The following is a 228,477-nucleotide window of genomic DNA, read 5'->3' on the forward strand; positions in this document are numbered from 1 at the left end:
AGTCGCGCGCCGCCTCCAGAAGATCATCTTCGCTCTTGGCCTGCAGCGCCACCACCTCGGCCCCGGCGGCCTCGAGGATGGCGCGCTCGATATCGACATTGCCGTAGTCGTAGTCGGTAATGACGACCTTGGGCTTTTTGCTCATGTTGTGATCTCTTTCCAGCCGCGTTCAGACATAGGCGCCGGCCGAATAGGTCAACTCGTAGGAGTGGCTGTAGAGTTCAAAGACATTGCCGAAGGGATCTTCGACATAGACCATGCGGTATGGTTTTTGGCCGGGATAATAATGGCGGACCTGCTGCATCCGCTGCTTGCCGCCCATGGATTCGATCAGCTTCACGCGCTCTTCCAGCTTCTCGTCCTGCAGGCAGAAATGGAACAGCCCTGGGCGCCAGTACTCGAAGGGTCGGGTTTCAGCCTTGGTCTGGGGAAATTCGAACAGCTCGATCCCGATGCCATCGCCGGTGGCAAGGTGGGCGATGCGGAAACTGCCCCAGCCCTCGCCGAACACGTCGTCGCACATCTGCCCGATGGCGCTCTGGTCGTGGTGGATCGTGGTGGGCGGCATGATCAGATAAAGCTCGAAGCACTTGGAGTAAAACTCCACGGCCCGGTCGAGGTCTGGCACGGTGATGCCAATGTGAGAAAAGGTGAGGGCTGCCATTGGGGGTCCTTTCAAGTCAAATAGAGGTTAAACTGGCTCGTGCTTGGCCGATCAGCGGACTGGGGTTCCTCCGCCGCGAGACAGGATGCGTACAATTTCGGCGCGCCACATATCGACACCCACGGCCAGAAGGATGATGAGGCCGAGGATGACGTTCTGGACGGCGGAGGGGGCGGCGTTCAGGTTCAGCCCGTTCTGCACGATGACGATGGTGAGCGATCCCACCAGCGTGGACAGGATGTTTCCCCTGCCCCCGGTAAGGCTGGCCCCGCCCACAACGGCGGCGGCAATGGCCTGAAGTTCCAGCGTCTGACCGTAGTTCGGCGAACCGGAGTTTAGCCGTGCCGCCATCAGGATCGCGCCAAGCGCCGTCATCACGCCGGCAATGGTGAACGTCAGGGTCTGCACCAATTGCACGTTGATGCCTGACAGACGCGCCGCCGCCGGATTGCCTCCGACGGCCATGATCTCGCGCCCGAGACGGGTGTGCACCATCATCACCGTGGCCCCGCCATAAAGTGCCACCAGATAAAAGAAGGGCAGCGGGATGCCGGCGAGCCGACCGTAAAACACAGCCTCGAAGTTTGGATCCAGCGAGAAGATCGGAGAACCCGCGTTGAACATCAGTGCAAGGCCGCGATAGGCGATCAACCCCGCCAGGGTAACGATGAAGGAAGGGATACGCCCCCACGCAGTCAGAACACCGTTTAACGCCCCCAGCACCACGCCTAGAACCAGGATGCCGAGCAGAGCCGGCCACAGGGGCAGACCAAAAGTCTTGACCAGAGTGGCCAGAACCATGGTCATCAGCGCGACCATCGAGCCCGAACTAAGATCGATCCCGCCCGCGAAGATGACGATCGTCGCTCCAATCGCGATTATGGCAACGATCGAAACCTGCATGGCCAGGTTGGCAAGGTTGCCCGAGTCGAGAAACCGGTCAGTGGTCAGCGCCACGACGAGCGCCACCACCACCATTGCGGCCAGGGGCCCGAAAAGCTGTGCGTCGAAGATACGTTTCATGAGGCTGTCCTTGTGCCGCTGGGCGCTTCGGCCGTGGCGGCGCGAACCAGATCGGCATGGTTCAAATCCTGTGGCGCGCAGATTGCGGTTATCGTGCCGTTGCGGACCACGGCAACGCGGTCGCTCATGGCCAGAAGTTCGTCGTGGTCGGAACTGATCAGGAGGATCGCGCAGCCTTGCGCGGTCAGGGCATTCATCAGCCGGTAGACAGCCAGCTTCGCCCCGATGTCGATGCCCTGCGTCGGTTCATCCAGGATCAGCACCCGCGCATGCGACATCAGCCAGCGGCCTATCACCGCCTTCTGCTGGTTTCCCCCCGAGAGGAAGCGGACCGATTTTCCCCCGGCGCCTTTCGACAGTTCCAGTTCCTTGGCAAACCGCGTGGTCTCGCGCGTTTCATGGCCAAGGTCGAGGAAGATGAACCGCGCCAGTTTCTTCAGGCTCGCGCTCGACATGTTCATGTGAGCGTCGAAATTGAAGAACAGGCCATCGGTCTTGCGGTTCTCGCTGACGAGCGCGAGACCCGCCGCAATCGCGTCGGCGGTCCCTCGTATTGGCAAGCGGGCGCCGTCCAGCCGCAGTTCCCCCGCACTGATCGGGTCCAGCCCGAACAGCGCGCGGGCGATCTCTGTCCGGCCGGAGCCGAGCACGCCGCCAAGGCCCAGCACCTCGCCCCGGTGCAAGGTAAAGGTTACGTCGCGGCTGCCATTCGGGCTAGTCAGGCCCCGTACATCCAGTAGCGGTTCGGCGGTGGCGTTGCGGGTCTTGGGGTAGTGGTCCTTCACACTGGCGCCAATCATCGCGGTGACGATTGCATCCACCCGTATGTCGGTCTGACCGGCCGCGCTCACCACGCGGCCGCCGCGCAGGATCGTCACTTCGTCCACGAGGGCCGTCACTTCGTCGAGGCGGTGCGAGACGTAAAGGATCGCGTGGCCCGCGTCGCGCATCCGGCGAAGAAGCCTATGCAGTTGAGCGATTTCGTCGAGGCCAAGAGCGGTGGTCGGTTCATCGAGGATGATCAGGCTGGCCTCGACTGCAACGGCCTTGGCGATCTCCACAAGCTGCTGCTGAGCCACCGAGAGCGTGCCGGTCACAGCCTCCGGGTCGATGGAGATACGAAGGCGCGCGAGAACGTCCTGCGCGCCGTCGCGCATGGCCTGCCAGTCGACGAAACCGCCCCGCCGCCGGGGCCAGCGCCCCAAATAGACGTTTTCAGCCACCGTCAGGCTGGATATGAGAGAGAATTCCTGGAACACGGTCGCTACGCCCAGGGCGCGGGCGTCAGTCGGACTGGCGATGGTGACGGGGCGGCCCTCGACGCGGATTACGCCCGAATCCGAGCGCTCCACCCCGGAGAGCATGCGGATCAGCGTGGACTTGCCGCAGCCGTTTTCTCCCAGAAGACCGTGGATGCGGCCACGCATCAGGCGAAGCGACACCTGGTCGTTCGCCAGCACGCCGGGATACGCTTTCGACACGCTGTCGATGTCCCATAGAGGCTGGTTGACGGGTTCCAATTGTTCAATCCACCGGAGAAAGGTTCGGCCGCCGCAGGTATCGCGGCGGCCGTTTGGCCGAGAGCTTGGGAGGTGCGACGCGGCCGTTGTGTCTTAATATTTCTTGGACGGTTGCGGATAGAGCTTCTCGGGCGCCTGCAACACCGGAACGACCGTATCCTTGTCGACGATCTCGGTCGGGATTTCGACCCAGCCGCCCGGGAATTTGTGGTCGAGCGCATCCAGGGTGACGTTCAATGCCACCTGTCCCATCACGAAGGGCACCGTGTTCACAGTGGCGGAAACGGTGTTCTCCGCGATCGCTTCAAGCCCGGCGGTGTCGCCGTCGTTGCCGAGGATGAGCAGATCGGTGCGGCCCAGCGCCTTGGCGGCATAGGAGGCCCCGATCGCCATGTTGTCATTGGCCGCGAATATCAAGCCGATCTCGGGATGAGCCTGCAGCATATCCATCGCGGCGGTATTGCCGCCTTCAACGTTCCACTTGCCGTCGATTGAAGAGACAATTTCCAGGTTGGCCTTGCCGTCGATGCCGTCTTTGAAGCCGCCGACACGCTCGGTCGAGTGATAGCCGGGTTGGCCTTCGATGATGCCGACCTTGACCTGCGCGTCGCCCACTTTCGAGGTCGCCCAGTCCGCAATCTTGTGGGTGCCCTTACGTTGGGCATAGCCGATCACGCCATCGATCGGCGTGGGGAAGTTCGGGATGTCGGAGTTGATCATCACAACGGCGATGCCCTTATCGATTGCCTGCTTCAGCAGCGGCGCGGCGGCGCCTTCGTCATGGGTGCCGAAGATGATGGCATCGACGTCCTGCGTCAGCACGTCCTGTATCATGCCCATCTGGCCGTTGATGTCGGCGCCCGACTGCGGGGCCAGCATGAATACCTCAACGCCCTTCTTCGCGGCGACCGATTTGATGCCCTCGCCAATGGCGATGTAGTAGGCGAATTCGGTGGCGGGCGGCATATAGGCGATGCGCAGCGGCCCTTCGGCTTTGACGATCGATTCTATCTTGGCCTGCGCGCCGTCGGCCAGCGGGACCGGCGCCGGATAGTCTTGCGCTGTCGCGGTCTGGCCGAAAAGAGCTGCCAAAGCCAGCGCCGCGGCGCCCTGAATGATGCTTCTCATGTTTTCCTCCCTGTGGTTGCTAAGGTTCAGCCGGCAAAGGGGGCGTCAGCGACCCCTTTGAAACCCGGACGGCTTGCGAAGAGCGCCCCGGAAAGCGGCGCATTGGCCACTTCCTCGGGCGACGACATAAGCCGCGATGTCGTGATAAACAGCGTTGAAAGATCAGCGCCGCCGAAGGCGCAGCAGGTAGCCTTGGGCACGGGCAGCGCTATGCGTTGAGTGATGCGCCCGGCCGGCGAGATGCGCACGACCTGGCCACCTTCCCATTCGGCATTCCAGACTCCGCCTTCGGCATCGACACAAGACCCGTCCGGCAGGCCTGGCTCGGCTGCCATGTCGGCGTGGACGCGAGCGGGACCAAGCCCGCTGTCGCCATAGGCATAGAGGCGGATCGTCTTCTCGGTCGTGTCAGTGAAGAACATCTCCGTCCCCTCGGGCGAAAAGCAGATCGAGTTGGCGCAGGCGACGCCCTCGATCAGTTGCTCCACACCGCTGCCCGCATCGATGCGGATGACGCTGCTGTCAGCCGAACCCGTGCCTTCGTTCATGCCGCCCACGATGAACCGGCCCTGCCGGTCGGTCCGGCCGTCGTTCAGGCGGGTATGTGGGTTTTCGGGTTCGAATTCGTGCAATACGGTTTCGCGCTCCATTGCGGCGGACCAGAGCTCGACGCGATTGGCAAAGGCCATGATCCACCCGCCCTTTGCCCGGGGCGCGAAGGCGCAAAGGCGCGCCGGAAGGGCATGGCTGCCGCTCTGGCCGGTGGCGGGGTCGTGCCACCACATCGCCTGCCCGTGGATATCGGTCCACCACACGCGCCGGTCGGCCGGGTTCCACAAAATCCCTTCGCCATGGATGTTGCCACAATCGACGACGAGTTCGGCCTGCACTCCCTTCTCCTCCCAAGCGAATCATCGGAAGCTATCTGCCATCTGGTATGCCAGTCAAGAGCGATTGTGAAATAGGCAGGCTCTTTGACAACTGGTGCACCAAATCCCATACTGACGGGAAGGATCGAGGACACCGCATGCCCGTATTGAAACGCCCGCCTTCGCTAACCGCATTGGCCACGCAGCACATCCGCACCATGATCATCAAGGGTGACATTCCGTTGGGCGCTGCCATCTCGGAGCGCGGGATTTCCGCCGAACTGAAGATCTCAAAAACCCCGGTGCGCGAAGCCCTCGCCCAACTGCGCCAGGAGGGGCTGGTCACCATCGTTCCGCAATCCGGCGTGCGGGTTTTTACGCTTTCCGCCCGCGAGGTGCGCGCCATCTGCACATTTCGCAAGGCACTGGAGTCAGCGGCACTGCAGATCGCTTTGGCCGACAACCCCAAAAATCTGCTGCGCGACCTCGAGGCCATCGAGGCGCGAATGCAGAAGTCGCTGGGCAAGGGCGACGTGCGGGCTTATCTCGACCTGGATACCGAGTTCCATCTGGCCTTCTTTGCCAATTGCGGAAACTCCTACCTGCAGAACGCTTACGGACTCTACTCGGGCAAGATCGCCGCCTTGCGCACCCATCTGGCCGCGATGCCGCAGCACACGTCGCTGTCACTGCAGGAACATGGCGAAATCGTCCGCTCCGTTGGCAAGGGCGATGTACCAGCGCTGGTTGACGTGCTGGAACGCCACATTGGCCGTACGCAGGAAACCTATGAGATCGGCGTGGAAGACATCTCGTGGCCTGATGGCCGCCGGGTGCCTCAGGCCAACCCGATCCGGCGGGATACGGCCGCCTCCGGCCCGGTCAGCAAAAGCGTGTCTAGATCCAGGCGGCCCATGCCGTCGGGCGTGCGGTGACCGTAAAGTTCAACCTCGCCATAAGCGCCGAACCGGCCTTCGTCATAAAACAGTGACGCGAACTGCCCGGTCGCCTCTGCATCCTGCGGCAGGGATTCCGGATAGTCCGCGATCCGAGCCGTGACTGGGATGTAGAGGACGGCGACGGCCGAAGGTCCCGGCCCAAGGAAGCCAATCCGCCCGCCACCCACCGCCGCTCGGTGATGCGCCGTCTTGAAGAAGCCCGGACCCTGAAACGGCACGCGCCACCACCCACCCTTGGCCAACAGCGCCGCGCCCGGCGGGCTGCCGAAGACAGCCTGAGCGCGCGCGCCTTCGACGGCCTCAAGAAACGCTGTTCCGACAGGCTGCACCTGCCGCACAAGCCATGGCACCAGCGGAAGCGGCGGCCCTGAAATCTGGCGCAGCTCAATGTGCTGCCGGTAACCGACGATAGTCACGCCTTCCTCGGTCCGCTCGGGCAATGGCTGGATGTCGCGCGATACATCCACGACCACCGACCCTCGGCCGTTTGTCAGGGGGACTTCCGCGGCCAGCGCCAGACGAACTCCCTTGCCCGCCGCGTGCAGGCGCCAGCGGCCGGGGTCGAAGGCTGCATCGACGCGGTAGGTTTCCAGCAGACGCGCGGGATCGGCGTAGTTGAACAGGCCCTCGGGCGCCAGCCAGATCCGCTCGCCGCCGATATTCCAGGCTCTCTCGGCCAGCGCCGCCTCAAGGTCCGCAGCGTTGGGCGCCCAACCCAGCGCGTCCTCGCCGTCAATGAAAGGGCCGTAGACGCGCCCGCCCCGTTCACTGACGAGAATTTCGGCCCGCTGCCCCAGCGCCATGCGGCGCGCGGGATGGCCATGGGCCGCCAGTTGCACATCCAGTGCCTCCAGTTGCAGGGCGCTCACCACCCAGACCCCGTCAACTTGGCCACCAGCCGGGGCACACCCACCTGCGCAAGCCAGGCGCCGAATTCCTTGAACCCCACCCGAAGCGGCAGCTGCGCTGGCGCGCCGTCCTGCGGCGTGAACCCAAGCACCGCTCGCGTCTCGTCCAGCGACCAACGCATGCCGGGGTTGTTCGACATCAGGTTCACCACGGCGAACCCTTTGACCACTGCGGTCGCTGCCGCGGTCATACCATCAAGGAAATCGCGATCCGACAGCCACATCAGCTGTCCCCACCGTCCCATCGCCATGTGGGGGCCGGGCTTGTTGTCATGCGTCCACTGCGTCCAGCCGATGCGGACGCAGACCACGCTCATGCCATGCGCGGCGGCGTAGTGCGCCCCGATCCGTTCACCCATCAGTTTCGACATGCCATAGGGGTTGACCGGCATCGGCACGGTATCCGCGCCGAGACGTTCCTTGCGGAAGCGGTATCCGCCCACCACCCAGTTCGAGCTTGCAAAAACCATACGCGGCACGCCCGCACGGCGGGCCGCTTCGAACAGGTTGAGTACGGCATCCATGTTGTGCGGAATGACCGTTTTCCACTGTGCATCCGGGGATCTGTCGGCAGCCAGATGGATGATGGCGTCCTGGCCTCGCAACAGGCTCTCCAAGCGATCGTCCAGCCGCGACAGGTCGACGGCAACGATCGGCACCGGGCGGTCGGTCGCTGCCAGATCCAGCCCGGTCACCTCATGCCCCAGCGACTGAAGATGTGCCGAGAGCTTCGATCCCAGATGCCCGGCAGCCCCGGTCACGACGATCTTCATCGCCCTTCCCTTCCATAGCAAAAGGCCGCCGATCCGCTGCCGGACTGGCGACCAGTTGTGGTGTCAGATCATCAGGCGGGCATAAAGGCGGCAACGTTGTCCTTCGTCACCTTCATCACACCAGTCGAGACGATTTCCGGCAAGGGGCTGATCCCGGCTGCAGCCGGATCGGCAACGATCTTGATCTTCGACAGACGCTGCCAATGCAGAAGGTGTACGGCGAGGTAGCTTTCAAGCCAGCTCTTCTGGGCGATCGCGCCATAGATTGTGCCATCGACGATATAGGGCAGCATGTCGGTATTGCGGTCCATGGCCACGATCTTGACCTGTCCCACCTTGCCCTGTTCGACAACAGCCAGGGCAGCGCCCTTGCCGCTGTCGCCGTCGGTGCCGCCGATACCCACCACGTCGGGGTGCGCCAGAAGCGCCTGGGCGTAGGCGGTGGGGCATAGGCCGGATCGGCCTTGTCGTTCACCACGTCGACCACTTCGATGTCGGGGTATTTCTCGGCGAAGACGGCCTTATAGCCTTCGACACGCTCCATCACCGACGGCGCCGGGAAGGTGCCCAGCAGCACCTTGCCTTTGCCGCCGATGGCTTCCGCCAGCATTTCACCGCCGAAACGGCCCGCCTGGAAGTTGGCGATGCCCAGGAATGTCGAGCGCTTGCTGTCCGGCACGTCGCCGGTCAGGCAGGCCACCGGGATGCCCGCTTCGACGGCGCGGTCGATCCCAGGCTTCAGCGCGGCAGCGTCGCCCGGGAAGATCATGATGCCGGCCGGGCGGCGCGCAATCAGCTCGTCAAGCTGCCGGGCCTGGCCGGCGGTGTCGAAGTCCAGCGGGCCGGTGAAGCTTGTCTTGACGCCAAGGTCGGCCGCAGCAGCATCGAGGCCTGCGCGGTGGTCGGCCCAGAACGGCACCTGCGTGACCACTGACAGGAAGACGTATTCAGCATCGCTTTCCTGGGCTTCAGCCTTCATGGCAGCCAGCGACATGCTGCCCCCTGCCCCGGCGGCGGCCAGTGCGGCCAGCATGTTGCGTCGGTTCATTTCGATGGTTTTCATGGGATTCTTCCTCCGGGGTTTCAGTTGCTTCAGGAATTGCGCCGCGTCAGCATGTCGATGGCAACGGCGATCACGAGGACAAGACCCGTCACGATCATCTGCCAGTAGATTGAGATCGCGAGCATCGTCATCGCATTGGAAATCAGCGCCACGAAGATCACACCCAGCGCGGCGCCGAAGATGGTGCCTTCGCCGCCACGCAGGGACGCTCCGCCGATCACTGCTGCGGCCAGAACCTGCAGTTCCATGGCGTTGCCGGCCGTGGGCGTGCCGCTCATCAGGCGGGACGCGAGCAGAACGCCCGCCACAGCGGAGAGCACGCCCGATATGACGAAGCACGCCACCCGCACGCGGTTTACCGCGATGCCCGACAAAGCCGCCGCCTTTTCATTGCCGCCGATAAAGTAGGCCTGACGCAGGAATCGCGTCCGTCTGAGCGCGATATCGCCCAAGACGATGATGGCCAGCGTGATCCACACCATCAGCGGTAGACCCAGCAATTCGAGTTTGCCGAAGACGCTGAAGCCTGCGGGCAGGTTCGTCATCGAAAACCCCTCCGTCAGCACCAGTGCCACGCCGCGTGCGACCGACATGGTGCCAAGCGTCGCGATCAGCGGGTTTACGCGCAGCAGCGTTACGATCAGCCCGTTGCACAGCCCAACGAGCACGCCCACCAGCAGTGCGCCAAGGATCGCAACCGGTATTGGGTAGCCCGTTAGAAGCAGGATTGCGACGATCGTGCTGGACAGCGCCAGCGTCGATCCCACCGACAGGTCGAACGACCCCGATACGAGCAGGATGGTCATGCCGACGACGATGATCGCAGTTGGCACGAGACCCACGATCATCGCCTCGAAGTTGGCGACCGACAGGAAATAGGGCGAGGCAAAGCTCATCGCGGCGATCAGCACGGCGATCATGGCCAGAAGCGCCAGTTCGCGCATCGCGCCAAGGTTGCGCCCCTTGCCCGCTGCTGGCGTTTCTGTCGCATCGGCCTGCTGTGAAAGGGATGTCACGGTCTTTGGTCCTGTCATGTGGTCATGCGGCAGCGATTGCCGATCCCGAGGCGAGCGCCATCACCTGCTCCTCGGTGGCGCTGCGGCCCTCCAAGACGCCCGCCAGCCGCCCGCGGTACAAGACCAGGATCCTGTCGGCGAGTTCGAGGATTTCGGGCAAGTCGGAAGAGGCCACCAGCACTGCCGCGCCTGCGCGGGCGTGGTCGACAATTTGGTCGTGGATTTCACGCTTGGCGCCGATGTCGACACCCTTTGTCGGTTCTTCGACGATAAGCACCTGCGGGTTGCGGCGAAGCCACTTGCCGAACAGCACCTTCTGTTGGTTGCCGCCCGAGAGCGCGCCGACCTGCTGCATCGGTCCGGCGGCCTTGATGCGATGACGGCGGATGACCTCGGCCCCCTCGGATATCAACGCGCCGCCACTCACGAAGCCCAGCCGCGAGATGCTCGCGAGATCGGCGGCAAGGGCGTTTGTCGCAATCGACATTTCAGTGAACAGGCCAAGCGCCTTTCGGTCATCGGGCACATAGCCCACGCCGCGGGCCATCGCCGCCCGCAGGCTGCCGGGATGGAGTTCGCCGCCAAGCATGATCCGGCCGGCGTCAGGCCGTTCGATCCCGGCCAGCAGCCGCGCCACCGTCTCGCGCCCCGAACCATCAAGCCCAGCCACAGCCAGGACCTCGCCCCGGCACAGCGAGAACGTAACGCCGGACAGGCGGCCCTTTCGAGATACGTCGTGGAAAGTCGCCGCCGCATCAGCGCTGGTGATGCGGGTCCGTCCGGCGCGCTGCACATCGCGCCCGACCATGGCGCGCACCAACATGTCGGCATCGACCTCGACCGCGGGTTTGGTCCAGACCGTCGCGCCGTCCCGCAGGACCGTGATGCGGTCGGCCAGCGCGATCGCCTCGTCAAGGTGGTGGCTGATATAGATGATGCCGATGCCTGCCGCCCGCAGGGCGCGGACGGTCGCGAACAGCGCCAGTTTCTCTTCGGCGTTCAGCGCCGAAGTGGGCTCGTCCAGGATCAGAACCTGGACGCTATGCCCTCGGGCGTGCCCGGCATGGAACAGCTGATCCAGCGCCTTGGCGATTTCGACGCTCTGCCGCTGGCTTGCCAAAAGCTTGCCAACCTGCGCGCCCGGATGCAACCGCATGCCGAGTCGGGCCAGGGCCTGTTCGGCGCGTCGCCGCATCTCAGCCCGATCCACCAGCCCGAAGCGGACCGGCGGCCATCCTGCGCAGATGTTCTCCTCGACGCTCAGCCCGTCCACGAGGCTGAGTTCCTGAAAGACGGTGGCGACGCCGGCAGCCTTGGCCTCGTGTGTGGTACGGAACTGGACTGCGGTGCCATCGAGTGTGACACTTCCGCTGTCAGCGCGCAGCACGCCGGCGAGGATGTTCATGAGCGTGGACTTGCCGGCGCCATTTTCACCGACCAGAGCGTGAACCTCTCCGGCGCGAACGTCGAAGGAGACGCCGCTCAGCGCACGGGTGGCTCCGAACGATTTGCGGACGCCCTCAAGCGAGATAACCGTGCGCAACCCGCTCCTCCCGAAAGCATGCGACCTCTCTAGCCATTGGTATCTGGAATACCAGTTGATGTCAATTGACCTGTGGCTGGCTGGGCTGTGAACGCGCATCACCGCCATGGGGCACTCACTGTGACGAAAACACCTCCCCGGGCTTCGATTATCGCGAGGGTTGCGGCCAGTCGATCAGACCATAAAGGCTGGCCAGTTCCGGTAGATCACATAGGCGGCGACGATTAGTACCAGGGCGCCGAAGACGCGGTTCAGCGCATTCCGTCCGCCGGACAGTTTTGTCGCGAGCAGCATTCCCAGCATGCCGCCAACGATGCCGCCCGCAACGAACTCTGCGGCAAGCGGCCAGTCGACCAGCCCCGAACGGGCATAGTTCAGCGCCGTCGCTATCCCGAACGTGCCTACGGCAAGCAGCGAGGAGCCAACGGCGTTGATCGTCGGCATGCCAGTAGCTAGGATCAGCGCCGGCACGATGAGGAAGCCACCACCTATTCCGAAGAAGCCGGAGGCCGCGCCGGCAACCATCGCCGCCGCGCCCGTAATCAGGCACATGCGCATGTCGACAGGCGAGGCCGCGCCCGTAGCGACAGGGCGGGAACGCAACATCAGCACGCCCACGACCAGCATCAACAGGCCGAAGAGAAAAAGCAGGCGCTGCCCGTCGACCAGCATCCCGAGGCTAGAGCCAGACAGGGCTCCAAGCGTGCCGACGACCGTGAAGACGATCGCGCAACGCCACCAGACATGTCCTTTGCGGGCATGGGCTACCAGATTGGCATAGGCGTTGACTGAAACGGCCACCGCGCCTGTGCCGATGGCCACATGCGGACTGACGACGCCGACCGCATAGAGCAGAAGCGGAGTGGCGAGGATCGAGCCCCCACCACCGACGAGGCCGAGCGTGAAGCCGACCAGGCTGCCCGAGCCTACGGCCGCGATCAAGGATTGGACCGTCATGATGGTCTCGCCAAGGCAAGCCGGTCGTGCACGACCATTCCCGCGCCCATGGCCGCGACGAAGACAACGGTCAGCGCAATCCCACTAGACAGTCCCGCGACAGCAGGTCCGGGGCAAAGACCGGCAAGGCCCCATCCCGCACCGAAGATCAGGGAGCCCAGGACGAGGCTTCGGTCGACCCGGCATTCCTGTGAGAGGTGGAAGCGATCATCAAGCACGGGCTCGGCGAGCCTGCGCTGCAAGTAGACGCCCGGCACGGCCATCGCGACTGCGCCGCTGAGCACGAAGATGAGGCTCGGGTCCCAATTGCCGCTTGCCACATCGAGAAAGCCGGTGACGCGGGCCGGGTCGACCATGCCGGACAGCGACAGGCCGAAGCCGAAGAGAACGCCCGCAAGCAGCGCGACAACGACGCGAGGCAGTATCCGGCCTTTCATCGGAAGGCTCCCATGACGGTGGCAGTGAGAATGCCTGCCGCCAGGAACGCGGCCGTGGCGGCTATGGAGCGCGGCGAAACCCGGGCGAGCCCGAGGATGCCGTGGCCGGACGTGCAGCCCGACCCCATCCGCGTGCCGAAGCCGACGAGCAGGCCGGCCATGACAGTGACTGGCCAGGAGGCGACGATCGTCACCGATGGCAAGGTGCCGAAGACCAGGGCATAAAATACGGGCCCGAGCACGAGGCCAATGAGAAAAGCCGCGTTCTCGAAAAGCCGCTGGCCCTGCAGCAGGCGCCCGACGATGCCGCTGATGCCGGCGATGCGGCCATTGGCAAGGAGCAGCAGCACGGCGGAAGTGCCTAGAACCATGCCGCCCAGTAGAGGATGCCAGTAGGCGCTCATGTGCGACCCTCCTCGACGCAGAAGATCGTGTATAGCGCTTCGACGAGTTGTGCCGCCTTGGCTTCCGTCAGCCGGTAGAAGATCTGCTTGGCCTCGCGCCGCGTCTCGACAATCCCCGCATCGCGCAGGACCCCAAGTTGCTGGGACAGGGTGGGTTGACCAATGCCGATCTGCTCTTCCAAGGCGCCGACGGAGTATTCCCCCTCCACCAGCGTGCAGACGAGCATCAGCCGCACTGGATGCGACAGCGTCTTCAAGAGGCCCGCCACCTCGCCGGCGCGTTTCTCCATGTCCTCGCGCGCCATGCGGAGCGGCAGCTTGATCTCCTCCCCGCTCACCATGCCGCTCCCTCCAGCGCATTGAGCGGGAATTTGAGGTAGCGTCTGCCATTCGCCTCTGGCTCGGGCAGGCGGCCGCCGCGCACGTTCACCTGAAGCGCGTGCAGGATGAGCTTGGGCATCGCCAGCGTGCGGTCGCGGGCCTCGCGCAGGCTCACGAAGCCAGCTTCATCGATGCCGGCGAGATGTGAATTGGCGCGCTTCTGCTCGCCTACTGTACTTTCCCAGCGAGGATGACGGCCGCCCGGCTGGTAGTCGTGGCCGGTAAATAGCCGCGTCTCGTCGGGAAGCGACAGGATCGTCTGGATCGAGTTCCACAAGGCCTTTGCACTGCCGCCCGGGAAATCCGCCCGTGCGGTTCCGGAATCGGGCATGAAGATCGTGTCGTGGACGAAGGCAGCGTCGCCAATCACGTAGCTGATGGAGGCAAGCGTGTGGCCGGGAGAAAACATCACGCCGCCCTCGATCAAACCGATCCTGAACGTGTCGCCATCGGCGAACAGACTGTCCCACTGCGAACCGTCAGTCGCCAGCGCCGGCCAGTCGTAGATGCCCTTCCAGAGCTTCTGCACATCGGTGACATGGGCGCCGATTGCCTTTGGCGCGCCGGTCTTTTGCTTGAGATAGTGCGCGGCGGAGAAATGGTCGGCATGCGGGTGCGTGTCGAGGATCGCCTCGACCGTTAGCCCCTCCTTCTCGACATAGGCGAGGATGGCGTCGGCGTTCATCGTGCCGGTCGCACCCGACTTTTCGTCGAAGTCGAAAACAGGATCGATGATGGCGCAACGCTTCGTCGCCGGATCGGTGACGACATATTGCACGCTCCACGTGCGCGGATCGAAGAAGCCTTTGACTTGAGGTATGCGCGCCGCCTCCCGCTCCAGCCATCGGACGGCGCCGGAAAGATCGAAGCCGTGGCTCCTGCCGAATGCCACGATATCCTCGCGCTTCATGCGGCCATCGAGCGCCTCTCCCAGCACATACAGCGTCAGCGCACGCGTGCCGCTCTTGCAGTGGGCAAGAACCGGCCCGTCCGCCTCACCCATGGCCTTCCGAAAGGCCTGGATATCAGCTTCCGTGATCGCCGGTCCGGTTACCGGTATGAAGCTGTAGGACAGACCCGCGGCGTTGGCCGCGGCGTTCTCTGCGGCACTCCCCGGTTGGCCCGGCTCCTCGCCGTCCGGGCGGGCATTGATGACGGCGGCGTAGCCCTCCGTCGCGAAAGCGGAAAAGGACTCCGCATCGGGCTGGACGGCGACCGACAGCCGGTCATTGATCCTAACGGGTTTCATGGGACTCTCTCAATTCGCGCCTATCAATATACAATTACATATAACGTATATTGATAGGTATCAAGGGGGGCATCCTGTGCGGAGGGCTCAGAGAGAATAGGAGGCTTCCGGCGCTTGCTCGGCAGCGATATTCGCAGGATCGTCGGCATACCTATGGCAACGAATGTGGAGAGGCAGGCTGTCGTATCTCCTCATCCGTTGCCGACGCCTCGCTGGCTGACCCCTTTTGGGCCTGTGTTCGAGGCAATGTGGGAGGCATTCCTCAAGTGGATCAGGCGATGTAGCGGTCCAGCGACTCGAACCCCCGACATTGAGCCAAGCGACGCCACTCGCGACACAGTCGCTTCGCAGGTCGAAGCCCCTCCATTCCTCGTTCCCGGTCAGGCGCCACTTCCACTCTTTGTTAACCTCACCGTGCTCTAGAAAAATTGTAAGCTTCGTGCTACATATTCGCTCAATCTGTAGCGCGAAGGTGCCAAATGCCTACCCCACACAACCCTCCTGCCGCCGTTCGGCGGGCCCTGCACAAGCTCGGCGCAGACATCCACGATGCCCGTCGAAGGCGGCGGCTGCCGATGGCGGTCGTGGCCGAGCGAGCATTCACGTCACGCTCAACCCTGCAAAAAGTCGAAGCTGGCGACACCAACGTCAGCATCGGCATCTATGCCGGCGTTCTTCAGGCGCTCGGCCTGCTCGACGGCCTGAGCCACGTCGCCGACATCAGCAGCGATAGGGTCGGCCAGACGCTGGCCAGCGCCGAACTGCCCAAGCATGTCCATCTCAGGCGGCCAGCTGGTTCGTCCCGCGATGGCTGACTTCGAGGTCCATATCGACCTCAACGGTCGCACGCGCCCGATCGGACTGGCGAGAAGCAATCGCGTTCGAGGCATGGAAACCATCCTCTTCGAGTACGACAGCGCATGGCTCGAGGACCCGGACCGTTTCTCGCTGGAGCCAGCCCTTGCCCTGACCCGCGGCGCGTTCGCTCCTCCTGCCCGACTGGCGACCTTCGGGTCCATTGGCGATTCGGCGCCGGACACCTGGGGTCGTCGCCTCATGCAGCGCGCCGAGCGCCGCCTCGCCGAACGCGAACGCCGCGCCGTTCGCACTCTCGTGGAAAGCGACTACCTGCTCGGCGTCGCCGACCAGACCCGGCTTGGCGCGCTCCGCTTCCGCTGGGTCGGGGACGAGGTTTTCCAGGCGCCGATCCGCGCCGGCGTACCCACCCAGATCGAACTCGGCCGGCTGCTCCAGATCACCGAGCGCATTCTGCGGGATGAAGAAACGGACGAAGACCTCCAACTCATCTTCGCACCCGGCTCCTCCCTCGGCGGCGCCCGACCGAAGGCATCGGTCATCGACCAGCACGGCAACCTCTCGATCGCCAAGTTTCCGAAGGAAACCGATGACTACAGCATGGAGACCTGGGAAGCGATCGCGCTGCGGCTGGCCGGCCAGGCCGGCATCGCCACCCCGCAGCACGAGTTGATCGAAGTGGCTGGCAAGGCGGTCATGCTGTCACGACGCTTCGATCGCGATGGCGTGGTCCGCATCCCGTTCCTGTCCGCGATGGCCATGATTGGTGCGAGGGACGGTGAGCGCGGCAGCTACCCGGACATCGTCGACGCCCTTGCGCAATATGGCGCCCGGGGAAAGACGGATGCCCACGCTCTTTATCGGCGTGTCGTCTTCAACGTGCTGATCTCCAATGTTGATGACCACCTGCGCAACCACGGCTTCCTCTGGCTGGGAAAGGCGGGATGGTCGCTCTCTCCGGCTTACGACCTCAATCCCGTTCCAACCGACCTCAAGGCGCGGGTGCTGACGACGAACATCAACCTCGACGAAGGCACCTGTTCGCTCGATCTGCTGGAGGCCGCGTCGGCGTTCTTCGCACTCACTCTGGTACAGGCTCGCGCGATCATCAAAGAGGTAGCGACAGTGACCGCGACTTGGCGCGAAACTGCCAAGGCGGTCGGCGCCCGTTCGGCCGAGATCAACCGCATGGCCAGCGCCTTCGAGCATGACGATCTCAAGCGAGCGCTGGCGCTATGACGAGGACCTTCCTTCACAGTTTCGATCACCAGCGGCCGGCCCCTTTACCTGCGCGACCGTCGATCTCGACGTCTCAGACATCGAAGATGCCAGAATTCGTGAGGTGTTGCAGACCCCGGGTGCTGCGTATGGCGCGTGGTCAATTCTCGATGCGCTGCTGTCAACCGGCACGGGAACGCCCTTCATTCAGGGGAGCCGCTCGGACAGGCGCGCGAAGTGAGGGTCGCGCTTTCCAGCCTGTTCGGACGATTCGTCGCGCGTGCCTACCTCGAGCGCAATTTCAATCTCTCGAACTTCGCCCATCTCGGTAGTCGCATTATCGATCTCAATCGGGCCGGCAGGTCAAAATCACGCGTCTGTACCGAGGCGACTTACCCACTGGATCAGCAGGCATCGTCCAGACCCGTGAGGCGGACATTAGCAGCTGGCGGCGCGCAAACCCACCGATTTGCACGCCATTATACGCTATCGCCCTACGCGATACCGATGGTCCTTTACATCCAGAGCTCGACGAGTTTCTGTTAGGTCAACCTGCGTGGAAACGAGTACGAAAGGGCCAGAGGCGACTAGAGCGTCGACGTGGGGCGGAAGAGAAAAACTGCCGAAACTACGCTATTGCCGCCGATTGCCCTCTACTCCCACTCGATTATTTCAATCCATCATAACACATTGATTTCACTAGATAAATTGTTTTTCGGTAGCCATATTTGCCGTCAAATATACCGTCAAAATTTTCGACTGTTGAATTCATTGAGGAATTTCGGATTTTCGCGAAATCTGCGATTTCGGTATCTATCGACCACAATCGGTCGAATCTTTCAGCCGCCAGTTCCAGCCACTCCCTGCGCGCCGGCCGAAAATACCGTCAGAGCGTTATCACCCGACAGCGCTCCACTGGCAATAGCTTGAGCATTCCAACGTCTTCCTTGTGCATCCATGGCGGTCGACCAACATTCACACCGCAGCATGAGTCTGTATGCTCGTGCAGACGGCTGGGGGCCCTCCATGTTCAGTGCGCATTTCGGATGGCTCCAGCGACGGCGCGACATCAGGCGCCGTTGGCAGGCCGATGCCCCGAAGGCTGATCGAGGAAGACGAGCCTCGTGCTTACTATTCCGCGCAACGCCTCGCCGCCCGCAGCCGGAAGCAGGGCGACCTTGCAGGCTACAGGCATTGGGCCAAGGTCGCCTCGGAGGTCGCAAGGCAATCCGGCGTTGCCGAGATGGACCGGGCTGTTCTTCAGCGCATCGTCGATGAGGAGTCAGCGACCGATCGAAGTCGCGCCGGCTAGGAGGAGCACAACCTCTCGGAGCCACTCGCCAGGCGGTTGGCAGACCGGGAAACCACAAACCTTTGCAACGGCGCACAGCTCGACTTAATAAGGTCTTTGAGGCACCTTGGTAGCGGGAGGGCGCACAATGCCTATTGCCGAGAAAGTAATTCGCGACGCAGTCGCCCGTTACGATCGTGAGCGCGATCGTTACTTAAAGCTCGCTGCACGCGTATCGGATATTTGCCGATCGAGCATTGTGGAAGACAATGCGATCCGTGCGCAGGTGACGTTCAGGACTAAGACCGTTCGAAGTTTCGAGGGCAAGCTCAAGCGTTTTGCCCGTCGGCCAGATAAGAATTACGTGAGCGTGGATGAAGTGTTCACCGGAGTCGGCGACTTCGCGGGTGTCCGCATCGCTACCTATAGGCCCGAGGATGAGCGCAGGGTTACCGACGAAATCAAAAGGCTTTTCGAGGGCGAAAGTAGCACAGAGGTGTTGGTCGACAAGAAGGACAAACTCGCCGTCAACAGCTACCAGTTCTATCGTGCTACTCATTGTCAGGTATTCCTTCGGGAAGATGACCTCGTTGGCAATTATGAGAATTTGCGGGGGACCAGCTGCGAGATTCAGGTGTGCTCGATGATGGCGCACGTATGGAATGAGATCGAGCATGATATTGGCTACAAGCCGGAGGGTGGCGGCCCCGGCGAAGCCGAAAAAGGCCTGCTTGAAGCACTCGGCCATCTTACCCGTTCCGGCGATGCTGCGATCTCGCGGTTGCTGGCTGCCAACGCAGCGCGGATGCAGGAGAATGTGGGCGACTTCGTTGACGTTCATGATTTCGTGGCGCGGCTACGCCCCTATTTTCCGGAAGCCGATCTCTCGGTCAACGCCGGCCAGGCGTTCGATGAGGTAGTGCAACAGGGACTGAATTCAGTCGTGAAGCTCAAAGCCTCGCTCGGAGAAGAGGCGCTGAACCCGGCAGTTTCCGCCAAGCGGATCGAGGCGTTCAATCGCTATCTGGGAACGGTCGAGAGCGGGGAATACGCCCTCAATCCGGCTTCCGCCGACGTCCTGACCGTCGCCATACTCGACAAATTTTCCGAGGCGATCTTCGAACGGAATCCTTCCGATCGGGTCAAGGGGCGGCCCGCCCGGATACTCTATATCGCCCGCCTCTATGACCGCTTCTTGGAGAGCTTGAGGACCAGCGAGCTCGACGCCGCATGAATCTGCAGTCCGCGCTATGAGCAGCGCTTTGCCTCACGCATGGTTCGCCAAGATCGGCGCGGCGTTCAAGCCTGCCGAGCCTATTCCGGCGACCGCCCAATCCCCGGTCGTGCATGCATCCGGCTCTGGCTCGCTCGATCTGGTAGCTCTTGTCCTCGCCAATGATACCTCCGTGCGGCTACACAATTCCATCGTTGCCGCGGCCGACGCCGGCACCCTGCCGTTCGCATCGGTTCGTGACTATCTGGCGGCGGGCGCGAGGGCGGTGCCAACCATGATGCGCGACGTTCGGCAATTCGGCGCCAAGTCCGCCCACGAGCTCGATCTGCTCGTCAAGGCGACCGGAGATATCACGGCCGCTGCCACAGAAGATATCGCGCCGGCGCAGGATGGTCCGAGCCCGCAGGAAATTCTCGAAAGGATCGAGCACCTTTCGCTCGCCCAGGCGATCGAAGGAGAGCTTCTGTCGGTCCGACTCGAAAATGGCTTGACCGCGCCTGACCTCCGGACGATGCGCTTCAGTACCGTCGCCCTTGCACTGGACGATTTCCTTGCAGCCCTACGGGCGCGACCGAATATTGGCAGGACGTCGGTCAAAGAAATGGCCGGTCTTGTGCGACGCCTCACGCCACGATTGCTGGCTGAATACGGCGCCGCGCCGGCGCAGATCGCGCGAACCTGCGATGCCCTGTTCGGCGAGAATCACGCAGCGGATTCGGATAAGGTGGCCGACGACGTCCCACAGTTCGAAACGCTCGCGGCCTGTTTCGACTGGCTGCTCACCCAATGCGAAGCGCGCGATCGCCTCATCATTGAGCGCAGATTTGGCCTTGGACAGACGCAGCCAGAGACACTTGAGGACATCGGATCCGACTATGGCGTGACACGCGAGCGCATCCGCCAGATCGAAAAGCGAGCTCTAAAACGAATGCGGGTGCGTATGCGGCGCGTTCCGCTCACTGATCATATCGCATCAGCAGCGCCGGCCGGCTGGTTGCAGATCAGCGAGGGTCGCGGATGGATTTCTGACAGACAGGCCGATGGCGCATTGCGCAAACTGGATGGTGTCCTTCAACTAGGACTGGAGTTGGTCGAAACGTCGCCTCGCACCTGGCTGTCGGCCATAGCGACGCGCGCCACCCATGGCTGGATCGGCGCACCGATAGATCCAGACCTGACCCGGACCGCCGCCATCGACCTCGGTGCGTTGCTCAAGCTACCCTTGCCGCGCTCCCTATCTGAAGCTAGCGAATATGACAGACCGCATGTCGAAGCAGCGCTCCGAATTGAGCTCGGCCTCGAACTTGAACAGGGCTATGTCGTCCAGTCGAGGCCGGGGCCGCGCATGCGCCGTGCGCTCGGTCTGCACCGGCTGTTGGCCTCGGCGTCGGCCCCCATTGCCGTCCAGCATCTGATCCCACGCTATCACCAGCTTTGTCCGACCGATCCATGCTCTGCGCGCGACGCGAATATTGTGATGCAGGCAGCGCCGCATCTCTTCATAGAGACGTTTGATCAGGTCTGGTTTGGCATCGGGGCCTGCGGCGACCCTCCTATGCTGGATGATCCTGAAGCGTATGTCCGCAATGACGCGACCCCATATGAGGAACAGAATGCGGAGGACGATGGCGAGACGTGCGCAGAAGCGCTCATCGCGGCACTAGAACGCCGCGGACCCGAGCGGCTCCTGACGCTCTACCAGAATGCGCAGGACGTCCTCCCGCCCGGCCGCTCGTCGAACAGCGTCGGGCCGACTTTGCTCAGCAATCCCCATATCTTCGTGCGGCTCCTGCCAGGCGTCTATGGCCTGCATCATCAGATCCCATCGCCCGACGAGCTGCTTGTCACACCTCCTCCCTATCTCCTCGACAATAATCAGCTGCGTCTGCTGGCGCTTGCGCGCCGCGCCGGCGAGCGTCGCGATGTATTCCCGCTCTGGTCGCTCGAAGGTGAATTTGCGCTCGCACGGTGGGGTCGCCATCACGGCGCACCAGAGAATTTTCGCTCGCTGCTCGCCGTCGCGGACATCGCTGCTTGGCCGATCTCCCCGTCGGAGCGAACGCATTGGCAGGAAATGGCACGGCGCGAAGGCCGATTTGAACTTGCCGATGCCCCGCGTCAGGACAGCTATGTCCGCCCCGAGCTGGATCGCCTTCTCGCGGCCTGCATCGACGCCGTGAACGCTGGTGTGCTCAACTGGATGGCCGTGAACCGCATGGCGGGACGGCGGATCGACAGTCATGCAGCTGCGTCGGTCATGGCGATATTGTTGGCTCTCGGGGCATTGCACTGCGACAGCGCCGATCCTTCGGCCTGGCAGAGGCCGCATCGGGCAACCGATCGAGCCGCGGACTTGTTCGCGCAAATGATATACGAGCTTTCCTCAACCGGAACCCTCTCTTGGGACCACGGCACCGGATTGAAGCTGCAAGATGATATACGCGCCGCCGCTGCCGATAATCAGGGCTGGCCCGAGCCAGGCCGGCTTGCCGAGATGTTCGAAGGCCGCGGCAGCGCCCCGACCGCCTCGGCGAGCATGGTGATCGATCCGCTCGACGCCATTATGGCCGAGAGCCGCCAATCTGCCGAGAGGCAGAAGCGCGAGGACCTGCTACGTTGGTTGCTCGAGGAATGATGCGGCATCGGGGCTTGAATGACTAAGGGGGCTGAGCACACCGGCTTTCATCCAAAAAGCCACTACCGGAGCGGCCGCGACAGCCTTGCCGACGATTTTTTTGCGCCATGCATTCGGGAGGCCAGCCTCTATCGCCGTGCCGCTGGATATTTCTCCAGCAGTGCCCTGCTCGCCTGGATCGATGGGCTTCCTCGGGCCGCGCTCAAGATGCTGTCCATCCGTCTTATTTCGTCGCCGATGATCTCCGAGGCGGACCGGCGCACGCTGATGGCACTCGACGATGAGCACGCCCGTGCCGCCTACCGGGCGATCGTCGTCGATCGCATCCTGGAAGAAATTGCCGACCTTGCGCTCTCACCCAACGACATGGCGATCCGTGCGCGCGTCTTCGCCTGGCTTATTGCCAATGACCGGCTCGAGCTGAAGTTCGCTTTTCCGGAGCATCTCGACGAGCCCGGCATCTTCCATGAGAAGTTCGGCATCTTTGACCTGGAGGGCGGAGGCAGGATCGCCTTCACCGGCTCGGCGAACGAGACGACCGGCGGCCATAGCCGCAACTATGAGAGCATAGATGTCTATTGCGACTGGCTGCTTGGCGAACAGGACCGCGTCGCTACCAAGGCCGAGCAGTTCGATGAAACCTGGGCGGGCGAAGCCGCCGGTCTCGCCGTCGTTACGCCGTCGGCGAAGATCTTGGATAGGCTGCGGCAGAATGCCGATTGGCCGTTCGTCGAACCGACGCCTCAGGAGAAGTCCGACGAACCTGCAGAAGTCGATCCGCGCTGGCGTCACCAGGACGAGGCGGTGGCGGCGTTCCTGGAAAATCCCGCGGGCATTCTCGAAATGGCGACGGGCACCGGCAAGACACGGACGGCGATCAAAATACTGGCACACCTCGTTTCCGAGGGCGCGATCAACTGCGCCATCGTCACGATGGAAGGGACCGACCTGCTCGAGCAATGGGCGGGGGAGCTCGACGCCTGGAATCTGGATGGCGGTCCGAAATGGCTAATCTATCGCCATTTCAGCCGATATCACGAGATGGGCGACTTCCTCGTTGACCCGGGAAATACGCTCATTGTCGTCTCGCGCGGGCAACTCGCCCGATTGCTCCCGCGCTTGCCCGACCGGATCAAGGCGAAGGCGCTAATCATCCATGACGAAGTTCATGGGCTCGGCACGCCGAGCTTGGTGGCAAGCCTCGCAGGCCAGCATGCCGCGTTTGGCTGGCGCGTCGGTCTAAGCGCCACGCCCGACCGCGCCTATGACGCCGAGGGCAATGACTTCATCAACAGCGAACTAGGACCGACCCTGTACCGCTTCCCGCTCGAAAGGGCGATCTCACGCGGGGTGCTCAGCGAATTCGACTATCAGCCGCTTGCCTATGACCTGACCGATGGCGACCGTGAGCGGCTTCGCCTCGTTTATGCCAAGAAGGCCGCGCGCTTGCGCGAAGGCCGGCCAATGGGGAATGAGGAACTCTGGACCGAGATCGCCAAGGTCTACAAGACTGCCGAAGCCAAGCCCGAGATCTTCGAGGAGCATCTGCGGGTCGCCCCGGAGATTTTGAACCGCAGCATCGTGTTCGTGGAGACGATCGAATATGGCGAGCGCATCCTCGCTTCGATTCATCGCCGCACCCACCGCTACCGCACCTATTATGCCGATGATGATCGCGACCATTTGATCGCCTTTGCGCGCGGCGACATCGATTGCCTCATCACCTGCCATCGCATCTCGCAAGGCATCGACATCCACTCGCTCAACGCGGTAATCCTGTTCGCCTCCGCACGCGCCAAACTCGAGACAATCCAGCGGATCGGGCGCTGCTTGCGGATCGACCCGACTAATCCCGGCAAGCGCGCACTTGTGGTGGACTTCGTGCGACCGGGAGGTGAAGCTGACGCCATCCCGAACGCGGATCAGGAACGCAACGCTTGGCTCATGGAGCTCGCAACGGTACGGAAAGGAGATCATCATGGCGCTTGATTCTGCATTGGCGGCCGCATTGCGCGAAGCGGTCGAGGAATGCGGTCAACCGCGGGCGCTGTCGCTCCGGCTCGAAGCATGGCTCCAGGCTATGACCGAGGGCGACGACACGCGGGAAGACCTGGCCCAACGCTACGAGGATGTCCGCGAAGCGGTTCAACTGGGGGGACCGCCGAGTGCGAATTGATATTGCCGGATGGTCGACCTCGGGGCTGCGTTGTCCCGACGTCGCCATCGATCTGATCGGACCAGCGCCCGCGACTCCCAAGGTCACCTTGCTTCAGATGCCCAACGGCACGGGCAAGACCACCACGCTCGAGATGCTGATTGCGACGCTGAGTGGGGCGGCGGCTTCGTGGGACCAGAAGATCGTGCGCAGCTATCGCCGCAAGGGCGATGACCGCGACCTCGGCACCTTCGTCGTGTCGCTGCTCGTCGATGGCCGGCCCTTGTCGATCGAGCTGGTCCTCGACTTCGAGATGGGCACCGCGCGCTATCGGACAACCAATCCGGGCAGCGGCGGCGTCGTCCAGTCCTGGGCGCCGCCACCACTCGTGCGCCGCTTCCTCGCCAAGGAATTTCTCGGCCTGTTCGTCTTCAACGGCGAGTTTGCCGCCCGTCTCCTCGACGAGCGGCAGACGGCGGCGGATGACGCGATCGACGCGCTGTGCCAGCTCTATCTCCTCGATGAGGTGGAAGATTTCGTCGAGCAGGAATGGGCGCGGCGGACCAAGCAGGCGGGCGCGAAGAGCGACGGCGCCCTTGCCCGCCTCCGTACCCAGCTTGCCAATATGACCACCCGGCGAGGGATCATCGTCCAGGCCCGGGCGAAGGCCGATGGACAGGTGCGCGACACTGCCGCCGAGATGGCGGACCTTAGCGCTAAGATCGAGGAGCGGTTGGGGACCGGTCGATCGACCCGCGAACAGTTCAACGAAGCCAAAATCGAAATGACACGGACGGAAGGCGCGCTCGTCGTCGCAGCAGGCAATGCGATGCAGGCGCTCCGCCAACCGCTGGCCATCCACCCGTCTTTCGCCACATCGCTGATCGCCCTCAAGGACAATCTCGACAATCTGCGCCTGCCCGAGAACACCTCGGCCCAGTTCTTCAACGAGCTTCTCGAGGAGGACGAGTGCATCTGCGGCCGCGAAATGACGCCTGGTGCTAAGCATGAGATCGGGATCCGGTCGCTTCGCTATCTCGACGCATCGGAATCCGGCGTCATCAACGCGATCAAGCAGGACATTGGCGATTTCACCGCCTCGTCCGAAACCCAGTCACCCGCCGAAAGCTTGGCGACCGCAATGGCGGAGCTAGGCACTGCTCGGCGAGACCAGAAAATGGCCCGGCAGACTGTGCTCGCGCTTCAGCAGAAGCTGATCGACGAAGGCGACGAAGAGCTTCGGGCGTGGCAGCTGCAGCTCAACAAGCAGACCAAGCTCAATGCAGAGTGCGCGCGGCTCGTTGCGGAGATTGACGCCGACGACGAGAAAGACGGTGCATCCGACCCTTGCTCGCTCAAGCTGATCGACAAGAAGATCAAGGATTTCGGCAGCAAGATTTCCGAGATCACCGAGACGGTGACGCTCCGCAAGCAGACCGATGTCGTCAAGGGCATCATGGCGCGCACCAAGGAGCTCGCCAGGCTGAAGATCAAGGCCGAACTCATTGCGCTCAGCAACACCCGCCTTGAGAAAGTGCTCGCTAATGATCCGCTGACCATCGCCCGGATCGATCGCTCCATCCGCTTGGAGGGTCAGGGAACGGGCAGCACCGCACAGGTGCTGGCGGCAGGCTATGTCTTCCTGATGAGCGCGCTTCGCCGCGGCAATAACGACTTCCCGCTAGTCGTCGACAGTCCCGCCAACCCAATGGACATGGGTAGGCGGCGCCGCGTCGGCGCCCTGATCCCCGAGCTTTGCAGTCAGTTTGTCGCGTTCACCATCAACACCGAACTGCCCGGATTCGTGCCTGCGCTGGCGGCCGCGACTGACGAGATTCGCTATCTAACGATGTTCCGGAAGACTCCAGGGACGGCACGGCTGCTTCCCGCGCTCCCGACGACCGGCGTCACCCAGAACGACCATTCGGTGGTCGTCGAAGGCAGCGACTATTTCATGAGCTTTGATGTCACCGACGAGGAGGAAGACTAGCATGGCCTATTTTCGCCTCCGCACCGACGCGCAAAGCTGGTTCTCCGAGATCGCGGACGCGCCGCCGTTCCGCACCAAATTCGACGTCTTTTACCTGTGCCTGCTCGCGGGCCTCGCCAGTGGGCGCGCGACCGAACTGGCCGGAGCGACGCATCCCGCGACCGATCTGGTCGAGAAGTTCGTCGAGGATTATCGTCCGGCGAGCCGCCTAATTATCGGGCTGCTGGTGACCGCTGAGCTCCGCAAGAGCGGCATCGACGTCAGCGAAAAGGCGCAGGTCCGCGCGCTCTTCAAGCGGCTGGTCGATTCCGAGAGTCCGAACAGCCTGACCGAGCCGGGAATGCGGCGGCTCAACGCCTATGCAAGTGGTGGCTATGAATATCTCGCCGAACAGCGTGACATGAAGCCCTATACGGCGGAAGAATTCATCCAGAGCTATACGGCGTTGATCGGGGACGCCATTGCGAAGGCGGCGCTGGGCTAAGCTGTTGCGCGTGCCGGCATTGGCCCGGCTCGCCTCAGTCGCGTGCACTCCTCAATGATAAGCGAGGCGGCAGCACCCATTTGCGCCTCGGTCGTGAACCGCCCGGGCGCGATCCGGAACGCCCCCCGCGCTCGCTCGGTGTCGCCGAACATCGCGAGCAGAACGTGCGAGGTCTCGATCTTGTCGGTCGCGCATGCGCTCGACGCGGAAAAGCTCAGCTGGTCGCGAAGGCAGCGCATCAACGCCAGGGGTTCCAGTCCCGGAATCGAGAAGGACAGATTGTTCGGCAGACGCTTGGTCGGGTGACCGTTGAGCACAGCGCCAGGCACACGTTCCAGCACGGCGTCGCGGAAGGTGGTGCACAGGCTGGACAATCGCACTGCCTCGGATTTCGCTGTCCGCTTCGCGATCGCCATCGCGGTCCCCATGCCGACGATCCCGGCCGGGTTGAGAGTGCCGGGCCGCAGTCCACGCTCCTGGCCGCCACCAAAGAGCAAGGGCGTGAGCTTCACCCGTGGTCGCCGCGCCCGCACGTAAAGTGCGCCAATCCCCTTTGGGCCATAGGCTTTGTGTGCGGACAGGCTTGCGAGATGGATATTGTCACGCTCCACATCGATATCGCCATAGGCGGCGATTTGCGCCAGATCGGTGTGGAAGATCACGCCGCGCGCCGCGCACAGAGCGCCGATCTCCTGGATCGGCTGGAGCGATCCCACTTCGTTGTTCGCCGCCATGACCGACACCAAGGCAGTATCGTCGCAAAGGCTGTCTGCAATGGCCGTCACGGAGACTCGGCCATCTTCACCCACCGGTACATAGGTAACGCGCCAGCCCTCGCGTTCCAGGGCGCGCGCCGGCTCGAGTATGGCGGGATGCTCGATCGCCGTCGTTACCAAATGCTTCTTGTCCGGATTGGCGCGCGCGACGCCGAAGATCGCGAGATTGTCGGCCTCGGTGCAACTGCCGGTGAAGACGATCTCATTCTCGTGCGCGCCGATCGCATCGGCAACAAGCGCGCGAGACATGGCGACCGCGCGCGCCGCCACGTGACCATCCTCATGCGCTACGCTCGACGGATTGCCGAAGATCTCGCGGAGATAGGGATCCATCGCTTCGATCACACCGGGATCGATTGGCGTCGTCGCATTATGGTCGAGATAGATCCTGTCCATGGCAGCGGTCAGGCGGCCAGCGGCACGAGCCGGAGCAGGTCCGTCGGCGATTTCGCGCGCACGGCCAGCGTGCCGACACCGCGATGGATGTGACCGCGCAAACGGTCGATCAGCGCCCCGTCACCCAGCTCGCTGTCTCCCGATTGGCCTTCCTCGACCCAGCGCAGCAACGCGGCGATCAGGGCGCCATATTCACCCGTCAGCGTATAGGAGTTGAACTCGGACCCGTCTTCGTCGGGTGTCGCTGCGCCGCCTAGTGGTCCTTCTTCCAGCGATATCATGATCGCCATGCGGCAGAGCAGATTGGGCGTGATCCCGGTGCGCTGTCGCAGCGAGCGCAGCTTGCTCGTCGCGTCGCTGGAGATCTTAAGCTTGCTGTAGTGCATGAATCCTCCCCGCGAGCTCGGTCGCGAAATAGCCGTTCGAAACCACCGTCCGTCCGGCCTCATGGTCATAGTCGAGCCTAAACGCGTGAGACACGCTCGGGGCCAGATCGCGCATCAAGGCCTCGTCGATCTCGGTGTCGGTCGACAGCAGGATCACCTGGTGCGAGGCGGCGGGGAAATAGCGGCCAGTGAGCTTCGCGCGATGCTCCGAATCCAGCCGGGCGAGCGGCGTATCGATGATCATCGGCAGCGGCCGGCCGCTCGTCCGCGCCAGCGCCCAGAGCATCGCGATGGCGTAGATCTGCTTTTCGCCGGCGGACAAGGCGGATTTCGGTATCTCCCTGTGCCCCCGGTCGATCAGGGTCGTCGCAAATGTGTCAGGATCGATGCGCACATCGACAATGAGATCGGCCTTGCGTGCGAGCCGGTTGAAGCAGTTCACAAATTCGGTGCGGAGCTGACCCAGCTTATGCTCGAGCAAGCGCTTCTCATAGTCGGCCAGCGCTTGCGCGGTTCGCGCGGCAAGCTCCGCGCGCTCCATCGCCTTGGCCGAACTGGCCTGCTCGTCTTCGAGACGGCGCCGGTCGCGATCAAGAGTGACCATCTGGCCACGCAGCAATTTGAGCTCTTCCTGCCGCGCGTTGAGCGTTGCCTCGGTCGCACCGACCTTTTGTTCCGCCAAACGCAGCTCATCGAGCAACACCCCGGCCGCCGCATTGTCGGCGCGGGCAAGCGCGGTATCGAGCGCCCGCACCTTAGCAGTCAGCGCGTTTAGATCCTTGAGCAAGGCGCGTGCGCGCGGACGAACGTCCAACTCCACCTCGGCCAGCCGGCTCAGTGTCGCAGCGCCATCGCCGACTTCCCGAAAGGCGGCATGGCTCTCTGCCTGCGTGTCCGGCAGCGACTGCGCATCGAAGAAATGCTGGAGATCGGACCAGTGCTTTGCGTCCCACTTGCCTTGCCGCTGTGCAGATTTGTCGGCGCGCCAGGCGACCAGTAGGCTCTGCACATGCATCATCGAGCTTTGCTGCCGTTCGGGCCCATTGGCCTGTGCCAATGCTGCACGGAAGCTGCCGACCAGCTTGGGCGCCAGGGCGAACGGCAGCAGCTTGTTCGATAGGTCTCGCAACTCGTGCTCGCAACGGGCGATGCCCCGCTTGGCCTCGTCGCGTTCCGCCTCGGTCCGCGCCCGGTGCAGCGCAACGTCGCCGCCCTCCGCAACGAACTGGCGCCGCACCCGCTCGGCCTGGCGGGCCTGCGAGTCGCGCGCCGACACCAGCTCGGCCACCGCATCGCCAGTCTCCTCGGCGCGCCGGGCGGCGGCTGCGATCGCGCGGTTGACCGCTTCCAGCTTCGCGGTCGACGCCCCATCGCCTTCACGCAGATGCCGCGCCAGATAGAGGCCGAGATCAGCGCGGAGGCGACCCACCAGGTCAATCCCAAGCAATCCCCGCATCGCTTCGGCGAGGTGCTCGTTCTCGGCTTCACCGTCGGCGATCTCGCTGATCTTCTCGCCATCAAAAAAGAAGAGCTGCGAAACTCCAGGCGGGATCAACTCCTGCAGAAAATGGTGCCATTCCTCGCGCGGGACGGAGGTGACGGTCGTACCATCCTTTTCCAGCAGCAGGCTTTCCGCGAGGGTCTTCCCGCGCACCGACCATTCGCGGCGCACCCGATAGCGATGCACGACGCCGGCTTCGGCATAGTCGAACTCCAGGCCGACCGCCGCGGTCATCGTCCCAGCGTCGCGATTGATCCGGCCGCGCAGATAGGCTTCGTAATCCGACTGGGCTACGCGCGCGCCCAGCGAGCGCCGGCCATAAAGGGCAAGGCGGACGGCCTCCAGGAGGGTGGTCTTGCCCGCTCCATTCTTGCCGCCAACGAGCACAATCGGGCACGCACCGCCCCGCCGGCTGCGCGGCACGAGGTCGATTTCCGTCGTTCCGGCATAGAGGCCAAAATTCTCGAGGGCTACGTTCCGCAAAATCATTCGGCACCTTCGCGTGTCGCGAACGAAGCGAGCATCCCGTCTCCTTCCTCTTCGAACTCGGCGCCTTCCAGTTCGACCGCGAGGCGGCCCGACAGCCGCTCGGCAAGCACGATGTCCAGGCCCCGCCATTCCTGCTGGAACAGATCCTCAATGCGGGTATGGACCGCGTGACGGCGCTTCAATCCGTGCGCGGCGCGCTCGACGTCGAGCAGCTTGATGACAAGCTCGGTCGGTACCTCGTGATCGGCGCAGATCGCATCGAGCAGTTGGCTGTCATCGGCGGTGAAGGTGACGGCATCCTCGGCAATCCAGTTGAGATCGCGGCCAAGCACCTCGCGTACAATCTGTGGCACGGAGTCCGCCCAGTCGCCGCGCTCGGCGCGCCAGATCCGCCGGATTTCATGCAGCTCTGCATCGTGGACAAGCAGGGTCTCGTCGCCCGGAGGCGCCTCGCGTTGGACGCGGATCTGAGTTTCCAGCAGCCGGCGCAGCAGGCTCTTGCAGAAGTCCAGCGTATAGGGGCCCGGCACCGGTGTATCAGTCCCCTTGATGAAGGCGACTTGGCCGCTGCGCCGCCTGAAATCGCGGTAGAGCCTTTTCTTGTCGGGCGCCTGCGTCTCGGCCAGCAAGTCTCGGAATTCGAGCAGCGGCTCGAGCCAGTCTTCGCCAGAATCGATCATCGCTTCCATCGATCGATCGCGTTCCACCACGGTGCAAACCCAGCATCCGAAACGCGAATTCCCGCAGCTCGGGGTCGTGGTATCGACCACCAGCGGGCATTCGCCTGCCTGCGCGTTGCGGTACATCGCGACAAGATCGCGATTGTCATTACCCCAAGGCGACGGGTTCTGAAGCAGATAAGTCCAGACGTCATCGGTCGTGAGCGCCTCGATCGGCCCGTAGACAAAGGCGTTCGAGAGCGAGGAATGCCGCGAAAGCGGCGATCCCTTGATCCGGTGGAACGACATGACCTGCGCGCGAGTCGCACTTTCCGACGACCGAACGCCCAGGATCATCACGACCTCGCCGAAATCGGCGACCTTGGATTTGATGAAATCATTGGCCGGCTCGATCTTGAGGCGCTCGGTACACCAGCGGAAGCGCCGCGACGGCGCTGGATATCCCCGGCCGATCATATTAACCCAGAAGCTGCGATCGACCGTCGGCATGACCTTTTCGGTCTTGATAGGCAGGCCCTGTTCGGCCGCGGCCTTCTCGATCCGCTCCAGCGTCACGTCGATGTAGCGCACGATGACTGGCGTCTCGACCAAGGTATCGGAACTGATCACGTAGATCGGCTTTTGGCGCTGCTCGAGCGGCAGGGCCAACAGCGCCTTCCAGACCATTTGCAACGCGCAGGTCGAGTCCTTGCCGCCTGAATATCCGACTACCCAAGGCCGGCTATCCGACAAATAGACCTGCTGGATTTCGCGGTAGCGAGCATCCAACCCATCCCCATCGAGCACAGAAGTCCTCGCCATCAGCTAGCCGCCTTCAACTGAGCATTTCCCGTCGGTGCGTAGAGATCTTCAACGCGTTGACCTTCCTGACTGAGCGGCAGACCCAAGGCGCGCACGATCACGTTGGTCACTAGGGTCACATTGTTCTTCGATTTGTTGACCTTGCCGGCCACAAGCGCGCGGTTGTCCCACAGCGTGCGATTGGCCCGGGCCCAGTCGATTGTACGCAGCTTGGCCAAGCGCTTTGCCCAGTCTCGCGGATGCGCCTTGATCAGCTGCGACCCGGCCTTCGCGATCGCCAGCACTGCGACACCATGCGCATGGATATAGTCGCGGCGCAGCTCGAATGAAGAAACTTCGCGCGACCCGACACGCTGCCAGTCAGGCATTTGCGCGATGACCGCGTTCCAGAATGCGATAGATAGCGCCTTGTCGTCTGCGTTGATTGTCCCCGACTTCGACTTGCCAATCAGCTCGCCGGTCGCCTGATGCAGGCTGCTCAGCGTGAAGAACTTAATCGAGCGGTTGGAAATGCTTGTACCGTCGTAACAAGTGAAATCCCGTAGCAGCGGGATGGATCTGACGACCTCGCGCGACAGACCGGACAGGGCGTCACGGTGATTGTACAGGATCTTGATCGAGCGCGTCGGACGGACCGCGTGGATGTTAAGATCGGCGAACATCTGCTGCGAGCGGGTCAAACCCTTGTCGACGAACACGACGACCGAGATGGTCTCGTCGCCGAGCGTCGGGCGTTCGCGGACCGCTTCCTCGATGGCTGCGCGTCGGTGCTGACCGTCATTGATTAGGATCGTCGCACCCATGTCGATTCGAAGCTGGCCTACCTTGCGCAAAGGACCTTCGGTTGCGGCTGGCTCAAACTCGATCTCTCCATCGATCGATGCACAGAGCGAGGAGAGGATATACTCGCTCGAATTCCCCGTGATGTAGTTGGCGATCGCCGGGACACGAGCCTTGTTCAGGACGCGTTGCGCGCGCAACTCGGCCGGCATCGCCTCATCATCGAACTTGAAGAGGCGCGGAACCACCTTGAGTGGCACCATGATCACGTAGTAGGAGCTGCCTGCCTGCACGCCCCGAATGGCAGTAAATTCTAGGCTGTTGCCGTCCATCGAAAAAGTCCAGAATGATGAGCGTAACCCTACGCCGCAACGTCCATGGAAGTCAATTATTTATTGATGGAAGTGTGTTTGTAGGGCCGACTTCACTTCCATCGTGACCGCCCTTGGAAGACCCTATATCACGGCTGGCCCTCACGCGAGCGCGTCTGCCACATATTACGCGCGCGTGTGTACTGCGGATTCGGGCGCATCGGTTAAAGCGAGAAAAACAATGGTAACCAGCGCGATGAACGATGAGCAATCAAATGCGCTGCTGCTGGCCGCCTATAATCAGAATTGGGAGACTTTCCGCTCCCTCAATAATCTGATGTGGCAAATTCCGCTGATTGCAATGACCCTGACAGGAGGACTCTGGTTCGGTGTCTCCACTGTCAAAGACATGCCCTTCTTTGCGGCCGGCCTATTGTTCCTCGCAGGTTGCGGGAACGTCGGCCTCATGCTGACGCTACGCCGCCTTCGTTACATCATGGCCCAGTACCTCCAATGGTCGAAGACAACGTTTGCAGCAGGCCATGTCTCTGCACCTGGTGGACCCTGGTTTACCGGGAACGAGACGGTTCGCCACATATTCCAAACGCTCCTCGGATTGGCGGCGACCACCAGCTTCGTGCTACTCGTTGTAACAATGACAGAGAACACCCTCCCCCATGGCGCGCCGGCCGGCGACCAGGCGATCGCCTATTATGACCGTCATGCGGAAGAACTCGCCGACAGCTATGAGGGCATCTCGTTCGAGAATACCCACCCAGCCCTGGCGAGTATGCTGGCAGGCAAGCCGCCAATGCGGATTTTGGATGTCGGTGCCGGCACCGGCCGCGATGCGGCGGCGCTCGCGCAGCTTGGCCATCACGTGGTTGCGGTTGATCCCTCCGCCAATATGCTGAAGTTGGCGCAAACCCTCCATCGAGATACACGTATAGAGTGGCTGTCGGACGCCCTCCCCGGCCTCAACAAGGTTCGGGGTGAGCCATTCGATATCGTGCTGTTGAGTGCGGTTTGGATGCACATCCCGCCCTCAGAACGGGCTCAAGCTCTTAGGCGGATTTCGGCACTGATCACGCCGTCGGGCAAGATCTATATCAGCCTCCGCATGGGGCCTGGTGATCCCGCCCGGGGTATCTGGCCGGTCAGTTCTGACGAAGTCGACAGGTTGGCCGCGACCCAGGGCCTCACGATGACTAATCTAGGAGCACAACCCGACCTGCTCGGTCGCGCCGAGGTCTACTGGGAGACACTACTCGTCGGCAGGTAATTGCCATTGCCGGCCCACGCAAGTGGCCCTGGAAGCTTGATCTTTGTGTCGCTCGGCACTCCACAAACTTTTCGCGACTTTGAAGAGCAAGACTTCGCCGTTCTCGCGCCAAAGCTGGAGGACAAGGAGTGCTCTATCGACACCCGCGTTCGAGACTGTAGTCTGCGGTAATGACTTTTAACGGCGATCCAGCAAAGCCGCTACCGCGAGGAAAAGCACGAGGTGAGCGCGGAGGGAGCACCGGCTATCTGCGGCTGCGCTCGTTCCTCAACGATTCCATGTCGATGAGCCATGTATATCAGCCTCTGATGATCAGGACGATCCTGGCCGGCGGCGGCGCGGCCACGCGCCGTCAGATTGCCGCCAACTTCCTCGCGGCGGACCTCAGCCAGCTCGAATACTATGAGCAGATTACCAGAGGCTATCCGACTCATACGCTCAAGCGTCATGGCATCATCGAGCACAGCCGGGGCGTCTATCGCTTCTCCCAAGATATCCCCGTGCTCAACGAGTGGGAGCGTGCATCGCTGATGGCGTTGTGTGATGCCAAGGTCGCTGAATATGTCGCCCAGCGTCAGGACGCCATCTGGCATCATCGCTCGCAGAATTTCGACCCCATTCCCGGTACCCTCCGTTACGAAGTCCTCAAGCGAGCGCATGGGCGATGCGAGGCGTGCGGTATCAGCAATCAGGAGCGAGCGCTCCAAGTTGACCATATCATCCCCCGCACTAGAGGTGGGTCGAATGATCTGTTCAATCTGCAGGCTTTGTGTAGCGTCTGTAATGCGCAGAAGCTCGATCGAGATACTACGGACTTCCATTCCGCGCGCATCGCTTACGCGCTGCGCGACGACAGCTGTCCGTTCTGTACCTTGCCCGGCGAGCGGATAGTAGCCAAGAACGAACTCATCCTTGCGATCCGTGATGCCAATCCAGTTACTGCAGGCCACACACTGCTAATCCCGCATCGTCATGTTGAAGATCAGACGGGCCTATCGCAGCCTGAGATCAATGCTCTGCATGCGCTCCAGACGCAAATTATCGGTCAGCTTAGGGAGGAGGACACTACAATCAGCGGATTCAACTTCGGCAGCAACGCCGGCGCACCAGCCGGTCAGACGATTTTCCACTGCCACATTCATCTCATCCCGAGGCGAATTGGGGACATGGAGAACCCGAGGGGTGGCGTTCGTGGGGTAATCCCTAACCGTCAGGTATACTAGCCGGGGTACAATAGCCGGATTGTGCTCATGCTATCTTGGCCGGCAGCCGCACTCTCGTTCCGGCGACCTCCTTGTAGTCGGCCAGCAACTTCGAGTCGCTGCCGAGACCGGCCATGTGGAACATTAGCCGCCGCAAGAGCGGCTTGCCACGGGGAACTATCACGCCACGCGCTGGATCCCAGATTACCCCACGGTATGGCGGGGCTGAAATGTCCACTGGCATTGCTCTTAGCTTCGCGACTGCCTGCGGGATAGTGAGTTCACGCTCATCGGCAAAGGCGACAACAGTCCGGGTGAAGTTCTCGAGCCCGATGGAGCGGAAAAGGATATGCCCTCCGCTCGCACTACGGTGCTTCCTCGTGACCGCTCTGGGGTCTTCGGCCGTCCTCACATCTGCCACCGCTTTGAATGCCGTGGCCAGCGCGGAAAAGTAGTCGGTCGCCAGCTCGTGGAAATGATCCAGCCGGGCATCGGGCGGGCGATTGAAGCGTAATGTCCTATCAGACCGCTTTCCGATCTCATGAAGGAACAAAATCTTGAGGACGTCGTAGAGCGTGGCGATCGTCATCAAGGCGGTTTTGTTCGCGACGGGCATGCTCAGGCTTGAAATCACTGCCGTGCGCGGATCCCGGAAGGCGGAATCATTCTCAACTAGACGCCGGGCTACGATCGCCATCGCGTCATCCTCGTCGAGTGCAATGATGTCGAGCTTCTGCACCGGTACAGCAGTCTTGTTGAGCGTAGTGAACAACCGACGCGTTCTTCGCCTGCCGGCGGCATCGTTGCGATGTGCCACTAGGACCACAGGGAGGGTGTCGTCGCCGAAGTCCAGGTCCTCACTAGTTGCTTGGCGAATTCCGGCGAGGCGATGCTGTCCGTCCAGGGCGAAAATGCGTTCCTTTCCCGAGAGCATCAGGAATCCAATTCCCTCCTGGGCTTGCTCCGATAGCAACCGCAGGCGCGACGGGTCGCTTGGCGCCCGGAAATTACCGATTTCCAGCCATTCCGGGGATCCGCCATATGTGGCGAGGACCAGTGAGTTGAAGAACCGGTCAGGCGTATTCGACAAGTATTCGGCGATATGCTTTGCCCGCTTGCCGGTCAGGCGGCGTTGGATGAGCGCTGACAGAGCTTTGTCGGGATGAATCTCCTCGGCGTAGCGCACGCGGGCACCAATTTCTGCGACAGGGACGATGCAGACATAGTAAACCCAGGTTCCGAAGGAACCCCTGAGCGCCGCGAGGGTGAGCGAGCCCGGCATCAGCTTAGAAGGCCGCTATGATAGTGGGAGCAAGGTCGGCGTCGAAGTCCGTTCGGTTGACGGGAGGAATGACGGCGCTGATGAAGGCTGTCTCCATCATCTCTAGATCCACGTTCGCCTGCGGCAAGGGTACGAAATTAAAAAACAGATCATTCCGCCAGTTCTCCAACAAGAACCTGATTCTTGCCCTTCCTGTGTCGTTCCGCTGGTGGCCTAGATACTGCCCGAACCTCTTTCTGAGATTTGCATTCTTTGATTCGTGCCCGGTGATTCCGACGTACATCATGTATCCGTGGATCGGTAGCTTGCTGGGATCGAGTTCGACAGTAAATACGTAAATTCCTCGCTCCGTGGGCACGAGAGCCTGGCTCCCTTTTTGGAAACGCACCTTTTGCCATTGTAGCTTGTGGCGACTCTTGAACCGACGCCAACGGCCTATGTCCATGTGGAACGCCGCAAATTCGCCCTTCAGCTTCTTTGTCGACCTGACCAGATCAAGCTTGCCTGCCACTCGTCTTAACCCCCCGCGATTCTATCGATCCAATGCAATATATTCGCCCGCTATCAACAAAATTTGGATTAACTTGCGACGGGACGTGCTGTCACCTGCCCTGAGTTTGAGCAAGCCGTGAGACATGATCAACACCTTCGGCCTGCGTGAAGGGTGCTGAACGGCGCGAGTATCGAGAGCGCAGCACTGCAAAAGCTCAAGACGTTACCCAGATTCGCAATAGCGTCGGCGTTCGCTTGAAAGCTCGGTCTTTCGAGCCCCTGTTGAGGACAACCCAGTCGCCAGTGTCGAAGTCCCTGCCCAAACCCGCTACAGCGACGCGACGGCGGCATGGCCGCAGCGCAGATCGGCGTGGGCGCGGTGATCGAGGGCATGTCCGATCGCACCCGGAACTTTCTGCCCTCAAAGTTGGCAGCGGCTACGACACGCGCGCTGCCGAGCCACCGACCGCCACCGGCTTGCCGCGCAGATCCGGGTCGTCGCGCTGTTCGACCGAGGCAAAGAAGGCATCCATGTCGATGATCTTCCGAAGGATGGCCGTGCCCTGCCTCCTCCGCTTATCTTCCTGACCGTTGTCAATTCGCCCACAGCGCCGTCCCTGCGTCAGCGGTCGGCATAGCAAAATATACCACAACTCGATGGAGTGCAGTCTGGGATCAACTTCGATGCGCCGCGACGAGTCCGATTGACTCCTGCACTCCAAGAGAACAAATAAGGAACATATCAGCCCCGAAATCCATTGGGAAGACTGTTTGAGAGTAATTGATTCATGGGTCAGCCCGCCGCCAGCCCTGCTATCGCTGCGCTTCGTGAGCGAATCGCACGCCTCGAAGGCGGGCCGGCGCGCAACCGCGCGACGCTTCCGTTCGGCGTTCCCTCGATCGACAAGGCCCTGCCGGGAGGCGGGCTGGCGCTCGGTGCATTGCATGAGGTCGCGGGCGGCCGCAACGGGGCGATCGATGGCGCAGCGGCAGCGCTGTTTGCCGCCGGCGTCGCCGCGCGCACGAAACGCAAAGTGCTCTGGTGTGTCACCCGGCAGGATCTCTTCGCCCCTGCCCTCGCCCAGGCCGGACTGCTGCCCGGCCGCGTCGTCTATTTCGAGGCCGGTGACGAAGCCTCGGTGCTCACCTGCTTCGAGGAAGGTCTTCGCCATGGCGGCTTAGGAGCCGTCGTCGCCGAGCTGGCGCGCTTGTCCATGGCGGCGTCCCGCCGGCTGCAACTGGCCGCCGAGACGTCCGGCGCTATCGGTATCGCCATCCGCCGCTGGCGTCGACAGATCGAGGCGACCGATTTTGGACAACCGACCGCCGCGGTCAGCCGCTGGCGCGTGACCGCCCTTCCCTCCCGCCCCTTGCCAGTCCCCGGCGTTGGCCGCGCACGCTGGCAGCTTGAACTGATCCGGGTGCGGGCTGGAGAGAGCGCCGATTTTGAAGTGGAGGCCTGCGATGACAAGGGTCGTCTCGCTCTATTTTCCGACCTGGCCGACCGATCGTCAGCGGCGCGCAATGGGCCAGTCCGCGCCATCGGCTGAAACGCCGATCGTCATGCTCGGCCGGCAGGGAAACCGGCGGATCGTGCTGGCGGCCGATGTGGCGGCGCGCGCGGCGGGGCTGCGAGTCGGCATACCGGCGAGCAAGGCGCAGGTTCTTGTGCCTGGCCTCCTGAGTTTTGACCTGGATCCGGCAGGCGATGCCGAGGCGCTCGACAGAACGGCGCTCTGGTCGCTGCGCTATGCGCCGATCGTCGCCGCCGATCCGCCCGATGGCCTGATCATCGACACCACCGGCGCCGAGCATTTGCATGGTGGCGAGGAGACGATGCTCGAGGGGTTGGTGTCGCGCATGGCAGCGTCCGGCATAGCGGCCCGGGCGGCGGTGGCCGGCACGTGGGGCGCCGCCCACGCCTGTGCGCGTTTCCTGGCCAGACCCACCTTCGTCGCACCCGCGCGACAGGATGCGGCGATGATGCGCGATCTGCCGATCGGCGCCCTGCGTCTTCCTCCTGACATTGTCGAAGGCCTTCATGCGCTCGGCTTCGAGCGCGTGGCCGACGTCGAGGCGGCTCCGCGCGCCTCTCTCACCCTGCGCTTCGGGCCCGAGCTCGGCCGCCGTCTCGACCAGGCGACAGGCCGGCGCAGCGAACCCTTCGATCCCATCCGGTCTCCCGAACTCGTCGAGGTGCGCCGAGCCTTCGGCGAGCCCATCGGCGCCGCCGAGACCATCGCCCGCTATACCGGCAAGCTCGTCACAGCCCTCTGCGAAGCGCTTGAGGCCGAGGGGCTCGGCGCCCGCCGGCTCGACCTGCTGCTTCACCGCGTCGACAACCGCATCGAGGCCATTCGCGTCGGCACCGCCGTCCCGGTGCGCGACGTCAAGCGGCTGAGCCGGCTCCTCACCGACCGCATCGAAACAGTCGATCCCGGCTTCGGCATCGAGTTGATGACGCTGACCGCGACGCTCGCCGAGCCCTTCGGAGCCAGGCAGATCATCTCTTCGCTGGTCGAGGAACCGGAGCCCGACATCGCCGATCTCATCGACACGCTCGCCAATCGCATCGGCGAACAGCGGCTCTATCGGTTTTCCCCAGTCGAGAGCGACGTGCCCGAACGCTCGTTTCGCCGCGTAGCGGCGACCGCGCCCGATGACGGGACAAGCTGGCCGGGCGAATGGCCCCGCCCGCCGCGCCTGCTTGCGCATCCCGAACCCATCGAGACCATGGCCCTGCTGCCCGACCACCCGCCGGTCTGGTTCAGCTGGCGCGGTATCCGGCGTCGTGTCGCGCACGCCGACGGTCCCGAACGCGTGTTTGGCGAATGGTGGCGGCGCGATGCCGAACTGATCGCCGTCCGCGACTATTTTAAGGTCGAGGACGAGTCAGGCGATCGTTTCTGGATCTACCGCGCCGGCGATGGCGAAGATCCGGATACGGGCTCCCACAAGTGGTTCCTGCATGGGGTCTTCGCATGACCGCCCCGCGCTATGCCGAGTTGCAGGTCACCAGCCACTTTTCGTTTTTGCGCGGCGCCAGCTCTTGCGATGACCTCTTCGCGCAGGCTGCCAGGCTCGGCATCGAGGCTTTGGCGGTCGTCGACCGCAATTCGCTCGCCGGCATCGTCCGAGCCCATCAGGCCGCCAAGGACACTGGCATCAGGCTCATCGTCGGCTGCCGCCTCGATCTGGTTGATGGCATGTCCGTGCTGGTCTATCCGACCGACCGGGCCGCCTATTCCCGGCTCTGCCGGCTGCTGACCCTGGGCAAGAAACGCGGCGGCAAGGCAAAGTGCCTGCTCAAATGGAGCGACCTCGCCGACTACGCCGAAGGCCTGATCGCGATCCTCGTTCCCGATCCCGCCGACGACACTTGCGCGCTGCAACTGCGCCGACTGCGGGAGACCTTCAGCGACCGCGCCCATCTGGCACTCACATTGCGCCGCCGCCCCAACGACCAGCTTCGCCTGCATGAACTCGCCAACCTGGCCACCAGGATGCGGGTTCCGACGGTGGTGACGAACGACGTTCTGTTCCACGAGCCCGGCCGGCGCATCCTGCAGGACGTAGTGACGGCCATTCGCCACAACATCACCATCGACGAGTTGGGGTTCCGGCGCGAGCGCCATGCCGACCGCTATCTCAAGCCGCCCGAGGAAATGGCACGGCTGTTCTCGCGCTACCCGGAAGCGCTCGCGCGCACGCTCGAGATCGCTCGGCAATGCCGCTTCTCGCTTGACGAACTCGCGTATCAATATCCCGAAGAGAAGATGCTGCCCGGCCTGACGGCGCAGCAGGCTTTGGAACAGCTCACTTGGCAAGGCGCGGAGCGGCGCTATCCCGAGGGCGTACCCGACAAGGTGGTGGCGCTCATCAAGCACGAACTGCGCCTGATCGAGACCCTGCGATACGCCCCCTACTTTCTGACCGTGAACGCCATCGTGCAGTTCGCGCGCAGTAGGGACATCCTGTGCCAGGGCCGAGGATCGGCCGCCAATTCCGCCGTCTGCTACGTGCTCGGCATCACCAGCATCGATCCCGAGCGCAACAATCTGCTGTTCGAGCGCTTCGTCTCGCAGGAGCGCAACGAACCCCCGGATATCGATGTCGACTTCGAGCATGAGCGGCGCGAGATCGTCATGCAGTGGGTCTACGAGACCTATGGTCGCGACCACAGTGCGCTGTGCTCGACGGTGGTGCGCTATCACACCAAAGGTGCGGTCCGCGATATCGGCAAGGCCCTCGGCCTGCCCGAGGACGTCACCAAGATGCTCTCGTCCCAGGTCTGGGGCCACGGCGAAGGCATCGACGAAACCCGCGCCCGGGAGCTCAATCTCAACCTGGCTGATCGCCGGCTGCGGTTGACGCTCGAACTCGCGCAGCAACTCGAGGGTACACCACGCCACCTGTCGCAACATCCGGGCGGCTTCGTTCTGACCAACGACCGGCTCGACGACCTGGCGCCGATCGAGCCGGCCCGCATGGTCGATCGTCAGGTCATCGAGTGGGACAAGGACGACATCGACATTCTGAAGTTCATGAAGGTCGACGTCCTGGCCCTCGGCATGCTCACCTGCATGAAGCGCAGCTTCGATCTGCTGGCCGAACACAAGGGGATGACCCTCGACCTGGCCACCATCCCGGCCGAAGACCCGGCGATCTACGCCATGATCCGCAAGGCGGACACGATCGGCGTCTTCCAGATCGAGAGCCGCGCCCAGATGTCGATGCTGCCCCGCATCAAACCGCGCACCTTCTACGACCTGGTCGTCGAGGTCGCCATCGTGCGGCCCGGCCCCATCCAGGGCGACATGGTCCACCCTTATCTCCGCCGCCGCGAAGGTAAGGAACCGGTCGAGTTTCCAACGCCCGAGCTCGAGCGCGTGCTCGGCAAGACCTTGGGTGTTCCGCTGTTCCAGGAGCAGGCCATGCAGGTCGCCATGGTCTGCGCCGGCTTTTCCGCCGGCGAGGCCGATCAGTTGCGCCGCGCCATGGCCACGTTCAAGCACACCGGCGGCGTCAGCAAGTTCGGCGACAAGCTGATCGGGGGAATGATCGCCAACGGCTACACGCCGGAATTCGCGGCCACCACCTTCAAGCAACTGGAGGGCTTCGGCAGCTATGGCTTCCCCGAGAGCCACGCCGCCAGCTTTGCGCTCATCGCCTACGCCTCGAGCTGGATGAAATGCCATCATCCCGATGTCTTTTGCTGCGCGCTGCTCAACTCCCAGCCGATGGGTTTCTACCTGCCGGCCCAGATCGTGCGCGATGCCCGCGACCATGACGTTGAGATCCGCCCCGTCTGCATCAATGCCAGCCGGTGGGACTGCACGCTGGAGCCGATTGGCGAGGATGGAGCCTTTGCCGTCCGCCTCGGCCTGCGCCTGGTCAAGGGCCTGGCCAATGCCGACGCAGCCGCGATCGCCGCGGCCCGAGCCGACGAGCCCTTCGCCTCCATCGACGATCTTTGGCACCGCGCCGGCGTGCCGGCGGCATCGCTCGTCCAGCTCGCCGAGGCCGATGCCTTCCGTCCCAGCCTGGGCCTGGCGCGCCGCGAGGCTTTATGGGCGCTCAAGGGCCTGCGTGACGAACCCTTGCCGCTCTTTGCGGCCGCCTCGGCCCGCGAGCGGCAGACAGTGTCGGAAATTCACGAGCCTGCCGTGGCGCTGCGGTCGATGACGGCCGGCCGGGAGGTGGTCGAGGACTATGGCCATGTTGGTCTCACCCTGCGCAACCATCCGCTCTCGTTCCTGCGGGCCGACCTTGCCCGGCGTCGTATTGTCACCTGCGCCGAGGCGATGCAGGCGCGCGATGGCCGCTGGCTGGAATCGGCGGGCCTCGTCCTGGTCCGCCAACGCCCCGGCTCGGCCAAGGGCGTGATGTTCCTGACCATGGAAGACGAGACCGGCGCTGCCAATGTCGTGGTCTGGGTCAAGGTGTTCGAGAAATTTCGTCGCGTGCTGCTCTCCTCCTCGATGCTGAGCGTCAGGGGCAAGATTCAGCGTGAGGGCGAGGTGGTCCACCTCGTCGCGCATCACCTCACCGACCTCTCGGGGGAACTCGCCAGCGTCGGCAATCGCGATGTGGCGTTTCCGCTTCCGCATGGGCGGGGCGATGAAGCCCATCATGGCGGCCCAGGCATCGATCCGCGCAGCCTGCCCAAGGGCTTCAGACCACGTGACCTTGTCGACCCCACATTGCAGGTCGATCCTATCAAAGTGAAGACGCGGGACTTCCGGTAGATTCCTGATCGCCGGTGACGCCAATCTCTTGTGAGGACCAACTGTCGATTCAGACCGTCCTCGGGGTGGCGGCAATTTAGCCGCCCCCACCGTCTATTTGCCGTTACACAATTGCGATAGTCTTCCACTCAGATGTGTTCACAGTGAACCAGGTTCCGGTGGAGGAATATCTTGAAGGTTTTTCAGATCATCGGGGTGGGCCTGCTTGTCGGACTTGTTGTCTGGATCGTGGCTGTTTTCGCGTTCGGCATCGGCCGTCAGGCCGTCCCCGACGTGCTCGGCCTTGGCAGCGGATTCGAGGGCAACCTTCAACTCCCGGCCCAAGAGATCATCGCCACCTTGAACGCCGCTCGTGAGAAGATGCTCGGCATCAACGCTTTTGGCGGGCTGCTCCGGCTGTCAGGCGATATCGCCGGCTGGCTGAGCTTCGCGGCCACGGCGGCGATCACTCTCATCGTTGGCTCCTATGGCCGAGCTCCCGCTGCGGGTGGCGCGCCTGCGGATACGACGGGCCTTCCGGCGCGTAGCCTCCGGCTGATCGGTTTTCTCGCTGCCCTCGCCGCCATGTTGACGGCCTTCGGCAGCCTCGCCGTGGCGAACTCTCAAGACTACATCAAGCGGGCTGAAACGCTGCACACTGCACTTGTCTCGGCGCGCGCGGATGTGACCGCCGCGAAGACGCCGGACGAGGCCCAGGCGGTTCTCGACCGGATCACGCTCCTGGCCAACCAGTGAGTGCAACGCGGCTCGCGGGGGCGCTGCTCCTCTGCCTGCTGCTGGCAGGCTGCGAGGACACGGCCGAGCGGCAATATGGTGGGCTAGAACGATTTGGGCTCCTAGAGTGGCCACCCGATCATCCGGTGCTGCTGGCGGCCATCGATCTCGTCAACGATATTCTTCCCGCGGATGCGCAGAAGTTCTCGGCAGGCTGGGTGCCGGGGCAGAACAGCGGTGTTCCGGTATACGCAGTCAGGTCGCAGCTGGGGCCCACGGAGATCATGTCGACGTTCAGCGAATGCGGTTGCGTTGTGGTCCAGGCAAGTGCTCTCGACGCGTGGTTTGCGGACAAGGTCGGCACCGGAACCGCTTTGCTCACCATCGAGCCTGCTCAAATCCTCGCCTATATGCTGCTGCATGAGGCGGGGCACATTGCACGTGATGCCGCCGTCGCCGACGCTACCGAAGCGGGGTCCACGCAAGGCGGGTACAACCTTGATGAGACCGTGCAAAAACAGCGCGAGGAGGACGCGGATGAATTCGCAGCCTCCGCGATCAAGTTGGGATTGGAGGCCGGCGGCGATCGCGGCTACGCTGCGGCACAGATTTCATTGGCACTCACGAACCTGTCCTGGAATCTCACCGCGCACCGCCTTTTGGATGATTTCGGCGGCACGGTTCTGCGCAAACCATCGCTGTTCTGGGATCGCGGCCTGTCGCACCCGAATCTCGAGTGGCGCGTCCTCGTCGTCAACGACCTCATCGCGGGCACAGACACGACGCATAAGCTGCTGACGGAATTCGAGGCGGCGCGATCCCAAGGGACGGACGGGATATTATGGCAGGCGCCGCAATCCAACTGACCAGGCTGCTTGCGGTTTTTGGTCTGGCCGGCATGCTCGCGTCCTGTGACGACCCGTACGGCCCGGCAGCGTTTCTCAAACGGTACGATCTCGAGCCGACCTCGGCCGAACAGGCTCTCGTCGAGGCTGCCGCGACCGCAGCTAATTCCGTGCTGGTGTCTATTGACGGCGGCTGGGCGTTCGAGTTCGGCGGTGTGACCTCGACTGTCCCTTCACCCGTCCCAATCCTTCTCTTATCGAACCGCAACCTCGCGCCGAACGTGGATGTGATCGACGTGCCCGAGGGGTGCCGCTGCGTGCTCATCCAGGCCTCGGCGATCCGTAAATGGCTGGATGTCGCTCGCGATGCAAACGGATATGGCGATCCGTTCGACGAAACTTTTGCCCTCGCGTTCATGCTGCTGCACGAGATGGGCCACATCGCCGAAGAGGACTATGTTGATCGCGAGGGAAAGCCCGACCCGGATGGCAAGCTTGCCAAGCAGCGCGAAGAACGCGCCGACGCCTTCGCCGAGAAAGCCTTGCGAGCGGCGCTTGGTGGTTCAGGTGAGGCGGTCCAGGTCGCGCAATCGATCGTCGCCAACCTCAATGTGCTGGCCTTCAACGTCTACTACGCGAACGCGCTCTCGCAGGGCCTGTCGGAGTTAATGTGCCTCACGTCTACGCTTTACTGGGACATGGGATATTCACACCCCAACCTGGTATTTCGGATGATGACGATGGCTGGGAAATTCGTCCCCAGCCCGCAGACCGCGCAGATCGTTGCAGAGTTTGTCGACTGTCGCGGCAAGCCGGAAAGCTATTTCGAGATTCTGAAGTAAGAGCCTCAGGGTGAAGGTCGCTGACGTCAAACGAAAATGGGGCGCGACAAATTGATAGCCCTACGGCTCGTGTCGCTGCTTCATTTCAGAGATCAACCGCCTCCCGCGCTCCCAGCCACGGGCCTCATTCGGTGCCCTTGCGAATGGTCTCAGCGGCGAGCGAACCCTCCGGAAGCGGCCGCAGCAATTCCGCCTCCGGCTTGGTCAGATAGACCCAGGCCGCCCAGTCGTCCGGCTTGAGCACCACCACCTGCCGATCATGGTATGGCTTGATGTCCGGCCCGGGTTCCGTGGTCAGCATGGCGAACGACGCCGCGTGATTGCCCTGGGCCTCACGCCAGATCCCGGCAATGGCCAGGAACGGGGCACCATTGAGCGTGAAGCGGTGCTTTGTCTTTGGGTATTTCGTGCCGGTGAACTCGAAAAAGCCCGAGGCCGGAATGAGACAGCGTTTGCTGTTGGAAAAGTTGCGACCATCGGAACGGAAGTTGAAGACCGGGCCGCGCTTGGGCTGATCCGATGGCAGCCCGAAACTCATGGGCTCCAATGCAATCTCATTGTCATTTGCGGTCGCCCGCATCACTGGTGCCATATCGCTGATGCGAATCTCGTCGGCCTCGCGCAGGTCGAGGTCGGTCTGCTGCGTTGGAATGTTCAATTCCAGCGCCTGCATCATCTTGACGTATTCGACCCACTTCACGTGCTGTTCGTATGCATTGCACATGGTGATCACTCTATCGCGGGACGCGGCCGAATTCGAGACCGAGCCGCGCCGAAAAGCGGCAAGCACCGGGCCTGCAAGGCGCACAATCGGAAACCCTGCGCTCCGACTTTGCGGTTTTGCGACTTTACGGGGGAAAGCCTTCCCCCTGGTCGGCACTCTCGTTGCCGACGCACCCCCTTCTGCGGGGAGACCCCGCAACGCCCCCTTAGAGTGAGAGTGCGGACCGGGTTTGCCGTGACGGGTTGAGGGCTGGAGGAGAGGCCTCCGGCGCCCGTCGCGGAGAACCGCGATGTCCAGACATCACCGAAATGCGCGCGCCGGAGCCGACCGGACGAGCCTTTATGATGACATCACCGACAAGATCATCGCCGAGTTGGAAGCCGGCCGCGTTCCCTGGGTGCAGCCATGGGGCACGGCAGCGGCGAAGGCGCCGCTCGCCATGCCCAGGAACGTCGCAACAGCTCGGCACTACACCGGCATCAACGTGCTCCTCCTGTGGGGCGCCGTGATCGAGCACGGCTTTCCCAGCCAGGGCTGGCTTACCTTCCGCCAGGCCCTGTCCCTCGGCGGCAACGTCATGAAGGGCGAACACGGCACCACCATCGTCTATGCCGACCGCTTCGTCCCCGACGACGAAAAGCAGCGCGCCGAAGAGACCGGCGAGGAAGCGGCGGCCATTCCGTTCCTCAAGCGCTACACCGTCTTCAACGCCGCCCAATGCGAGGGTCTGCCCGGGGACGTGGCGATCGCCGCGCCGCCGCCGCCGCCCGGCCAGATCGAGCCCCAGGTGGAAGCCCTCATCAAGGCGACCGGCATCGCCTTCCGCATCGGTGGTGACCGGGCCTTCTATGTGCCGGCTGAGGACTATGTGCGGGTGCCGCCGCCGGCCGCCTATTTCGAACCGATCAACTGGCACCGCACGGCGCTGCACGAATTGGGCCACGCCACCGGCCACGCGTCGCGGCTCGGCCGGGATCTCGGCGGTTCGTTCGGCACCAGGAAATACGCCTTCGAGGAACTGGTCGCCGAGATGAACGCGGCGTTCTGCTGCGCCTCGCTCGGCATCGTGCCGACCGTGCGCCACGCCGACTATCTCGGCTCCTGGCTCGACGTGCTGCGCGAGGACAACCGCGCCATCGTCTGGGCCGCCAGCCAGGCCAGCAAGGCCGCCGACTGGCTGCTCGCCTTCCTTCCGGAAACCGACGCCATGGTCGAGACGGACCAGCCCGAGATCGACAGGAGGGCGGCATGATCCTCCTGACCGATGAACTGCGCCAGCGGCTCGTCGCCAATGGGCGCGATTCCGAAGCCGATCACGTTCCCGCGGTGAAATTCTTCAACCCGTTGGGCGAAGGGGTCTGGCTCGCCACCGAATTGGCTGCGGACGGCGACACCCTATTCGGCCTCGCCGACCTCGGCTATCCGGAGCTCGGCAGCTTCTCGCTCCTCGAGATGACCGCGGTCCGCCTGCCCTTCGGCATGGGCATCGAGCGCGACATCCTGTTTGCCACCGACCTGCCGCTTTCGGTCTGGGCCGAGGCCGCCCGCCAGGCGGGAAGCATCCGCGCAGCCGAGCGCATCCTCTTTTCCGTTGCCGGACCTCACCGGGACAGCGCCTGACGTGCCTCCCCCTGAAATCCGGAAAGCCGCCGACGCGCAAAGCCGTGTCGGCGGCTCTGTGCCCCCGCGGGTCTCTCTCGCGCGGCGCCGTCCTCAGAGTGAGAGGGCGGCGCCGCTTTTCGCGACGGGTTTGAGGTCGAGAGAGTCTCGGCCGCCCGTCGCGGAGTAATCACCATGGCGACCGCCAAGCAGAAGATCACCCTCAACGCCTCGCGCGACATCCCCTTCAACAAGCTGATGCTGAGCCAGTCCAATGTCCGGCGCATAAAGCGCGGGGAAACCATTGAGGACCTCGCGGCCTCGATCGGCCGGCGCGGCTTGCTCCAGAGCCTCAACGTCCGGCCGGTGCTGGACGGCGAGGGCAACGAGACCGGCATGTTCGAGGTGCCCGCCGGCGGGCGCCGCTATCGCGCCCTCGAACTCTTGGTCAAGCAGAAGCGCATGGCCAACACCGAGCCGGTGCCCTGCGTCGTCACCGACGCCAACAGCGTCGTGCCGATCGAGGAAGACTCGCTGGCCGAGAACTTTCAGCGCGAGGATCTCCATCCCCTCGACATGTTCCGCGCCTTCCACACCCTCGTCGACCAGGGCGCCAGCCACGAGGAGATCGGCGCACGCTTCTTCGTCTCTGCCACCTTTGTCCAGCAGCGCCTGCGGCTCGCCAAGGTCTCGCCCAGGCTGCACGAGGTCTATGAGCAGGACGGCATGACGCTCGAGCAGCTCATGGCCTTCACCGTGACCGAGGATCATGCCCGCCAGGAACAGGTCTGGGAGGCGCTCGAAAACTCCTGGTCCAAGGAGCCGCAGCAGATCCGGCGCATGCTGACCGAAACCACGGTTCGGGCCGGTGATCGTCGGGCACTGTTCGTCGGTATCGACGCCTATGTCGCCGCCGACGGCGTCGTGCTGCGCGACCTGTTCGAGGCCGACAATGGCGGCTGGCTGCAGGATCCGGCACTGCTCGACCGCCTTGTCGGCGACAAGCTCAAGTCGACCGCCGACGAGATCGCGGCCGAAGGCTGGAAGTGGATCGTCGTCGATATCGATCTGCCCTATGGCCATACGCACGGCCTGCGCACGCTCGCCGGCACGCCTGCCGACCTGACCGAGGACGAGCGGGCCGAACGAGAGGCCCTCCGCGCGGAATACGATCGGCTGGAAACCGAGTATGGCGAAGCCGACGAATTGCCCGATGCGGTCGATCAGCGCCTGGGCGAAATCGAAGCCGCGCTCGAGGCCTTCGAGGGACGGCCGATGAGCTACGATCCCGCCGAAATCACCCGCGCCGGCGCTTTCGTCAGCATCGACCGCGATGGCGGTCTGGTTGTCGATCGCGGCTATGTCCGTCCCGAGGACGAGGCCCCGGAGGTGGTTGAGGGCGACGGCGCTGAAGCCGGCGGCGAGACGGGCGGTGATGACGCCGATGGCGAGCCCGTGGTTCGTCGCACCACCATCACCATCGGTGCCCAGGCCTCCGAGCCCGACGAGGAAGAAGGCGACAGCATCAAGCCGCTGCCCGAGCGCCTGGTGATCGAACTCACCGCGCATCGCACGCTCGCCCTGCGCAATGCCGTTGCCGAGAATCCGCATGTGGCGATCACGGCGCTGCTGCACCGCCTCGTCCTCGACTGCTTCGGTCAGCGTTCCTCGACCGGCTGCGTCGAGGCCTCGGTCCGGCACATTCATCTCTCGGCCCAGGACGCAGGCCTCAAGGACAGCCCCTCGGCCAAGGCGGTCGATGAGCGTCATGAGGCGTGGAAGGGCGATATCCCGCTGGGTGACGATGACGCCCTGTGGACCTGTCTCGACGGTCTGGATGACGCCAGCCGGCAGGCGCTGCTCGCCCATTGCGTCAGCTACGGGATCAACGCCCTCTACGAGCGGCCCAATCCCTATAGCGGCAGCGGCGTTTCCCAGCACGGGCTCGACCAGCGCCTGCGCGAAGCCGATCGGCTCTCCCATGCCACCGGACTCGACATGGTGGATGCCGGCTGGCGCCCGACGGTCGACAACTATCTGGGCCGCGTCACCAAGGCCCGCATCCTCGAGGCGGTCCGCGAAGGAGCCGGCGAGCGTGGGGCCCAGCTCATCGACCATCTGAAGAAGGGCGACATGGCCAAGGAGGGGGAACGCCTGTTGGCCGACAGCGGCTGGCTGCCCGAACCGCTGCGCCTGATCGGGGATGACGCAGCCGCCGACCGGACGGCCGAGGAGGACGCGGCACTGCCGGAATTCCTCGCCGGCGATGACGCGGACAGCCCGGCCGCTTCCGATGACGAAACCGCCCACGCGGTCGCTGCCGAATAATCCCATCGGCGGGGCGGCTTCGGTCGCCCCGTCCACTCTCACCTCACGGCCCGGCGTCCTGCCGGGCCTTTTTCGTTTCAGGAGACCATCATGTCCGCCCATATCGTCTATGACACCGCGCCACTGGGCGCGTTGATCCGCTATTCGGACGGCACGCCGAAACCCCCGGCGCGCTTCGCCAAGAAACTTGCCGCCTGGGAACGGCGCAACGGCCTCGGCCGTCTCGTCCGCAAGGAGCCGCCGCGTGACCGGCCGGCCTATTGCGCGCCGGCGTCGATTATTCTGAACGAAGGCAATTTCGCCGCCGGCAGCGTCATCCTCGTCACCGTCATGCGCGAGCACAGCCTCGACAGCGATCTCCGCTTCGAGATCGTCGAGCGGCCCAGCATCGGCACGGTCCGCGTCCTTCTGCCGGTCGCCGACAATCTCGAGCTCCTACATCTCGCCGACAGTCGCGAGACGGCCGAACTGTGGCTGGCCAAGCACCGGCATGGCCAGGCGCGGATCGAGGACGTGACGGCCGACGAGATCGGCGCCGATGTCGTCGAGGGCCGCGCCGCGGCGTGAGCAGCGCACCGGCATGGCGGCGCGCATAGACCATCAATCCACCAACCAAGGCCCGGGCTCCGACAGGAGCGCCGGGCCGCTTGCATTTTGAGGAGCAGCACAATGGCCGACTTCACCATCGAAACCACCTACCGACTGCCGGTGTTCCGGCAGGTCAGCTATGCCGCCGACACGCCCGAAGCGGCCTGCCGCCTGGCCATCGCGGACACCGACTGGTCTGGACAGCAGGAGGACTACGAGTCCTCCGGCGAGACCTACGTTACCGGCATCTGGGACGGCGCCAAGGCGGCCTGTCGCGGGCCGGCTATTCCGGTCCCTCCGCATTTCGGGGAGACCGTCCAGCGCCAGGCCGCGCATTTCGAACTCATGCTCGGACTGCTCAAGATCATGGTCAGCGACGCGAAGGCCGGCCGCACGACCGCTCCGGAATGGTTCGCCAAGTCCGAATGGGCGATCGCCCTGGGCGAGGCCATTCTCGATGGTGCGCGCGGTCCCGACCGGCCGGCCGATCTGCCGCGGTCGCGCCATGTGCTCGCCGAATTGCAGGAGGACCGGGTGCGCGACGGGATCCCGGTAATCCTAGAGTCGGACGAGCGCTTCGCCGGCCTCACGGCGGATTCAGTAACCGACGCCGACATCCACGCTGCCTGCCTCGCCGTTGCCGCTTCCATGAACCTTTCCGAGGAGATCGGTGCAGCCGAATTCAGCGCCGCTCTCATCGCGCTGCGGCACGCAAGCGGTCCGGGTGCGTGATGTTCGGCGCCCCAGAGTGAGAGGGCCGGCCAGAACGGACGAGCCGATGCTTTCCCGAGAGGGTGGCCGGCCTCGCCCCTTGCATCGCACGGCGATGCCTCGGCGCTGCCCGTCGGCGTCGTGCCCAACCCTGAAATCAACCGCAGGCCCCGGCCTGCTCAACCGCCAGGAGGTTCTCATGGCCGATCGTGTTTCCGCGTCGATCGTATTGGGTGGAACGATCACCGCATCAGACTATGCCGAGCTTTCGGAAATCATCGCAGATGAGCGTCTGTCGACCGAGTGGGACGGCCCGACCTACGCGCCGGATCACCGAGTCGTCGGCGAACCGCTCAGTCTTTACGCCCACGAGGTCGCGTGGGGGAGCTTCGACACTTTGGAGGCGTGGTGCGTCGAAAAGAAGATACCCTTCACCAGGTGGTCAGGTGCCTATGCCGGCCAATGGGGCGCTGAACGGGTCGTGTTCACCGGCGCGGGAGCACCCACGTCCTACGCTGTCGACGAAGAGGACTATGTCGTCATCGACAGGGGCACGGTTCACCAGCTCGGCTCGATAGACGCGATCCTCGCGCATTTCGACGCTGCCGACGCCAGGATCCCGCCGCTACTCGTCGAAGGAGATCCCCAGCAATCGTCGAACGGCGCAGCCGGGGGCGGTGCATGATGTATCTCCACTATCTCTACCTCCACGTCCATGTCTGGGACAGCAATCGGACCGTCATCCGCGCGGCCTGGCGCAAAATGGCGTGCCATGATCGCCGCGATCCGGCGAAGCGCGACGCTCGCAAACGCTTCTACCGCGAGATGCTCCGCCATCACGCCAACGACCAGAACCTGGTCTCGGAATTCCGGCTGTAACGCCGATCTACCTTTTCCCCAACCCACGCCCGGTCATCGCGCCGGGCTTTTCCTTTTCAGGAAGCTCCCATGGCCGATTACTTCACCCACTTCTCGTGCCTCTTCGACGTCGGCACGGCCGCGAACGCGACGCGCGCGATCGACATCTACGAGACGGCCGTTCTCGACGGTGACCCCGATCATCCCCTGTCCGATGGTTTCTCGGCGTCGATCGACGACGAGGCCGGCGGCACCACGCTGTGGATCTCCGACGACGCCTCCGGCGATCCCGAATGCGTCATCGCCTTCGTGCTGCTCTGTGCCGAAGCCTTCGACCTCAAGGGGCTTTGGGGATTCGAATATGCCAATACCTGCTCGCGCCCACGCCTCGACGCCTATGGCGGCGGTGCGCACGCCATCGATCTGGGCGCCCGCAAATCCATCGGCTGGGTCAGCTCCTACGAATGGCTGACCACTGTGCTTGCCGGAGGTGATCCCGATGCCTGAGATCATCGAAACCACGGTCTATCGCCTCGACGAACTGCCCGAGGCAGCACGAGGCAAGGCACGCGCCTGGTATCGCGAGGGCGCCTTCGACCACGACTGGTACGAATTCGTCTATGACGACTTCGAACGCATCTGCGCCATCCTCGGCGTCGAGCTCAGCACCACTCGCGTTCCGCTCTATGGTGGCGGCACTCGCCAGAAACCCTGCATCTGGTTCTCGGGCTTCTGGAGCCAGGGCGACGGCGCCTGCTTCGAGGGCCGCTACCGACACGCCAAGAGAGCGCCACGCCACATCCGCGACCACGCGCCCGAGGATGGCGAGTTGCACAGAATTGCCGACGCGCTGCAGGCGATCCAGCGCCGCAACTTCTACCAGCTTCATGCCGGCATCTCCCATCGCGACCGCTACTACCACGAATACACCATGGCGATCGCCGTCGACCGCGACAGTCCGACCTGGCAGGACATGACCGTCGATGCGGAGGAAGCCGTCACGGAGGCGCTGCGCGATCTCGCTCGCTGGCTCTATCGCCAGCTCGAGCGTGAATACGAATATCTGACTTCCGACGCGGTGGTCGACGAGGCGATCCTCGCCAACCAATACACTTTCACCGCGAGCGGCCGCCGTTTCGGCTAGGTGCCGCCACGCCCGCATGGTTGGTGCCAGCGTCTTCCCCCGGGCCATGCCCGTCTCCCCGATCCGTTGCGCCCGCAGGTCTGGACGCGGCGGCCCCGCTGTCAACGGGCAAGCCGTTCCCCCATCGCCGGCAATGGGTGACAGCGGGGCCTCGGCCGCATCCGACCACGCGCGCCATCGCAACGGATCGGAGTCGATGGCCATGTGCAGGGTTCTCAACAAGCATCACGCGGGCGTGCCGGCGGGCGCCGTCTATATCGGCCGCGGCTCGAAATGGGGCAATCCGTTCCGGATCGGCCCCGATGGCGACCGCGCCACCGTCATCGCGAAATACGAGCGCTGGCTCGCCGATCAGCACGATCTGCTGCGGGCGCTCGACGAGTTGCGCGGACGCGATCTCGTCTGCTTTTGCGCGCCGCTGCCATGCCACGGCGACCTGCTGCGCCGGCTCGCCAATGCGACGCGCGACGAACGCATCGCGTGGTGGCGCGCGGTGAAGGCCGCGGCGTGACGAGAGGGAGAGGCAGGCCGGGACGGGTTTGAGCCGGCGCGGTCCAGAGAGAGCGCCGCGCGGCTCGATCCTCTCCCGCTCTCCGAGGTTCCTGCCATGACCATGATCTCGCCCGCTGCGGCGGCACCCGCCGCCGCACTGCTCCCGCTCGCCGAAACCGATGCCGCCAGCGCCATCTTCGCCGGTGCCGGCCTGTTGCTGCCCCATCTCGAACGCGGCGAACGCATCGATGCGCCGAAGTTGCGCGCCGCGATGGAAGATGCCTTCGGCGCTTCCGATGCCACCGGCGCCTGGGACTGGAAGCAGGCCTATGAGGCCTGCGAGGCCGCCACGGTCCTCTTCCTCCGGAAATACGGAAAGGCGCTCTTCCGCAAAGCCGCCTCGGCGGATGCACGGCTTTCCGCCGTCTCGAAGATCGCCGGGCTCCTGCCGACGCATACGCGCCGCTCCGAAGAGGCGCAGACCTTCCAGCAGTTCTCGACACCGATCCCACTCGGCCTCGTCGCCGCGACAGCCGCCGCCATCACGCCGGCCGACCGCGTGCTCGAGCCCTCCGGCGGCACCGGGCTGCTCGCCATCCTCGCCGAGATCGCCGGCGGCTCGCTCGTCCTCAACGAGCTCGCCGAGACGCGAGCAGCGCTCCTTTCCTCCCTCTTTCCGGCCATCCCCGTCACCCGCTTCGACGCGGCCCAGATCGACGACCATCTCGATGCCGGCGCCGTGCCCAGCGTCGTGCTGATGAACCCGCCATTCTCGGTCATGGCCAATGTCGAGGGCCGCGTCGCCGATGCAGCCTGGCGTCACATCGCCTCGGCGCTGGCGCGCCTGGCGCCCGGCGGCCGGCTGGTGACCATCACCGGCGCTAACTTTGCCCCGGACAGTCCGGCCTGGACCGCCGCCTTCACCCGCCTGCAGGAGCGCGGCCGCGTGGTCTTTTCCGCCGCCATCGATGGCGCCGTCTATGCCAAGCATGGCACGACCTTTTCGACACGCCTCACCGTCTTCGACCGGATGCCGGCGGACGATCCCGCCGTCTTCCCGGCGGCTCTCGGCGTCGCGCCGGACGCTGCGACACTGCTCGACTGGGTCGGCGCGCTCGTACCGGCACGGCTGCCGGTCACCATACCCGCAGCAGCGATCCCCACCTCCTCTTCGGCCGCACCGCGCACCGCGCGGGGTTATCTTGCCCGCGCAGCGGGGACGACACCGCGCGCCGCGATCGTGGATCCCGAAGCCGTCGAGCTCGCCTATGAGGCAGTCGGCTGGCATCCCGCCGAAGGCGGCCGCATCAGCGATGCGATCTATGAGGATTACGGACTTCAGGCGATCCGTATTTCCGGCTCTCAGGCGCACCCGACGCAACTCGTGCAATCGGCCGCGATGGCCTCGGTCGCGCCGCCCAAGCCCAGCTATCGGCCTCGCCTTCCCATGAATGTTCTCGGCCTGCTCTCGGACGCGCAGCTCGAAACCGTCATCTATGCCGGCGAGGCCCATGCCGAATATCTCGCCGGCGCCTGGACCGTTGACGACACCTTCGATGTGGTGAGTGCCGCAGCCGATGACGCCGCAAGCGCCGTTCGCTTCCGCCAAGGCTTTTTCATCGGCGACGGCACCGGCGTCGGCAAGGGCCGGGAATCCGCTTCCATCATTCTCGACAACTGGATGCTGGGTCGCCGCAAGGCGGTCTGGATTTCGAAGTCCGACAAGCTGATCGAGGACGCGCAGCGCGACTGGTCGGCACTTGGCATGGAGCGGTTACTGGTCACGCCGCTGTCGCGCTTCCCGCAGGGCAAGCCGGTCGTGCTGCCCGAAGGCATCCTGTTCACCACCTATGCCACGCTGCGCTCCGATGATCGCGGCGAGAAGGTTTCGCGGGTCAAGCAGATCGTCGAATGGTTGGGTCCGGATTTCGACGGAGTGATCATTTTCGACGAGGCCCATGCCATGCAGAATGCCGTCGGCGGCAAGGGTGAACGGGGCGATGCCGCCCCCTCGCAGCAGGGCCGCGCGGGCCTGGGGCTCCAGCATGCCCTGCCGAATGCCCGTATTGTCTATGTCTCCGCCACGGGCGCCACCACGGTTCACAATCTCGCCTATGCCCAGCGGCTCGGCCTCTGGGGCGGCGAGCACTTTCCATTTTCGACGCGGGCCGAGTTCGTCGAGGCGATCGAGGCCGGCGGCGTTGCAGCCATGGAAGTGCTGGCCCGCGATCTGCGGGCGCTCGGCCTCTATACCGCCCGTTCGCTATCGTTCACGGGCGTCGAATACGAGCTGCTCGAGCACGAGCTGACCCCCGAGCAGGTCCGCATCTATGATGCCTATGCTGGCGCGTTCGGCATCATCCACAACAATCTCGATGCGGCGATGCAGGCCGCCAACATCACCGGCAGCACCGGCACGCTCAATGCTCAGGCCAAGTCCGCGGCCCGCAGCGCCTTCGAGTCGGCCAAGCAACGCTTCTTCGGCCATCTCCTGACGTCGATGAAGACGCCGACGCTGATCCGCTCGATCACCCGCGATCTCGAGGACGGCCATGCCGCCGTCATCCAGATCGTCTCGACCGGCGAGGCGCTGATGGAACGCCGGCTCTCCGAACTGCCGACCGAGGAATGGAACGACGTTCGCGTCGACATCACGCCGCGCGAATACGTCCTCGACTATCTCGCCCATTCCTTCCCGGTGCAGCTCTACGAGCCGTTCACGGATTCGGAGGGCAATCTGTCGTCGCGGCCTGTCTATCGCGATGGCCAGCCGGTCGAGAGCCGCGAGGCCGTCGCACGGCGCGACGAGCTGATCGCGAGGCTCGCCAGCCTGCCGCCCGTTCCCGGCGCGCTCGACCAGATCGTTCAGCATTTTGGCACCGACATCGTGGCCGAGGTCACCGGACGCTCCCGCCGCATCGTGCGCAAAAGCGACCGTCTGATCGTCGAGAACCGCGCCGGCTCGGCCAATCTCGCCGAGACGCAGGCCTTCATGGATGACCAGAAGCGCATTCTGGTTTTCAGTGACGCCGGAGGCACGGGTCGCAGCTATCATGCCGAGCTCTCGGCCCGGAACACGCGGCTGCGCGTCCACTATCTGCTGGAGGCGGGCTGGAAGGCCGACACCGCAATCCAGGGCCTTGGCCGCACCCATCGCACCAACCAGGCGCAGCCGCCGCTGTTCCGGCCCATCTCGACCAATGTGAAAGCTGAGAAGCGCTTCCTGTCCACGATCGCCCGACGTCTCGACACGCTGGGCGCCATCACGCGCGGCCAGCGCCAGACCGGTGGCCAGGGCTTGTTCCGCCCCGAGGACAATCTCGAAAGTCACTATGCCCGCGACGCGCTGCGCCAGCTCTATCTGCTGATCGTGCGCGGCAAGGTCGAGGGCTGCACCCTCGAGCGCTTCGAGGCGGCGACGGGCCTCAAGCTGATGGATGCCAACGGCATCAAGGATGAACTGCCGCCGATCACCACATTCTTGAACCGCCTCCTCGCTCTGACCATCGAGCTGCAGGGCGTCCTGTTCGGCGCCTTCGAGCAATTGCTCGCCGCGCGTATCGAGGGCGCCATCGCCTCCGGCACATATGACGCAGGGCTCGAGACGCTCCGCGCCGAGAGCTTCGTCGTTACCGACCGGCAGATCATCTACACCCACCCGCGCACCGGCGCCGAAACCCGGCTGCTGACCATCACCGAGCGCCGGCGCAACCGGCCGGTCACACTCGATGCGGCCTTCGATCATCTCCATGATCGGCGCGCCGTGCTGCTCATCAACCAGCAGTCGGGACGCGCGGCGGTGCAGATCCCGACCACCAGTGTCATGCTGGACGATGGCGAAATCGAACGCCGAGTCAGGCTGATCCGGCCGATGGAAAGCCAGAACATGCCGCTCAAGGCCATGGGCGAAACCCGGTGGGTCGAGGCCGACCGGGAAGCCTTTGCCCGAGCCTGGACGGCGGAACTTGCCGAGGTGCCGGAGTTCACCGACGCGGTGCTGCATATGGTCACTGGCCTGTTGTTGCCGATCTGGCGGCGGCTGCCGACCGAGTCGACGCGCGTCTATCGGCTCCAGACCGACGCGGGCGAGCGCATCATCGGCCGCCGCGTTTCGCCCGCCTGGGCCGCCAACGCCACGACGACGGGCGTCCCATCGCTGTCGCCGGAGCAGGCTTTCGCGGCGTTGTTGGAAGGCCGGACGATCCTCGATCTCAGCGATGGCCTTCAGCTTCGCCGCTGCCGAGTCATGGGCGCCTGGCGCATCGAACTGTCGGGATTCACCGACACGATGCGCGAGCGGCTGAGCGCCTATGGCCTCTTTCACGAGATCATTTCGTGGAAGCTCAGGATGTTCGTGCCCACCGACGGCAACGGCCTCGCCGTGCTTGAACGCGTGCTCGACCGCTTTCCGATCCAGCGCGTCAGCGAGCGGGAGGCTCCATGATGCCAGGTCACGATGCCGCCGATCTCGCGCATCGTCTCGGCGAGCATGCCGAGGCAGTGTGCCGCCACTACCTCTCCAACGGCCGTCGATCCGGCAACTATTGGACTGTCGGCGATGTGCGCAACGCATCGGGCCGCTCCATGTTCGTCCGGCTCAGGGACTCCCCGAAGGGGCCACCCGGCAAATGGACCGACGCCGCCACGGGCGAGCATGGCGACCTGCTCGATGTGATCCGTGAATCTCTCGGTCTGGTCGACTTCCGCGACATCGCCGATGAAGCCCGGAGCTTTCTCGCCATGCCTCGTGCCGAGACAGAGCCTCGACAGGAGCGAACACGCGTCCCGGCGCCGACCGGATCGACCGAAGCGTCGCGCCGACTTGTCGCCATGTCGAAGCCCATCATCGCCACGCTGGTGGAAACGTATCTGCGCGGACGCGCCATTGCTACTCTGCACGGAACCGGAGCCTTACGCTTCCATCCCCACTGCTACTATCGGCCGGACGACTATGGACCGACCGAGACGTGGCCGGCGATGATCGCTGCCGTCACCGACCTTGACGGACGCCTGACCGGCGCGCACCGCACCTGGCTCGCACCGGACGGCAGCGGTAAGGCACCGGTCGACACGCCCAGACGGGCCATGGGTGACCTCCTCGGACACGCCGTCCGCTTCGGTGTACCCGGTAGTGTCATGGCTGCGGGCGAAGGCATCGAAACCACGCTCTCGCTCCGATGCGCCATGCCCGACATGGCAATGGCAGCCGCTCTTTCGGCAGCCCATCTCGCCGCCATCCTGTTCCCGCCGACGCTGGAACGGCTCTATGTCATCCGCGACAACGATCCGGCCGGTGACGGTGCCCGCGACTCTCTGATTCAGCGCGCCACCGATGCCGGGATCGAGGCGATCGTGCTGTCGCCCGCGATGGAGGACTTCAACGACGATCTCCGCCATCTCGGTCTCACCGCCCTCCGCGCCACGATCGCGGATCAGCTCATGCGCAGGGACCGCTTCCGCTATCTGAAGCAGGCGGCATGAGCCGGTAGGGGAAGCCCGACGCACGGACCCGTCGGTCTCGCATGGATAGGGACCCGCCGGTAAAGAGCCGCGACCCGGCCTTCGAGAGGGCGATCGGGCCCACAAACGGTCCGGCCAGGCAATGGTGGCGGCCGACTATTTTCCGGCGGCGGCTGCGCCGCCTTTCCATCGCGAGGCAAAATAGCCGGCCGCCGCCATCCTCCGCTGCCGCTCCGGCCCTCCGCTGCGCTGCGGGTGCCGGGCCGTCCCGCCCGTGGGCTTTCGTCGCCATGAAGGCCGCGAGGGTCGCGGTCCAGCCGACGGGAGCATCCCATGAGCGAGCACGACGACACCGAACCGCACCACGCCGCATCCCCGACCGATCACGTGCTGACCGAACTCCAGCTCTATGGCTGGCGCCCCTTTGCCGACGAGCCCGATCCGCGACCACTCCCCGATGGCGAACATGTCGCCGGAGCCGTGGCCGACATCTTCGACGCGCTCATCGCCACCCTGGCGGATACGCGCCTCGAACCCGACCTCGACGACCTGCTCTGGTCCGTCAGCAATGTCTTCCACCGCGCCGTGATGCGGATCGAACGCCAACTGGACGACAACGAGCAAGCCCAGCGACGCCTGCAGCGGGAACAGGACGGCACCGAGATCAAGGCAGTCGAACTCGAGACCCTCACCGCCCAGGGCCAGACCATGATCGAACGGCGCGACGCCTTCGAACTGATGCGCGACCAGGCGGCTGATCACTACGAGCAGCACACCGGATCGGCCTGGCGACCACGCACCGGATCGATGGTCAACCATCGGCACCTGACGTCGGCAATGATCGACAGCCGCGACTTCCTCGCCGCCCGCCGCAAGGCCGACACCGAGGTGATGTTGCCCGCCGGCCCGAAGATCGCTCTCACCGGCGGCCTCGACTTCAACGATCACCAACTCATCTGGGAGGTGCTCGACAAGGTCCACGCCAAGCACCCCGACATGGTGCTGATCCACGGCAAATCGCCGAAGGGCGCCGAACTGATCGCAGCCAAATGGGCAGACAATCGCAAGGTGCCGCAGGTCGGCTTCGCCCCGAACTGGGACAAGCACGGACGGTCAGCACCCTTCAAGCGCAACGACGCCATGCTGGACCTCCTGCCGATAGGCGTGATCGTCTTCACCGGAACCGGCATCCAGGACAACTTCGCCGACAAGGCCAGGAAGCTCGGGATTAATGCCTACGACTTCCGCACGCGGGGTGGCGCGTGAGCGCCCCCTTCCTCGCGAACAGCGCAAATAGCCCGTCACTTTCGCCGGGGTGCGGCACCCACGATCTGCACGTAGCGTTTCGACTTCAACCACGGAGCCGGAAATGAATGTCATGAAAGTCGAAGAGATCCCGCAATTCGTCCAGGACGTTATCGATCTCGGCATCGAGACTTGTGCGATTGGGCACCGAGGCTACTGCCTGGACGACAGCGCCTTCCTGAAGAACTGCAGTATGCGCTGCAGCCAGAACAACACCGCGTTGTGTCAAACTACGGCTACCGGGCGCATCTCAAGTTCCAGATCAACGCCTATCTCCGCTCCATCGACCGGTATCTGGACGAAGACGGCAACGACGTATGGCGCAAACCCAAATAGGGGCTGGCCCGACCTTACTCTCCCAATCTGCTTCAATAACCACGCGCCACGCGCTATACTGATCCTCGCGCCGTGGATGGTGGTGGTTGGCGCAGCCCGTCCTATCCATGCACGGAGACCGCCACCATGATCATCATCGCCATCCTCATATCGCTCGCCGGCATAGCCGCGCTCTGCTGGTTGCTCTTCAATCTCGCGGTGTTCGCCCTGCCGTTCTTCGCCGGTATCGCCGCCGGCACCTGGGCGCATCACACCGGCGCCGGCATTCCCGGCGCCATCATCGTCGGCGCCATCGCGGCGGCCCTGACCTTCGGCCTGTTCCAGCTCCTGCTCCTCGTGGCGCGACCGGCCTGGATCAAGCTGCTCGTCATACTCGCTTTCGTCGCACCGGCGGCGGTGGCAGGCTACTACGCCACGTTCGGCATCGTGAAGCTCACCATGGCATCCGAGACCTGGCAGCTCGCTTTCGCCATCGTCGGAGCGGTTGCGGTCGGCGTCACGGCCTTCATGCGCCTGACCATGATGACCCCGCCCGGACCAGCCGGACAGGGCATCGCGGGAGCCTCGTGACCGAAGGGCATTGGCAGCGACCACATCAGGCTGGACCCCTTACGTGCCCCGCCGCCCACGGGGTTGTCATGCAGCGCCCGAGTTGTATGCGCAGCGCCAGCATGTGGAACGCCATCAGCGGACCTCGAAAGCCCGCCAGGGCCGCAACACCGATCTTCACCCGGCCGAGCGAGGAAACCGAGTAGTGCATGGTTCGCCCTGGTGGGATAGCCCACGGAGCTGACATTCGGGCGGACCCGGGAGGGGGAGCGGAGCGCGCTGAGCCTGTGGGCCGGACCCCTTCAGTTGGTACGCGAGCCAGCCACGTTCTCCTTGCCTTGTTCTGCCTGTGTGACCGCTCCAATACGGCCTCTCATCTGGCTTGATCTGGCCGAAGACCGGCTTCGCCTCGATCGCCTATGGCGCAACAGCGCCGTCAAACTATCTTCCCCTCCCGGCTGCGCCGGGTTCCTCGCGAGACAAGATAGTTCTCCTTTGCTGTCGGAGCCCCTTCGGGGTGCGCCGTCGATCGCCTTCGGCCGGCCGATCGCCATCGAGACCGCAATGGTGCGGGCTCGAACCAGAAACCAAGGAGAACTATCATGGCTACCATCGGCACCTTCAAGAAGTCCGCCACCAACGAGTTCGTCGGCGAGATCGTCACCCTCTCCCTCCAGGCCAAGAACGTCCGCATCGCTCCCGATACCCGCGCCAGCGGCGAGAATGCCCCCAGCCACCGCGTCTTCGTCGGCCGGGTCGAGATCGGCGCAGCCTGGAGCAAGCAGTCCAACGAGGGCCGCGCCTACCTGGGCCTCAAGCTCGACGATCCGAGCTTCACCGCCCCGATCTACGCCAACCTCTTCGATGACGAGGAAGGCGACGGCTTCAGCCTGATCTGGTCCCGCCCGACCCGCCGCAACGGCGATTGAGGCTCCCCAATACCCCGCCCGGCTGGACCGGGCGGGGGTTTCACGTGACTCCGCCACGGGCCGAAGAACCTCGCTTTTTCGCGCTGGGGGCCGGCCGTTTCAGCAGGTCAGACGCTTCCACGCCGAGCGCTTTGGCCAGGCTGTCGACGACGTCGATGCCTGCTGCATAGACGCTGCGCTCGAGCGAACTGATATAGGTACGATCGATGCCCGCACGATGCGCGAGCTCTTCCTGCGACAGCCCTCGCGCCCGGCGCTGCGTCTTCAGATTGTGTGCCAGTATCTCTCGTATCTCCATGCCGGCGAGGACACGGCCTTGTAGAGAATTCTGCCACGGAGTATTCTCTACAGGACAATGGAGATGCCGCCTGCCGCAGGATCGATGGCTCTACTCGACGATCATTTCCTCGAACGCTCGATCAGGGCGCTCGCGTCAACACCGAGCGCCGACGCGATTCGGCCGAGAACGGTCACGCTCGCGGATTTGTCCGCACGCTCGATCGCGCCGATATACCGCGCGCTGAGACCGGCGCGATGCGCCAGATCCTCCTGCGTCATGTTCTTGTCATGGCGTATCCGACGCAGATTGACGGCCATGACCTCCTTGAGGTCCATGGCCGTAGGGGAACCAGCGTCGGAACGATCGTTCTAGGAACGATAGTTCCGATTCGTTGCTAAACGTGATAGTTACTGGATGCCTGCCGCTTCAACGTTCAAGATTAACAACGCCCCTGGCTATGGATATACGTGCGTTGGGGGAGAATTCGCTCATGGCGCAATCTGACTTCTTGGACGCTCCGCCGGAGAGTTCGGTACTCACGGACTATGACCGAGAGCACATGAAGGCATACATGCGTGCGCTCGACGCGGACGCTGAGGGGGCGGACTGGCGCGAAGCCGTCGCGGTCATTTTCGGTCTTGACCCGGAAGCAGAGCCCGAACGCGCCCGGCGCGTTCACGACAGCCATCTTGCCCGCGCCCGCTGGATGACGGAGCATGGCTACAAGCTGCTCCTGCGCGAAGGCGGCCGATAAGACGAGGCGCTGCATCAGAGGCATACCCCGGTGCCTCCACAAGGCCTTCCCAAGCATCGCGATCTCGAAGACCCTTACGCCCCCACGTTGCGGCAACGAGGATCACGATGACGCCCGACACTTCGCGTTGGCGGACTTCGGAAACATACGACTTTCTGGATGCCCTCGACCCCCCCGATCTCGCCTGGGAATGGCTCAGGCGCAATGCGGAATACCAGCAGGACTATGCGCGCGCCGACAGTCCTGCCCTGAAGCACGCCCTCGTTCGAAGATGGGGCCTGCAGTTTTTTCGTCCCGCCGTCGCTGAATGCTGGCGAGAGTCCGGTGTTCTGGTCCGCCGACGCGGACACGAGCACCGTGCTGCTCACGCACGCGCCAGACATGTTGCCGGCGGCAAGCAATCTCTTTCCCAAGCTGCGCGAAACCCACGCACGCTCGGACGAGCAAGGCGTGCATTTCCTCCTCGCGGCCGGCAGTCAGACCATTCGGCTGGTCCGCCTTGCCGGTGGCCCGGCCAATGGCCCACTCGCCGCGCTCGTCCCGCTTGACGCGGATGGACCCGACAGGACCGAAGCGCTCGACCGCCTGCTGCGCGCCTTGCAGGGTCGGACAGTCCCCGATGATCGCCGGCTGACGCCACAGCAGAGGCGACGCCACCGGTTGATGCTCCAGGCGACGGACGGCCACACGAGTGGCGCCTCCTATCGCCAGATCGCCGAAGTCATCTATGGCAGCGAGCGCATCCGCGGCGAGCATTGGAAGACCTCCGCCCTGCGCGACAGTGTCATCGGCCTCATTGAAGGCGGGCTCGCCATGATCGCGGGCGGTTATCGTCAATTGCTGCGTCATCGCCGGCAAAGATAGCCGAACGCTACCCGCCTGGGGGTGGGGATTTCAGCCGCCCTGAATTCCCCATCCCCTCTCGGTCCCAGTCTTCGCCACCGTGGTCTTCATCCGCCGCCAGCATCCGGCGGCCTCAATGAAGCCCCGGAGGCCCGACAATGACTGCCAATACCACCGGCTTGCCGCCGCGCTACCTCAGAACCCCCGAGGCCGCGCGTTTTCTCAGCCTCTCCGACCGCACGCTCGAAAAGCATCGCACCTACGGCACCGGGCCCGCCTATCGAAAGCTTGGTGGCCGCGTCGTCTATGCGCTCGAGGACCTGCAGGCCTGGGCCGAGCGCGGCACCAAGACCTCGACCTCCGATCCCGGCATCGGCACCGTCCATCCTGCCCGTCGACTCGACGCGCGTTGAGCAGTGACCCGATGACGGTATCACCGCGCCAGCGCAACGAACGCGCCCATCTCGATCCCTTCGAAGCGCTGAACGGCGACGTGCCGCCGCGCGATCAGCGCGATCTGATGGCGCACCCGTTCTTCTCACTCTCGAAGTCGCGCCGGGTCGCGCCGATCCACTACAAGGCCGGCGACGTCGAGCTGCAGGTCTATGCCGTCGCCGAGCACGGCATGGCGACGATCTGGGACGCGGATGTCCTCATCTGGGCGGCCAGCCAGATCCTCGCCGCCCAGGATCGCGGTCTCCCAACCTCGCGCTTCTTCCGCTTCACGCCTTATCAGCTCCTCAACGCCATCGGTCGCAGCACCGGCGCGCGGAGCTACTTCCTCATCAAGGGCGCGCTGACGCGCCTCCAGTCGACCGTCATCCGCACCAATATCCGCCACGGCGAGCATTGGCGGCGGCAGCAATTCTCCTGGATCAATGAATGGGAAGAGCTCGCAACGCGCAGCGGCCGCGTCGAGGGCATGGAGTTCGTGCTGCCCGAATGGCTCTACCAGGGCATCGTCGACCGCCGCCTGGTCCTCGCCATCGATCCGGATTATTTCGCGCTCACCGGCGGCATCGAGCGCTGGCTCTATCGCGTCGCGCGCAAGCATGCCGGACGGCAATCCGATGGCTGGCGGTTCGAGCTGCGCCATCTGCATGCCAAAAGCGGTTCGCTGGCGCGCTACTCCGATTTCGCCATCGATGTCCGCGCCATTGCCAAACGGCAGCCGTTCCCCGGCTATCGCATCGCGATAGAACGCGGTTCGGATGCCGAGGAACTTGTCCACATCCGGCCTGTGGAAAAGCTGTGCGTAACTTCGCCAGATATCCGTACATCAGGCGCAACCGGCATCCGTACATCAGGCGCAAACCTATCTGTACATCAGGCGCACGAACCTCAGTTAAGCCTTTGGCCGGGCGAGCGGAATCGCGCCCGTAAAGACTCTAAAGAAGAGTCTAAATCTTCTTATTATTTGGAAACGCGCTCCGGGGATAACTCCCCTCCTTCCGGCTCCTCTCGCCGCAGGAGCAGCCGATGATCGTCGCGATCCTCAACCAGAAGGGCGGCGTCGGCAAGACCACGCTAGCGCTGCATCTCGCCGGCGAATGGGCGCGACGCGGAAAGCGCGTCACGCTGATCGACGCCGACCCCCAGGGCTCAGCCCTCGATTGGTCGCAGCAGCGCAGTCGCAGCGGGGCGCCTCGCCTGTTCGGCGTCGTCGGCCTCGCCCGCGACACCCTGCATCGCGAAGCGCCCGAACTCGCCCGCGATGCCGATCATATCGTCATCGACGGTCCGCCGCGTGTCGCCGGGCTCATGCGCTCGGCGCTGCTCGCCTCCGACCTCGTGCTGATCCCGGTCCAGCCGTCGCCATTCGATGGCTGGGCCTCGGCCGAGATGCTGGAACTGCTCGCCGAAGCGCGCATCTACCGCCCGCACCTTGCCGCGCGCTTCGCGCTCAACCGTTGCGGCGCCCGCACCGTCATCGCCCGCGAGACGGCCGAGACGCTGGCCGAACACGATCCGCCTGTCCTCGCATCGACCATCGGCCAGCGCGTCGTCTTCGCCCAGGCCGCGCAGTCCGGGCAACTCGCCGCGGAACTGGATGAGACCAGTCCGGCCGCGCGGGAGATCGCCGCGCTGCTCGCCGAAATCGAACGCCTGCGCGTCGGGGCGGTGGCGCCATGACCAAGGGGACGACCAGAAACGGCTTCGCCTCCCGCCCCGGTGACCCGGACCGCTGGATCACCGCCGCCGACGTGTCGAAGCCTCGTGCTGCCGCACTTGGCTACACGGCCCGGCTCACCATCGACGTCACGCCGGCGATGCGCGGTCGCATCAAGGTCGCCGCATTCCAGCGCGGCAAGACCGTCGCCGACATGTTGCGCGATCTCCTGGCGCGCGAGTTCCCCGCCGACGAAGGAGGCGCTTCATGAGCCACAGTTCCGGCCTGCCACTGAGCATGCGGCCTACGGTCGAGGGACCGCCGTCGTTCACCACGCTGGTCGAACTGACCTGGCGGGAGAAGCGCGTCGAATACTGGATACGCTTCGGCCGGCAGACCTACGAGCAGGTGCTCGATCGCCATCGCCGCGTCGTCGGCTTCGCGCCGGGCAGCGTCTTCGCCTTCATCCGCTGGGCCGCCAATGACTACGGCACGGTGCTGTCGCGCATCGACATCGTGCGCACCATCGAGCGTGGAGAGCCGTTCCAGACGCTTCCCTTCGTGCGCCCCGGCGGCGACATCCTGCTCAAGGTCGAGAGCTGGCCGAAGGTGGCTCGTGTTCTCGAAATCATCGACGCCATCGAGGCGCTCGGCATCGATACCTGCGATGTCGTTCCCGATCATTGGCGACACATCCATCACCGCATCGCCGCTGGCCTCGAGCCGCATCTCTATACGACGGATCGCCATGCCGCATGGCTCAAGCGGCGGAGCGTCGAACCATGAGTCGGCGCGCCATCATCGTCGCCACCCTCGCCGCCACCGCGCTCGTCGCCGCACCCACCTGGCTCGGCTACGCTCCCGCCTTCATCTGGAACGCCTCCGCCAGCGTACCCCTCGGGCTCTACCGGCTCGCGCCCACCGGACGCCCCGACATCGGCGACTATGTCGTCGTCGCGCCGCCCGCGCCACTCGCTGCCTTCCTCGCCGAGCGCGGCTACCTCCCGCTCGGTGTGCCGCTGATCAAGCGCGTGCTGGCGCTGCCCGGTGGCCAGGTCTGCAGGAGCGGGCTCACGATCATCGCCTACGAGCACGCCTATGTCGCGGCCCGGGAACGCGACCGGCTCGGCCGGCCGCTGCCCGTTTGGCAGGGCTGCCGAACGGTCGGCCACGACGAAATCTTCCTCATGAACTGGGACACGCCCGACAGTTTTGACGGCCGGTACTTCGGGCCGCTCCCTGTCAGTTCCATCACCGCCCGCGCGCTTCCGGTCTGGACCGACGCGGAAGGCGACGGCCGCTTCCAGTGGCATGTCGGCGACCCCGCCGACGCGCCCTGATCCCTTCCCAACCGCCAGAACAGGAGTCTTCCCATGGCACAGATCGGTCAGTTCACGCGCACCCAGTCGGGCTATTCGGGGCGCGTCCGCACGCTTTCGCTCGACCTCGCCATTGTCTTCGTTCCCGTCGACAATACCGATGTCGAGAACGCCCCGGATTACCGCATTCGTCTCGGCGACGAAGACGGTATCGAGATCGGCGCCGGCTGGCTGCAGACCGGCGATCGTGCCGGCGCCTATATCTCGGTTGTCCTCGACGATCCCTCGCTGGCGCACCCGATCCGCGCCCGTCTGTTCCAGGCGGATGAGAACGGCCGCGACTGGGGTCTGCACTGGACCCGCCAGAAAAAGCGCGACGAGCCGGACAAGGCGCAGGATTGATCCATGCACCGCGTCCACATTGCGCGCGCTATTCGGCGGCACGGCATTTGCCGCCGTGTCGCCGTCCTTCTCCTTGCCGGCCTGCCGATCCTCGCGCCTGCGCCCATCGCGCGGGCACAGGATGCAACCATCGTGCAGGCTGCCGGCAACGCGCGCTTCGCGGCATACATAGCCGAGGCGTCGCAGCGATTTCGCATCCCTGAGACCTGGATATGCGCCGTTCTCGATACCGAGAGCGCGCATGACATTCGCGCGGTCTCCGAGGCCGGCGCGATGGGATTGATGCAGGTCATGCCAGACACCTGGACCGAGTTGGCCGCCCGTTACGCGTTCGGCGACGATCCTTTCGATCCGCGTGACAACATCCTCGCCGGCACCGCCTATCTGCGCGAGATGCTCGATCGCTACGGCAATGTGGGCGCCATGCTCGCGGCCTACAATGCCGGCCCCGGTCGCTACGATGAGTATCTCGCGATCGGTCGCCCGCTGCCGGCCGAGACCCGCGCATACGTCGCCAAGCTCGCGCCGATCCTCGGCGGCGAACCGCTGCCCAGTGGCGCGTCGGCAACGCCATCACCTCCGACGGATTGGCGTGAGGCGCCGCTGTTCGTGGCCCCCGCCTTGGGCGGCTCTCCTGCCGGTTCGCCGCATCCTGGCGGTCAATCGGCTGCAGAGTTGACAGCCGATCCCACGCACGACGACGACGCCACCCCAATTCCAGCAGCGGGCATCTTTGTCGCCAGATCTGAGGGGAATTCCTCTCCATGAGCGGCGTTTCATCTCATCGCATCATGGCGAACCGCAGCGGAGCATGGAGGGCGCGCAGGAGAGAACCCGGAGCAGCAACCGGAAGATGGCGAGATAAAAGCGGGCGAGGTGCGCCCCGGTCGGTTGGTTGTTTGTCAATGGGTTACGAGCGGCGTGCGCGATGTGCGCTGCTTACGCCTACATCGCGGCTCTCCCTCTTTTCCCACGTTCTCAATGCCTTGGCGCGATGCGCGGTGTCCCGCTCATGAGCGACGAACACGAGTTTCGCGTCCGCCTCGGGCGCATCCGATCCAGCAAGGCGCAGCGCGCGCGGCCCTTCATCGCCCAGGCACTAGCTGCCACCCAGCGCGCCGGCGGCCGGTTCTCCTATTCGGGCACCATCAGCCCCGGCAATCGCTCGCGGTTCGGACGCGGCAAGCGCGCCACCGTGCAGGCCAACCGCCTGCTTACCGGCCGCTCGCGTTTCGCCGTGATCAAGACGCGCGTCGTGCGACACTCCCGGCGTTCGGCGCCGGTGGGCGCACATCTGAGCTACCTGCGCCGGGAGGGCGTCACCCGGGACGGGGAGAAGGCGCGGCTGTTCGGGTCGGGTGGCGACGACCTGGACGCGAAGGAGTTCACCGAGCGCTGCGAGGATGACAGGCACCATTTCCGCTTCATCGTCTCGCCTGAGGACGCGGGGGAGATGGCCGACCTCAAGGCGTTCACCCGCGAGTTGATGAGCCAGATGGAAAAGGATCTCGGCACGAAGCTCGACTGGGTATCGATCGATCACTGGAACACCGACAACCCGCACGTCCATGTCATCCTGCGCGGCCGGACTGACGACGGCCAGGACCTCGTCATCTCGCGCGACTACATCTCGGAGGGGATGCGCGCGCGGGCCCAGGATTTGGTCACCATGGAACTGGGGCCGCGCACCGTCCACGAGATCCGCCGCAACCTCGAGCGGCAGGTCGAGGCCGAACGCTGGACCAACCTCGACCGCCAACTCATGCGTGACGCTCACAAGAGCGGCATCGTCGATATGGCGCCGCCCGGCGATCGTCAGCCCGATGAATTTCATGCCCTCAAGGTCGGCCGCTTGCGTATCCTCGAATCGCTCGGCCTCGCACACCAGGTCGGTCATGCCCAATGGTACATCTCCGACGAGGCCGAACCGACGCTGCGCGCGCTCGGCGAACGCGGCGATATCATAAAGCGCATGCACCGCGCCCTCACCGAACGGGGCATCGAGCGCGGCGTTTCCAGCTTCGTGCTGGCCGGCGAGGCCCTCGACAATCCGGTCGTCGGACGCCTGGTCGACCGTGGGCTGGACGACGAGTTGAAGGCAACGGCCTATGTCATCATCGACGGCGTGGACGGCCGAACCCATCATATCAAGCTCGCCGATCTCGAGGCCGCCGGCGACAGCGCACCAGGCTCGATCGTCGAGTTGCGCAGGTTCGAAGATGCCCAAGGCCGACGTCGGGTGGCGATCGCAGTCCGTTCCGACCTGCCGCTCGAAGGGCAGATCGCGGCGACAGGCGCGACCTGGCTCGACCGTCAGGGTCTTGCCCGCGAGCCGGTCCAGCTCGGCGAAGGCGGATTCGGTCACGAGGTCCGCGACGCTCTTGCTCGGCGCGCCGAGCATCTGGCGGAGGAAGGCCTAGCCCGGCGTGAGGACGGCAGGGTGATTTTCGCGCGACGGCTGCTCGACACCCTGCGCCGTCGCGAACTCGATGCGCTCGGCGACAAGCTGGCTACCGAACTCGGCCGCCCGTTCAACAAGGCGGCGACCGGCGATCATGTGTCCGGCGCCTACCGGCAGCGTTTCACACTGGCGTCGGGGCGTTTCGCGATGATTGACGACGGGCTCGGCTTCCAGCTCGTCCCGTGGACCCCATCGCTTGACAGGAAGCTCGGCCAACACATCTCGGGCATCGCGCGCGGCGATGCCGGCATCGACTGGAGTTTCAGTCGAAAGCGCGGGATCGGCCTATGAGAACGGCGGGAGCGGAACTCAGCCGTTAAGGCTGTCCTTGAGCGCCTTGGCCGGCGCGAAGGTCAGCTTCTTCGCGGCAGCGATCTTGATGGTGGCACCCGTGGACGGATTACGGCCTTCGCGCGCAGGTGTTGCCTTCACCTTGAACTTGCCGAAGCCCGGCAGCGAAATCTCTTCGCCAGTGGCCGCTGCCTCGGCAATCGCCTTGAACACGCTATCGACCAGCGCCTTTCCCTGGGACTTGGTGAGGCTGTGTTCGGCGGCCAGCTTATCGGCGATCTCGTTTGCAGTGGTCATGAATAGATCCTCGTTCGAACAGAATGCCGGCCCTATGCCACGGCGATGGAGATTTGTCATTCCCGCGATGTCTTAGCTGTCGCCATCAGTTCATCACGAGCTTTGCGCCGTTTCAGTATTAGCGCGATTGCACTCGCCACGCTGCGATCAAACGCAACATGGTCTTGAAGTTTGAGGCGACCTGGCCCGACCTCCCTCCGAAGGAGATCGTGATGTCGGGAACAAAAATCCTCTGGGGCCAGATCATCGTTGTCGGCCTGATCGTGCTCGCCGCGGTCTGGTGCGCCACGCAATGGACGGCATGGCGGCTTGGGTTTCAGCCGCAACTCGGCACGGCATGGTTCGAACTGGCCGGTTGGCCGGTCTACTATCCGCCGGCGTTCTTCTGGTGGTGGTTCTCCTATGATGCCTATGCGCGCTCGATCTTCCACGAAGGGGGGATCATTGCTGCTTCCGGCGGCTTCGTATCCATCGCCGCCGCGATTCTCATGTCGGTGTTGCGCGCACGTGAGGCCGACAACATCGAGACCTACGGCTCCGCCCGTTGGGCGACGCCCGTCGAGATCAAGAAAGCCGGCCTGCTTGGAGCGGATGGCGTGGTGCTCGGACGATTCGAGCGCGACTATCTCCGACACGACGGTCCGGAGCATGTACTGTGCTTCGCTCCGACCCGTTCAGGCAAGGGCGTGGGCCTCGTCATTCCCTCGCTGCTCACCTGGCCGGGTTCGGCGATAGTCCACGACATCAAGGGCGAGAACTGGCAACTCACCGCCGGCTTCCGCGCGAGGCACGGTCGCGTGCTGCTGTTCGATCCGACCAATGCGAATTCCTCAGCCTACAATCCACTGCTCGAAGTCCGCCGCGGGGAATGGGAAGTCCGCGACGTCCAGAACATCGCCGACATCCTGGTCGATCCCGAAGGATCGCTGGAGCGCCGCAATCACTGGGAAAAGACCTCCCACGCACTGCTCGTCGGCGCCATTCTCCACGTGCTCTATGCCGAGAAGGACAAGACGCTAGCCGGCGTCGCCAACTTCCTCTCCGACCCTGCGCGCTCAATCGAGGCGACCCTGGCGGCCATGATGAAGACGCCGCATCTCGGCGGGACCGGCCCCCATCCTGTGGTCGCATCGGCCGCGCGCGAGCTGCTCAACAAATCCGACAATGAGCGCTCCGGCGTTCTGAGCACGGCCATGAGCTTTCTCGGTCTCTACCGGGATCCGGTGATCGCAAAGGTGACCGCCCGCTGCGACTGGCGCATCGCCGATATCGTTGCCGGCGCCAGGCCGTCGACGCTTTACCTCGTGGTGCCGCCATCCGACATCAACCGAACCAAGCCGCTCATCCGTCTCCTGCTCAACCAGATCGGCCGACGGTTGACCGAGGATCTCAATGCCAGGTCCGACCGGCACCGCCTGCTGCTTATGCTCGACGAGTTTCCCGCCCTCGGACGCCTCGACTTCTTCGAGTCGGCCCTGGCCTTCATGGCGGGCTACGGATTGAAGAGCTTTCTCATCGCCCAATCGCTCAACCAGATCGAAAAGGCCTATGGGCCTAACAACTCCATCCTCGACAACTGCCACGTCAGGGTGAGCTTCGCCACCAATGACGAGCGAACGGCCAAGCGCGTTTCCGACGCTCTCGGCACGGCCACCGAGATGCGGGCGATGAAGAACTATGCCGGTCATCGGCTCTCACCGTGGCTAGGCCACCTCATGGTATCGCGACAGGAGACGGCCCGGCCGCTGCTGACACCTGGCGAAGTCATGCAACTCCCGCCCAGCGATGAGATCGTCATGGTCGCCGGCCTCCATCCCATCCGTGCACGTAAGGCGCGGTACTACGAAGATCCTCGCTTCATCGAGCGCATCCTCCAGCCGCCACGTCTCCAGCATGTCGCGAAAGCGCCGAGCGACGACTGGAGCGCTCTCGCCATGCCGGTGCGGCCGGTGCTCGACGCACGCGATCTGCCGAACCTTCCGGCGGGTGACGACGAAGACCCGACAGAATCCGAGAAGCGCCGCCAGCCCGAGTTGAGCAGCAAGGCCTTCGTGGATACCAAGCAGCCGATCGAGGACGAATTCGATGCCGATCGCGATGCGGACGATGACCCGGCCGTCCTGGCCCGCAATCTAAGCCGCACCATGCAAAGGGTCGCACGGCAGGCCGATCTCGATCCCGGTGACGGCATGTTGTGAGGCGACTGTGATTAAGCCCGGCAAAAAACAGCGGCTTTCGATCTATCTCGACCCGCCGGTGATGAAAGCGCTCGTCGAACATTCGGCGCGGCGTGACCTCTCCCGATCCCTCGTTGCCGAGGCTGCGATCGCCTCGTTCCTGTCTCCAGATGCGGCAGAGCGGCAGGAAGCGGCCGTGAGCAAACGGCTCGATCAGATCGATCGGCGCCTCAATCGTCTGGAGCGAGATCTCGGCATCTCGTTGGAAACGCTGGCCGTCTTCGTTCGCTTCTGGCTCACGACGACGCCGCAACTCCCGGAACCGGCCCAGGCGGCGGCCCGCGCGCAGTCAGGCAAGCGCTATGACGCCTTCGTCGCTGCGCTCGGCCGCCGACTGGCGCAAGGTCCGAAGCTGCGCAGCGAGATTCCCGAGGACGTCTTTCCCGCCTCCGATTCGGCTTCGGACGGCACATGACAGAGTTGCTCCGACAAGGCGCGTCCGCCGTTCCCCTGTAATTCCGCGCCAGGGTACGACGGCCCCTTGAGCCTTGTTGCGCCCGGCCCATTCCTGCCTTTTCTACTCATCCCCATCCCGGGCCGCGCGTCGTGCGCGCCCGCAGCGGAGTGGGGACGACGTGGTTGTTTCTTCCAGACAATCGGTAGCGGTCGAACGCGGAACACGCATGCTGCGCACGGCACTCGGGCCGGCCGTCGCCCGGTTCCTGGACGACCCCGCGATCGTCGAGGTGATGCTCAACCCCGACGGGCGGCTCTGGATCGACCGGCTTGCCGAAGGCCTCGCCGATACGGGCGAGCAGCTCGCTCCGGCCGATGGCGAGCGCATCATCCGACTCGTCGCGCACCATGTCGGCGCCGAGGTCCATTTCGGTGCGCCGCGCGTCTCGGCCGAGCTGCCCGGAACGGGGGAGCGGTTCGAGGGTCTCCTGCCGCCCGTCGTCGCCGCCCCGGCCTTTGCCATCCGCAAGCCCGCGGTCGCGGTGTTCACGCTCGCGGACTATGTGGTCGCCGGCATTATGTCCGCCGCCCAAGCCGATCTGCTGCGCCAGGCCGTCGCCGAGCGGCAAAACATCCTCGTCGCCGGCGGCACCTCGACCGGCAAGACAACGCTGACCAATGCGCTCCTGGCCGAGGTTGCCCGCACCGGCGATCGCGTCGTGCTGATCGAGGACACGCGCGAGCTGCAATGCGCCGCACCGAACCTCGTGGCGCTCAGGACAAAGGACGGCGTCGTCTCACTATCCGACCTGGTGCGATCCTCCCTTCGTCTTCGACCCGACAGGATTCCCATCGGCGAGGTTCGCGGTGCCGAGGCGCTCGACCTGCTCAAGGCATGGTCGACCGGCCATCCCGGCGGCATCGGCACCATTCATGCAGGCACCGCTGTCGGCGCGCTGCGGCGCCTCGAGCAGCTCATCCAGGAAGCCGTCGTCACGGTGCCGCGCGCCCTGATCGCCGAGACCATCGACGTCATCGCCGTGCTCTCAGGCCGCGGTTCGGCGCGACGCCTTGCCGAACTCGCTCATGTCGGGGGTCTCGGTCCAACCGGCGACTATCACATCGACCCCGCCATCTCGTCCCCCGAACCCTCTGGAGCCTCGTCATGACGTTCAAGACTACTCGCTTCCATCCACTGATCACGGCAACCGCGCTCGCCGGCTCGCTCAGCTTGGCGCTGACCCAAGCCGCCTATGCAGCCGGATCGTCGATGCCGTGGGAGGAGCCGCTGCAGCAAATCCTCGAATCCATCGAAGGCCCGGTGGCCAAGATCATCGCGGTGATCATCATCATCGTCACCGGCCTAACACTGGCGTTCGGTGACAGCTCAGGCGGCTTCCGCCGGCTGGTGCAGATTGTCTTCGGTCTCAGCATCGCCTTCGCGGCATCGAGCTTTTTTCTCTCCTTCTTCAGCTTCGGCGGCGGAGCGCTGATCTGATGGATGACGTCGTTCCTGGATTCACCGCACCTCTCCATCGGTCCTTGACGGAGCCAATCCTCTTGGGCGGCGCGCCGCGCTCGATCGCGATCCTCAACGGCACACTGGCGGCGGCGCTCGGCCTCGGCCTACGCCTCTGGCTGGTCGGCATCCTGCTTTGGGCGATCGGCCACCTGGCCGCCGTCTGGGCTGCGAGGCGCGATCCGCTCTTTGTCGAGGTGGTGCGCCGGCATCTGCGCATCCCCGCGCATCTGAGCCTGTGAGGTGCGGCGATGATGAACCTTGCCGAATATCGTCGCACCGGTGCACGCCTCGCGGATTACTTGCCCTGGGCAGCTTTGGTCGGCGAAGGCGTCGTCCTCAACAAGGATGGCAGCTTCCAGCGCTCGGCCAGGTTTCGCGGCCCCGATCTCGACAGTTCCGTGCCGGCTGAGTTGGTCGGCGTCGCCGGTCGCCTCAACAACGCCTTCCGCCGTCTCGGCTCCGGCTGGAGCATCTTCGTCGAGGCGCAGCGCCACGAGGCCGCTAGCTATCCCAGCAGCACCTTCCCGGACGCCGCCTCGGCGCTGGTCGACGCCGAGCGCAAGGCCGATTTCGAGGAAGCCGGCACGCATTTCGAGTCCGGCTACTTCCTCACCATCGTCTATCTGCCACCGGCCGAGGACTCGGCGCGCGCCGAGACCTGGCTCTACGAGGGCCGCGAGCAGCCCGGGGTGAACCCCTGGGAGATCCTGCGTGGCTTCGTCGATCGCACCGATCGTGTGCTGGCTCTGCTCGACGGCTTCATGCCCGAATGCCGCTGGCTCGATGATGCCGAGACGCTAACTTACCTGCATTCGACGGTCTCGACTAAGCGCCACCGCGTCCGCGTCCCCGAGACCCCAATGTATCTGGACGCGCTGCTGGCCGACCAGCCGCTGGCCGGCGGGCTGGAACCGCGCCTGGGCGAGACGCATCTGCGCGTCCTTACCATCGTCGGTTTCCCTGCAACGACCACACCCGGCATTCTCGACGAGCTCAACCGATTGGCCTTCCCTTATCGGTGGAGCACGCGCGCCATCCTGCTCGACAAGACTGACGCCGCGCGGTTGGTGACGAAAATCCGCCGCCAATGGTTTGCCAAGCGCAAGTCCATTGCAGCCATCGTCAAGGAGGTGCTGACCAACGAGGCCTCGGTCCTGGTCGACACCGACGCCGCCAACAAGGCGGCCGATGCCGACCTCGCGCTTCAGGAACTCGGTGCCGACTATGCCGGCGAAGCCTATGTGACCGCCACCGTGACCGTCTGGGATGCGGACGCGCGGATCGCCGACGAGAAGTTGCGGCTGGTCGAGAAGGTCATTCAGGGCCGCGACTTTACCGGCATGGTGGAGACCATCAACGCGGTCGACGCCTGGCTCGGTACGCTGCCCGGCCATCTCTACGCCAATGTGCGGCAGCCACCGATCAGCACGCTCAATCTCGCCCACATCATCCCCCTGAGTACCGTGTGGGCGGGGCCGGAACGGGACGAGCATTTCCAAGCGCCCCCGCTGCTATATGGCAGAACGGAAGGCTCGACCCCGTTCCGGTTGTCCCTTCATGTCGGCGACGTCGGCCACACGCTGGTGGTCGGTCCAACCGGCGCTGGCAAGTCGGTGCTGCTGGCGCTCCTGGCGTTGCAGTTCCGCCGCTACGAAGGGAACCAGGTCTTCGCCTTCGACTTCGGCGGCTCGATCCGTGTCGCATCGCTTTGCATGGGCGGCGACTGGCACGATCTCGGCGGCGAGCTCACCGACGGAGCGGAGACCTCGGTGGCGCTTCAGCCGCTCGCCGGCATCTTCCACACGCCCGAGCGCGCCTGGGCGGCCGACTGGATCGTCGCCATCCTGACCCGCGAAGGCGTGACCATCACCCCTGAGGTCAAGGAGCACATCTGGACGGCGCTCACCTCGCTCGCCACGGCGCCTGTCGAAGAGCGGACCATCACCGGGCTGACGGTGCTGCTACAGTCCAATGATCTCAAGCGCGCCCTCCAGCCCTATTGCGTGGGCGGACCCTATGGCCGCCTGCTCGACGCCGAAGCGGAAAGTCTCGGCCAGGCGCCGGTTCTGGCGTTCGAGACCGAGGGCCTGCTCGGCACGGGCGCGGCGCCTGCGGCTCTCGCATACCTCTTCCATCGTATCGCCGGACGGCTCAACGGGCAGCCGACGCTCGTTATCGTGGACGAGGGCTGGTTGGCGCTCAGCGATCCCGGGTTTTCCAAACAGCTCGCCGAATGGCTGGTCACGCTACGCAAAAAGAACGCCAGCGTCGTCTTCGCCACCCAATCGCTGGCGCAGCTCGAAAAAAGCACGATCGCGGCGGAGATCATCGACTCATGCCACACCCGCATCTTGCTGCCGAACGACCGCGCGATCGAGCCGCAGATCACCGCCATCTATCGCCGCTTCGGTCTCAACGACCGCCAGATCGAGATCATCGCCAGGGCCACCCCGAAGCGGGACTATTACGCGCAGTCCCGGCGCGGCAATCGGCTGTTCGAGCTGGGTCTTGGCGACGTGGCGCTCGCGCTCTGCGCCGCGTCTGCCAAGTCCGATCACGTCCGGATCAAAGAAGTGCTGGCCGAGCAAGGGCCCGAGCGCTTCCTCGATGCCTGGCTGCGTGCTCACGGCCTCGTCTGGGCGGCTGACCTAATCCCCGACGTCACCAATCTCGCAGCCCCTGCGGCGGCACCAACTCTACCCAACACGGAGGTTTCCCCATGACCCGACTTCGCTCACGCATCCGCGCCGTCCTTCTCGCCACCACCGTGCTCTCGGTGCCATTGGTGTTGTCCCCGATCGTCGTCACACCCGCCCATGCCCTGTTCGGCATCGGACGGATCGTATTCGACCCGTCCAACTATGCCGAGAACGTGCTACAGGCCGCGCGTGCGCTCGAGCAGATCAACAATCAAATCCAGAGCCTTCAGAACGAGGCCCAGATGTTGATCAACCAGGCGCGCAACCTTGCGAGCCTGCCGTACTCCTCGCTCCAGCAAATTCAGCAATCGGTCCAGCGCACCCAGCAGCTTCTGGGGGAGGCCCAGCGCATTGCCTTCAACGTTCAGCAGGTCGATCAGATATTCTCCCAGCAATATTCCAACATGGATCTCACCGCATCGGACCAGCAGCTTGTCGAGTTGGCGCGCGAGCGCTGGGGAAACACCGTGGGCGCCCTGCAGGACGCCATGCGTGTGCAGGCCGGCGTCGTGGGTAACATCGAGACGCAGCGTGCCGAGCTCTCCAATCTGGTCGGCGAAAGCCAGGGGGCGACCGGCGCCCTTCAGGCGGCCCAGGCCGGCAACCAGATCCTCGCCCTTCAGGCGCAGCAACTCGCAGACCTGACGGCGCTGCTGGCGGCCAATGGTCGGGCCGATGCGCTCTCTGCCGCCGAGCAGGCCGCCGCCGCGGAACAGGGACGCGAGCAGCGTCGCCGCTTCCTCGAGCCCGGCCCCGGCTATCAGCCGGGAAACGCCCGGATGTTCCAGGGCGGCAATTGAGCCTTAGGCAGGGATTGATCATGGACGGCAAGATGTTCGCGCGCCTCGCGGCCGTCATCGCCATCGCTGTGGCCGTCACGGCCGCAGCGATCCATCTTGCGCGCGAGGGGAGTTCGACCGCCGCGAGGCCATCGCCAGCCGCCGCCGAAGCGCCGCGCACCGATCAGCTGCGCGAGACGCTCCGGCGCTGCCAGCAGATGGGCGAACCCGCAACGCGCGACCCCCAATGCCTCGCCGCATGGGACGAGAACCGCCGCCGTTTCCTTTCGCCGGCAGCAGGGAACTAGACCATGGAAGGCGCGGGCGTCATCGATCGCTTCCTCGAGGTCTTCACCTCCTACATCGACAGCGGCTTCGGCCTGCTGGGCGGCGAGGTAGCCTTCATCGCCTCGACGCTCATCGTCATCGACATCACGCTCGCCGCCCTGTTCTGGGCTTGGGGCGCCGACGAGGACATCATTGCGCGCCTGGTCAAGAAGACGATCTTCGTCGGCATCTTCGCCTACCTGATCGGCAACTGGAACAGCCTGGCGCAGATCGTCTTCGACAGCTTTGCCGGCCTTGGCCTCATGGCATCGGGCACCGGATTTTCCGTTGCGGACCTGATGCGTCCTGGACGTGTCGCCCAGACGGGATTGGATGCCGGCCGGCCGCTGCTCGAGTCCATTTCCGACCTGATGGGCTACTGGAGCTTCTTCGAGAACTTCATCCAGATCGCATGCCTGCTGTTCGCCTGGGCGCTCGTGCTGCTCGCGTTCTTCATCCTCGCCGTCCAGCTCTTCGTCACGCTCATCGAATTCAAGCTGACCACATTGGCGGGATTCGTGCTGATCCCGTTTGGCCTCTTCAGCCAGTCCGCCTTCATGGCCGAGCGCGTGCTTGGCAACGTCATCTCCTCTGGCATCAAGGTCCTGGTGCTGGCCGTCATCATCGGCATCGGCTCCACCCTGTTCGGCGAGTTCACGTCTGGCTTTGGTGGCCAGGAGCCGTCCATCGACGACGCCATGGCAATCGTGCTGGCAGCTCTCTCGCTCCTCGGTCTCGGCATCTTCGGGCCTGGCATTGCCAACGGCATTGTCTCCGGCGGGCCGCAACTCGGCGCCGGCGCCGCAGTGGGGACCGGCCTCGCCGTCGGTGGGGCCGCGGTCGCCGTGGGTGGCGCCACCATGCTGGCCGCCAGGGGCGGGCGGGCGGCCTTATCGGGGAGTGCCGCTGGCGTTCAGGGCGGCGCCACCTTGGCCGGTGGCGCTTCGACCGCCTACTCTCTTGCCTCTACCGGCGAGACCGGACCGGCGGGTGTCGCCGCGGGACTCGGCGGCGTCGCGCGCGCCGCAGGCGGGGCAGCGGGCTCGCCGCTCAAGCGCGCGGCATCGCGCGTTTCCGAAAGCCTCGGCGCTTCCTTCCACGCCGGAGGCCGAGCGGCCTTCGCAGCGACCGGCGGAGCGTCCTCGATGGGCAGTATCGGCGACGGCACGACGGAGCCACCCATACCACCCACGTCCACCGATGGTGCGCCGGCTTGGGCCCGCCGCATGCGGCATAGCCAGGCAATGAGCCATGGCGTCACCGCCGCCGCTCACGCCGTCCGCTCCGGCGACAGCCACGGCGGCGGCGCTTCCATCAACCTTTCCGAGAGAGACCGCACATGAGATACTTCAAACGAGCCTCCACCCACTACGGCAAAACGCCGGAGCCCGAGACACCATACCAACGCGCCGCCCAGGTCTGGGATGAGCGCATCGGCTCCGCCCGAGTGCAGGCCCGGAACTGGCGGCTCATGGCCTTCGGCTGCCTGATCCTGTCTGCTGGGTTCGCAGGTACCCTGGTCTGGCAGTCGGCGCGCGGCACGGTCGTGCCGTGGGTTGTAGAAGTAGATGGAACCGGGGAGGCCCGTGCGGTCGAACCGGCCGTTGCCGGCTATCGCCCCACCGATCCGCAGATCGCATTCCATCTGGCGCGCTTCGTAGAACAGGTTCGCTCGATCTCCGCCGATCCGATCATCGTGCGCCAGAACTGGCTGCGAGCCTACGAGTTCACCACCGATCGCGGTTCCCTGGCTCTCAACGACTATGCGCGCTCCAACGACCCATTTACGCGCGTAGGCAAGCAGCAGGTCAGCGTCGAGGTATCGAGCGTGATCCGCGCCTCGCCGGATTCGTTCCGCGTCGCCTGGACCGAGCGCCACTACGAAAACGGCCAACTCGCCGGCACCGAGCGCTGGACCGCCATCCTCACCGTGGTGATCCAGCCGCCGCGCGATGCCGAGCGCCTGCGGCGCAATCCACTTGGCGTCTTCATCAATGCCATCAACTGGTCAAAGGAGCTGGGGCAATGACCAGACCGACGATCCGCAAAGCCGATGTTCCGGCTTTCCGCAAATCCGTATCCACGCTCGGCGTGCTCGTGGTGTCCACCGCGACGCTCGCGGCCTGCGCCGGCGCGCCGAAGCCACCGCAGATCAGCTACGATGCCAACGTGCCGCCCTTGCCGGCTGTGGCCATCAGCACGGGCGACGGTCCGCCACGTCCCATTCTTGTGCCGCCCGGTTGGACCCCGGCCAGGGGTGGTGATCCCGCCAGGACTCCGACCGGCCGGGTCGAAAACGCCAACACCGCCGCGCGTGTCGAACCGCGCAAGGAGGGGTATTACAACTCTATCCAGATCTACCCGTGGAGCGAAGGCGCGCTGTATCAGGTGTATGCGGCACCCGGGCAGATCACCAACATCGCGCTGGAGCCCGGCGAGAGTCTGACCGGCGCTGGTCCCATAGCCGCCGGCGACACCGCGCGTTGGATTATCGGCGACACGGAAAGCGGAAGCGGTGCGACCCGTCGCGTCCATGTGCTCGTGAAGCCGTCGCGCACCGACATCACCACCAACTTGGTCATCACCACGGACCGCCGCACTTATCTGATCGAGCTGCGCTCGGGCGAGAAGCCCTACATGCCGGCCGTCGCCTGGGCCTATCCACGAGCCGCATCGCAGCGCACGACCGTTCCCACCGCTCCGATCATTCCGGCTCAGGCGGCACGCAACTACCGCTACGGCCTAACCGGCGACAGGCCGCCCTGGCGGCCAGTCTCGGTCTATGACGACGGCCGGCGCGTGTACCTGGAATTCCCGCGTGGCATCGTTCAGGGCGAGATGCCGCCAATATTCGTCATCGGCCCGAATGGCGAGCCCGAGATCGTCAACAGTCGCATCCACCTGAACATCCTGATCGTCGATCGGCTGTTCGCCGCCGCCGAACTGCGTCTCGGCAGCGGCAAGCGGCAGCAAACCGTCAGGATCGTGCGAACCGACGGAAGGCCTTCGTCATGAGCGAGACGGAAATCGGCAATACGACCGAAGCTTCGCACGCGACATCGGGCACCGCGTCGACCATGCGGCTGCGCACCGACGCGCCGCGTGTCACCCGGATCTCCCGCAGGGTGCTCGCCGGCCTTGGCCTCGTCGCCGGTCTCGGCATAGGTGGCGCCCTGATCTATGCGCTCCAGACCGACAATCGGCAGCAGCAGGGCGATGAATTGTTCACGACCGAGCGGCGCCAGACGGCGGATGGTTTGCAGAGCCTGCCGTCAGACTACAGCGGCATCCCTGAGCTTGGCCCTCCACTTCCCGGAGACCTCGGCGGCCCCATCAAGCGCGCCAGGGAGGAGGGGCGACCGATCCCAGCCGAGGTGATACCCGCACCACAGCCCGATCCGGAGGAACAGAGGCGTCTTGCTGAAATGGAAGCGGCGCGCACGAGCGAAATCTTCTTCCAGACGCGATCCGCGACCGCTACGGGTCTTCCGACCTTCCAGCCGACGCTCGGCGGAACGGCGCCGAACCTCACCGGAGCCGGATCACAGGACAAGCAACTCGCTTTCCTCAATGCCGATGTCGACCGTCGCACCGTCGCGCCCGACCGGGTGACGGCGGCGGCCTCGCCCTATGTGCTTCAGGCGGGGTCTGTCATTCCCGCCGCGCTCATCACCGGAATCCGGTCCGACCTTCCCGGCCAGATCACCGCGCAGGTCACGCAGCACATCTACGACAGCCCGACCGGCAGTCTGCTCATCATTCCTCAAGGGACGAGGATCATTGGCGAATACGACAATGGGGTCGCCTTTGGGCAACGGCGCATCCTGCTGGTCTGGAATCGGCTGATCTTCCCCAATGGGCGATCGATTGTTCTCGAGCGTCTGCCTGGCGCGGACACGGCCGGTTATGCCGGTCTAGAGGACAGCGTGGATTATCATTGGTGGGATCTGATGAAAGCCGCCGGCTTGTCGACCCTGCTCACTGTCGGTGCGGAACTGACCATGAGCGACGAGGATCGGCTCATCCAGGCGATCCGCAGTGGCGCCCAGGACACCATCAATGACGCAGGCCAACAGATCATCCAGAGGCAATTGCAGGTCGCCCCGACGCTGACCATTCGGCCCGGCTTTCCGGTCAGGGTGATCGTCACCCGAGACTTGGTCTTAGAGCCCTACGGAGCTACCCAATGACGAAGCTGAAGCTCGGCGCAATTGCCGACGAGAAGCCGGTTAAGGTGATGCTGGAACTCCCGGCCGGACTGCACCGTGATCTTGTGACCTACGCCGAGGTGCTGTCACGCGAGTCAGGACAACAGGTGGATCACCCTGTTCGGCTTATTGTTCCGATGCTGCAGCGTTTCATCGCAACCGATCGAGGCTTCGCGCGCTCCCGCAAGACTTCGGGTGCGTCGTAGCCTTGCGGCACCTCGCTAAGGTACCCCGCCGAGCGGGCCAGATCCCCGCACGATGTCTAGCAAACCCTTGAGTGCCGGATTCGGATTGGACTCCATCCAGACCGCGTACAACGATACGCTATTCCGGTCAGTAAGCGGAACGAGCACGATGTCAGGGGCTGCACGAGGAAGCGGCCCGACCACGATAGTCGCACCAAACCCCTTGGCTACCATGTTGATGAGATTGCATTGTCCGACTCGTTGCAACTGGATGTTCGGCTCGGCACCCCATTTCGCCATCTGGCGCACGAGATGATCGTCAATGTCAGGCCCCAAGCCGCCGGTGCTAAGGATGAAGCGCTCAAGGCGAAGTTCTTCTAGGTCCAACATACGAGCTCCGGCCGACGGGTGAGACTTCGGAAGTACGGCAATCATGCGCTCATCGCGGAGATGAAGCGATCGAGGCGCTCCATGTCCGCGTGTCTTAGCGACGAACGCCACGTCCACCTTGCGTTGCTGAACCAATGTCCAACTCCCGCTCGTGGTGCTCTCCACGATCTCGACGGAGACACCTCCGAACTCTTTGCGGAACCGCTCGAACAGGTCGGCCAGAAGGATGAAGGGCAGGCTGACGCCGACGGTGAGCTCGCCGTGCTCGCCGCGCTGCATGGCTCCAGCACGCTGCATGGCACGTTCGAGGTGCTCGATGCCTTGGGTGGCCTCTTGGAGGAATCGATCGCCCGCGGAGGTTGGACGTATGCCCGCGTGTCCCCGCTCAAAGAGTTCCGCTCCAAGTCGGTGTTCGAGGCTTCGCACGCCTCGGCTTACCGTGGACTGCTGGACGTTGAGTGCCGCGGCCGCCCTCCGGAAGCTGCCGTTCTCAGCCGAAGCCAAAGCATACTGAAATAAGCGAAGATCGAGTATGCGGTTGGGCATTGTTGCAGCCTCCTGGTTTGCATGCATCCTGATGCCGACCCGCGCCCTGCCCACGCGTTGGCCAAGGTGGCAGAACCTTTTCAGGGGCCAGTCCGGCGGAACAAGCGCCCACTCCTTCCGCAATTCGCGTGGTCGAGGTTGCTGGCGTGTGGACCGCTCTCCACCTGCTACCGACCGCACCTGGTTCTGGCGGTGATCCAGCCACACACGTTTCGTCAGATGACAGCCACGGACGGCTCCCGCGCCCGACGAGCCTCGTAGGTCTTCAGATGGGCGAAAGCCGTTCGCAGGGTCGGAACCGGAATTCCGTCGCTCCGACGCAGCAGGTCGCCGACGATGTGATCAGCTTCAATGCGGGCACCGACCTGAATGTCTCTGAACATCGACGCGGTCAGCGCTGACCCCGGCGTCGTCAATGTCGTCCGGAACCGCTCCATGGCAGCGGGCCGAGGTTCATAACCTTCCCCTTTGGCAATCGCGCAGCATTCCTCCAGTAGCGCGATAGCAACATCTGCAGCACCGGCGCTGACGATGTCCCCGATGGTCGATCGCATCAGACATGTGATCGCCGCACCGGTCGCGATGAACACCCACTTCTCCCACATTTCCTGCAAGATTTGCCTAGTTAGGTTCACAGTGAACCCCGCGCCTGAGAGGGCGGCTGCAATTTTCTCTGTGCTCGGGCTCATCGATCCGCCTTGCGCGCCGAAGGAAACATTTTGTAGTTCTCCAAGATGCTGGATGCGACCAGCTGCGTCGAGCATCGCAGAGATGACGCACTGACCTCCGAGCACGGCCTGGGGATCAAACTTCGCCTCCAGCATGTCGAGATGCCGCATGCCGTTCAACAAGGGGACAATCGCGGTGCCTTCCCTCACCGCCGGGGCAAATGACTGGATTGCGTCTTCGAGATCGTAAGCTTTGCAACTCAACAACACGAGATCGAAGCGCACCTTGAGCGCCTCAGCGATTACGATCGGCGGGTTCGGAAGTTCAAGGTCTCCGGTCGGGCTTTTGATGACAAGGCCCATCTCCCTCAGTTGTCGCATCCGGCCCGGTCGCACCAGAAACGTCACATCGCGCCCGGCCGCTAGGAGTCTACCGCCGAAGTATCCGCCGATACCGCCGGCACCCACCACGAGAATGCGCATAGTCAATCTCTCCCCCGACAATGACCCCGATCAATTGCGTCCTGGAGCCTAGTCGGCGATGACTCCCACCACTTGTCGATCTGCCCAGCACGCGGAACTGCCAGCGCACGGCGACACTCAAGATTGAGGCCTACCCGAGGTAGCGTTGGACCGCCGTCTCGTCCCACTCGATTCCTGTACCAGGGACGTCGGGAATATGCAGGAACCCGTCCTTGACCTGATATGGCGCCTGAAGAAGCGGATTGTGCCAGTCGTTCCACTCCAGCCAATGGGCCGTCTCCGTAATGCGCATCATATGGGCTGACACCTCGGGATAAACGTGAGTTGAGACCGGTACTCCTGCTGCGCCGGCAATAGCCGCCGCTCGCAGCCAGCCCGTTACCCCGCCGATGCGCTTTGCATCAAGCATGATAAGGTCACACGCTTTCTTTTGGAGCGCCTTGTGAACCTCGCGCGGCCCGTAAAAATTCTCGCCCATTTGCAAGGGAGTTTTCAAGTCTGCCGCAAGATGTGCATAGCCATCCAGATTGTCATAGAGTATTGGCTCCTCAATCCAGGCAAGTCCGTGATTGTCGATCATTCGGCACCTCTGTAGGGCTTCCGCCAGGTTCAGGCCTTGGTTGAAATCGGCCATCAGGTGCACTTGGTCGCCGACCGCTCCACGCACCGCGTCAAGCGCCGAGAGGTCATCGGAGGCGCGTTCACGGCCCAATCTTATCTTGAGGCCTGTAAACCCACCCTCGTTTATCAATTCCACCGCTTCCTTTGCAGCGGCGCTAGGCTCCTGGAGCCATAGCCCGTTGGTATTGTACGCCTTGACAGGCCCCACGGACCCACCAAGCATCACGCATAAAGGAAGGTCGGCTGCTTTAGCGAAAGCATCCCACGCCGCCATGTCGAGCCCAGATACGGCAATCATGGACACGCCTTCATAGCCGACGAAGTGAAGTGATTTCCTTGCTGCATCGAAAAGGTCGACAGGTGAAACGGACCGACCTTTCAGCATAGTCCCCAGATCCTTGAGCACCGGCACGATGTAGCGCATTGAGCTTATGGTGTAGGGTTGCAGGTAGCTGCGCCCGACGATGCCTTCCTCTGTCAGGAGATCGACTAGGATAATAGGCCACTCGTGAATCGCGCCTATTCTAGCGATTATAGGTCTCTTTAGCTGGATGACGATTGGTCTAGCAGAAATTGCTCTCACGGTCAGCTTATTTTTCGACATTGTTCCACCGTATGATAGTTAGTTCCTAATTGGGTTTCTGGCGCGGAAATCGTGTAGCTTCCCGACGTTCTTGTCCAAATCGCCAAGAGCTCCGATCCGCAACTGCGGATCGGAGCTCTTTCCTGGGAGGATTCAGGACTCTCAGAGCCTGCCGGCGCGCTGCTGATGCATCATGTAAGTGTCGAAACTATACTCGGCGATTTGAAGATTGAGATAGTACTCGCCTCGGAAAGCCTTGAGCGAACCCCACAATTTTGCAAATTCGGGGTTTACCGCACTTTCTTCAGCATAGACTTTATGGGACTCCACAAAGCAGACGTCGAGAATCTCCCGACTGAAGGGGCTGAGCTTGGCGCCCTTGGCCACCAAGCTCTTTATGGCAGAAGCGTTCAGGTAGTCATACTTCTGCAGCATGTCTGCATCGGCGGCCTGGCAGGCGGTTCGCAGCAGAGACTGGTAATTCTTCGGCAGACTGTCGAAAGCCGCCTTGTTAAACATGGCATGAATGGTCGGTCCACCTTCCCACCAGCCTGGATAGTAGTAATACGGTGCGACCTTGTACATGCCGAGCTTCTCGTCATCATAGGGTCCGATGAACTCCGCCGCGTCAATCGTACCTCTTTCCAGCGCCGGATAAACGTCAGCGCCAGCAAGCTGCTGCGGCACAACCCCCAGGCGCGCGACGATCTTGCCGGCGAAGCCGCCGATGCGCATCTTGAGGCCCTTGAGATCATCGATTGTCTTGATTTCCTTTCGAAACCAGCCGCCCATCTGGGTGCCGGAATTACCTGCGGGGAAGCCCACGAGATTCTGTGTAGCAAGGAACTCGTTGTAAAGCTCATTGCCGCCTCCCTGGTGAAGCCAGGCGTTGTGACCGCGGGCGTTGAGCGCGAACGGAACTGCGCATCCAACCGCCCAGGCTGCGTTCTTGCTCCAGTTAAAAAAGCCCAGGGTATGGCAGGCTTCGACGGTCCCCGCCGCGGTGGCGTCTGCGGCTTGCAAGGAAGGAACGATTTCGCCGCCGGCAAAGACCTGAATAGCAAAGTTGCCGTCTGTCGCCTCGGACACGTATCTGGACAATACCTCAGCAGTCCCAAAGATTGCAGGTAGCGACTTGGGCAAGGCCGACGTGAGGCGCCAGCTTACCTTGGGATTAGCCCGGGCGATTGCGGGCACCGCCAGCGCGGCAGCCGCGGCCGCGCCGCCCATCCCGGCGCGTGCAATAAATGATCTGCGATCCATATTCTCCTCCTCCGTTGATGCGGCGGCGTGTGCTGCGTCCGATCTCCGCAAACTCGGGTGAGCATTGCACGTACGCACCACCTCAGTCCAGCACATATATCTTTTTTTCAGGAAATATTCTTTTTCCGAATCTGCGAGGTAATTTTCTGAGGGCCATTACCATCGAAAAAGCCGACAATCCTGCCGGATTCTTTATAGGTCGATCGCGACATGGCTACCCGCGTCCGCAAAAAATCTTTCTTTTTCCCCAGATCGGCTTGAAACAGAGATGCAAATGCGCGAAGAGGGGACATCTTAGAGGGAGGATTTCATGCGCGCTTTGATCGGCCTAAGCCGACTCTTGGACGTCTTGACGGAAAGCATAGGAAAGTCCGTCGCCTGGCTCATTCTCGTCGCGGTCGTTGTTAGCGCGGGAAACGCGGTTATGCGAAAGGCATTCAACCTGTCGTCCAACGCTTGGCTGGAATTGCAATGGTATCTTTTTGGCGCCGCCTTCCTCCTGGCGGCCGCCTACACGCTCCGGCAGAACGAGCATATTCGAATCGACATCGTGTACGGTCAGTTTTCTCGGCGTAAGCAGCACTGGATCGACCTATTCGGGCACGTGTTCTTCCTGATGCCATTCACGCTACTGATGGTCTATTTTTTCGTGCCATATTTCTTGCATTCTTGGCGAAGCGGAGAGATGTCCTCAAGCGCCGGGGGGCTCGTCATATGGCCGGCAAAGCTGCTGCTGTTGCTAGGCTTCTTCCTGCTGGCGCTACAGGGCGTATCTGAGATCATCAAGAAGATCGCGATTATGCGCGGGGACATGGAGGATCCCAATCCCTTCATTTCAGCGCATCAGGCCGCCGAGGAAGAAGGCAAGGCCTTGGTAGAGGAGCTGCGGTCGTGATGGAATTCATTGCTGTGAACATGGCTCCAATCATGTTCGCCTTTCTCGTCATCTTCCTGCTTCTGGGCTATCCGGTCGCCTTTGCGCTAGCCGCCAATGGGTTGATGTTCTTCGTCGTTGGCGTGGAACTGGCGCCGTTGTCGAACGGTACGATCACCCTCTCCTGGCCTCTGCTCTACGCACTGCCGGAGCGCATTTTCGGCGGCGTTATGGCCAATGAAACCCTGCTCGCAATTCCGTTCTTTACGTTCATGGGCATCGTGCTCGAACGCTCGGGCATGGCAGAGGATCTGCTCGACACCATTGGCCAGCTGTTCGGTCCGATCCGCGGCGGTCTCGCTTATGCGGTTATTCTGGTTGGAGCGCTGCTTGCCGCAACGACTGGTGTCGTCGCCGCGTCCGTGATCGCTATGGGCCTCATATCGCTGCCGATCATGCTTCGCTATGGTTATGATCGGAGGATCGCATCGGGCACCATCGCAGCTACAGGTACACTGGCGCAGATCATTCCTCCATCAATAGTACTGATTGTTCTGGCCGATCAGCTTGGCCGTTCGGTGGGCGATATGTATACCGGTGCGCTCATTCCGGGCCTGATGCTCACCGGCCTCTACATGCTCTACATCTTTGTGATGTCGATCATCCGTCCGAATTCGATGCCGGCGCTGCCGCTCGAGGCACGCACTTTGGGGCACGGTGTGACGTCATTGTTCGTCGCGCTCGCCGCAGTCTTCGCCATAGGCTATCTAGCCCACGTTGTGCTGTATCCGACTCAAGGCAACAATGCCGACTTGCTCGGGGCGACCATCGGCGTCATCTTCATCTATATCGTCGCGATTATCGACAAGGCCTTCGGCTTCAACAGGATGTCGCGCTTGGCCCAGCAGGTCATCATCGTTCTAATTCCACCGCTTGCGCTGGTCTTCCTGGTCCTAGGCACAATCTTTCTGGGCGTTGCGACACCGACAGAAGGTGGCGCGATGGGCGCGGTAGGAGCGCTGATCATGGCGGCCGCCAAGCACCGTCTCAACCTGCAAGTCATGCAGCAGGCGCTTGCCTCGACCACGCGCCTGTCGGCCTTCGTGATGTTCATCCTGATCGGTGCGCGTGTCTTCTCCCTAACCTTCTACGGAGTGAACGGACATCTTTGGGTTGAGCATCTGTTGACCTCCCTGCCGGGTGGTGAACTGGGGTTCCTGATAGCGGTCAACATCCTGGTTTTCGTGCTGGCCTTCTTCCTCGATTTCTTTGAGCTGGCCTTCATCATCGTGCCGCTGCTCGCGCCTGCAGCCGACAAGCTTGGCATCGATTTGATCTGGTTCGGCGTGCTGTTGGGCGTCAACATGCAGACAAGCTTCATGCACCCACCGTTCGGCTTCGCGTTGTTCTTCCTGCGCTCCGTCGCAGCACGCGTGCCCTACATCGACCGGATAACGGGCAAGAATATCGCGCCGGTGACAACGGGTCAGATCTACTGGGGCGCGGTGCCCTACGTATGCATTCAGCTCTTGATGGTCGGCTTGGTCATCGCGTTCCCACAGATGGTCATGCACTACAAAAGCTCAGGCACAGTCGTCGATCCGAAGACGATCAAGATCGAAGTGCCGGATTTTGGCGGCGACGGCACACAGGATGGCCTTGGCGGGCTGCCAACCTTCAAGTAGCTGGAGGTAGGATGAAACCACGCATTGATCTTCGACCTGCTACGGGCTGATATGAGATAGCCGAGCGCAGAAGGCCGCAGGTCAAAATGAACCCACAGCATACGCGCGCCTTCGCCAAAGCTGCCGACCCGCTCTCCAGGACTACCCGGATCAACGCACCCATGCTTCGAGGAATTGCATGTGCTCGGCTTTCCCTGACTCTCCGGCAACTCACGCAATCCCCTGCTCGCTGATCTGCTGAGCGGCGACAGAAAGTTACATGATGCCGGTACAGGGGCGAACAGCGTCATTCTTCGACTGAAGGGCGCCAGGTATTTTCGCGTTCACGGCGTCGCGATCAACAGGGATACGCTGCCTTTCGCCGATGTCGTCCTGAAACGCGAGATCGCCGAGAGCTAGTTCCATCAGGATTGAGATTGCGCGGTCTTACCGGCTCTGTGACTGCGCCTATCCTACGATAGACGAAGCTTGCCACCTTCCTCTCATTTCCCGTCGAGGTGGCCGCGGCGATGAAATTCGCCATGCGGGCATGGATCGGCGATTTCACGCAGGCCGGGTCGGTGGCGGCCGGATCGCCGGTGATCGCCATCGCCTGGCAGCGGCAGCCGCCCCAGTCGATCTCGCGCCGTTCGCAACCGCGGCACGGCTCCTGCATCCAATCGGTTCCGCGGAAGGCGTTGAACGCCGGCGAATCGGCCCAGATTTCGGCGAGCGTGCGCTCCCCGAAACGCTCGAATCTGAGCGACCGGATCGTCTGCGCGGCGTGGCAGGGCAACACCATGCCGTCGGGCGCCACCATGAAGGCGTCGCGCGCCCAGCCGCCCATGCAGGGTTTCGGATAGATCGCGAAATAGTCCGGCGTGACAAAGTCGATGTTCATGATGCCGGTCAGCCGCTCGCGCGCCCGTTCGACGATTTCGGCCTGGCGGTCGACCGCGGCACGCTCGGGCATCAGCGCATCGCGGTTGGTCAGCGCCCAGCCTGAATACTGGACGTTCGCGATCTCGAGCCGCTCCGCGCCGAGCGACAAAGCGAGTTCGATGAATTCCGGTACTTCCTCGATATTGTGGCGGTGGATCGGCGCATTGATGGTGAGCGGCAGGCCGGCTGCGCGGGCGCGCTGCGCCGTCTCCAGCTTTTTCTCATGGCTGCCCCGATGGTTGCCGATACGCTCGGTGGTCTCCGGCCGGGCTCCCTGGAAGCTCAGTTGTAAATGGTCTAGCCCCGCGTCGGTGAGCGCGTCGATCCGGCCTTCGGCGATGCCGACACCGGCTGTGATCAAATTGGTATAGACGCCGCGCGCCGAAAGCCCGGCGATCAGTTGCTCGAGATCCCGGCGCAGGGTCGGTTCGCCACCCGAGAGATGCACTTGGAGTACGCCAAGATCAGCAGCCTCGTCGAACAGATCGAGCCACACCTGCGTGTCCATCTCGCGGTTCGCCTTCAAGAGCTCCGTCGGATTGGAGCAATAGGGGCATTGCAGCGGACATCGATGTGTCAGTTCCGCCAGCATTCCGATCGGAGGGAGAAGCGGCTCGCTCATAGCTTCACCACCAGTTTGTCCGCCCATTCCTGCAGGAAGGCGGTGACATCGGAGGCGATTTCGTCCTCCGCGGCGCCATATTCCACCGCAAGATCGGCGATGAGGTGGCCGACATCGGATTGTCCGTCGCAGCGGCGCAGAATGTCGAGACTGATCTCGTTGGGCCAGAACACCTTTTCTGGCGACAGCACCGCGTATGCCTGCCGTTCCGGATCGAACTGGATGCGCACATGTTTCGGCAGCGACGGCGTCGACTGCAGCGAAACGATTGCCCTTTGCCGTTCCGCGATCATGATGCCTGCTCGGGTCGGAAAGCGCCGGGCGGGATGTTACCAGTCTGATAGGCATGCTGGAGCGCATTGAGCATCGCCCACAGAATATCGCATTTCAGCACCAGCGCGTCGATCACTGCCTGCTGGCGCTCCGGCGTGTTGCCATGGCGGAGCACATAGTCGAGGGCGAAATCGGAATCGCGTGAAGCCTGCTCCGGCCGCCGGCTGAAGTAGGCGAGCGTGTCCTCGGTGACGTAGTCGTATTTGGCCAGCATCGCCGGCACGCGTTCGCCGATGATGATCGGCGAGAACAGCTCGGTCAGCGAGGAGGCGACGGCCTCGAGCAGTGTCGCGTTGGCGCAGAAGGAGAAATAGGCGCCGACGGCGAAGCGCGTCGCGGGCAGCGCCAGTCTTTCGCTTTTCACCGCTGCGGCGTCGAGGCCGAGCGAGGTGGTGAGATGCAGCCAGCGCGCTATGCCGCCGCTCCAGCCGTCATCGCCGTCATGGTCCTCGATGCGCTTGCGCCAGGCGGCGCGGAAGACCGGATCGGTGGCGCGGGCGAGGATCATGGCGTCCTTGCGCGGGATCACTGCCTGGTAGCAGTAGCGGTTCAGCGCCCATGCCTGCAACTCGCCCTTGGACATGCCGCCGCCGACCATGCGGTGATGATAGGGGTGGCGATTGTGATAGCGCTCGGCGCCGACCTGCCGCAGCACGGCTTCAAGCTCCGCCGTCGACAGGCCGTTCTTGGCGGCATCCTGGAAATCGCTCACAATTCTATGTCCATGCCGTCGTGCGCGACTTCCCAGCCAGCTTGTCTGACAACCGCGTGCTCGGCCGAGCTTTCATCGAGAATGGGGTTGGTGTTGTTGATATGGACGAAGATGCGGCGGCCGATCTTCACCTTGGCGAGGCTTGCGATCGAGCCGGCCTCGCCGGACATCGCCAGATGCCCCATGCGTGCGCCGGTCTTCCGGCCGACGCCGGCCGCGATCATTTCGTCGTCGGTATAGACCGTGCCGTCGAACAGCACGCAAGCCGCGCCGGCAAGCCGCTCCCGCAGCGCCGCGTCGATCCTAGCGCAGCCGGGGATATAGAATGCCGAGCGGCCGCTGCAGGCGGCAACGCGCACCGCGATGGTGTCGCCTTCTTCGGAGCCGTAATCGGCCTCCGGCCTGCCGGCATCCTCCAGATAAAGCGCCACCTTGCCGGGCACGGCGAAACTTTCGATCCTCACACCTGTTCCCTGCCCGCCGGCGTCGCATAGCTCGAGTTCGCCCCCCGCAGGCAGCGTACGTCGCGGCACGACCGCCCGTTCGAGCACATTGAAGATTGGGTTTGCATCGAGCGCGGCGAGAACCCGCGCCGAGGCGTATATGGCGAAGGGCTGGCGCTCGCGCAGGCTGAGTAGCCCTGCGACATGATCGACATCGGCGTTGGTGAGCACGACGGCGCGGATCGGCGTCGAGCGCAACGGCGCGTCGGGTGCAGGCTGCAGTTCGGGCGTCTGTGCGATCTGCTGGCGGATATCGGGCGAGGCATTGAAAAGAACCCAGCCGACGCCGTCGGCCGATGCAGCAAGGCTCGATTGAGTCCGCTGGCGCAGGCCGCCAGTTCCGGCGCGGGCGGCACGGCTCAGTCGGCAATTGCAGTCCCATTGGGGAAAACCGCCGCCGGCCGCCGATCCGACGATTTTCAAACGCATCGCCACAGTCCGAATTTTGAAATCAATGCACCGTCGGAGAGCGTAGCAGCTGTTACGCTGCCGCAACCCGATACGTCACGTCCAAGTCCAAAGAATACGGCGCGCGCCGCCGTTGCCAGCGACGCGCGCCGACGCGGCCTACTTCTTGGGAGTAATTTCAGCAGGCAGGTACCGCGAGATTTCAAAGCCGGCTGCAACCTCGCACATGGTCGGCTTCGTCCAGATATTCTTCATTTCGTTCCTCCTTTTGCACCGGCCCGGCATGGGCCGATCTTGTCGATATCCGCGGCTGCTGGGCACTGTTATAGAGCGGGTCGTCATAGCTCCTGAAATGGCACAAATGAAAAAGCCACTGATCAGAGCAGTATGAGGCAGTGAGTCCGCTGCGAGCAGCGGCAGCACTGAGTTCCGCTTGGATGCCTCACGTGAGTCAATCTCATCCGCTCGTGAAAAGGCTTAGGCAGCCTGGTGCTGACGGCTGATGAGGCCAAGATTCGTTTTGCCCGTCTCGCCAATGTTGGCAGTCGGGTGCTCCCTGAGCACCACGTTAATATGATCGCAGGACGAGCCAATCGCCTTGTTGGTGACTTCGATCATTCGACGGACGATCTCGGTCTTTTGCTCGTTGGAAAGGCCTTGCTCGATATCGCACTGGATGAAAGGCATGTCTAAAGCTCCTTGATGGTTGAACTTGATCTTATTTCTGCTTTTCCGCGGCTCGCCTACGCAGTTGTTCCGCCCCCGCGATATCCTCGCCGTTAGGTCCGGGAACATAGTCGGGGACGTGTTCGCCAGCGTCGAGGAAATTGAAACCGGGCATTTCGCGGGTCACGACAAAGATGTTGTCGATCGACACGCCGGCCACGTCGACCAGCACCTGGCTCAAGCCTTTCGCCAGTTGGCTCTTCTGTTCCGGTGTTCGACCGTTTCGAATATCACAAGTAATGATTGGCATCATGACCTCCTTTGTTGTGTGGGTTCTTTACGCAAACGCCTGAGCCAGTTGCCGCGTTTATGGCTTTGCTTCAAGGCCCGTTCCGAAAACGTACTTCCAGTCGTGGATCTCGACTCTCTCGTAGACGCCCAACGTCTGGAACGGATCCTTGGATGCCCACTCCTTAGCGGCCGCGGCATCAGCGGCATCGATCAGAAACAGACCGCCAACCGCATGTCCTTCAGGGCCAATCAGCGGCCCGGCGGCGAGAATGGACGCGCCACTGCCTTTGACGTAATCAAGATGAGCCGGGCGATGCTCGACCCGTAGCGGCGCTGCTGATGCCTTGTCGCGGCAATGAATGGCAAACATGGTATGGTACTTTCCTATCGGTTACTCGTGTTGGACGCTCGGACTGCCAAACTCCGTTGCAGTCAAAAGCGCCGAATCTCACCCTTGTCTGAGGCGGCCGAACACCCGCTCCGATACGGGAGTTGGCAGCGAACGCATTGCCGGCTGACACTCATCTCCCACCCCGAAAGCTCTACTTCACTCCGTGAATCTCCACGGCGCCAACCCCCGAGAATTTTGCCAGAAATCGGTCACCTTCCTTGATCGGCTGCTGCCGGAGAAATGAGCCGGTCATCACCAGCGAGCCCGGCTTGAGCGAGGCTTCGTAGCGTTTCAGGCGTTCCTTCAGCCAGAGGATCGAGTTTAGCGGGTTCCCGAGCACGGCCGACCCGGCTGCGGTTCCGACTGCTTCTCCGTTGACTTCGAGACTGCATTCGACCTTGGAAAAATCAATGTCCGGGGACATCGGGATACCTTTGCCGAGAACGATCGCGGTATGCTCCGCATTGTCCGCCATTGCGCCGCCGAAATCCGTGATCGGTACGCGCTTCTCGATGATCTCGAAGGCCGGAAAGCAGTTGGTCACCGCCTTACGAGCATCCTCGATTGTGACAGCGTTGATGATATTCTCGTTGATCTCAAAACAGATTTCGCATTCGGCATGGGGCTGCACGAGGCTGGAAAGCGAAAGGTCGTGTCCACTTTGGTAGGTTCGTGAACTCCGAAGACTGCCGAATGCGGGTTCTGAGATCCCAAGCTGCTGTTGAACGGCGGGATTGGTGGCCGCGACTTTCCAACCGATGCGGATATCGCCTTCGCGGTCGTACAAATCCTGCATCGCAATCTGGACACGGAAACCATCTTCCGTACTCAGCATTTTCACGAAGCCCTCTGGAACGCCGACGCTGCGACGCCAATTCCAGAAAGCATCGACGGCTTCAGCTATGCTCGACAACGCGACCTCCTGTTTCATTGCTGCCAAGGCGACCATTTGCCTGCTCGTTCCTCACCGTATTTCGCAGGACGCCGATGCCTTCGACCTCGACTTCGCAGACATCGCCGTCCTTCATCCACAAAGGCGGCTTGCGGCCGGCGCCGACGCCCGCAGGCGTCCCGGTGATGATTGCATCCCCTGGCTCCAGCGTCATAGTCTGACTAAGATCGGATATGAGCTTGGCGACAGAAAACACGAGGTCGTTGGTATTTGCCTTTTGAACAACGGCGCCGTTCAGGCGGGTCGTGATGGAAAGCCCCGCAGCGCCGGCGGGGAGTTCATCGGCTGTCACGAGGGAGGGACCGAAAGCGCCGGTCCCGTCAAAATTCTTGCCGATGGTCCACTGGGGCGTACGAAGCTGAAAATCACGCACCGAGGCGTCGTTAAAGATCGAATAGCCGAGGACGTGGCTCAACGCTTCGCTTTGAGGAATATATCGACCGCCCTGCAAAAGTACGACGGCGACTTCTCCCTCATAATCAAGCTGATCGGATGAAACAGGCTTGATGATCGGGGCTAGGTGACCGATCAGGCTAGACGGGAACCGTGGAAACACCGTGGGATAGTCAGGAACTTTGAAGCCGGTCTCCGCCGAGTGGTCAACGTAGTTCAAGCCGACGCAGATCATTTTGGAAGAACCGACGAACGGCGGAAGAAACGTAACGGACGCTGTGTCAATCTCCAGACCGCTCGAAAGTACCTCCTCGACTTCAGCGAGAGACATCTTCTCGATCAACGCGCGGTCAAGGTCGCCCGGATATTGTTCGTCCGACGACATCCACCCCCGGTAATTCTGACCGCTACCGATCGCAAGGCCCAACCGGCCTCCTCTTGCGAAGCGCATCAACCGCATAGCTTTCCCTTTCGTGCCTAGATGCTCAGCCACGATGGCGGCTGCAGGACGTCATGTTGCCCCGAATAACTCCAGAACCGCTCCGTCGTCAACTAAAAATCTTTATTCCATGTGAAGCCGAGATGTCGTGCAACTCCGATCCTGCGACGATAAAAAAGCAAAGAACGCCCAACGGGTCCGCATCTGGATTGGTAACCGAGAACTCGACACAAAAATTATATCTGTAAAATCAGTGCTTTACTAGATTCCAGATATCGCGGCAGGTTCACCTTCATGAATTCGACCCTAGGGCGCTCACCTCACCCTAGCACATCTCCAAAATAAAAAGATGATAGAGATTTTTGTAGACTTTACCGGACGCCTCTGCAATATCGCAACGGGAACTAGAAAATCGATCTCGTCGGAGCCGTCCTACCGGAAATTGCATGCTTATTTGCGGGGCGCAGCAGGGAGGAGCCTGATGGCAAGTTAAAACGCGATCTGCTCCGAGCGCCCGGATCGGGCAAACCAGCGCCGGCGAATCGGCGCCGAGCCCAAGGAGGAACACATGAAGACACGTCAATTTCTCGTGGCGATGGCGGCCGTTCTGCCTGCCACCGCATTTGCTCAGACGGCCGACGAATTGAAGGCCGATGCGACGACGCCCGGCGACGTCCTCACCTACGGAATGGGCTACGGCCTCCAGCGATACAGCCCACTCGACCAGGTGAACAAGGATACGGTCGGCAAGCTAAGGCCGATCTGGAATATCACCATCTCTAGCGATCGCGGCGAGGAGGCGCAGCCGCTCGTGTACAACGGGGTCATCTACACAACGACCCACAACGCAACAATGGCGATCGACGCGGCGACTGGTCGCCAGTTGTGGCGTGCGGCGTTCGAGTATCCGCCAGAAACAAATGCTCTAGCCTGCTGCGGCATCGTCAACCGCGGGGCGGCGCTCTTCGATGGTAGGCTCTACCGCACCACGCTCGATGCGCATGTGATCGCCCTCGACATCCAGGACGGCAAAGAGCTGTGGCGGTCCAAGGCGACCGAGATAGCCGATGGCTATTCCTTTACGGTGGCTCCACTTGTCGCCAACGGTGTCGTTATCACAGGTATTTCAGGCGGCGAATACGGCACCCGCGGTTTCATCGACGGCTGGGACGCGGCAACCGGCAAGCAGTTGTGGCGACGCTTCACAATTCCGGAGCCAACCGAGAAGGGCGGCGATACCTGGCCCGGCGATACCTGGAAGCGTGGCGGTGGCCCGGCTTGGTTGACCGGCTCCTACGATCCCGACCTTGACCTCGTCTATTGGGGCACCGGCAACGGCGGCCCATGGAATCCTAACGTCCGCAAGGGTGACAACCTCTACATCTGCTCGGTTCTCGCCATCCGCCCGAAGACTGGGGAAATCGTCTGGTATTATCAGTTCTCGCCGAACGATCCCTTCGATTATGACGGAACCAACGAGCTGGTTCAAGCTGATTTGACTATAGAAGGGCAGGCCAAGAAGGTTATCATGCAAGCGAACCGCAACGGGTTCTTCTATGTGATAGATCGAGAGAACGGAAAGCTTCTCACAGCCAGTCCCTTCGTCAAGGACATAAACTGGGCGACTGGCATAAACCTTGATTCCGGCCGGCCAATCGAATCTGAAGAAATGAAGAAAATGCGCGAAACCGGCGCGCCCTTCGTGGTGGTGCCGTCGGCGCTTGGTGGCAAGAACTGGCCGCACATGGCGTTCAATCCCGACACCGGCCTCGTATACGCCAATACACTCAACGCCACGATGCACTATGAGCCGATCGCGCCCGAGTACCGCCAGGGGACCTTCTATCTCGGCATCAACTTTCTCGGCGTGAACTGGCCTGACAAGGAGCGCGGCTATCTAAAGGCGATCGATCCCTTGACCGGCAAGGCGAAGTGGGAGCGACCATACGAGATTCCAAGCTTCTCCAGCGTGCTTACCACCAAGGGCGGCCTTGTCTTCTCAGGCGACATGACTGGCATGTTCTCCGCCTACGACGCCGATAGTGGCAAGAAGCTGTGGGACTATCAGACCGGCTCAGGCATCATTGGCCAGCCTATCACCTGGGAAAGCGGCGGAAAGCAATACGTCACGGTGTCGAGTGGCATTGGTGGCGTCTACGCTCTGTTTGTTGGCGACGAGCGGCTAGCCAACGTACCCACGGGCGGCAGCCTGACCACCTTCGCTCTTGGCGATTAGAGCGTTTGGTGGCTGGATTGAATCGTTCTGCCGGAGGCAATTCGATTCAAGGTCGAGGGCTTCGGTGCAGGTCGTACCGGTGGTACGGCCAAGTCCGAAGACGGACGGATTTGGATCGAATTGACCCGGCCCGCCGGTCGGCTCCGATTACTTTGCAATCGGGAAAGGACGACCGGCAGAGAGTAGACCTTTCGTTTTGCCGTAGGCAAAACAGACGGGTGGTTTCCCGCTGTCGAACGCGCGCCATCCGAGAAGCAAAACTGCTTCAATCTGACCATGAAACGCTCCAACGGACCGGCTGCCCGGATCGTTTCGCCCCCCGTTGCTGTTCGCGGAGATGACGATGACTGCGAGACTTCTTGCTTGCGCCCTTGCCTTCGCCGCATTGCCGCCCGGATCCGTAGTCGCCGGCGAAGTCGCGGCCGGATCCAAGATCTACCGGACGTTCTGCAGCCATTGCCATGGCGCGAAGATGGTCAATCCGGGCAATTCCTCGTTCGACCTGAGGAAGTTTTCCGAAACCGACGAAGAGCGCTTCCGGACCTCGCTAACCAAGGGCAAAGGGGCAATGCCACCGTTTGGGAAGAAGCTGAAGCCAGAGGAGATCGACAATCTATGGGCGTATATTCTCACGGATGGAAAAGACTGACGGGGCTCGTCGCTGCGGCTTTTGTCGCAATGTTTGCCGGACCGACATTCGCAGGCACGCTGCGCATCTGTCTAGACGATGACGCGCCGCCTTATTCCTTCAAGCGGAAGAGTGGCACGGGCGGGTTCGACCTCGCTTTCGGAATTCAACTCGCACAGCGCCTCGGCCGCGTCTTCGAGGCTCAATGGTTCGAGAGCGAGTATGAGAAAGAGGAAAGCCTGGCGTTGGACGCCAACGCGCTTCTCTCGGCGGAAAAATGCCATCTTTTCGCCGCCTATCCGCTATTTTCGGGCATGCTGGGGCTGCCCGCGATAGAAAATGGTAAGCTGCCGGAGCATGAGGGCGGACGCGGCGGCCCTCGCGGGCAGCGCGTCAGACTGGGCGTGCTGGTCGCCACGCATGCCTATCACGCCGCACCGCTGGAGATCATCCTCGGTTCACGCATTGATCGACAAGTGAAAAGCCTGGCCGATTTGAAGGGGCTAAAGCTCGGCGCGCGCGCGGCGACGCTCGCCGGCACTCTCCTACTCTCCTACAAGGGAGGCGTCTATATGCCGGATATCGTCACGCTGCCGGTGCGAGAGGACGTACTCCCGGCACTCGAGGATGGAAAGTTCGATGCGACGCTAGTCGAGCGGCATCATTTCGATGCTTGGAAGAAACGCCATCCGGACAGCAAACTCAAGACCAGCGGTTACTATCATCCTGTGATCGTCAATTTCGGCTACACGGCGCTCGAAACCAACGCAGCGTTGGTCAGCGAAGTCAATATCGCGATTGGAGCGATGATCGCGGACGGCACCGCCGCGCGCATCGCCGCCGAAGCTGGCATGACCTTTTTCATGCCGACGGCTCCCGAGGTGATCGAACGGCTCACGCCGGGTATGCTTGCCGGCGGGTAGTAGCATTCGAGTCAATCGCCATTTTCCGAAGGATTGCGCTCGACGGTGCCTCTCAAAGGAAGGGGAAGCGCTGGTCGTCCCCTTCCGCAGGCGCCGCTTGCGCTCGATGATTGCCTATATGCGCTTCAGGCCACGGTCCCGTCGCATCAAGCGGTTCCTCCCGTAGCCTTCTTGCGATTCATCAGGCCGTGGGAAGGATCATAGGCAAAGACCGCGCCGCCGAGGAACAGCACCGTGCAACCGACGACGACGGCCAATGAAAACCACTCAACCTGGCCATAGAAGGCGAAGCGGATCAGTTCCACGATATAGGTGAAGGGGTTGGCGAGACAAATCTTAAAAAGCAGGGGGCTCGATTCCTGAATCCGCCACAACGGATAGAGCGCCGGCGAGGCGAAATACATCGGGAAGATCACGAAATTCATGACGCCCGCGAAATTCTCAAGCTGCTTGATCATCGAGGAAAGCAGCAGGCCCAGAGAACACAGCATCATGCCGGAAAGATACAGCGCCGGAAGTACCAGCAAATAGCCAATCTGCGGCGCCTTGACGCCCCAGAACCAGGCGACGGCGAGGAACACATAGACCTGCGCCAGCGACACCACGACGCCGGCAAGCAGTTTCGACACCAGCAGGAACCAGCGCGGGAAGGGACTGACCAGCAGGGTGCGCATGTTGCCCATCTCGCGGTCGTAGACCATCGAGAGCGACGACTGCATGCCGGAAAACAACAGGATCATGCCGCACAGGCCGGGCGTGATGTAGACCTCGTAGAGCACGTAGGTCTTGTAGGGCGGGATGATCGACACGCCGAGCACCTGGCGGAAGCCGGCGGCGAAGATGAACAGCCAGAGCAGCGGACGAACCAGCGACGAGATGAAGCGTTCACGCTGGTTGAGGAAGCGCAGCCCTTCGCGGTCCAGCACACCCTTCAGGCAGACGAGGTAGTTGTAAAGGCCGAAGGCTGGTGCCGCGACCGGCGTCGCGCCGACGGCGATCGCTTTGCCGACCACAGGCGTGTTCATGGCAAAACTCCCTGCACGGCGGCCGGCGCCTTGCGGCTGAGCTTAGAAAAAGCCTCGCCGATGGTCTTCGACCCTGTCTCGCCGATGACGTCGGCGCCGACGCCCTTGGCGACGACCTTGCCCTCGGAAAGCACGACGACATGATCGCCGTCCTCGACCTCGTCGATCAGATGCGTCGCCCAGAAGGCGCTGATGCCTTCGGTCGCCACCAACCGGCGGATGTCGGCGAGGATGCCCGCGCGGGACTGGACATCCAGCCCGACCGTCGCCTCGTCGAGCAGCAGCAGATGCGGCTTGTGCAGCAGGGCGCGGGCGATCTCGACGCGCCGCATCTGGCCGCCCGACAGGCTGCGCGCCTTGTCATGCAGACGGCCGCTCATGTCGACAGTCTCCAGCACCGCGCCGATCCGGGTTCGCGCCTCCCGCGCGCCGATGCCGTGCAGCGAGGCGTGGTAGGAGAGGTTCTGGTAGACGCTGAGGTCGAGGTCGAGCGTGCGCGCCTGGAAGATGATGCCCAGCCTGCGCAGCGCCTCGCCGGAAGCGCGGGTCACGTCATGGCCGAAGATGCGGATCTGGCCGTGCCGCGTGTCGTAGAGATGGCTGATCAGCGAGAACAGCGTCGTCTTGCCGGCTCCGTTCAGGCCGAGCAGAACGGTGAAGGTGCCGGGCGCGATCACGAAGGAAACGTTGTTCAGCGCAAGCTTCGGGCCATACGAGTGACTGACGGCGGAGACCTCGAGAGCTGCCGCGCCATTCAAGCCGCCACCCGCTTTTACATGCTCCAAAACCGTGTTTCCTCAATACGTTTCAACCGGAACAGTGCCTCGGTAAGCTGTAGCAGTCCTATTCGATGGTTGACTCTGACCCGCAAGATTCGGCGCCGACCAAGTGTAGGTGCCGGGACCTTACTGGCGCCACCTGTGCGCTTGTGGCGCCTGTCTTCTCAGTCGCGGCGCCGGCCACACTCCCGCTTGCGTCCAGGCTTGGCTCTCCGTTAGCGCCAAGTCAGCCGGCGTAGCGAAAACGCTTGCCCTCTGAGGCTTTGGACTTGCTGATTCAATTGGGAGCGACCACTACAGCCCACGGAAGCGCGCCGACAGTGATCGACTGGATCGGTTCATCGGTCGTGACGTCGATGAAGGTGACGTCGTTCGAGGCGCCGTTGGTGCTGATGATCGTCTTCTGGTCGGGGGTGAATGCGAGTTGCCAGACGCGCTGGCCAACCAGCACGTATTTTTCGACTTCGTAGGTTTCGGTGTTAACGACTGCGACATGGTTTGCCGGGCCGAGAGCGACATAGGCTTTCTTGCCGTCAGCGGTGATTCGGACGCCAACAGGTTGAATCGATTCCGCACTCATGCCGGGGAGTTCGAAGTTAATCTTTTGCTTCACCTCACGGCTAGCGATGTCGATTACCGAGACCGTTCCCCCGATTTCCGCACTGACCCAGACCTCGGAACCGTCGGGTTTGAATTCGACAAAACGCGGCCTTGAATCAACCAATACGTTGTCCGTGATCCTATTGCTCGACGTATCGATGAAATGGGCCATGTTCGTCGTCTCCGACGTACTGACCACTACGGTTCCGTCCGGGCTGATGCCCATGCCCTCGGGTTCGACGCCAACCGGAATTTCAGCTAACACCTTCTTTGAAGCAAGCTCGATCACCGTGACCATATTGTCATCCTCATTGGCGACATAGAGCCTTTTGCCGTCGGGCGAGAGAACGAACAGTTCAGGATCAGGCCCGGACGGCAGCGATCCGATGATCTTGTGAGTAGCCGTGTCGATTATCTCGATGATGTCGTCGTCGCTGACGCAGACATATATCATCTTGCCGTCATGCGAGATCGTGATGCCGCGTGGGCGCTGGCCGACATCGATCGTCCCGACCACCTCCATTGAGTTCGAATCTATGACACTGACCGTGTTGTCTTTTTCGTTGGAAACGTAAACCGTGTATGCCGATGCCGGATTGGCGAAGAAACCCGCAAGCATGGCGGCAGCAAAAAATGTCAGTCGTCGTCCCGTCATGAACCTTCTTCCTCTGGTTGGTGCTTTTTTACTTGAGGGCGCATTTCGTTTCCGGCCGGTCGATTCCTAGCGTGTCAAGTTCGGAAGCGTGATGCAGAAAGCCCTCCTGTGGCGAGGTCGACACGACGGAACGCCCGTCGCCGAGGAAGATCGGCTGCCGCAATTGCCAATTCCATTTGCGGAACGTTAACTTTTGACCTTTGAATGCGGCGATCGAGAAATCGTCCGAGCGGATAAACTCACCCATCTTCTGAGGCTCGGCGCTGTGCGTTCGGGTTGCGGCCTCACCGATGATCCTCACCGCCGTCCATGCCGCCATGTCCTTGGAAAGCATGCGCCGTGCATTAGCCTTGGCGAAGCGATTCTGGATTTGCGTACCGCCCCACTGTTCACTCGCCGGGTGCCAGGCAGAGGGGACAAGGCCCGCGGTTCCCGCGACCGGCCGCGGGATCCAGGTCCGAAATGGTACGTACGTGCCGAACACCTCGCTTTCGTCGGCGACCAAGACGACGTCGTGATCAGGAAGATCTTGTGTGAACACGGGCATCTGTCGCTGAACCTGCACGACTCCGGAATCCGTCCTTCGCGCTGTGCCGGTATCTTCGAACAGGTTCTCAGAGACGATCTCGCCGCCAAAGCGTGTAGCCGCGCGGCGCAGCGCTTCGGCGAAAAGTTGATCGCGCTCATGAGAGCCATATAGCAGGACCCATCGCCGCCATTGCTTCCAGATCAGATACTGCGCGAGACCGTCAGCCAGCATCGTGCGCGTGGGCGCGATGTGAAAGACGTTCGCACGGCACTCTTCCTCACGCAGAATGTCGTCAGTCGCACCGACATTGAAAAGCAGGATGCCATTGTCGCGCGCAATGCTTGCGACCGACAGCAGGTGCCTAGCCGAGATGTCCGCAAGCACGTAGCGGTCACCTTTGGCAGCCATCGCCTTGATGGCCGATACCACGCCCGTATCGGGTTTCACCTCGACTACATCCAGCGTGAATTTCTGATGGAGAAAGGTGCCTGTCGTGTTGTTGTCGCCGATTGCCACTTCTGCGCCAGCAACACCTTCGTCACGTGGGGGGATATCCAAGACGGAGAGGGCCAGTTGCGGCTCATAGGCGCGCAGATAGCCGATCCTGATTTCGGTGATATGCCTTTCCTGCTGTGCGAGAGCCATGGCCGGTCGGCTCTCCTGCGCCATGACCAACGAAAAGTTGACCGCAAGGGAAAAAAGGAGAGACAACGCCGTGCTTGGCAAAATATTCATCGATACAACTACTTCTCCTATTGCGCTAAGCGGGCACGCCAAGCGACACCACGGTGTCACTCACCAAGATCGGCAAAAAAGCAGTCCGACGATCAGCACCCCTCACCTCGGCGCGGTTCAGCGGAAATTCGATGATGGTTGCATCCTGCCACGCTGAGCGAATCCAACACGGCCTTCACCACGGGCACTCGGTGCTTCAAAGTGAGGCGGTCCGATCGACCGTAGAACCCAGCCTGCGTTCTGAATTGCAGCGAAGCTCGTAACGACTTAATAGTTTGCAGTCAACTAAAATCTTTTTTCTGCTGTTTGTGGTCATTGTGACGTCAGCTCAGCGTGGAAAGGTGAAGAACCAGAATTGAACGCTGATGTGGCGCGCGCCGTCCTTAGATGCGGCCTTCTTGCCTAATTTGGCGCGACTCCTTGCGAGATCGAAGCTCATCGCTGAGAGAGATGGGAAGTTCGTCGCACGGGCACAGGTCCGACATTTTGAGAATTTAAATAGACGATATTAATTATTGTAGACTTTTTGTCGTATCTCTGCAACTTTGTCCCTATGGCCATCAGATCAAAATCCAGCCTGACGGAGACCACCTATCGCAAGCTGCATGCTCACGTGTTGGGCACGCAGGCGAAGCCGAGCGGCAAGTTGAAGATCGCTGAGCTGGCCCAGTCCTTGTCGGTAAGCCCCAGCGTCGTGCGCGAGGGCCTGTCCCGATTGGTGTCGGAAGGGTTGGTCGTGGCCGAGCCACAGCGCGGATTTCGCGTCGCACCCTTTGAGATATCTGAGGTCCGTCACCTCTTCGAAGCACGCGTTGAAATCGAGTGTCTTTGCCTTGCGGACGCCATAGAGAACGCGACTCTGGTCTGGGAGGGGCAACTGCTCGCAGCTCTTCATGAGTTGGCGAGGACCCCCGAAGAACCCGGACAGCACCCGGAGGACGCTTCTAGCACCTGGCTGAAAGCCCATGCGGAGTTCCACACGGCACTGGTCAGTTCGTGCCGGAATCCCTGGTATCTGAAGATGCGATCGCATCTCTTTGTCCACAGCGAGCGCTTTCGGGCGCATGTCTTGCGGCTTCCGACGATTGACCGCGACCTTCAGGGCGAGCACCGGCAGATCGCCGATGCGGCCATCGCACGGGACGTGCAATCCGCCTGCGCGTTGATGACCGTTCATCTCAAGCGGACCATCAGAGATTTGAGCTGGGAAGGGCATCGCGACGGAGAAATGCAGACAATTTAGCCGGCGCATGTGGCCGCTGTGGCCCCATGCCGGGAGAAACTTAGGAGGAAAGAATGGGAAAGATTTTCAATACGTCTATACGCCGTCGTTCGTTTCTTGGAGGCGCAAGCGGACTTGCCGTGGTGCTTGGCCTTCCGCAAGCGCTGATGTCCCGCGCCTATGCGGGCCAGACGCTGAACGTCATGATCGTACAGCCGCATGCGGGCTCGGTGGAAATTCTGAAGAACGAATTCCTGAAGCAGACAGGCGTCACCCTCAACATCACGGCAGTACCCTACGACCAGCTACAGCAGCAGGCGACGCTGGACGTGCAGTCGGGCAACAACCAGTACGACGTGATCGACTACTGGTACACAAGCGTGGGGGCGCTCGCTACCGAAGGGACCATCCTCGACATTACTGACCGCATCGACGCCCATAAAGGCGATATCAATCCGGATGACTTCATCCCCGGCGTTAGAGATACCTACACGCTGGTGAATGGCCGCTACTACGGCCTGCCTTATGACAGGGACACCCATGTTCTTTTCTACAACAAGGAGATTTTCGACCGTCACGGCCTGAAAGCACCTTCGACCTGGGACGAATACTTCGAGGCCGCAAAAGTCATCACCGAAGCGGAGAAGGCGAACGGAATTTACGGCGCCATCATAATGGGCTTCAAGGCGCCGATCATTCTCGGCGGCGCTTACGTCAACCGGCTCGCAGGCTTTGGCGGAAGCCTTATCGTCGACGGCAAGGCCAACCTCGCCTCCGAAGAGGCGATCGCCGCAGCCGTTGAACTCAACCGGGCGGCCCCTCATTGCCTTCCAACACCCAGCGAGGTCGCGTTCGAGCAGGGCCTCCCGGCGTTTCTCTCCGGGAAAGGGGCGATGATCGAGTTTTGGACGGACATGGGCATTTATGCCCAGGATCCGAAGGGCTCCAAAATCATAGACAAATGGGAAGTCGTTCAGCTTCCGCGCGGCGGAAAGGCCAAGAAATCGCTGGCCGCTCTGAATGCAGGATTCGCCTGGGCGATCCCCGCCGGATCCAAAAATCCAGATCTCGCTTTCGACTTCATCCGCTGGGCCGTCACTCCCCAGATCTGCGAAAAGCTGCTTCTGACGACCGGCACCGGAATAGACCCCATTCGGAAGTCGAACCTCGAATCGGCGGCCTTCGGCAACTTTGCGCCGAAGGTGAAGCGCGCCATCGAGGAGTCGATCGGCAACGACCTGGCATGGCCGACTATCCCGCAGTCGCCCGAATTGATGCAGTCCCTCTGCGATGAGCTGTCGGTCATGCTGGCCGGACAGAAAACGCCCGAACAGGCGATGGGCGACGCCCAGACCACCTGGGAGCGGATCATTGGCTAGCGGGTACGCCATAACGTCGAGCCAAGCGGCGGTACGGCAGGCCGGGAACCCGACCCAAGCGCGGTGGCGAATTTCGTCCCGCGCAACCGCTGTCGTGATGCTGGCGCCGCTGGCGATAGGGCTTCTGCTTTTCGCGGTGTATCCGCTGCTCTATTTGGTCGCCTTGTCCCTAACCGAGTCAACGCTGGGAGATCCATTTCGCGCCTTCATGGGTTTGGGCAACTATTCCTGGCTCTTGTCGCGCTGGGATTTTCCGGCAGCATTGCTGCGGACCTTGCTTTTCGCCATTCCGGTCGCCTTGCTCCAGATGGTCCTCGGGGTCGCGCTTGCGGTACTGCTGATCGACTTGCGCCGGCACAGCAGTTTGGTGCGCTCCGTGATCCTGCTTCCTCTGATGACGCCGCCGCTGCTTGTCGGCGTCGCCTGGAAGCTTATCCTTGCTCCGGGCGGCGGTCTGCTGAACGGCGTCCTCCAGCGTTGGGGAATTACAAGCGGACCCATTTCCTTCCTGGGCTCGGAGCCTTGGGCGAGCCTGTCCCTGTTCGTAGCTGACACGTGGCAGTGGACGCCATTTGTCGCGATTCTCGCCTATGCCGCGCTCTTGCAGGTGCCGGACGACATCCGCGAGGCGGCGCAGATCGACGGCGCCCGCCCCTCGGTCATCTTCTGGCGCATCGTCCTTCCGATCGCGGCGCCCGGATTGATAGCCGTGCTGTTGCTGCGCATCATCATGGCCTTCAAGACGTTCGACCTGGTCTACATCCTGACCTTTGGCGGTCCTGGCTATGCCACATCCTATGCGAGCTTTGTAATCTGGCAGAGCGGCTTGCAGAAGTTCGACGTTGGGACAGCGGCCGCGCAGACCGTCATCTTCGCGTTGTTCGTCTCACTCGTCACGCTACCGATCCTATGGCTGCACAAATACAGTGAGAGGCATCAATGATGCAGGTCGGATCGAGCTTTGCGGGAAATAGCGGGAGAGGTGAACGCGACGGGCGACTTTCAAGGAAACCCGGGCGGTGGCCTGCGTGGCGATACGCATTTAGAGTAGGCGCACTCAGCGTCGCCCTGGGCTTCTTTTTCCTGCCTATCGTGTTTTTGTTCTCAACCTCCTTCAAATCTCCGGACCAGGTTCTTCTCGGAACGTTCTTTCCGGCCGAGCCGGGCTTGGATAACTGGACCAAGGCCTTCGAGATCGTCGATCTGACGGGGTATGTCTGGCGTTCTCTTCTGATCTCGGTGGCGTCGGCGATCCTGACGCTGTTGATCGCCGTTCCCGCTGCCTATGCCGTGGTGCGGCTGCAGGTGGGCGCGGCTCTGGGATCGATCACGCTCGGCTCCTATATAGCGCCGCCGGTGGTCGCGCTCCTGCCACTGTTCTTTTTGCTGAGGAAGCTCGAACTGCTCAACAGCTTTCCCGGAATGATTCTGGTTTACGGCCTCATGAACGCGCCGGTCGCCTATTGGCTCATGCGCGGCTTCATAAAAGAGGTTCCGCGCGCCCTCGACGAAGCCGCCTGGATCGACGGCGCCGGCTACCTCAAGACCTTCCTTGTCATCGACCTGCCTCTTCTGGTGCCGAGCATGATCTCGACGGCGCTTATCGCCGGCATCCTAGCCTACAACGAGTTTCTTTTCGCCTCGGCCTTCGCGCAGAATCCGTCCGTGCGCGGCCTGACGGTCGGCATATCACTCTTCCAGGGTGAGAGGCTCGTGAACTTCGGGCAGATGGCGGTGGCGTCGATCGCCGGCATCGTTCCGATCTATCTGATCGCACTGTTGATGCAGAACCGCTTGGTCGGTGGCCTCACGGCGGGGGCGGTCAAGTAATCAAGTAAGCAGTGACGCTGCAGCCTTGTGAAATCTCATTTGCGGTGGAGAATCATGACCAACATCACCATTACCGATCTCGAGAAGCGCTACGGCTCGGTCGGCGTGCTGCATGATATTCATCTCACCATAAATCAGGGGGAGTTCGTCGTGCTCGTCGGACCGTCAGGCTGCGGCAAGAGCACATTGCTGCGCATCATTGCCGGGCTGGAAACGATTTCTTCGGGCGTCATCAGCTTTGGCGGCCGGCCTGTCAACGCTCTGGCACCCCAAGATCGCAACATAGCGATGGTCTTCCAGTCCTATGCGCTCTATCCGCACATGACTGTCCGCAAGAACCTCGCCTTCGGCCTCGAGCAGGCGAAGATGCCACGCGCCGAGATCGAACGCAGAGTTCTGGCCGCGGCGCGGACGCTCAACATCGAGCAGATGATGGATCGCTACCCTCGATCACTGTCGGGTGGCCAGCGGCAGCGGGTGGCCATGGGGCGGGCCATGGTACGTGAACCCGTGGCCTTCCTGTTCGACGAGCCTCTTTCCAATCTCGACGCGCAATTGCGCGTGACGATGCGCAGTGAAATCCGCTCCCTGCAGCGCCAGCTCGGCGTGACGACGGTCTATGTGACTCACGATCAGGTCGAAGCGATGACGATGGCCGACCGCATCGTCCTCATGAAGGACGGGCGGATCGTGCAGGTGGGAACTCCGCTTGAACTCTACGACAACCCATCCAGCGCCTTCGTCGCCCAGTTTATCGGATCGCCTCAGATGAACATGCTGACCGGCATCAATGTGGGCCAGCGAATCCGCGTCGGAGAGGGGCCTTCATCTCCAAGCATTGCCGCTCCGAGCGGCGCTCCAGGCGATATTCTTGTGGGCGTTCGGCCGGAACACATGCGTCTCGCATCTGACCGCGATGCAGGGGAACATGGCTTTTCAGCCCGTGTGCGCAACGTCGAGCAACTTGGCTTCGAGACGGAGCTGATCCTTGATACCGGCAAAGAACTGGTGACCATAAAGCAGGCGGGAAGGATCCGGCCGCAGATCGGGGAGACGGTCAACGTCGCTTTTCTCGAAAGCGACGCGCTCCTGTTCGATCGGCGCAGTGGAGACCGGATTTTCGCTGGAGTAGGCCAGGCCTGAAGTCCGGCGGACATAGCGCTATGGCGACGTTCTGCACCCTCGTGACCTGCGGTCGATGATCGCGACGTAGAGGACTGTTCAGGGCACGTCGCCGACATGCGGGCATAAACCCTGCCGGCGAATGCTCCTGAGGGGCATGGAGCTGGGCCTGGAACGAATATGAAGCCAATCTGTGGAGGCAATGCCATGAACCAATCTGTCGCGCCGCGGATCGCCGCCTCGCGCACCAACTGGGCCGGAAACCTGACCTACGGCGCCGAGCGCTTTGTCGCTCCAACCACGGTCGAAGAGGCGCAGGAGGCCGTAAGGGCGTCAACGAAGGTGCGCGCCGTAGGCACCCGCCACTGCTTCAACGACATCGCAGATACGGATGGAACCCATATTTCGCTGGAGAATCTCAACCGCGTGGTCTCGGTGGACTCTGCGAACCGGCGCGTTACGGTGGAAGGAGGTATCAAGTACGGCGAAATTGGACCATATCTGCACGAGCGTGGGTTCGCGCTTCACAACACGGCGTCGCTGCCTCACATTTCTGTGGCAGGCGCGTGCGCGACCGCAACCCATGGATCGGGAGCTCTGGGCAATCTCGCGGTGGCCGTCGCCGAACTGCAATTCATCGACGGCGCCGGCGACCTCGTGTCCCTTTCGCGCGCTGCCGATGGCGACACGTTCGCCGGTGCCGTCGTCAATCTCGGCGCGCTTGGTGTCGTGACGAAGTTCACATTGGATCTGCAGCCCGCCTTTCACGTTCGGCAGGATGTGTTCCGCGGCTTGCCCATTGCGGCGCTCGCAGACCATTTCGACGAGATCGTTTCGAGCGGCTACAGCGTCAGTACCTTCACGGTGTGGCAATCGGACGACATCGAGCAGGTGTGGATCAAGAGCGCGATCCGTGCGGACGCGCCCTTTATCGCCAGGAGCGATCTTTTCGGTGCGCGGCCGGCCACGCAGAACCTGCATCCGATGGAAGGCCTGGATGCCATCCATTGCACCGAGCAGATGGGCGTGCCGGGCGCCGCCCATGAACGACTTCCCCATTTCCGGGCCGGCTTCACGCCGGCAAGCGGCGACGAACTCCAGGTCGAGTATTTTGTACCGAGGACACATGCAACGGGTGCGATACGAGCGCTGCGGAGCCATGGCGGCCTGTTCAAGGATATTCTGGTCGGCGGCGAGATTCGCACGATCGCGGCCGACGATTTCTGGATGAGTCCATGCTACGGGACGCCATGTGTGGCGTTTCACTTTTCTTTCAGGCAGGACTGGCCGGCATTGAAGACAATCCTGCCTAAGGTTGAAACCGCGCTCGCGCCATTCCATCCACGCCCGCATTGGGGCAAGTTGTTCACGATGTCGCCGAAGCGCATACAGGCCCAATATCCGCGGCTGTCGGATTTCAAGGCATTGATCCAAGCGCACGATCCTCACGGAAAGTTCCGGAATAGGTTCGTGGACCGCACGCTCTTCTGAGGAGCGCACAGGGGATCAAGCGCCTCCCGGTGTCGATGGCGAGCCGGGAAGGCGTTCAGAGATTGGCAACCGGACCTGCGGCTGGGTCCTTTCTGCACGAAGCTGTGGCGCGGCCATCAAGCGCGACGCGGTGTCGGTTATGCCGATGTCCGCCACCACAGCGCGATGCCGCCAGCGGCTGGGCGCAGCCCGATATCGTGCGCTCAAGCCGCTATGCGGATGCTCGTCGCCTTGGCGCGCGCCTTGATGAGGTCCGCGGCTTTCTCTGCCACAGCTACGGTCGGGGCAAAGGTATTGCCGGAGATGACCGCCGGCATGACCGATGCATCGACGATCGCCAGGTTTTCCAGGCCATGCACCAGGAGCGAGTCCGGGGAAACGACAGCCAGGGGATCGGTTCCCATCTTGCATGTGCTCGTGGGGTGGAACATCGTCATGCAGTTCTGGCGGATATAGGCGACGATCTCGTCGTCGCTGTTCACCTCCGGTCCCGGAGCGACTTCTTCGCCCCGGTACGGATCGAAAGGCCGTTCCTGCGCGATCTGCCGCATGATCTTCACGCCGCGCACGAGGATCTCCATGTCGTAGGGATCGTCGAAGAAATTGGGCGCGATCAGCGGAGCATCGTACGGGTCCGCGCTCTTCAAACCGACATGACCGATGCTGCGCGGGCGAAGGAGGCAGGCATGCATCGCCCAGCCGTGGCCCCAGAAGCTGTCGGCGGCTTGCGCCGAGGCCATCGTGGAGGTGAAGAACAGCTGAAGATCGGGACGGTCGACATCCGCACCGGACCTGACGAAGCCGCCCGCTTCCGCCGTGTTTGAGGAAAACATGCCACGCCGCGCGGTAAGCCATTTGAGAACGTGCATCGCATTGACGTGCATCGTCGGCCAGGAGATCCCGTAGGTTTGTCTGGTGGTCGATCGCTGCTTGGTCCAGGTGTCGATGTGGTCCTGCAGGTTGCGGCCGACGCCCGGAAGTTCATGCAGAACCTCGATGCCCTGCCTCTTGATTTCGCGCGGATCGCCGACGCCGGACAGCATCAGCAGCTGGGGCGACACGAAGGCCCCTGTGGCCACGACGACCTCCTTGCGCGCGCTGATCTGTGCGGTCTGTTCGCCCCGGGCGTATGAGACCCCGGTCGCGCGCTTGCCTTCGAAGAGGATCTTCAGCGCTTTCGCCTGAGTGATGATCGTCAGATTGGGACGTGAGCTTGCCGGCCTAGCGTAGCTGCTTTCCACCCCGAATCTTTCTCCTCCCTTCTGTGTGAGCCAATGGTAGCCGATGCCCTCCTGGTCGGCGCCGTTGAAGTCGGCATTCAGCTTGTAGCCGGCGGCGGCGCAAGCCTCGAAATAGGTCTGGCACATGGGGTTTGGCGAGCGCGGCGGCGCGACGCTCACCGGTCCGCCAACGCCGTGATAGGCCATGTCGATCTGGTCCTTGACCGGCTTGCCTCCCAGGCGGAAGTTGCGCGTCGCGTCGGGTTCGCTGGCCAGCACGAAGTTCTCGGACTTCTTGAAGTAGGGGAGCAGGTCGTCGTAACCCCAGCCGACGTTGCCCAGGTCGCGCCAATCGTCGTAGTCCCGCTTCTGGCCCCGGATGTAGATCATTCCGTTGACCATGGAGCTGCCGCCGAGCGCCTTGCCCCGCGGCAGCACCATCTTTGTGTTCCCGAGGCCGCGGGAGGGTTCGGCCTCGTAGAGATACATCATCTTGGGGCCGCCCAGGAATGCCAGGTTCGGCATCATGAACGTGACCATCCCGAGCGGCGTGCGCACGATATGCCGCTTGTCGTTGCCGGACGTTCCGAATTCCAGCACGGCGACGGTTACGTTCGGATCTTCCGTGAGCCGGTTGGCGACGACGCAACCTGCGACGCCGCCGCCCACGACGATGTAATCAAACTCTGCCACTTTGCTTTCTCCTCCCACCCGCCTTGGAACTAGAGCCTGAAGGTTATCGACTTGAGCGAGGTGAACGCCTCGACGCCGGCCTGTCCGAGTTCCTGGCCCCAGCCGGACTGCTTGTAGCCGCCGATCGGCAGGTTCGGGTCATACACGCCGTGGCAGTTGACCCACACGGCGCCGGCCTTGAGCCCGCGTGCAATGTGATGTGCCGTCGAAATGTCCCTGGTCCAGACGCTCGAAGCGAGCCCGTAGACCTCGTGGTCGGCCAGAGGCAGCACATCGTCGATGTCGTCGAAGGGCACCGCGCAGACCACGGGCCCGAAAATCTCCTCCCGCTGGACGGTCATGTTCGGGGTGGTGCCGACAAGCACGGTGGGGGAATAGTAGTAGCCGGCTTCGCCGAGCGCGCTGCCGCCCAGGGCGACGTCTGCGCCGGCCTTGCGCCCCGCATCGACGTATGAGGAAACCCGGCGCCGCTGGACATCCGAGATCAGCGGCCCGATTTCCGTCTCCCTGTTGAGGCCGGCGCCGATGCGAATGCGCGACGCATGATCGATGATCCCGCTCACGACCTTGTCGAAGGCGGAGCGCTGGATGAACAGCCGCGAGCCCGCGACGCAAACCTGCCCGCTTCCGGCGAAGATGGCATTGGCGGCGCCGGGGATCGCCAGGTCCATGTCGGCGTCGGCAAACACGATGTTCGGGGACTTGCCGCCGAGCTCCAGGCCGACCCGTTTCAGATTGCCGGACGCCGCCTGCACGATCGACTTGCCCACCTGCGTCGAGCCGGTGAACGAGACCTTGCCGACCATCGGATGTTCGGCCAGCGCCGAGCCGACAGGGCGACCGAAGCCGGTGAGAATGTTCACCACGCCCTTCGGGAAGCCGGCTTCGATGACGAGTTCGGCCAGCCGGATCGTGGTCAGCGGCGTCTGTTCCGCCGGCTTCATGACCACGGTGCATCCGGCGGCGAGCGCCGGCGCCAGCTTGAAGGCGACCTGGACGAACGGGAAGTTCCACGGGACGATCAGGGCCGCTACGCCGATCGGTTCGCGCCTGGTGAAGCTGTGATACGCGTCGCTCTGAAGCGAGAGATCGATCGTACGGGCGGAAAGCTTCGTCGCCCAGCCGGCATAGTAGCGCAGGGCCTCGACCGGGAACGGAATGTCCAGCACCCGGGTGACGTTCAAGGGCCGGCCGCTGTCGAGGCTTTCCAGTTGGGCAAGCTCTTCTGCATTGTCGGCGATCAGGTCGGCCAGCTTGAAGATCAGGGCGGCGCGGGCCACCGGCGCCATGTCGCGCCAGCCCGTTTCGAAGGCGGCATGGGCGGCACGCACCGCGGCGTCCACGTCCTGCGCGGTGGCGGATGCGAAATCACAGATCTTCCTGCCGGTCGCCGGATCCTCCGAGGCGAACGTGCCGCCGTCGGAAGCATCGCAGAACTCTCCGTTGATGAAGAGCTGCTTCGGACGCGCGGCGAAGGCGCGGGCCTTGGCCGAGAGCTGTGTTTCGGGGTCGTGAGTGAGCAGGGCCTTAAGATGCACGTTCATGGTTATCCTCCTGGTAGGTTCGTTTCACCGGGTCGGCTCGGAGACGCGGGCTCGTTCTGGGTCATCAGCGATCGATGCCGTTGCATTCCGTTAGGCCGCTCGATCCTCAAGCGATCTCAATCCCTTTCGAGCGGCGCGCCGGATCGCCGCACAACGGCGTTCCGTCTCAGACATCTGCATAGGTTTGCTCGTCCGGCTGAGCACCGGGATGCGTCACGGCCCCTTGAAAGGCCGGGCCCACCTGCTGTGCATATTTCCATATCGCACCGGAGCGGTAACGCCTGTCCTGGGGCGGGCTCCACGCACGCGCGCGCGCCTGAAGCTCGTCATCGCTCAACCGGACGTCCAACGTCCCCGCGACCGCGTCAATGTCGATGATGTCGCCGTCGCGCAGGAGGGCGATCGGGCCGCCGACGCCGGCTTCCGGTCCGACATGACCGATGCAGAAGCCGCGCGTTCCACCGGAGAACCGCCCATCCGTGACGAGCGCCACCTCTCCGGATGTATCCTGGCCGTAGAGCATGGCGGTGGTCGCCAGCATTTCCCGCATTCCGGGGCCGCCCTTGGGGCCCTCGTAACGGATGACGATTACATCGCCCATCTCGTATCTGCGGTCGCGAACCGCGATGAATGCGTCTTCCTCATTGTTGAAGCAGCGCGCCGGACCGCTGAATTTCGTCTTTGCCAGGCCGGCCACCTTTACGACGGCACCCTCCGGCGCCAGATTCCCGCGAAGCGCGATGACACCCCCGGTCGGGCTCTTCGGCGCGCTGACGGGAAGGACGACATCCTGGTTGGGGTTCCATTTCACGCCCGCCAGATTCTCCGCGACCGTCTGGCCTGTCACGGTCATGCAGTCTCCATGAAGGTAGCCGCCGTCCAAAAGGGCCTTCATCAGAAGCGGAACGCCGCCGATATCGTACATGTCCTTGGCAACGTATTTGCCGCCCGGCTGCAGATCGGCGATGTAAGGGGTGCGCTGGAAAACTTCGGAGACGTCGAACAGATCGAACTTGATCCCGCATTCATGCGCGAGCGCCGGAAGGTGCAGGGTCGAATTCGTTGATCCGCCGGAAGCGGCGACAACCGCCGCGGCGTTTTCGAGCGACTTGCGGGTCACGATGTCGCGCGGGCGGAGCTGCCGCATCACCAACTCCATGATCTTTTCTCCCGACACGACGCAAAGCGCGTCGCGGCTGAAATAGGCGGCGGGAGCGCCAGACGAATACGGCAAGGCGAGGCCAATGGCCTCCGAAACGGCTGCCATGGTGTTCGCGGTCGCCTGCACGCCGCATGATCCGGAGGTTGGGCAGGACACCCTCTCCATCTCCTCGAGCTCTTCGGCGGACAGTTCGCCCACGGAATATTTGCCGGCCGCCTCCACCATGTCCTGAACCGTTATCGACTTGCCGCGATACTGAGCGGGCAATTGCGATCCGCCGTAGATGAAGATGGAGGGCACGTTGAGCCGGATCATGGCCATCATCAGTGCCGGCAAGGTCTTGTCGCAGCCGGCGAGACCGACCAGAGCGTCATAGGCATGACCCCGAACCGTCAGCTCGACGGAGTCGGCAATGCATTCCCTCGATGGCAGCGAAGCGCGCATGCCCTCGTGGCCCATCGCCAGGAGGTCTGTTACGGAAATCGTCGCGAACTCGCGCGGCGTTCCACCGCCGCGGATCACTCCGCGCTTTACGGCTTGCGCCTGGCGCATCAGAGAAATGCTGCAGGGTGCTGCCTCATTCCAGCACGAGACCACACCGACAAAAGGCTGATGGATCTCCTGCTTGGTCAAGCCCATCGAGTATAGCATCGCCCGATGCGATGCGCGCTCATACCCCTCAGTCACGTGCCTGCTGGGTAGGCTTTGCTTGGCAGAGCGATCGACTGTCATTCCTCCTCCTCGTTCCCTTACTGGTCGTACAAGCGCTTTCGTAGAATCGACCCTTTGCGCCCAGTTCAACTCCGGTGCCCTGACCTATCGTTTCTATCCGGTCGGTTTGGTTCCGCGTCGAATGGCGGACACATGTACGCCACCTCCAAATTCGATGTTATCGACCGATCAATATAATGTCTACAAAAAATGAAATAATCTTTTTTGAAATGAGAATGCGCGTTCGCCGCCTTTGTCTATCGGCATGGGTAATCAACCCGAATCAAAGGCTGTCGCGGAGGCAGGCATAGTCCCCATCACGAATGCCGATAGAGACGGCCTTTTGTTTTGGGCATGATCAGCTGTTCGAAGGCCGCGAAATGGCCGCCCTTGAGGAACTCGTTCCAGTAGAACAGATTGGTGCCCAGAATATCTCACGCGGGAAGCGGCCATGGGCAAAACCACCGCCTGATCCCGTCGCCTCCGAGGGGCGCACTCCAGATTGGGGGTCAGTTTTGAAAGCCGTTTGACACGGACAACGATGTGAAATGCATTTCCCGGCCTGCCGCCGTGTCGAGTCGGCTCGGTCAGTGGTTCTATGATCTCGAAGAACTCAATGGGCCCGACCAGCCATGGGTCAGAGCGATCGGAAGTGCGACGGCATGCGATGAGCGGATGTGAAGGAAGTGAATGCCGTACCCATCGATCGTCGTGCGAAACCGCGGATAGATTGAGACGGGCTTCGACCTTCCGCCAGTCGTAATGATCGCGCCAGGAGTTGAGAAACGCCTGAGCCTTCGCCAGCGGTTACACCCTGCGTCTGGTCGCTGACCGGCTTCTTATCCGGTACTCGGGCGGCGGCGAGGCGACGCTTCAAATCGTCGAGATCGTATTGCGCAACTGAAACTGTGCGTGGGCGTGATTGCTTCGCTTGCGGAAAGCGGTCCCTGTGACTGCGCGGCCGACGTCATGACCTCAAGATTCTCCTCGCGAAATCACGAATATGGTATCGCGCGAATCGCGGCGATGCTTCGGTCCGAGTGTCTGTTCCGAAAAAGAGGGTGAGTGATCTCGGGTTGATGGATTTCCTGCGTTGTCAGGCCCAAAGAGTGCAGCATCGCCGATGCGATGCGCGCTCATAACCTGCGGTCAGGCTCGACTGGTAGACGTTACTTGGCAGAGCGCTCGACTCGATCGACCCGAACTGATTCTGTGACCGACGACGGAGCGCGAATTCGTAGCCTCCACACGCTGGCGAACACGTTACAGAAGTCAAAAAGTCGATAAAATTTTAAACATCTTTTTTTATATGAAAGATGAGTGTACCTCTGGCCGTGTCTCTCTGTCGTTGATGGCACTTTGCCAGGCAAGGGCTGATTTGGACAACGCATACCGCACGGGCAATTGCCGTCCCGGGATTTTGCGCAACATTTACGCCCCGGAGGACCTCGCCGTGCCCATCTCCAAGATCCTCGTCGCCAACCGTTCCGAAATCGCCATCCGCGTCTTCCGCGCGGCCAATGAACTCGGCCTCAAAACCGTAGCGATCTGGGCGGAAGAGGACAAATATTCGCTCCATCGCTTCAAGGCGGATGAGAGCTACCAGGTCGGGCGCGGACCGCATCTGGCCAAGGACATGGGTCCGATCGAGAGCTACCTCTCCATCGAGGAAGTCATCCGCGTCGCAAAGCTCTCAGGCGCCGATGCGATCCATCCCGGCTACGGCCTGCTCTCTGAAAGCCCCGAATTCGCCGAGGCATGCGCCGAAAATGGCATCACCTTTATCGGCCCGAAGCCGGAGACAATGCGCCGGCTTGGAAACAAGGTCGCGGCGCGCAATCTCGCCATCGAGGTCGGCGTGCCGGTCATCCCGGCGACCGATCCACTGCCCGACGATGCGGAAGAGATCAAGAGGCTTGCCAGGGAGGTCGGCTACCCCGTGATGCTGAAGGCTTCCTGGGGCGGCGGCGGGCGCGGCATGCGCGCCATCCGCGGCGAGGCCGACCTGCTACGCGAGGTGACGGAAGGCAAGCGCGAGGCAAAGGCCGCCTTCGGCAAGGACGAGGTCTATCTCGAAAAGCTGATCGAACGCGCCCGCCACGTCGAGGTGCAGGTGCTGGGCGACACGCATGGCAACGCCGTCCACCTGTTCGAACGCGACTGCTCGATCCAGCGCCGCAATCAGAAGGTCGTGGAACGCGCCCCAGCGCCTTACCTCAACCAGGCGCTACGCGAGGAATTGTGCGGCTACGCGCTGAAGCTCGCCAGGGATACGCACTACATCGGTGCCGGCACCGTCGAGTTCCTGCAGGACGCTGATACCGGAAAATTCTACTTCATCGAGGTCAATCCGCGCATCCAGGTCGAGCACACCGTCACCGAGCAGGTGACCGGCATCGACATCGTCAAGGCGCAGATCCACATCCTCGACGGCTTCGCCATCGGCACGCCGGAGTCGGGCGTGCCGGCGCAGAAGGATATCCGCCTCAACGGCCACGCCCTCCAGTGCCGCATCACCACGGAAGACCCGGAACAGAACTTCATCCCGGATTACGGCCGCATCACCGCCTATCGCGGCGCCACCGGTTTCGGCATCCGCCTCGACGGCGGCACCGCCTATTCCGGTGCGGTCATCACCCGCTACTACGACCCGCTGCTGGAGAAGATCACCGCCTGGTCGCCAAGTGCCCCAGAGACGATCGCCCGCATGAACAGGGCGCTGCGCGAGTTCCGCATCCGCGGCGTCGCGACCAACCTGACCTTCCTGGAAGCCATCATCAACCACCCGAGCTTCCACGACAATTCCTACACGACAAAATTCATCGACACGACGCCGGAACTCTTCGCCCAGGTGAAGCGGCAGGACCGTGCAACGAAACTGCTCAACTATCTCGCCGACGTGACGGTGAACGGCCATCCCGAAACGCGAGGACGGCCGATGCCGAAGGCCGATGCCGCGGCGCCGAAGGTTCCATATCTCGACAAGCCGGTCGCCGACGGCACCAAGCAGAAGCTCGACACGCTTGGCCCGGAAAAATTCGCCGCCTGGATGCGTGCCCAGAAACAGGTACTGGTCACCGACACCACCATGCGCGACGGCCACCAGTCGCTGCTGGCGACCCGCATGCGCACGCATGACATAGCAGGCATCGCCGGCACCTATGCCCGCGCCTTGCCGCAATTGCTTTCGCTGGAATGCTGGGGCGGCGCGACCTTCGACGTCGCTATGCGCTTCCTGACGGAAGATCCCTGGGAACGCCTGTCGCTGGTGCGCGAGGCGGCACCCAACCTGCTGCTGCAGATGCTGCTGCGCGGCGCCAACGGCGTCGGCTACACCAACTATCCCGATAATGTGGTCCAGCATTTCGTCAAGCAGGCCGCCGAGGGCGGCATCGACCTGTTCCGGGTGTTCGATTGCCTGAACTGGGTCGAGAACATGCGCGTCGCCATGGACGCCGTCGGCGCCGAGGGAAAACTATGCGAAGCGGCGATGTGCTACACCGGCGACATCGGCGATCCGGATAGGGCCAAATACGATCTGAAATATTACGTCGGCCTCGCCAAGGAACTGGAGAAGGCCGGAGCACACATCCTGGCGGTCAAGGACATGGCCGGTCTGCTCAAACCGGGCGCGGCGCGCGTGCTGTTCAAGGCGCTGCGCGAGGCGACGGATCTGCCGATCCATTTCCATACGCACGACACATCAGGCCTGTCGGCCGCCACCGTGCTCGCCGCCGTGGACAGCGGCGTGGACGCGGTCGACGCGGCAATGGATTCCTTCTCCGGCAACACCTCGCAGCCCTGCCTGGGCTCGATCGTCGAGGCGCTAAAGGGCACCCAGCGCGACCCTGGTCTCGATCCGGAATGGATCCGGAAAATCTCGTTCTACTGGGAAGCGGTGCGCAACCAGTATTCGGCGTTCGAAAGCGACCTGAAGGGCCCCGCTTCGGAGGTCTACCTGCACGAGATGCCGGGCGGCCAGTTCACCAATCTGAAGGAACAGGCCCGCTCGCTAGGACTCGAAACCCGCTGGCACGAGGTGGCGCAGGCCTATCACGACGTCAATCTGATGTTCGGCGACATCGTCAAGGTCACGCCTTCGTCGAAAGTCGTCGGCGACATGGCGCTGATGATGGTCAGCCAGGAGCTTTCCGTCGCCGATGTCGAGAACCCGGCCAAGGACATCGCCTTCCCCGACTCGGTCGTCTCCATGCTGCGTGGCGACCTCGGCCAGTCGCCCGGCGGCTGGCCGGAGGCCTTGCAGAAGAAGGCATTGAAGGGCGACAGGCCGATCACCGTGCGTCCCGGCTCGCTGCTGAAGGCCGCCGACCTGAAGAAGAGCCGCAAGGAAGTCGAGGAAAAACTCGGCCGCAAGCTGACGGAGCAGGAGTTCGCCTCCTGGCTGATGTATCCGAAAGTGTTTTCGGACTTCGCCGGCGCGCAGGAGACCTACGGTCCGGTCAGCGTGCTGCCGACGCCGATCTATTTCTACGGCATGAAGGCCGAGGACGAGATTTTCGTCGACATCGAGAAGGGCAAGACGCTGGTCATCCGCTGCCTCGCCATCGGCGAGGTCAACGAGAAGGGCATGGTCACCGTGTTCTTCGAGATCAACGGCCAGCCGCGCCGCGCCAAGGTGCCGGACCGGGCGCACGGCGCCTCCAACGGCAAGGCCCGCCGCAAGGCGGAGCCGGGCAATGACGCCCATGTCGGCGCGCCAATGCCGGGTGTGATCTCGGCGCTCGCGGTCAATGCCGGACAGGCGGTGAAGGCCGGCGACGTGCTGTTGTCCATCGAGGCGATGAAGATGGAAACGGCCATGCACGCCGAACGCGACGGCACGATCGCCGAGGTGCTGGTGAAGACCGGCGACCAGATCGACGCGAAGGATTTGATAGTCGCCTATTGCAGATGAATGGAGCTCAGGTCCGCGGGATGAAAATTACGCGATCGCGACGTAGCAGTGTCGTGATATGCGTATTGTCGATGATGTTTGCAGCGGCGACCATCATAGTCTGCGCGCGTAGCGCTGGCGTGTTCGCTCTTTTGCGCCTGGCCCCGGCACGGTGCGGAAAGCGGTATGATCGACCGGCAACCCACTGATCGCGTCGATCACCACGGGTCTGGCGCGAAATGCGCATTCCCCCACGTCTGAAGCATCACAATCACCAGCCGGAAATCCTGACCACGTTGGGTCAGCAGATACTCGTCCCGGGCCGGCCGCTCGCTATAGCGTCGCTTTTCGAGCAATCCGGCCACGACAAGCGCCTTTAGTCGCCCCGTCAAGATGTTGGGGGCGATGCCAAGGCTTTCCTGGAATTCGTCGAAGCGCGTCCGGCCATTGAGGACGTCCCGAAGAATCAGGATCGTCCACCGTTCTCCGACGCGCGCGAGGCTGCGGGCAATTGGGCGCCGCATGCGCCGAAACCTCGATCTTACCCCCTACGACCGAAAATTTTCTATGGCGGAGGCGCGGAGGGCTACACCGACTATCCCGTCTTCTCCGGCACGCCCTACCCTGACAGCTCCCAGAAGGGATGGTGACTCCGTCAGCGCGCCATTCCTGCGAGAGCCGATTGACCTTGCACCGATTGCGACGAGGACATCCAAGGCTTCCCTTGTCGGCTATCGCTCTATGCTTGTCGATAAAATAAAGATGTTTCCATAATATGTAGACTTTATCGTCTAGGCGCTCTACGGTTGAAACTCAAGAACACCGGCATGTGTGGTGCGCTTTTCTTACGCTCCCTGGCTTCGTAGCCATAGTTCATGATCGGTCTGTCGCATTTCTCGGCCCGGCGTGTCGGGTGATAGTTCATGGAGGATGAAACGATGAAAAAGAAGGCCGAGTGGCCACGCCAACTACGATCCTATGAGTGGTTCGGAGGCAAGGGCAAGAACGCGATCATGTGCCGTTCCTGGATGAAGAACCAGGGCATGCCAGGCGACACGTTCGATGGACGCCCCATCATCGGCATTTGCAACACCTGGTCGGAATTGACCCCGTGCAACGCGCATTTGCGCGAGTTGGCCGAGCGCGTCAAACGAGGCGTCTATGAAGCAGGCGGGTTTCCGGTCGAGTTCCCCGTCTTCTCGACCGGTGAAAGCACGCTGCGCCCCACCGCGATGATGTTCCGCAACCTGGCGGCCATGGAGGTCGAGGAGGCGATCCGGGGCAATCCCATCGATGGCGTCGTTCTGCTCGGCGGCTGTGACAAGACCACACCCGCGCTTCTGATGGGGGCTGCGTCGGTCGATATTCCGGCGATCCTCGTGTCCGGCGGTCCGATGCTGAACGGCAAGTGGCGCGGCAAGGACGTCGGGTCGGGCACGGCGATCTGGCACTTCTCGGACATGGTGAAGTCCGGCAAGATGTCGATCGACGAGTTCATCGATGCCGAACAGGGCATGGCTCGGTCGGCAGGCAGTTGCATGACCATGGGCACCGCCTCGACCATGGCGTCGATGGCAGAAGCTCTTGGGATGACACTGCCCGAAAACGCCGCGATCCCGGCGGTGGACGCGCGCCGCCGCGTCATTTCGCAGCTTACCGGCCGTCGCATCGTCGATATGGTCAAGGAAGACCTCAAGCCGTCGGATATATTGACGAAGGAAGCCTTTGAAAACGCCATTCGCGTCAATGGCGCGGTTGGTGGCTCGACCAACGCCGTCATTCATCTTCTGGCGCTGGCCGGACGCGTTGGCGTCGATCTGTCGTTGGAGGACTGGGATCGGTTGGGCCGCGATGTGCCGACGATCGTCAACCTGCAGCCTTCCGGCAAGCACCTGATGGAAGAGTTCTACTATGCGGGCGGCCTGCCCGTGGTCATCAAGGCGCTGGGTGAAATGGGCCTGCTGCACAAGGATGTCATGGCCGTCAGTGGCGATACGATTTGGAACGGCGTCAAGGACGCCGTCAACTACAACGACGAGGTGATCGTTCCGCGCGAAAAAGCGCTGACCCAATCCGGTGGAATTGCGGTTCTGCGCGGCAATCTCGCGCCAAAGGGCGCGGTCCTGAAACCGTCCGCCGCATCACCGCACCTTATGCAGCACACCGGCCGCGCCGTGGTCTTCGAGAGCATCGAGGACTACCACGCCCGCATCGGCCTGGACGATCTCGACATCGACGAGAGCTGCATCATGGTTCTCAAATACTGTGGTCCGAAAGGCTACCCGGGCATGGCCGAGGTCGGCAATCTGGGTTTGCCGCCGAAGCTGCTGAAGAAGGGCATCCGAGACATGATCCGCATATCGGATGCGCGCATGTCCGGCACGGCGTACGGCACGGTCATTCTGCACACTGCGCCGGAGGCTGCGGACGGCGGTCCGTTGGCTGTCGTCCAGAGCGGCGACTTGATTTCGGTCGACGTGCATGCTCGCACGATCCAACTTCAGGTTTCCGATGCGGAATTGGCGAGGCGTTTGGGGGGGTGGGTGAAGCCAGACCTGCCCATCACAGGCGGATACGGTCTGCTCTACTTGAACACGGTCCTGCAGGCCGATCAGGGCGCCGACCTCGATTTTCTTGTCGGCAAGCGTGGGTCTGCAATCCCGCTGGATCGAAACGGCCACTAGAAAGCCAAGCGCGCATACACAGCCGTATACGAGGGAGACGCACTGGTATCAACCTGCCGCCATTGGCATGGTGATGCATAATGAGACCTGAGCGCGGGTTGGCTGGGCGACCGCTGTCTCCATTTGAGGCGTGATGGCACGGTCATGCTGTCGCGTCAGCCTTTTGGCTTTCGACACGACGTTGGCGTCTCACCGCGCCGTTGCGACAATGCTGATCGTGCGTTTGAGGTTGTAGGCGGATGGCGGTGATGCGGACTTGCACGGCAACTTTGGCAAGGCCTCGCCATCGCATCCGTCGTAGGCCGTAGCTGCGCTTCCACGTGCCGAAGATCTTGTCGATGCGTGCCCGAACGCGATGGATCCGCCGGTTCCAGGCATCAAGGCGCTTGAACGTCTCGGCTTCGTCGCGTCTTCACATGCCGGTGGCGACAATACGCGGCACGCCACACTTGGCCCGCACCGCGAACCGAAACGGCTTCACTGATAGGCGCTGTCGGCGAACACCTCACCGGGGACGTCGGGCAGAGCCTCGGCGCCGGCCTTGCCGTGATTGATATTTGCCGGCGTGATGGCGACTTCCTCCACCAGGGTCGTATCGGCATCGGCGCCGACGTGAGCCTTGAAGCCGTGGACCGCAGGCTTGCCCTTGTGCTTGACCCAATGAGTCTCGCAATCGTCTTCGCTGGCCGAGGCGATGATGGTGGCATCGACCAGCGTGCCGGCCTTCACCCGGATCGCCTTGGCCTTGAGCTGGGCGGTGATCGCGTCGAACAGCACCTTGTCCAGTTGCCGCTCCACCAGGGTCTTGCGGAAGCGCGCGAAGGCCGTGCGTTCAGGCATCGGCTCCGATGACGAAAACCCGCAGAAGGTCCGGAACGAGGACCGGTCATCCAGCGCCTCGGCAAGCTTCACGTCCGAAAGGTTGTACCAAACCGAGAGCAGCATCGCCTTCAACAGCGCCAGCGGCGAGTAGCTATTTAGGCAGCTTCACCCTTGGCCGCGCTCGATATCCCGACCAGCAGGCGCTCGATCCGCACCCAATCAATCACCCCACCCAGATCGTCGAGCAACCTCTGCCATCTCTGAAGCCAAAGCTCTCCCGGCAATCCGACGACGAGATATCGCAAACCTCCCTTGCTCGAATCAAAGGATCACGAGCACACCACGCCGCCCAGCCAACCCGCGCACAGTCTCATACCACTCGCCTAAGGCGAGATCTGCTAAAGCTGCGATTAAGCAAAATGGTTGATCACGCCCTCGACGAGGACAAAACAAAGGACACGCATCATGGTCTCCCGCCACAGGCGGGAGAATAGGCAGTAGACTCTCCGATGAGAGCCGGCGGTTTATTGCTTCTAGAGCAATAAATAGAAGATGACCAAAGAGACCGGCAGAGATACAGCCAATACAATCATATTTCCTAAGGCAATTTCCTTGTAGGCAGCCCTCTCATCTCTGGCATTGGTTGTGACGGGCACAACAACTCCACAGCATTCGACGTACTCGACCGATTGCCTCGCTATTATCGTTGGCATTTATTCCTCCCTTGAATACCCGACACGTTCAAACATCCTCGGTCGGCGTGATTTCAATAGTGCCCCGCTGTTCATCCCGGCCGAATACGATCACGTCCGCCCCGGTGGAGCACATCCCTCTAGTCGATAGCTTCTCGACGGTCCGCTCGGAAGCACGATCCAGACACACATTCAAACCGCCTTTTTTTAGCCCACTTCCTCAATTCAACGCTTGGCCTCTGTCTCTTCCCTATTTGTATAGCCAACGCCGAAATTGTCGAGGAAAATCTTTTTTATGGAGTAATGATGGAGAAGGATCGCGGGATGGGCGGTGCGCCGGACTCCATCCCACGTGGCCAGTGGCTCAATTGGGACGGGAAAGAGCGCCCGTGCTCGTTAACGAATACCACCGGCAAAAAGTCTTCGATTATACATTGAGTCGCGTCGTGCTTTTTTATAGACTTTTCCGGCACCTAGGATCCAGACGATGAACCAATCAAGCCTCACAGAGGCGACCTATCAGAAACTGCATGCCTATGTTCTGGGCGCGCAGGTGAAACCGGATGGAAAATTGAAGATTGCAGAGCTGGCTCAATCCATGTCTGTCAGTCCCAGCGTTATACGCGAGGGACTGTCCCGGTTGGTGGCGGATGGCTTGGTCGTGGCCGAGCCGCAGCGCGGCTTCCGGGTGGTTCCTTTCGATAAATCAGAGGCCTACCACCTGTTCGAGGCCCGCATCGAAATCGAACGTCTCTGCCTGACCAACGCCATCGAGCACGCCGACCTGGCTTGGGAGGGGCGATTGGTGGCGGCGCTTCACGAACTCGCCAAAACACCCGAGGAGCGTGGTCAACGTGGCAGCGTGTCGATCGACTGGCTCAAGGCTCATGCCAACTTCCACAGCACGCTTGTCAGTTCCTGCCGCAATCCCTGGTATATCAAGATCAGGGCCAATCTCTATCAGCACAGCGAACGCTATCGGGCCCTTGCGCTGCAGCATCCGCGCACCAGCCGGGACCTGCACGCCGAACACGAACAAATCGCCCACGCCGCCATCGACCGCGACATTCAGACTACGTGCGCGCTTATGACCGTCCATCTGAAACGCACGATCAACGAGTTCGTCTGGGAAGATAAGCAAGAGACTGCTGCATAGCAGTGCGAGGCATGAATGTCCTTGGCTGGTCTTCACTGGAGCCAGCAGCGGGTGATGATATTGGCTCCTTCGGCACGACCCCTCGCTTATTTGGGGACAAGACGCCGATGTGGTCGCCGTCTTGTTGCTGACACTTGTCAGACCGGAGCCGCCGCTCCGTCGCATCGAAAGTTTCCCGGACTGAAGCCGATGCCTCTGGTGGCAGCCCAGCTTTCATGGTCTGCGAATGCAGGAGATCAGGTCGGTGACAATGTTTGCGGGGTTCAGAGACGAGAGAATCGTGCTGTCCACGGGGATTTCCATCCGCGCCCGTATCGGCGGGGACGGTCCCCCCGTCCTGCTGCTGCATGGATATCCGCAGACATCGGCCTGCTGGCACGCTGTCGCGCCCCGGCTGATTGCTGCAGGATTCACTGTTGTGGCGACCGATCTGCGTGGCTATGGCGCTTCCGACAAACCGCATTCCTCGCCCGATCATCTGACGTATTCCAAGCGGGCGATGGCTGCGGATCAGGTCGAAGTCATGCGCCGACTGGGCCACAACCGCTTTTCTGTCGCCGGTCATGATCGTGGCGGCCGGGTCGCTCGTCGGCTGGCGCTGGATCATTCGAACGCAGTGGAACGGTTCGCGGTCCTCGATATTGCACCGACGGCGACAATGTACGCCAACACAGACCGAGAGTTCGCAACGCACTATTATCATTGGTTCTTCCTGATCCAGCCCGCCCCTCTTCCCGAGAAGCTGATTGGCGCTGATCCGGACTTCTACTTGCGCAGCAAGCTGGCTGCCTGGGGCAAAAGTGGCATGGCGGTCTTTTCGAACGCTGCCGTTGACGAATACTGCCGATCCTTCCGGGATCCGGCTTCCATTTCCGCGACCTGCGAGGACTACAGGGCAGCTGCAAGCATCGACCTCGTTCACGATGCCGGCGACGAGGATCGGCGTATTGATGCTCCGTTGCTAGCGCTTTGGGGAACGAAGGGGCTTGTCGGCAAGCTCTATAACGTCGTCGAGACATGGGAGGAGACGGCCCCGAATGTGACAGGCCATGGCATTGCGGTTGGGCATTTTTTACCGGAAGAAGCTCCGCAGGAGACTGCGGACGCCCTCATTTCCTTTTTCTCGGCTTCCAGCGCCGCCTGACATCGGTCATACGGTCGCCCGGAACCGTGATCCTATGGAGGTTATCGAAACCAGGTGCCCGACAGCACCGCAGTCAGGATAGTCAGGCCGTAGACCGCTAGCGCCAGCGCGATTGCCGCAAAGAGACCGTTGATCGAGCCGGTCAGCTTCAGAGCAATCCATCCACCGCCCAGCGCTATCGCAATGCGGATAGAGCCGCCTGTAAGCGACCAGAACAAGCGGTCCGCACCCAAATAGGGCATGATCAAGGTGCGGACGAACCCTCTGAACCGGAATGACGAGGTGGTGCAGGTTTCAGTCGGCAATCTCGTCGTACAGCGGAGGCCGCCCGCCAGTTAGGGCGCAGGCGCCAAGACACCACAAGGTGGTCGAGATCGGCTGGTGTTCGGCTGAACATTGTCATTCAAGGGGTATGCCGGATGGGCGCAAGACCGCACAATGCAATTACCGAGAGCCTGCAAAAGAGGGACGGCCTTGGCCAGCTTTGCGCCCTCTTGGAAAGGGGAAGCAACCTCCGATCGGGGACACGCTGGATCCAGCTGGTAGCGGTGGAACGCGGGCGCGCGATCTTCGAAGGACGGCCATCGACGGCCGTTTACAATCCTATCGGCTCCGTTCACGGTGGCTATGCTGCGACGTTGCTGGACAGCGCTTGCGGCTACGCCGTGCACTCGAGCCTGTCAGCAGACCAGGGATTTACGACGCTCGAACTCAAGGTCGCCTATACCGTGGGTTGACGGACGAAAGCGGCCCGGTGCGAGCCGAGGGAAAGCTGGTCTCACTCGGTCGTTGCGTCGCCTTTGCGGAAGCGAGGCTTGTCGACTCCGCTGGCCGTTTGTGCGCGTCAGCGACGTCGACCTTGCTCGTCTTCGATATCGATCGACCTATAGCCTGACCTTGCGGGCCGCCTCTATCGGAACCACGCGCCTGAACGGATAGCTGTCAGGATGGTCAAGCCGTAGGCCACCAAGCCCAAAGCGATCGCCCCGAAGAGCCAATTGAGCGATCCGGTGAGTCTTAGTGCGACCCATCCCCCGCCGAGGGCTATGGCGATGCGGAGAGAGCCGCCGACGAGCGGCCAGAACAGTCGCCCCGCGCCTTGCGAGGCGAAGTACAACGATAGCCCCAGGCCGAAGAATCCGTAGACGGGTCCGACGATGCGCAGATAGGCGCTGCCGGTTTCAATCATCAGGGGTTCGGTGCTGAACAGCCTCAGCCACGCCTCCGGCCAGATGGCCGCGGCGATACCGATCGCCTCTGTGAGGGAGAACGCCAGCGCGCCTCCCGTCAAGGCAATTGCGACAGCGCGGTCACGCTGGCCCGCCCCGAGGTTCGTTGCTACCAAGGCAACTAGGGGAGTACCGATTCCAAAGACGATCGGGATCAGCAGGTATTCGAGCCGAGCACCGGTTCCAAAGCCGGCAACCGCAGTCACTCCCGCGACGGAGGCGACAAGCGCCGTGGCGCCGCCGATCGTGACGTTGATGATGAGCGCGTTGACGGAGGACAGCGCGCCAATCCGCAGGATGCCGCCGATCGCGTCGCTGCGCAGCCGCCCCCATCGGAACAGGACGGGGCTGCGCCCGGACAAGACATACCAGGCCATGGCCAGGGTGCTGACGACGTAGAAGCAGACGAGCGCGACGCCGCCTCCTGCAATGCCGAGCGCAGGGATGGGACCATAACCGAAGATCAGCAACGGGGAGATCAAAACCAGGAACGGGATGCCGGCGCAACTGACGAGTGCCGGAAAGAGCATGTTGCCAGTACCGCGAATGACGCTTGCGAGGCCGTTCATCAGCCAGACGAAGACACTGCCGGAGAAGACCACATTCGAGTAGACCAGCGCCGCTTCGAGCTCGGCGCCCTGCCCTCCCATCAGCCTGTAGATCGGCCGGCCGAACACCAGGAAGATGAGGCTGACGGCGAGGCCCAGCAGGATGCTGACGACGATCGCATTCAGGACCAGCGCATCTGCAGCTTCTCTTCGACCCGAGCCCAGCGCGCGAGCGACACTGGACGAGATGCCGCCCCCCAGCGCGCCGCCCGCGATCATCGTCGTGAACATGACCGTCGGAAAGACAAGCGCCATGTCGGCGAGTGCCTCGGTGCCGATCCGGGCGACGTACCAGGTTTCGATCAGACCGGTGGAGGCCTGCGCAACCATGATGAGGACGTTCGGCCACGCCATGCTGAACAGCAGCGGCAGGATCGGCGTTTCGAGCAGACGGCTGGTCCGTGCGTCGAACCTCGCATTGTCTTGTCGTTGAAGGGCGATACTCTCGCTCATGGAAAAGCCCAATCGATGCTGACGCATCCCTTAGCGCCGCCCGCTGATCGGGAAGCTGTTATTGTTGTTCCAGCGCGAGAATTTCACGCAGACATCGAGCTTGCCGCTTACACTCGACCCGCATCCTTATCCCGCGCCGCTGAATGAGCCCGATGCTGGGCCGAAAAGATGCGGCCGCGCCATAACCGAGCGAAATCGGTTGATCGGCGCCTCGCGAGGGACCGCTCTGCGAGACGCGATGCCCCCTAGACCCCGGCAGTGACACCACCATCGATCGGGATAACCGCTCCGGTGATGTAGCTCGACGCCGACGAAGACAAAAGAAGCGCAAGCCCCTTGATCTCATCAGGCTGCGCCAGCCTTCCCAACGGCACTTTCGCCGCCTGTGCCGCTTCGTTCTCGGGAATGTGGAAGCGCCTCTCGTTGATGTTCGTCTTGAAAGGCCCCGGCGCAAGTCCGTTCACCTGGACGCCGAACGGCGCCAGCTCCAGCGCGAGCGCCTTGGTCAGCAGCGCGACCGCAGACTTCGAGGCGGTGTACGCATAGCCGATCGATATGTTGGCTCTCAGGCCGGCTATGGACGATGTCACCACGATCTTGCCGGAGCGCTGTGCTTTCAGGACCGGCGTCACCGCCTGCAACGTGCTCACGACGCCGCCCAGATTGACGGCAAGTGTCCTGTGCCAGATTTCGGGATCGAGGTTCTCGATCGCTCCGACGACAGGATCCAGTCCGGCGCCATACCCCCCGCTGATGCCGGCGTTGGCGAAGACGATGTCGAGGCCGCCGAGACGGTCGATCGCCGAGGCGATGACACCCTTGATGTCCTGGCGCGAGACGTCGCCGACGACGCCATCGACCGCATATCCGGCGGCTTTGAGCCGGCCGACTTCCAGGCGAAGCGCTTCCTCGTTCTGATCGAGGAGAGTCACAGACGCGCCGTTCTCGGCCAAGGCTTCAGCGACGGCGAGACCTATGCCGCTCGCTCCGCCTGTGACAAGCGCCTTGCGCCCTTCGACGGAAAAGATCCTGGAGATACTCATTCGTAATGTCCCTGATAGTGCTGTTTCAAGACTCGACCGGGCGCGCCGGATCGAGCCGCCACTCCGACCAGGAACCCGGATAAAAAGTCACATCCGCGCCGATGCGGTCGAGGCCGAAGGTCAGCAGCGAGGCGGCGACGCCCCCGCCGCAATAGGCGACGATCGGCCGATCCGGATCGATGCCGGCGGCGCTCAGACGGTCGCGCAAGACTTCCGCCTCGATGAACCTGCCGTGGGCGTCCAGCACCTGGTTTGCGGGGAAGCTGCGTGCGCCGGGGATGTGCCCGCCCGTCGGCCCTGCAAAATTGTCGGCCGGGCGCGCGTCGACGAGCGTTGCGTGATTTGCCACCTGAAGCACGGCATCGACATCGACATGCGGCAGCCGACCCGGCGCCAACTCAACGTTTCCGGGTTCCTCGACGTTTGCCTCGCCCTTCGCCAGCAACCCGCCCTCGGCGACCCATGCTTTCAGTCCGCCTTCGAGGACACGCACATCGGCCAAGCCTGCCCACACGAGGACCCACCACGCACGCGCCGCCGGCGCGCCGTTGGTGTCGTCATACGCGATCACCGTCGCCGTGGCCGAAACACCAAGCCGCCGCAGGGTCTGCTGAAGATGATCCGGTTGCGGTAGTGGATTGGATCCCCTCCCCTTCTGGCGTGCGACGGGATCGGCGAGTTCGGTCGGGAGATCGATGTATCGGGCACCCGGAACGTGACCGGCCAGGAAGCTTTCCCGGCGGCCGGGCTGCCCCGGAGAGAAGCGGACGTCGAGCACGACAAAATCTCCGCCCGATTGTAGGGCCTCCGAAAGCCAGGCAGGGGTGACTGTTCGCGCCAGCGGCGGGTCAGGTTCATGGGTCATGGTCATTTCTTTCGATTGACTGGTGCGCTCGATCAGTGCGCGGAGAGACCAAGGTTCCGCCAGCGCGTCAGGCGTTTCTCGGCAATCAGGAAGATGGTGTTAAGAAAGTAGCCCACCGCCGCGATCGTGAAGATTCCCGCAAACAGGGAGCGCACGTCCAGCACCTGCTGGGCCTGGAGGATGAAGTAGCCGATGCCGCTGTTGCCGGCGAGCATTCCGGTCAGGACGGCGACGATCAGCGTCACGCCGAGTGCCTGGCGCATGCCGACGAGAATGAAGGGCAATGCCGAAGGCAGACCGATCTCGATCTGCGTCTGCAGCCAGTTCAGCTGGAACGTCTGAGCCGTCATCTGCATCGTCTTCGAAACGCTGCGGGCGCCGGCATACGAATTGAGGAGGATCGGAAAACTTGCCGCCAGCAAAACGATCGCAATGCGGAAACTGTCGCCTATCCCGAGATAGAGAATCAGCAGCGGCAGCATTGCCGATATCGGAACCTGGCGCAGCAGCTCGACAATCGGTTCGGCGGCGCCCCAGATGACCTGAACCCGCCCCATGAGGAAACCGATCGTTACTCCCATGATGGTCGCGAAAAGATATCCGATCGCGGTGATGCGAAGCGTCTGGAGGACGGCCGTCAGCAACGGACCGTTCAGGATCTGCTGCAGCCATGTCTGGGCTATGTCGGACAGTGGCGGCAGTTGCGGCATCCTGTAGGCCGTACTGACCCACTGCCACGAGACCAGCAGCACGACGACGATCGTCCAGCCAAAGGCCCGGCTGCGAAAATAGCTTGTCAATCCGACAGGCAGGCGAAACGCTGGCCGGTCGGGTTTTGCGATAGGATATTTGGCGACGTGATCTTGGGCAGTCACGGTGAAACCCTTCTCATCAATTCGCGAGCACGTAGGAAAGGATGTCGCGGCGAAGCTCGAGGAAAGTCGGGTCCTGCCTTGTCGTGATCTGGTTGCGTGGACGCGGCAGGGGCACGTCCACGTCCATCTGGATGCCCTGGCCGCAAGGCGCCAGAACGATCACGCGGTCGGACAGATAAAGCGCCTCGTCGATATCGTGCGTGACGAAAACGACGGTCAGCGCATGGTCCTTCCAGAGGCCCAGCAGCAGATCCTGCAACGTGGCGCGGCTGAGCGCATCCACTGCCGAGAACGGCTCGTCGAGCAACAACACCTCCGGATTGGCGGCCAGGGCTCGTGCTATCGCCACGCGCTGCTGCATCCCGCCTGAAAGTTCGGCGGGGTAGCGCGCCGCGGTCCCGCCGAGGCCGACCTCATCGAGAAGCTTGTCGATGATCGCTTCCCTGGCATTCTCGATGCCCGGCAACGAAATCGGACGATGGGAGTGGCGCAATCCGAAGCGAACGTTGTTGCCGACTGTCCTCCAGGGAAGCAGGGACTCGCCGTAGTTCTGGAACACGTAACGCACGCTGGCGGGCGGGCGCATGACGTTCTTGCCATTGACCGCGACACTTCCGGAACTCGGCTGCTCAAGACCGGCAATCAGGCGCAGAAGCGTCGACTTGCCGCAGCCGGATCGACCGACGATCGAAACCAGTCCGCCTTCGCGCAGCGACAGGCTGACCGGCGAAAGACCCACGACGTCGGAGCCGAGCACGCTCTTGTAGCGTTTGCTCAGGGAGGTAATCTGAATCGACATCGCCGGCACCTAAGCCGCAGCTTGGGCTGCGGCACGCTCGAAACTGTTCGAAGGCCTGGACAGGCCAAGATGCCCGCGCAGCGTCTCCGCTTCGTACGCGGTCTTGTAGATGCCCAGCCTCTGCAGTTCCGGGACGACCAGATCGACAAAGGCGTCGAGTGGCGTACGCGAATAGGGCGGGAACAGCTTGACCCCGTCGAATGCACGCGCCTCGAAGTTTTCCGCGATCCAACGCGCCACGCTGCGGCCGGATCCGACCACGGGCGGCTGGTTGAGGTGACCGATGTTGGAGATGTAGTTGAACAGGTCGAGCAGCGTGACGCTCTCGTCGCCAAAGGCATTCAGCGCCGTGCGCAGCCATTTGTGCTTCGCGAAATCCTCTTCGTTCAGAATGTCGACGATGCGCTCATTGCGGTCGATGCGCGAAAAATCACGTCCCAGGACCGCGCCGATGTTCCCCGGCGCGTATTCGTTCACGACCAGGTTCTGAACCTCGCGGAATTTGCGCCGGGCCTCGGCGTCGGTGCCTGCGACATAGAAGGTGATGCCGGGAATGACGAAAATGTCGTCGGGATCACGGCCGTAGGTGGGGAGATAGCTCTTTACCTTGGCATAGTATTCGACATTCCAGTCGGTCGTGACGAACGGGCTGAAACGAATATCGGCGTATTGGCCGCCATACTGGAACGAAGCTTCCGAGTTGCCGGCGTGAATGACAGGCACATGGCCTTGAATAGGGCGCGGCAGGTTGAGCGGACCGGCCACGGAAAAGAATTCGCCCTTGAAATTGATCGCGTGGGCCCTGGTGGGATCGATGAAGCGGCCCCCGTCACGGTCGTCCAGGAAGAAGCCGTCTTCCCAACTGTCGGAAAGACCGTGCACCAGGCTGATGAATTCGTGTGCTTTCCGGTATTTGTCGTCCCCGGCCATGTGTTGCGTCTGGCCGTAGTTGCGCGACGGGGCGTCCACTCCCGCCAACCCGGTGACGATGTTAAGACCGGCGCGGCCATTGCTCAGGTGATCGAGCGAGACGATCGCGCGGGCCGTATCGTAGGGATCCTGATAGGAACTGTTGACGGTGACAACCAGGCCTATATGCCGCGTGATCGCGGCCACGTACGCCGCGACCGTGAACCCTTCGAGCTTGAACACGTTGTTGTGCCAGCTTCCTTGCGCTTCGGGTGTGCTGGAGATCGCATTTCCCATGAAATAATAGTCGAACAGCCCCCGCTCCGTGGCGCGAGCCGTGTCGGCAAGGTAGACCGGATCGACGGTTCCGCTGTTGAACGCCTCCGGCAGGCGCCATGCGCTCGCATGTCGGCCGGTGGGCCAGGACGAATAGGCGATCTTCAGTTTACGGCGCTTCGTCATGATCCATTCCTTGGTGCCCGTGGCGACACGCTCTTGTCAGTTGCGGGAGGTGGGGAGGATATGGGCTTCCAGATCCACGCCCTTGGGGACGTTGGCGTAGCGCGCTCCGATCTCGATCCAGACACGGAGTTTCTCAAGGTCCACCGGCGTCTTGAATCCGGGATAGCTGCCAGCCGTCAGTTCCAGAACACCCGGCGTTTTCTTGTCCAAGGCGACGAGATCGACGGTCGTCTGATCCAGGAAGTGGCGTGCACGTTCCTCGATCGAGAGCCCCGAGTACCACGCGATGCTTTCGCGCAGCGCATCGCGGAAGCGCGTCGCCAGTTCGGTATTTGCGTCATACCACTGGCGAGTGACCCACCAGCCGGCAATCGGGGATCCTTCCGCTAGCCGCAGTTTGCCCAGGTTCCGCTCTCCGATCAGCCGAAACTTGTGATCAGCGATCCAGCGAAAGGCGTTCACCGACGATGCGGTCGCGATCGCGTCGACCTGCCGCGTTTCCAGCAATGAGCCGTATGTCGTCTGATCCTGAACGATGGTGAATGAAACAGCCGAAGGATCGGCGCCCTGCGCGTCTAGCCAGGCGGAGGTGATCGCCTTGAATTGCGGAGGCGCGCCGAGAGCGACGGTTCGCTTTTCGAGGTCCTTGGCCGTCGCGATATCGCTGTCTTCGCGAACCAGCACGAACCAGTTTTGGCCAAGGCCGTTGTTAGGGGCCACCAGGCCGATATCGAAGCCATTGCTGATGCTCGACAGCCCGGCAAAAATGTCCGCATAGCCGATATCGGCCGATCCGTTGATCGTCGCCGTGATGTTATTCGTTCCGGTAGCGAGTTCGGCAATCTCCAGCTTCAGGCCATGGCGCGCAAAAAAGCCTTCAGCGATGCCGGCCCGAAAATCCACGCCCATGATCGAGCCCGGAACGGCAGAGATTCGAATGGTTTGCAGCTCTTGTGCAACAGCGATGCCACTGAAGCCCTGCAGAACCGAAAGCCCAATCCCCACGACGGCCGCGAAACGCGCCGCTCTAGCATAGATAGTCATGTCTGATCCCTTCACTGATCGCCCCGCAGTGCCCACACCCGAAGTGCCGCACTACGCGTAGCCTCAGTTCAGAACCTAAACGTTCTAGTTAGAATTTTAAATAGCTAAATCTACCAATTTAGTAGAATTTAAAGTGCTGCCATTCTCTAGAACGCTCGTCCGGAAGCAGATTCTTGCAGCGCAGCTTCGGATTAGCGGCCAGTCACTAGTGGCAATTCCGGATCGCTCAGCCAGTCCGCCAAAGATCCGTCATACTCCAAGGTATTGCCATATCCGATCACAGCCAAAGAGAGCGCCCCGAGTGTCGAGGCGATTCCGCCCCCGCAATAGGTGATCACTCGCTCGCCCTCTAATGGAGTAACTGCACGAAAGCGGGATCGCAACTCCTCGGCCGGCAGGAGAGTATTGTCCTTCTCGTCGATGAGCGTGTCGAAGGGCAGGTTGACGCTGCCGGGGATATGTCCGGCTCGACTGCGGACCGAAATGATCCCGGCAAAATCATCGGGTTGAAGCAGGCAGATCAGGGTACCCTCGGTGCGTCGGGCGACCAGATCGAGAACGTCGGCACGACTGGCATAAGGGCCGGGCGTCCCCTTGTTCCGGTAAGTCGTCCTGGGATAGGGCGCTATTCCGGTTTCCAGAGTTCCACCCAGCGCCCGATACCGTCGCAACCCACCGTCCAGTACGCTGACCCTCCCGTGGCCAAGGGTTCGGAAGACCCACCAGAGACGCGCCGCCCATTGGCCCTTAATCGCATCGTAGATGACGACGTGGCTTTCTGGGGTGATGCCGAGGCGGCCGGCGGCGGCCTCGAATTGTTCGCGCCGCGGCAATGTGAAGGGGTGTGCGGCCTCGGCATCCGAAAACTCCGTGAAGAGATCGGCAAACCGCGCGCCGGGAATGTGACCGCTGGTTATATATTGGTCGAGGCCGCTGCGGAACTCGCCCCTGATCTGGCCTTCGGGTGCGCGGTCAAGCCAGACGCTTGCGTCAAGCAGCACGAGGCTCGGATCGTCGCGGTTCTCTCTCAGCCATTCGACCGTTACCAGGGGCGGGCGCTCGTTCATCGCAGTGCTTTCGGTTACGCCCCGCATCGTCCCTGCTCGTTGAAACCCGGACTTTACCGAGGCGAGGAAGCTATATAGATTCTAACTAGAACCGGTGAAACATCAAGCTGGAAACAAGCCGTAGGGTTGGAGGAACTATGGTTGATCAGCAGTACGATTTTGGTCACCTTCCGACCCGGAAAGCCTGACGCCGTTGAATAGAAAATACTCCGACCAGCAGCGTGCGGCCGCGGTGGCGATGGTCGACCAGCGCCGGGTTGCCGATCCGCGCGACCACACGATCTTTCGCGAGGTGGCGCAGCAATCCGGTGTCGGCGAGCAGTCGTTGCGGCTCTGGGTGCGAGCGGCTGACGAAAAGCGACTAGAACAGCGCGGCGGCCTGGAGCCAAATCGCAAACCCCGATCCGAGGACGAACTGGTGCAGGAACTGAACGCCCTTCGTCGCAAGATCCAAAAGCTGCAGGCCGAGAACGAGGTTCTCAAGCGGGCGTTCGTTGCGTTCTCGTCTGATTGGACGAAGTGACCATCAGCAAGGCTCTTTCGGGACTTTTTGAGCTCAGGAGGTCTTGCCGGAACCAGGCGCCGGATCGAACGGCCGCGAGGATCGTCATCCCATAGACCACCAATCCCAGTGTGAGCGCGCCCAACAGCCATTCGAGCGATCCGGTGATACTCGGGGCGATCCATCCCACACCGAGGGCTACCGCGATGCGCAGGAAGCCGGCGGTGAGCGGCCAGTATAGCCGTCCCGCTCCTTGCGAGGCAAAATGAAGCGACAGCCCGAGACCGAAGAAACCATAGGTCGGTCCGACGATCCGGAGGTATGCGCTTCCGGTTTCGATCATATCGGCTTTCGCGCTGAACAGCCTCAGCCATTGCTCGGGCCAGATGGTGGCGGCGATGCCGAAGATGAGCGGAATGAGCGGATATTCGAGGCGCGCTCCGGTACCATAGCCGGCCACCGACCCGACACCGGCCATGGCCGCGACCAACGCGATCGTCCCCCTCGATGGTGACGTTCGTCTGGATTGAATTGATCGCTGAATATGCGCCGACATGCATGATGCTTGCCGTGGCGGATCTTTGAAGCCTGGTCCGTTTGAATCGCACCGAACTGCGCCCGGCAAGGATGTACCAGGCGGTCGCCATGGTTGCCACAACATGGAAGAGCACCAGGGCCACGCCCCCGCAGGCGATGCCGAGTGCGGGGATCGGACCGAAGCCGAAAATCAGGAGCGGCGAAACGGGAACAAGGAAGAGCACGCCGACGCAGATGACCATGGCTGGAAACAGCATGTTGCCCGTCCCGCGAATGACGCTGGCGAGGCCGTTCACGAGCCACATGAAGATGCAGCCCGCGAATACTCTGTTCGAGTAGATCAGGGCGGCTTCGAGTACCGCGCCTTCTCCTCCCATCAGGCGGTAGATCTGCTCTCCGAACGCTAAGGAAGATGAATGAAAAGAGCAGACCCAGCACGATGTTGATGACGACGGCGTGCAGGAGGAGTGCGTCGGCATCCTGCCATCGTCCGGCGCCGAGAGCGCGCGCGACAGCGGACGAGATCCCACCACCCACCGCTTCTCCCGATATCATCGTCATCAGCATGACGGGCGGGAACACCAGCGCCATGCCCGCAAGTTCGGCGGTGCCGGGCCGGGCTACGAACCACGTCTCGATCAGCCCGGTCGAGGCCTGGGCTATCATGATCAGGACGTTCGGCCACGCCATTCCGAGGAGCAAGGGAAGAACGGGCGCTTCGAGAAGACGCTGGGTACGCGAATCTATCCGGTGCTCAGCAACGGTCGCAACGGTGTCTGCCACGACGCGCTTTCACCGATCGGAAGAAAGGAGGTCGGTTCCGGAACCGATCCAAGCGCGCGTCTGCGCCAGAACTTCATCCGAAAGCTCGGGATCGTCGATTGCGCGTGCAAGGATGACGGCTCCCACCATCGCCGCCCAGCTTGCTATGGCCACCTGACGCCTGTCAGCGTCGGTCGCTCCTGGAAGCGCCTCAGTCAATCTGTCGATCTGGCAGCGGAACCCGTCGGTGATCGCTGCTCGCGCCGCCGCGCTCTGATGACGGGTCTCCGCGGCGAGCGCCGCCGTAGGGCAGCCTTTGGCCGGATTGTCGCGATGGCGTGGCGACAGATAGCCGTCGACATAGGCGTCGAGATCGAACTTTCGCTCTGAGCTCGGCTTGAGGGCATGCGCGAGCGTCTGGGCGACCAGATCGTCCTTGGACTCGAAATGACCGTAGAAGCCGCCATGCGTGAGGCCTGCCGCATTCATGACTTCGGCGACCGTAACGGCCTCGAAGCCCTTCTTTCGAAACAGCTGGCTTGCTGAATCGAGGATCCGGCGGCGGTTCTCTGCCATTTGCTCTCGGCTGACTTTCATCTCGCATGTCTCCAACTCCGTCGTTGTATTTGACGACAAAGGGTCCGAACACACACTACAATCATGACGTTTGTCATGTATATAGGGGTAACGTGAAAAAGAGCAACGAGGTCAGTGCGGCCTGCGGGATATCGTGACAAACGCGGGAACGGCGTCGATGACGACGGCGATCACCGCCGGTCGAGGACGCCAGAAGCAGTGGAGCAAGAAGAATGAACGTAGACAGCCAGGGAGTAGACCAGATGGGCGAAATACAAGATGCCGGCCAGCCGATGAAGATCGCGGTCGTGCTCCGGTCCGACCTTGAACCCTGGGAGAGACTGAATGTCGCCGCCTTCACGATCAGCGGCGTCGCCAGCCAGGACGGCGTGGTGGGAGAAGACTATCGCGATGCGTCGGGCAATCGCTACCTTCCGATGTTCAAGGACCCTGTCCTCGTCTTTAGCGCAAGTCCCGGGGAAATGACCCGCACTGTGGAGCGAGCCCGCGGCAGGGATGTGGCGTTCTCGATCTTCACGCGAGACCTCTTCAACACCTTCAACGATGTCGACAACCGCGCAGCGGTCTCGGCCGTCGCCGCCGACAATCTTGAGGTCGTCGGACTGGCGTTTCGGACGGATCGCAAACTCGCGGACAAGGTTCTCAAGGGGCTGAAACTTGCTCGATAAAGGTTTCGCCGATGTATTGCGCTTCATCGTCTTGGCGGTGAGTGGCCGGCGGGAGCCTGCCACGTCCTGCGAACCAGACTGTGGCGTTGACATTCGCATCGTCTCGATCATATTCACGTAATGATGATACAAATCATCATTACGTATCCTGTGGAACAAGAGAGGCCGCGACGTGATCTTCGGTTTTGCCGGACAGGACCTGCTGGCCTGGGCTCTCGCCGCCTTCTTCGTCATCGGCGCTGTTGGCAACTGGATTGCGCCGCCGAATGTGCGCGCGGAATATACTCGCTGGGGCTATCCCGACTGGTTTCACTACGTCACAGCAGGGCTTGAGCTCCTCGTCGCGATGTTTCTCGCCTTCGCTTCGACGCGGTTTTGGGGCGTCGGACTTGGCGCTGCCATCATTCTGGCTGCGATCGCGACGCTGCTGTTGCACAAGGAGTACAGGCACGCGCTTCTGCCCACGACCGTGCTGCTGTTCCTGATCCTGCAGGGCTATCTGTCGTTCTGAACTGTGCGGTCGTGCGGCGGTTGCCATGTCGTGAATGGTTTAGCTGCGAAGGATCCATCGTCATCGGGCACTCCGTCCCTGCCGGCCATGCAGGCACCGCGTTCGAGTAGGCAGGCGCTGCGAAATCCCGCTCGTATTCCTCTTCACCGTCATTGACTTCCCTATGATGGCGATCATATTTAAAGCGTAATAATGACTGCCATCATAAATAAGAACCCGACACCGAGAACATCACCGTGACCGACACCCCCTCAGTCCTCATCACCGGAGCCTCGACGGGCATCGGAGCCACTTACGCCGAACGCTTCGCGCAGCGGGGACACGATCTTGTCCTCGTCGCCCGGGACAAGGCTCGGCTTGAGGCCCTTGCCGGGCGGCTGCGCGATAAGACGGGCGTTTCCGTCGAAATTGTCCCCGCCGACCTCACGAACCGGAACGATCTCGGGGTCGTGGAAACCCGGCTGCGCGAGGATTGGAGGATCGGGATTCTTCTCAACAATGCCGGGGCAGGTCTCGCTGGCGCGTTCGAGCGGCAGGCGATCGACGACATCGATCGTCTGGTCGCGCTGAACACGACGGCTCTTGTCCGACTGGCCCACGCCGCGGCGGTACGCTTCGTACAGGTCGGCGAGGGAGCCATCGTCAACACTTCGTCGGTGGTCGGGCTGGTGCCGGAATTCGGCCAGAGCGTCTACGGCGCAACGAAGGCTTTTGTCCTTTATCTATCGCAGGGGCTCGGCCTCGAGCTCGGACCCAAGGGCGTCTACGTGCAGGCCGTGCTACCCGCGGCGACGCGCACCGAGATCTGGGAACGCGCCAGGGCGGACCCCGCCAAGATTCCTCCGCTTATGGACGTCGGCGACCTGGTCGATGCCGCGCTCGTCGGTTTCGACCGCCGCGAGTCGATCACCATCCCAGCCCTTCACGAGGCGGAGCACTGGGACGCCTATCAGGCAGCGCGACACGTGATGATCCCGGGGTTCGCCCAGATTCATCCCGCGGACCGCTATCGGACGGCGGATTGACGCGATTCAAATACAAGCGGAGGAAAGAGCAATGACGTTCAAAGCCCTTCTAGCGACCAAGAACGATGACAAGTTCTCGGTCGATCTCGTCGACCTTGTTAACAACGATCTCATGCCAGGTGACGTCACTGTCGCCGTCGACTACTCGACTGTGAACTACAAGGACGGCCTTGCCATCACGGGGCGAGCGCCGATCATCAAGCGGTTTCCGCTGATACCGGGCGCCGACTTCGCGGGCACTGTCGAGGCCTCCTCCTATCCCGGCATCAAGGTCGGGGATCGCGTCGTCGCCAACTGCTGGGGACTGGGAGAGACCCATCACGGCGGCTTCACCCAGAAATCCCGGCTGACCGGCGATTGGCTCGTCAAGATCCCGGAGCCGTTCTCGACGAAAGACGCCATGGCAATCGGCACCGCAGGCTACACGGCCATGCTGTCGGTGCTGGCGCTCGAACATGGCGGCATCACGCCCGATCGGGGTGACATCCTGGTGACAGGCGCTAATGGCGGCGCGGGATCTGTCGCGATCGCGCTGCTGTCCACGCTGGGCTATCGCGTGATTGCCTCGACCGGCCGTCTCGAAGAGGCCGACTATCTGCGCGAGCTCGGCGCGGCCGAAGTGATCGACCGTCGCACGCTTTCCGAGCCGGGGAAGCCGATCTCGACCGAACGATGGGCCGGCGCCATCGATTCCGTCGGCAGTCACACGCTGGCGAATGTGCTGGCGCAGACGCGGTATCGCGGCGTGGTCGCCGCTTTTGGTCTGGCGCAGGGCAGAGATCTCCCAGGCTCGGTATTGCCGTTCATCCTTCGCAACGTCACTCTGGCGGGCATCGACGCCGTCAACGCAGCTCAGCCCGTGCGGCTCGAAGCCTGGTCGCGGCTGGCCCGCGATCTGGACCTCAGGAAGCTGGCGCGGACGACCACAGTTGTCGGACTCGCGGATGTTCTGGACGTCGCCAGCCGCATCCTGGAAGGAAAGATCCAGGGCCGCACCGTGGTCGACGTCAATGCGTGATGAACTGCCATTGGCCGGGACAGGCCTTGGCGATGCGATAGAGAAATGAAAACATGAAAGCCTTTATCCTCGACCGATATGCGAAAAAGAGCGCGTTGCGGCTTGGCGACGTACCGCAGCCGGCGGTGAAGGACGACGACGTCCTTGTCGAAATTCACGCAGCAGGGCTCAACCAACTGGATTCCAAGCTCCGCGACGGCGAGTTCAAGCTGATCCTGCCATATCGCCCGCCCCTCGTCCTCGGACACGACGTAGCCGGCGTCGTGGTTCGCGTCGGCAGGAACGTCCGGCGTTTCAAGGCCGGCGACGAGATCTACGCCCGGCCTCGTGACGGCCGGATCGGCGCCTTCGCGGAATTCATAGCCATCAACGAAGCCGATGTGGCTCTGAAGCCAAACAACCTGACAATGAAGGAAGCCGCTTCCATCCCTCTGGTCGGGCTGACCGCATGGCAGGTGCTTGTCGATCGGGCGAAGCTCAAGAAAGGGCAGAAGGTTCTCATTCATGCAGGATCGGGCGGGGTCGGCACCTTTGCCATCCAGCTTGCCAAACATCTCGGCGCGACGGTCGCCACGACAGCGAGTGCCGCGAACGCCGATCTCGTCGAGAGCCTCGGTGCTGATGTTGCCATCGACTACAGGACGCAGGACTTCGAGAAAGTCCTGTCTGGCTACGACGTTGCGCTAAACAGTCTCGACGCAAAAACGCTGGAGAAATCGCTGAACGTACTCAAGCCCGGCGGAAAGCTGATCTCGATCTCCGGCCCGCCCGATCCCGCCTTTGGCAGGGAACAGGGACTGAACTGGTTCCTGCGACAGGTGCTGCGGCTGTTGAGCTTCGGCATAAAGCGCAAGGCGAGGGCGCGCCGGGTCGATTACTCGTTTCTGTTCATGCGAGCGAATGGCGACCAGCTGAGCCAGATCACCTCCCTGATCGAAGCCGGCGTCATTCGTCCGGTCGTGGATCGGGTCTTCCCGTTCGAGACCATCAACGATGCCCTTGTCTACGTCGATTCGGCACGCGCCAAAGGCAAGGTGGTTCTCACATTGAAGTAATCCACGCCCGGAGTTCGTGTCGGCGCGCATGTCCTGGAAGACGGTCGTGACCAAACTTCATCCATCCGAAACTGAGGTGACGACGGGGAAGGATGCGCCGACGAGAAGCGTCGGCGCGGCTGGAACGACCTTCGTCTATCGACAGCTCGGACCTGCCGTCGGCGTCCCTGTCATCCTGCTGAACCATTGGGGCGCGACGCTGGACAATTTCGATCCGTGCATCGTCGACGGCCTTGCCCGAACGCGGCCAGTTGTTGCGATCAACTATCGCGGTGTCGGAGGGTCGGGCGGCAAGGCCCCGCTCAAGGTGGCTGAGATGGCTGAGGACACCGTCGCCGTGATCCGCGCGCTAGGCTTCAAGGAAGTCGATCTGATCGGATTCTCGCTTGGTGGCTTTGTCGTCCAACAGATCGTCCTGGACCACCCAGAGCTGATCCGAAAGGTCATCCTGGCGGGAACGGGACCAGCAGGCGGCGAGGGCATCGAGCGCGTCGGGCCGGTGTCCTGGCCGCTGATGATGAAGGGCATGCTGACCTTCACCGACCCGAAGAAGTTTTTATTTTTCACCGCGACCACGAATGGCCGCCGCGCCGCGAAAGCCTTCCTCGAACGGTTGAAGGAGCGAAAGGCCGATCGCGACAAGCCGGCCACGATCGCCATGCTGCTCAGACAACTGAAGGCGATCCACGCCTGGGGCAGACAGCCGCCGCAGGATCTGTCCGGCATCGGCAAACCGGTGTTGGTCGCCAATGGCGATCACGGCATCATGGTGCCGACCCCCAACTCAGTCGATCTCGTGCGCCGTCTGCCAAACACCGAACTCGTCATCTACAAAGATGCCGGGCATGGCGGGATTTTCCAAAACCACGAGGCGTTCGTCAGCAAGGTGGTGGCGTTTGTTGACGCTTAAGGGTTGCGGTTGAAGCGTCTCTTTGTACGCGCGCAGCCCTCCATTGGTCGGCGCAACGCTGGATGCGTTAGTCGCCCGTCGCCTCCGCGGGGGCCTCTTGGTCATCCATCCAGACGACCGTCCCGGCCGCCACGTCGTGCTCAGGATAAAGCTTTCGGCCGCTGTTGCAGGGCGTCCGGCAGTTTCGTGAACCAGGCGTCGTCCTCCCCCGGCTGAGGCAGAACATGACCGAACTCGAGTATCCCCGCCGCTGAGATGTCGGATAGGTAGACCCAGACATCCTCCCTGCCGACCTCTGCAATCGCGCTGATATCGGTGGCGATCCGCTCGAGGATGGCCTTCTTGTGCTCGTCGGTGCGACCACTTCTGATATCGGCTCGAATCCAGATGTGCCCGTCGTTGGCGGCTCGGCTGCCAATGAAGTGGCTGTCGGACTGCACCTCGTTGAAGAGCACCTGAACGAAGTAGCGCGGCGCCCTTCCCTCCTCGGCATGGATGGTTGTTATGGCCTCGGCAATCTGCGTGCGCTGCTCCGCAGAGAGCCAGCCGGCCGCCGACCAGCATACATATGTAGGCATCTTCAATCCTCCGTTGACTGCTTCGTTGTGTGTCGTTGTCAGTTTGCGACGCCGGGCGCCCGGACGATCACCAGGGCTCGTGGAACGGACGGACCTCGGCAAGGAACGACCATGCGTCGCGTGGCTGGTGAGCGAGATGGAACACCTCCTCGGCAATCGATGCGGGCTGAATGAAAAAATCGTCCGCCGCGTTCGGCAAACGTTCGCGCTGCCGCGGCACGTCGATCACGGCATCGATGACCACATAGGCGACGTGAACCCCTTTGGGACAAAGCTCGCGGGCAATCGCCTCCGAGAGAATCCGCTGCGCGGCCTTGGTCGGTGCGAAGCCGGCGAAATTAGGCTTCCCCCGCAGCGCCGAGGTGTTGCCCGTTACGATCAGGGCACCCTCGCCGACCTCTACCATCGCCGGTGTGGTCAGCCGGGCCAGGTGAAGAAGCGCCATCGTGTTGACCTCGAAGTTGCGCCGTAAAACGTCGGGGTCGATCTCCGTGAACGAACCGAAGGTGCCGCCAACGGCATTGTGGACAACGATCTTCGGGTTCCCGACCCGGGCTATCGCCTCTTTGAGAGCTTCGACAATTGTCACGTCGCAGGGGACCGCGATCGTGTCCGGTATTTCTGATGCCAGAACGTTCAGCCGCTCAGCGTCGCGCGCCACCATGGCGACGCGATACCCTCCGCTGGCGAAACGCCGGACTATGGTGGCGGCCCCGGTCCCCGGGCCGACGCCGGTCACGAGGGCGAGCGGCTTGGCTGAAGGGTGCGTCATTTTTGTCTCCTCGCGCTGGGCTTCGCGTCTAACCGCAGTTTGCGGTTTGACTTCTTTCATGACGACTATCATATTTCTCTATGATGATTACCATCATCTTTATATCGGGGACGGCATGAAGCTGCGCCCTGATGCACCGAACATGTTCGCTGCATTCGCGCGACAAGGAAGACGAAAGGCAAATCATGACCGACAAAACTCTTTTCGAGCCCTATGAGCTCGGCAACATCACGCTGGCAAACCGGGTCGTCATGGCTCCATTAACGCGCAACAGAGCCGGCGCCGGTTTTGTGCCGGGTGGACTGGCTGTGGAGTACTATACGCAACGGGCTTCCGCAGGCCTGATCGTCTCGGAGGCGACACAAATTTCTCAGCAGGGTCAGGGCTATCAGGACACCCCCGGCATCTACACCCAGGCGCAGATCGACGGCTGGCGCAAGGTGACGAACGCCGTGCATGCCAGGGGTGGGCGCATCTTCCTGCAACTCTGGCACGTCGGCCGTGTCTCGCATATCAACTTGCAGCCGAACGGGCAGGCCCCGGTAGCACCGTCCCCTATCAGGGCCTTGACCAAGACGTTCGTGAACAATGGCTTCGTCGATGTGTCGGAGCCGCGTGCGCTCGAACTGGACGAGATCCCCGGCATCATCGAAGATTTCCGCAGAGCAGCCGCGAATGCGATCGCAGCCGGTTTCGACGGTGTCGAAATCCATGGCGCGAATGGCTATCTGCTCGACCAGTTCCTCAAGGATGGCGCGAACACCCGCACCGACGCTTACGGCGGTTCGGTCGAGAATCGCGCCCGGCTGACGCTTGAGGTAACGACCGCCGTTGCCAAGGAAATCGGCGCGAATAGAACCGGGATCCGGATCTCGCCGGTATCACCGGCCAACGGGGTGTTCGCCTCCGATCCGCAGGCGCAATTCGATTACATCGTCGAGAAGCTCGACGAGCTCGGCATTGCCTATATCCATGTCGTGGAAGGCGCCACAGGCGGGCCGCGCGACGTCTCCCCCTTCGACTTCGAAGCGCTGCGCCGCAAGTTCAGGAACACTTACGTCGCTAATAACGGCTACGATCTGGAGCTTGCCAAGTCACGTCTGGCCGAGGGCAAAGCGGACCTGTTCGCCTTCGGGCGGCCGTTTATCGCCAATCCTGACCTCGTTGAGCGCCTGACGGCCGGCGCGCCGCTCGCCAACTTCGAACAGGCCACTCTCTATGGCGGTGGCGCAGCGGGTTACACGGACTATCCCGCCATCGCCGCCTCAAGCCGTCCTTGACGCATTGAGGCCGAGCTCGCACTCCGCCCGAGCCAGATCGTTTGGGCGGGGTGCCTTTCAATATGGTGCAGCCATCAATCGGGCGGTCTGTCTTAGCGATCCAGCGATGCGAATGGGCGTCCCTGCTGCGCCTCTCCTAGTCGTGCGGATGATCGCTATGTTTGTTCAACATTATTCTTGGTCTACAGCTCGATTATTTTCGTGCGCCATGTTGGATCGTCGAGAGGCAATCGGCGCGGCAAGCGTCGAGTATTTCATCGGCCAACATGGAGTTGTCTGGACAAGCCCTCGACAGGACGATGGCGCCTACGGCTTGGGCGAAGACGTTGATGGCTTGCATGCGTGCCTCTGAGGCATGGGCTTTCCTTCGTGCGATGTCATCCTCAAGCACCCGCACGAGATTCTCAATTCCGACGGCAAAAACGGACTTGGTTTCGTCCGGTTGACGTGCAGCTTCGCCACTCAGGGCTGCGGCCGGACAGCCGTGGCCACGCGCGTCCCTATGCTCACGCGATATGTAGAGTTCGATGGCGACTACGGCATCGCGGCCTGAGTATCGTGCCGCCGTTTCGCCAAAGGCTTTGGCCGCTGCCTCCACAACTAGACCCTCTTTGGACCGGAAATGGTTGTAGAAGCCGCCATGGGTGAACCCCGCTTGCTCCATTAACTGTGCGACGCCTACGCTATCGAACCCATGCTCGCGGAACAGCACCGCCGCAGTGTCGACAATGCGATCGCGGTTTTCCTGCGCTTTCTCTTTTGTGACACGCACTTGGCAGCTCCTTTCGACAAATGAAACCAGATAATGATGTCGGTCATCATTATTGCTTGACTCCCTTGATGATGACCATCATTTAAATTGCATGTATCACGAGGAATCTCCAATGTCAGATACCCATTTCACAGCGCCGACCCGGTTCATCGAAGTCGACGGCGACGGCTTTGCCTATCGCCGTTGGGGCAACGCCAATTCCGGGCAGCCACCGCTGCTGTTCTTCCAGCACTTCCGCGGCGGTCTGGATCATTGGGACCCTCTGCTGACCGACGGACTGGCGGCAGGGCGCGAGGTGATCCTTTACAACTACCGTGGCTGCGCATCCTCTACCGGCGCCCCGCGCAATCGCATCGAAGACAAGGCCGACGACGCGGCCAAGGTGATCCATGCACTCGGCCTCTCCAAGGTCGACGTCGCCGGCTTCTCTCTCGGCGGTATGGTGGCGCAGGATTTCACGCAGCGTCATTCTGAACTTGTGCGCAAACTCCTGCTCCTTGGCACCCAGCCGCGCGGCGGCAATCCCGCTCCCGATCCAAGGATTTTCGAGGCCGCACCACGGCCGGTTCCGACCGTGGACGATTTCCTGTTCCTGTTCTTCGGTCCCTCGAAAGCTGCCAAACAGGCCGGCCGTGATTTCTGGGCCCGCCGCCACCAGCGCGAAGACCAAGACCCGCCGAGTTCAGTCGAGCTCATGCAGGCCGAAATCGAGGCGAGCACCGCTTTCGCCACGCCGCTCGACCCGGAAAAGCCATTCGACCATCTGGCCGAGATCAGCCAGCCGACCTTGGTCGTCAACGGCGTCAACGATGTCATGATCGCCACGATCAATTCCTGGCATATGGTTCAGAACATTCCGAATGCGCAACTGATCGTCTATCCGGACGCCGGGCACGGCGCGCAGTTCCAGTATCCCGAGCGGTTTCTGAAGCACGCCATCCAGTTCCTGGATGAGTGATCGCCGCCTTAGGCCGAGATGGGAACGCTTCGAGCCCGCTTGGATCCACCCCAAGTGCGCGCTGCGGAAGACGAATGAAGGCCCTGGAACAGGCATTCGCGGCGTGGCGAGCCAGGGTTGGTGCATTCATCGGCAAAGGACCATCACCCATGTAGCTGTGAAGAAAACTGGCGCTATATTCGTTCGACATCGATAATAAGAGGGTATATACGCGCAATATGTCCCACTGCTATGGTTCACTGCTGCGCACGGCGACCCGGAAAGTCGCGTCGATCTATGACGAGGCGCTGGCCCCGCTGGGGATCAACATCGCGCAATATTCGCTGCTCAGGATCATCGAACGCTGTCAGCCCGTGAACTTCACCGAACTCGGCCGCATCGCCGAACTCGACCGTTCGACGGTGGGGCGCAATGTGCGAGTCCTCGAGCGAGTTGGCCTCGTCGAGATGGGACGCGGTGAAGACGACCACAGGGAGGCCACCGTCACCCTCGCGGATCGCGGGACCCACGTGCTCGGAACCGCGCGTCCGATCTGGGAAGAATGTCAGCGACAGATCGAAAAGCAGCTAGGCCCGGTGAAGATCATAGCGTTGCAGGACATCCTGCACTCGTTATAGGGTTCTTTTTCAAAGCGGGCATATACCCGCAGAAAGTTCGATCTGCGTGACCCCTCAGACCTCGCAGCTAGCGCCTCTCGACTACTGACAAACCTCGTGCCGCGTAAAGAACGGAGCTATCATGAAATACACCTTGTTAGGAAAGACCGGCCTTCGGGTCTCGCAGATCGCCCTTGGCACCGGCAATTTCGGGACAGGCTGGGGCCATGGCGCCAACGCTGACGATAGCACGGCAATTTTCAACGCCTATGCGGAGGCCGGCGGCAATTTCATCGACACGGCGGACGTCTACCAGTTCGGGCAATCCGAAGAGATACTCGGATCCTTGCTGCAGGGTCGGCGTGAAAATTTCGTGCTCGCCACCAAGTTTACCAACGGAGCCGTACCCAATGCCGACCGGCTGGTCACCGGCAACAGCCGCAAGGCGCTGATCGCCTCTGTTGAAGGCAGCCTCAAGCGCCTGAAGACAGACCGCATCGACATCTACTGGGCGCATCACCCCGATGGCGTGACGCCGGCCGAGGAGATCGTCCGTGGGTTCGAGGACCTCGCCCGCGCCGGCAAGATTCTCTACGCTGGCCTCTCCAACTTCCCGGCCTGGCGGCTTTCACGCGCGGTCACGCTGGCGGAACTGACCCATGCGGTGCCGATCGCCGCCGCGCAGTTCGAGCACAGCTTGGTCCACCGTCAACCCGAAGCTGACCTCTTTCCGGCCTCCGAGGCGCTCGGACTCGGCATCGTGACATGGTCGCCGCTCGGCGGCGGCATGCTGACGGGTAAGTACCGCCAGGGCGAGAAGGGCCGTGCCGAAGGCATGGGCGGAAGGGTCTTCCAGCCTGAAAATTCGGAGCAGCGCACGAATGTGCTCGACGCCGTGCTTGCAATCGCCGGCGACCTCGGCGTCAGCGCCGATCAAGTCGCCATTGCCTGGGCGGGCAGCCACGGCGCGGTCCCGATGATCGGCCCTCGCTCGCTGACGCAGCTTACCAGCAATCTCGGGGCGATCGGCGTCGAGCTCTCCTCAGGACAGCTCGACAGGCTCGACAGCGTCAGCAACCTCGATCCGGCCGCGCCGGCGCGCTGCCCGCTGCCGTGGACAGGCGAGAGCGGCAGCCGAAAACCCGTCGCCTGAACGCCGTACAAACACCATCCTGACAAGGAGAAAGACCATGAGTTCACGTGACATCATCCTCGCTTACCCGGTCCGCACCGCGATCGGCGCCTATAACGGCGCGCTGAAGGGCGTTCCCGCCACCGAGCTCGGCGCGGTCGTCGTGCGAGAAACCCTGCGGCGCGCGGGGCTTTCCGGTGACGACATCGGAACGGTGGTCATGGGCAACGTCATCCAGGCGGGCAACCGCATGAACCCGGCGCGTCAGGCATCCATTGGCGGTGGTCTTCCGGTTTCGGTGCCCGCACTGACCGTCAACCGGGTCTGCGGCTCGGGCGCGCAGGCAATCCTGACCGCGGCGCTGGAAATCGCCGCCGGCGACAGCGACGCCGCCATTGCCGGCGGCATGGAGAACATGGACCGCGCGCCATACCTCATGGATGGCGGGCGCTGGGGTTACCGCATGGGGCCTGCCCAGATCCTCGACAGCATGCTGACCGACGGGCTGAACGACGCCTTCTCGGGCGAGCATTCCGGCTGGCACACGGAAGATCTCGTCACCAAGCTGCAGATCACTCGCGAGGCGCAGGACGCTTTTGCCGCGCGTTCGCAGCAGCGCTTTGCCGCCGCACGGGATGCCGGACTGTTCGCTGACGAGATCGTTGCGGTCGAGATCAAGGGCCGCAAGGGGCTGGAACGTTTTGCGAATGACGAAGCGCCGCGCCCCGACACCACGATTGAGTCGCTAGCCCGGCTGAAGCCGGCCTTCCGGCCGGACGGGACCATCACCGCCGGCAACGCGCCGGGGCTGAACAGCGCTGCCGCCGCGATCATCGTCGCCGAGCGTGGCTTTGCCGAGGCCAAGGGCATCGCGCCGATGGCGCGCCTTGCAGGTTACGGCGTCGCCGCCGTCGAGCCGGGCCTGTTCGGTCTTGGTCCTGTACCGGCCGTTCGCAAGGCGCTGGAAAAGGCCGGCTGGACGCTTGCCGACATTGAGCGCATCGAGATCAACGAGGCCTTCGCCGCCGTGCCTATCGCCGTCACGCAAGAACTCGGCCTGCCGGACGACATCGTCAATGTCGAAGGCGGCGCTGTCGCGCACGGTCACGCCATCGGTGCAACCGGCGCGATCCTTACCACACGGCTTCTCCATTCGATGAAGCGCGACGGGCTGTCGCGGGGCATTGTCACGCTCTGTATCGGAGGCGGCCAAGGCATTGCGCTGGCGCTCGAAGCGCTCTGATAGATGCGAGATGCGGTTCCTGAAGCCAGATCCTGGAAATCAACCGTGGCGGCAGAACGCGCGGCCTGTGCTCGACGTCCCTGAATATGATTATCCCGTCCACTCCGCGTTTGCGGCGCACACCGCGATCGAGAGTGTAGCGTCTTGAGGCAATAGGGCATGACCAGAAAATCCGTCATCCAGAAAACCGGCAGTGGCGCCTGGGGCGTTGTCATTCTCGGGTTCCTGACGCTGGCGCTCGCCTTCACGGTGCGCGGTTCGCTCTCGCTCGCCATGCCGGCTTGGCAGTCCGAGTTCGGCTGGTCACGGAGTTTCATCTCCGGTATCGCGGCAGCCTCCCTCCTTGTCATTGCCGTGATAGCACCCTTCGCCGGGGGTCTCGTCGACCGTCGGGGATCCCGGCCTCTTCTGGTCTTCGGGCTGGCCGCGATCGGCGTCGGCATCGTGCTGGTTGCATCCGCGCAACCCGGACTGACATCCTGGCTGCTGCCGATCGGCTTCGCCGGGATAGGCGCCCTCGGTTTCGGGACCATTGCCCAGCACGTCGTTGCGGCGGCGATCGCGCAGCGGATCGAGCAAAACCGTGGCCTCGCCGTCGGAATCGGCACTGCCGGCTCCACCGCCGGACAACTCTTGTTGATGCCGGCGCTGGCGTTCTTGATGCAAAGCGGCGAATGGCGCCTCGCTTTCCTGCTCCTCGCAGCTTCCTGCTTTCTGCTCATACCTGTGGCATGGCTCACCTTAGGAGGACATGCGCCTGCCTCGACCGCACGTTCTCACATCCATGGTGAAAGCGGTGCTCATACCAAGCCACGCAGCAACCTTGCCGCGCTCGCTCGCAGTCCGGTGTTCCACGCATTGTTCTGGAGCTACGCAATCTGCGGGTTCACGACAACCGGCGTCATCGAGACCCACTTGATGCCCTATGCGGCGCTGTGCGGATTCAGCCCCGTGCCGAGCGCCACCGCCTATGGTGTGCTGTCCGCGCTGAACCTCGCTGGAATGATCGCCGCCGGATGGCTGTCGGACCGCGTGCACCGACCGCTCCTACTGGCGTTCATCTACACAGCCCGCGCGGGCGCTTTCATCCTGCTGATGTTCGTCGCCGACAGTTATCCTCTACTCATGGTTTTCGCCACTCTGTTCGGGCTCTTCGACTACTCGACCGCTCCGGTGACGGCGAGCTACCTCGCCAGCCGCCTGGGCGTCCGCGTCCTTGGCCTATCGATGGGACTGCTCGCCGCCGGGCATGCGATCGGAGCTGCCGCCGGCGCTTGGGCAGGAGGGGCCGTCTTTGATTGGAGCGGCGACTATAGACTACTCTGGATTGCATCCGTTTCTCTAGCCATGGTTGCGACGCTTCTGATGATAGGTCTTAGCGACGATGAAAGAAGCAGGGGCGTGAAGCTGGCGAATGCCTAAGCGCGGCCTCGTCAGGGAGGGAAAGCCAATCCAAGTAGAACGGAAATCTCTGGATTTTGTCGAGGCTCTGCAGCACGCGGTGGGCGCGTCCAATGTCAAGGTCGGGGCCGATATACCCGAGGCTGCGCTTCGCGATTGGAGCGACGAGCGTGGCGGCACTCCCTTGGCGCTCGTGGCCCCACGCAACACCGAAGCCGTCGCTACGATCATGCGGCTGTGCCATGCTCACGAAATCCCGGTCGTGCCGCAGGGCGGACGTTCGGGGCTGGCGGGCGGCGCGGTTCCCTCGGAGGGTGCAGTGCTTCTCTCTTTGGCGGGCCTCGACCGGATAGATGAGATCGATGTCATCTCCGGCCTGATGGTCGTCGGAGCGGGGTGTATCCTGAAGCGTGTCCAGGAGGCCGCTCAGGAAGCGGGCCTTTCGTTTCCGCTCGACTTTGGCGCAAGCGGGTCGAGTCAGATTGGAGGCATTGTCGCCACCAATGCCGGCGGCAACAGGGTGATCCGCTACGGCATGACGCGCGATCTCGTGCTGGGTCTCGAAGCCGTACTGGCCGACGGCACCATCCTGCCGATGATGAACCGCATGCCGAAGAATAATGCAGCGCTGGACCTCAAGCACCTCTTCATCGGATCTGAAGGAACGCTCGGTGTCATTACGCGCGCCGTGCTGAAGCTGCATCCCGGAGTGGCCGGCGCCAATGCCTCGCTGGTCGCGGTGCAGGACTTCGAAGCCGTTACGGGACTCTTACGCCACGCCCAGCACGCGCTTTCGGGCCGGATTACGGCTTTCGAACTTATGTGGAACGACTACTACCGCGCCGTGCTTGCCGAAACGGGGCAACGCGCGCCGATCCCCCCGGACCAGGATATCTATGTGCTGATCGAGATGCAGGGCTCGGACCCTGATGGCGACCGACCGGCCTTCGAGTCCATGCTGGAAGCGGCCTTCGAGGCGGGACTGGTCGTCAACGCCGTCGTGGCGCAGTCGCAATGCGAGGTTGAACTGTTCTGGTCGCTGCGCGACGGCGTGGCAGAAATCCTCTCGCGTCGCGCCCCGGTGATCGCCTTTGACGTCTCGGTGCCGCTCGCGCGCATCGGAGCGTGCGTGCAAGAGATTCGGGTCGGACTAATGCAAGCCTGCCCGACATTGCAAGTCGTATTCTTTGGCCATGCCGGCGACAGCAACATCCACCTGATTGCCGGTCCCGTCGCGGACATCGGCCTGACCAGCCATGGCATCGAGCAGATCGTCTATGACATCATCCGCACATATGGCGGGTCGGTGTCGGCCGAACATGGCATCGGACTGCACAAGAAGCCTTGGCTGAGCTACAGCAGATCGGAGAGCGAAATGGCGCTGCTTCGTCAGCTGAAAAGGACCCTCGATTCCAAAGGCATCCTCAATCCGGGCAAGGTTCTGTGAGGCCAAGCCTGCTCACCGGTGGATGTCGCGCTTGGCATAGAGGTGAAGCGGTCCGAAATGAAGGGGGACATCGGATCAGCCTGCGCCACCATCCGCAGCGCGGCAACGACCGCGATCAAGATAGCAACGCCCAGCAGCGCGCAATAGGCCGTCACCACCACGAAGATGGGGGTCGCCGCGGCAAGTCCGGCGAGCAGCACCAGATCGCGGTCAGCGCCGTGCAGGAGGTTCTGTTGCACGCTTTTCGGCAATCAGTTTGGGGGATGGAGGCCGCTTTTTTTGCCGGAGCTTGCATCATGTTCAAAAGGGCTAATTTCGACCGTTCGCTGGTATCTGGTGCACGGCTTATGCCGGCGCAACCTGAAGGAGATGATGGCTGAGCGGCATCAGCATTGACCATTGGGTGATCCACTTCTCGCCGCTGCTGCTCAAGCAACCTCAGTGGCGCCACGACGTCAATGACAGAACGCGGCACCGACCGATGGCGACCTACGCAGGACGACTCGCGTCATCCGCAGTGAACACCTAGCCCGGATTTCTCAAACTACCGGTGTGGATAGCGGTGGTGGCGCCGGTTTTGAGCGGCTTGCGGGTGGGGAGCAGAGACTGGTGCAGCTTGCGGGATTTTGGACGAGCGAAGGAGTGGCGTGCGAGCCGGTAAGTCGCTGTGATGTGCTGGCGCGCCTGTCTGGTTCGTCAGAGCGCCCATTGGGCGAGCGCTGCATGTGCGGCGGCAAACTCGCGCTGATAGGGGTGACCTGATGCCATCGCCAGAGCGATGCGACGGATACTGACGCGCACCAGCGCCCCGATCTTGAACAGCTTGAGGCGGATGGTTGCGCAGGTGGCCTTTGCGAACTGGGTGTGCTGAAGCGCGATGCGACGCAGCGCGCACACCAGCACGTAGGCCATGGAGGCGAACCACAGGCGCAACTGGTTGGCGCGCATGGTGGCCGTCGAGGTGCGATCGGCGAACAAATCGCCCTGGCACTCCTTGATGCGGTTCTCCATCTCGCCGCGCGCGCAATAGACGTCCTCGTAGAGGTAGCGGGCGCCACACTCGTCATGGGTCAGCGAGGTGACGACGAAGCGCGGGTTGGCCTTGCCGCCCGTATGCTCGGCCTTGCCGTCGACCCGGCGCCTGCGGCTCCAGCTGTCGAGCGTCGTCCACGTGAAGTCCTTGAAGCGGCGTGCCGGCCTTGAGGTATGCCGGCTCTCCACGGCAGCCTGCTCCAGTTCGGCCCGCGATCTCGGCGACCAGGCGGGTGTTCCTGGCCAGGCCGAACAGGTAGTCGACGCCGTTGCCCTCGCACCAGGCCATCAACTCTTCGCGGGCGAAGCCGGAATCGGCCCTCAGCAGGACGCGCACCTTGGGCCAGGCGGCGGATCCGGGCGACGATGCGTGCCACCTCCTCGACCGCGCCGGCCGAGGCGTCGATGTTGGCGCGGCGCAGCCTGGCAGCCAGCAGGTGGCGACCGCAGAAGACATAGAGCGGCAGGTAGCAGTAGCCGTCGTAATAGCCGTGGAAGAAGCGGCCTTCCTGGTGGCCGTGCAGCGGATCGTCGGTGGCATCCAGGTCGAGCACGATCTGCTTGGGCGCCTGCCGATGCGCCTCCACGAACAGGTCGACGAACAGGCTCTCGATGGCGCCGGCATCATGGCTGATCTTGTGGTAGCGCGTCGGTGCGCTCGTGCTCAGTTCCAGCCGGTTGAGCGTCGATTTGCCGGCCACCGGCGCACAATCCTTGCGGCGCGCCGCAAGCTTGCCGGCCAGCAGCGCCATCACCGGATCGTGGCGCAACACGTCATGATCGATCAGGTCCTCGTAGCCTAGCGCCAGGGCGAACACTCGCTGCCCGACCAGCGTGCGCACCTCGTGCTCGATCAGCTCCGGGCAGCGCCCATCGGCAAAACACTGCGCCAGCCGATCAACCAGGCCGACGGCGCGGTCCGTCGCTCCCAGCAGAAGCCCGCCATCCGACGTCATCGCGCCACCGTCGAAACAAGCCACAACTTTGCGCCCTTCGACGGGTGCAAAACCGAACGCGTCCGTTATACAGTCTGCTTGCATCGGGGGCTCTCCGCATTAAAGATAAGTGTTTGTCGCAAAACAACTTTCTCTGATTCGGCACCCCGATGCACCTCACCTGTTTGAGAAATCCGGGCTAGATAGTGCTGCAAGCCGGGGCCGGTGGAATGTCTACGACGCAATACGATCTCGCGCGGCGTTTCGGACATGGGATCAAGATCCCCCAAAAGGCTCACCCCGCATAAGTTCATTTGAAAGGCCTGAACCTCCCCGCCCGAACGGTTCACCGCAAAGCCGCGCCAGCAAATGGAGGGGACTGAACGTTTGATATCAAAGGGCGAGTCGTTGCCGAGTGTCAGTTGAGACTTACCGAGAAATTTGCGTGAGTTTTTGACCGAACCTCTTCCAACGTCACGCCACTGGCGAGTTCTATCAGCGCCAGACTTGGCCCCGACTGCTTGTCGATCCTAAACACTGCCAAGTCTGTGATCACCAGACTGGCCACGCCTTTCCCGGTCAGCGGCAGGGTGCACTCCTTGAGCAGCTTTGGTTCGCCCTTGGCTTCATGCTCCATCAACACCACCACGCGTTTGACACCGGCAACGAGGTCCATGGCGCCGCCCATGCCCTTGACAATCTTGCCTGGGATCATCCAGTTCGCCAGATCGCCATTTTCCGCGACCTGCATCGCGCCCAAGATTGAGAGATCGATGTGGCCGCCACGGACCATTCCGAAGCTGTCGGCGCTCGAGAAGAAACTGGTCTCAGGGAGTTCAGTAATCGTTTGCTTGCCGGCGTTGATCAGATCCGGATCTTCCTCTCCCTCGAATGGAAACGGACCCATCCCAAGCATACCATTCTCGCTATGGAGCCGTACATCGATGCCTTCCGGGATGTAATTGGCTACAAGCGTGGGAATTCCAATGCCAAGATTAACGTAAAAGCCGTCTTCGATCTCTCGGGCGGCGCGGGTTGCCATCTGTTCACGTGTCCAAGCCATCAGACGGTCTCCTTCTGCCGTATCCGGACGGTTCTTTGCTCGATGCGCTTCTCGGGGTCAGGCACATGAACGATGCGAGACACGAAGATCCCCGGCGTGTGAATGTGGTCAGGGTCGATCGAGCCCGTCTCGACCAGATGTTCGACTTCGGCGATTGTCACGTTCCCGGCCGTCGCCATCATCGGATTAAAGTTCCGAGCAGTCTTGCGATAGACAAGGTTGCCCTCCGCATCGCCCTTCCAAGCGTGAACAATCGCCAGATCCGCGGCAAGCGCGGTTTCCATAACGAAGTTCTCGCCGTTGAATGCGCGGACTTCCTTTCCTTCGGCGACAATCGTGCCGACGCCTGTCTTGGTGAAGAAGGCTGGGATGCCGGCGCCGCCAGCGCGAATACGTTCCGCGAGCGTTCCTTGCGGGTTGAACTCAAGCTCCAGATCGCTGGACAAATATTGCTTAGCGAACAACTTGTTCTCACCGACGTAGGATGAAACCATGCGGCGGATCTGACGGCTTTCGAGCAACAGCCCGAGACCGGCGCCATCGACGCCGGCATTGTTGGAAATGACGGTTAAGCCCTTCACGCCTGAAAGCCGGATGGCTTCGATAAGGCCTGTGGGTATGCCGCAGAGACCGAATCCGCCCGACATTATCGTCATGCCATCGGCAAGCAGGCCGGCCACCGCCTCCACAGCGGTTGGGTAGACTTTGCGCAAGATGTTCCTCCCCAGATAGACAGCCGATGCCACACTCAATCGTCAATCCCGAAGTGTCACGCTAGCGTTGCGCGGCCAGCATCGTTAGTAGTATTTATACTGCATGTGGATCGGCGCGCCCCAAGGCCTGGACCCTTCTTCCAGCGGACTATCTGTATCGCTCAACGAATTGCCGGTACCCATGGTCTATGCGACCCATCGGATGATAAGGGATTGCAATGACGAGTTCGCTGCTCTGTTCGGGTTCGCGCGATCCGAACTGATCGACGGCAGCTTCTCGCGGCTTTATCCGCAATTGTCAGACTTCGTTCGCACTGGCGAAATGTGGCGTATGCATCTTGCAGGCGGTCAGGTCTATTATGACGAGCGTATCATGAGGGATGTGAACGGCCGGCGGTTCTGGTGCCAAGTCAATGGTCGTTCCAATAAGAGTGACGACCCTTTTGCATCTGCACTTTACTGCTTTCAGGAAATGAGCCGCCCCGTCACAGAATCCACTTTGCGGCTCACCGGACGTCAGAGGCAAATATTGACTTTGGTCGCCCAAGGAAAGACCAACGCCGAAATTGGTGCAGAAGCGGGGTTATCGAAGCGAACGGTGGAGGCGCATCGCCTTCGCCTGACGCGCACAGTTGGCGTTGCAAACTCGGCAGAACTATTGGCTTGGTTCCTCACGCAGAAGTAACCTGAAGTCGCGCGCGCAAACGACCAACGGCGCTCATGCTGAGGGCCACGACAAGGGGGTTGCCGTTCGCCGCGACGGAGCGTTCGTAGTCAGGCGATTGAAGTGGTTGGCGCACCCGCCGCGATTCGGACGCGGGACCTCCACGTTCTGGAGGTGGTGCTCTATCCATCTGAGCGCGGCGCTGGTCTCTGGACCATTCCCTGTAATCTCGGTTTCAACCCAGCTTCGGTGGTATCTCAGTGGTATCTTGCAGCCAATACAAAGGCGCCGCCCCGAAGGGCGGCGTATCAAGCCTTTGCTTTTTTTTCGAAATTTGGAGCGCCCGAAGAGATTCGAACTCCTAACCCCCAGATTCGTAGTTTGAAGGTGGTGATGACCTCTTTGGCCCATCGCCATCCTATTTGCACGCTGCCACCCGATATTCCCGCACAGCGGCGCTAAGGGGCTTTCGCTCTCCCACACCTATCACATTCTATCTCCACGAAGAAAATGAAGGAGTGGAGAATGAAGACGGCAACCCCCATCGTCCCCCTCAGGAGAACGATCAGACGCAAGCAGTTGCAGGAGATGGTCCCGCTCGCAAACAGCACAATCTACGAAATGGAGCAGCGAGGCGAGTTCCCGAGTCGCTTCGCGCTCTCGCCACGCTGTATCGTCTGGGATCTCGCCGAGGTCGAGGCCTGGCTCGAAAGCCGCAGAACATCGCCCATCACCCGTGCGAAGCAACCCGACGTCGGCCAGCGCAAGACCCGGCCCGTTAGAGGGCCGGATCAGGCTCGAACATGGGCATAGAGGGCGGCATCAGCACGGGCATGTACTTGCGCCCTTCCACCCAAGCGTCGATGATGTCGGCCCACTCCTGCAGCATGTGGCGCCGCTGAGCTTCATATTCCGCCTTGTTGTAGACCCCGCGCGACGACCGGCCGTCCTCGTGAGCCAGGCACTTCTCGATCCAGTCGCTGTTGAAGCCCAGCTCGTTCAGAAGCGTCGAGCCGGTTCGCCGCAGGTCGTGGACCGTGAACGGCTCAAGCGGAAGCCCTTCCTTCTGCGCCTGCTCCACGACCGAGTAGGTCACGCGGTTGAAAGTGGCGCGCGACATTGGAGCGTCAGCATCGTATCGCGACGGCAGCAGATAACGCGAGTTCCCGGCGCAGGTCTTGAGGGCGATCATAATGTCCAAGGTCTGGCGAGACAGATAGACGTTGTGCGCCTTTGATCGCTTCATCCTCTCCTTCGGAATGGTCCAGACCGCGTTCTCGAAGTCAATCTCTTCCCAGACCGCGTCCTGCAACTCGCTCTTTCGGACCATCGTCAGCAGATACAGCTTCATGCCAAGCCGAATCGTGGGAAGCGTGGCGACGTGCTCAAGCTGCTTGAGCATGATCCGGATCTCGGTCGGCGACAGCGAGCGATCCTTCGGCACGAAGGTCGCGATTGATGCGGGACCGACTTCCTCTGCCGGATTGGCGACCTTCTCGCCGTGCAAGATGGCGAAGCCGTAGATCTGCTTGAGGATGTCGCGGACGTGGATGGCGGTCGCAGGAGCGCCGCGCTCAACGATCGCTCCGCAATGAGCCCGGAGATCATCTGGCGAGATCTCCGTCAGCAGGCGGTTGCGCCACACGGGGAGCAGCTCGCGCTCGAAGATTGATCGGCGCATCGCCCGCGTGCTGTCCGCCATCGGAGCCGCCTGGAGCCACTTCTCCCCAAACTCGCCGAAGCTCTTCGCCTCCTTGAGGCGCCGCTTCTCGCGCTGCTTCTCGATCGCCGGCGACACGCCATCAGCGACCGATCGCCGGGCATCGATGCACTTCTCGCGTGCCCGCGCGAGCGAAATTCCGTCAGGACCATACTTCCCAAGATAGAGCGTCTCGCGGCGCCCATTCAGACGGTAGTCCATGCGAAATGACATCGCGCCCCTCGTCGTGACGTGGATGTACATACCGTCACGGTCCGCGACCTTGAAGTCTTTCTCCTTTGGTTTCAACGCTCTAAGCGCTGCGTCGGTGAGCATGGCGCGCCCTCCTCAGAAAACTACCGTCAGGCGATTTTTGCGGTCCGATCGTAGAATTACGCCATATTCTTCAATGCTTTAGGCATAAGAAAACTACCGTCATCGGGCATCTGCCCTTGACGGTAGTCGCTAAATTTCGAACTGGCAAGAGCCCCGGCTACCGTCAGGCAGCCCGTCAGATGCGATGCTCACCCACCGATAGGTGTCGAACGCTTCCAGCAAGAAACTTATTCTAGATCAATGCCTTGCGTAGTTCCGTGGCGTAGTTTTGGATACGCTTGGATGGGCCAGAATCATTCCCACTCGATCGTGCCGGGCGGTTTGCTGGTCACGTCGTAGACGACGCGGTTGATGCCGCGCACTTCGTTGATGATGCGGGTGGCGGCGCGGCCGAGGAAGCTCATGTCGTAGTGGTAGAAGTCGGCGGTCATGCCGTCGACCGATGTCACCGCACGCAGCGCGCAGACGAATTCGTAGGTGCGGCCATCGCCCATCACGCCCACCGTCTGCACCGGCAGCAGCACGGCAAATGCCTGCCAGATGGCGTCGTAGAGACCGGCCTTGCGAATCTCGTCGAGATAGACGGCGTCGGCCTCGCGCAGGATTTCGAGCTTTTCGCGGGTGACGCCGCCGGGGCAGCGGATGGCGAGGCCCGGTCCCGGGAAAGGGTGGCGACCGATGAAATGGTCGGGCAGGCCGAGTTCCTTGCCGAGCACCCTCACCTCGTCCTTGAACAATTCGCGCAGCGGCTCGACGAGCTTCATGTTCATGCGGTCGGGAAGGCCACCGACATTGTGATGCGATTTGATGGTGACCGACGGACCGCCGGTAAAGGAGACGCTTTCGATGACGTCGGGATAGAGCGTGCCCTGCGCCAGGAACTCGGCGCCGCCGAGCTTCTTTGCCTCTTCCTCGAACACCTCGATGAACAGGCGGCCGATGGTCTTACGCTTGGTTTCGGGATCGGCCTCGCCCTCGAGCGCGCCGATGAAGCGGTCCGCCGCATCGACCAGGATCAGCGGCAGATTGTAGTGCTCGCGGAACATGGCGACGACATCGGCCGCCTCGTTCTTCCGCATCAGGCCGTGGTCGACGAGGATGCAGGTGAGCTGATCGCCGACCGCTTCATGGATCAGCAGCGCTGCAACGGAGGAGTCGACTCCGCCGGAGAGCGCGCAGATGACCTTGCCCTTGCCGACCTGTTCGCGGATCGAGGCCACCGCCTTTTCGCGGTAGGCGGACATGCTCCAGTCGCTCTCAATGCCGGCGATCTTGTGCACGAAATTGCGCAGCAGCTTTGCGCCGTCGGGCGTGTGCACCACTTCGGGATGGAACTGGACAGCGTAGAATTTGCGCTTCTCGTCGGCGATCGCCGCGAAGGGTGCGCCGGCAGACGTGCCGATGACGCGAAAGCCCTTGGGGATATCGGTGACGCGGTCGCCGTGGCTCATCCAGACCTGATGGCGCGTGCCCTTGGCCCAGACGCCTTCGAACAATGCACTGTCGTCCTCGATCTCCAGGAAGGCCCGGCCGAACTCACGGTGGTGACCACCCTCGACCTTGCCGCCAAGCTGGGCGCACATCGTCTGCTCGCCGTAGCAGATGCCGAGAACCGGGATGCCGGCCTGGAATATCGCGTCCGGCGCTCTCGGGCTGCCGATGTCGATGGTGGAGTGAGGACTACCGGAAAGGACGACCGCCTTGGGCTGAACGCGCTCGAAGGCCTCGGCAGCCGACTGGAACGGCACGATCTCGGAATAGACGCCAGCCTCGCGGATGCGACGCGCTATCAGCTGCGTCACCTGGCTGCCGAAGTCGATGATAAGGACGGTGTCGGGATGATTGTTGGTTTTCATGGCGAGCATTTAGAGAAAAGAGTGAGTCGGCGCAATGGGTTGCGACAACGTATGAACGATCCGATTCATCGACCTCGCGAATTGATTCATCGCGTTCGCGCAAATGATGAGATCAAAGGCGCAGCGTGCCGTTCGACAAGGCATCGCCCAGCTTGCCGACAGCGCCGGCCAGCTTTTCGTCGATGACGTGAAGATACTCCGTCCAATCGTTGACATGCTTCAGTTCTGCGGCACCGTCGGATATACCGCGCAGGCCGATCAGCGGCAGGCCGAACAACTGGCAGGCACGCAGCACCGCGAAGGTTTCCATGTCGACCATCTCGGCATCGATGGCGCCATAGGCAGCGCCCGAAACGATCGCCGCACCGGTCGAGAGGCTGGCTTCGCGGATGCCGGGCACGCGCAATGGCAACGGCACGGTTACCGGCAGATCGAGGAACGGCGTCGCGCCCTTCTCGAAGCCGAGCGCGGAGGCGTCCATATCGCGATAGGAAACGGTCGTGGCCTGATAGATCTCGGTCTGCTCGAGGCTGCGGCTTCCGGCAGAGCCGAGCGAAACCACCAGATCAGGCAGAGCATCCGATGCCTTCAACCGCCCCATTTCCGCGCCGAGCATGACGCCAGCCTCTACCGGGCCAACGCCCGTCATAAAGGGCACGAACAGCTTTTTCAGATGCGGTCCGTATTCGGCGTCCACCGCCATCACGAACAGGATTTTCTTGCCACCCAGGCTCGTCAGGGTCATCGGATCAGCCTTCGATGCCGTCACGGCCAGTTATGGTCATCATCGTGCCGGTCATCGTGGCAACGAGCTTTGCCTCTCCATCGGCGGCAAAGGCATAGGCCTGTCCGTCGGCAACGATGATGGTGCGTCCGGGCTTGGTCACCGAGCCGCGGAACAGGAAACGTTCGCCCTTGCCCGGCGCCAGAAGATTGACCTTGAACTCGATGGTGAGCACGGCGGCGTCTTCCGGCATCAGCGAATAGGCCGCATAACCGCAGGCCGAATCCAACGCGGTCGAGATGATGCCGGCGTGGAGGAAGCCATGCTGCTGCGTCAGCGCGTCCGAATAGGGCATTTCGATCTCGACGGTGCCCGGCGTAACAACGGTCAGCGTCGCACCAACTGTTGTCATCACCTGCTGCCGGGCGAAAGACGACCTCACCCGTTCTTCATAGTTCGGCGAGGATTCTATCTTCGTTGCCATGACGCCTGACCTTCGCTGCCTCAAAGGCTTATTGCAAACGCTCCGGCTGCAAGCAATCGCCAATGTTGCGGCGCAATAGACTTGGCCGGTCAATCGTCGATCTATTGCTGCCGGCGCAATGCCGCGAAGAAGAACCCGTCGGTGCCGCTGCGTGCCGGCGTCAGCGAAATGCCCATCGCCTTATCGATTCGCGCGGCATCGGCCTTTCCCGGAAAACCGCGCTCCCAAAGCTCGGCATGGTCCACCGGCGCAAAGGCTGCTTCGCGCGCAAGAAAGGCCTCGACCTGATCGCGGTTCTCTTCGTCAAAGACCGAACAGGTGATGTAGACGAGCAGACCACCCGGCTTCACATAGGTCTTTGCCGTGTCGAGGATCGCCGCCTGTTCGCCCTTGCGGACGTCGAGCTGCCGCTGTGTCAGGCGCCACTTCGCGTCCGGGCGGCGACGCCAAGTGCCGCTGCCGGTGCAGGGCGCGTCGATCAGCACGATGTCCATGTGGTCCTGGAGGCCGGCCAGTTCGGAGGGCTTGGTGACCACCTGAACATTGCGATTTTCGGAGCGGCGGATGCGGTCGAAGATCGGCGCGAGACGGCCCTTTTCGGAATCATGCGCAAAAATCTGACCGCGATTTTCCATGGCGGCCGACAGCGCCAGCGTCTTGCCGCCGGCGCCTGCGCAGTAATCCAGAACCTGCATGCCGGGTTTCGCGCCGGCCAGTTCGGCGGCGATCTGCGAACCTTCGTCCTGCACCTCGAACCAACCCTTTTGAAAGGCAGGTTCAGCCTGGACGTTGGGGTGGCGGCCGCTGCCATCGATGGGTGCAATGCGAATGCCGTTGGCGGCAAGAGCAGTGGGCGCAGCACCGGTCTCGGCAAGCTCTTCCAGCACCTTGGCACGACTGGATTTCAGCGTGTTGGCGCGCAGGTCGAGCGGCGGGCGGGCAGCAAGGGCCGCGCCCTCCCCCACCCATTCCCCGTTGAAGGCCCGTTCCAGCAATGGCGCGCACCATTCGGGGCAATCGGCGCGCACTGCATCGGGCGCATCATTCAGGTTGCGCGCAGCGATTGCGCTCAACTCATCCGCGGTCAGCGGCGGCGGAGCAAATTTGTCGCCATCAAGCGTCTGATTGAGTGATTGCGCGGTTTCGCGCCATTCGAGCAGCAGCGCGCCAAAACCAATGGCGCGGGGCGTGTCGTCGCCGACCAGCCATCCGGCGGAACGCTTGCGGCGCAGCCCGTCATAAACGATGTTGCCGATTGCGGCTCGGTCGCCGGCGCCGGCGAAACGATGGGACAAGCCCCAATCCTTCAGCGCGTCCGCAGCGGGGCGATGCCGCCGCTCGATATCTTCCAGCACTTCAATGGCCGCAGCCAGTCTTCCGCCAAGTCGCATAATCGGTGATCCCTATTTCGGTGTACCCGAGAGAGGGCCTGACTAGCCTTGGCAACGAGCAAGCACAAGCCGCACTTTGAAATTTGGTTTCCGCGTTCGCCTCGAACCCGAACCCGAACCTAAACTTTCTGTAATGCAGGAACGGTCGTGACCTGCCGCTTGTTACAGCCTTGTTGACATCACAGAGGTTGAAATGAAAAATTTCCTGCTCGCATCTCTCATCGCCGCAAGCGCGGTATTTTCTATAAACCTGCCGGCGCAGGCAGCCGGCATGACGGTTACCACGACGGAACGGGTGGTCGCGCCGCGTCACCACAAGCCTCAATACCGGCACCATATGGTCCGGCATCATTGTTACACCAAGACGGTCAAGCATCATCGTCATGGCCGCCTGATCGTCGAAAAGGTCAGGGTCTGCCGCTGATAGCTGCTGCTGAAACAATTCAGGCGCGGATCGCTCCGCGCCTGAATTGCCGTCTTGGGAGGACGGTAAGTTCCGTCTTCGGCGATCGCTAACGCTACACAGCCTTCCGCAACGGTTGCGCAGCTTCGAAGCGATCTGCATTCATCACCTTGGTCCAGGCCGACACGAAGTCATTCACGAACTTCTTCTTGGCGTCCGCACTGCCGTAGACTTCGGCATAGGCGCGCAGCTGCGAGTGCGAACCGAAGATCAGGTCGATACGGGTACCGGTCCACTTGAGTTCATTCGTGTGGCGGTCGCGTCCCTCGTATACCCCGTCGGGGCCGGCCAACGGCTGCCACTGCGTGTTCATGTCCAGCAGGTTGACGAAGAAGTCGTTCGTCAGGGTCCCGGGCTGCTTGGTGAAGACACCATGCTTGCTATCGCCGGCATTGGCGCCGAGGACACGCAGGCCACCGACGAGAACCGTCGTTTCGGGGCCGGTCAGCGTGAGCAGTTGCGCCCGATCCACCAGAGCTTCCTCGGGCTTCATGAACTGCCTGCCGCCAATATAGTTGCGGAAACCGTCAGCACGCGGCTCCAGTGGGGCGAAGGAGGCAACGTCGGTCTGTTCCTGCGAGGCGTCCATGCGTCCCGGCGTGAACGGAACCTTCACGTCGACACCGGCATCCTTTGCAGCCTTCTCGACTGCTGCAACGCCGCCGAGAACGATCAGGTCTGCGAGCGAAACCTTCTTGCCGAATTCCTTCTGGATCGCTTCTAGCTTCTGAAGCACCGTCGCCAGCTGAGCCGGCTGGTTGACCTCCCAGTCCTTCTGCGGAGCGAGACGGATGCGTGCACCATTGGCGCCACCACGCTTGTCGGAGCGGCGGAAGGTCGAGGCCGACGCCCAGGCGGTCGAGACCAGCTGCGACACCGACAGGCCGGAGGCGAGGATCTTCGCCTTCAATGCTGCGATGTCCTGATCGTCGATCAGCGGGTGATCCACGGCCGGGATCGGGTCCTGCCAGATCAGCGTTTCCTGCGGAACGAGCGGGCCCTTGTAACGAACGCGCGGACCCATGTCGCGATGGGTCAGCTTGAACCAGGCCCGGGCGAACGCATCCGCGAACTGGTCCGGGTTCTCGTAGAAGCGGCGCGAGATCTTTTCATATTCCGGGTCGAAGCGCAGCGAGAGGTCCGTGGTCAGCATGGTCGGCAGATGCTTTTTCGACGGATCGAACGCGTCAGGCACAGAAGCTTCGGCATTCTTCGCCTTCCACTGCTTCGCCCCAGCGGGGCTCGCCGTCAGTTCCCATTCATGTTCGAACAGGTTCTTGAAGAACAGGTTGCTCCACTGCGTCGGCGTCTGCGTCCAGGTGACTTCCGGGCCGCCGGTGATGGCATCAGCGCCAACGCCCGTGCCGTGCTTGCTCTTCCATCCGAGGCCCTGGTCCTCGATGGCGCCGCCTTCGGGGTCGGCACCGACCAGCGAAGGATCGCCGGCGCCATGGGTCTTGCCGAAGGTGTGGCCACCGGCGATGAGCGCAACCGTCTCCTCGTCATTCATCGCCATGCGGAAGAACGTCTCACGGATGTCCCTGGCCGCCGCGACCGGGTCCGGATTGCCGTTCGGCCCTTCCGGATTGACATAGATCAGGCCCATCTGCACCGCGCCGAGCGGCTCGGAAAGCTCGCGCTCGCCACTGTAGCGTTCGTCGCCCAGCCATGTGCCTTCAGGACCCCAGTAGAGCTCTTCGGGTTCCCATACATCGGCACGGCCGCCGGCGAAGCCGAACGTCTTGAAGCCCATCGATTCCAGCGCAACATTGCCGGTGAGGATCATCAGATCGGCCCAGGAAATCTTGCTGCCGTATTTCTGCTTGATCGGCCACAGCAGCCGGCGAGCCTTGTCGAGGTTGGCGTTATCCGGCCAGCTGTTGAGCGGCGCAAAACGCTGCTGGCCGGCACCTGCGCCGCCGCGGCCGTCGGTGATGCGATACGTGCCCGCGCTGTGCCACGCCATGCGGATAAACAGGCCGCCATAATGACCGAAGTCGGCCGGCCACCAATCCTGCGAGTCCGTCATCAACGCATGCAGATCCTTGATGACGGCATCGAGGTCGAGGGTCTTGAACTCCTCGGCGTAATCGAAATCCTGACCCATCGGATCGGACAGCGTGGAGTTGCGATGGAGCATCTGGAGGTCCAGCATTTCCGGCCACCAGTCGCGGTTAGAGCGTCCGCTGCTGCCGCCCGTGAACGGGCACTTGCCGGCGCTCTTGTCGTCTGTCTTTGCGTCCATGTTTCTCTCCGAACGTGTTCTTTGGATTGTTATGGGGGTTCCATCTGGAACCGACTGTAGTGTGTGATCTTCGATCAGCGGTCCTGCAGCGGCAGCGGGCCGCGTCAGCCTGTCGCGATCTGGTTCTGATTGTCCGGAATCAGCGCGACGGCCGAAATGGTGTTTGTCGGTTTCGTCATGGCTTTCGCCTCCCTTGGATTGTCCGGGTTTTGCCGAATCTCAACGACCGGCGGGGCGGTTTCTCGCCCTCGGCCAGTCTGGAACTGTTCCAGATTAGGCCGCGCCTTCCATAAAAACAAATTGCCTTTTCTATTTTTATCGATAGCTTTTCCTTATGATAAGACTGACCGTCCGACAGATGCAGTATTTCGACGCGCTCGCCCAAACGCTGCATTTCGGCCGCGCGGCAGAGCTTGCCGGCGTGACGCAGCCGGCGCTTTCGGCTCAGATTTCAGAGATGGAGGAAAGGCTCGCCTGCCGGCTGTTCGAGCGCGGCGGCAAGAGCGTGCGCATGACCGAGGAAGCGCAGGCGCTGTTGCCGCGCATCGAGACCATTCTGGCCGACATTCGCGAGGTCGAGACCATCGCCCGGCGCGGCCGGCTTTCCATGGAAGGCCGGTTCCGCCTCGGCATCATCCCCACCATCGCGCCCTATCTGCTGCCGCATGTGCTGCCGGAACTGAAATCGCGCTTCCCCGCGCTTCAGCTCGAACTGCGTGAGGCGGTGACGGCTTCACTGGTCGAGGAAACGGCGGCCGGGCGACTGGACGGTTTCATCGCCGCGCTGCCGCTGGATTTTCCGGGGCTGGTCAAGGAAGAGCTGTTTCAGGACCGGTTTTTCCTGGCCGTTGCCGAGAACGATCCCGGCTTCATAGCGCCACCGGTGGCGCCCGACAGTCCGGCGCTGGAGCGGCTGATGCTGCTGGAAGAAGGCCACTGCCTGCGCGAACAGGCGCTGGCCGTCTGCGGCAATGTCAAGCCCGTGGCGATGGCGAGCTATGGCGCGACCAGCCTGACGACGCTGTTGCAGATGGTGGCGCATGGGCTGGGCGTGACGCTCATTCCCGAGATGGCGACCGGCCCGGCAAACGGCATGCGCGACCTGAAGATCGTGCCCTTCATGGAGCCGATGCCCTCACGCACGGTGTGCCTCGCCTGGCGACGGAACAGCCAGCGCCACGAGGAATGCGTGGAGCTGGCCAAGATCGTGCGGGGCCTGCGCGAGGTCGTGCTACCGCAGGCTGCGTGAGGTTCACACGATACCGGCCACCGCCTCGACGATCGAGCGCAGCGATGCCTCGTCATTGGCGCTGCGCGATTTCTTCGAGGCAACGAGACAGGCCTGCGAGCGCAGGATGACGCCGTCCTGAAGTATCTTCAGGTGGTTGGCGCGCAAGGTCGAGCCGGTCGTGGTGATGTCGACGATGACGTCCGCCGAGCCGGCCGCCGGCGCGCCTTCGGTGGCGCCCAGGCTTTCGACGATGCGATAGACCTGGATGCCGTGTTTCTGCGAAAAGAACTGCTGCGTCAGCCGCCAGTATTTCGTCGCGATGCGCAGGCGCCGGCCATGACGCTGGCGGAAATCGGCAGCGACATCGTCCAGATCGGCCATGGTGTCGACATCGAGCCAGACATCCGGCACGGCGACCACGACATCGGCATGGCCGAAGCCAAGCCGCGCGGATATCTCGGCGCGCGCTTCCCAATCGACCAGATTTTCGCGCAGCAGGTCCTCGCCCGTAATGCCGAGATCGACGGCGCCCTGCCCGATCTCGCCGGCGATTTCGGACGCCGACAGGAACGCCACCTCAATGTCGTCGCGGCCTTCGATGCGGGCGCGGTATTTGCGCTCGTCGCCGGGCAGGCTGACGGCAAGCCCGGCCTTGGCCAGCACTTCCAGCGTCTGTTCCTTGAGGCGGCCCTTGGAGGGGATCGCAAGCGTGATGGTCATGCGGCACCCCGCAGGCGTTCGATGCGGTCGAGCCAGACCGAAAAGCCGACGCCGGGAATGGGCTGCGTCGCGCCGAGCAGCGTCAGCAGCCGATCGTAGCGGCCTCCGCCGACCAGCGGGCGGTCGTCGCCATCGGCCGTAATCTCGAAGACGAGGCCAGTGTAGTAATCGAGCGGGCGGCCGAAGGCGGCGTCGTAGTGGATCGCCTGCGGCGACAGGCCATGCTCGGCAAGGGCTGCGGCGCGCGCATCAAAATTGTCCAGTGCCGCACCCAGTGACAGCGACGCGCCGGCTGCGAAATCGCGCAGGGCATCTGCTGCCTCATCCACCGGCACGTTGATCGCCAGGAACGCCTTCAGCGCGTCGAAGGCCTCGTTCGACAGGCGCACGGCGCGCAGTTCGGCCTTTTCGATCAACCGGCGGGCGATGTCGCCGGGCGTGCGGCCGGCCGAAGGCGACAGGCTCGCTGCCTCCATGCGCGTGGCGACATGGGCCGAGAGGCGCTCGAAATCACCGTCGGCGACCAGCGAGGCGGCCGGCTCGGCAAGCGCGTTGTTGCGGGCGGGCGTGGCAAGATCGGCAAGGGCTGCTGCCAGCATCTCGGCCGAGCCGAAGGCGCGGGCAAGGCGCATGCGCCAGCCGCGCGGCAGACCAAGCGCTGCCAGAACCGCCTCGAACACCGCCTGATCGCCGAGCGTTATGCCAAGCTTCTTGCCGGGCAGCGCAAGCTGCAAAAGCGCGTGGGCATCGGCCACCGAGCGGGCGTCGGCGCGGGCAATATTGGTGTCGCCAAGGTCTTCGATGCCGGCCTGAAAAAACTCGTTGCCGCCTTCGCGGCGCTGGCGGAACACCTCGCCGAGATAGGAATAGCGCCGCGGCGTGCCGGACTGGCTGGCGATGTGGTCGAGGCAGACCGGGATGGTGAATTCCGGGCGCAGGCACAGCGTCTGGCCGGTCTCGCTTTCGGTCAGGAAAATGCGGCGGCGCAGGTCTTCGCCGGCCATGTCGAGAAACGGATCAGCCGGCTGAATCACCGCCACGTCGACAGGGTCGGCCTCGCGGGCGACGAACAGTTTCAGGAGCTCGGGGGCGATGGCGGGGTAGCGGGAGTTCATGACGCGCGCCGACTTTTCTCCCCCCTCAAGGGGGAGATGGCTGCGCAGCAGCCAGAGGGGGTCGTTGCGGCCGCGCGCGACGAAGAGATCAGGCCGCGTCCTTCACGAGCGACCCCACCCGACCGCTTCGCGGCCACCCTCCCCTCAAGGGGGAGGGAGAGCGCGGCGCCACTCATCCGCGCCTCCGCTCTTCCGCCTGCGCATCGAGTATCTTCTTCACCTCGGCCACCAGATCGGCTTCCGCCACCGTTATCTGTCCCGGCCGTGCCTCCTTGTATTCGGCATGCCCGGCGATCGCCGCCGCCTGCCGCGCGCCCTCGATCAAGTCCTTGATCTGGACTTCGCCCTTGGCGCGCTCGTCGCCGCCCTGGATGACGACGACGGGCGAGCCGCGCCGGTCGGCATATTTTATCTGGGCCTTCATGCCGGCGCCGCCGAGATAAAGCTCGGCGCGAATGCCGGCCTGACGCAGCGCGGAGACCATCTTCTGGTAGCGGCTGAGGCTTTCGGTGTCGCGGTCCATGACCAGCACGACGACCGGGGCGACGACATCGGAGGTATCGAGCTTGCCGAGGTTCTTCAGCGCCGTCATCAGGCGCGAAACGCCGATGGAAATGCCCGCCGCCGGAACCGGCTCGCCACGGAAACGCGAGACGAGCCCATCATAACGCCCGCCGCCGCCGACCGAGCCGAAGCGCACGACCTGACCTTCGTCATTGGGGATTTCGGCCAGAAGTTCGGCCTCGTAGACCGGGCCGGTGTAGTATTCGAGGCCGCGGACGACGGAGGGGTCGATTTTTACCCGGCCGTCATCATAGCCTGCCGCAGCGCAGAGCGCCTTGATCTGCGCCAGTTCCTCGACGCCTTCATTGGCTTCGATCTCGCCGGTTTCGATATAGGCAAGCACCTTGGCGATGGCCGTGTCATCCAGCCCGGCGCCCTTGGTAAAGTCGCCCTCGCCTTCCTTGCCGCCGTCCCAGCGGCCCTTGCCGAGCAGCAGCTTCACGCCTTCCGGGCCGAACTTGTCGAGCTTGTCGATGGCGCGCAGCACGGTCAGACGGCGGCCGGCATTGTCGTCGCCGCCGAGGCCGATGGCCTCCAGCACGCCGTCGAGCACCTTGCGGTTGTTGACGCGGATGACGTAGTCGCCGCGCTTGATGCCGAGCGCTTCCATGATATCGGCCATCATCATCGCCATTTCGGCATCCGCTGCCACGCCCGGCGTGCCTACCGTGTCGGCGTCGAACTGCATGAACTGGCGGAAACGGCCCGGCCCCGGCTTCTCGTTGCGGAACACCCAGCCGGCACGGTAGCTGCGATAGGGTTTTGGCAGGCGCTCGTAATTTTCGGCGACATAGCGGGCAAGCGGCGCGGTGAGATCGTAGCGCAGCGACAGCCACTGCTCGTCATCGTCCTGGAACGAGAACACGCCCTCGTTGGGACGATCCTGGTCGGGCAGAAATTTTCCGAGCGCGTCGGTGTATTCGATCATCGGCTGGTCGGCCGGCTCGAAACCGTAAAGCTCATAGACCTCGCGGATCTTGCCCATCATCTTTTCGACGGCGCGAATATCGTCGGCCGAGCGATCGGCAAAGCCGCGCGGCTGGCGCGCTTTCATTTTTTCGGTCTTTTCGGCCATGTCGTCTTCGCTCTTGTCGCTCGTGTAATGCGTTGTAACCCGTATAAAGTTACAGCGCGCGTGTCCTAACTTATGCGGCCCGGACCGGCAAGGGTTGCGGTGCCCTTCCTTCTCCCCTTGTGGGAGAGGGAGAGGCGCATTTCGTCATCGCCGTGCCCTGCCCCCGGTGCATTGCGGTGCGTCCTTCGAGGCTCCCCTTCGACAAGCTCAGGATCGCACCTCAGGATGAGGGAAGTTGGCGCTATTCTCCCTCATATTGAAACGCACCTACTCTTCATGAAGACAATTTCTGCCGGCACACCCTCCCTCATCCTGAGGTGCGAGCGTAGCGAGCCTCGAAGGACGCACCTGTTCATCGCCACGCCTGCTTTCGCATCTGGCCATTGTCAAAGAGCCGGGAAAGACGGGCGGCCGAAATCTCGCTCATCTTTTGTATTTTTCTGCGATCTTTCGACCGCCCGTCTCGGTGTCTGTCCCGAAGTTGGCCGGTCACAACGCCCGCTCCATGTACATTCCATGGACAAGACGCCGCGGGTTCTCCGCATCCTGCGCGATCTGCCCTTGGTCCTTCCGCCACAGGTTTTCACCTGCAGCTTCCAGCCAGGGCATGCGGCCGCAGGACGCCGGCCTGTGTCGGGTCCTCGGGTTCCTGGCTACCACACCAGGGCGGGAGGTCACCGCCGCTCTCCCCGATCCCGGTTCCAGAACCCGGTCCCGCAAGAGCGATGGAGGGATTATGTGCGAGGTGTCTTGGGGTGGGGATAGATTGGGCGTAAAAAAATGTGTGGGGTGAGTGGAAACAATGGGTTGGTTGGAAATTGGGTGAAAATCTTTCCCCCACAGTTTCCGCTGGTTTCAGCTTCGGCAGTTCTGCACCGCAGCGGCTTCATCGATGTTCCGGCATGGATTCCCGACACTCTCCACTCGCTAACGCTCGCTCACGAGGTCGAGAATGACGGATGTCATGGAATGCTAGGCTCAAATCACTTGTGTTGGAGAGAAGGGTTGCTTTGCAGACTCTCGTGCAAGTCGCCAGCGTCCGAGATTGGCGACGAATCTAAAATGCAATTCGTCATTCTCGACCTCGTGAGCGAGGAACGAGCGGAGAGTGTCGGGAATCCATGCCGGAACGGTGGGGAACTTCGGCGGTGCAGAACGCGCGTCAACATCAGGACGGGGCCGTGCCTGACGATGCTCGGAATAGATCCCGGATAACCTCCGCTTCGCTCCGGTTTCCGGGATGACGACTTCATGGTTGCTATCGCTAATCGGCACAGTTGAATTTCGAAGCGCGGACCTCATCATCCTTGGACGCAGCATGAGCGTAGCGAAATGCGCAGACCGAGGATCCGCCGGAACGCTCAAACGGCAACAAGGGCCAGCTCGATCCTATTACCCCCGACGTAATTGTAACCGTCCCTCATTCCGGCATTTCTCTCGTCATGAGATCGGCGTTTCCGATCCTGCATGGAGAAATCGGAATGAGCATCACCTACATCATCGGCTTCAACGTACGGCCTGCCCAGCGCGAGCGCTTTCTGTGGCTGCTCAACGGCGTGCTCGATGCGATGCGCCATGAGGCGTGTTCGTCAGCGCGAATTTTCACGTCGACCCGAACGATCCTTGCCACTTCCTGCTGCATGAGACGTGGGTCGATCTTCAGGACGTGCTCGACGTGCAGATCAAGCGTCCCTATCGCGAGGAATGGCATGCAGCGCTCGACGAGCTTCTGAAAGCGCCACGCGATATCTCGGTCTGGCAGCCGCTGAGAAGCGACAGCGCCGAGGCAATGAAGACGTGATCAGCCGTTGGACGCAACCATGGTCGAGCGTCCGCCGCTCGGCACCACGACGAGCTGCTTGACCTTGCCCTTCTTGAAGGCGGTGAGGAAGCGTTCGTAGTCCTTGAAGGCGACGCAGCCATGCGATTCGGCCTGCCGGCCGCGCAGCAGGTAGCTGTGGGTCAGGAAACCGTCGCGGCCATATTTGTTCCTGCCGTCGACGGGCAGCATGCGGATAGCCTCGACGCCGTGGAAGCGGCTTTCGCGCATCTTGAGGTTATAGGTGTGCGGCGGGGTCGGGCCGTTCATCTTGACGTTCACATAGCGCGGATCGTCGGCCATCTTGCCGACGCCGGAATGGGCCTCGAGCACGCTGCCGTCGGGCATGTAGACCTTGGCTGCACTGATGTCGTAGACGGCGACGCCGCCGCCTGCCCTGGCTCCACCGCCGCCGAACAGATTCTGCAGCGCCCGGCCGAAGCCACCGCTTGTCGGCCTGTCGCCAGGATCGCTCGGCCGCGCATAAGCGAGCTTCTGCGGCTTAGGTGCTGCGCGTTCATCGGCCTTCTTCGGTTCGTCTGCCTTCTTCGGCTCATCGGCCTTGCGCACGGGCTGCTCGTCGGGCTTCGGTGCTGCCGGTTCATCGGCCTGCTGAACGCCGGGCTTTTCCGTCTCCGGGACGGGCTTGCGTGCCTGTTCGTAGCGCGGCCGAAGCTGCGGCAGGGGACCGTCGGACGGGGTGTTTTCATAGTCCGGCAGGGACGCGGCGTCTTCGCCGGTGTCGAGGTTCGGGTTTTGCGATGCCGCGAGGTCGTCCTCCAGCGGCGGGGCCAGCAAGGCCGACAGTGCGGCGTCGGCTGCTCCACCGGGGGACGGATCGGCATAGGCAAGCAAGGTCGGATGCTGTTCGGTCGCAGCGGGCAGCGTTGCGAACCGCTCCTGCGCGGGCGTACCGGCCTTTGCGACAGTGCTCTTTCCGACCGTGCGGGCCGACTTGCCGGAATTGGGGGCCTGGAAAAGGCTGGCGAGCTTCTTGGACGTCAGCGCGGCATTCTTCACGACAGCGTCGAAGCGGGCTGCATTGGGGTTCGCGCCGGTGACGGCGGCGACATCGGGATGGCGGGCGGATTTCTTCGGGCCGGCAGCGATGCTCGCGGTCACGAAGGGCTGCGCCGTTGCAATGACCAGCCGCGGCGCCTTGCCGGTCTTGCCATGCTCCTGCGGCAGCCGCGCCTGCAACGGCTCGACTCCGTAGAACTGCGGCTTGGGAAGGAGGCTGCCTGAGTTGGAGGCGAATGAGCTGCTCATCGCGACCATGCCGGCGACGGACCACACAGCCGCACCGGCAAAACCGATGCCAACGGAGGTGACCAGCAATGGACGCATCAGGCGGCGCCAGGAATGTGTACGAACGACCTTACTCACAAACGCGCGCCAAACCGGCATATCCCGCAAACGGTCTCAGGGTCGGCAAGCGACCGTAGTTGCGTGACTTCCAGAATGTCCCCATTTAGACCAAGTGATCGACTGAAGATGGGCAAATATGGTTAAATTTTGCTTTCCAGAAACCCAGAATATCTGAGATCCGGCATTTTCGACGCCTGAGCAGAGCTTTCAGCGTCACCAATTCAAAACCGACAACAAACGTCAAACGGCACGAATGCCCTTTGACGGTAAGGCCCGTCAGGGCCGCTTGTAGGACATCGGTTGACGGTTGGTCAACCTCGGTCGCGAATTGTCCAGAGGGTGCAGGACCGATCGGGGATAGATCTGGCGGGTGGCCCAAACAGCAATAGATGAGATGCGGGCGCGCCGGAGCGATTTTTGCTTACATACGTCAAAGTTAATAGAGGGCTGTTCCAACAGCAGATATGTTGCAACGCTTCTGTGGAGCGTTGCCATGACCAACTATCTTGTAAAACACTTGGGTTGCACGGGCATATACTCGCCGCAGGATCTGTCTACGCTGGACGCAGTCCTGCAGTCTGCCAAGCAGCATCTCCAGCTTACGGACCAGAGCGATATCAGCGACCTGGCCTACAAGGTGCTGACGCTGTTCGAGGTCGGCATCAAGAGCCCGGACCAGATTTTGAAATACGTCATCTCCATCGACCCGTTCAAAACAAAATAGTCGTGCGGGCCGGATTACGGTGATGCCTGGCATCACCGCACGGCAATTCGACCTGCCGCACCAGCAAGCGCGACAGGGCGAGATGCCTGGATGGGTGGCCTATTGGGCCTTGGTTTCCTGCTGCTTGACGGTCTGCGGAACCGTGGCCGTCGAGGTGTCGGCCGTTGATACACTCGCCACTTTGGTTTCGGTGTCTATCGAAGCATTTACCTTCGAATGACCCATGCATTCTGCGGATGCGGCCGATACCGTCAGGCCGATCGCGGCGGCAAGCACGAGAATTGTCTTCATCGTCTGTCTCCTTCGCTGCATTGGTACAGGCAAAGGCTAACAGCGGCAGCGCCGCCGGCAAAATCACGCTTTGTTGTGGTGGGATCTGAGTGGTTTCAGGAGGTGAGGCCCTGGTTTGCCGATGCCTTGATGAAATCGATGAACGCACGCAGCGGTGCCGGCACGAGGCGGCGTCCGGGGTAGTAGAGGAACGGCCCCGAAAAGCGCTGCCACCATGGTTCCAGCACGGGTTCGAGGACGCCGCTGTCAAAATACGGGCGCAGCCAATCCTCGAAGAGGCTTACGATGCCGGTGCCGGCGATCGCCGCGTCGACGGCGAGGTCGGTGGACCCGCCCAGCCTTACGATCAAGGGGCCGCTGGGATCGACGCGCACCACCTCTCCGTCGCGCTCGAACTCCCAGGGTGGCATCGAGCCGCTTGAAAAGCGGCCGCGCAGGCAGGCATGGCCGAGCAGATCGCGCGGGTGTTCGGGCCGGCCATGGCGATCGAGATAGGCCGGAGACGCGGCGGTGGCGAAGCGCTGGAAACGCGGCCCGATCGGCACGGCGATCATGTCCTGCTCCAGCCGCTCGTCGTAGCGGATGCCGGCGTCGCACCCGGCTGCGATCACGTCGACGAAGCTTTCCTCGGTGATCACCTCCAGCACGATGTCGGGATAGGCGGCGAGAAACGCCGGCACGATTTGCGGCAGCACCAGCCGTGCCGCGCTGACCGGCACATTGAGCCGCAGCGAGCCCGCCGGATTGTCGCGAAAGCTGTTCACCACATCGAGCGCTGCCTCCATCTCGGCCAGCGCGGGGCCGAGGCGCGCAAGCAGTCCCTCGCCGGCTTCGGTCGGAACGACGCTGCGCGTCGTGCGGTTGAGCAGCCTGACGCCCAGTTGCGCCTCGAGGCGCCGAACCGCCTCGCTCAGGCTCGAGGCGCTGCCGCCGCTGAGGCGGGCAGCATCGCGAAAGCCCTTGGCGCGCGCCACCGCCACGAAGGCGTTCAAGTCACCGAGGTCGGTTTTCATTGTTCGTAATCCCGCACAGCCTGTGCCGATTGTAGCCCATTATCATGAATATGGTCATCGCCTAAATACGGGGTCAGATCAAAAGGAAAGAGATCGTGACCAGCATCGAACAGTCAGGCACTTTCACCCTGGGGAACCGCACCGTGAAGCGGCTAGGCTATGGCGCCATGCAGCTTGCAGGCCCCGGCGTGTTCGGCCCGCCGAAGGATCATGACGCTGCGCTGGCCGTGCTGCGCGCGGCCGTGGCAGCCGGTGTGAATCACATCGACACCAGCGACTTCTACGGCCCGCATGTCACCAACCGGATCATCCGCGAGGCGCTGCATCCCTATGCCGACGATCTCGTCATCGTCACCAAGATCGGCGCGCGGCGCGGCGCGGATGGATCATGGCTTCCGGCGTTTTCGCCTGAAGAACTGACCCAGGCCGTGCATGACAATCTGCGCAATCTCGGGCTCGAGGCGATGGATGTGGTCAATCTCCGCATCATGTTCGACACGCACGGCCCCGCCGAAGGGTCGATCGAGGCGCCGCTTTCCGCTCTGGCCGAGCTTCAGCAGAAGGGCCTTGTCCGTCACATCGGGCTGAGCAATGTCACGCCGACGCAGATCGCGGAAGGACGCGGGATTGCCGAGATCGTCTGCGTGCAGAACCAGTACAATCTGGCGCATCGCGCCGACGACGCCCTGATCGACGATCTCGCCCGCGACGGCATCGCCTATGTGCCGTTCTTTCCGCTCGGCGGATTCAACCCGCTGCAGTCGTCAACCTTGAACGATGTCGCCAAGCGCCTCGGCGCGACGCCCATGCAGGTCGCGCTAGCCTGGCTGCTGCGCCGCGCGCCCAACATACTGCTGATCCCGGGCACCTCGTCGGTCAGGCATCTGCAGGAAAATCTCGCCGCGGGTGGGTTGGTGCTGAGTCATGATGTGGTGGCGGAGCTGGATGCTGTGGCCAGGATCGCCGCGTGACGGCACACAGGACTGTTGTCGCATTCCGACATCAGCACAAGCTCACGTAACGCCAGCGATCATTCGGGGCGATCCCAGGCCCTGTGGCATGAAAAGCTTTCCAATGCGACGATTCCGTGGGTTGAACGGATCGCCGCACTGGAGAGCTTGCCCGACAGAGGTCGCGTTTCTAAAAGGGGCCCTGCAAGGCAAGCGAACATTTTAAGGCGAGCCCGTCCGGCTAATGTTGGGGCGTCTTAAGTGTCGTTAATTCGGCATACGCCCAATATAGGATGATTTTATGAATCAAGAGCTCTTTGTAGCAAAACCAAATAAGGTGAAATTGCTGCTCTCAACAATATTTCTCCTTACGATATCTGCTATTGCGATTTACTATCTCCATAGAGGGCCAGACCAAAGCAGTCTGCGAATCGTGCTCCGGGAAGGTTATTTATTTTATCCTATATTTGGATTTGGGCTTTTGATTTTTCTAGCGCTCTCGGTTGGAGGCCTCTATCGGCTCCTCTCGGGTGCAAAAGGTCTGATAGTCAATCATGACGGCATCAACTTAAATGGTTCATTGCTGGTGAAATGGAACGATATAGCTGCTTTGGAGCATTATGAGGATTTCACGTCCTCGCATCTGACGGGATACAAAATTATCCTCAAAGATCCGGAAGGTTACTTATCCGCGCACAAACAACATCCGCTGTACAAAAGGATGGTGTCCAATCAGAAAACCATATCGACGCCCGTGGCGGTTTATACGAACAGTCTGAACATGGATCACGACAGATTTAATTCCGTTGTAGGTCACTTTCTTCGCAAAAATGCCTGAACCGGTCAGTTGGAACGCGTCGGGCTTTGCCGACGGAAAATCGGCGGTGGCTGCCTTCGCGTTGTCACCAAGTGGGCCACATCGGGCTGAGCAACCTCACACCGGAGCAGATCGCGTAAGGACGCCGGATTGCCGAGATCGTCTGCGTGCAGAACCAGTACAATCTGGCGCATCGCGCCGACGACGCCCGTGCAACGGCCCGCATCATTTGGTTGGTGCCGCTGGTTTCCGGTTCTTCACCGCCGATGATGTGAGGCTGGATGGCGGGTGGACGAAGTTCCCGATCCTGCCAGAGACCAAATGGATTTTCAGCAGCGTAGGGAAGTGGTCATCCCGCCCTTTTCGGCTATTCCGAAGGCACCGGGCAAGAGAGGTCGCCTTCCTGACAATTCAGATAGGCTTTCAATTGCCTGGTGCGATCCTTGGTCAGTTCAGCCTGACATGCAGCGACAACCATCGGCGCAGCAGAGCCGCCATCATCGCCGCTGGATTGGAAAGTGCATTCGGCATTGCGGAATGCAATCCACGCTCTTTGCGCCTTGACAAAACGCGCCTTTCCATCGGCGTCGTCAGCAATTCTCGTTTGAATTTTCTTGAAAGTCTGGTTCAGCGCCTGATCGGCTTTTTTGAAGTCCGAGGATGGGTCAGCAAGCGCTGCGGTGATGGAAAACGACAGCGTAGCAATGGCGGCAAGCAGAAAACGCATAGTTGTATTCCCCCAAGGTAAAGCACTTATAGGTAATCACGCGTGAAGGCTGTCGGCAAGCATTGGCAAGCCATAAGGTAAGCGAAACGTTGATCATCCCAGCAGTGCTTTGGTACCCTGGTTCGCAGCTTCTATCGAAGCGGCTTCAAAGGCCCTAAAGCGCGTCTCGTTGTCGTTGATCCTGCTACTGTCCCCGCGTGTTTCAGTGACCGGAAATCACACATGGCGCTGACCGACAGGCAGCAGCGCCCCGTCGCCGGGCCTCAAACCCTACTCCGCAGCGATCTTGCCCTCTGTCGCATAGGTGCTCTGATACAGCGCGCGCTGGCGGTTCAGGGCCACCATGGTGTTGCGCAGTAGGATCGCGACCGTCACCGGGCCGACGCCGCCCGGCACCGGCGTGATCCAGGAGGCCACGTCCTTGACGCTGTCGGTGTCGACATCGCCGACGATGCGGGTCGAGCCGTCGGGCGCGGTTTCGGCGTTGATGCCGATGTCGATAACGGCGGCGCCCGGCTTCACCATGTCGCCCTTGATCAGGCGCGGCTTGCCGACCGCGACGAACAGCGCGTCGGCACGGCGCGTATGGGCGGCCACAGAGCGTGTCATGTGGTGGCACACGGTCACGGTTGCGCCCTCGCTCATCAGCAGGAAGGCGATCGGCTTGCCGACGATTTCGGAATGGCCGACGACGACCACTTCGAGGCCCTTCAGGTCGAGCCCGGTGGCTTTCAGCATTTCCACCGAGGCGGCCGCCGTGCAGGGCGCCAGCTCGATCTCATTGTAGACGATGTTGCCGATCGAGGCCGGGTGCATGCCCTCGACATCCTTCAGCGGGTGCACCGCCGCCTGGATCGCCTTGATCGGGATATGCGCCGGCACCGGCCGCTGGATGATGATGCCGGTGACGCGCGGGTCGGCATTCATGCCGTGGATGGCTGCTTCCAGCTCGGCTGCCGTCGTTTCCTGCGGAAAGCGGCGCTCCTCGAAATCGATGCCGCCGAGTTCGGCCTTGGCACGCTGGTTGCGCACATAGACGTCGACGGCCGCCACGTCGCCGACGGTGATCGAAACGAGGCGGGGCGGAAAACCTTCTTCGACAGCCTTGTCGGCTGCCGCGCGCACTTGCGCGATGATGCGGGCTGCGACGGGCGCGCCCTTCAGATAGCGTGTGTCGTCGAGAGGCATTTTTTAGCTTCCTTCGGCGGACAGGATGGCCGGCAATCCGTTGCCGGACTTCATATGGAATGCTGTCTGGAACTTCCCACCATCAAGAATAATATTTTCACAAAAGGAAAGTCCAGAGCGATTTCGCTCTCACTGCCGCCTATAGCCGATTTCGGCCCGCTTGGCAGTGCGACAAAACGAAAGGGCAGGAGCTGGTTTATTGGAAATGTCGTGCAGGCGTTGCCGCAATCGCGTCAGGCTATCGCCATTTCGCGGCTGCCTTGTTTTTACGGCTGACTGCGTCTCTCAAAGCGAAAGGGCAGCACGATCCCCATCATGCTGCCCTTGCTGCGGCGGCGAAAACCGCCGCTTCCGGACCGTCCCCCGGAAATAATCGAATCGGGTCGGCCGCTACATTACCACGACCTGCGTGCCGATTTTCACGCGATCATAGAGGTCGACGACATCCTCGTTGCGCATGCGGATGCAGCCGGAAGACACCGCACCGCCGATCGTCCAGGGCTGGTTGGTGCCGTGGATGCGGTAGAGCGTCGAGCCGAGATACATGGCGCGCGCGCCGAGCGGGTTTTCCGGCCCACCCGCCATATGGACGGGCAGCACGCGGCCCTTGGCGCGCTCGCGCACGATCATCTCCGCCGGCGGCCGCCAGTCCGGCCATTCGCGCTTGGCGGTGACCTTGTGGGTGCCGGCCCATTCGAAGCCCGGCTTGCCTGTGCCGACGCCATAGCGCCGTGCCTCGCCATTGGCTTGTACGAGGAAGAGGAAATTCTGCTTGGTATCGATGATGATCGTGCCCGGCTTGTGCGGGCCGTCATAGGAAACCTGCTGCGGCAGATACATCGGGTCGATCTGCCGGCGCACCTCGCGCTTGGCCGGTGCCGGCGCGACGATGCCCGCGGTGCGCTGCGCGTCCGGCTGCGGCTGCTGGCGCCGCTGTGCCGGGGCATAGCGCTGGTCGAAGCGCGGCTCGACCGCATAGGGCTGGACCTGCACCCCGGCCGGGATTTGCTGCCGCACCTGGCGCACCTGCCGGCGCACCACCTTGCCCGGCTGCTGGCCGAGCTGCATCACCCAAGGGGCGGAAAGATCGGGGCTTACCACCACCGGCGGGCGTTCTGCGTAGCGGTCGTTGGCGAAGGCTGCTGACGCCATGCTGACAGCAAGGGCCGTGGCCCCCAGTAGAAAAAGATGTTTCATCGGACGCACTCTCGAACTCGATCGTCATCAACAGGCGGGGATTGCACCCCCTCCGTGTGCGATGTTGTCCGCCAGTGGCAACCGAAACGTGAATCGGAATGCGCAAAAAGCCAAACCGCGTTTAAACCTTTTGGTGTGGTTACCGCCCGGTTCAGGAATCTGGTAAAGGCCGGGTAAAAATGGAAAGTATTAGGAAATGGAAACAGTAAAAACCGGTCTGGTCGAAGGCGAAGACGGCGTCACGCGCTGCGCCTGGCATGGCAATCTGCCGGATTACCAGCACTACCATGACCACGAATGGGGCCGCCCCGTGGCCGACGACCGGCGGCTGTTCGAAAAGATCTGCCTTGAAGGTTTCCAGTCCGGCCTGTCGTGGCTGACCATTCTGCGCAAGCGCGAGGCGTTCCGCGAGGGTTTTGCCAATTTCGAGTATGAGCGCGTTGCCGAATTCACCGACGCAGATGTCGAGCGCCTGCTGGGCAATGCCGGCATCGTGCGCCACCGGGGCAAGATCGTCTCGACCATCAACAATGCCAAGCGCGCCCGCGAACTGGCAGCGGAGGCGGGCTCGCTCGCCGCCTGGTTCTGGAAGTTCGAGCCCGGCGCCGACGAGCGCCCCGCCAAAGTCGACTATGCCTCGCTGATCGCCAACCCGACCACGCCGACCTCCACCCGCATCTCCAAGGAATTGAAGAAGCGCGGCTGGAGTTTCGTCGGCCCGACCACGGTCTACGCCTTCATGCAGGCGATGGGGCTGGTCAACGACCATATTGAAGGCTGCGTCTGCCGCGCCGAGATCGAAAGCGAGCGCGCTGCCTTCAAGCGGCCGACATAAAACTTCGGTGTTGCCTTATTTCACTAGTCGCTGATGGATCGCGCCCGCATAAGGGAGCGTGAGGAGCGACACGGTGAGGAATTTCGGGTGACGGTAGAAGCGTTGACGGACAAGGGGCAGGCGCGCGGCTTGTTTGCCGAGATCGGCATGCTTTATCTGCGCGTGGCGACCGTGCTACTTGCCCTTATCGGCATCTTTGCGCTCGTCGGCACACAACTGGGCTGGTTCACGCCCGATATGCCGACGGCCAAGAAGGTCCTGCAGATCGACCGCCCCGCAAGCATTGCCGGGGCGCAGAGCATCCGGTCGAAGCTGATCCCTGTCGACACGAGCCGGCGGTACCGGATCGGAACCGACATTCGCGTGCTGCCCAAGGAAGACGGCTCGCCGCAGATTTCCACCGTCTATCTCGGCGTCCAGACCTATGACGCCAAAGGCAAGGCGCTGAATTCCGGTCCCGGGCCTTACCGCTTTGCCGGCGCTGCGAATGTTCAGATCAACTCGCAGGATGGCTGGACCCGCCTCGAGGGCGTGATCGCCGAGGAAGGCGACGAGAGCCACTACCAGTTCCGGCCCGGCACAAAGGCCGTCGAAGTCATCGTCATGCCCAACTACAAGGCCGACAAGAGCGTCGTCAGCGAACTGCGCAACGTGGAATTCACGCAGATCATCGAGCTGGACAATAACGAGGATCAATGAGTGCTGCCGCGCGAGCGGCCGGACGCCGGTTCACTCCGCCGCCACCAGCACCCTACCCTCCGGCACGCCGGCAGGTTTTTCGCCGCCATAGGCCCAGTCGAGCAATTTTACCGTGTGCACCACCGGCATGTTCGCAGCCGACGCGATCTGCGTGATGCAGCCGATATTGCCGGTGGCGACGATGTCGGCGCCGGTCGCCTCGATGTTTTTCACCTTGCGGACGCGCAGCCGCGCCGAAATCTCCGGCTGCATGATGTTGTAGGTGCCGGCCGAGCCGCAGCACAGATGCCCTTCGCGCGGCTCCTTCACGATGAAGCCGGCGCGGGCCAGAAGCTCCTTGGGCTGGCGCGTAATCTTCTGGCCGTGCTGCATCGAGCACGCTGAATGATAGGCGACCGTGAGGCCGGGCTTTTGCGCCGGTTCCGGCAGGTCCAGCGTTGCCAGATATTCGGTAATGTCCTTGGCCAGTGCGGAAACACGCGCCGCCTTTTCGGCATAGGCGGGGTCGAGCCGCAGCATGAAGCCGTAATCCTTGATCGTCGTGCCGCAGCCCGACGCGGTGATGACGATGGCGTCGAGCCCGACCTGCTCGATCTGGCGCGTCCAGGCGTCGACATTCTGCCGCGCCGAGGCAAGCGCCTGCTCCTCGCGGCCCATGTGGTGGACGAGCGCGCCGCAGCAGCCCTCGCCTTGCGGCACCACCACCTCGACGCCAAGCCGCGTCAGCAGCGAAATCGTCGCCTCGTTGATGCCGGGCTCCAGCACCGGCTGGGCGCAGCCGGTGAGGATGGCAACGCGGCCACGGCGGGTGCCCGACGCGGCATGGCTGCCCGGTGATGCCATCGCTGACTTTTCCGGGACAGTGGCGGGCGCAAGCTTCAGCATCGCCGCCAGGGGTTTAAGCGCAGCAACCTTCTCGAACAGGCCCACGAACGGCCTGCCCAGCTTCGCCAGCTTCAAGGCCGCGCGAAAGCGCGCCGGATGCGGCAGCACGAAGGCAAGCAGCGCCCGGATGGCGCGGTTGGGCAGCGGCCGCCTGTAGGTTTTCTCGATATGGGCGCGGGCATGATCGACCAGATGCATGTAGTTCACGCCGGACGGGCAGGTCGTCATGCAGGCCAGGCAGGACAGGCAGCGGTCGATATGGGTGACGATCTGCTTGTCGGCCGGGCGGCCGTTTTCCAGCATGTCCTTGATCAGGTAGATGCGCCCGCGCGGGCTGTCGAGCTCGTTGCCGAGCGTGACATAGGTCGGGCAGGTCGCCGTGCAGAAGCCGCAATGCACGCATTTGCGCAGGATCTTCTCCGATTCCGCGACATGCGGATCGGCGAGCTGCGCGGGGGTGAAACTGGTCTGCATGGCGCCCTTTTGTCTTCCTAAATAAACCAGCCGTTCGGATTGCGGATCGGCTCGCCGCGACCGACCGCCTGCAGGCCGATGATGCAGCGGGCGATGAACCAGACGGCGACGGCAAACAGCATGAAGAAGCCGACGACCAGAACGATGAGAACCGCGGAAACCAGGCCATAGAGCAGGCCGATCCAGAAGGTGCGGATCAGCCAGGTGTAGTGGGTCTCGACCCAGGCTTCCGACTTGCCGCGATTGATATAGGCCAGCACGATGCCGACCAGCCCGCTAATGCCGATGACGAGGCCGGCGAGATAGAGAATGTAGATGACCTGCGCATTGGTTGCGCCCGGTTCCAGCCAGCGGTCGGTCTGGCGCGGTGCGGTCGGCCCGTTGTTGATATCGCTCATGACTTGCCCCCAGTTGCAGCATCGAGCGTAGCAGACTTGCCGAGTGGCACCATACGGCCCGGATTGAGGATGCCCTTCGGGTCGAACTGTTCTTTCAGCCGCGCCGAGAGGCCGGCAAGGGCCGGCGGCTGCGGCTCAAACACGGGAAGCGACGCGCGCAGCGAATGGTTGGCGCGCACCAGCGTGGCGTGGCCGCCGCCGAATTTGCGGACCAGCCGGCGCAGCAGGTCGGCTTCGGGATCGGCCTGAAGCCGCAGCCAGACGAGGCCGCCCTGCCAATCGTAAAAGGCGTCGGTGGCCTCCTCCATGCGCAGCGCCATGACCATCGCATGGGCCTGCGCCGGCGCCATCGAAACGCGCCAGACGGGCCGTTCGGCGCCGTCGGCGAAGGGCGTGCAGTCGCGGATATCGCGCCAGATCGCCTTTGAAGCATCGCCGGAAATCTCGTCGATTGGGCCGGCGTTTTTCAGGAGATCGATGAGCTTGCCGGTGCGGAAGGCGACCGACGGGCCGAAGCCTTCAACGCGCAGCAGCGTGGCGGATGCACCTTTCAACGCGCCGCTGGCGATGCTGCCGGCAAGGTTTTCCGGCACATGCGCCGCACTTGAAACTTCCTCGCTCGAACCGAGCGCCAGCGCCATGGCGGCGCTCGCGCCATCGTCGAAGAGGCCGCGAATGGCGAGCGTCACTTCGGTTTCGGCGGCAGGCAGAACCTTGAAAGTGACGTCGGTCAACACGGCCAGCGTGCCCCACGAGCCGGCCATCGCCTTCGACAGGTCGTAGCCGGTGACGTTCTTCACCACGCGGCCGCCGGACTTGAACGCCTCGCCGCGCCCGGAGACAGCGTTGATGCCGAGGATATGGTCGCGCGCGGCACCCGCCTTGAGGCGGCGCGGGCCGGCGAGATTGGCCGCCAGCACGCCGCCGATGGTGCCGCGTCCGGCGGGCTGCCCAAGCAGCGGACCGTAATCCATGGGCTCGAACGCGAGTTCCTGCCCGTGATCGGCCAGCAGCTTTTCGATCTCGGCAAGCGGCGTGCCGGCCCGCGCCGACAGCACCAGCTCTTCCGGCTCGTAGAGCGTGACGCCGGTGAGGTTTGAGACGTCCAGCGTGTGTTCAGTCTGGAGCGGGCGGCCCAGGCCGCGCTTGGAGCCGTGGCCGATGATTTCCAGTGGGGATTCATTGGCCAATGCCCACTCGACGGCGGCGAGCGCCTCAGTGGGAGTTGTGGGGGTGAAGGTGGTCATGGCGCCAACGCTTTCTCCCCCCTTGAGGGGGAGATGGCTGCGAAGCAGCCAGAGGGGGTCAGTTCGGCAGTGCTCTGCCGTAAAAACAAGTCGAGTCCAGTGGAGGGGGGCCCCTCTCCGTCTCGGGCTCCGCCCGAGCCACCTCTCCCCCATTTCATGGGGGCGAGGAACGCAAGTTCTGTAAAGTTGCGACCTCGGCGAGTGCCGGTTCCTCGCCCCTGCGAAGCGGGGGAGAGGTGTCGAGCGCAGCGAGACGGAGAGGGGGCGATCATAGAGAACCGTCCCCTGCCTTGTTGGTCCTCGCAAAAACGAACAGCAAATCCGAGGCAACCACCTCTTCGCTCAGCCTTCCGTCCAATGCCGCAAGAATGGTTTCGCAAACGCTCGCCAAGTTCTTCACCGCATCAGCGCTCCAGAAACGAATGACCGAATAGCCTTGGGCGCGCATGAATTCGTCGCGGCGCCGGTCGTAGGAACTCTCGGCATGCTGGCTTCCATCCAGTTCAACGACCAGCTTCGCGCTTCGGCATGCAAAGTCAGCGAAATACGGCCCCAACGGCATCTGGCGGACGAATTTGTAACCGCCCAGTTTTTTGGCTTTCAGTTGGTTCCAGAGGGTGGCTTCCGCTTGGTTGTCGCCATGGCGAAGTTGCCGGGCTCGCTCGATGCTTTCGGGTGAGCGGCGGCTAGAGGGGTCGGTAATCCCCCTCTCCGTCTCGGGCTTTGCCCGAGCCACCTCTCCCCGCAAGCGGGGCGAGGAACCCCCGTTCTGAAAGGTCCCCATCAAAACCTCGGAATGTCGGGGAACGGCAGTTTGCCGCCCGAGATGTGCATGCGGCCGAGTTCGGCGCAGCGGCGCAGTTGCGGGAATACCTTGCCGGGGTTAAGCAAATGGTTGGGGTCGAAGGCGCATTTGACGCGCATTTGGTGGTCGAGGTCGATCGGGTTGAACATTTCCGGCATCAGGTCGCGCTTTTCGACCCCTACACCGTGTTCGCCCGTCAGCACGCCGCCGACCTTGACGCAGAGGCGCAAAATGTCGGCGCCGAAGCTTTCGGCCTTGTCGAGTTCGCCGGGGACGTTCGCATCATAGAGGATTAGCGGGTGGAGGTTGCCGTCGCCGGCGTGGAAGACATTGGCGACGCCGAGGCCGTATTGCTCGGACAGTTCGCGCATGCCGGCGAGCACCCGCGGCAGTTCCTTGCGCGGAATGGTGCCGTCCATGCAGTAATAATCCGGCGAGATGCGGCCGACCGCCGGGAATGCCGCCTTGCGCCCGGCCCAGAAAGTCATGCGTTCCTGCTCGGATTGCGAGATGCGGCAGGTGGTCGAGCCGTTTTTCAGCGCGATGGCCTCGACGCGATCGATGAGATGGTCGACCTCAACGCCCGGCCCGTCGAGCTCGACGATCAGCAGCGCCTCGCATTCAAGGGGATAGCCGGCATGGACGAAATCTTCCGCCGCGTGGATCGCCGGGCGGTCCATCATTTCCATGCCGCCGGGAATGATGCCGGCGCCGATGATGTCGGCCACGCACTGGCCGCCCTGCTCGCTGGTCGGAAAGCCGATCAGCAGCGCGCGCGCCGTTTCGGGCTTGGGCAGGATGCGCACGGTGACTTCGGTGACGACGCCCAAAAGCCCTTCCGAGCCGGTCATGATGCCGAGCAGATCGTAGCCCTCGCTGTCCAGATGCTTGCCGCCGAGGCGGATGACCTCGCCATTCATCAGCACCATTTCGATGCCGAGCACATTGTTGGCGGTGAGGCCGTATTTCAGGCAGTGCACGCCGCCGGAATTTTCCGCGACATTGCCGCCGATCGAGCAGGCGATCTGGGAGGATGGATCGGGGGCGTAGTAAAAGCCCTCCTGCTCGACGGCGGTGGTGATGCCGAGATTGGTGACGCCCGGCTGCGCGGTGACGGTGCGGTTGGGATAGTCGATCTCGAGAATGCGGTTGAAGCGGCTCATGACCAGCAGCACCGCGTCTTCCAGCGGCAGCGCGCCGCCCGACAGCGAAGTGCCCGAGCCGCGTGGCACGACGCGGATCTTGCGGTCGTCGCAATATTTCAGGATGCGGGAAACCTGCGCCACCGTTTCGGGCAGCACGACCACCAGCGGAAGCTGGCGATAGGCGGTGAGCCCGTCGCTTTCGAAGGCACGCATTTCGTTGACGGCATCGACAACCCCCTCGCCCGGCACGATGATGCGCATGTCGGCGACGATCTCGGCGCGACGTGAAAGCGTCGATTGATCGGGTGCCGGCATGGCCAGACCGGACATGGGTTCGCTCCTCAGGATACTGGTAAAAAGCTTTTACCAGTTATCGACGCCGCCTGTAAACCGGGACCGGTTCATTTGATTTTGCCCGCCATATCCGTCCAATTGGATAAATAAATTGACCAGTTATGCCCGATGCCGTTATTCTCGGCAGATTATCGGCCTCACCGGACACTTCGCTTGAGCGAGATTTTTTCCAGGATCGAGCATTCGCGCACCGCTGACGAGGTGGTGCAGCAGATCGAGAGCCTCATTCTCGAGGGTGTGCTGCGCGTTTCAGATCGCCTGCCCGGCGAGCGCGAACTGGCGCGCCAGTTCGACGTGTCGCGGCCGATCCTGCGCGATGCGCTGAAAGCGCTGGAAATACGCGGGCTGATCGTGACCCGCCATGGCGGCGGCACCTATGTTGCCGACGTCATCGGCCAGGTCTTTACCAAGCCGATGCTCGACCTGATCGGCACGCACAGCAAGGCGGCCTCCGACTATCTCGAATATCGCCGCGAGATCGAGGGCGTGGCGGCCGAATATGCCGCGCGCCGCGCCACCGCCGACGACCGCGCGCTGCTGGAGCGCATCATGCAGCGCATGGAAGCGGTGCATGAGCGCGTCGACTTCGAGGAAGAAGCCGAGATCGATGTCGAGTTTCATCACGCCGTGGGCGAATGCGCGCACAACATCATCCTGCTGCACACGCTGCGCTCCTGCTATCGCCTTTTGTCGGACGGCGTGTTCCAGAGCCGGCTTCTGGTCTATGCCCTGCCCGGCGCGCGCGACGAACTGCTGGCCCAGCATCGCGCCATCCATGAGGCGGTGGCGGGCGGCGAGCCGGCCAAGGCGCGCAAGGCGGCGATGGACCACATAACCTATGTCGAACGCGCGATGACGGAGGCCGAACGCACCGGCGACTGGCAGCGCGTATCGAAACTGAGACTGCGCCAGCGCTCCGAAGCGGGCGATGCGGCGCGCAAGACCGGAACCGGGAAGTAGCCAGGAATAAAGACGAATGTCACAAATCCTCACCATCGACGACCTCAAGAACAAGGCCCGCCGCCGCGTGCCGAAAATGTTCTTCGACTATGCCGATTCCGGCTCGTGGACCGAAAGCACCTACCGGGCGAACGAGGAAGACTTTTCCAAGATAAAATTCCGCCAGCGCGTGCTGGTCGACATGGACAATCGCTCGCTGGCCTCGACCATGATCGGCGAGAAGGTGGCGATGCCGGTGGCGCTGGCCCCGACCGGATCGACAGGCATGCAGCATGCCGACGGCGAGATGCTGGCGGCGCAGGCGGCGGAAGAATTCGGCGTACCGTTCACCCTGTCGACGATGAGCATCTGTTCGATCGAGGACGTTGCCTCGGTGACGAAGAAGCCGTTCTGGTTCCAGCTCTATGTGATGCGCGACAAGGATTTCGTCTACAACCTGATCGACCGGGCAAAGGCTGCGAAATGCTCCGCGCTGGTGCTGACAGTCGACCTGCAGATGCTGGCGCAGCGCCACAAGGATTTGCGCAACGGCCTCTCGGCACCGCCGAAGATGACGCCGAAGACCCTGTTGGACATCGGCAGGCGTCCGGGCTGGTGGATGGGCATGCTGGGCACGCCGCGCCGCAGCTTCGGCAACATCGTCGGCCACGCCAAAGGCGTGTCGGATCTTGCTTCGCTGTCCTCATGGACGGCAGAGCAGTTCGACCAGAGCCTGTCATGGGACGACGTTGCCTGGATCAAGGAACGCTGGGGCGGCAAGCTGATCCTGAAAGGCATTCTCGACAAGGAAGACGCCATCATGGCAGCAAAGACGGGGGCGGATGCCCTCATCGTCTCCAATCATGGCGGCCGCCAGCTCGACGGTGCGCGGTCTTCGATTTCGGTGCTGCCGGAAATCATCGAAGCCGTTGGTGACAGAATCGAGGTTCACTTCGACGGCGGTATCCGATCGGGCCAGGATGTGCTGAAGGCGTTGTGCCTTGGCGCGAAGGGGACCTATATCGGCAGGCCCTTCCTGTACGGGCTGGGCGCGATGGGCAAGCAAGGCGTGACGACCACACTGGAAATCATCCGCAAGGAGCTGGACATGACGATGGCCCTGTGCGGCAAGCGACTGATCACGGACGCCAGTAAGGAGATGCTCTGCAGATGACGCCGGAGCGCATGAAGAACCGACGGCGGGCGCATTGAGCACAGGCATTCATTATCTCGACGCTGCCGGCCCCGAAGGCATGCGCATCTATGCGATTGGTGACGTGCATGGCCGGCGCGACCTGCTGGAAATGATGCATGCGCGCATCAAAAGCGAACTGGAGCGGGACGCTCCGGCCGACTGGCGCATCGTCCATCTCGGCGACTATGTCGATCGCGGGCCGGACTCCAAGGGCGTTGTGCAGTTTCTGATCGACGCCGAGAAACGCGACAGCCAGATCATCTCACTGGCCGGAAACCATGATCGCGGTTTTCTCGATTTTCTGGCGAACCCCGAGCCAGAGGGACTGTTTGCGCGCTATGGCGGCAAGGAGACCGCGCTTTCCTACGGCGTCGACATCGATTTCACGAGCGCGGAGCAATGCAGGAAAGGCCACGCCTTGCTCATGGCTGCCGTGCCGGCAGACCATGTGACCTTTCTCGCCGACCTGCGTTATTCGGCGAGCTTCGGCGACTTCTTCTTCTGTCATGCCGGCATCCGGCCAGGCCTCCCACTCGACCGGCAGGACAGCCAGGACCTGATCTGGATACGCGGAGAATTCCTGAACTATCCGTATCTGCACCCGAAGGTGGTCGTGCACGGCCACACGCCGCATGACGAACCTGAAGTCATGGCCAACCGGGTCAATGTCGACACCCTTGCCTACAAATCGGGCAAGCTGACCGCGCTCGTCATAGACGGTGCGCAAAAGCGCATTTTGTACGGTGATTGCTGACATGAGCGCGTGATCTGAGCGTGGCACTGCAGGATTGAAACCGGAGAAACCATGGAACTGAACGCGCTTCTGCCCTTTCTCGGGCATTCCGAACAAGACAGCGGACTGTCCGATCTGCTGGCAACCGCGGGGTTCGATGTCTCGCTGATGCCGGGCCGGGCGCAACGCGGTGGCGGGACTGGACATTGCGAGCTGAATGCCCTCGGCATCGAGCTCGCGTTCCAGTTTCACACGGATTACAAACATAGCTACGGCGTGCCCATGGATGGCGGCAAGGCGATCCTTTCAGCCATCTTCGTCTATGGTCAACCCGCCAAGAAGCGGAAGGCCTATGTCGGCCCCATACCCTTCAGCAGCGGCCCTATCCACGACCGAGACGACGCCCTGCGCGAATTCGGCGTTCCCTATCACACGGAAGAGGAAGACGGCGAGATCGACTGGGATCACTGGATGAAAGGCAACGTGCAGGTGGGCGCGTTCTACCGGGAGGACACGTCGCTAAAGTACGTATCCTTTACCGTTCTGCTGAAGACGACAGTCGAAAAACTGAACCGCCTGGCCTCCGGTCGCCCCTGACGGGAACGACCCGCAGCGCCTTAATAACGGGCGGCGGTGACGCCGTAGCCGTCGACCACATTATGGTCGCCGGCAGCATCGGCAGCATAGATGCCGAGACCGCCAATAACGATGGCGGAGAGCATTGCAAAGGACAGTAAAGCGGCTTTCACGGCGGTCATCTCGGTTGCGGCTTCCTGCATCTCTTCATGAAATTATTACGAATGTGTTTCGCTTCGGCGGGCGGCCCGTCGGATGGTTAACCCGGTTTGTTGGCGGAAGCGGCGTCCTTCTAGGCTTTCGGCCTCCGGGACGTCCAGTGCTCGAAAAGCACACAGTCACGTAATCTTACGGACGTGTTATTTTTGCCACGTACAAAAGAGGTAGATGGCCCTCAGATGGTCGCTACCCAGGCGCGGGCAATCGACAAACCGGTGGCGTCGGCCTCGGCTCCGTGCGCTGCCGCCTCGTCCTCATGACGTTCGAGCCAGCCGGGCTGGCGCTCGCGCAGGAGGTCCGGGAAGGACGCGTTCCAGTAGCGGACCAGCGGCTGGTCCGCCTCGAAATGGAACTGGAAACCATAGGCCGCGCGGCCGATGCGGAACGCCTGGTTCTTCGTCGCCTCGTTGGCGGCGAGATGCACCGCGCCGTCAGGCAGCGTGAAGGTGTCGTCGTGCCACTGGAAGCTTGAAAAATCCTTCGGCAGCGCGCCGAGAACGGGGTCGGCCTCTGCACTTTCCGTCAGCGAAATCCGCCGCCAGCCGAATTCGGGCGAGGTGCCGATCAGGTTCTCGCCGCCGAAGGCCCGTGCCATGAGCTGGCTGCCGAGGCAGATACCGAGCACGGAACGATCCTTGGCCTCGAAATCACGAATCAGGTCGAGAAGGGCCGGAATATAAGGATACTTGTCGTCGGCCAGCGCATTCTGCCCGCCGCCGAGCACGACGATGGCATCGTGTTCGCTGGCGTCTTGCGGCATGGCATCGCCGTGATGGGCATTGCGCAGGTCGATTTCGGCACCGGCTTCGCGCAATGCGGCGCCGATCTGGCCGAGACCGGTATTGTCGTAATTCTGGACGACCAGCACCCGCATGAAGGACCCTCGCAATGACAAACTCTCCAGCCCCGATATCATGCGCGGCAACCGCCAAAAAGAGAGGAACGGATATGCCACTGCAGAACCGGGTCGATCCCTTCGGCGACATCCATGCCGTGCCGGCGCGCGGCCTGTTCACGGGAAACCGCGGCGTCATCCACGACCCGGCAACGCGTACGCTGTTGAAGCGGCGTTGGGCGACCCGCGCCTGGATAATCTGCGTGTGCGAATTTCGCGGGCGTCGGCGCGATGTGATGGGCCGCAATACGCCGAGCGGCAATGCCGGCTGGACCGAGCTTTTCTTCCTCGACGAGGTGACCGCGCTGGCCGCCGGCCACCGGCCCTGCTTCTACTGCCAGCGCGAGCGGGCGAAGGAGTTTGCGGGGCTTTATGGCGAGGCATGCGGGGTGGAAAAGCCAAAAGCGCCGGAGATGGACGCGCGGTTGCATGGCGAGCGGCTGGCAGCGGGTGGCCGGGCGGTGGCGCTGAAGGCGGGTGCGTTGGAGCGCCTGCCGGATGGGGCGATGGTGGCGCGGGGCCCTGATGCTTATGCAGTTCATCGGGGCAGGCTTCGGCGCTGGAGCTTCGAGGGTTATGAGGTTCCGCGCGGGGACTTTGATATTGCATCGCCGGGATTTTCGTTGCTGACGCCGCCGACGACGGTTGCGGTGCTGCGGGCAGGGTATGAGCCGGTTTGGCATGAGAGTGTCGAGGCGTCCTGAGAGGTTTGGCGCTGCCCCTCATCCCGCTGCCGCGACTTTCTCCCCGTATAGTGACGGCGAGAAGGGGGAAGCGTCAGCGTTGCGGCCAACCTTCTTCTCCCCGTTTACGGGGAGAAGGTGCCGGCAGGCGGATGAGGGGCAGCATCAAGGTTCTAAGATTCAGGCTCCGTTGATGAGACTTGACCTCCCCGCTCCGCTCCAGCATTCATCCGCCATGCGTGCAAACTACAAAATGCAGCGGCTGTTCGTGCCGCAGGACCTCGCCAGGGATGCCGTTTTCGAGACGGGCACGGAGCAGAGCCATTACCTCATCCACGTGCTGCGCCTGAACGAAGGCGCGGAACTGCTCGTCTTCAACGGCCGCGACGGCGAATGGCTGGCGCGGATCGAGGCCAAGACCAAAAAAGCGGTAAAGCTGCGCGCGGTCGAAGAGACGCGGCCGCAACCGCCACTCCCCGACCTCGTCTATTGCTTCGCGCCGTTGAAGCAGGGTCGGCTCGACTATCTCGTGCAGAAGGCGGTCGAGATGGGTGCGGGCGTGCTGCAACCCGTCATCACCCAGCACACCCAGATCGCCAAGCCCGGCATCGACCGGCTGCGCGCCAATGTCGTGGAAGCCGCCGAGCAATGCGGCATTCTTGCTTTGCCTGAAGTGCGCGAGGCGCAGAAATTCGACAGGCTGATTGCCGGTTGGGAAGCGGACCGGCGGCTGATCTTCTGCGACGAGAGTGCGGAGACCAACAATCCCCTGCCCGCCCTTCAGGCCATCACCGAGCGCAAGCTCGGCCTGCTGATCGGCCCGGAAGGCGGCTTCTCCGAAGACGAGCGCCGCCAGCTCTATGCCCTGCCCTTCGTCACCGCCATCCCGCTCGGCCCCCGCATCCTGCGCGCCGACACGGCGGCCGTGGCGGCGATGGCGGTTTTGCAGGCGACGATCGGCGACTGGTGAACAGGCACTACGCGAACTCTACAGCGCCGGCCGTCTGACGCGGTTTGCTGCGCTTCCGGTGCTCACGGACCAGAACGTCCGCTCCGCTCCGGTTCTCGCAAACCACGCCAGACGTCTATGCGCAGCGAGTTCTCGCAGCACCTGTATCAATGCCGCTCACCGCTGGTGAAAAAGCAATTTCGCTGACCCTTCGGCAAAACCGAGTTTCTCATAGAAGGGAACTAGCCGCTCCGGGCAATACAGCTCGAAACTCGACACGCGCGCCAGCGACGGCAGGCCGATGATCCTGTCCACGATCGCCTTGCCGACGCCCGACCCGCGGAAATCCGCGTGGACGATCACGTCGAAAATCATCGCCTTGAAGGTGAAATCCGTCAGCACCCGCGCGAAGCCGATCAGCCGGTCGTCGTCGGTGCAGCAGCCAAGCACGATATCGGAATGCTTCAGCATATGGGCGACATCGTCGAAGCTGCGATCCCTGGTCCACCATTCCTGCCGGTAAAGCTCGAACAGTTCCTGCTCACGGCCGCCGCCAAAATGCTCGATCCATGTGAAATTCATGCGGTAATGCCCTCCGGGTTGGGAATGTGCGGTTCAAGGCACGGCCCACTGTCGTTTTGAGCATGATTTTCGACGCTTTTTCGATTCGCCAGCATGCTCAATTTGAGTTGAACCAAAGTTCAGGATTTTTCGCTTGATCGCGAGATATGATTGCGTCCATCAAGCGCGACGCTTTTTTTGAGCGGCGAGAGGGTAGACCATGGCGCGTGACACCACCGATTTCCGGCCGATCGAAGGCGTGGACGAACTCGTCGCCTATCTGGCCGAGGGAAACAAGCCGCGCGAAAAATGGCGCATCGGCACCGAGCACGAGAAATTCCCCTTCTATGTCGACGGCAACAGCCCGGTGCCCTATGGCGGCGACCGCGGCATCCGCGCGCTTCTGGAAGGCATGCAGCGCACGCTGGGCTGGGAGCCGATCGTCGATGCCGAGCGCATCATCGGCCTGGTCGAGCCGACCGGACAGGGCGCGATTTCGCTGGAGCCCGGCGGACAGTTCGAGCTTTCCGGCGCGCCGGTGGAGACGATCCACCAGACCTGCCGCGAGGGCAATGCGCATCTGGCGCAGGTGCGCGAAATCGCCGAGCCGCTCGGCATCCGCTTTCTCGGCCTCGGCGGCAGCCCGAAATGGACACTGGCCGAGACGCCGCGCATGCCGAAATCGCGCTACGACATCATGACCAATTACATGCCCAAGGTCGGCACCAAGGGCCTCGACATGATGTACCGCACCTGCACGATCCAGGTGAACCTCGACTTCTCCTCGGAAGAGGATATGCGCCGCAAGATGCAGGTCTCGCTGAAGCTGCAGCCGCTCTCGACGGCGCTCTTCGCCAACTCGCCCTTCACCGACGGCCACGCCAACGGACTGCAGAGCTGGCGCGGCGATATCTGGACCGACACCGACAACCAGCGCTCGGGCCTCTTACCCTTCTGCTTCTCGCCGGAGTTCGGCTTTGCCGATTATGTCGAATGGGCGCTCGACGTGCCGATGTATTTCGTCATCCGCGACGGCCACTATCACGACATGACCCACATAACCTTCCGCCAGTTCATGGCAGGGGCTGCGCACAAGGAGCTGACGGACGGCATGCCGACCATCGGCGACTGGGCCAATCATCTGTCGACGCTGTTTCCCGACGTGCGGCTGAAGCGCTTTCTGGAAATGCGCGGCGCCGACGGCGGGCCGTGGCGGCGCATCTGTGCGCTGCCGGCCTTCTGGGTCGGGCTGCTCTATGACGCGGAAGCGCTGGATGCGGCCGAAGCGCTGACGAAAAGCTGGACCTATGAGGAAGTGCTGGCGATGCGCAACGCCGTGCCGGCGCAAGGCATCGGCGCGCCGTTCCGCAACACCGACCTGCGCGAGGTTTCGCGCGAGGTGCTGGCGATTTCGCGCAAGGGCCTGAAGAACCGCGCCCGGCTGAACCGCGACGGCTATGACGAGACGACGTTCCTCTCCACGCTCGACGAAGTCGTGGCGCGCGGCACCACCAGCGCGCAGGAAATGCTCAACGCCTATCACACGCGCTGGGGCGGCTCGATCGAGCCGGCTTTCCTCGAATATGCGTATTAACGGTCTCTGCATTCACCCGTAACAATCCCGTAGGCGGGTTCACGGGTTTGGGTTAGGCTGCTTCCCGGCGAGACACTCCGAGGAGATCGAAAATGGCTTCACTATTCGACATGCTGACGAATGCCCAGAACGGCAACGGCATGGATGCGCTGGCGCGGCAGTTCGGGCTGTCGCCGCAGCAGGCGCAGTCGGCCGTCGCGGCCTTGCTGCCGGCCTTTTCGCAAGGGCTTAAGCAGAACACCGCCGACCCCTATGGCGCCGGCGCATTTCTGAGCGCAATGGCGAGTGGCCAGCACGCCAAATATTTCGAGAACCCGGCGGCAGCCTTCTCGCCTGCCGGCATGGCGGAAGGCAATGGCATTCTCGGCCATCTGTTCGGCTCGAAAGATCTTTCGCGGGCGGTTGCGGGCCAGGCGGCGCAAGCCACCGGCATCGGCCAGGATGTGCTGAAGCAGATGCTGCCGGCCATCGCGACGATGGTGATGGGCGGGCTGTTCAAGCAGTCGACCAATCAGGTTCAGGCAGCCGGTCTTGGCGGCGGCAGCAACAATCCGCTGGGTGACATCATCGAGCAGATGATGCGCCAGGGTGGCATGGGCGGCGCTGCCCAACAGCAGCAGGCGCCGCAATCGGCGAGCCCTTCGGACAACCCGCTCGGGCAAATCCTTGAAGGCATGTTCGGCGGCGGCCAGGCAGGCCAGCCGCAGAGGCAGGCGCAGGCTCCCGCCGGCGACAATCCGCTCGGCCAGATTCTCGAGGGCATGTTCGGCGGTGGCGCGCAAACCAAGCCCACCGGCAGGGCGCAGCCATCGGGACAAAACCCGCTTGGCGACAACCCGCTTGGACAAATCCTCGAAGGCATGTTCGGCGGTGGACAGGCCGGACAGCAGCCCACTGGCCGCGCGCAGCCGCAGGGTCAGAACCCTCTCGGCGACAATCCACTCGGCCAGATTCTCGAAGGCATGTTCGGAGGCGGCGCGGCTCAGCCGAGCGGCAGGGCACAGCCAAAAGCACAGCCGCAGGCCGCTCCGAGCGGGCAGTCGAAGAACCCGTATGACGATCTGTTCGGCAAGATGTTCGAAACCGGCGCCCAGCAGCGCGACGACTACCAGAAGGGCGTGGAATCGATCTTCGAGCAGTTTACGCGAGGCATGGACCGGCGGCGGTAACAAAGACCGCTCCGCTGCTGATGAGCAAACGCCTTGAACAGATGCGCCGCAATCCGCAGGGCGACTGGTCTATTCAGGATGTGAAGGCTGTATGTAAAGAGGCTGGAGTGCAGTGTTTGCCACCGCGATCGGGTGGCTCGCACTACAAGGTGTTTCATCCGCCGCATCCTGAAATTCTGACTGTGCCTTTCAAACGTCCCATCAAAGCCGTATATATTCGTAAATTAGTAGCTTTCATCGACGAGGTGAAAAATGGCTGACAGACTTGAGTACCCGGTCGTCATTGAGCCTTTGTCCGCTGAAGATGGCGGCGGATTTTCCGCTGTGGTCCCCGATCTTCCCGGCTGCATGAGTGATGGCGATACGCCCGAACAGGCGATTGCGAATGTGCAGGATGCCATCGCGGTGTGGATCGAGGCAGCGCAGGATCTCGGCCGTTCGATTCCGCGCCCTTCCCGCCACTTAGCCTTGGCTTGATCCCATAACAAAAATGCCCGGTCCGCGAGGACCGGGCAGCGTGCAGGCGGGCCGGAGGGAAACCGGCAGGGAGTGGGGAGCCTGCAGAAACTCAGGCGTCGGGTCTAATGTACCCGGCGGGCCATGTCTTCGATCACGTCCGAGCGGGCGCTGACCATCGAGCCGAGGCGTGCGGTCGGGTCGACGCCAAACGGCAGGTCGACGACGACGTGGAGATCGGCGCGCGTCAGGCCGATATCGGCCAGTTCATGGTCGGTCATTTCGCCCATTCGGTAGAATTCGCGGCGATTTTTCAGGGCGCGATATGTATTGAAGAGCCAGTTCACGACGCGAAACGCAGTCACCGGACGGACTGCAGGCTGCATCGTCTTGGCGGCGTAATCGATCGTGGTCATGGCACTCTCCTTTCAAGGGCTCGGACACAGGAAACCGCTCCGCACGGTGACGCGCTGATCGCGCTCCGCATCGGTGTTTTGCGTCGCTTCCTGTGGACGCTTATGACTTTGCCATCGCCGTATTGATTAATCCAACGAATGTTTTTAATCTTTATCATCAACATCGATGATGGATGAAAGTCATGGCCGCGCCGCTCGATCTCGATCAACTGCAAACCTTCATCATGATTTCCGACACCGGCAGCTTCACCAGGGCCGCCGACGAGGTTCACCGCACGCAATCGGCGGTTTCCATGCAGATGCGCCGGCTGGAAGAGCGCATCGGCAAGCCGCTTTTCGAAAAGGACGGGCGCACCAACAAGCTGACCGAGGAAGGCGAGAAGCTGCTCTCCTATGCCCGGCGGCTGATCCACCTCAACCGCGAGACGCTGGCCGCCTTCGACGACCGCAGCCTGGAAGGCACGATCCGCATCGGCACGCCCGACGACTATGCCGACCGCTTCCTGCCCGAGATCATGGCGCGCTTTGCCCGGTCGAACCCACGCGTCGAACTGACCGTCATCTGCGAGCCGACCTTCAATCTGGTCGAGCACATCAAGCGCGGGCATCTCGACCTGGCGCTGGTGACGCATGACGACGTGAAGGGGCAGTCGGAAGTGGTGCGGCGCGAACCGCTGCTATGGGTGAGCTCGGCCAACCACGCCACGCATGAGCAGGAAATCCTGCCGATGGCCTTCGGCCGCCCAACCTGCATCTGGCGGCGCGGAGCCTGCGACGTGCTCGACCGCATGCAGCGCGACTATCGCATCCTGTTCACGAGCTGGTCGGCCACCGTCATCACCGCCGCGGTGCTTTCAGGACTGGCCATCTCGGTGCTGCCGGAATGCGCACTCAGGCCGGGCATGCGCGTGCTTGGCGAGGCCGACGGTTTCGGCGCCCTGCCCGACTGCAAGATCGGCATCATGCGCGGCCACACCGCAAGCGCCCACATCGTCGAGGCGCTGGCCCGGCACATCGCCGAAAGTCTCGACAACATCTCGGTACCGGCTGTTCAGGAAACGGGCACGTTCGATTTTGCAGCACTTACCGGGATTCGCAGCAAGCGGCTGAAGCCTAGCCATGTCATGCCGGGGTGGTGAGGCGGCGCTGCGAAAACCTTCTCGCTAGGGGCTATCGCATGTGCATTCTCCGATGGCCTGCGTGGTGGAAATACCCCCACCCCTACCCCCTCCCCACAAGGGGGAGGGGACGATTTCGTCGCCGTTGCCACCAAGAACGGTAAAGATTCGGGTTGGGCGGCCGTGCAGCAAAGTTCCCCTCCCCCTTGTGGGGAGGGGTTAGGGGTGGGGGTATTTCAAATGCGATTACCCAACCGCAAACTGAGAGAAGGCAGCCGACAGAAATACTGGCGACCACTCAGAACCTGTCGACCACACTGATCCCCGTCCCATCAAAACGGTCCATCTGCATCAGCGCCACGGGCGCTTCTGCAAGGCTGATGCGCTTGCCGACAAGCTTCTGCGGCTTCAGCTTGCCGGTTTCGAGCATGTCCATCATGGCCTTGTAGCGGAAGGCCTGCATTCCGTGGCTGCCGACGATCTGCAGCTCATGGGCGATGACCTTGTCCATCGGCACCTGCGGCGTGGCGTGGTCGCCGAGCATCAGCCCGACCTGAACGTGACGGCCGCGCCGGCGCAGGTTGGCGATGGAATTGAAGCAGGTGGAAGGGTGGCCGAGCGCGTCGACCGAGACATGCGCGCCGCCCTTGGTGATTTCCTTCACGGCTGCAACGACGTCCTGCTCTGCGCCGTTGACGGTGGCGACGGCGCCGAGCTCTCGGGCGAAGGCGAGCTTTTCCTCGGTGAGGTCGATGGCGACGACATTGGCGCCCATGGCGGTGGCGATCATGATCGCCGACAGGCCGACGCCGCCGCAGCCATGCACCGCCACCCATTCGCCGGGCAGCACTTTCGCCTGATCGACGATGGCCCGGAACGAGGTGACGAAGCGGCAGCCGAGGCTTGCGGCGGTGACGAAATCCAGCTCTTCGGGCAGACGCACCAGATTGGTGTCGGCATAGTCGATGGCGACATATTCGGCGAACGAACCCCAGGCAGTGAAACCCGGCTGGAACTGCTGTTCGCAGACCTGGTGATTGCCCGAATTGCATTCGTGGCAATGGCCGCAGCCACCGACGAAAGGCACCGTAACCCGGTCGCCGACACGCCATTGCGTGACCTGGCGGCCAACCGCCTGCACTGTTCCGGCAAGTTCGTGGCCCGGCACATGCGGCAGCACGATGTCGGCGTCATGGCCCATCCAGCCGTGCCAGTCGCTGCGGCACAGCCCGGTCGCCTCGACCTTGATGACCACGCCGTCGGTCGAAGGCTTCGGGTCCGGCACGTTGCGGACGGCTGGCGCTTCGCGGAAATGCTCGAACAGAACAGCTTTCATCGATAATCCCTGGGGCTTTGGATTGGAAAGATCGCGAAACTATCGCCGGCCGCCGCGAATGACCAGCACATTGCCGAGCCCGACAAGGACGATGCCGGCGAGGGCATAGGCGGTCCAGACATAGCCTTCGAGCGCGGTCGAGACGAGCAGCGCGAAGACCGGGAAAATGACCGTGGCATAGCCGGCCCGCGCCGCGCCGATGCGGCCGAGCAGCGTGAGATAGGCGGCGAATGCCATCACCGTCGACACCACCGCCAGGAAAACCAGCGAACCGAGATAGGAAACCGTCGTGGCGATGATGAAGGGCTTGCCCAGCATGAAGGCGAGGAACGCCGCCCAGATCGTGCCGTACAGCATGCCCCACGCGCTGGTGGAGATCAGCGGCAGTTTTCTGCGCTGGTTGGCCGCCGAGACCAGATTGCCCAGGCAGAAAGAAAACGTGCCGGCGATGCACAGAAGCAGGCCGGTGAGCGTGCCGCCGGACAGGCCATGGGCGGCGATTTCGGGGAAGAACATCAGCGCGATACCGGCAAAGCCGAGCAGACCGCCAATCAAAATACGCGGCGCAGGCCGCTCGCGCATGATGATGGCGCCCAGCAGCATGTTGATGACGGACGCCAGCGAAAACACCACCGACAAAAGGCCGCTGACCAGATAGAGCGCGCCGTAATAGAAGAACAGGAAGTTGGACGAGAAGATCAGCACGCCGAGCAATGCGAAACGCAGATGGTCGGAGAGCGGGAAGCGCAGTTGCTTGCCGCTGACGATCACCCAGCCGAACATCAGCAGCGTGGCGATGGCGAAACGCCAGACGAGATTGACCTCCGGCGACACAGCCGTGCCGACCTGCAGGGAGATCGCAAACCACGATAGGCTCCACGACAGCACCGTCAGGACATAGAGCCCGTAGTCCATCGGCTGGAACGGCCTGTCGACTGCGGACGATGCCTGAGGGGCTGCGATGGTTTCGGTCTGCGTGCTCATGCGCCTGAGGTAGGTCTTCGCAGTGGCAGACGTCCATCCAATTCTTCTGATTGAAACATTGAGACAAACGATATGTAGGGGCAAACGGACTTGACCCGACGCACCGGAATGGCCCCAATCGCGCCATGAGTGATTTTCTGCCCGAATCGAAAACCAACGCTGCCGAATATACGGTGAGCGAGATTTCCGGCGCGCTGAAGCGCACGGTCGAGGACGCCTTCGGCAATGTGCGGGTGCGCGGCGAGATTTCCGGCTATCGCGGGCCGCATTCCTCCGGCCACGCCTATTTCAGTCTGAAGGACGATCGCGCCCGCATCGAGGCGGTGGTGTGGAAAGGCACGATGAGCCGGCTGAAATTCCGCCCCGAAGAGGGCATGGAGGTTATTGCCACCGGCAAGCTGACGACCTACCCCGGGTCGTCGAAATACCAGATCGTCATCGACAATCTGGAGCCGGCCGGCGCCGGCGCGCTGATGGCGCTGCTCGAAGAGCGCAAGCGCAAGCTTGCCGCAGAAGGCCTGTTCGACAGCGAGCGCAAACGTCGCCTGCCGTTCATGCCGATGGTCATCGGCGTCATCACCTCGCCGACGGGCGCTGTCATCCGCGACATCATTCACCGCATCAAGGACCGGTTTCCGCTGCATGTGCTGCTCTGGCCGGTGCGCGTGCAGGGCGACACCTCCGGGGCGGAGGTGGCGGCAGCGGTTCGCGGCTTCAATGAACTGGCGGCGGACGGCGCGATCGTCCGGCCGGATCTTCTGATCGTCGCGCGCGGCGGCGGCAGCCTGGAGGACCTGTGGGGCTTCAACGACGAGGCGCTGGCGCGCGCCGTCGCCGCGTCCCGCATCCCGGTGATCTCGGCGGTCGGCCACGAAACCGACTGGACGCTGGTCGATCTGGTGGCCGACGTGCGTGCGCCAACGCCGACGGGTGCAGCCGAAATCGCCGTGCCGGTGAAGGCCGATCTCGAGGCGACGCTGGCCAATCTCGGCGCGCGGCTGAAGGGTTGCATATCGCGCAATTTCGACCGCAAGCGGCAGGCGCTGAGGGCAGCGGCGCGGGCCCTGCCCTCGCCCGACCAGTTGCTCGCACTGCCGCGCCGGCACTTCGACGAGGCGACCAGCCGGCTTTCGCGCGCGCTGATCGTCAGCACCGAGCGCAAGCGGGCGCGGCTTTCGGCCATCCGCCTGTCGCCGGCGACACTCGACCGCCGGCTGGCGGAAACCCGCAGGACCACCGACCGCGACATCGCCCGCGCCTATGCCGCCCTTCGCGCCATGCTGCGCGAGCGGCGCACGCGGCTTGACCGCACCGCGCAGCGCATCGGGCCGGAACCGCTGATGCGCAGGCAGAAGCTTGCAGGCGATGGGCTGGCCGCACTTCAGCGGCGGATGGATCAGGTGACGAAAATCCGGCTGGAGCGGCTGCGCGGCCGCCTGACCCAGGCCGAGCGGCTGATGTCGACGCTGTCGCACCAATCGATTCTGGAGCGCGGCTTTGCGCTGGTGACGAACGAGGAAGGCATGCTGGTGAAGCGCGCAGCGGAAGTGGCGACCGATGCAGCACTTTCGCTCACCTTTGCCGACGGCACGGTGGGCGTGGTTGCCGGTGAAGGCGCCGCGCGGCCCAAGCCGCAGCCGAAACCCGCGCCCAAGGCCAAAGTCCCCGGCACGCAGGGTTCGCTGTTCTAGGATGTCTTGAACCCGGCAAAGCGCCAGGCGCCTGTCAGAGATGATGATGGACGGTCGTGGCTGGGCGCGTTGCCAGGGAAGCGCGGTTTCCAACGGCTATCAGCCGCAACAGCTTCTCATCCCTGATGCCGTTTTCATAAGCGTCCATCAGCCGCTTGGCGACGATGCCGGCCACTTTTTCGCGGTCGGCCCGGCCAGCGGTGCAATTGTCGAAAATCTCCCGCAACAGCCTGAGCTCGTCGGGAAAATAGACGCGTCCTGTCGGTTGCGCCGGCGATTTTGTGGCCATGCCTACTCCCTTTTTTCGAGGGGCGGGAGCACGTCTTGTCTCTCGATCGCCGGTGCCCGTGGACATCGCGCGGCGACGAGCCAAGTTAGCATTTTTCCAGGAACCGCTCCAATCAAGCATAAAAACAAGCGCGAACATGATGATATCGCGATGTTGCCTTTTGGCGGTGCCGGGAAAGATGGCCGAGCCATGTCCGGCTGGATACGGCGGCAATCAGCGGTTGTCTTGCGCGTTCGCCCGCCATATCCTTGTCGCCATGGACAAGCGTTATCTTTTCCTCGCCGCCAGTGCCGGATGCGTCTTCCTGAGCGGCTTGCTATTGCTTGCCCCAAACGCAATTGCGGTGAACGGAGCTCAGTGTTCGCGCGTCCTTGAACGTTACGATGGCGGACGTCGGATGCCCCCGCGAGGCGACCCGGAACATGCCCGCTTTGTGGAGTGCTACCTCCTCCTCTGCGGAATCAAACTGGACATCTGACTCCCGCAAGATGCTCGTGGTTTTCCGGCATCTGCATGGCATGGACCTCACGGGCGCAGGAGCTGTCGCCCGCCTTGTAGAGCATTTGCCTGAAATCATGGAGAAAGGAATGGTACGGTTGGGTGGGCTCGAACCACCGACCTCCGGATCCACAATCCGGCGCTCTAACCAACTGAGCTACAACCGCGCAGGCCATTGTCTGGCGAAGCGCTCCAATACGGACAAACGACGGAGATTTCAAGACGCTTGGCGACGGTTATTCCGGTCAATTTGGCCGCAGGGCGAATAAGAGCCACAGGAAAGCGCGCAACGCCTTGCCCAAAAAGAAAAAGACCGGCGGGAGGAGGTGCCGGTCTTTTCCTTGTATCTGGCCGGAGGGAGGAGGATTCCGGCCGTCATGCCCGAAGTTTGGTGGGAGGAGGTACCGCCCTTCGGGTATCTATGAAGTCACCTGAAATCAGGCGACCTTGAAGTCCTTGAACGTCTTTTCGAAGACGTCCTTGATCGGCTTGGTCACGTCCGTGGCAGCCTTGGTTGAGACGGCCTGGAATTCCTTGGCCTGCTCGACGGCAGTCTCGAGGCCCTTGCGCAGGAACGAGGTCTGCAGCTCGATCAGCTCGGACAGCGACTTTGCGGCAACCAGGGCTTCAAGATGCGAGAAGCCGGTTTCGGCATTGGTGCGCAGCGTGGCGATCGTCTTCAGCGACAGGTCGTTGCCGACAGCCTTGGCGGTCTCGAAGGTCGACTCGAGGGCCTTCTGGGTGTCTTCGGCGCCGGACTTGATCTTGGTGTAGGCTTCCTTCGACTGCTCGACGCCCTTTTCGGCAAAGGCACGGAACTGGTCGGTGGCCTTGGAGGCATCGAAGGTCGGGAATTCAACGTTGGCGAATTCAGCGGTTTTGGTTGCGGTCTTGGACATATTTCCATCCTTTTCGGTGGACCGACCTTGCGAAAGCCGGTCTCGTTCATGCGTAACCCTGATATAGCGCAGCCAATGGTGCATTGCAACATCTTTTGTGCACTGCAACAAGACCGTCATCCAGGCAGGCCAAAACATTAAGGCGCGTTAACCAAACCATCGGGTTTCGGTGCTCAAACGCGCTGTTTTGTGGACGTTTGCCCCGCCGCCTTGTTATTAACAAAGAGTTAACCGCAGAGAATCTGTCTCCGCCTGGGAGTTCGTGCAGCGCATGCCGTCAGCTTCGTATTCGTTCATCGATGTAGCCATACTCGACGACGTGCGGCAGCGTTTCGCGGCCGGCGACGCGCTGGCCATCCTGACGACCGACCTCGACCAGGTGATCTGGGCGAACGGACCGGGTGCGGCACTGCTCGGCTATCCCGACATCGAATCGATCATCGGCGAGCCGCCCCTGCTCGGGCCGACCGCCAGACGCCAGATCATGGCGACGAGCGGCTTTCCGCGCATAGGCCGCGACCGGACCCTTGCCGTGCGGCTGGCGACCGGGGTCAGCAGCCGCGCCGTCAATTTCACCGCAAGCGCGCTGACCTTGCCGGATGGTGAGGACGCGATATTGCTGGCGGTGCCCGCCGTACAGACCAGCGGTCGCAGCGACGGCGAAATTGCCGAGCGCGCCATAAGCGGCCTGGACGAGCGCGGCCAGTTCGCAGCCTTGATCGACGCTCGCGGTGCGGTGGAGGCAGCCTCGCAGGGTTTCGCCGGGCTCGGCATCTCGCAAAAGACACTGGCCGAGATGGTCGTGGAATTAAGCGGCGAACGCGAGCGGCTGGTGAAGCGGATGGTTCCGGGTGCGGAGCGCTCCTTCCCCGCCGGCCTGGCGCGGCTGGTCGACGAGCCTGCCCGGCATCTGCTGGTGGTGATCGACGAACGCCAGTTCGCCGACGACGAGATGGCGACGGCTGAAGCTCCCGACGACAAGCCTTCTGCGCCTGCGGCTCCGGTGGCCGAGGTTCCGTTGGTGCCTGCAGCCTCGGTGGCAGATGTGCTGGCGCATGTTTCGGCACCGGCCGACGCAAAGCCGGCCACCACTGCCGAAAGCCCGGCGACAGTCGCGACGGAAAGCCCCGTAGCGAATGTTCCCGCCGTAGAAGGCGATTCGTCCTCGCAGTTGCCGGTTTCGGAAGCGCCTGTGGAGGCCGCAGCCAAGGGCGATCACGACAACTGGTATTTCAATGCCGGTGAAGCCGGCAAGACCGGAGCCGATGCGGAACGCAAGCCGGTGGAGATCGACCGCATGGCGGCGCCCACGCGTTTTGTCTGGCGCACCGATGCCGAGGGGAAATTCAGCGCGGTCTCCAGCGAATTCGTCGAGGTGGTCGGGCCGCTCGCAGCGGATGTGATCGGCCGGCGCTTCCGCGATGTCGCCATGACCTTCGGGCTCGACCCGTCGGGCGAGATCGCCGACCTGCTCGACCGCCGCGATACATGGTCGGGCCGCTCGGTGCTGTGGCCGGTGGCCGGAACGGATTTGAAGATCCCCGTCGATCTCGCCGCCCTGCCCGTCTATGGCCGCGACCGCAATTTTGAAGGTTTTCGCGGTTTCGGCGTCGCCCGCAGGGCCGATGCGGTGACCGATCCCGAAGGGCTCGGTATGGTTCTGGTGCCTTCGACCGGCGAGCCGCGCGAAAGCACGGTGGCCGAAGAAACCCGCGAGCAGCCAGCATCTGAAAGCACGCAGGCCCCCGACCCGTTCCAGGGCGAGGTGCCGGCGCTGACCATCGTGCCGAAACCCGACAACCGCCGCTTCGCCGACAAGGTCATCCGCCTGGCGGAGCATCGCCCGGCTGCCGTGCCGGAAAAAGGCCTTTCTCCCATCGAGCGCAGCGCGTTTCGCGAGATAGGCGAGCGGCTGAAGCAGCGCGGCGAAACCGCCGGCGCGGCTGAGAGCGAGGCCGGCGAACAGCCGGCGAACGACGAGGCAGGCAGGCAGGAGGCGGCCGAGCCCGTACTAGGCATTGCCGACGAGATTTCACCGGTCGAATTGCAGGAAGCCGAAGGTGCTGCATCAGAGCCGATCGTCCAAACGGAAACCGAGGTCACCGGACCGGAAACGCGCCCTGCCGAAATCCAGGGCGAAATGTTTGCTCCGGCAGCAGAGGAAGCGGACTTGGTCGCCGAGGCAACGGCCGATGACAAGCCCGGCGAAGACGCAGGCGCGCCGCAAGAGACACAGGACGTCGTCTCGTGGGACGAGCCCGTCATCGGGAACGCTGCGAACGATACCATCCCTCCGGTTACCGGTATCGACGACGCGAGCCGGCTGGCGCATGACGATGACCGACCAGTTGCGGCAAATGGCAACGATGCCGACGGAGCAACCAACGAACATGCCGCTGCGGCCGAAGAGGCCCCGGAACCCGCGACCGCCGAGTCCAGCGAATCCGCGCCGTCCGACACACCGATCCTCGAAAAGCTGCCGGTGCCGGTGCTGATCCATTCCGGCGATGTGCTGCACTATGCCAATGAAGAGTTCCTGACGCTGACGGCCTATGAGTCGGTCGAGCAACTCGCTGAAGCAGGCGGGCTCGATGCGCTGTTTGCCGAAAGCTATGACGACGAGTCGGCGGCCGAACAGCATCATCTCAAGCTGCGCACCGCCGACGGACTGGAATTTCCGATCGAGGCGCTGCTGCGCTCCGTGCCGTGGCAGGGCGGCAAGGCGTTGATGCTGGTCATACGCCGCACCGGCGAGGCTGACATCGCGCCGCTTCAGGTGCTGTCGCCGAGCGAAAGCGAGCTGCACAGCCGCGTCGCCGAAATGCGCACCATCATCGACACGGCAACCGATGGCGTCGTGCTGATTTCCAATGACGGCACGATCCGCTCGATCAGCCGGCCGGCCGAGGCGCTGTTCGGTTTCGACAGCGACGAGGTGACCGGCAAGCCCTTCGCCTCACTTTTCGCCATGGAAAGCCAGCGCGCCGCGCATGACTATCTCAACGGCATGTCGGACCATGGCGTCGCTAGCGTGCTCAATGACGGGCGCGAGGTGATCGGCCGCGAAGCGCAGGGCCGCTTCATTCCGCTGTTCATGACCATCGGCCGCCTGCCCAACGAGAGCGGCTATTGCGCCGTCGTGCGCGACATCACCCAGTGGAAGCGGGCCGAGGAAGAGCTTACGCAGGCGCGCAGCGTGGCCGAGCGTGCCTCTTCGCAGAAGACGGATTTCCTGGCCCGCGTCAGCCACGAAATCCGCACGCCGCTCAACGCCATCATCGGCTTTTCCGAACTGATGGTCGACGAGAAGTTCGGGCCGATCGCCAACGATCGCTACCGCGACTATCTGCGCGACATCAACCGCTCGGGCAACCATGTGCTCGACCTCGTCAACGACTTGCTCGACATTTCGAAGATCGAGGCCGGCCAGCAGGAAATGGCCCATGAGGCGGTGTCGCTCAACGACACGCTGGGCGAGACGGTGGCAATGATGCAGCCGCAGGCCAACCGCGAGCGCGTCATCATCCGCTCCAGCTTCGCCTCGAAACTGCCCGACGTGGTCGCCGACCTGCGCTCGATCCGCCAGATCGCGCTCAACGTGCTGTCCAACGCCATCCGCTACACGCAGGCCGGCGGGCAGGTCATCGTCTCGACCGCCTACGAGGCTTCGGGCGACATCGTCATGCGGGTGCGCGACACCGGCATCGGCATGACCCATGCCGAGATCGAACAGGCGCTGAAACCCTTCAAGCAGATCAACGCCCTGAAGCGCGCGCGCGGCGACGGCACCGGGCTCGGCCTGCCGCTGACCAAGGCGATGGTCGAAGCCAACCGCGCCCGGTTCTCGATTACCTCGACGCCCGGCGAAGGCACGATGGTGGAAGTGACATTTCCGTCGACGCGGGTGCTGGCGGAGTAGAGGGGCGGCTGTGCGCACCCATCAAGAACTGCGCCCGTGAATGAAACCGAACCTCATCCGCGCCGGCGCATCTGGCCCTTCCTGGGGTATGCGCTCCTCATAATCGCCCTGCCCGTCGCCTTGATGGGACTGATGCCGGCGAATGAATACAAGGCGTGGGGCGGGGACGGGATCGATTGCGACGGGCCGGGGCTGGTGTTCTTTTTCGCCGGGCTGGGCATCGCCTTGTACGGCGTCGGAGCACTCGTGAACGGGCGGCATTTCAGGAAGCCCTTGAGGGTTGCGGTTGCCTGCGCCTGTCTGTCGGTCTGCCTGGCGCTCGGCGTCAACCTCGTTGCCGCCATCAAGGAGCAGCGTTTGAATGATGCTGTCCCCGAGATGTGCGGCTAGATCCTCATCGAACATTCCAGCCGTAATGCGTTACCGGGTCACCGGTTCGGGGATGGACATCGTCGCGGAGAAAAATCAGGCCGGCTTTCTCGTAAAAGCGGCGTGCTCTCATATTCGCAGACCGCGTATACAGCGTGAAACCCTCCGGCATCGCAGTCTTGCAGTGAGCGAGAAGCGCCTGACCAACGCCACCGCCGATCGATCCGGGGCGAACGAACAGTTCGGCGAGAACCGCCTCCCGCGGCTTTATCGCGGCAAAGCCAATCACTTCATCGCCGCGAACAGCGACCGTCACGGTCCAGCCCGCAGACTCCAGATCGACCCGCTCTCTCAGCTCATTTTGGGTCGGCATTGTCGGAGGGCCGACGCCTTCAAGGCTCGCGCTGCTGTGCCAGATATCGGCAATCGCGTCATGGTCGGCCTTGGTCGCGGGCCGGAGTTCACAGATCGGATTTTTCTCGTTCATGCCCTTTCTCTAACGGCCAGGGCATAGACAAAGCAACGTCCGCGAAACAGGGCCCGGGAATGCGCTGGGCGCGTTTCTCAAGACCTTGTCGGTGGACTATGAAAGCGTGGAAATGAAGCTCATTCACAACCGAACGCGGCCAAGTTGAAACAACCCGTTCAGCATAGCTTCGCGCGATATACTTTTTGGAAAACTCACGGAAAGCTGCCAAAAACCGTCCAGTTTAGAATAATTCTAAACTATTGAATTCATTGGTCTTTGCCTTGACCAGGCTTTATAAATAGACGAGTAGACGATCGGCTCGGCAATGGCGCCGTCGCCAGCAAACCCCTGGGGCCTTGAACCCCTCTGGTCAGGAGAGAGACATGACAATTGGAAACGCCCGGTCGAAGATGGCCGGATACGCTGCTTTTGCCCTCGCCACCCTCTTTGCAGGCACCGCGCTCGCGGACGGCACCGTCAACATCTACACCTATCGCCAGCCCGAGCTGGTCCAGCCGGTGCTCGACGCCTTCACCGCCGAGACCGGGATCAAGACCGAGGTTCTGTTCCTCGACAAGGGCCTGGAAGAACGCATTCTCGCCGAAGGCCAGAATTCGCCCGCCGACGTCATCATGACGGTCGATATCGCCCGCCTGACCACCGCCAAGGAAAAGGGCGTGACGCAGGCGCTGGACGACGCCACCATCAACGCCAACCTGCCCGCCGAATATCGCGACCCGGAAGGCCACTGGTTCGGCCTGACCAAGCGCGCCCGCGTCGTCTATGCCTCGAAGGATCGCGTCAAGGACACGGCGATCACCTATGCCGATCTGGCCGACCCGAAGTGGAAGGGCAAGATCTGCATCCGTTCGGGCCAGCATGACTACAATCTGGCGCTGTTCGGCGCGGCGATTGCCCATTGGGGTCCGGAAAAGGCCGAAGAGTGGATGAAGGGCGTTAAGGCCAATCTGGCGCGCAAGCCGGAAGGCGGCGACCGTCCGCAGGCCAAGGCAATCGCTGCCGGCGAATGCGATATCGCCATCGGCAACACCTACTATGTCGGCCTGATGCGGACCAACGACAAGGACCCGCAGGAAAAGGAATGGGGCAATGCCATCAACGTCATCTTCCCGACCTGGGAAAACGGCCTGACGCATGTGAACATTTCGGGTGCGGCACTCGCCAAATACGCACCGAACCACGACAATGCGGTGAAGCTCATCCAGTTCCTGTCGAGCCACAAGGCGCAGCAGGTCTATGCCGAGAAGAATTTCGAATACCCGGTCGAGCCGGGCCTTGAGCCCTCGCCGGTGGTCAAGGAATTCGGCGAGCTGAAGGCCGATACGCTGCCGCTGGCCGAGATCGCCAAGAACCGCAAGGCCGCTTCCGAAATGGTCGACCGCGTCGGCCTCGACGACGGCCCGGCAAGCTGAGGCCGTGATTTGATCAAGGGGAAGCCGGGCAATCGTAGCCCGGCTTTTCCGTTTTTGAACCGAGCGTGAATTGACCGCACTGCAACGCATCGAGGACGCGCCTGCCGCCGGGGCCAAGCCGCCGCTGCCGCTGCGCGTCAAGCGCAACCGCCATGTGCCGGCGCATCTGCTGGCGCTTGCGGTTTCGGCCTGCGTTCTGCTGCCGATCCTGTCGCTGGCCTATGTCGCGCTGAGCGGAACCGGCGAGGATTGGCCGCACCTGATTGCCAATGTGCTGCCGGGCTCCAGCATCACCACGCTCTACCTGATGGCGCTGGTGGCGATACTGACCTCGGTCGCCGGTGTCACTGGCGCGTGGCTGGTCGTGGCCTACGAGTTTCCGTTGCGCAGGACGCTGTCCTGGGCGCTTGTGCTGCCGCTGGCGGTGCCGCCCTATCTCGCTGCCTACGCCTTCGGCGAGTTCTTTCACTACACCGGCCCGGTGCAGGGCCTGGTGCGCGAAATTTTCGGCTTCCAGACCATCCGTGACTACTGGTTTCCCGATATCCGCTCGACGCCCGGGGCAGCCTTCGTTCTGTCGTCGGTGCTCTACCCCTATGTCTATCTGACGACGCGCATCATCTTCCTTATGCAGGGCCGCAACATCGCCGATGTGGCGCGCACGCTGGGTGCGAAACCGTCAAAAGTGTTCTGGCGCGTGCTGCTGCCGGTGGCGCGGCCGGCGATCGTCGCCGGCGTGGCGCTGGTGCTGATGGAGACGATCAACGACATTGGTGCTGCCGAATATCTCGGCGTGCGCACGCTGACCTTCTCGGTCTATGCGACCTGGCTGAACCGCGGCAGTCTCGAGGGTGGCGCGCAGATCGCGTTGCTGATGCTGCTGCTGGTGTTCCTGCTGCTTGCCGCCGAGCAATGGGCGCGGCGGCGCCAGCGCTTCCACACCGGCCGGGCCACGCATATGCGCGCGCGCCCTCCCCGCGTCCGCCTCGGCGGCTGGCACGCCGTGCTGGCGCTGCTGGCGACCTGCCTGCCGGTGTTGTGCGGCTTCGGCATTCCGATGTTCGTCTTCGGCCAGTATGCGGCGCGGCGGCTGGAGCAGTTCTCCTCGCCGGCACTCGGGCAAGCCTTTCTGCACAGCGTCGCGACCGCTGCGGTGACCGCGCTCATCACCGTCGTGCTGGCGCTGTTTCTCATCAACGCAGTGCGGCTGGCACGCTCGCATACGATCACCGGTGCGGTGCGTCTGGCCTCGATCGGCTATGCCCTGCCCGGCGGCATTCTCGGGCTCGGGCTGCTGTTTGCGCTCGCCCGTTTCGACAATACGATCGACGCGTTTTCCCGCGCCCATCTCGGCTTCAGCACGGGACTGCTGCTCACCGGCTCGGCGGCTGCCGTGGTGATCGCCTGCGCCATCCGATTCCTGGCGCTTGCCGAAAGCGCGATCCGCTCGGGCATGGAGAAGCTGCCGCCCAATCTCGACGAAGCCGCCCGCAGCCTGGGCCAGACGCCGGCGCGCAGTGCAGCACGCGTGCTGCTGCCGCTGCTCAAGCCGGCGATCTTCACCGCCGCCGTGCTGGTGTTCGTCGACACGATCAAGGAACTGTCGGCAACGATCCTGCTGCGGCCATTCGGCTTCAACACGCTGGCGACCTATGTTTACGAGAACGCCTCGCGCGGTGTGCCGGAAGATGGCGCGGTGGCGGCGATCCTCATCATCCTGACGGCGCTGGTGCCGGTGCTGCTTCTGTCCGGCGCGCTCGCCCGCGACCGCGAAGCGCAGATGTGACTTTCCCTGCCGCAAAAGAAAAAGGCGTTCCAAAGGGAACGCCTGAGTGTTGATTGCTGTCACAACGGGGACTTGAGCGAACTGGCTTTCCTCGGGAGGTGAGGAACGGGATTTCTCCCTCAAGTTACGCACGAATATCGCGGCCAATCCTTAACAAGTCCTTACCGGAATGCGATTCAGTTTACGAAAGTGTACCACTCATGAAATCTCGGTAAATTTCATGGTGACGATTGGTTAACCATACCGCCGCCCGTCGCGTTCTGCACGACAGGCGGCGGGGCTCTTCAATCCCCGATCGGGTTGATGTCGTTCACAAACCGCAGGAGATCCGCGAAGGTGAATTTGCCCGGCACCGCCGACGGCAAGGTTGGCTTCCAGTTGGCCTCGCGCCAGAGGTATGACGTCTGGTCGCCGTGCACGAGCCCGACGAAAACCTCCGAGACGATGGTCGCGCCGACCGGTCCGAGCCCCAGTCCGCCCTTTTTCACCTGGGCTTCCTTCAGGATGTAGTACCAAAGCGGCGTCGCCCTATCGAGCCCCTGCTGCTTTGCCACCACGCCGTCCGTTCCCGAAGCGATCTCGGCCGGTGTCAGTGGGTTCCTGATCCGCATATGCCGCGCGACATCCTGGCCGGAGGGAAGCCCCAGCATCACGCCGCGCTTCAGGTTGCGGAAGGCGAGATTGCCGCCACCGCCCGGCAGATTGTGCAGCGAGGACACGAGGAAAGGATCGATCCTGCGCGAGGGCGTCATGTTGACCGGCGCGCCGCCCATGTCGCCGAGTTCATGGAACCGGCGCCAGTCGATGATCCAGTTGCTGGGCAGACGCGGGAACGCCGTGTTGGGCGGCGGGGTCGGCGGCGTCGGCGCGAGATCGCCGACGATGCCGCCCGACAGGCCGGTGAAGGCGAAGAACAGGTTGAAGTCGGCCGCCGTGAAAACCCGGTTGTGGGCATAGCGCTGGCGGACCATGCTGTGCCCGAGGCGATAGGCCGCCACCGAGAATTCCACCGGCATGAAGGGCACGCGCTTGAAGCGGTAGAATTTGCGGCCGTTGTGCAGGATCTTGGCGACAATTCCCGGTTCGGTGATGCGCTCGACGAAATCATGCAGCACGATCCACTGATAGTGCCATGTCACCAGCTTGCGGGCTTCCTGGAAGACATCCGGTGGCGGATTGGGCGCTGCCGAAAGCGTATCGCAAACCTTGTTGTGGAACTTCATCAAGGCGAGATGGGTCTGGGCGACCAGCAGGTTCTCGTCATTGCGATGATCGCCGATCAGCGCAAAGCCTTCCGGGCTGCGCGGCAGGTCGTTACGGAACTCGCCCTCACCCGAATTGAAGTTCTTGCCGATGAGGAACTTCGGGCCATGCTTTTCACCCGCGACAGGATTGCGGGCGTAGAGTTGCGGGCTGCCGTCCGGGCCGAGGCCGTAGAGGGAGTCGAGATCAAGGCTTGGCGTGCGGAAATTCTCGATGCCGAGCGGGTCCTTCTCCTTCTCGCCAAGCGAGGTGAGGTCGAGCGTGATGTCGTGATCGATAAACTGGCCGAAATAGGTGAAGCCGGCCGGCACATTCGGGTTGTTTCCGTTGGGATCGCCGGGATTGGCATCCACCATCGCCTCGGACAGCGCCTTCAGCTTGGCATCGGAAACCTGCAATGGCGGCAGCCTGGGAAACATCCGGCCGAACATGCCCGGATCCTTGTTTCCGGTCAGCGCGTCGAGCATTTCCCTGTTTGGATGCCGCCCGGCCACGCCATGGCCGGGGGTGGTCTTGACCGCAGTGGCGGCCAGCTTGAGCGTGTTCAACAATTCCGTTGGAAGTCCGCCTGCCTTGGAGCTCTTGGGCAAGCTCTTTGTTTTCAGGGACATCGCCATCCTCCTGAATACATCGGCCAATACCAGGCCGACGCGTGAGATAGCCCCCACTACCCTCGCGAAATCCAACGATGAGACAAAGGACGGGCGTGCGTTGCCGTAACCGCAAGCGCCTATTAATCAAATACAATTTTATGATATGCCGTCGCGCCTTTCGCGATGACAGAATAATACTTAAGCAACTTCGTGTTTTCAACCGAAGATGCTTTAATGAATATATCCGTATTCGGAACGATTCACGTAAGATGCTATAAACAAAAGCAGAATCGAAACAGATGTACTTCTAATTTGGTATCGCTCTCCGACCAGGGAATCGCGCCGGCGCCTTAGTTCTGCAGCATCGGAATATCGCGATAGAGCTCCAGCGCTTCCGGATTGGCCAGCGCTTCCTTGTTCTTGACCTGCCGGCCATGAACGATGTCGCGTACGGCAAGCTCAGTGATCTTGCCCGACTTGGTGCGCGGGATGTCGGCGACGGCGACAATTCTTGCCGGCACATGGCGCGGGCTTGCGCCGGTGCGGATCTTGGCCTTGATGCGCTTGTCCAGCGCCTCGTCGAGGGTGACGCCCTCAGCCAGCCGCACGAACAGCACGACGCGCACGTCGTCGTCCCAGGTCTGGCCGATGCACAGCGCCTCGAGGATTTCCGGCATCTGCTCGACCTGGTTGTAGATCTCGGCAGTGCCGATGCGCACACCACCCGGATTGAGCGTCGCGTCCGAACGGCCGTGGATGACGATGCCGCCATGCGCCGTCCATTCGGCGAAATCGCCATGGCACCAGATGTTGTCGAAGCGCTCGAAATAGGCCGCGCTGTATTTGGCGCCGTCGGGATCGTTCCAGAAGCCGATCGGCATGGCCGGGAAGGCGCGTGTGCAGACCAGTTCGCCCTTCTCGCCGCGGATCGGCTTGCCGTCGTCGTCCCAGACATCGACGGCCATGCCGAGGCCGGCACCCTGGATCTCCCCGACCCAGACAGGCTCGGTCGGTACACCGAGCACGAAGCAGGAGACGATGTCGGTGCCGCCCGAAATGGAGGCCAGGTGCACGTCCTTCTTGATGCCGTCATAGACGAATGAAAACCCTTCCGGCGAGAGCGGCGAGCCGGTGGAGGACAGCGTGCGAACCGTCGACAGGTCATGCGTTTTGATCGGATGCAGATCGGCCTTGCGCACCGAATCGATGAACTTCGCCGAGGTGCCGAAATAGGTCATCTTCTCGGCATCGGCGAAATCGAAGATCACATTGCCGTCGGGGTAGAAGGGCGACCCGTCATAGAGCAGCAGCGTTGCGCCCGACGCCAGCCCGGAAACCAGCCAGTTCCACATCATCCAGCCGCAGGTGGTGAAATAGAAGAAGCGGTCGCCATCCTCGATGCCGGCGTGAAGGCGCTGTTCCTTGACGTGCTGGATCAGCGTGCCGCCGGCCGAGTGGACGATGCATTTCGGGATGCCGGTCGTGCCCGACGAAAACAGGATGTAGAGCGGGTGAGCGAAGGGCAGCCGCTCAAAGCTCACCTTGCCTGCGGTGAACGGCGCAAGGGCCGCATCCAGCGCCTCGGCCTTGTCGACGCCTGCCGCGACATTTTTCGCTTTGCCGACATAGTCGACGACCAGCACCTTACGGACAGTGGGAAGCTTCTGCGCCACCGCCGCGATCTTGGCGGCGACGTCGATTTCCTTGCCGTTGTAGAAATACCCGTCCGGCGCAATGAAGACGACCGGCTCGATCTGGCCGAAACGGTCGAGCACGCCCTGTTCGCCGAAATCGGGCGAGCAGGAGGACCAGACGGCACCCAGCGAGGCAGTCGCCAGCATGGCGGCAATGGTCTCGGGCATGTTGGGCATCATCGCGGCAACGCGGTCGCCCTGCTTGACGCCGAGCGACACGAACAGCTGCTGCAGCTTTGACACCAGCGCGTGAAGCTCGTCCCAGGAAAGCCGCCGCTCGACCTTGTCTTCGCCCTTGAAGATCATCGCCTCACCGGGCCCTGTCTTCTTCAGCAGGTTTTCCGCGAAATTGAGTTTTGCATCGGGAAAAAAGCTCGCGCCCGGCATGCGGTCGCCATCGGCAAGGACGCGCGCGCCCTTGTCGCCGACGATGCCGCAAAAATCCCATACCAGATCCCAAAAGGCTTCGCGGTCATCGATCGACCAGGCATGCAGTTCGGCATAATCGGAGAATGTCGCGCCGGCGCGGCTCGAGGCTTGCGACATGAAGGCCGTAAGCGGGGCTGCGGCAATCCGGTCCTTCGAGGGTGTCCAGAGCGGCGTCTTCTCGGTCATGCAAGGTCCTCCCAGCGGCGGTTTCTTATGCATAGTGCAGCGCAACAAGGCAAGGCGTACCGCCCCGTTGCGGCTTCGTCGTTCACAAAATGCCATAGCTCTGACACAAAGGGTTGAAATGCCGCGCATGTCCGCTAAACCGGACAACACGGTAATCGGCACGGCGGCCGATCAACCACTAGCATGAATGAGGCACAATGCCGTCACCTCTGGTCAGGCGCAGCATCTGGGTGATTGGCGCGGCTGCGCTGATTGTCGGCCTGATCATCGCCATGCTTCCGCTCATCGCATCGACGCGGTTGGTGCGCGACCGCATCGCCTACGAGATGAGCTCGTGGAGCGGCTACCGCGTCACCATCGGCTCGACGCCGGAGATAGAAGTCTGGCCGAGTTTTCGCGCTGTCCTGACCAATGTCGCGATGACCCAGTGGGGCGAGCCGGACCACCCGCCGGTGATCGAAGCCGAGCGCATGGAAATCAAGCTTTCTGCGCTGGCAGCACTCGGCGGCAACGTCGTCTTTTCCTCCGCCAGCATGATCCGGCCGACGCTGCGCGTCGAGCGCACGGCAGATGGTCATTATCTGCCGGCTTTGCCCGCAGGCGGGCGCATCGCCAGTTCGGTCAAGGCGACGCGGGAAGCCGTGGCGGCAAATGCCGGCCAAGCCGAACCTGGACGCGTCTCCTCCGACCCGTTCGGGATGGTCGAGGTCAGTGACGGCCGCGTGACCGTCTTTGCCGAGGGCAAGGACCGCGAAATCCTGACCGGCGTCGCCGGCCGGGTGAGCTGGCCAACGCTCAGCAGCACCGCGACGCTCAACGTTACCGGCATCTGGCGCGGCGAATCGGTTGCGATCGAGGCTTCGTCGGCCAAGCCGCTGATGCTCTTTGCCGGCGGCGAAGCGCCCGTCACCGCCTCTCTCACCGCAAAGCCGGCCACCGCCTCCTTCGACGGCATCGTGAAGACGACGGAGAATCCCTTCGTCGACGGCTCGGTGAAATTTTCAGCGCCTTCGCTGCGGCGCATGCTGGAATGGTCGCGTGCCGACGTCTCTCCCGGCAGCGCCATCGGCTCGCTCTCGATAGCGGGACGCATGAGCGGGGATGCACAGCGGCTCAAACTGGAAAACGCAGAGATCGGGCTGGACGGCAATCCGGGCATGGGCGTGCTGAATGCGTCCTTCGCTGATGGAGTGCCTTCGATTGCCGGCACGCTGGCTTTCGAGACGCTCGACCTGCGGTCGTTCCTTGCCGCCTTCACGCCGCTGGCACCGGTAGCGGGTGCGGCCGATGCGGCTCAGGCGGGACCCTCCGAGATCGACACGACCTTTGCCAACCGCATGAACCTGGATTTGCGCCTGTCGGCCGGTCACGCCGTTGCCGGCTCGGTCACGCTGTCGGAGGTCGCCGCCAATGTGCAGGTGAAGAACGGGCTGGCTGCCTTCGACATTTCGGACGCCGCCGCCTTCGACGGCAACCTTCAGGCCGGCATACGCTTCGACCGCAAGCCGGAAGGAACGCAGGTGGAAATGCGGCTTCTCGCCTCCGACATCGAGGGCGGCGCCTTCGGTGCGGCAACCGGCATGCCGCGGCTGTTTCCGATCGGGCGCGGCAATATTTCGCTGATCATGAAAGGTCCGGGACGGACCTGGGGGTCCATTCTCGACAACGCCGAGGGCACGATATCGGCGACCTTCGGTCCCGGTGCGCTTTCTGATTTCGATCTTGCCGGTTTCCAGAAGCGCAGCGCCGAGGGCGGCTTTTTCGCGCTCGGCGACGTCTCAAAAGGCACGCTGCCGATCGACGGCGCGGAGTTCAAGGCAAGCATCTCGCGCGGCGTCGTCAAGATCGACAAGGCGGAAGCCAAGAGCCCGCAGGGCAGGCTCTGGCTGACCGGCATCGTGCCCTATGTCGGGCGGGGGCTGGCGCTTTCAGGCGGGATCGTGCCGCCGGACCAGCCCGCGGCGCAGAACGGCGCATCGCCACCGGTCGCCATGTTCTTCGTCGGTGGCTCGTGGAGCGCGCCCTTCATCTCGCCGATCCGCTCGACGCCGCCTGCCTTGGCAGGGCCGGCGGCACCGGTGCAATAAACCTTCGCTTATATGGTGTCAGGTCTTGGCGGAAATGGCCTCTCACCCTTAACCCTCTTCCCGTCGATGATTGCCGCCTTACGAGAACCCCCACCCCTTACCCCTCCCCACAAGGGGGAGGGAATTTTTGATCCGTTTGCCACACGAACCCGGCAATGATCAGCGTCTTGTTTGAATGCCATCGGATCCCCCTCCCACTTGTGGGGAGGGGTTAGGGGTGGGGGTATTTCATAGGCGATTGCCCTACCATAAACGGGAAGAAGGTCGCGGCAGCGGAATGAGGGGCGACTCCACCCGAGCTGGAATTGCCTACCCGCGCTGGGCCGCCTGTTCGTCGCGCAGGCGCTGCACTTCGCGGCGCTTGTTGACCACCGAAGCCACGATCACCCCGACCGCCACCACTGCAATCAGGATGGTACAGGCAGCGTTGATTTCCGGCGTCACGCCCAAACGCACCTGGCTATAGATCTTCATCGGCAAGGTGGTCGCGCCCGGCCCGGAGGTGAAGGAAGCTATCACCAGATCGTCGAGCGACAGGGTGAAAGCCAGCATCCAGCCGGAGACGATCGCGGGCAGGATGACCGGCAAGGTGATCTGGAAGAAGGTTTTTACCGGTGGCGCACCGAGATCCATCGCCGCCTCCTCCAGCGACCGGTCGAAGGTCAGCAGGCGCGACTGCACGACGACGGCAACGAAGCACATCGAGAAGGTGATGTGCGCCAGCGTCACCGTCAGGAAGCCGCGGTCGAGGCCAACCGCCACGAACAGCAACAGCAGCGACAGGCCGGTGATGACCTCCGGCATGACCAGCGGCGCAAACACCATGCCCGAAAACAGCACACGTCCGCGAAAGCGCGTGTAACGCGTCAGCGTGAGCGCGGCCAGCGTGCCGAGCACGGTGGCGACGGTGGCCGATATGACGCCGACGCGGGCGGTGACCCAGGCGGCATCCATCAGGCCCTTGTTCTGGAACAGGGAGCCGTACCATTTGGTCGAGAACCCGCCCCAGACGGTGACAAGCTTCGACTCGTTGAAGGAGAAGATGATGAGCAGCACGATCGGCAGATAGAGGAAGGCAAAGCCCAGCACGATCGAGGTGATGTTGAAACGGCTCCAGCTGCTGTTCATGTCACCTGCCCTGTTCCTGAGCGCGTGCCTGCGCGTGCTGGAAGATCATGATCGGCACCACCAGCAACAGCAGCAGGATGACGGCCACCGCCGACGACACCGGCCAGTCGCGATTGGCGAAGAATTCGTTCCACAGCGTCTTGCCGATCATCAGCGTCTGCGAGCCGCCGAGCAGATCCGGGATAACGAACTCGCCCACCGCCGGAATGAACACCAGCAGGCAGCCGGCGACGACGCCGGGGATCGACAGCGGAAAGGTGATCTTCCAGAAGGCGCTGATCGGCGGGCAGCCGAGATCCTGCGCTGCCTCGATCAGCGAGAAGTCCATCTTCTCCAGCGCCGAATAGAGCGGCAGGATCATGAACGGCAGGTAGGAATAGACGATGCCGATGAAGATAGCCGTGTGGGTGTTGAGGATGATCAGCGGCTGATCGATGATGCCGGTGGCGAGCAGGAACTGATTGAGCAGGCCCTCGGGCTTCAGGATGCCGATCCAGGCATAGACGCGGATCAGGAATGAGGTCCAGAACGGCAGGATGACCAGCATCAGCAGCGTCGGCCGCAGCGTCGCCGGCGCGCGCGCCATGCCATAGGCGATGGGGTAGCCGACCAGCAGCGTCAGGATGGTGGAGATGCCGGCGATGACGACGCTCGACACATAAGCGTTGAAGTAGAGCGCGTCCTCGGTCAGCCAGAGGTAATTGTCGATGCTGAGCTGCTTCAATTGCCCCCAGAAACCACTCAAGCCCTCGCCGAAGCCCAGCACCGGCATGTAGGGCGGCATGGCAATGGCCGTCTGCGACAGCGAAATCTTGAAGACGATGATGAAGGGAACGAGGAAGAAGAACAGCAGCCAAAGATAGGGAATGATGATAACGAGGCGGCTGACGAAGGCATTCAAGGCGCGGGCAAGCGGCGATCTGCCTGCATATTCCGTAGCGCTCGATGCGACGATGGCTGTGTCCGTCATGACCGCACCTACCGTGTCAGAACCACGCCCGCATCGGGGCGGAAGGAAATCCAGGCCCTGTCGTTCCAGCTCAGCGGGTCTTCCGAGATGCGCACGGCGTTGAGCGAGCTTGCCTTGACGACCTGCCCGTCGGCAAGCCTGACGTGGTAGACGGTCATGTCGCCGAGATAGGCGATGTCGTAGATTTCACCCTCAGCGACATTGGCCTCGGCATCGGCCGGCTTCTTGGACGACACCTTGATCTTTTCGGGGCGGATGGCGAAGACGACATCGCTTCCGGCCGAGGCGTCGCCGGCATTCTCGGTCTTGATCGTCAGGCCGTTGCCGCCCGAAATGCGCGCGCTGCCGGCATCGCGGCTGGCAACCTTGCCCTCGAACATGTTGACGTTGCCGACAAAGCCGGCGACGAAGCGCGAGGCCGGCGCCTCATAGACTTCGGTCGGCGTTGCCACCTGCATGACTTCGCCCTTGTCGAGAATGGCGATGCGGTCGGCCATGGTCATCGCCTCTTCCTGGTCGTGGGTCACCACGACGAAGGTGAGGCCGAGTTCCTGCTGCAGGTCCATCAGCTCGAACTGGGTTTCCTCGCGCAGCTTCTTGTCGAGCGCGCCGAGCGGTTCGTCGAGCAGCAGCACTTTCGGCCGCTTGGCGACGGAGCGGGCGAGCGCCACGCGCTGGCGCTGGCCGCCGGAAAGCTGGTGCGGCTTGCGCTTGGCGAACTGCTCCAGCTTGACCAGCTTGAGCATCTCGGCGACGCGCTTTTCTATATCGGCTTTCGGCATGCCTTCCTGCTTCAGGCCGAAGGCGATGTTGTTCTCGACCGTCATATGCGGGAACAGCGCATAGGACTGGAACATCATGTTGACCGGTCGCTTATAAGGCGGGATGCCGCGCAGATCCTGCCCGTCGAGCAGGATGCGGCCGGAAGTCGGTTCGTCGAAACCGGCCAGCATGCGCAGCAGCGTCGATTTTCCGCAGCCGGACGCACCGAGAAGCGCAAAGAACTCACGCTCGAAAATGCTCAGCGACAGGTCGTTGACGGCGGTGAAATCGCCGAAGCGCTTGGTGACGTTTTCAAAGACGATGTAGGGCTTGGCGGCGGGATCGCTCCACGGCGCAAAGCTCCTGCGAATGCTTCCAAGCGATTTCATGTCCCTCTCCGTCCTGTACGGATTCCCACTCTAGGTATTTCTACGCAATTCCGGACGGAAAACCGCTGCACACTTTTCCTGGAATTGCTCTGGATCGCCTCCCCGGCCCTTTGCGAGCGCTTGCGGGAGAGTTTTCGAAAAGAGCCCCGCGAAGCTTTCCGCGGGGCTCTCTTTTCTCAATTTTACTGGCCGGTGACGACCTTGGTCCAAAGGCGCGTGATGTTGCGCTGTGACTTCGGATCGTAGGGCGAGACGGTGAACAGCTTGGCCAGCATCGCCTCGTCCGGGTAGATCGCCGGATCGCTGGTGATGTCCTTTTCGATGAACTCCTGCGAAGCCTTGTTGCCGTTGGCGAAGTAAACGAAGTTCGTCGCCTTCGCGATCACTTCCGGCTTCATGATGTAGTTGAGGAACTCATGCGCTTCCTCGACATGCTTGGCATCAGCCGGGATCGCCATCTGGTCGAACCACATTTCCGCGCCTTCCTGCGGCACGACATAGGCGACTTCCACGCCCTGTTTGGCTTCGGCAGCACGGTCGCGTGCCTGGAACACGTCGCCGGACCAGCCGACAGCGAGGCAGATGTCGCCGTTGGCGAGCGCGTTGATGTATTCGGACGAATGGAACTTGCGGACGAAAGGCCGTACTTTCAGCAAGGTCTCCTCGACCTTGGCGAGATCGTCGGGATTGGTCGATTCAGTATCGAGGCCGAGATATTTGAGAACGGTCGGGACCATATCCGTCGGTGAATCGAGCATGTAGACGCCGCAATCCTTGAGCTTCGCGAGCTTCTCCGGGTTGAAGACCGTTTCCCAGGTATCGACCTTGTCGGTGCCGAGCGCTTCCTCGACCTTCTTCTTGTTGTAGCCGATGCCGACGGTGCCCCACATGTAGTTGATGGAGTATTCGTTGCCGGGATCGTATTTGGCGGTGCGCTCCGAAACCACGTCCCACATGTTGGAGAGGTTAGGCAGCTTCGACTTGTCGAGCTTCTGGAAGACACCCGCCGTGATCTGGCGCGCAAGGAAGTTTGCGGTCGGCACCACGACATCGTAGCCGCTGCCGCCGGCCAGCAGCTTGGTTTCGAGGATTTCGTTGGAATCGAAGACGTCGTAGACAACCTTGATGCCGGTTTCCTTGGTGAAGTCGGCAATGATCGAATCGTCGATGTAATCCGACCAGTTGTAGACATTGACGACGCGCTCCTGCGCGTTGGCCGAGAATGTCAAAACCGCTGCGAAAGTCGTCGTGGCGGTGAGCCAAAGCGCTTTGCGTATCATCTCAATCTCCTGTTTTCAGTGTTCCATTCCGGCTCCGGGGCCAAGCCAGCCCCGGGCGGTTTTTGGTTTAGCCTATTGGCGTTTTTGCAGTGCGACAAGCGCGAAATCGCGCATGCAGTTCACAGATAAGTTGTGCGTTCCAACTGCGTGATCTCGGCCCAGAAGGCCAGGATTTCGGCACGCTTCAGGTCCTGGTAGACCTTGGCCATCAACGGCCCGAGCGCCCGCTCGACGAAAGTGCTCTTGGCCATCAGCTGCAGCGCATCGTCCATGTCGTCGGGCAGGAAAAGCCCGCCATCGTCATAGGCGTTGCCCTGGACGGGCGGCGGCGGCACTTCCTTGTTCTCGATGCCTTCGACCATGCCCTGCAACAGCGTCGCCATGACGAGATAGGGGTTGGCGTCGGCGCCGGCGATGCGATGCTCAAGGCGCGTGTTCTCTTCCGACGAAACCGGGATGCGCAGGGCAACCGAACGGTTGTTCTCGCCCCAGACCGCGCGTGTCGGCGCATAGGAACCCGGCGTGATGCGCCTGAAACCGTTCCAGGTGTTGATGAACAGCAGAAGCGATTCCGGCATGGTCCTCAAGAGACCTGCGACGGCCGATTCGAGCGTCTTGCGACCCTCGGCGCCGCCGAAGATGTTGCGGCCATCGGCGTC

Annotated in this window: 215 protein-coding genes, 2 tRNA genes and 8 pseudogenes (2 of these 225 only partly in view); 117 read left to right on the forward strand and 108 right to left on the reverse strand. The window is 62.6% G+C overall.

Going from position 1 to position 228,477, the window contains the following annotated elements:
• The 6 genes from DZG07_RS19230 to DZG07_RS19255 form a co-directional block, all read right to left on the reverse strand.
• A protein-coding gene (locus tag DZG07_RS19230) for a C-terminal binding protein (RefSeq protein WP_119819744.1) crosses the window boundary here: on the reverse strand, positions 1-145 show its start. Its footprint begins 875 nt before the window's first position; the window shows 145 of its 1,020 coding nt (coding positions 1-145); it begins with the start codon at positions 143-145; its stop codon lies beyond the left edge, outside the window.
• A 24-nt stretch (positions 146-169) separates the two neighbouring features.
• Positions 170-664 (reverse strand): VOC family protein, encoded by a 495-nt coding sequence (locus DZG07_RS19235; protein ID WP_119819747.1) that lies wholly within the window; start codon positions 662-664, stop codon positions 170-172.
• A gap of 51 nt (positions 665-715) precedes the next feature.
• A complete protein-coding gene (locus DZG07_RS19240; protein WP_119819750.1) occupies positions 716-1,687 on the reverse strand; it encodes an ABC transporter permease in 972 nt (323 codons plus the stop codon).
• The gene (locus tag DZG07_RS19245) at positions 1,684-3,207 is read right to left on the reverse strand and encodes a sugar ABC transporter ATP-binding protein (protein ID WP_197716882.1); all 1,524 of its coding nucleotides are present in this window, start codon (positions 3,205-3,207) and stop codon (positions 1,684-1,686) included. The genes DZG07_RS19240 and DZG07_RS19245 overlap by 4 nt, the downstream gene beginning before the upstream one ends.
• A 93-nt stretch (positions 3,208-3,300) precedes the next feature.
• Positions 3,301-4,335, reverse strand: a complete 1,035-nt coding sequence (locus tag DZG07_RS19250) for a sugar ABC transporter substrate-binding protein (RefSeq protein ID WP_119819753.1) — start codon at positions 4,333-4,335, stop codon at positions 3,301-3,303.
• A gap of 26 nt (positions 4,336-4,361) precedes the next feature.
• Entirely contained in the window at positions 4,362-5,225 is an 864-nt protein-coding gene (locus DZG07_RS19255) for an SMP-30/gluconolactonase/LRE family protein (protein ID WP_119819755.1), read from the reverse strand.
• A 137-nt stretch (positions 5,226-5,362) separates the two neighbouring features.
• Here DZG07_RS19255 and DZG07_RS19260 point away from each other — a divergent pair, with 137 nt between their 5' ends.
• On the forward strand, positions 5,363-6,139 hold the full coding sequence (locus DZG07_RS19260) for a GntR family transcriptional regulator (protein ID WP_119819758.1): 777 nt from the start codon (positions 5,363-5,365) through the stop codon (positions 6,137-6,139).
• Here the strand turns inward: DZG07_RS19260 and DZG07_RS19265 are convergent.
• The 10 genes from DZG07_RS19265 to blh form a co-directional block, all read right to left on the reverse strand.
• Positions 6,043-7,032 (reverse strand): hypothetical protein, encoded by a 990-nt coding sequence (locus tag DZG07_RS19265; RefSeq protein ID WP_119819761.1) that lies wholly within the window; start codon positions 7,030-7,032, stop codon positions 6,043-6,045. The two genes, DZG07_RS19260 and DZG07_RS19265, sit on opposite strands and share 97 nt — an antisense overlap.
• The gene (locus DZG07_RS19270) at positions 7,029-7,844 is read right to left on the reverse strand and encodes an NAD(P)-dependent oxidoreductase (protein ID WP_119819764.1); all 816 of its coding nucleotides are present in this window, start codon (positions 7,842-7,844) and stop codon (positions 7,029-7,031) included. Before DZG07_RS19270 ends, DZG07_RS19265 begins: the two co-directional genes overlap by 4 nt.
• 115 nt (positions 7,845-7,959) lie before the next feature.
• The gene (locus tag DZG07_RS19275) at positions 7,960-8,907 is read right to left on the reverse strand and encodes a substrate-binding domain-containing protein (protein ID WP_197716883.1); all 948 of its coding nucleotides are present in this window, start codon (positions 8,905-8,907) and stop codon (positions 7,960-7,962) included.
• 29 nt (positions 8,908-8,936) lie between these two features.
• Complete coding sequence (locus DZG07_RS19280) at positions 8,937-9,923, reverse strand: ABC transporter permease (RefSeq protein WP_245429521.1); 987 nt, start codon at positions 9,921-9,923, stop codon at positions 8,937-8,939.
• Between the two features lie 22 nt (positions 9,924-9,945).
• Positions 9,946-11,466, reverse strand: a complete 1,521-nt coding sequence (locus tag DZG07_RS19285; RefSeq protein ID WP_162931663.1) for a sugar ABC transporter ATP-binding protein — start codon at positions 11,464-11,466, stop codon at positions 9,946-9,948.
• Between the two features lie 174 nt (positions 11,467-11,640).
• Entirely contained in the window at positions 11,641-12,423 is a 783-nt protein-coding gene (locus DZG07_RS19290; protein ID WP_119819770.1) for a sulfite exporter TauE/SafE family protein, read from the reverse strand.
• Complete coding sequence (locus DZG07_RS19295; RefSeq protein WP_119819772.1) at positions 12,420-12,860, reverse strand: YeeE/YedE family protein; 441 nt, start codon at positions 12,858-12,860, stop codon at positions 12,420-12,422. The genes DZG07_RS19290 and DZG07_RS19295 overlap by 4 nt, the downstream gene beginning before the upstream one ends.
• The gene (locus DZG07_RS19300; RefSeq protein WP_119819775.1) at positions 12,857-13,264 is read right to left on the reverse strand and encodes a YeeE/YedE family protein; all 408 of its coding nucleotides are present in this window, start codon (positions 13,262-13,264) and stop codon (positions 12,857-12,859) included. The genes DZG07_RS19295 and DZG07_RS19300 overlap by 4 nt, the downstream gene beginning before the upstream one ends.
• Positions 13,261-13,581 carry a sulfite-sensing transcriptional repressor BigR gene (gene bigR / locus DZG07_RS19305; RefSeq protein WP_197716915.1) on the reverse strand — a complete coding sequence of 107 codons (321 nt, stop codon included), beginning with the start codon at positions 13,579-13,581 and terminating at the stop codon, positions 13,261-13,263. The genes DZG07_RS19300 and bigR overlap by 4 nt, the downstream gene beginning before the upstream one ends.
• A gap of 17 nt (positions 13,582-13,598) precedes the next feature.
• Positions 13,599-14,894, reverse strand: coding sequence for a bifunctional sulfur transferase/dioxygenase Blh (gene blh, locus DZG07_RS19310; protein WP_119819781.1), 1,296 nt, complete (start codon positions 14,892-14,894; stop codon positions 13,599-13,601).
• A gap of 479 nt (positions 14,895-15,373) precedes the next feature.
• Between blh and DZG07_RS19315 the strand changes: the two genes are divergently transcribed.
• From DZG07_RS19315 to DZG07_RS19360, 10 genes are all read left to right on the forward strand, one after another.
• Entirely contained in the window at positions 15,374-15,709 is a 336-nt protein-coding gene (locus tag DZG07_RS19315) for a helix-turn-helix transcriptional regulator (protein WP_119819784.1), read from the forward strand.
• Positions 15,702-16,949, forward strand: coding sequence for a HipA domain-containing protein (locus tag DZG07_RS19320; protein ID WP_119819787.1), 1,248 nt, complete (start codon positions 15,702-15,704; stop codon positions 16,947-16,949). The genes DZG07_RS19315 and DZG07_RS19320 overlap by 8 nt, the downstream gene beginning before the upstream one ends.
• A complete protein-coding gene (locus DZG07_RS24260) occupies positions 16,918-17,169 on the forward strand; it encodes a hypothetical protein (RefSeq protein ID WP_245429522.1) in 252 nt (83 codons plus the stop codon). Before DZG07_RS19320 ends, DZG07_RS24260 begins: the two co-directional genes overlap by 32 nt.
• Before the next feature lie 792 nt (positions 17,170-17,961).
• Entirely contained in the window at positions 17,962-18,240 is a 279-nt protein-coding gene (locus DZG07_RS19330) for a hypothetical protein (RefSeq protein WP_245429523.1), read from the forward strand.
• Positions 18,241-18,367: 127 nt separating this feature from the next.
• Positions 18,368-19,453, forward strand: a complete 1,086-nt coding sequence (locus tag DZG07_RS19335) for a RelA/SpoT domain-containing protein (protein ID WP_119819790.1) — start codon at positions 18,368-18,370, stop codon at positions 19,451-19,453.
• 16 nt (positions 19,454-19,469) lie between these two features.
• Positions 19,470-22,088 (forward strand): sigma factor-like helix-turn-helix DNA-binding protein, encoded by a 2,619-nt coding sequence (locus DZG07_RS19340; RefSeq protein WP_245429524.1) that lies wholly within the window; start codon positions 19,470-19,472, stop codon positions 22,086-22,088.
• A gap of 18 nt (positions 22,089-22,106) precedes the next feature.
• Positions 22,107-24,077, forward strand: coding sequence for a DEAD/DEAH box helicase family protein (locus DZG07_RS19345; RefSeq protein WP_245429525.1), 1,971 nt, complete (start codon positions 22,107-22,109; stop codon positions 24,075-24,077).
• Positions 24,067-24,264, forward strand: coding sequence for a CxC ATPase DNA modification system associated small protein (locus DZG07_RS19350; RefSeq protein WP_119819792.1), 198 nt, complete (start codon positions 24,067-24,069; stop codon positions 24,262-24,264). The genes DZG07_RS19345 and DZG07_RS19350 overlap by 11 nt, the downstream gene beginning before the upstream one ends.
• Positions 24,254-26,233 (forward strand): hypothetical protein, encoded by a 1,980-nt coding sequence (locus tag DZG07_RS19355; RefSeq protein ID WP_119920285.1) that lies wholly within the window; start codon positions 24,254-24,256, stop codon positions 26,231-26,233. Before DZG07_RS19350 ends, DZG07_RS19355 begins: the two co-directional genes overlap by 11 nt.
• A gap of 1 nt (position 26,234) precedes the next feature.
• Positions 26,235-26,717: a hypothetical protein gene (locus tag DZG07_RS19360; RefSeq protein WP_119819799.1), complete on the forward strand. Its 483-nt coding sequence runs from the start codon at positions 26,235-26,237 to the stop codon at positions 26,715-26,717.
• On the opposite strand, the gene DZG07_RS19365 is transcribed toward DZG07_RS19360, so the two are convergent.
• From DZG07_RS19365 to dndB, 5 genes are read right to left on the reverse strand one after another with little or no spacing between them, the layout of a single operon-like run.
• Positions 26,714-27,889 (reverse strand): aminotransferase class V-fold PLP-dependent enzyme, encoded by a 1,176-nt coding sequence (locus tag DZG07_RS19365; RefSeq protein WP_119819802.1) that lies wholly within the window; start codon positions 27,887-27,889, stop codon positions 26,714-26,716. The genes DZG07_RS19360 and DZG07_RS19365 overlap by 4 nt on opposite strands.
• An 8-nt stretch (positions 27,890-27,897) precedes the next feature.
• Positions 27,898-28,275 carry a DNA sulfur modification protein DndE gene (gene dndE / locus DZG07_RS19370; RefSeq protein ID WP_119819804.1) on the reverse strand — a complete coding sequence of 126 codons (378 nt, stop codon included), beginning with the start codon at positions 28,273-28,275 and terminating at the stop codon, positions 27,898-27,900.
• Positions 28,256-30,265, reverse strand: a complete 2,010-nt coding sequence (dndD, locus tag DZG07_RS19375) for a DNA sulfur modification protein DndD (protein ID WP_119819807.1) — start codon at positions 30,263-30,265, stop codon at positions 28,256-28,258. The genes dndE and dndD overlap by 20 nt, the downstream gene beginning before the upstream one ends.
• The gene (gene dndC / locus DZG07_RS19380; protein WP_119819810.1) at positions 30,262-31,746 is read right to left on the reverse strand and encodes a DNA phosphorothioation system sulfurtransferase DndC; all 1,485 of its coding nucleotides are present in this window, start codon (positions 31,744-31,746) and stop codon (positions 30,262-30,264) included. The genes dndD and dndC overlap by 4 nt, the downstream gene beginning before the upstream one ends.
• On the reverse strand, positions 31,746-32,858 hold the full coding sequence (gene dndB / locus DZG07_RS19385) for a DNA sulfur modification protein DndB (RefSeq protein WP_119819813.1): 1,113 nt from the start codon (positions 32,856-32,858) through the stop codon (positions 31,746-31,748). Before dndB ends, dndC begins: the two co-directional genes overlap by 1 nt.
• Before the next feature lie 220 nt (positions 32,859-33,078).
• On the opposite strand from dndB, the gene DZG07_RS19390 reads away from it, so the two are divergent.
• Both DZG07_RS19390 and DZG07_RS19395 read left to right on the forward strand, forming a co-directional pair.
• Positions 33,079-34,119, forward strand: coding sequence for a class I SAM-dependent methyltransferase (locus DZG07_RS19390; protein ID WP_119819816.1), 1,041 nt, complete (start codon positions 33,079-33,081; stop codon positions 34,117-34,119).
• A gap of 170 nt (positions 34,120-34,289) precedes the next feature.
• Positions 34,290-35,342 carry an HIT domain-containing protein gene (locus DZG07_RS19395; RefSeq protein ID WP_119819819.1) on the forward strand — a complete coding sequence of 351 codons (1,053 nt, stop codon included), beginning with the start codon at positions 34,290-34,292 and terminating at the stop codon, positions 35,340-35,342.
• Positions 35,343-35,367: 25 nt separating this feature from the next.
• On the opposite strand, the gene DZG07_RS19400 is transcribed toward DZG07_RS19395, so the two are convergent.
• The 3 genes and pseudogenes from DZG07_RS19400 to DZG07_RS19410 form a co-directional block, all read right to left on the reverse strand.
• Positions 35,368-36,603 carry a DGQHR domain-containing protein gene (locus tag DZG07_RS19400; RefSeq protein ID WP_119819822.1) on the reverse strand — a complete coding sequence of 412 codons (1,236 nt, stop codon included), beginning with the start codon at positions 36,601-36,603 and terminating at the stop codon, positions 35,368-35,370.
• Between the two features lie 4 nt (positions 36,604-36,607).
• Positions 36,608-37,114, reverse strand: coding sequence for a GIY-YIG nuclease family protein (locus tag DZG07_RS19405; protein WP_119819825.1), 507 nt, complete (start codon positions 37,112-37,114; stop codon positions 36,608-36,610).
• A gap of 356 nt (positions 37,115-37,470) precedes the next feature.
• Positions 37,471-37,628: pseudogene (locus tag DZG07_RS19410) on the reverse strand (DNA polymerase IV); the annotation flags it as partial.
• Positions 37,629-37,883: 255 nt separating this feature from the next.
• Between DZG07_RS19410 and DZG07_RS19415 the strand changes: the two are divergent.
• The 6 genes from DZG07_RS19415 (at position 37,884) to DZG07_RS19440 (ending at position 45,744) form a co-directional block, all read left to right on the forward strand.
• A complete protein-coding gene (locus tag DZG07_RS19415; RefSeq protein WP_119819828.1) occupies positions 37,884-38,645 on the forward strand; it encodes an ImuA family protein in 762 nt (253 codons plus the stop codon).
• Positions 38,560-40,080: a DNA polymerase Y family protein gene (locus tag DZG07_RS19420; RefSeq protein ID WP_119819830.1), complete on the forward strand. Its 1,521-nt coding sequence runs from the start codon at positions 38,560-38,562 to the stop codon at positions 40,078-40,080. The genes DZG07_RS19415 and DZG07_RS19420 overlap by 86 nt, the downstream gene beginning before the upstream one ends.
• Complete coding sequence (locus tag DZG07_RS19425; RefSeq protein ID WP_119819833.1) at positions 40,077-43,343, forward strand: error-prone DNA polymerase; 3,267 nt, start codon at positions 40,077-40,079, stop codon at positions 43,341-43,343. Before DZG07_RS19420 ends, DZG07_RS19425 begins: the two co-directional genes overlap by 4 nt.
• 171 nt (positions 43,344-43,514) lie before the next feature.
• Entirely contained in the window at positions 43,515-44,078 is a 564-nt protein-coding gene (locus DZG07_RS19430) for a hypothetical protein (protein WP_119819836.1), read from the forward strand.
• The gene (locus DZG07_RS19435) at positions 44,075-44,923 is read left to right on the forward strand and encodes a hypothetical protein (protein ID WP_133304763.1); all 849 of its coding nucleotides are present in this window, start codon (positions 44,075-44,077) and stop codon (positions 44,921-44,923) included. Before DZG07_RS19430 ends, DZG07_RS19435 begins: the two co-directional genes overlap by 4 nt.
• Positions 44,899-45,744, forward strand: a complete 846-nt coding sequence (locus DZG07_RS19440; protein WP_119819841.1) for a hypothetical protein — start codon at positions 44,899-44,901, stop codon at positions 45,742-45,744. Before DZG07_RS19435 ends, DZG07_RS19440 begins: the two co-directional genes overlap by 25 nt.
• Before the next feature lie 124 nt (positions 45,745-45,868).
• Here DZG07_RS19440 and DZG07_RS19445 read toward each other — a convergent pair whose 3' ends face one another.
• The gene (locus DZG07_RS19445; protein WP_119819844.1) at positions 45,869-46,468 is read right to left on the reverse strand and encodes an SOS response-associated peptidase; all 600 of its coding nucleotides are present in this window, start codon (positions 46,466-46,468) and stop codon (positions 45,869-45,871) included.
• Between the two features lie 289 nt (positions 46,469-46,757).
• On the opposite strand from DZG07_RS19445, the gene DZG07_RS19450 reads away from it, so the two are divergent.
• The 15 genes from DZG07_RS19450 to DZG07_RS19520 all read left to right on the forward strand — a co-directional run bounded on the left by DZG07_RS19450 (position 46,758) and on the right by DZG07_RS19520 (position 62,767).
• Entirely contained in the window at positions 46,758-47,720 is a 963-nt protein-coding gene (locus DZG07_RS19450) for a zincin-like metallopeptidase domain-containing protein (RefSeq protein ID WP_119819847.1), read from the forward strand.
• Positions 47,717-48,088, forward strand: a complete 372-nt coding sequence (locus DZG07_RS19455) for a DUF2958 domain-containing protein (protein ID WP_119819850.1) — start codon at positions 47,717-47,719, stop codon at positions 48,086-48,088. Before DZG07_RS19450 ends, DZG07_RS19455 begins: the two co-directional genes overlap by 4 nt.
• 174 nt (positions 48,089-48,262) lie before the next feature.
• Positions 48,263-50,395 carry a ParB/RepB/Spo0J family partition protein gene (locus tag DZG07_RS19460; RefSeq protein WP_119819853.1) on the forward strand — a complete coding sequence of 711 codons (2,133 nt, stop codon included), beginning with the start codon at positions 48,263-48,265 and terminating at the stop codon, positions 50,393-50,395.
• A gap of 90 nt (positions 50,396-50,485) precedes the next feature.
• Positions 50,486-50,962, forward strand: a complete 477-nt coding sequence (locus DZG07_RS19465) for a hypothetical protein (RefSeq protein WP_119819855.1) — start codon at positions 50,486-50,488, stop codon at positions 50,960-50,962.
• 102 nt (positions 50,963-51,064) lie between these two features.
• Complete coding sequence (locus tag DZG07_RS19470; protein ID WP_119819858.1) at positions 51,065-51,715, forward strand: hypothetical protein; 651 nt, start codon at positions 51,065-51,067, stop codon at positions 51,713-51,715.
• Positions 51,716-51,893: 178 nt separating this feature from the next.
• On the forward strand, positions 51,894-52,379 hold the full coding sequence (locus tag DZG07_RS19475) for a hypothetical protein (protein WP_119819861.1): 486 nt from the start codon (positions 51,894-51,896) through the stop codon (positions 52,377-52,379).
• Positions 52,379-52,573: a hypothetical protein gene (locus DZG07_RS19480; protein ID WP_119819863.1), complete on the forward strand. Its 195-nt coding sequence runs from the start codon at positions 52,379-52,381 to the stop codon at positions 52,571-52,573. Before DZG07_RS19475 ends, DZG07_RS19480 begins: the two co-directional genes overlap by 1 nt.
• Before the next feature lie 69 nt (positions 52,574-52,642).
• On the forward strand, positions 52,643-53,059 hold the full coding sequence (locus tag DZG07_RS19485) for a hypothetical protein (RefSeq protein ID WP_119819866.1): 417 nt from the start codon (positions 52,643-52,645) through the stop codon (positions 53,057-53,059).
• Positions 53,052-53,696, forward strand: coding sequence for an antitoxin of toxin-antitoxin stability system (locus DZG07_RS19490; protein ID WP_119819869.1), 645 nt, complete (start codon positions 53,052-53,054; stop codon positions 53,694-53,696). Before DZG07_RS19485 ends, DZG07_RS19490 begins: the two co-directional genes overlap by 8 nt.
• A 202-nt stretch (positions 53,697-53,898) precedes the next feature.
• Entirely contained in the window at positions 53,899-54,207 is a 309-nt protein-coding gene (locus tag DZG07_RS19495) for a DUF4326 domain-containing protein (protein ID WP_119821897.1), read from the forward strand.
• 96 nt (positions 54,208-54,303) lie between these two features.
• Positions 54,304-58,632 (forward strand): strawberry notch family protein, encoded by a 4,329-nt coding sequence (locus tag DZG07_RS19500; RefSeq protein ID WP_119819872.1) that lies wholly within the window; start codon positions 54,304-54,306, stop codon positions 58,630-58,632.
• A complete protein-coding gene (locus DZG07_RS19505; RefSeq protein ID WP_119821899.1) occupies positions 58,632-59,669 on the forward strand; it encodes a toprim domain-containing protein in 1,038 nt (345 codons plus the stop codon). The genes DZG07_RS19500 and DZG07_RS19505 overlap by 1 nt, the downstream gene beginning before the upstream one ends.
• A 312-nt stretch (positions 59,670-59,981) precedes the next feature.
• A complete protein-coding gene (locus DZG07_RS19510; RefSeq protein ID WP_119819875.1) occupies positions 59,982-60,914 on the forward strand; it encodes a DUF2493 domain-containing protein in 933 nt (310 codons plus the stop codon).
• A gap of 501 nt (positions 60,915-61,415) precedes the next feature.
• On the forward strand, positions 61,416-61,859 hold the full coding sequence (locus tag DZG07_RS19515; protein ID WP_119819878.1) for a hypothetical protein: 444 nt from the start codon (positions 61,416-61,418) through the stop codon (positions 61,857-61,859).
• A gap of 581 nt (positions 61,860-62,440) precedes the next feature.
• On the forward strand, positions 62,441-62,767 hold the full coding sequence (locus DZG07_RS19520; RefSeq protein ID WP_119819881.1) for a DUF736 domain-containing protein: 327 nt from the start codon (positions 62,441-62,443) through the stop codon (positions 62,765-62,767).
• Between the two features lie 40 nt (positions 62,768-62,807).
• Here DZG07_RS19520 and DZG07_RS19525 read toward each other — a convergent pair whose 3' ends face one another.
• Together DZG07_RS19525 and DZG07_RS19530 are read right to left on the reverse strand one after the other, a co-directional pair.
• On the reverse strand, positions 62,808-63,065 hold the full coding sequence (locus DZG07_RS19525; RefSeq protein ID WP_119819884.1) for a helix-turn-helix transcriptional regulator: 258 nt from the start codon (positions 63,063-63,065) through the stop codon (positions 62,808-62,810).
• 101 nt (positions 63,066-63,166) lie between these two features.
• On the reverse strand, positions 63,167-63,382 hold the full coding sequence (locus DZG07_RS19530) for a helix-turn-helix transcriptional regulator (protein WP_119819887.1): 216 nt from the start codon (positions 63,380-63,382) through the stop codon (positions 63,167-63,169).
• 155 nt (positions 63,383-63,537) lie between these two features.
• Here DZG07_RS19530 and DZG07_RS19535 point away from each other — a divergent pair, with 155 nt between their 5' ends.
• The 12 genes and pseudogenes from DZG07_RS19535 (at position 63,538) to DZG07_RS19590 (ending at position 71,227) form a co-directional block, all read left to right on the forward strand.
• Positions 63,538-63,801 (forward strand): DUF2285 domain-containing protein, encoded by a 264-nt coding sequence (locus DZG07_RS19535; protein WP_119819889.1) that lies wholly within the window; start codon positions 63,538-63,540, stop codon positions 63,799-63,801.
• 107 nt (positions 63,802-63,908) lie between these two features.
• A pseudogene (locus tag DZG07_RS24265) lies at positions 63,909-64,079 on the forward strand (DUF6499 domain-containing protein); the annotation flags it as partial.
• A gap of 46 nt (positions 64,080-64,125) precedes the next feature.
• Positions 64,126-64,665: a DUF2285 domain-containing protein gene (locus tag DZG07_RS19545; RefSeq protein WP_245429526.1), complete on the forward strand. Its 540-nt coding sequence runs from the start codon at positions 64,126-64,128 to the stop codon at positions 64,663-64,665.
• A 137-nt stretch (positions 64,666-64,802) separates the two neighbouring features.
• A complete protein-coding gene (locus DZG07_RS19550) occupies positions 64,803-65,057 on the forward strand; it encodes a helix-turn-helix domain-containing protein (RefSeq protein WP_119819895.1) in 255 nt (84 codons plus the stop codon).
• An 11-nt stretch (positions 65,058-65,068) separates the two neighbouring features.
• Positions 65,069-66,127 carry a replication initiator protein A gene (locus DZG07_RS19555; RefSeq protein ID WP_119819898.1) on the forward strand — a complete coding sequence of 353 codons (1,059 nt, stop codon included), beginning with the start codon at positions 65,069-65,071 and terminating at the stop codon, positions 66,125-66,127.
• Positions 66,124-66,777 carry a ParA family partition ATPase gene (gene parA, locus DZG07_RS19560; protein ID WP_119819901.1) on the forward strand — a complete coding sequence of 218 codons (654 nt, stop codon included), beginning with the start codon at positions 66,124-66,126 and terminating at the stop codon, positions 66,775-66,777. The genes DZG07_RS19555 and parA overlap by 4 nt, the downstream gene beginning before the upstream one ends.
• Positions 66,774-67,025, forward strand: coding sequence for a hypothetical protein (locus tag DZG07_RS19565; protein ID WP_119819904.1), 252 nt, complete (start codon positions 66,774-66,776; stop codon positions 67,023-67,025). The genes parA and DZG07_RS19565 overlap by 4 nt, the downstream gene beginning before the upstream one ends.
• A complete protein-coding gene (locus tag DZG07_RS19570) occupies positions 67,022-67,540 on the forward strand; it encodes a DUF2840 domain-containing protein (protein WP_119819907.1) in 519 nt (172 codons plus the stop codon). The genes DZG07_RS19565 and DZG07_RS19570 overlap by 4 nt, the downstream gene beginning before the upstream one ends.
• Positions 67,537-68,094, forward strand: a complete 558-nt coding sequence (locus tag DZG07_RS19575) for a S26 family signal peptidase (protein WP_119819910.1) — start codon at positions 67,537-67,539, stop codon at positions 68,092-68,094. Before DZG07_RS19570 ends, DZG07_RS19575 begins: the two co-directional genes overlap by 4 nt.
• A 33-nt stretch (positions 68,095-68,127) precedes the next feature.
• Complete coding sequence (locus DZG07_RS19580; protein ID WP_119819913.1) at positions 68,128-68,475, forward strand: DUF736 domain-containing protein; 348 nt, start codon at positions 68,128-68,130, stop codon at positions 68,473-68,475.
• Positions 68,476-68,478: 3 nt separating this feature from the next.
• Entirely contained in the window at positions 68,479-69,243 is a 765-nt protein-coding gene (locus DZG07_RS19585; RefSeq protein WP_119819916.1) for a lytic transglycosylase domain-containing protein, read from the forward strand.
• 244 nt (positions 69,244-69,487) lie between these two features.
• Positions 69,488-71,227, forward strand: coding sequence for a VirD2 family relaxase/mobilization nuclease (locus DZG07_RS19590; RefSeq protein WP_119821901.1), 1,740 nt, complete (start codon positions 69,488-69,490; stop codon positions 71,225-71,227).
• 18 nt (positions 71,228-71,245) lie between these two features.
• Here the strand turns inward: DZG07_RS19590 and DZG07_RS19595 are convergent, their stop codons facing one another.
• The gene (locus tag DZG07_RS19595) at positions 71,246-71,524 is read right to left on the reverse strand and encodes an HU family DNA-binding protein (protein ID WP_119819918.1); all 279 of its coding nucleotides are present in this window, start codon (positions 71,522-71,524) and stop codon (positions 71,246-71,248) included.
• 212 nt (positions 71,525-71,736) lie between these two features.
• Between DZG07_RS19595 and DZG07_RS19600 the strand changes: the two genes are divergently transcribed.
• The 13 genes from DZG07_RS19600 to DZG07_RS19660 all read left to right on the forward strand — a co-directional run bounded on the left by DZG07_RS19600 (position 71,737) and on the right by DZG07_RS19660 (position 83,898).
• Positions 71,737-73,722, forward strand: coding sequence for a conjugal transfer protein TraG (locus DZG07_RS19600; RefSeq protein WP_119821903.1), 1,986 nt, complete (start codon positions 71,737-71,739; stop codon positions 73,720-73,722).
• A gap of 7 nt (positions 73,723-73,729) precedes the next feature.
• Entirely contained in the window at positions 73,730-74,176 is a 447-nt protein-coding gene (locus DZG07_RS19605) for a ribbon-helix-helix protein, CopG family (protein ID WP_119819920.1), read from the forward strand.
• A 160-nt stretch (positions 74,177-74,336) separates the two neighbouring features.
• A complete protein-coding gene (gene trbB, locus DZG07_RS19610; protein ID WP_119819923.1) occupies positions 74,337-75,326 on the forward strand; it encodes a P-type conjugative transfer ATPase TrbB in 990 nt (329 codons plus the stop codon).
• Entirely contained in the window at positions 75,323-75,655 is a 333-nt protein-coding gene (locus DZG07_RS19615) for a TrbC/VirB2 family protein (RefSeq protein ID WP_119819926.1), read from the forward strand. The genes trbB and DZG07_RS19615 overlap by 4 nt, the downstream gene beginning before the upstream one ends.
• On the forward strand, positions 75,655-75,918 hold the full coding sequence (locus DZG07_RS19620) for a VirB3 family type IV secretion system protein (RefSeq protein WP_119819929.1): 264 nt from the start codon (positions 75,655-75,657) through the stop codon (positions 75,916-75,918). Before DZG07_RS19615 ends, DZG07_RS19620 begins: the two co-directional genes overlap by 1 nt.
• 9 nt (positions 75,919-75,927) lie before the next feature.
• Positions 75,928-78,402 (forward strand): conjugal transfer protein TrbE, encoded by a 2,475-nt coding sequence (trbE, locus tag DZG07_RS19625; RefSeq protein ID WP_119819932.1) that lies wholly within the window; start codon positions 75,928-75,930, stop codon positions 78,400-78,402.
• Positions 78,399-79,178, forward strand: coding sequence for a P-type conjugative transfer protein TrbJ (trbJ, locus tag DZG07_RS19630; protein ID WP_119819935.1), 780 nt, complete (start codon positions 78,399-78,401; stop codon positions 79,176-79,178). Before trbE ends, trbJ begins: the two co-directional genes overlap by 4 nt.
• Positions 79,179-79,198: 20 nt before the next feature.
• A complete protein-coding gene (gene trbK-alt / locus DZG07_RS19635; RefSeq protein ID WP_119819938.1) occupies positions 79,199-79,465 on the forward strand; it encodes a putative entry exclusion protein TrbK-alt in 267 nt (88 codons plus the stop codon).
• A gap of 3 nt (positions 79,466-79,468) precedes the next feature.
• Complete coding sequence (gene trbL, locus DZG07_RS19640) at positions 79,469-80,827, forward strand: P-type conjugative transfer protein TrbL (RefSeq protein ID WP_119819940.1); 1,359 nt, start codon at positions 79,469-79,471, stop codon at positions 80,825-80,827.
• Positions 80,824-81,513, forward strand: coding sequence for a conjugal transfer protein TrbF (trbF, locus tag DZG07_RS19645; protein ID WP_119819943.1), 690 nt, complete (start codon positions 80,824-80,826; stop codon positions 81,511-81,513). Before trbL ends, trbF begins: the two co-directional genes overlap by 4 nt.
• Positions 81,510-82,499, forward strand: coding sequence for a P-type conjugative transfer protein TrbG (gene trbG, locus DZG07_RS19650; RefSeq protein WP_119819946.1), 990 nt, complete (start codon positions 81,510-81,512; stop codon positions 82,497-82,499). The genes trbF and trbG overlap by 4 nt, the downstream gene beginning before the upstream one ends.
• Positions 82,496-83,674, forward strand: coding sequence for a TrbI/VirB10 family protein (locus tag DZG07_RS19655; protein ID WP_119819949.1), 1,179 nt, complete (start codon positions 82,496-82,498; stop codon positions 83,672-83,674). Before trbG ends, DZG07_RS19655 begins: the two co-directional genes overlap by 4 nt.
• Complete coding sequence (locus tag DZG07_RS19660) at positions 83,671-83,898, forward strand: DUF2274 domain-containing protein (protein ID WP_119819952.1); 228 nt, start codon at positions 83,671-83,673, stop codon at positions 83,896-83,898. The genes DZG07_RS19655 and DZG07_RS19660 overlap by 4 nt, the downstream gene beginning before the upstream one ends.
• A 15-nt stretch (positions 83,899-83,913) precedes the next feature.
• Here the strand turns inward: DZG07_RS19660 and DZG07_RS19665 are convergent, their stop codons facing one another.
• The 4 genes from DZG07_RS19665 to DZG07_RS19680 form a co-directional block, all read right to left on the reverse strand.
• On the reverse strand, positions 83,914-84,813 hold the full coding sequence (locus tag DZG07_RS19665; protein WP_162931664.1) for a LysR family transcriptional regulator: 900 nt from the start codon (positions 84,811-84,813) through the stop codon (positions 83,914-83,916).
• Between the two features lie 215 nt (positions 84,814-85,028).
• Positions 85,029-85,964: a 2-dehydropantoate 2-reductase gene (gene panE, locus DZG07_RS19670; RefSeq protein ID WP_119819958.1), complete on the reverse strand. Its 936-nt coding sequence runs from the start codon at positions 85,962-85,964 to the stop codon at positions 85,029-85,031.
• Between the two features lie 130 nt (positions 85,965-86,094).
• On the reverse strand, positions 86,095-87,189 hold the full coding sequence (locus DZG07_RS19675; protein ID WP_119819961.1) for an enolase C-terminal domain-like protein: 1,095 nt from the start codon (positions 87,187-87,189) through the stop codon (positions 86,095-86,097).
• Positions 87,190-87,330: 141 nt separating this feature from the next.
• A complete protein-coding gene (locus tag DZG07_RS19680) occupies positions 87,331-88,431 on the reverse strand; it encodes a TRAP transporter substrate-binding protein (RefSeq protein ID WP_119821905.1) in 1,101 nt (366 codons plus the stop codon).
• A 310-nt stretch (positions 88,432-88,741) separates the two neighbouring features.
• On the opposite strand from DZG07_RS19680, the gene DZG07_RS19685 reads away from it, so the two are divergent.
• Positions 88,742-89,326, forward strand: a complete 585-nt coding sequence (locus DZG07_RS19685) for a TRAP transporter small permease subunit (protein WP_119819964.1) — start codon at positions 88,742-88,744, stop codon at positions 89,324-89,326.
• Positions 89,323-91,040, forward strand: a pseudogene (locus DZG07_RS19690) (TRAP transporter large permease subunit). The gene DZG07_RS19685 and the pseudogene DZG07_RS19690 overlap by 4 nt, the downstream one beginning before the upstream one ends.
• 287 nt (positions 91,041-91,327) lie before the next feature.
• Here DZG07_RS19690 and pqqE read toward each other — a convergent pair.
• The 9 genes from pqqE to DZG07_RS19740 form a co-directional block, all read right to left on the reverse strand.
• Positions 91,328-92,533, reverse strand: coding sequence for a pyrroloquinoline quinone biosynthesis protein PqqE (gene pqqE / locus DZG07_RS19695; protein WP_119819969.1), 1,206 nt, complete (start codon positions 92,531-92,533; stop codon positions 91,328-91,330).
• A complete protein-coding gene (gene pqqD / locus DZG07_RS19700; RefSeq protein WP_119819972.1) occupies positions 92,530-92,826 on the reverse strand; it encodes a pyrroloquinoline quinone biosynthesis peptide chaperone PqqD in 297 nt (98 codons plus the stop codon). The genes pqqE and pqqD overlap by 4 nt, the downstream gene beginning before the upstream one ends.
• Positions 92,823-93,578 carry a pyrroloquinoline-quinone synthase PqqC gene (gene pqqC / locus DZG07_RS19705; RefSeq protein WP_119819975.1) on the reverse strand — a complete coding sequence of 252 codons (756 nt, stop codon included), beginning with the start codon at positions 93,576-93,578 and terminating at the stop codon, positions 92,823-92,825. The genes pqqD and pqqC overlap by 4 nt, the downstream gene beginning before the upstream one ends.
• The gene (pqqB, locus tag DZG07_RS19710) at positions 93,575-94,510 is read right to left on the reverse strand and encodes a pyrroloquinoline quinone biosynthesis protein PqqB (protein WP_119819978.1); all 936 of its coding nucleotides are present in this window, start codon (positions 94,508-94,510) and stop codon (positions 93,575-93,577) included. The genes pqqC and pqqB overlap by 4 nt, the downstream gene beginning before the upstream one ends.
• Before the next feature lie 456 nt (positions 94,511-94,966).
• Positions 94,967-95,176: a tautomerase family protein gene (locus tag DZG07_RS19720; RefSeq protein ID WP_162931665.1), complete on the reverse strand. Its 210-nt coding sequence runs from the start codon at positions 95,174-95,176 to the stop codon at positions 94,967-94,969.
• 31 nt (positions 95,177-95,207) lie between these two features.
• A complete protein-coding gene (locus tag DZG07_RS19725; protein WP_119819984.1) occupies positions 95,208-95,468 on the reverse strand; it encodes a tautomerase family protein in 261 nt (86 codons plus the stop codon).
• Positions 95,469-95,522: 54 nt separating this feature from the next.
• Positions 95,523-95,816, reverse strand: coding sequence for a YciI family protein (locus DZG07_RS19730; protein WP_119819987.1), 294 nt, complete (start codon positions 95,814-95,816; stop codon positions 95,523-95,525).
• Positions 95,817-95,988: 172 nt separating this feature from the next.
• Positions 95,989-96,786: a fumarylacetoacetate hydrolase family protein gene (locus tag DZG07_RS19735; protein WP_119819990.1), complete on the reverse strand. Its 798-nt coding sequence runs from the start codon at positions 96,784-96,786 to the stop codon at positions 95,989-95,991.
• A complete protein-coding gene (locus tag DZG07_RS19740) occupies positions 96,734-97,609 on the reverse strand; it encodes a fumarylacetoacetate hydrolase family protein (RefSeq protein ID WP_245429527.1) in 876 nt (291 codons plus the stop codon). The genes DZG07_RS19735 and DZG07_RS19740 overlap by 53 nt, the downstream gene beginning before the upstream one ends.
• A 580-nt stretch (positions 97,610-98,189) precedes the next feature.
• Between DZG07_RS19740 and DZG07_RS19745 the strand changes: the two genes are divergently transcribed.
• The 3 genes from DZG07_RS19745 (at position 98,190) to DZG07_RS19755 (ending at position 101,408) form a co-directional block, all read left to right on the forward strand.
• Positions 98,190-99,857, forward strand: coding sequence for a PQQ-dependent dehydrogenase, methanol/ethanol family (locus DZG07_RS19745; protein WP_119819996.1), 1,668 nt, complete (start codon positions 98,190-98,192; stop codon positions 99,855-99,857).
• Positions 99,858-100,200: 343 nt separating this feature from the next.
• Complete coding sequence (locus DZG07_RS19750; RefSeq protein WP_162931666.1) at positions 100,201-100,506, forward strand: cytochrome c; 306 nt, start codon at positions 100,201-100,203, stop codon at positions 100,504-100,506.
• A gap of 224 nt (positions 100,507-100,730) precedes the next feature.
• Positions 100,731-101,408 (forward strand): transporter substrate-binding domain-containing protein, encoded by a 678-nt coding sequence (locus DZG07_RS19755; RefSeq protein WP_162931667.1) that lies wholly within the window; start codon positions 100,731-100,733, stop codon positions 101,406-101,408.
• Between the two features lie 146 nt (positions 101,409-101,554).
• Here the strand turns inward: DZG07_RS19755 and DZG07_RS19760 are convergent, their stop codons facing one another.
• The 4 genes from DZG07_RS19760 to DZG07_RS19775 form a co-directional block, all read right to left on the reverse strand.
• Positions 101,555-102,433 carry an ABC transporter permease gene (locus tag DZG07_RS19760; RefSeq protein ID WP_245429528.1) on the reverse strand — a complete coding sequence of 293 codons (879 nt, stop codon included), beginning with the start codon at positions 102,431-102,433 and terminating at the stop codon, positions 101,555-101,557.
• Positions 102,430-103,218 carry an ATP-binding cassette domain-containing protein gene (locus DZG07_RS19765; RefSeq protein ID WP_119820004.1) on the reverse strand — a complete coding sequence of 263 codons (789 nt, stop codon included), beginning with the start codon at positions 103,216-103,218 and terminating at the stop codon, positions 102,430-102,432. Before DZG07_RS19765 ends, DZG07_RS19760 begins: the two co-directional genes overlap by 4 nt.
• 271 nt (positions 103,219-103,489) lie before the next feature.
• Positions 103,490-104,467, reverse strand: coding sequence for a PQQ-dependent catabolism-associated beta-propeller protein (locus tag DZG07_RS19770; RefSeq protein WP_162931668.1), 978 nt, complete (start codon positions 104,465-104,467; stop codon positions 103,490-103,492).
• 28 nt (positions 104,468-104,495) lie between these two features.
• Positions 104,496-105,665, reverse strand: coding sequence for an ABC transporter substrate-binding protein (locus DZG07_RS19775; protein WP_119820010.1), 1,170 nt, complete (start codon positions 105,663-105,665; stop codon positions 104,496-104,498).
• A 619-nt stretch (positions 105,666-106,284) separates the two neighbouring features.
• Between DZG07_RS19775 and DZG07_RS19780 the strand changes: the two genes are divergently transcribed.
• The 6 genes from DZG07_RS19780 (at position 106,285) to DZG07_RS19805 (ending at position 112,775) form a co-directional block, all read left to right on the forward strand.
• Positions 106,285-106,974: a GntR family transcriptional regulator gene (locus tag DZG07_RS19780; RefSeq protein ID WP_119820013.1), complete on the forward strand. Its 690-nt coding sequence runs from the start codon at positions 106,285-106,287 to the stop codon at positions 106,972-106,974.
• A 209-nt stretch (positions 106,975-107,183) separates the two neighbouring features.
• A complete protein-coding gene (locus DZG07_RS19785) occupies positions 107,184-108,332 on the forward strand; it encodes a sugar ABC transporter substrate-binding protein (RefSeq protein WP_245429529.1) in 1,149 nt (382 codons plus the stop codon).
• A gap of 97 nt (positions 108,333-108,429) precedes the next feature.
• Positions 108,430-109,275 carry a sugar ABC transporter permease gene (locus tag DZG07_RS19790; RefSeq protein ID WP_119820019.1) on the forward strand — a complete coding sequence of 282 codons (846 nt, stop codon included), beginning with the start codon at positions 108,430-108,432 and terminating at the stop codon, positions 109,273-109,275.
• A gap of 224 nt (positions 109,276-109,499) precedes the next feature.
• Positions 109,500-110,162 (forward strand): carbohydrate ABC transporter permease, encoded by a 663-nt coding sequence (locus DZG07_RS19795; RefSeq protein WP_245429530.1) that lies wholly within the window; start codon positions 109,500-109,502, stop codon positions 110,160-110,162.
• Between the two features lie 54 nt (positions 110,163-110,216).
• On the forward strand, positions 110,217-111,305 hold the full coding sequence (ugpC, locus tag DZG07_RS19800) for a sn-glycerol-3-phosphate ABC transporter ATP-binding protein UgpC (RefSeq protein ID WP_119820021.1): 1,089 nt from the start codon (positions 110,217-110,219) through the stop codon (positions 111,303-111,305).
• 186 nt (positions 111,306-111,491) lie between these two features.
• Positions 111,492-112,775 carry an FAD-binding protein gene (locus DZG07_RS19805; protein ID WP_119820024.1) on the forward strand — a complete coding sequence of 428 codons (1,284 nt, stop codon included), beginning with the start codon at positions 111,492-111,494 and terminating at the stop codon, positions 112,773-112,775.
• A gap of 203 nt (positions 112,776-112,978) precedes the next feature.
• Here DZG07_RS19805 and DZG07_RS19810 read toward each other — a convergent pair whose 3' ends face one another.
• The 3 genes from DZG07_RS19810 to ilvD form a co-directional block, all read right to left on the reverse strand.
• Entirely contained in the window at positions 112,979-114,688 is a 1,710-nt protein-coding gene (locus tag DZG07_RS19810; protein ID WP_119820027.1) for a GMC family oxidoreductase N-terminal domain-containing protein, read from the reverse strand.
• A gap of 29 nt (positions 114,689-114,717) precedes the next feature.
• Positions 114,718-116,232: an aldehyde dehydrogenase family protein gene (locus DZG07_RS19815; protein WP_119820029.1), complete on the reverse strand. Its 1,515-nt coding sequence runs from the start codon at positions 116,230-116,232 to the stop codon at positions 114,718-114,720.
• Between the two features lie 166 nt (positions 116,233-116,398).
• Entirely contained in the window at positions 116,399-118,126 is a 1,728-nt protein-coding gene (gene ilvD / locus DZG07_RS19820; RefSeq protein WP_119820032.1) for a dihydroxy-acid dehydratase, read from the reverse strand.
• A 1,432-nt stretch (positions 118,127-119,558) separates the two neighbouring features.
• Between ilvD and pyc the strand changes: the two genes are divergently transcribed.
• Positions 119,559-123,020: a pyruvate carboxylase gene (pyc, locus tag DZG07_RS19830; protein WP_119821912.1), complete on the forward strand. Its 3,462-nt coding sequence runs from the start codon at positions 119,559-119,561 to the stop codon at positions 123,018-123,020.
• Between the two features lie 197 nt (positions 123,021-123,217).
• On the opposite strand, the gene DZG07_RS19835 is transcribed toward pyc, so the two are convergent.
• Positions 123,218-123,523 (reverse strand): helix-turn-helix domain-containing protein, encoded by a 306-nt coding sequence (locus DZG07_RS19835; protein WP_162931669.1) that lies wholly within the window; start codon positions 123,521-123,523, stop codon positions 123,218-123,220.
• 414 nt (positions 123,524-123,937) lie between these two features.
• On the opposite strand from DZG07_RS19835, the gene DZG07_RS19840 reads away from it, so the two are divergent.
• On the forward strand, positions 123,938-125,683 hold the full coding sequence (locus DZG07_RS19840; RefSeq protein ID WP_119821914.1) for an IlvD/Edd family dehydratase: 1,746 nt from the start codon (positions 123,938-123,940) through the stop codon (positions 125,681-125,683).
• Between the two features lie 477 nt (positions 125,684-126,160).
• Here DZG07_RS19840 and DZG07_RS24370 read toward each other — a convergent pair whose 3' ends face one another.
• Entirely contained in the window at positions 126,161-126,628 is a 468-nt protein-coding gene (locus tag DZG07_RS24370; RefSeq protein WP_197716884.1) for a transposase, read from the reverse strand.
• Positions 126,629-127,684: 1,056 nt separating this feature from the next.
• Here DZG07_RS24370 and DZG07_RS19850 point away from each other — a divergent pair.
• Together DZG07_RS19850 and DZG07_RS19855 are read left to right on the forward strand one after the other, a co-directional pair.
• Positions 127,685-128,353, forward strand: coding sequence for a GntR family transcriptional regulator (locus DZG07_RS19850; protein WP_119820035.1), 669 nt, complete (start codon positions 127,685-127,687; stop codon positions 128,351-128,353).
• A gap of 250 nt (positions 128,354-128,603) precedes the next feature.
• Positions 128,604-129,497 (forward strand): alpha/beta hydrolase, encoded by an 894-nt coding sequence (locus tag DZG07_RS19855; RefSeq protein WP_119821916.1) that lies wholly within the window; start codon positions 128,604-128,606, stop codon positions 129,495-129,497.
• Positions 129,498-129,538: 41 nt separating this feature from the next.
• Here DZG07_RS19855 and DZG07_RS19860 read toward each other — a convergent pair whose 3' ends face one another.
• On the reverse strand, positions 129,539-129,715 hold the full coding sequence (locus DZG07_RS19860) for a hypothetical protein (protein ID WP_162931670.1): 177 nt from the start codon (positions 129,713-129,715) through the stop codon (positions 129,539-129,541).
• A gap of 201 nt (positions 129,716-129,916) precedes the next feature.
• Here DZG07_RS19860 and DZG07_RS19865 point away from each other — a divergent pair, with 201 nt between their 5' ends.
• Positions 129,917-130,234 (forward strand): PaaI family thioesterase, encoded by a 318-nt coding sequence (locus DZG07_RS19865; RefSeq protein ID WP_245429531.1) that lies wholly within the window; start codon positions 129,917-129,919, stop codon positions 130,232-130,234.
• A gap of 173 nt (positions 130,235-130,407) precedes the next feature.
• Here the strand turns inward: DZG07_RS19865 and DZG07_RS19870 are convergent, their stop codons facing one another.
• The 8 genes from DZG07_RS19870 to DZG07_RS19905 all read right to left on the reverse strand — a co-directional run bounded on the left by DZG07_RS19870 (position 130,408) and on the right by DZG07_RS19905 (position 138,851).
• A complete protein-coding gene (locus tag DZG07_RS19870; RefSeq protein ID WP_119820041.1) occupies positions 130,408-131,787 on the reverse strand; it encodes an MATE family efflux transporter in 1,380 nt (459 codons plus the stop codon).
• A gap of 245 nt (positions 131,788-132,032) precedes the next feature.
• The gene (locus tag DZG07_RS19875) at positions 132,033-132,830 is read right to left on the reverse strand and encodes an SDR family NAD(P)-dependent oxidoreductase (RefSeq protein WP_119820044.1); all 798 of its coding nucleotides are present in this window, start codon (positions 132,828-132,830) and stop codon (positions 132,033-132,035) included.
• A 25-nt stretch (positions 132,831-132,855) separates the two neighbouring features.
• Positions 132,856-133,695 (reverse strand): sulfurtransferase, encoded by an 840-nt coding sequence (locus DZG07_RS19880; RefSeq protein ID WP_162931671.1) that lies wholly within the window; start codon positions 133,693-133,695, stop codon positions 132,856-132,858.
• Positions 133,696-133,727: 32 nt separating this feature from the next.
• The gene (locus DZG07_RS19885; protein WP_119920289.1) at positions 133,728-134,570 is read right to left on the reverse strand and encodes an ABC transporter permease; all 843 of its coding nucleotides are present in this window, start codon (positions 134,568-134,570) and stop codon (positions 133,728-133,730) included.
• A 16-nt stretch (positions 134,571-134,586) separates the two neighbouring features.
• Positions 134,587-135,369: an ABC transporter ATP-binding protein gene (locus tag DZG07_RS19890; RefSeq protein ID WP_119821918.1), complete on the reverse strand. Its 783-nt coding sequence runs from the start codon at positions 135,367-135,369 to the stop codon at positions 134,587-134,589.
• A 9-nt stretch (positions 135,370-135,378) separates the two neighbouring features.
• Positions 135,379-136,740 (reverse strand): NtaA/DmoA family FMN-dependent monooxygenase, encoded by a 1,362-nt coding sequence (locus DZG07_RS19895; RefSeq protein WP_119820052.1) that lies wholly within the window; start codon positions 136,738-136,740, stop codon positions 135,379-135,381.
• Positions 136,741-136,776: 36 nt separating this feature from the next.
• Positions 136,777-137,820 carry an ABC transporter substrate-binding protein gene (locus tag DZG07_RS19900; RefSeq protein WP_162931672.1) on the reverse strand — a complete coding sequence of 348 codons (1,044 nt, stop codon included), beginning with the start codon at positions 137,818-137,820 and terminating at the stop codon, positions 136,777-136,779.
• Between the two features lie 155 nt (positions 137,821-137,975).
• Positions 137,976-138,851, reverse strand: coding sequence for a sulfurtransferase (locus DZG07_RS19905; RefSeq protein ID WP_162931673.1), 876 nt, complete (start codon positions 138,849-138,851; stop codon positions 137,976-137,978).
• A gap of 193 nt (positions 138,852-139,044) precedes the next feature.
• Between DZG07_RS19905 and DZG07_RS19910 the strand changes: the two genes are divergently transcribed.
• Entirely contained in the window at positions 139,045-139,374 is a 330-nt protein-coding gene (locus DZG07_RS19910; protein ID WP_119820060.1) for a transposase, read from the forward strand.
• On the opposite strand, the gene DZG07_RS24275 is transcribed toward DZG07_RS19910, so the two are convergent.
• The 4 genes and pseudogenes from DZG07_RS24275 to DZG07_RS19920 form a co-directional block, all read right to left on the reverse strand.
• Positions 139,331-139,843, reverse strand: coding sequence for an MATE family efflux transporter (locus DZG07_RS24275; protein WP_245429532.1), 513 nt, complete (start codon positions 139,841-139,843; stop codon positions 139,331-139,333). The two genes, DZG07_RS19910 and DZG07_RS24275, sit on opposite strands and share 44 nt — an antisense overlap.
• A 304-nt stretch (positions 139,844-140,147) precedes the next feature.
• Positions 140,148-140,369, reverse strand: a pseudogene (locus DZG07_RS24435) (hypothetical protein); the annotation flags it as partial.
• Positions 140,356-140,580, reverse strand: a pseudogene (locus tag DZG07_RS24285) (MATE family efflux transporter); the annotation flags it as partial. The pseudogenes DZG07_RS24435 and DZG07_RS24285, both read right to left, overlap by 14 nt.
• A 102-nt stretch (positions 140,581-140,682) precedes the next feature.
• Complete coding sequence (locus DZG07_RS19920; RefSeq protein WP_119820063.1) at positions 140,683-141,249, reverse strand: TetR/AcrR family transcriptional regulator; 567 nt, start codon at positions 141,247-141,249, stop codon at positions 140,683-140,685.
• A 212-nt stretch (positions 141,250-141,461) separates the two neighbouring features.
• On the opposite strand from DZG07_RS19920, the gene DZG07_RS19925 reads away from it, so the two are divergent.
• The 6 genes from DZG07_RS19925 (at position 141,462) to DZG07_RS19950 (ending at position 146,436) form a co-directional block, all read left to right on the forward strand.
• Positions 141,462-141,917: a DUF2000 domain-containing protein gene (locus tag DZG07_RS19925; RefSeq protein ID WP_245429533.1), complete on the forward strand. Its 456-nt coding sequence runs from the start codon at positions 141,462-141,464 to the stop codon at positions 141,915-141,917.
• A 172-nt stretch (positions 141,918-142,089) separates the two neighbouring features.
• Complete coding sequence (locus DZG07_RS19930; RefSeq protein WP_162931674.1) at positions 142,090-142,428, forward strand: DoxX family protein; 339 nt, start codon at positions 142,090-142,092, stop codon at positions 142,426-142,428.
• 236 nt (positions 142,429-142,664) lie between these two features.
• Positions 142,665-143,453, forward strand: a complete 789-nt coding sequence (locus DZG07_RS19935) for an SDR family oxidoreductase (protein WP_119820068.1) — start codon at positions 142,665-142,667, stop codon at positions 143,451-143,453.
• Positions 143,454-143,484: 31 nt separating this feature from the next.
• Positions 143,485-144,471, forward strand: a complete 987-nt coding sequence (locus DZG07_RS19940) for an MDR family oxidoreductase (RefSeq protein WP_119820071.1) — start codon at positions 143,485-143,487, stop codon at positions 144,469-144,471.
• A gap of 53 nt (positions 144,472-144,524) precedes the next feature.
• A complete protein-coding gene (locus tag DZG07_RS19945; protein ID WP_119820074.1) occupies positions 144,525-145,526 on the forward strand; it encodes an NADP-dependent oxidoreductase in 1,002 nt (333 codons plus the stop codon).
• 76 nt (positions 145,527-145,602) lie between these two features.
• Positions 145,603-146,436: an alpha/beta hydrolase gene (locus DZG07_RS19950; protein WP_245429660.1), complete on the forward strand. Its 834-nt coding sequence runs from the start codon at positions 145,603-145,605 to the stop codon at positions 146,434-146,436.
• A 140-nt stretch (positions 146,437-146,576) separates the two neighbouring features.
• Here DZG07_RS19950 and DZG07_RS19955 read toward each other — a convergent pair whose 3' ends face one another.
• Both DZG07_RS19955 and DZG07_RS19960 read right to left on the reverse strand, forming a co-directional pair.
• A complete protein-coding gene (locus tag DZG07_RS19955; RefSeq protein ID WP_119820080.1) occupies positions 146,577-147,014 on the reverse strand; it encodes a tautomerase family protein in 438 nt (145 codons plus the stop codon).
• A gap of 67 nt (positions 147,015-147,081) precedes the next feature.
• The gene (locus DZG07_RS19960) at positions 147,082-147,846 is read right to left on the reverse strand and encodes an SDR family NAD(P)-dependent oxidoreductase (RefSeq protein ID WP_245429534.1); all 765 of its coding nucleotides are present in this window, start codon (positions 147,844-147,846) and stop codon (positions 147,082-147,084) included.
• A 125-nt stretch (positions 147,847-147,971) separates the two neighbouring features.
• On the opposite strand from DZG07_RS19960, the gene DZG07_RS19965 reads away from it, so the two are divergent.
• Positions 147,972-149,066 (forward strand): alkene reductase, encoded by a 1,095-nt coding sequence (locus tag DZG07_RS19965; protein ID WP_119821924.1) that lies wholly within the window; start codon positions 147,972-147,974, stop codon positions 149,064-149,066.
• 193 nt (positions 149,067-149,259) lie between these two features.
• On the opposite strand, the gene DZG07_RS19970 is transcribed toward DZG07_RS19965, so the two are convergent.
• Positions 149,260-149,838 (reverse strand): TetR/AcrR family transcriptional regulator, encoded by a 579-nt coding sequence (locus DZG07_RS19970; RefSeq protein WP_119820083.1) that lies wholly within the window; start codon positions 149,836-149,838, stop codon positions 149,260-149,262.
• 112 nt (positions 149,839-149,950) lie between these two features.
• Between DZG07_RS19970 and DZG07_RS19975 the strand changes: the two genes are divergently transcribed.
• The 6 genes from DZG07_RS19975 (at position 149,951) to DZG07_RS20000 (ending at position 156,615) form a co-directional block, all read left to right on the forward strand.
• Positions 149,951-150,796 (forward strand): alpha/beta hydrolase, encoded by an 846-nt coding sequence (locus tag DZG07_RS19975; protein ID WP_119820085.1) that lies wholly within the window; start codon positions 149,951-149,953, stop codon positions 150,794-150,796.
• 218 nt (positions 150,797-151,014) lie between these two features.
• A complete protein-coding gene (locus DZG07_RS19980; protein WP_119820088.1) occupies positions 151,015-151,413 on the forward strand; it encodes a MarR family winged helix-turn-helix transcriptional regulator in 399 nt (132 codons plus the stop codon).
• Between the two features lie 121 nt (positions 151,414-151,534).
• Positions 151,535-152,545 (forward strand): aldo/keto reductase, encoded by a 1,011-nt coding sequence (locus DZG07_RS19985; protein ID WP_119820091.1) that lies wholly within the window; start codon positions 151,535-151,537, stop codon positions 152,543-152,545.
• Positions 152,546-152,582: 37 nt separating this feature from the next.
• Entirely contained in the window at positions 152,583-153,767 is a 1,185-nt protein-coding gene (locus DZG07_RS19990) for an acetyl-CoA C-acetyltransferase (protein ID WP_119820094.1), read from the forward strand.
• Positions 153,768-153,926: 159 nt separating this feature from the next.
• Positions 153,927-155,189: an MFS transporter gene (locus DZG07_RS19995; protein ID WP_119820097.1), complete on the forward strand. Its 1,263-nt coding sequence runs from the start codon at positions 153,927-153,929 to the stop codon at positions 155,187-155,189.
• Positions 155,190-155,268: 79 nt separating this feature from the next.
• The gene (locus tag DZG07_RS20000; RefSeq protein ID WP_197716885.1) at positions 155,269-156,615 is read left to right on the forward strand and encodes an FAD-binding oxidoreductase; all 1,347 of its coding nucleotides are present in this window, start codon (positions 155,269-155,271) and stop codon (positions 156,613-156,615) included.
• Here the strand turns inward: DZG07_RS20000 and DZG07_RS20005 are convergent.
• The 4 genes and pseudogenes from DZG07_RS20005 to DZG07_RS20020 all read right to left on the reverse strand — a co-directional run bounded on the left by DZG07_RS20005 (position 156,558) and on the right by DZG07_RS20020 (position 160,358).
• Entirely contained in the window at positions 156,558-156,854 is a 297-nt protein-coding gene (locus DZG07_RS20005; protein ID WP_245429535.1) for a conjugal transfer protein TrbD, read from the reverse strand. The genes DZG07_RS20000 and DZG07_RS20005 overlap by 58 nt on opposite strands.
• 457 nt (positions 156,855-157,311) lie before the next feature.
• A pseudogene (locus DZG07_RS20010) lies at positions 157,312-158,687 on the reverse strand (IS1380 family transposase).
• Positions 158,688-159,000: 313 nt separating this feature from the next.
• Positions 159,001-159,645, reverse strand: a complete 645-nt coding sequence (locus DZG07_RS20015; protein ID WP_119820105.1) for a CoA transferase subunit B — start codon at positions 159,643-159,645, stop codon at positions 159,001-159,003.
• On the reverse strand, positions 159,645-160,358 hold the full coding sequence (locus tag DZG07_RS20020; RefSeq protein WP_119820108.1) for a CoA transferase subunit A: 714 nt from the start codon (positions 160,356-160,358) through the stop codon (positions 159,645-159,647). The genes DZG07_RS20015 and DZG07_RS20020 overlap by 1 nt, the downstream gene beginning before the upstream one ends.
• A 103-nt stretch (positions 160,359-160,461) precedes the next feature.
• On the opposite strand from DZG07_RS20020, the gene DZG07_RS20025 reads away from it, so the two are divergent.
• Positions 160,462-161,043: a PAS and helix-turn-helix domain-containing protein gene (locus tag DZG07_RS20025; RefSeq protein WP_119820111.1), complete on the forward strand. Its 582-nt coding sequence runs from the start codon at positions 160,462-160,464 to the stop codon at positions 161,041-161,043.
• 107 nt (positions 161,044-161,150) lie between these two features.
• Here DZG07_RS20025 and DZG07_RS20030 read toward each other — a convergent pair.
• Positions 161,151-161,225: transfer RNA gene (locus DZG07_RS20030), tRNA-Leu, on the reverse strand.
• Between the two features lie 322 nt (positions 161,226-161,547).
• Here DZG07_RS20030 and DZG07_RS20035 point away from each other — a divergent pair.
• A complete protein-coding gene (locus tag DZG07_RS20035) occupies positions 161,548-161,835 on the forward strand; it encodes an AlpA family phage regulatory protein (RefSeq protein WP_119821926.1) in 288 nt (95 codons plus the stop codon).
• Here DZG07_RS20035 and DZG07_RS20040 read toward each other — a convergent pair.
• The 5 genes from DZG07_RS20040 to DZG07_RS20060 form a co-directional block, all read right to left on the reverse strand.
• A complete protein-coding gene (locus tag DZG07_RS20040; protein WP_119820114.1) occupies positions 161,801-163,057 on the reverse strand; it encodes a tyrosine-type recombinase/integrase in 1,257 nt (418 codons plus the stop codon). The genes DZG07_RS20035 and DZG07_RS20040 overlap by 35 nt on opposite strands.
• Before the next feature lie 293 nt (positions 163,058-163,350).
• A complete protein-coding gene (guaA, locus tag DZG07_RS20045; RefSeq protein ID WP_091914595.1) occupies positions 163,351-164,913 on the reverse strand; it encodes a glutamine-hydrolyzing GMP synthase in 1,563 nt (520 codons plus the stop codon).
• A 112-nt stretch (positions 164,914-165,025) separates the two neighbouring features.
• Positions 165,026-165,658 (reverse strand): 5'-methylthioadenosine/S-adenosylhomocysteine nucleosidase, encoded by a 633-nt coding sequence (locus DZG07_RS20050; RefSeq protein ID WP_119820117.1) that lies wholly within the window; start codon positions 165,656-165,658, stop codon positions 165,026-165,028.
• A 4-nt stretch (positions 165,659-165,662) separates the two neighbouring features.
• Complete coding sequence (locus DZG07_RS20055) at positions 165,663-166,121, reverse strand: PaaI family thioesterase (protein WP_091914433.1); 459 nt, start codon at positions 166,119-166,121, stop codon at positions 165,663-165,665.
• 101 nt (positions 166,122-166,222) lie between these two features.
• Positions 166,223-167,512 carry an RsmB/NOP family class I SAM-dependent RNA methyltransferase gene (locus DZG07_RS20060; protein ID WP_119820120.1) on the reverse strand — a complete coding sequence of 430 codons (1,290 nt, stop codon included), beginning with the start codon at positions 167,510-167,512 and terminating at the stop codon, positions 166,223-166,225.
• Between the two features lie 193 nt (positions 167,513-167,705).
• Here DZG07_RS20060 and DZG07_RS20065 point away from each other — a divergent pair, with 193 nt between their 5' ends.
• Positions 167,706-167,936, forward strand: a complete 231-nt coding sequence (locus DZG07_RS20065) for a hypothetical protein (RefSeq protein ID WP_119820123.1) — start codon at positions 167,706-167,708, stop codon at positions 167,934-167,936.
• Positions 167,937-168,030: 94 nt separating this feature from the next.
• Here the strand turns inward: DZG07_RS20065 and katG are convergent, their stop codons facing one another.
• Positions 168,031-170,220: a catalase/peroxidase HPI gene (katG, locus tag DZG07_RS20070; RefSeq protein WP_119820126.1), complete on the reverse strand. Its 2,190-nt coding sequence runs from the start codon at positions 170,218-170,220 to the stop codon at positions 168,031-168,033.
• 334 nt (positions 170,221-170,554) lie between these two features.
• Here katG and DZG07_RS20075 point away from each other — a divergent pair, with 334 nt between their 5' ends.
• Entirely contained in the window at positions 170,555-171,469 is a 915-nt protein-coding gene (locus tag DZG07_RS20075) for a hydrogen peroxide-inducible genes activator (RefSeq protein WP_091914425.1), read from the forward strand.
• Positions 171,470-171,472: 3 nt separating this feature from the next.
• Here DZG07_RS20075 and hisG read toward each other — a convergent pair whose 3' ends face one another.
• From hisG to hisS, 3 genes are all read right to left on the reverse strand, one after another.
• The gene (gene hisG / locus DZG07_RS20080) at positions 171,473-172,171 is read right to left on the reverse strand and encodes an ATP phosphoribosyltransferase (protein WP_119820128.1); all 699 of its coding nucleotides are present in this window, start codon (positions 172,169-172,171) and stop codon (positions 171,473-171,475) included.
• Positions 172,168-173,286, reverse strand: coding sequence for an ATP phosphoribosyltransferase regulatory subunit (locus DZG07_RS20085; protein ID WP_119820131.1), 1,119 nt, complete (start codon positions 173,284-173,286; stop codon positions 172,168-172,170). Before DZG07_RS20085 ends, hisG begins: the two co-directional genes overlap by 4 nt.
• A 172-nt stretch (positions 173,287-173,458) precedes the next feature.
• On the reverse strand, positions 173,459-174,925 hold the full coding sequence (gene hisS / locus DZG07_RS20090; protein WP_119820134.1) for a histidine--tRNA ligase: 1,467 nt from the start codon (positions 174,923-174,925) through the stop codon (positions 173,459-173,461).
• 1,481 nt (positions 174,926-176,406) lie between these two features.
• Here hisS and DZG07_RS20095 point away from each other — a divergent pair.
• Positions 176,407-176,726 (forward strand): annotated as a pseudogene (locus DZG07_RS20095) (putative quinol monooxygenase).
• Here DZG07_RS20095 and DZG07_RS20100 read toward each other — a convergent pair.
• On the reverse strand, positions 176,727-178,091 hold the full coding sequence (locus DZG07_RS20100) for a DUF2778 domain-containing protein (RefSeq protein ID WP_119820137.1): 1,365 nt from the start codon (positions 178,089-178,091) through the stop codon (positions 176,727-176,729).
• Positions 178,092-178,605: 514 nt separating this feature from the next.
• Between DZG07_RS20100 and DZG07_RS20105 the strand changes: the two genes are divergently transcribed.
• Positions 178,606-178,836, forward strand: a complete 231-nt coding sequence (locus DZG07_RS20105; protein ID WP_091914415.1) for a hypothetical protein — start codon at positions 178,606-178,608, stop codon at positions 178,834-178,836.
• A 99-nt stretch (positions 178,837-178,935) separates the two neighbouring features.
• Here the strand turns inward: DZG07_RS20105 and DZG07_RS20110 are convergent, their stop codons facing one another.
• Both DZG07_RS20110 and DZG07_RS20115 read right to left on the reverse strand, forming a co-directional pair.
• Positions 178,936-179,127 (reverse strand): hypothetical protein, encoded by a 192-nt coding sequence (locus tag DZG07_RS20110; RefSeq protein WP_119820139.1) that lies wholly within the window; start codon positions 179,125-179,127, stop codon positions 178,936-178,938.
• Positions 179,128-179,222: 95 nt separating this feature from the next.
• The gene (locus tag DZG07_RS20115) at positions 179,223-180,140 is read right to left on the reverse strand and encodes a LysR family transcriptional regulator (RefSeq protein ID WP_119820141.1); all 918 of its coding nucleotides are present in this window, start codon (positions 180,138-180,140) and stop codon (positions 179,223-179,225) included.
• 95 nt (positions 180,141-180,235) lie between these two features.
• Here DZG07_RS20115 and DZG07_RS20120 point away from each other — a divergent pair, with 95 nt between their 5' ends.
• The 3 genes and pseudogenes from DZG07_RS20120 to DZG07_RS20130 form a co-directional block, all read left to right on the forward strand.
• The gene (locus DZG07_RS20120) at positions 180,236-181,111 is read left to right on the forward strand and encodes an aldo/keto reductase family oxidoreductase (protein WP_119820143.1); all 876 of its coding nucleotides are present in this window, start codon (positions 180,236-180,238) and stop codon (positions 181,109-181,111) included.
• A 280-nt stretch (positions 181,112-181,391) separates the two neighbouring features.
• Complete coding sequence (locus DZG07_RS20125; protein ID WP_119820145.1) at positions 181,392-181,928, forward strand: STM3941 family protein; 537 nt, start codon at positions 181,392-181,394, stop codon at positions 181,926-181,928.
• Positions 181,929-181,999: 71 nt separating this feature from the next.
• Positions 182,000-182,116, forward strand: a pseudogene (locus DZG07_RS20130) (oxidoreductase); the annotation flags it as partial.
• Between the two features lie 158 nt (positions 182,117-182,274).
• On the opposite strand, the gene DZG07_RS20135 reads toward DZG07_RS20130, so the two are convergent.
• The 3 genes from DZG07_RS20135 to DZG07_RS20145 all read right to left on the reverse strand — a co-directional run bounded on the left by DZG07_RS20135 (position 182,275) and on the right by DZG07_RS20145 (position 185,019).
• A complete protein-coding gene (locus tag DZG07_RS20135) occupies positions 182,275-182,634 on the reverse strand; it encodes a lysozyme inhibitor LprI family protein (protein WP_119820147.1) in 360 nt (119 codons plus the stop codon).
• A gap of 270 nt (positions 182,635-182,904) precedes the next feature.
• Positions 182,905-183,822: a bifunctional 5,10-methylenetetrahydrofolate dehydrogenase/5,10-methenyltetrahydrofolate cyclohydrolase gene (locus DZG07_RS20140; protein WP_091914401.1), complete on the reverse strand. Its 918-nt coding sequence runs from the start codon at positions 183,820-183,822 to the stop codon at positions 182,905-182,907.
• 390 nt (positions 183,823-184,212) lie between these two features.
• A complete protein-coding gene (locus tag DZG07_RS20145) occupies positions 184,213-185,019 on the reverse strand; it encodes a L,D-transpeptidase (RefSeq protein ID WP_119820149.1) in 807 nt (268 codons plus the stop codon).
• Positions 185,020-185,215: 196 nt separating this feature from the next.
• On the opposite strand from DZG07_RS20145, the gene DZG07_RS20150 reads away from it, so the two are divergent.
• Positions 185,216-185,854: a DNA-3-methyladenine glycosylase I gene (locus DZG07_RS20150; RefSeq protein WP_119820151.1), complete on the forward strand. Its 639-nt coding sequence runs from the start codon at positions 185,216-185,218 to the stop codon at positions 185,852-185,854.
• A gap of 87 nt (positions 185,855-185,941) precedes the next feature.
• Positions 185,942-186,553, forward strand: a complete 612-nt coding sequence (locus tag DZG07_RS20155; protein WP_119920291.1) for a hypothetical protein — start codon at positions 185,942-185,944, stop codon at positions 186,551-186,553.
• A 30-nt stretch (positions 186,554-186,583) separates the two neighbouring features.
• Here DZG07_RS20155 and glcF read toward each other — a convergent pair whose 3' ends face one another.
• From glcF to DZG07_RS20180, 5 genes are all read right to left on the reverse strand, one after another.
• Positions 186,584-187,912 (reverse strand): glycolate oxidase subunit GlcF, encoded by a 1,329-nt coding sequence (gene glcF, locus DZG07_RS20160; RefSeq protein WP_119820152.1) that lies wholly within the window; start codon positions 187,910-187,912, stop codon positions 186,584-186,586.
• Positions 187,913-187,929: 17 nt separating this feature from the next.
• Positions 187,930-188,310 carry a DUF4870 domain-containing protein gene (locus DZG07_RS20165; RefSeq protein WP_091914391.1) on the reverse strand — a complete coding sequence of 127 codons (381 nt, stop codon included), beginning with the start codon at positions 188,308-188,310 and terminating at the stop codon, positions 187,930-187,932.
• Positions 188,307-189,557 (reverse strand): glycolate oxidase subunit GlcE, encoded by a 1,251-nt coding sequence (glcE, locus tag DZG07_RS20170; RefSeq protein ID WP_119820154.1) that lies wholly within the window; start codon positions 189,555-189,557, stop codon positions 188,307-188,309. The genes DZG07_RS20165 and glcE overlap by 4 nt, the downstream gene beginning before the upstream one ends.
• A gap of 268 nt (positions 189,558-189,825) precedes the next feature.
• Positions 189,826-190,341 carry a DUF559 domain-containing protein gene (locus tag DZG07_RS20175; RefSeq protein ID WP_119820156.1) on the reverse strand — a complete coding sequence of 172 codons (516 nt, stop codon included), beginning with the start codon at positions 190,339-190,341 and terminating at the stop codon, positions 189,826-189,828.
• Positions 190,341-191,837, reverse strand: coding sequence for an FAD-linked oxidase C-terminal domain-containing protein (locus DZG07_RS20180; RefSeq protein ID WP_119820158.1), 1,497 nt, complete (start codon positions 191,835-191,837; stop codon positions 190,341-190,343). Before DZG07_RS20180 ends, DZG07_RS20175 begins: the two co-directional genes overlap by 1 nt.
• A gap of 177 nt (positions 191,838-192,014) precedes the next feature.
• On the opposite strand from DZG07_RS20180, the gene DZG07_RS20185 reads away from it, so the two are divergent.
• From DZG07_RS20185 to DZG07_RS20200, 4 genes are all read left to right on the forward strand, one after another.
• Entirely contained in the window at positions 192,015-192,821 is an 807-nt protein-coding gene (locus tag DZG07_RS20185; RefSeq protein WP_091914383.1) for an FCD domain-containing protein, read from the forward strand.
• 16 nt (positions 192,822-192,837) lie between these two features.
• Positions 192,838-193,974 (forward strand): alpha-hydroxy acid oxidase, encoded by a 1,137-nt coding sequence (locus DZG07_RS20190; protein WP_119820159.1) that lies wholly within the window; start codon positions 192,838-192,840, stop codon positions 193,972-193,974.
• 79 nt (positions 193,975-194,053) lie between these two features.
• Positions 194,054-194,749, forward strand: a complete 696-nt coding sequence (locus tag DZG07_RS20195) for a metallophosphoesterase (protein WP_119820161.1) — start codon at positions 194,054-194,056, stop codon at positions 194,747-194,749.
• A gap of 51 nt (positions 194,750-194,800) precedes the next feature.
• Entirely contained in the window at positions 194,801-195,325 is a 525-nt protein-coding gene (locus DZG07_RS20200) for a hypothetical protein (RefSeq protein WP_119820164.1), read from the forward strand.
• Between the two features lie 20 nt (positions 195,326-195,345).
• Here DZG07_RS20200 and DZG07_RS24375 read toward each other — a convergent pair whose 3' ends face one another.
• Positions 195,346-195,477 (reverse strand): hypothetical protein, encoded by a 132-nt coding sequence (locus DZG07_RS24375; protein ID WP_281004542.1) that lies wholly within the window; start codon positions 195,475-195,477, stop codon positions 195,346-195,348.
• Between the two features lie 221 nt (positions 195,478-195,698).
• The gene (locus DZG07_RS20210; protein WP_119820167.1) at positions 195,699-196,397 is read right to left on the reverse strand and encodes a type 1 glutamine amidotransferase; all 699 of its coding nucleotides are present in this window, start codon (positions 196,395-196,397) and stop codon (positions 195,699-195,701) included.
• Between the two features lie 74 nt (positions 196,398-196,471).
• Here DZG07_RS20210 and DZG07_RS20215 point away from each other — a divergent pair, with 74 nt between their 5' ends.
• Positions 196,472-197,122 (forward strand): hypothetical protein, encoded by a 651-nt coding sequence (locus DZG07_RS20215; protein ID WP_119820170.1) that lies wholly within the window; start codon positions 196,472-196,474, stop codon positions 197,120-197,122.
• A 214-nt stretch (positions 197,123-197,336) separates the two neighbouring features.
• Complete coding sequence (locus DZG07_RS20220) at positions 197,337-198,071, forward strand: 16S rRNA (uracil(1498)-N(3))-methyltransferase (RefSeq protein WP_119820173.1); 735 nt, start codon at positions 197,337-197,339, stop codon at positions 198,069-198,071.
• 156 nt (positions 198,072-198,227) lie between these two features.
• Here the strand turns inward: DZG07_RS20220 and DZG07_RS20230 are convergent, their stop codons facing one another.
• A complete protein-coding gene (locus tag DZG07_RS20230; protein ID WP_119820178.1) occupies positions 198,228-198,632 on the reverse strand; it encodes a GNAT family N-acetyltransferase in 405 nt (134 codons plus the stop codon).
• Positions 198,633-198,831: 199 nt separating this feature from the next.
• On the opposite strand from DZG07_RS20230, the gene DZG07_RS20235 reads away from it, so the two are divergent.
• From DZG07_RS20235 to DZG07_RS20250, 4 genes are all read left to right on the forward strand, one after another.
• Entirely contained in the window at positions 198,832-200,205 is a 1,374-nt protein-coding gene (locus DZG07_RS20235) for a glutamate--cysteine ligase (RefSeq protein ID WP_119820181.1), read from the forward strand.
• Between the two features lie 92 nt (positions 200,206-200,297).
• The gene (locus DZG07_RS20240) at positions 200,298-201,374 is read left to right on the forward strand and encodes a DUF937 domain-containing protein (protein WP_091914364.1); all 1,077 of its coding nucleotides are present in this window, start codon (positions 200,298-200,300) and stop codon (positions 201,372-201,374) included.
• Between the two features lie 20 nt (positions 201,375-201,394).
• Positions 201,395-201,634: a type II toxin-antitoxin system HicA family toxin gene (locus DZG07_RS20245; RefSeq protein ID WP_119820184.1), complete on the forward strand. Its 240-nt coding sequence runs from the start codon at positions 201,395-201,397 to the stop codon at positions 201,632-201,634.
• Positions 201,627-201,851, forward strand: coding sequence for a type II toxin-antitoxin system HicB family antitoxin (locus tag DZG07_RS20250; protein WP_119820187.1), 225 nt, complete (start codon positions 201,627-201,629; stop codon positions 201,849-201,851). Before DZG07_RS20245 ends, DZG07_RS20250 begins: the two co-directional genes overlap by 8 nt.
• A 104-nt stretch (positions 201,852-201,955) precedes the next feature.
• Here the strand turns inward: DZG07_RS20250 and DZG07_RS20255 are convergent, their stop codons facing one another.
• Positions 201,956-202,246 carry a DUF1127 domain-containing protein gene (locus DZG07_RS20255; protein WP_091914359.1) on the reverse strand — a complete coding sequence of 97 codons (291 nt, stop codon included), beginning with the start codon at positions 202,244-202,246 and terminating at the stop codon, positions 201,956-201,958.
• A gap of 182 nt (positions 202,247-202,428) precedes the next feature.
• Here DZG07_RS20255 and DZG07_RS20260 point away from each other — a divergent pair, with 182 nt between their 5' ends.
• Positions 202,429-203,385: a LysR substrate-binding domain-containing protein gene (locus DZG07_RS20260; protein WP_091914357.1), complete on the forward strand. Its 957-nt coding sequence runs from the start codon at positions 202,429-202,431 to the stop codon at positions 203,383-203,385.
• 277 nt (positions 203,386-203,662) lie between these two features.
• Here DZG07_RS20260 and DZG07_RS20265 read toward each other — a convergent pair whose 3' ends face one another.
• Together DZG07_RS20265 and DZG07_RS20270 are read right to left on the reverse strand one after the other, a co-directional pair.
• A complete protein-coding gene (locus DZG07_RS20265; protein WP_119820190.1) occupies positions 203,663-204,700 on the reverse strand; it encodes a zinc-dependent alcohol dehydrogenase family protein in 1,038 nt (345 codons plus the stop codon).
• A 39-nt stretch (positions 204,701-204,739) separates the two neighbouring features.
• Positions 204,740-205,684 (reverse strand): DMT family transporter, encoded by a 945-nt coding sequence (locus DZG07_RS20270; RefSeq protein ID WP_091914353.1) that lies wholly within the window; start codon positions 205,682-205,684, stop codon positions 204,740-204,742.
• A 125-nt stretch (positions 205,685-205,809) separates the two neighbouring features.
• On the opposite strand from DZG07_RS20270, the gene xseA reads away from it, so the two are divergent.
• Entirely contained in the window at positions 205,810-207,375 is a 1,566-nt protein-coding gene (gene xseA / locus DZG07_RS20275; protein WP_119820193.1) for an exodeoxyribonuclease VII large subunit, read from the forward strand.
• A gap of 34 nt (positions 207,376-207,409) precedes the next feature.
• Here the strand turns inward: xseA and DZG07_RS20280 are convergent, their stop codons facing one another.
• The 3 genes from DZG07_RS20280 to DZG07_RS20295 all read right to left on the reverse strand — a co-directional run bounded on the left by DZG07_RS20280 (position 207,410) and on the right by DZG07_RS20295 (position 209,061).
• Positions 207,410-207,664 carry a hypothetical protein gene (locus DZG07_RS20280; protein ID WP_091914349.1) on the reverse strand — a complete coding sequence of 85 codons (255 nt, stop codon included), beginning with the start codon at positions 207,662-207,664 and terminating at the stop codon, positions 207,410-207,412.
• Positions 207,665-208,252: 588 nt separating this feature from the next.
• Positions 208,253-208,329, reverse strand: a tRNA-His gene (locus DZG07_RS20290).
• A gap of 270 nt (positions 208,330-208,599) precedes the next feature.
• Entirely contained in the window at positions 208,600-209,061 is a 462-nt protein-coding gene (locus tag DZG07_RS20295; protein ID WP_091914345.1) for a phasin, read from the reverse strand.
• Between the two features lie 271 nt (positions 209,062-209,332).
• Here DZG07_RS20295 and DZG07_RS20300 point away from each other — a divergent pair, with 271 nt between their 5' ends.
• On the forward strand, positions 209,333-212,980 hold the full coding sequence (locus tag DZG07_RS20300; protein ID WP_119820199.1) for a PAS domain S-box protein: 3,648 nt from the start codon (positions 209,333-209,335) through the stop codon (positions 212,978-212,980).
• Positions 212,981-213,016: 36 nt separating this feature from the next.
• The gene (locus DZG07_RS20305) at positions 213,017-213,370 is read left to right on the forward strand and encodes a hypothetical protein (protein ID WP_119820202.1); all 354 of its coding nucleotides are present in this window, start codon (positions 213,017-213,019) and stop codon (positions 213,368-213,370) included.
• A 4-nt stretch (positions 213,371-213,374) separates the two neighbouring features.
• Here the strand turns inward: DZG07_RS20305 and DZG07_RS20310 are convergent, their stop codons facing one another.
• Positions 213,375-213,836 (reverse strand): GNAT family N-acetyltransferase, encoded by a 462-nt coding sequence (locus DZG07_RS20310; RefSeq protein ID WP_119820205.1) that lies wholly within the window; start codon positions 213,834-213,836, stop codon positions 213,375-213,377.
• Positions 213,837-214,228: 392 nt separating this feature from the next.
• Here DZG07_RS20310 and DZG07_RS20315 point away from each other — a divergent pair, with 392 nt between their 5' ends.
• Together DZG07_RS20315 and DZG07_RS20320 are read left to right on the forward strand one after the other, a co-directional pair.
• Positions 214,229-215,251, forward strand: a complete 1,023-nt coding sequence (locus DZG07_RS20315; protein WP_245429661.1) for a Fe(3+) ABC transporter substrate-binding protein — start codon at positions 214,229-214,231, stop codon at positions 215,249-215,251.
• A 70-nt stretch (positions 215,252-215,321) separates the two neighbouring features.
• Positions 215,322-217,037, forward strand: coding sequence for an iron ABC transporter permease (locus DZG07_RS20320; RefSeq protein ID WP_348626397.1), 1,716 nt, complete (start codon positions 215,322-215,324; stop codon positions 217,035-217,037).
• A gap of 284 nt (positions 217,038-217,321) precedes the next feature.
• Here DZG07_RS20320 and DZG07_RS20325 read toward each other — a convergent pair whose 3' ends face one another.
• Both DZG07_RS20325 and DZG07_RS20330 read right to left on the reverse strand, forming a co-directional pair.
• Positions 217,322-218,911, reverse strand: a complete 1,590-nt coding sequence (locus tag DZG07_RS20325; RefSeq protein WP_091914333.1) for a heme peroxidase family protein — start codon at positions 218,909-218,911, stop codon at positions 217,322-217,324.
• 332 nt (positions 218,912-219,243) lie between these two features.
• Entirely contained in the window at positions 219,244-221,202 is a 1,959-nt protein-coding gene (locus DZG07_RS20330) for an acetoacetate--CoA ligase (RefSeq protein WP_119820209.1), read from the reverse strand.
• Between the two features lie 197 nt (positions 221,203-221,399).
• Between DZG07_RS20330 and DZG07_RS20335 the strand changes: the two genes are divergently transcribed.
• On the forward strand, positions 221,400-223,289 hold the full coding sequence (locus tag DZG07_RS20335; RefSeq protein WP_091914329.1) for an AsmA family protein: 1,890 nt from the start codon (positions 221,400-221,402) through the stop codon (positions 223,287-223,289).
• A gap of 309 nt (positions 223,290-223,598) precedes the next feature.
• Here the strand turns inward: DZG07_RS20335 and DZG07_RS20340 are convergent, their stop codons facing one another.
• The 5 genes from DZG07_RS20340 to DZG07_RS20360 form a co-directional block, all read right to left on the reverse strand.
• Positions 223,599-224,417: an ABC transporter permease subunit gene (locus DZG07_RS20340; RefSeq protein ID WP_091914327.1), complete on the reverse strand. Its 819-nt coding sequence runs from the start codon at positions 224,415-224,417 to the stop codon at positions 223,599-223,601.
• Between the two features lies 1 nt (position 224,418).
• The gene (locus DZG07_RS20345) at positions 224,419-225,387 is read right to left on the reverse strand and encodes an ABC transporter permease subunit (RefSeq protein ID WP_091914325.1); all 969 of its coding nucleotides are present in this window, start codon (positions 225,385-225,387) and stop codon (positions 224,419-224,421) included.
• Positions 225,388-225,395: 8 nt separating this feature from the next.
• On the reverse strand, positions 225,396-226,538 hold the full coding sequence (locus DZG07_RS20350; RefSeq protein ID WP_119820212.1) for an ABC transporter ATP-binding protein: 1,143 nt from the start codon (positions 226,536-226,538) through the stop codon (positions 225,396-225,398).
• A gap of 182 nt (positions 226,539-226,720) precedes the next feature.
• Positions 226,721-227,818, reverse strand: coding sequence for a polyamine ABC transporter substrate-binding protein (locus DZG07_RS20355; RefSeq protein ID WP_091914321.1), 1,098 nt, complete (start codon positions 227,816-227,818; stop codon positions 226,721-226,723).
• Between the two features lie 119 nt (positions 227,819-227,937).
• Positions 227,938-228,477 carry the end of a glutamine synthetase family protein gene (locus DZG07_RS20360; RefSeq protein WP_244537879.1) on the reverse strand. The gene runs 714 nt beyond the window's last position, so 540 of the gene's 1,254 nt are visible here — the last part of the coding sequence; its start codon lies off the right edge, out of view; the stop codon is at positions 227,938-227,940.

Origin of the sequence: Mesorhizobium sp. DCY119 (assembly GCF_003590645.1) — a bacterium.
In the GTDB taxonomy this organism is placed as follows: Bacteria; Pseudomonadota; Alphaproteobacteria; order Rhizobiales; family Rhizobiaceae; genus Mesorhizobium_M.

Bases quoted from the DNA above. Each gene is read 5' to 3' on its own strand.
- DZG07_RS19235 (WP_119819747.1), bottom strand. From the start codon at position 664: ATGGCAGCCCTCACCTTTTCTCACATTGGCATCACCGTGCCAGACCTC.
- DZG07_RS19240 (WP_119819750.1), bottom strand. From the start codon at position 1,687: ATGAAACGTATCTTCGACGCACAGCTTTTCGGGCCCCTGGCCGCAATG.
- DZG07_RS19250 (WP_119819753.1), bottom strand. From the start codon at position 4,335: ATGAGAAGCATCATTCAGGGCGCCGCGGCGCTGGCTTTGGCAGCTCTT.
- DZG07_RS19260 (WP_119819758.1), top strand. From the start codon at position 5,363: ATGCCCGTATTGAAACGCCCGCCTTCGCTAACCGCATTGGCCACGCAG.
- DZG07_RS19270 (WP_119819764.1), bottom strand. From the start codon at position 7,844: ATGAAGATCGTCGTGACCGGGGCTGCCGGGCATCTGGGATCGAAGCTC.
- DZG07_RS19275 (WP_197716883.1), bottom strand. From the start codon at position 8,907: ATGAAAACCATCGAAATGAACCGACGCAACATGCTGGCCGCACTGGCC.
- DZG07_RS19290 (WP_119819770.1), bottom strand. From the start codon at position 12,423: ATGACGGTCCAATCCTTGATCGCGGCCGTAGGCTCGGGCAGCCTGGTC.
- DZG07_RS19295 (WP_119819772.1), bottom strand. From the start codon at position 12,860: ATGAAAGGCCGGATACTGCCTCGCGTCGTTGTCGCGCTGCTTGCGGGC.
- DZG07_RS19300 (WP_119819775.1), bottom strand. From the start codon at position 13,264: ATGAGCGCCTACTGGCATCCTCTACTGGGCGGCATGGTTCTAGGCACT.
- blh (WP_119819781.1), bottom strand. From the start codon at position 14,894: ATGAAACCCGTTAGGATCAATGACCGGCTGTCGGTCGCCGTCCAGCCC.
- DZG07_RS19315 (WP_119819784.1), top strand. From the start codon at position 15,374: ATGCCTACCCCACACAACCCTCCTGCCGCCGTTCGGCGGGCCCTGCAC.
- DZG07_RS19320 (WP_119819787.1), top strand. From the start codon at position 15,702: ATGGCTGACTTCGAGGTCCATATCGACCTCAACGGTCGCACGCGCCCG.
- DZG07_RS24260 (WP_245429522.1), top strand. From the start codon at position 16,918: ATGACGATCTCAAGCGAGCGCTGGCGCTATGACGAGGACCTTCCTTCA.
- DZG07_RS19335 (WP_119819790.1), top strand. From the start codon at position 18,368: ATGCCTATTGCCGAGAAAGTAATTCGCGACGCAGTCGCCCGTTACGAT.
- DZG07_RS19340 (WP_245429524.1), top strand. From the start codon at position 19,470: ATGAGCAGCGCTTTGCCTCACGCATGGTTCGCCAAGATCGGCGCGGCG.
- DZG07_RS19345 (WP_245429525.1), top strand. From the start codon at position 22,107: ATGACTAAGGGGGCTGAGCACACCGGCTTTCATCCAAAAAGCCACTAC.
- DZG07_RS19350 (WP_119819792.1), top strand. From the start codon at position 24,067: ATGGCGCTTGATTCTGCATTGGCGGCCGCATTGCGCGAAGCGGTCGAG.
- DZG07_RS19360 (WP_119819799.1), top strand. From the start codon at position 26,235: ATGGCCTATTTTCGCCTCCGCACCGACGCGCAAAGCTGGTTCTCCGAG.
- DZG07_RS19365 (WP_119819802.1), bottom strand. From the start codon at position 27,889: ATGGACAGGATCTATCTCGACCATAATGCGACGACGCCAATCGATCCC.
- dndE (WP_119819804.1), bottom strand. From the start codon at position 28,275: ATGCACTACAGCAAGCTTAAGATCTCCAGCGACGCGACGAGCAAGCTG.
- dndD (WP_119819807.1), bottom strand. From the start codon at position 30,265: ATGATTTTGCGGAACGTAGCCCTCGAGAATTTTGGCCTCTATGCCGGA.
- dndC (WP_119819810.1), bottom strand. From the start codon at position 31,746: ATGGCGAGGACTTCTGTGCTCGATGGGGATGGGTTGGATGCTCGCTAC.
- dndB (WP_119819813.1), bottom strand. From the start codon at position 32,858: ATGGACGGCAACAGCCTAGAATTTACTGCCATTCGGGGCGTGCAGGCA.
- DZG07_RS19390 (WP_119819816.1), top strand. From the start codon at position 33,079: ATGGTAACCAGCGCGATGAACGATGAGCAATCAAATGCGCTGCTGCTG.
- DZG07_RS19395 (WP_119819819.1), top strand. From the start codon at position 34,290: ATGACTTTTAACGGCGATCCAGCAAAGCCGCTACCGCGAGGAAAAGCA.
- DZG07_RS19400 (WP_119819822.1), bottom strand. From the start codon at position 36,603: ATGCCGGGCTCGCTCACCCTCGCGGCGCTCAGGGGTTCCTTCGGAACC.
- DZG07_RS19415 (WP_119819828.1), top strand. From the start codon at position 37,884: ATGGGTCAGCCCGCCGCCAGCCCTGCTATCGCTGCGCTTCGTGAGCGA.
- DZG07_RS19420 (WP_119819830.1), top strand. From the start codon at position 38,560: ATGACAAGGGTCGTCTCGCTCTATTTTCCGACCTGGCCGACCGATCGT.
- DZG07_RS19425 (WP_119819833.1), top strand. From the start codon at position 40,077: ATGACCGCCCCGCGCTATGCCGAGTTGCAGGTCACCAGCCACTTTTCG.
- DZG07_RS19440 (WP_119819841.1), top strand. From the start codon at position 44,899: ATGGCAGGCGCCGCAATCCAACTGACCAGGCTGCTTGCGGTTTTTGGT.
- DZG07_RS19445 (WP_119819844.1), bottom strand. From the start codon at position 46,468: ATGTGCAATGCATACGAACAGCACGTGAAGTGGGTCGAATACGTCAAG.
- DZG07_RS19450 (WP_119819847.1), top strand. From the start codon at position 46,758: ATGTCCAGACATCACCGAAATGCGCGCGCCGGAGCCGACCGGACGAGC.
- DZG07_RS19455 (WP_119819850.1), top strand. From the start codon at position 47,717: ATGATCCTCCTGACCGATGAACTGCGCCAGCGGCTCGTCGCCAATGGG.
- DZG07_RS19460 (WP_119819853.1), top strand. From the start codon at position 48,263: ATGGCGACCGCCAAGCAGAAGATCACCCTCAACGCCTCGCGCGACATC.
- DZG07_RS19465 (WP_119819855.1), top strand. From the start codon at position 50,486: ATGTCCGCCCATATCGTCTATGACACCGCGCCACTGGGCGCGTTGATC.
- DZG07_RS19470 (WP_119819858.1), top strand. From the start codon at position 51,065: ATGGCCGACTTCACCATCGAAACCACCTACCGACTGCCGGTGTTCCGG.
- DZG07_RS19475 (WP_119819861.1), top strand. From the start codon at position 51,894: ATGGCCGATCGTGTTTCCGCGTCGATCGTATTGGGTGGAACGATCACC.
- DZG07_RS19480 (WP_119819863.1), top strand. From the start codon at position 52,379: ATGTATCTCCACTATCTCTACCTCCACGTCCATGTCTGGGACAGCAAT.
- DZG07_RS19485 (WP_119819866.1), top strand. From the start codon at position 52,643: ATGGCCGATTACTTCACCCACTTCTCGTGCCTCTTCGACGTCGGCACG.
- DZG07_RS19490 (WP_119819869.1), top strand. From the start codon at position 53,052: ATGCCTGAGATCATCGAAACCACGGTCTATCGCCTCGACGAACTGCCC.
- DZG07_RS19495 (WP_119821897.1), top strand. From the start codon at position 53,899: ATGTGCAGGGTTCTCAACAAGCATCACGCGGGCGTGCCGGCGGGCGCC.
- DZG07_RS19500 (WP_119819872.1), top strand. From the start codon at position 54,304: ATGACCATGATCTCGCCCGCTGCGGCGGCACCCGCCGCCGCACTGCTC.
- DZG07_RS19505 (WP_119821899.1), top strand. From the start codon at position 58,632: ATGCCAGGTCACGATGCCGCCGATCTCGCGCATCGTCTCGGCGAGCAT.
- DZG07_RS19510 (WP_119819875.1), top strand. From the start codon at position 59,982: ATGAGCGAGCACGACGACACCGAACCGCACCACGCCGCATCCCCGACC.
- DZG07_RS19515 (WP_119819878.1), top strand. From the start codon at position 61,416: ATGATCATCATCGCCATCCTCATATCGCTCGCCGGCATAGCCGCGCTC.
- DZG07_RS19520 (WP_119819881.1), top strand. From the start codon at position 62,441: ATGGCTACCATCGGCACCTTCAAGAAGTCCGCCACCAACGAGTTCGTC.
- DZG07_RS19525 (WP_119819884.1), bottom strand. From the start codon at position 63,065: ATGGAGATACGAGAGATACTGGCACACAATCTGAAGACGCAGCGCCGG.
- DZG07_RS19530 (WP_119819887.1), bottom strand. From the start codon at position 63,382: ATGGACCTCAAGGAGGTCATGGCCGTCAATCTGCGTCGGATACGCCAT.
- DZG07_RS19535 (WP_119819889.1), top strand. From the start codon at position 63,538: ATGGCGCAATCTGACTTCTTGGACGCTCCGCCGGAGAGTTCGGTACTC.
- DZG07_RS19550 (WP_119819895.1), top strand. From the start codon at position 64,803: ATGACTGCCAATACCACCGGCTTGCCGCCGCGCTACCTCAGAACCCCC.
- DZG07_RS19555 (WP_119819898.1), top strand. From the start codon at position 65,069: ATGACGGTATCACCGCGCCAGCGCAACGAACGCGCCCATCTCGATCCC.
- parA (WP_119819901.1), top strand. From the start codon at position 66,124: ATGATCGTCGCGATCCTCAACCAGAAGGGCGGCGTCGGCAAGACCACG.
- DZG07_RS19565 (WP_119819904.1), top strand. From the start codon at position 66,774: ATGACCAAGGGGACGACCAGAAACGGCTTCGCCTCCCGCCCCGGTGAC.
- DZG07_RS19570 (WP_119819907.1), top strand. From the start codon at position 67,022: ATGAGCCACAGTTCCGGCCTGCCACTGAGCATGCGGCCTACGGTCGAG.
- DZG07_RS19575 (WP_119819910.1), top strand. From the start codon at position 67,537: ATGAGTCGGCGCGCCATCATCGTCGCCACCCTCGCCGCCACCGCGCTC.
- DZG07_RS19580 (WP_119819913.1), top strand. From the start codon at position 68,128: ATGGCACAGATCGGTCAGTTCACGCGCACCCAGTCGGGCTATTCGGGG.
- DZG07_RS19585 (WP_119819916.1), top strand. From the start codon at position 68,479: ATGCACCGCGTCCACATTGCGCGCGCTATTCGGCGGCACGGCATTTGC.
- DZG07_RS19590 (WP_119821901.1), top strand. From the start codon at position 69,488: ATGAGCGACGAACACGAGTTTCGCGTCCGCCTCGGGCGCATCCGATCC.
- DZG07_RS19595 (WP_119819918.1), bottom strand. From the start codon at position 71,524: ATGACCACTGCAAACGAGATCGCCGATAAGCTGGCCGCCGAACACAGC.
- DZG07_RS19600 (WP_119821903.1), top strand. From the start codon at position 71,737: ATGTCGGGAACAAAAATCCTCTGGGGCCAGATCATCGTTGTCGGCCTG.
- DZG07_RS19615 (WP_119819926.1), top strand. From the start codon at position 75,323: ATGACGTTCAAGACTACTCGCTTCCATCCACTGATCACGGCAACCGCG.
- DZG07_RS19620 (WP_119819929.1), top strand. From the start codon at position 75,655: ATGGATGACGTCGTTCCTGGATTCACCGCACCTCTCCATCGGTCCTTG.
- trbE (WP_119819932.1), top strand. From the start codon at position 75,928: ATGATGAACCTTGCCGAATATCGTCGCACCGGTGCACGCCTCGCGGAT.
- trbJ (WP_119819935.1), top strand. From the start codon at position 78,399: ATGACCCGACTTCGCTCACGCATCCGCGCCGTCCTTCTCGCCACCACC.
- trbK-alt (WP_119819938.1), top strand. From the start codon at position 79,199: ATGGACGGCAAGATGTTCGCGCGCCTCGCGGCCGTCATCGCCATCGCT.
- trbL (WP_119819940.1), top strand. From the start codon at position 79,469: ATGGAAGGCGCGGGCGTCATCGATCGCTTCCTCGAGGTCTTCACCTCC.
- trbF (WP_119819943.1), top strand. From the start codon at position 80,824: ATGAGATACTTCAAACGAGCCTCCACCCACTACGGCAAAACGCCGGAG.
- trbG (WP_119819946.1), top strand. From the start codon at position 81,510: ATGACCAGACCGACGATCCGCAAAGCCGATGTTCCGGCTTTCCGCAAA.
- DZG07_RS19655 (WP_119819949.1), top strand. From the start codon at position 82,496: ATGAGCGAGACGGAAATCGGCAATACGACCGAAGCTTCGCACGCGACA.
- DZG07_RS19660 (WP_119819952.1), top strand. From the start codon at position 83,671: ATGACGAAGCTGAAGCTCGGCGCAATTGCCGACGAGAAGCCGGTTAAG.
- DZG07_RS19665 (WP_162931664.1), bottom strand. From the start codon at position 84,813: ATGCCCAACCGCATACTCGATCTTCGCTTATTTCAGTATGCTTTGGCT.
- panE (WP_119819958.1), bottom strand. From the start codon at position 85,964: ATGCGCATTCTCGTGGTGGGTGCCGGCGGTATCGGCGGATACTTCGGC.
- DZG07_RS19675 (WP_119819961.1), bottom strand. From the start codon at position 87,189: ATGTCGAAAAATAAGCTGACCGTGAGAGCAATTTCTGCTAGACCAATC.
- DZG07_RS19680 (WP_119821905.1), bottom strand. From the start codon at position 88,431: ATGGATCGCAGATCATTTATTGCACGCGCCGGGATGGGCGGCGCGGCC.
- DZG07_RS19685 (WP_119819964.1), top strand. From the start codon at position 88,742: ATGCGCGCTTTGATCGGCCTAAGCCGACTCTTGGACGTCTTGACGGAA.
- pqqE (WP_119819969.1), bottom strand. From the start codon at position 92,533: ATGAGCGAGCCGCTTCTCCCTCCGATCGGAATGCTGGCGGAACTGACA.
- pqqD (WP_119819972.1), bottom strand. From the start codon at position 92,826: ATGATCGCGGAACGGCAAAGGGCAATCGTTTCGCTGCAGTCGACGCCG.
- pqqB (WP_119819978.1), bottom strand. From the start codon at position 94,510: ATGCGTTTGAAAATCGTCGGATCGGCGGCCGGCGGCGGTTTTCCCCAA.
- DZG07_RS19720 (WP_162931665.1), bottom strand. From the start codon at position 95,176: ATGCCTTTCATCCAGTGCGATATCGAGCAAGGCCTTTCCAACGAGCAA.
- DZG07_RS19725 (WP_119819984.1), bottom strand. From the start codon at position 95,468: ATGATGCCAATCATTACTTGTGATATTCGAAACGGTCGAACACCGGAA.
- DZG07_RS19730 (WP_119819987.1), bottom strand. From the start codon at position 95,816: ATGTTTGCCATTCATTGCCGCGACAAGGCATCAGCAGCGCCGCTACGG.
- DZG07_RS19735 (WP_119819990.1), bottom strand. From the start codon at position 96,786: ATGGTCGCCTTGGCAGCAATGAAACAGGAGGTCGCGTTGTCGAGCATA.
- DZG07_RS19745 (WP_119819996.1), top strand. From the start codon at position 98,190: ATGAAGACACGTCAATTTCTCGTGGCGATGGCGGCCGTTCTGCCTGCC.
- DZG07_RS19750 (WP_162931666.1), top strand. From the start codon at position 100,201: ATGACTGCGAGACTTCTTGCTTGCGCCCTTGCCTTCGCCGCATTGCCG.
- DZG07_RS19760 (WP_245429528.1), bottom strand. From the start codon at position 102,433: ATGAACACGCCTGTGGTCGGCAAAGCGATCGCCGTCGGCGCGACGCCG.
- DZG07_RS19770 (WP_162931668.1), bottom strand. From the start codon at position 104,467: ATGACGGGACGACGACTGACATTTTTTGCTGCCGCCATGCTTGCGGGT.
- DZG07_RS19775 (WP_119820010.1), bottom strand. From the start codon at position 105,665: ATGGCGCAGGAGAGCCGACCGGCCATGGCTCTCGCACAGCAGGAAAGG.
- DZG07_RS19780 (WP_119820013.1), top strand. From the start codon at position 106,285: ATGGCCATCAGATCAAAATCCAGCCTGACGGAGACCACCTATCGCAAG.
- DZG07_RS19790 (WP_119820019.1), top strand. From the start codon at position 108,430: ATGCTGGCGCCGCTGGCGATAGGGCTTCTGCTTTTCGCGGTGTATCCG.
- ugpC (WP_119820021.1), top strand. From the start codon at position 110,217: ATGACCAACATCACCATTACCGATCTCGAGAAGCGCTACGGCTCGGTC.
- DZG07_RS19805 (WP_119820024.1), top strand. From the start codon at position 111,492: ATGAACCAATCTGTCGCGCCGCGGATCGCCGCCTCGCGCACCAACTGG.
- DZG07_RS19815 (WP_119820029.1), bottom strand. From the start codon at position 116,232: ATGAACGTGCATCTTAAGGCCCTGCTCACTCACGACCCCGAAACACAG.
- ilvD (WP_119820032.1), bottom strand. From the start codon at position 118,126: ATGACAGTCGATCGCTCTGCCAAGCAAAGCCTACCCAGCAGGCACGTG.
- DZG07_RS19835 (WP_162931669.1), bottom strand. From the start codon at position 123,523: ATGCGGCGCCCAATTGCCCGCAGCCTCGCGCGCGTCGGAGAACGGTGG.
- DZG07_RS19840 (WP_119821914.1), top strand. From the start codon at position 123,938: ATGAAAAAGAAGGCCGAGTGGCCACGCCAACTACGATCCTATGAGTGG.
- DZG07_RS24370 (WP_197716884.1), bottom strand. From the start codon at position 126,628: ATGCTGCTCTCGGTTTGGTACAACCTTTCGGACGTGAAGCTTGCCGAG.
- DZG07_RS19850 (WP_119820035.1), top strand. From the start codon at position 127,685: ATGAACCAATCAAGCCTCACAGAGGCGACCTATCAGAAACTGCATGCC.
- DZG07_RS19855 (WP_119821916.1), top strand. From the start codon at position 128,604: ATGTTTGCGGGGTTCAGAGACGAGAGAATCGTGCTGTCCACGGGGATT.
- DZG07_RS19865 (WP_245429531.1), top strand. From the start codon at position 129,917: ATGGGCGCAAGACCGCACAATGCAATTACCGAGAGCCTGCAAAAGAGG.
- DZG07_RS19870 (WP_119820041.1), bottom strand. From the start codon at position 131,787: ATGAGCGAGAGTATCGCCCTTCAACGACAAGACAATGCGAGGTTCGAC.
- DZG07_RS19875 (WP_119820044.1), bottom strand. From the start codon at position 132,830: ATGAGTATCTCCAGGATCTTTTCCGTCGAAGGGCGCAAGGCGCTTGTC.
- DZG07_RS19880 (WP_162931671.1), bottom strand. From the start codon at position 133,695: ATGACCCATGAACCTGACCCGCCGCTGGCGCGAACAGTCACCCCTGCC.
- DZG07_RS19890 (WP_119821918.1), bottom strand. From the start codon at position 135,369: ATGTCGATTCAGATTACCTCCCTGAGCAAACGCTACAAGAGCGTGCTC.
- DZG07_RS19895 (WP_119820052.1), bottom strand. From the start codon at position 136,740: ATGACGAAGCGCCGTAAACTGAAGATCGCCTATTCGTCCTGGCCCACC.
- DZG07_RS19905 (WP_162931673.1), bottom strand. From the start codon at position 138,851: ATGAACGAGCGCCCGCCCCTGGTAACGGTCGAATGGCTGAGAGAGAAC.
- DZG07_RS19920 (WP_119820063.1), bottom strand. From the start codon at position 141,249: ATGAAAGTCAGCCGAGAGCAAATGGCAGAGAACCGCCGCCGGATCCTC.
- DZG07_RS19925 (WP_245429533.1), top strand. From the start codon at position 141,462: ATGAACGTAGACAGCCAGGGAGTAGACCAGATGGGCGAAATACAAGAT.
- DZG07_RS19940 (WP_119820071.1), top strand. From the start codon at position 143,485: ATGACGTTCAAAGCCCTTCTAGCGACCAAGAACGATGACAAGTTCTCG.
- DZG07_RS19945 (WP_119820074.1), top strand. From the start codon at position 144,525: ATGAAAGCCTTTATCCTCGACCGATATGCGAAAAAGAGCGCGTTGCGG.
- DZG07_RS19955 (WP_119820080.1), bottom strand. From the start codon at position 147,014: ATGCCTACATATGTATGCTGGTCGGCGGCCGGCTGGCTCTCTGCGGAG.
- DZG07_RS19960 (WP_245429534.1), bottom strand. From the start codon at position 147,846: ATGAAAGAAGTCAAACCGCAAACTGCGGTTAGACGCGAAGCCCAGCGC.
- DZG07_RS19965 (WP_119821924.1), top strand. From the start codon at position 147,972: ATGACCGACAAAACTCTTTTCGAGCCCTATGAGCTCGGCAACATCACG.
- DZG07_RS19975 (WP_119820085.1), top strand. From the start codon at position 149,951: ATGTCAGATACCCATTTCACAGCGCCGACCCGGTTCATCGAAGTCGAC.
- DZG07_RS19980 (WP_119820088.1), top strand. From the start codon at position 151,015: ATGTCCCACTGCTATGGTTCACTGCTGCGCACGGCGACCCGGAAAGTC.
- DZG07_RS19985 (WP_119820091.1), top strand. From the start codon at position 151,535: ATGAAATACACCTTGTTAGGAAAGACCGGCCTTCGGGTCTCGCAGATC.
- DZG07_RS19990 (WP_119820094.1), top strand. From the start codon at position 152,583: ATGAGTTCACGTGACATCATCCTCGCTTACCCGGTCCGCACCGCGATC.
- DZG07_RS19995 (WP_119820097.1), top strand. From the start codon at position 153,927: ATGACCAGAAAATCCGTCATCCAGAAAACCGGCAGTGGCGCCTGGGGC.
- DZG07_RS20015 (WP_119820105.1), bottom strand. From the start codon at position 159,645: ATGGCTTGGACACGTGAACAGATGGCAACCCGCGCCGCCCGAGAGATC.
- DZG07_RS20025 (WP_119820111.1), top strand. From the start codon at position 160,462: ATGTGGATCGGCGCGCCCCAAGGCCTGGACCCTTCTTCCAGCGGACTA.
- DZG07_RS20035 (WP_119821926.1), top strand. From the start codon at position 161,548: ATGAAGACGGCAACCCCCATCGTCCCCCTCAGGAGAACGATCAGACGC.
- DZG07_RS20040 (WP_119820114.1), bottom strand. From the start codon at position 163,057: ATGCTCACCGACGCAGCGCTTAGAGCGTTGAAACCAAAGGAGAAAGAC.
- guaA (WP_091914595.1), bottom strand. From the start codon at position 164,913: ATGAAAACCAACAATCATCCCGACACCGTCCTTATCATCGACTTCGGC.
- DZG07_RS20050 (WP_119820117.1), bottom strand. From the start codon at position 165,658: ATGACCCTGACGAGCCTGGGTGGCAAGAAAATCCTGTTCGTGATGGCG.
- DZG07_RS20055 (WP_091914433.1), bottom strand. From the start codon at position 166,121: ATGGCAACGAAGATAGAATCCTCGCCGAACTATGAAGAACGGGTGAGG.
- DZG07_RS20060 (WP_119820120.1), bottom strand. From the start codon at position 167,512: ATGCGACTTGGCGGAAGACTGGCTGCGGCCATTGAAGTGCTGGAAGAT.
- DZG07_RS20065 (WP_119820123.1), top strand. From the start codon at position 167,706: ATGAAAAATTTCCTGCTCGCATCTCTCATCGCCGCAAGCGCGGTATTT.
- katG (WP_119820126.1), bottom strand. From the start codon at position 170,220: ATGGACGCAAAGACAGACGACAAGAGCGCCGGCAAGTGCCCGTTCACG.
- DZG07_RS20075 (WP_091914425.1), top strand. From the start codon at position 170,555: ATGATAAGACTGACCGTCCGACAGATGCAGTATTTCGACGCGCTCGCC.
- hisG (WP_119820128.1), bottom strand. From the start codon at position 172,171: ATGACCATCACGCTTGCGATCCCCTCCAAGGGCCGCCTCAAGGAACAG.
- DZG07_RS20085 (WP_119820131.1), bottom strand. From the start codon at position 173,286: ATGAACTCCCGCTACCCCGCCATCGCCCCCGAGCTCCTGAAACTGTTC.
- hisS (WP_119820134.1), bottom strand. From the start codon at position 174,925: ATGGCCGAAAAGACCGAAAAAATGAAAGCGCGCCAGCCGCGCGGCTTT.
- DZG07_RS20100 (WP_119820137.1), bottom strand. From the start codon at position 178,091: ATGCGTCCATTGCTGGTCACCTCCGTTGGCATCGGTTTTGCCGGTGCG.
- DZG07_RS20105 (WP_091914415.1), top strand. From the start codon at position 178,606: ATGACCAACTATCTTGTAAAACACTTGGGTTGCACGGGCATATACTCG.
- DZG07_RS20110 (WP_119820139.1), bottom strand. From the start codon at position 179,127: ATGAAGACAATTCTCGTGCTTGCCGCCGCGATCGGCCTGACGGTATCG.
- DZG07_RS20115 (WP_119820141.1), bottom strand. From the start codon at position 180,140: ATGAAAACCGACCTCGGTGACTTGAACGCCTTCGTGGCGGTGGCGCGC.
- DZG07_RS20125 (WP_119820145.1), top strand. From the start codon at position 181,392: ATGAATCAAGAGCTCTTTGTAGCAAAACCAAATAAGGTGAAATTGCTG.
- DZG07_RS20135 (WP_119820147.1), bottom strand. From the start codon at position 182,634: ATGCGTTTTCTGCTTGCCGCCATTGCTACGCTGTCGTTTTCCATCACC.
- DZG07_RS20140 (WP_091914401.1), bottom strand. From the start codon at position 183,822: ATGCCTCTCGACGACACACGCTATCTGAAGGGCGCGCCCGTCGCAGCC.
- DZG07_RS20145 (WP_119820149.1), bottom strand. From the start codon at position 185,019: ATGAAACATCTTTTTCTACTGGGGGCCACGGCCCTTGCTGTCAGCATG.
- DZG07_RS20150 (WP_119820151.1), top strand. From the start codon at position 185,216: ATGGAAACAGTAAAAACCGGTCTGGTCGAAGGCGAAGACGGCGTCACG.
- glcF (WP_119820152.1), bottom strand. From the start codon at position 187,912: ATGCAGACCAGTTTCACCCCCGCGCAGCTCGCCGATCCGCATGTCGCG.
- DZG07_RS20165 (WP_091914391.1), bottom strand. From the start codon at position 188,310: ATGAGCGATATCAACAACGGGCCGACCGCACCGCGCCAGACCGACCGC.
- glcE (WP_119820154.1), bottom strand. From the start codon at position 189,557: ATGACCACCTTCACCCCCACAACTCCCACTGAGGCGCTCGCCGCCGTC.
- DZG07_RS20175 (WP_119820156.1), bottom strand. From the start codon at position 190,341: ATGGGGACCTTTCAGAACGGGGGTTCCTCGCCCCGCTTGCGGGGAGAG.
- DZG07_RS20180 (WP_119820158.1), bottom strand. From the start codon at position 191,837: ATGTCCGGTCTGGCCATGCCGGCACCCGATCAATCGACGCTTTCACGT.
- DZG07_RS20190 (WP_119820159.1), top strand. From the start codon at position 192,838: ATGTCACAAATCCTCACCATCGACGACCTCAAGAACAAGGCCCGCCGC.
- DZG07_RS20195 (WP_119820161.1), top strand. From the start codon at position 194,054: ATGCGCATCTATGCGATTGGTGACGTGCATGGCCGGCGCGACCTGCTG.
- DZG07_RS20200 (WP_119820164.1), top strand. From the start codon at position 194,801: ATGGAACTGAACGCGCTTCTGCCCTTTCTCGGGCATTCCGAACAAGAC.
- DZG07_RS20210 (WP_119820167.1), bottom strand. From the start codon at position 196,397: ATGCGGGTGCTGGTCGTCCAGAATTACGACAATACCGGTCTCGGCCAG.
- DZG07_RS20215 (WP_119820170.1), top strand. From the start codon at position 196,472: ATGCCACTGCAGAACCGGGTCGATCCCTTCGGCGACATCCATGCCGTG.
- DZG07_RS20220 (WP_119820173.1), top strand. From the start codon at position 197,337: ATGCGTGCAAACTACAAAATGCAGCGGCTGTTCGTGCCGCAGGACCTC.
- DZG07_RS20230 (WP_119820178.1), bottom strand. From the start codon at position 198,632: ATGAATTTCACATGGATCGAGCATTTTGGCGGCGGCCGTGAGCAGGAA.
- DZG07_RS20235 (WP_119820181.1), top strand. From the start codon at position 198,832: ATGGCGCGTGACACCACCGATTTCCGGCCGATCGAAGGCGTGGACGAA.
- DZG07_RS20240 (WP_091914364.1), top strand. From the start codon at position 200,298: ATGGCTTCACTATTCGACATGCTGACGAATGCCCAGAACGGCAACGGC.
- DZG07_RS20245 (WP_119820184.1), top strand. From the start codon at position 201,395: ATGAGCAAACGCCTTGAACAGATGCGCCGCAATCCGCAGGGCGACTGG.
- DZG07_RS20250 (WP_119820187.1), top strand. From the start codon at position 201,627: ATGGCTGACAGACTTGAGTACCCGGTCGTCATTGAGCCTTTGTCCGCT.
- DZG07_RS20255 (WP_091914359.1), bottom strand. From the start codon at position 202,246: ATGACCACGATCGATTACGCCGCCAAGACGATGCAGCCTGCAGTCCGT.
- DZG07_RS20260 (WP_091914357.1), top strand. From the start codon at position 202,429: ATGGCCGCGCCGCTCGATCTCGATCAACTGCAAACCTTCATCATGATT.
- DZG07_RS20265 (WP_119820190.1), bottom strand. From the start codon at position 204,700: ATGAAAGCTGTTCTGTTCGAGCATTTCCGCGAAGCGCCAGCCGTCCGC.
- DZG07_RS20270 (WP_091914353.1), bottom strand. From the start codon at position 205,684: ATGAGCACGCAGACCGAAACCATCGCAGCCCCTCAGGCATCGTCCGCA.
- xseA (WP_119820193.1), top strand. From the start codon at position 205,810: ATGAGTGATTTTCTGCCCGAATCGAAAACCAACGCTGCCGAATATACG.
- DZG07_RS20280 (WP_091914349.1), bottom strand. From the start codon at position 207,664: ATGGCCACAAAATCGCCGGCGCAACCGACAGGACGCGTCTATTTTCCC.
- DZG07_RS20295 (WP_091914345.1), bottom strand. From the start codon at position 209,061: ATGTCCAAGACCGCAACCAAAACCGCTGAATTCGCCAACGTTGAATTC.
- DZG07_RS20300 (WP_119820199.1), top strand. From the start codon at position 209,333: ATGCCGTCAGCTTCGTATTCGTTCATCGATGTAGCCATACTCGACGAC.
- DZG07_RS20310 (WP_119820205.1), bottom strand. From the start codon at position 213,836: ATGAACGAGAAAAATCCGATCTGTGAACTCCGGCCCGCGACCAAGGCC.
- DZG07_RS20315 (WP_245429661.1), top strand. From the start codon at position 214,229: ATGGCCGGATACGCTGCTTTTGCCCTCGCCACCCTCTTTGCAGGCACC.
- DZG07_RS20325 (WP_091914333.1), bottom strand. From the start codon at position 218,911: ATGTCCCTGAAAACAAAGAGCTTGCCCAAGAGCTCCAAGGCAGGCGGA.
- DZG07_RS20330 (WP_119820209.1), bottom strand. From the start codon at position 221,202: ATGACCGAGAAGACGCCGCTCTGGACACCCTCGAAGGACCGGATTGCC.
- DZG07_RS20335 (WP_091914329.1), top strand. From the start codon at position 221,400: ATGCCGTCACCTCTGGTCAGGCGCAGCATCTGGGTGATTGGCGCGGCT.
- DZG07_RS20340 (WP_091914327.1), bottom strand. From the start codon at position 224,417: ATGAACAGCAGCTGGAGCCGTTTCAACATCACCTCGATCGTGCTGGGC.
- DZG07_RS20345 (WP_091914325.1), bottom strand. From the start codon at position 225,387: ATGACGGACACAGCCATCGTCGCATCGAGCGCTACGGAATATGCAGGC.
- DZG07_RS20350 (WP_119820212.1), bottom strand. From the start codon at position 226,538: ATGAAATCGCTTGGAAGCATTCGCAGGAGCTTTGCGCCGTGGAGCGAT.
- DZG07_RS20355 (WP_091914321.1), bottom strand. From the start codon at position 227,818: ATGATACGCAAAGCGCTTTGGCTCACCGCCACGACGACTTTCGCAGCG.